Annotated in this window: 206 protein-coding genes, 4 tRNA genes, 4 pseudogenes and 1 riboswitch (1 of these 215 running past the window's edge); of the genes and pseudogenes, 131 read left to right on the top strand and 83 right to left on the bottom strand. The window is 71.2% G+C overall.

The annotated features are described in order from the left end of the window. The 4 genes from ACZ7JA_RS01070 to ACZ7JA_RS01055 form a co-directional block, all read left to right on the top strand. A protein-coding gene (locus ACZ7JA_RS01070) for an SDR family oxidoreductase (RefSeq protein WP_403675050.1) crosses the window boundary here: on the top strand, nt 1-453 show its final stretch. It extends 708 nt beyond the left edge of the window; only the last 453 of its 1,161 coding nucleotides appear in the window; its start codon lies off the left edge, out of view; it ends in the stop codon at nt 451-453. A gap of 136 nt (nt 454-589) precedes the next feature. Next, a complete protein-coding gene (locus ACZ7JA_RS01065) occupies nt 590-1,051 on the top strand; it encodes a molybdenum cofactor biosynthesis protein MoaE (RefSeq protein WP_351662571.1) in 462 nt (153 codons plus the stop codon). A gap of 129 nt (nt 1,052-1,180) precedes the next feature. Further along, entirely contained in the window at nt 1,181-1,357 is a 177-nt protein-coding gene (locus ACZ7JA_RS01060) for a hypothetical protein (RefSeq protein WP_351662574.1), read from the top strand. A gap of 51 nt (nt 1,358-1,408) precedes the next feature. Then, nucleotides 1,409-2,506: a YlbL family protein gene (locus ACZ7JA_RS01055; protein ID WP_401132162.1), complete on the top strand. Its 1,098-nt coding sequence runs from the start codon at nt 1,409-1,411 to the stop codon at nt 2,504-2,506. Between the two features lie 72 nt (nt 2,507-2,578). On the opposite strand, the gene ACZ7JA_RS01050 is transcribed toward ACZ7JA_RS01055, so the two are convergent. After that, nucleotides 2,579-3,121 (bottom strand): PPA1309 family protein, encoded by a 543-nt coding sequence (locus ACZ7JA_RS01050; protein WP_351662580.1) that lies wholly within the window; start codon nt 3,119-3,121, stop codon nt 2,579-2,581. Between the two features lie 163 nt (nt 3,122-3,284). Here ACZ7JA_RS01050 and ACZ7JA_RS01045 point away from each other — a divergent pair, with 163 nt between their 5' ends. From ACZ7JA_RS01045 to ACZ7JA_RS01030, 4 genes are all read left to right on the top strand, one after another. Then, entirely contained in the window at nt 3,285-6,185 is a 2,901-nt protein-coding gene (locus ACZ7JA_RS01045) for a UPF0182 family membrane protein (RefSeq protein WP_389304140.1), read from the top strand. A 41-nt stretch (nt 6,186-6,226) separates the two neighbouring features. Next, nucleotides 6,227-6,300 (top strand) — tRNA-Met (locus ACZ7JA_RS01040). A gap of 208 nt (nt 6,301-6,508) precedes the next feature. Further along, a complete protein-coding gene (locus ACZ7JA_RS01035; protein WP_470806729.1) occupies nt 6,509-8,329 on the top strand; it encodes a tetratricopeptide repeat protein in 1,821 nt (606 codons plus the stop codon). A 67-nt stretch (nt 8,330-8,396) separates the two neighbouring features. After that, nucleotides 8,397-8,470: transfer RNA gene (locus ACZ7JA_RS01030), tRNA-Met, on the top strand. A gap of 133 nt (nt 8,471-8,603) precedes the next feature. Here the strand turns inward: ACZ7JA_RS01030 and ACZ7JA_RS01025 are convergent. Continuing rightward, a complete protein-coding gene (locus ACZ7JA_RS01025; protein WP_351662585.1) occupies nt 8,604-9,020 on the bottom strand; it encodes a Fur family transcriptional regulator in 417 nt (138 codons plus the stop codon). Between the two features lie 143 nt (nt 9,021-9,163). On the opposite strand from ACZ7JA_RS01025, the gene ACZ7JA_RS01020 reads away from it, so the two are divergent. Next, entirely contained in the window at nt 9,164-10,618 is a 1,455-nt protein-coding gene (locus tag ACZ7JA_RS01020) for a catalase (protein WP_470806726.1), read from the top strand. 71 nt (nt 10,619-10,689) lie between these two features. Here the strand turns inward: ACZ7JA_RS01020 and ACZ7JA_RS01015 are convergent, their stop codons facing one another. Together ACZ7JA_RS01015 and hisN are read right to left on the bottom strand one after the other, a co-directional pair. Continuing rightward, the gene (locus ACZ7JA_RS01015; protein WP_351662590.1) at nt 10,690-11,085 is read right to left on the bottom strand and encodes a CBS domain-containing protein; all 396 of its coding nucleotides are present in this window, start codon (nt 11,083-11,085) and stop codon (nt 10,690-10,692) included. A gap of 150 nt (nt 11,086-11,235) precedes the next feature. Next, nucleotides 11,236-12,036, bottom strand: a complete 801-nt coding sequence (gene hisN, locus ACZ7JA_RS01010) for a histidinol-phosphatase (RefSeq protein WP_389304104.1) — start codon at nt 12,034-12,036, stop codon at nt 11,236-11,238. A 140-nt stretch (nt 12,037-12,176) separates the two neighbouring features. Here hisN and ACZ7JA_RS01005 point away from each other — a divergent pair, with 140 nt between their 5' ends. Further along, nucleotides 12,177-12,785 (top strand): TetR/AcrR family transcriptional regulator, encoded by a 609-nt coding sequence (locus ACZ7JA_RS01005; RefSeq protein ID WP_351662593.1) that lies wholly within the window; start codon nt 12,177-12,179, stop codon nt 12,783-12,785. 233 nt (nt 12,786-13,018) lie between these two features. Here the strand turns inward: ACZ7JA_RS01005 and ACZ7JA_RS01000 are convergent, their stop codons facing one another. The 4 genes from ACZ7JA_RS01000 to ACZ7JA_RS00985 all read right to left on the bottom strand — a co-directional run bounded on the left by ACZ7JA_RS01000 (nt 13,019) and on the right by ACZ7JA_RS00985 (nt 16,533). Next, nucleotides 13,019-13,342 carry a DMT family transporter gene (locus tag ACZ7JA_RS01000; RefSeq protein WP_073889359.1) on the bottom strand — a complete coding sequence of 108 codons (324 nt, stop codon included), beginning with the start codon at nt 13,340-13,342 and terminating at the stop codon, nt 13,019-13,021. A gap of 84 nt (nt 13,343-13,426) precedes the next feature. After that, a complete protein-coding gene (gene rsgA, locus ACZ7JA_RS00995; RefSeq protein WP_351662596.1) occupies nt 13,427-14,437 on the bottom strand; it encodes a ribosome small subunit-dependent GTPase A in 1,011 nt (336 codons plus the stop codon). Nucleotides 14,438-14,453: 16 nt separating this feature from the next. Continuing rightward, nucleotides 14,454-15,794, bottom strand: a complete 1,341-nt coding sequence (gene aroA, locus ACZ7JA_RS00990; RefSeq protein ID WP_351662598.1) for a 3-phosphoshikimate 1-carboxyvinyltransferase — start codon at nt 15,792-15,794, stop codon at nt 14,454-14,456. Nucleotides 15,795-15,822: 28 nt separating this feature from the next. Further along, nucleotides 15,823-16,533, bottom strand: coding sequence for a M50 family metallopeptidase (locus ACZ7JA_RS00985; protein ID WP_351662600.1), 711 nt, complete (start codon nt 16,531-16,533; stop codon nt 15,823-15,825). 49 nt (nt 16,534-16,582) lie between these two features. Between ACZ7JA_RS00985 and ACZ7JA_RS00980 the strand changes: the two genes are divergently transcribed. The 10 genes from ACZ7JA_RS00980 (at nt 16,583) to ACZ7JA_RS00935 (ending at nt 26,579) form a co-directional block, all read left to right on the top strand. Beyond that, nucleotides 16,583-17,398, top strand: coding sequence for an SOS response-associated peptidase (locus ACZ7JA_RS00980; RefSeq protein ID WP_351662602.1), 816 nt, complete (start codon nt 16,583-16,585; stop codon nt 17,396-17,398). Nucleotides 17,399-17,408: 10 nt separating this feature from the next. Then, nucleotides 17,409-18,038 (top strand): alpha/beta hydrolase family protein, encoded by a 630-nt coding sequence (locus ACZ7JA_RS00975; RefSeq protein ID WP_470806721.1) that lies wholly within the window; start codon nt 17,409-17,411, stop codon nt 18,036-18,038. Between the two features lie 255 nt (nt 18,039-18,293). Continuing rightward, nucleotides 18,294-18,995 (top strand): RNA polymerase sigma factor SigR, encoded by a 702-nt coding sequence (gene sigR, locus ACZ7JA_RS00970; RefSeq protein WP_351662604.1) that lies wholly within the window; start codon nt 18,294-18,296, stop codon nt 18,993-18,995. Continuing rightward, the gene (rsrA, locus tag ACZ7JA_RS00965; RefSeq protein WP_351662607.1) at nt 18,992-19,312 is read left to right on the top strand and encodes a mycothiol system anti-sigma-R factor; all 321 of its coding nucleotides are present in this window, start codon (nt 18,992-18,994) and stop codon (nt 19,310-19,312) included. Before sigR ends, rsrA begins: the two co-directional genes overlap by 4 nt. 122 nt (nt 19,313-19,434) lie before the next feature. Continuing rightward, the gene (locus tag ACZ7JA_RS00960) at nt 19,435-20,781 is read left to right on the top strand and encodes an HD-GYP domain-containing protein (protein ID WP_389306040.1); all 1,347 of its coding nucleotides are present in this window, start codon (nt 19,435-19,437) and stop codon (nt 20,779-20,781) included. Beyond that, nucleotides 20,778-22,019, top strand: coding sequence for an HD-GYP domain-containing protein (locus tag ACZ7JA_RS00955; protein WP_470806719.1), 1,242 nt, complete (start codon nt 20,778-20,780; stop codon nt 22,017-22,019). The genes ACZ7JA_RS00960 and ACZ7JA_RS00955 overlap by 4 nt, the downstream gene beginning before the upstream one ends. A 100-nt stretch (nt 22,020-22,119) precedes the next feature. Then, complete coding sequence (locus tag ACZ7JA_RS00950) at nt 22,120-23,100, top strand: hypothetical protein (protein WP_351662616.1); 981 nt, start codon at nt 22,120-22,122, stop codon at nt 23,098-23,100. Nucleotides 23,101-23,207: 107 nt separating this feature from the next. Further along, nucleotides 23,208-23,858, top strand: a complete 651-nt coding sequence (gene def / locus ACZ7JA_RS00945; protein WP_351662619.1) for a peptide deformylase — start codon at nt 23,208-23,210, stop codon at nt 23,856-23,858. Nucleotides 23,859-24,117: 259 nt separating this feature from the next. Beyond that, nucleotides 24,118-25,203: an epi-isozizaene synthase gene (gene cyc1 / locus ACZ7JA_RS00940; protein ID WP_351662621.1), complete on the top strand. Its 1,086-nt coding sequence runs from the start codon at nt 24,118-24,120 to the stop codon at nt 25,201-25,203. Further along, a complete protein-coding gene (locus tag ACZ7JA_RS00935) occupies nt 25,200-26,579 on the top strand; it encodes a bifunctional albaflavenone monooxygenase/terpene synthase (RefSeq protein WP_351662624.1) in 1,380 nt (459 codons plus the stop codon). Before cyc1 ends, ACZ7JA_RS00935 begins: the two co-directional genes overlap by 4 nt. Before the next feature lie 28 nt (nt 26,580-26,607). On the opposite strand, the gene ACZ7JA_RS00930 is transcribed toward ACZ7JA_RS00935, so the two are convergent. After that, the gene (locus tag ACZ7JA_RS00930; RefSeq protein WP_389306036.1) at nt 26,608-27,573 is read right to left on the bottom strand and encodes a helix-turn-helix domain-containing protein; all 966 of its coding nucleotides are present in this window, start codon (nt 27,571-27,573) and stop codon (nt 26,608-26,610) included. Between the two features lie 92 nt (nt 27,574-27,665). On the opposite strand from ACZ7JA_RS00930, the gene ACZ7JA_RS00925 reads away from it, so the two are divergent. Beyond that, on the top strand, nt 27,666-27,920 hold the full coding sequence (locus tag ACZ7JA_RS00925) for a hypothetical protein (RefSeq protein WP_470806716.1): 255 nt from the start codon (nt 27,666-27,668) through the stop codon (nt 27,918-27,920). Here ACZ7JA_RS00925 and ACZ7JA_RS00920 read toward each other — a convergent pair. The 6 genes from ACZ7JA_RS00920 to nagB all read right to left on the bottom strand — a co-directional run bounded on the left by ACZ7JA_RS00920 (nt 27,833) and on the right by nagB (nt 35,401). Then, nucleotides 27,833-28,846 (bottom strand): ribonucleotide-diphosphate reductase subunit beta, encoded by a 1,014-nt coding sequence (locus ACZ7JA_RS00920; protein WP_351662632.1) that lies wholly within the window; start codon nt 28,844-28,846, stop codon nt 27,833-27,835. The two genes, ACZ7JA_RS00925 and ACZ7JA_RS00920, sit on opposite strands and share 88 nt — an antisense overlap. Then, nucleotides 28,846-31,230 (bottom strand): ribonucleoside-diphosphate reductase subunit alpha, encoded by a 2,385-nt coding sequence (locus ACZ7JA_RS00915; RefSeq protein ID WP_351662635.1) that lies wholly within the window; start codon nt 31,228-31,230, stop codon nt 28,846-28,848. The genes ACZ7JA_RS00920 and ACZ7JA_RS00915 overlap by 1 nt, the downstream gene beginning before the upstream one ends. 124 nt (nt 31,231-31,354) lie before the next feature. Continuing rightward, a riboswitch (cobalamin riboswitch) is annotated at nt 31,355-31,513 on the bottom strand. Nucleotides 31,514-31,624: 111 nt separating this feature from the next. Beyond that, nucleotides 31,625-33,253, bottom strand: coding sequence for a monocarboxylate uptake permease MctP (mctP, locus tag ACZ7JA_RS00910; protein ID WP_351662638.1), 1,629 nt, complete (start codon nt 33,251-33,253; stop codon nt 31,625-31,627). Continuing rightward, nucleotides 33,250-33,513, bottom strand: a complete 264-nt coding sequence (locus ACZ7JA_RS00905; RefSeq protein WP_351662640.1) for a DUF3311 domain-containing protein — start codon at nt 33,511-33,513, stop codon at nt 33,250-33,252. The genes mctP and ACZ7JA_RS00905 overlap by 4 nt, the downstream gene beginning before the upstream one ends. 136 nt (nt 33,514-33,649) lie before the next feature. After that, a complete protein-coding gene (locus ACZ7JA_RS00900) occupies nt 33,650-34,414 on the bottom strand; it encodes a GntR family transcriptional regulator (protein ID WP_351662643.1) in 765 nt (254 codons plus the stop codon). A 201-nt stretch (nt 34,415-34,615) separates the two neighbouring features. Beyond that, on the bottom strand, nt 34,616-35,401 hold the full coding sequence (nagB, locus tag ACZ7JA_RS00895) for a glucosamine-6-phosphate deaminase (protein ID WP_351662646.1): 786 nt from the start codon (nt 35,399-35,401) through the stop codon (nt 34,616-34,618). A gap of 190 nt (nt 35,402-35,591) precedes the next feature. Between nagB and ACZ7JA_RS00890 the strand changes: the two genes are divergently transcribed. Continuing rightward, complete coding sequence (locus ACZ7JA_RS00890; RefSeq protein ID WP_470806714.1) at nt 35,592-36,221, top strand: TetR/AcrR family transcriptional regulator; 630 nt, start codon at nt 35,592-35,594, stop codon at nt 36,219-36,221. A 343-nt stretch (nt 36,222-36,564) separates the two neighbouring features. Continuing rightward, complete coding sequence (locus ACZ7JA_RS00885) at nt 36,565-38,031, top strand: sensor histidine kinase (protein WP_351663005.1); 1,467 nt, start codon at nt 36,565-36,567, stop codon at nt 38,029-38,031. A gap of 163 nt (nt 38,032-38,194) precedes the next feature. Here ACZ7JA_RS00885 and ACZ7JA_RS00880 read toward each other — a convergent pair whose 3' ends face one another. Continuing rightward, on the bottom strand, nt 38,195-38,452 hold the full coding sequence (locus tag ACZ7JA_RS00880) for a WhiB family transcriptional regulator (protein WP_006142322.1): 258 nt from the start codon (nt 38,450-38,452) through the stop codon (nt 38,195-38,197). 320 nt (nt 38,453-38,772) lie between these two features. Then, a complete protein-coding gene (locus tag ACZ7JA_RS00875; RefSeq protein WP_389306029.1) occupies nt 38,773-39,741 on the bottom strand; it encodes a diacylglycerol/lipid kinase family protein in 969 nt (322 codons plus the stop codon). 158 nt (nt 39,742-39,899) lie between these two features. On the opposite strand from ACZ7JA_RS00875, the gene ACZ7JA_RS00870 reads away from it, so the two are divergent. Continuing rightward, complete coding sequence (locus ACZ7JA_RS00870; protein WP_351662654.1) at nt 39,900-40,352, top strand: hypothetical protein; 453 nt, start codon at nt 39,900-39,902, stop codon at nt 40,350-40,352. Between the two features lie 50 nt (nt 40,353-40,402). On the opposite strand, the gene ACZ7JA_RS00865 is transcribed toward ACZ7JA_RS00870, so the two are convergent. From ACZ7JA_RS00865 to ACZ7JA_RS00855, 3 genes are all read right to left on the bottom strand, one after another. After that, the gene (locus ACZ7JA_RS00865) at nt 40,403-41,497 is read right to left on the bottom strand and encodes an RNA polymerase sigma factor SigF (RefSeq protein ID WP_351662657.1); all 1,095 of its coding nucleotides are present in this window, start codon (nt 41,495-41,497) and stop codon (nt 40,403-40,405) included. After that, nucleotides 41,494-41,907: an ATP-binding protein gene (locus ACZ7JA_RS00860; RefSeq protein ID WP_004925829.1), complete on the bottom strand. Its 414-nt coding sequence runs from the start codon at nt 41,905-41,907 to the stop codon at nt 41,494-41,496. The genes ACZ7JA_RS00865 and ACZ7JA_RS00860 overlap by 4 nt, the downstream gene beginning before the upstream one ends. Before the next feature lie 263 nt (nt 41,908-42,170). Then, the gene (locus ACZ7JA_RS00855) at nt 42,171-42,431 is read right to left on the bottom strand and encodes a UBP-type zinc finger domain-containing protein (RefSeq protein ID WP_250403376.1); all 261 of its coding nucleotides are present in this window, start codon (nt 42,429-42,431) and stop codon (nt 42,171-42,173) included. Nucleotides 42,432-42,493: 62 nt separating this feature from the next. Here ACZ7JA_RS00855 and ACZ7JA_RS00850 point away from each other — a divergent pair, with 62 nt between their 5' ends. After that, a complete protein-coding gene (locus tag ACZ7JA_RS00850) occupies nt 42,494-44,089 on the top strand; it encodes a Na+/H+ antiporter (RefSeq protein WP_389306025.1) in 1,596 nt (531 codons plus the stop codon). A gap of 24 nt (nt 44,090-44,113) precedes the next feature. Here the strand turns inward: ACZ7JA_RS00850 and ACZ7JA_RS00845 are convergent, their stop codons facing one another. Together ACZ7JA_RS00845 and ACZ7JA_RS00840 are read right to left on the bottom strand one after the other, a co-directional pair. Continuing rightward, on the bottom strand, nt 44,114-45,019 hold the full coding sequence (locus ACZ7JA_RS00845) for a 1-aminocyclopropane-1-carboxylate deaminase/D-cysteine desulfhydrase (RefSeq protein WP_470806711.1): 906 nt from the start codon (nt 45,017-45,019) through the stop codon (nt 44,114-44,116). A 43-nt stretch (nt 45,020-45,062) separates the two neighbouring features. Continuing rightward, a complete protein-coding gene (locus ACZ7JA_RS00840; RefSeq protein ID WP_470806710.1) occupies nt 45,063-45,653 on the bottom strand; it encodes an N-acetylmuramoyl-L-alanine amidase in 591 nt (196 codons plus the stop codon). Between the two features lie 290 nt (nt 45,654-45,943). Here ACZ7JA_RS00840 and ACZ7JA_RS00835 point away from each other — a divergent pair, with 290 nt between their 5' ends. Both ACZ7JA_RS00835 and ACZ7JA_RS00830 read left to right on the top strand, forming a co-directional pair. Continuing rightward, nucleotides 45,944-47,350, top strand: a complete 1,407-nt coding sequence (locus tag ACZ7JA_RS00835; RefSeq protein ID WP_470806708.1) for a family 2B encapsulin nanocompartment shell protein — start codon at nt 45,944-45,946, stop codon at nt 47,348-47,350. Nucleotides 47,351-47,462: 112 nt separating this feature from the next. After that, nucleotides 47,463-48,593 carry a family 2 encapsulin nanocompartment cargo protein polyprenyl transferase gene (locus ACZ7JA_RS00830; RefSeq protein ID WP_470806706.1) on the top strand — a complete coding sequence of 377 codons (1,131 nt, stop codon included), beginning with the start codon at nt 47,463-47,465 and terminating at the stop codon, nt 48,591-48,593. A gap of 202 nt (nt 48,594-48,795) precedes the next feature. Here ACZ7JA_RS00830 and ACZ7JA_RS00825 read toward each other — a convergent pair whose 3' ends face one another. Next, nucleotides 48,796-49,386, bottom strand: a complete 591-nt coding sequence (locus tag ACZ7JA_RS00825) for a TetR/AcrR family transcriptional regulator (RefSeq protein ID WP_389306018.1) — start codon at nt 49,384-49,386, stop codon at nt 48,796-48,798. A 144-nt stretch (nt 49,387-49,530) separates the two neighbouring features. Between ACZ7JA_RS00825 and ACZ7JA_RS00820 the strand changes: the two genes are divergently transcribed. The 3 genes from ACZ7JA_RS00820 to ACZ7JA_RS00810 all read left to right on the top strand — a co-directional run bounded on the left by ACZ7JA_RS00820 (nt 49,531) and on the right by ACZ7JA_RS00810 (nt 50,779). Further along, the gene (locus tag ACZ7JA_RS00820; protein ID WP_404023968.1) at nt 49,531-50,115 is read left to right on the top strand and encodes a dihydrofolate reductase family protein; all 585 of its coding nucleotides are present in this window, start codon (nt 49,531-49,533) and stop codon (nt 50,113-50,115) included. A gap of 26 nt (nt 50,116-50,141) precedes the next feature. After that, on the top strand, nt 50,142-50,369 hold the full coding sequence (locus ACZ7JA_RS00815; RefSeq protein ID WP_351662681.1) for a hypothetical protein: 228 nt from the start codon (nt 50,142-50,144) through the stop codon (nt 50,367-50,369). Nucleotides 50,370-50,431: 62 nt separating this feature from the next. Beyond that, nucleotides 50,432-50,779: a DUF952 domain-containing protein gene (locus tag ACZ7JA_RS00810; RefSeq protein ID WP_351662684.1), complete on the top strand. Its 348-nt coding sequence runs from the start codon at nt 50,432-50,434 to the stop codon at nt 50,777-50,779. Nucleotides 50,780-50,839: 60 nt separating this feature from the next. On the opposite strand, the gene ACZ7JA_RS00805 is transcribed toward ACZ7JA_RS00810, so the two are convergent. After that, nucleotides 50,840-51,295, bottom strand: coding sequence for a VOC family protein (locus ACZ7JA_RS00805; RefSeq protein WP_389306014.1), 456 nt, complete (start codon nt 51,293-51,295; stop codon nt 50,840-50,842). Nucleotides 51,296-51,375: 80 nt separating this feature from the next. Then, entirely contained in the window at nt 51,376-51,774 is a 399-nt protein-coding gene (locus ACZ7JA_RS00800) for a helix-turn-helix transcriptional regulator (protein ID WP_351662690.1), read from the bottom strand. A 39-nt stretch (nt 51,775-51,813) separates the two neighbouring features. On the opposite strand from ACZ7JA_RS00800, the gene ACZ7JA_RS00795 reads away from it, so the two are divergent. Next, nucleotides 51,814-52,332: a GNAT family N-acetyltransferase gene (locus ACZ7JA_RS00795; protein WP_351662693.1), complete on the top strand. Its 519-nt coding sequence runs from the start codon at nt 51,814-51,816 to the stop codon at nt 52,330-52,332. A 47-nt stretch (nt 52,333-52,379) separates the two neighbouring features. Beyond that, nucleotides 52,380-52,817, top strand: a complete 438-nt coding sequence (locus ACZ7JA_RS00790) for a VOC family protein (protein WP_351662696.1) — start codon at nt 52,380-52,382, stop codon at nt 52,815-52,817. 129 nt (nt 52,818-52,946) lie between these two features. On the opposite strand, the gene sodN is transcribed toward ACZ7JA_RS00790, so the two are convergent. Beyond that, nucleotides 52,947-53,342: a superoxide dismutase, Ni gene (sodN, locus tag ACZ7JA_RS00785; protein ID WP_004983535.1), complete on the bottom strand. Its 396-nt coding sequence runs from the start codon at nt 53,340-53,342 to the stop codon at nt 52,947-52,949. Nucleotides 53,343-53,486: 144 nt separating this feature from the next. On the opposite strand from sodN, the gene sodX reads away from it, so the two are divergent. Then, nucleotides 53,487-53,921 carry a nickel-type superoxide dismutase maturation protease gene (gene sodX / locus ACZ7JA_RS00780; RefSeq protein WP_351662699.1) on the top strand — a complete coding sequence of 145 codons (435 nt, stop codon included), beginning with the start codon at nt 53,487-53,489 and terminating at the stop codon, nt 53,919-53,921. On the opposite strand, the gene ACZ7JA_RS00775 is transcribed toward sodX, so the two are convergent. Continuing rightward, nucleotides 53,825-54,454, bottom strand: a complete 630-nt coding sequence (locus ACZ7JA_RS00775; RefSeq protein WP_351662702.1) for a CGNR zinc finger domain-containing protein — start codon at nt 54,452-54,454, stop codon at nt 53,825-53,827. The genes sodX and ACZ7JA_RS00775 overlap by 97 nt on opposite strands. A gap of 100 nt (nt 54,455-54,554) precedes the next feature. On the opposite strand from ACZ7JA_RS00775, the gene ACZ7JA_RS00770 reads away from it, so the two are divergent. After that, a complete protein-coding gene (locus ACZ7JA_RS00770) occupies nt 54,555-55,319 on the top strand; it encodes a class I SAM-dependent methyltransferase (RefSeq protein WP_470806704.1) in 765 nt (254 codons plus the stop codon). Between the two features lie 313 nt (nt 55,320-55,632). Here ACZ7JA_RS00770 and ACZ7JA_RS00765 read toward each other — a convergent pair whose 3' ends face one another. Genes ACZ7JA_RS00765 through ACZ7JA_RS00755 form a run of 3 tightly spaced genes read right to left on the bottom strand, consistent with a single transcriptional unit; the run spans nt 55,633 to nt 58,368 of the window. Next, nucleotides 55,633-56,436: an amino acid ABC transporter ATP-binding protein gene (locus ACZ7JA_RS00765; RefSeq protein WP_389306010.1), complete on the bottom strand. Its 804-nt coding sequence runs from the start codon at nt 56,434-56,436 to the stop codon at nt 55,633-55,635. Further along, on the bottom strand, nt 56,433-57,374 hold the full coding sequence (locus tag ACZ7JA_RS00760) for an amino acid ABC transporter permease (RefSeq protein WP_389306008.1): 942 nt from the start codon (nt 57,372-57,374) through the stop codon (nt 56,433-56,435). The genes ACZ7JA_RS00765 and ACZ7JA_RS00760 overlap by 4 nt, the downstream gene beginning before the upstream one ends. 37 nt (nt 57,375-57,411) lie before the next feature. Then, entirely contained in the window at nt 57,412-58,368 is a 957-nt protein-coding gene (locus ACZ7JA_RS00755) for an ABC transporter substrate-binding protein (protein WP_351662715.1), read from the bottom strand. 567 nt (nt 58,369-58,935) lie between these two features. Here ACZ7JA_RS00755 and ACZ7JA_RS00750 point away from each other — a divergent pair. Both ACZ7JA_RS00750 and ACZ7JA_RS00745 read left to right on the top strand, forming a co-directional pair. Continuing rightward, the gene (locus ACZ7JA_RS00750; protein WP_351662718.1) at nt 58,936-60,156 is read left to right on the top strand and encodes an NAD(P)-dependent malic enzyme; all 1,221 of its coding nucleotides are present in this window, start codon (nt 58,936-58,938) and stop codon (nt 60,154-60,156) included. A gap of 223 nt (nt 60,157-60,379) precedes the next feature. After that, nucleotides 60,380-61,345, top strand: a complete 966-nt coding sequence (locus tag ACZ7JA_RS00745) for a zinc-binding dehydrogenase (RefSeq protein WP_351662721.1) — start codon at nt 60,380-60,382, stop codon at nt 61,343-61,345. A 73-nt stretch (nt 61,346-61,418) separates the two neighbouring features. Here the strand turns inward: ACZ7JA_RS00745 and ACZ7JA_RS00740 are convergent, their stop codons facing one another. Further along, on the bottom strand, nt 61,419-62,489 hold the full coding sequence (locus tag ACZ7JA_RS00740) for a PadR family transcriptional regulator (protein ID WP_470806699.1): 1,071 nt from the start codon (nt 62,487-62,489) through the stop codon (nt 61,419-61,421). Between the two features lies 1 nt (nt 62,490). Continuing rightward, a complete protein-coding gene (locus tag ACZ7JA_RS00735; RefSeq protein WP_351662726.1) occupies nt 62,491-63,384 on the bottom strand; it encodes a DUF4097 family beta strand repeat-containing protein in 894 nt (297 codons plus the stop codon). 143 nt (nt 63,385-63,527) lie between these two features. Here ACZ7JA_RS00735 and ACZ7JA_RS00730 point away from each other — a divergent pair, with 143 nt between their 5' ends. The 8 genes from ACZ7JA_RS00730 to fxsT all read left to right on the top strand — a co-directional run bounded on the left by ACZ7JA_RS00730 (nt 63,528) and on the right by fxsT (nt 76,537). After that, nucleotides 63,528-63,707 carry a DUF6104 family protein gene (locus ACZ7JA_RS00730; RefSeq protein ID WP_003992906.1) on the top strand — a complete coding sequence of 60 codons (180 nt, stop codon included), beginning with the start codon at nt 63,528-63,530 and terminating at the stop codon, nt 63,705-63,707. Nucleotides 63,708-63,841: 134 nt separating this feature from the next. Next, entirely contained in the window at nt 63,842-64,252 is a 411-nt protein-coding gene (locus ACZ7JA_RS00725; RefSeq protein WP_351662729.1) for a CU044_2847 family protein, read from the top strand. After that, on the top strand, nt 64,249-66,678 hold the full coding sequence (locus tag ACZ7JA_RS00720; RefSeq protein WP_470806697.1) for a VMAP-C domain-containing protein: 2,430 nt from the start codon (nt 64,249-64,251) through the stop codon (nt 66,676-66,678). The genes ACZ7JA_RS00725 and ACZ7JA_RS00720 overlap by 4 nt, the downstream gene beginning before the upstream one ends. Before the next feature lie 415 nt (nt 66,679-67,093). After that, the gene (locus tag ACZ7JA_RS00715) at nt 67,094-68,110 is read left to right on the top strand and encodes an AAA family ATPase (RefSeq protein WP_351662732.1); all 1,017 of its coding nucleotides are present in this window, start codon (nt 67,094-67,096) and stop codon (nt 68,108-68,110) included. Between the two features lie 7 nt (nt 68,111-68,117). Then, the gene (locus ACZ7JA_RS00710) at nt 68,118-71,813 is read left to right on the top strand and encodes an SAV_2336 N-terminal domain-related protein (RefSeq protein WP_470806696.1); all 3,696 of its coding nucleotides are present in this window, start codon (nt 68,118-68,120) and stop codon (nt 71,811-71,813) included. 91 nt (nt 71,814-71,904) lie between these two features. Continuing rightward, a complete protein-coding gene (locus ACZ7JA_RS00705) occupies nt 71,905-72,174 on the top strand; it encodes a hypothetical protein (protein WP_351662737.1) in 270 nt (89 codons plus the stop codon). Further along, nucleotides 72,171-73,460, top strand: coding sequence for an aKG-HExxH-type peptide beta-hydroxylase (locus ACZ7JA_RS00700; protein WP_470806694.1), 1,290 nt, complete (start codon nt 72,171-72,173; stop codon nt 73,458-73,460). The genes ACZ7JA_RS00705 and ACZ7JA_RS00700 overlap by 4 nt, the downstream gene beginning before the upstream one ends. A gap of 74 nt (nt 73,461-73,534) precedes the next feature. Further along, entirely contained in the window at nt 73,535-76,537 is a 3,003-nt protein-coding gene (gene fxsT, locus ACZ7JA_RS00695) for an FxSxx-COOH system tetratricopeptide repeat protein (protein ID WP_351662743.1), read from the top strand. Between the two features lie 154 nt (nt 76,538-76,691). On the opposite strand, the gene ACZ7JA_RS00690 is transcribed toward fxsT, so the two are convergent. The 4 genes from ACZ7JA_RS00690 to ACZ7JA_RS00675 all read right to left on the bottom strand — a co-directional run bounded on the left by ACZ7JA_RS00690 (nt 76,692) and on the right by ACZ7JA_RS00675 (nt 83,467). After that, a complete protein-coding gene (locus ACZ7JA_RS00690; protein ID WP_351662746.1) occupies nt 76,692-80,519 on the bottom strand; it encodes a multifunctional oxoglutarate decarboxylase/oxoglutarate dehydrogenase thiamine pyrophosphate-binding subunit/dihydrolipoyllysine-residue succinyltransferase subunit in 3,828 nt (1,275 codons plus the stop codon). A gap of 302 nt (nt 80,520-80,821) precedes the next feature. After that, the gene (locus tag ACZ7JA_RS00685; RefSeq protein WP_351662749.1) at nt 80,822-81,943 is read right to left on the bottom strand and encodes a HAMP domain-containing sensor histidine kinase; all 1,122 of its coding nucleotides are present in this window, start codon (nt 81,941-81,943) and stop codon (nt 80,822-80,824) included. Continuing rightward, nucleotides 81,940-82,680 carry a response regulator transcription factor gene (locus ACZ7JA_RS00680; RefSeq protein ID WP_351662751.1) on the bottom strand — a complete coding sequence of 247 codons (741 nt, stop codon included), beginning with the start codon at nt 82,678-82,680 and terminating at the stop codon, nt 81,940-81,942. Before ACZ7JA_RS00680 ends, ACZ7JA_RS00685 begins: the two co-directional genes overlap by 4 nt. Nucleotides 82,681-82,789: 109 nt before the next feature. Further along, nucleotides 82,790-83,467 carry a spermine/spermidine synthase domain-containing protein gene (locus ACZ7JA_RS00675; RefSeq protein ID WP_470806692.1) on the bottom strand — a complete coding sequence of 226 codons (678 nt, stop codon included), beginning with the start codon at nt 83,465-83,467 and terminating at the stop codon, nt 82,790-82,792. 138 nt (nt 83,468-83,605) lie between these two features. Here ACZ7JA_RS00675 and lon point away from each other — a divergent pair, with 138 nt between their 5' ends. Beyond that, the gene (lon, locus tag ACZ7JA_RS00670) at nt 83,606-86,026 is read left to right on the top strand and encodes an endopeptidase La (RefSeq protein WP_351662756.1); all 2,421 of its coding nucleotides are present in this window, start codon (nt 83,606-83,608) and stop codon (nt 86,024-86,026) included. A gap of 97 nt (nt 86,027-86,123) precedes the next feature. Here lon and ACZ7JA_RS00665 read toward each other — a convergent pair whose 3' ends face one another. Together ACZ7JA_RS00665 and ACZ7JA_RS00660 are read right to left on the bottom strand one after the other, a co-directional pair. After that, nucleotides 86,124-88,496, bottom strand: coding sequence for a SpoIIE family protein phosphatase (locus tag ACZ7JA_RS00665; protein ID WP_470806691.1), 2,373 nt, complete (start codon nt 88,494-88,496; stop codon nt 86,124-86,126). Nucleotides 88,497-88,626: 130 nt separating this feature from the next. Beyond that, nucleotides 88,627-89,451, bottom strand: coding sequence for a lysozyme (locus ACZ7JA_RS00660; RefSeq protein ID WP_351662762.1), 825 nt, complete (start codon nt 89,449-89,451; stop codon nt 88,627-88,629). Nucleotides 89,452-89,679: 228 nt separating this feature from the next. On the opposite strand from ACZ7JA_RS00660, the gene ACZ7JA_RS00655 reads away from it, so the two are divergent. Then, nucleotides 89,680-90,171, top strand: coding sequence for a MarR family winged helix-turn-helix transcriptional regulator (locus ACZ7JA_RS00655; RefSeq protein WP_351662765.1), 492 nt, complete (start codon nt 89,680-89,682; stop codon nt 90,169-90,171). A gap of 9 nt (nt 90,172-90,180) precedes the next feature. On the opposite strand, the gene ACZ7JA_RS00650 is transcribed toward ACZ7JA_RS00655, so the two are convergent. After that, a complete protein-coding gene (locus ACZ7JA_RS00650) occupies nt 90,181-90,969 on the bottom strand; it encodes a protein phosphatase 2C domain-containing protein (protein ID WP_401132236.1) in 789 nt (262 codons plus the stop codon). A 384-nt stretch (nt 90,970-91,353) separates the two neighbouring features. Between ACZ7JA_RS00650 and ACZ7JA_RS00645 the strand changes: the two genes are divergently transcribed. From ACZ7JA_RS00645 to ACZ7JA_RS00625, 5 genes are read left to right on the top strand one after another with little or no spacing between them, the layout of a single operon-like run. Beyond that, nucleotides 91,354-94,077, top strand: a complete 2,724-nt coding sequence (locus ACZ7JA_RS00645; protein ID WP_470806690.1) for a sensor histidine kinase — start codon at nt 91,354-91,356, stop codon at nt 94,075-94,077. Next, nucleotides 94,074-94,571 (top strand): roadblock/LC7 domain-containing protein, encoded by a 498-nt coding sequence (locus ACZ7JA_RS00640; protein WP_351662774.1) that lies wholly within the window; start codon nt 94,074-94,076, stop codon nt 94,569-94,571. The genes ACZ7JA_RS00645 and ACZ7JA_RS00640 overlap by 4 nt, the downstream gene beginning before the upstream one ends. Further along, entirely contained in the window at nt 94,568-94,978 is a 411-nt protein-coding gene (locus ACZ7JA_RS00635) for a DUF742 domain-containing protein (protein WP_351662777.1), read from the top strand. The genes ACZ7JA_RS00640 and ACZ7JA_RS00635 overlap by 4 nt, the downstream gene beginning before the upstream one ends. Then, nucleotides 94,959-95,606 carry a GTP-binding protein gene (locus ACZ7JA_RS00630; RefSeq protein ID WP_351662780.1) on the top strand — a complete coding sequence of 216 codons (648 nt, stop codon included), beginning with the start codon at nt 94,959-94,961 and terminating at the stop codon, nt 95,604-95,606. The genes ACZ7JA_RS00635 and ACZ7JA_RS00630 overlap by 20 nt, the downstream gene beginning before the upstream one ends. A gap of 24 nt (nt 95,607-95,630) precedes the next feature. Next, nucleotides 95,631-96,884, top strand: coding sequence for a styrene monooxygenase/indole monooxygenase family protein (locus tag ACZ7JA_RS00625; RefSeq protein WP_351662783.1), 1,254 nt, complete (start codon nt 95,631-95,633; stop codon nt 96,882-96,884). Between the two features lie 47 nt (nt 96,885-96,931). Here the strand turns inward: ACZ7JA_RS00625 and ACZ7JA_RS00620 are convergent, their stop codons facing one another. The 4 genes from ACZ7JA_RS00620 to ACZ7JA_RS00605 all read right to left on the bottom strand — a co-directional run bounded on the left by ACZ7JA_RS00620 (nt 96,932) and on the right by ACZ7JA_RS00605 (nt 100,181). Then, nucleotides 96,932-98,011, bottom strand: coding sequence for a C40 family peptidase (locus ACZ7JA_RS00620; RefSeq protein WP_351662786.1), 1,080 nt, complete (start codon nt 98,009-98,011; stop codon nt 96,932-96,934). Nucleotides 98,012-98,122: 111 nt separating this feature from the next. Next, nucleotides 98,123-98,425, bottom strand: a complete 303-nt coding sequence (locus ACZ7JA_RS00615) for a hypothetical protein (protein WP_351662789.1) — start codon at nt 98,423-98,425, stop codon at nt 98,123-98,125. Nucleotides 98,426-98,436: 11 nt separating this feature from the next. Beyond that, a complete protein-coding gene (locus tag ACZ7JA_RS00610; protein WP_351662791.1) occupies nt 98,437-99,090 on the bottom strand; it encodes a TetR/AcrR family transcriptional regulator in 654 nt (217 codons plus the stop codon). A gap of 152 nt (nt 99,091-99,242) precedes the next feature. Beyond that, the gene (locus tag ACZ7JA_RS00605; RefSeq protein WP_351662794.1) at nt 99,243-100,181 is read right to left on the bottom strand and encodes an AurF N-oxygenase family protein; all 939 of its coding nucleotides are present in this window, start codon (nt 100,179-100,181) and stop codon (nt 99,243-99,245) included. A gap of 121 nt (nt 100,182-100,302) precedes the next feature. Here ACZ7JA_RS00605 and ACZ7JA_RS00600 point away from each other — a divergent pair, with 121 nt between their 5' ends. Beyond that, entirely contained in the window at nt 100,303-101,412 is a 1,110-nt protein-coding gene (locus ACZ7JA_RS00600; protein ID WP_470806689.1) for a ferritin-like domain-containing protein, read from the top strand. A gap of 36 nt (nt 101,413-101,448) precedes the next feature. Next, the gene (locus tag ACZ7JA_RS00595; RefSeq protein ID WP_470806688.1) at nt 101,449-102,288 is read left to right on the top strand and encodes a hypothetical protein; all 840 of its coding nucleotides are present in this window, start codon (nt 101,449-101,451) and stop codon (nt 102,286-102,288) included. On the opposite strand, the gene ACZ7JA_RS00590 is transcribed toward ACZ7JA_RS00595, so the two are convergent. The 5 genes from ACZ7JA_RS00590 to ACZ7JA_RS00570 all read right to left on the bottom strand — a co-directional run bounded on the left by ACZ7JA_RS00590 (nt 102,272) and on the right by ACZ7JA_RS00570 (nt 108,051). Then, nucleotides 102,272-102,757, bottom strand: coding sequence for a DUF3291 domain-containing protein (locus ACZ7JA_RS00590; protein ID WP_450744437.1), 486 nt, complete (start codon nt 102,755-102,757; stop codon nt 102,272-102,274). The genes ACZ7JA_RS00595 and ACZ7JA_RS00590 overlap by 17 nt on opposite strands. A gap of 44 nt (nt 102,758-102,801) precedes the next feature. After that, complete coding sequence (locus ACZ7JA_RS00585; RefSeq protein ID WP_389446309.1) at nt 102,802-104,259, bottom strand: penicillin-binding transpeptidase domain-containing protein; 1,458 nt, start codon at nt 104,257-104,259, stop codon at nt 102,802-102,804. Between the two features lie 52 nt (nt 104,260-104,311). Further along, nucleotides 104,312-105,673, bottom strand: a complete 1,362-nt coding sequence (locus ACZ7JA_RS00580) for an FtsW/RodA/SpoVE family cell cycle protein (protein ID WP_351662808.1) — start codon at nt 105,671-105,673, stop codon at nt 104,312-104,314. 375 nt (nt 105,674-106,048) lie between these two features. Beyond that, on the bottom strand, nt 106,049-107,290 hold the full coding sequence (locus ACZ7JA_RS00575) for a HAMP domain-containing sensor histidine kinase (RefSeq protein WP_351662811.1): 1,242 nt from the start codon (nt 107,288-107,290) through the stop codon (nt 106,049-106,051). Continuing rightward, complete coding sequence (locus ACZ7JA_RS00570) at nt 107,287-108,051, bottom strand: hypothetical protein (protein WP_470806686.1); 765 nt, start codon at nt 108,049-108,051, stop codon at nt 107,287-107,289. The genes ACZ7JA_RS00575 and ACZ7JA_RS00570 overlap by 4 nt, the downstream gene beginning before the upstream one ends. 487 nt (nt 108,052-108,538) lie before the next feature. Between ACZ7JA_RS00570 and ACZ7JA_RS00565 the strand changes: the two genes are divergently transcribed. Next, complete coding sequence (locus ACZ7JA_RS00565) at nt 108,539-109,342, top strand: nuclease-related domain-containing protein (RefSeq protein ID WP_470807122.1); 804 nt, start codon at nt 108,539-108,541, stop codon at nt 109,340-109,342. A 29-nt stretch (nt 109,343-109,371) separates the two neighbouring features. On the opposite strand, the gene ligD is transcribed toward ACZ7JA_RS00565, so the two are convergent. Beyond that, nucleotides 109,372-110,253, bottom strand: a complete 882-nt coding sequence (gene ligD / locus ACZ7JA_RS00560) for a non-homologous end-joining DNA ligase (protein ID WP_470806685.1) — start codon at nt 110,251-110,253, stop codon at nt 109,372-109,374. 79 nt (nt 110,254-110,332) lie between these two features. On the opposite strand from ligD, the gene ku reads away from it, so the two are divergent. From ku to ACZ7JA_RS00540, 4 genes are all read left to right on the top strand, one after another. Next, on the top strand, nt 110,333-111,487 hold the full coding sequence (gene ku, locus ACZ7JA_RS00555) for a non-homologous end joining protein Ku (protein WP_470806683.1): 1,155 nt from the start codon (nt 110,333-110,335) through the stop codon (nt 111,485-111,487). Between the two features lie 95 nt (nt 111,488-111,582). Next, entirely contained in the window at nt 111,583-112,650 is a 1,068-nt protein-coding gene (locus ACZ7JA_RS00550; RefSeq protein ID WP_470806682.1) for a hypothetical protein, read from the top strand. Between the two features lie 137 nt (nt 112,651-112,787). Then, nucleotides 112,788-113,039 carry a hypothetical protein gene (locus ACZ7JA_RS00545; protein ID WP_351662826.1) on the top strand — a complete coding sequence of 84 codons (252 nt, stop codon included), beginning with the start codon at nt 112,788-112,790 and terminating at the stop codon, nt 113,037-113,039. A 202-nt stretch (nt 113,040-113,241) separates the two neighbouring features. Then, the gene (locus ACZ7JA_RS00540) at nt 113,242-113,595 is read left to right on the top strand and encodes a VOC family protein (RefSeq protein ID WP_470806680.1); all 354 of its coding nucleotides are present in this window, start codon (nt 113,242-113,244) and stop codon (nt 113,593-113,595) included. A 112-nt stretch (nt 113,596-113,707) separates the two neighbouring features. Here ACZ7JA_RS00540 and ACZ7JA_RS00535 read toward each other — a convergent pair whose 3' ends face one another. Then, on the bottom strand, nt 113,708-114,433 hold the full coding sequence (locus ACZ7JA_RS00535; RefSeq protein ID WP_470806678.1) for a hypothetical protein: 726 nt from the start codon (nt 114,431-114,433) through the stop codon (nt 113,708-113,710). Between the two features lie 161 nt (nt 114,434-114,594). Here ACZ7JA_RS00535 and ACZ7JA_RS00530 point away from each other — a divergent pair, with 161 nt between their 5' ends. Beyond that, nucleotides 114,595-115,824 (top strand): HNH endonuclease, encoded by a 1,230-nt coding sequence (locus ACZ7JA_RS00530; RefSeq protein ID WP_470806677.1) that lies wholly within the window; start codon nt 114,595-114,597, stop codon nt 115,822-115,824. Nucleotides 115,825-116,494: 670 nt separating this feature from the next. Next, nucleotides 116,495-117,013 carry a DUF3761 domain-containing protein gene (locus ACZ7JA_RS00525; protein ID WP_470806675.1) on the top strand — a complete coding sequence of 173 codons (519 nt, stop codon included), beginning with the start codon at nt 116,495-116,497 and terminating at the stop codon, nt 117,011-117,013. Nucleotides 117,014-117,350: 337 nt separating this feature from the next. Here the strand turns inward: ACZ7JA_RS00525 and ACZ7JA_RS00520 are convergent. From ACZ7JA_RS00520 to ACZ7JA_RS00510, 3 genes are all read right to left on the bottom strand, one after another. Next, nucleotides 117,351-117,447: transfer RNA gene (locus ACZ7JA_RS00520), tRNA-OTHER, on the bottom strand. 104 nt (nt 117,448-117,551) lie between these two features. After that, nucleotides 117,552-118,418: a hypothetical protein gene (locus ACZ7JA_RS00515; protein ID WP_470806673.1), complete on the bottom strand. Its 867-nt coding sequence runs from the start codon at nt 118,416-118,418 to the stop codon at nt 117,552-117,554. 172 nt (nt 118,419-118,590) lie between these two features. Then, nucleotides 118,591-119,937, bottom strand: a complete 1,347-nt coding sequence (locus tag ACZ7JA_RS00510; RefSeq protein WP_470806671.1) for a hypothetical protein — start codon at nt 119,935-119,937, stop codon at nt 118,591-118,593. Nucleotides 119,938-120,265: 328 nt separating this feature from the next. Here ACZ7JA_RS00510 and ACZ7JA_RS00505 point away from each other — a divergent pair, with 328 nt between their 5' ends. The 3 genes from ACZ7JA_RS00505 to ACZ7JA_RS00495 all read left to right on the top strand — a co-directional run bounded on the left by ACZ7JA_RS00505 (nt 120,266) and on the right by ACZ7JA_RS00495 (nt 125,060). Next, nucleotides 120,266-121,198 (top strand): exonuclease domain-containing protein, encoded by a 933-nt coding sequence (locus ACZ7JA_RS00505; protein ID WP_470806669.1) that lies wholly within the window; start codon nt 120,266-120,268, stop codon nt 121,196-121,198. 626 nt (nt 121,199-121,824) lie between these two features. Continuing rightward, nucleotides 121,825-123,681, top strand: a complete 1,857-nt coding sequence (locus ACZ7JA_RS00500; RefSeq protein ID WP_470806668.1) for an AAA family ATPase — start codon at nt 121,825-121,827, stop codon at nt 123,679-123,681. Between the two features lie 23 nt (nt 123,682-123,704). Further along, nucleotides 123,705-125,060, top strand: a complete 1,356-nt coding sequence (locus ACZ7JA_RS00495; RefSeq protein WP_470806667.1) for a hypothetical protein — start codon at nt 123,705-123,707, stop codon at nt 125,058-125,060. Here the strand turns inward: ACZ7JA_RS00495 and ACZ7JA_RS00490 are convergent. Then, entirely contained in the window at nt 125,032-126,042 is a 1,011-nt protein-coding gene (locus ACZ7JA_RS00490; RefSeq protein ID WP_470806665.1) for a DNA-methyltransferase, read from the bottom strand. The genes ACZ7JA_RS00495 and ACZ7JA_RS00490 overlap by 29 nt on opposite strands. Nucleotides 126,043-126,865: 823 nt before the next feature. Between ACZ7JA_RS00490 and ACZ7JA_RS00485 the strand changes: the two genes are divergently transcribed. The 17 genes and pseudogenes from ACZ7JA_RS00485 to ACZ7JA_RS00405 all read left to right on the top strand — a co-directional run bounded on the left by ACZ7JA_RS00485 (nt 126,866) and on the right by ACZ7JA_RS00405 (nt 139,551). After that, nucleotides 126,866-127,717 (top strand): helix-turn-helix domain-containing protein, encoded by an 852-nt coding sequence (locus ACZ7JA_RS00485; protein WP_470807120.1) that lies wholly within the window; start codon nt 126,866-126,868, stop codon nt 127,715-127,717. 98 nt (nt 127,718-127,815) lie between these two features. Continuing rightward, complete coding sequence (locus tag ACZ7JA_RS00480; protein ID WP_061927197.1) at nt 127,816-128,208, top strand: ATP-binding protein; 393 nt, start codon at nt 127,816-127,818, stop codon at nt 128,206-128,208. Between the two features lie 175 nt (nt 128,209-128,383). Beyond that, nucleotides 128,384-129,235, top strand: coding sequence for a sigma factor-like helix-turn-helix DNA-binding protein (locus ACZ7JA_RS00475; protein WP_470806663.1), 852 nt, complete (start codon nt 128,384-128,386; stop codon nt 129,233-129,235). Continuing rightward, nucleotides 129,232-130,053, top strand: a complete 822-nt coding sequence (locus ACZ7JA_RS00470) for an integrase (protein WP_470806661.1) — start codon at nt 129,232-129,234, stop codon at nt 130,051-130,053. Before ACZ7JA_RS00475 ends, ACZ7JA_RS00470 begins: the two co-directional genes overlap by 4 nt. 178 nt (nt 130,054-130,231) lie before the next feature. Beyond that, nucleotides 130,232-130,579 carry an SCO3933 family regulatory protein gene (locus ACZ7JA_RS00465; protein WP_470806659.1) on the top strand — a complete coding sequence of 116 codons (348 nt, stop codon included), beginning with the start codon at nt 130,232-130,234 and terminating at the stop codon, nt 130,577-130,579. Nucleotides 130,580-130,584: 5 nt separating this feature from the next. After that, nucleotides 130,585-131,952: an FtsK/SpoIIIE domain-containing protein gene (locus ACZ7JA_RS00460; RefSeq protein WP_470806657.1), complete on the top strand. Its 1,368-nt coding sequence runs from the start codon at nt 130,585-130,587 to the stop codon at nt 131,950-131,952. A gap of 87 nt (nt 131,953-132,039) precedes the next feature. Continuing rightward, entirely contained in the window at nt 132,040-132,753 is a 714-nt protein-coding gene (locus ACZ7JA_RS00455; protein ID WP_470806656.1) for a DUF2637 domain-containing protein, read from the top strand. A 13-nt stretch (nt 132,754-132,766) separates the two neighbouring features. Next, nucleotides 132,767-132,946 (top strand): mobile element transfer protein, encoded by a 180-nt coding sequence (locus ACZ7JA_RS00450; RefSeq protein WP_061927187.1) that lies wholly within the window; start codon nt 132,767-132,769, stop codon nt 132,944-132,946. Between the two features lie 15 nt (nt 132,947-132,961). Continuing rightward, nucleotides 132,962-133,117 carry a hypothetical protein gene (locus tag ACZ7JA_RS00445; protein ID WP_107119057.1) on the top strand — a complete coding sequence of 52 codons (156 nt, stop codon included), beginning with the start codon at nt 132,962-132,964 and terminating at the stop codon, nt 133,115-133,117. Nucleotides 133,118-133,137: 20 nt separating this feature from the next. Beyond that, the gene (locus ACZ7JA_RS00440) at nt 133,138-133,443 is read left to right on the top strand and encodes a SpdD-like protein (RefSeq protein ID WP_470806654.1); all 306 of its coding nucleotides are present in this window, start codon (nt 133,138-133,140) and stop codon (nt 133,441-133,443) included. Between the two features lie 99 nt (nt 133,444-133,542). Next, nucleotides 133,543-134,918: pseudogene (locus tag ACZ7JA_RS00435) on the top strand (replication initiator). Then, nucleotides 134,894-135,088, top strand: coding sequence for a helix-turn-helix transcriptional regulator (locus tag ACZ7JA_RS00430; protein WP_061927181.1), 195 nt, complete (start codon nt 134,894-134,896; stop codon nt 135,086-135,088). The pseudogene ACZ7JA_RS00435 and the gene ACZ7JA_RS00430 overlap by 25 nt, the downstream one beginning before the upstream one ends. After that, a complete protein-coding gene (locus tag ACZ7JA_RS00425) occupies nt 135,085-136,458 on the top strand; it encodes a tyrosine-type recombinase/integrase (RefSeq protein ID WP_470806652.1) in 1,374 nt (457 codons plus the stop codon). Before ACZ7JA_RS00430 ends, ACZ7JA_RS00425 begins: the two co-directional genes overlap by 4 nt. A gap of 686 nt (nt 136,459-137,144) precedes the next feature. Then, on the top strand, nt 137,145-137,372 hold the full coding sequence (locus ACZ7JA_RS00420; RefSeq protein ID WP_470807118.1) for a transposase: 228 nt from the start codon (nt 137,145-137,147) through the stop codon (nt 137,370-137,372). 228 nt (nt 137,373-137,600) lie between these two features. Then, nucleotides 137,601-138,272 (top strand): response regulator, encoded by a 672-nt coding sequence (locus ACZ7JA_RS00415; protein ID WP_470806650.1) that lies wholly within the window; start codon nt 137,601-137,603, stop codon nt 138,270-138,272. A 49-nt stretch (nt 138,273-138,321) separates the two neighbouring features. Further along, nucleotides 138,322-138,982 (top strand): annotated as a pseudogene (locus ACZ7JA_RS00410) (tyrosine-type recombinase/integrase); the annotation flags it as partial. A 194-nt stretch (nt 138,983-139,176) separates the two neighbouring features. After that, entirely contained in the window at nt 139,177-139,551 is a 375-nt protein-coding gene (locus ACZ7JA_RS00405; protein ID WP_470806648.1) for a DUF6083 domain-containing protein, read from the top strand. 175 nt (nt 139,552-139,726) lie between these two features. Here the strand turns inward: ACZ7JA_RS00405 and ACZ7JA_RS00400 are convergent. Next, nucleotides 139,727-139,798, bottom strand: a tRNA-Arg gene (locus ACZ7JA_RS00400). Nucleotides 139,799-140,145: 347 nt separating this feature from the next. On the opposite strand from ACZ7JA_RS00400, the gene ACZ7JA_RS00395 reads away from it, so the two are divergent. The 26 genes from ACZ7JA_RS00395 to ACZ7JA_RS00270 all read left to right on the top strand — a co-directional run bounded on the left by ACZ7JA_RS00395 (nt 140,146) and on the right by ACZ7JA_RS00270 (nt 168,209). Beyond that, nucleotides 140,146-140,676 carry a response regulator gene (locus ACZ7JA_RS00395; protein ID WP_351662896.1) on the top strand — a complete coding sequence of 177 codons (531 nt, stop codon included), beginning with the start codon at nt 140,146-140,148 and terminating at the stop codon, nt 140,674-140,676. Between the two features lie 234 nt (nt 140,677-140,910). Further along, a complete protein-coding gene (gene nrtL, locus ACZ7JA_RS00390; protein WP_470806647.1) occupies nt 140,911-141,891 on the top strand; it encodes an ArgS-related anticodon-binding protein NrtL in 981 nt (326 codons plus the stop codon). Between the two features lie 49 nt (nt 141,892-141,940). Beyond that, complete coding sequence (gene lysA / locus ACZ7JA_RS00385; RefSeq protein WP_351662901.1) at nt 141,941-143,332, top strand: diaminopimelate decarboxylase; 1,392 nt, start codon at nt 141,941-141,943, stop codon at nt 143,330-143,332. A 203-nt stretch (nt 143,333-143,535) separates the two neighbouring features. Next, entirely contained in the window at nt 143,536-144,828 is a 1,293-nt protein-coding gene (locus ACZ7JA_RS00380) for a homoserine dehydrogenase (RefSeq protein ID WP_351662904.1), read from the top strand. Nucleotides 144,829-144,834: 6 nt separating this feature from the next. Next, entirely contained in the window at nt 144,835-145,893 is a 1,059-nt protein-coding gene (thrC, locus tag ACZ7JA_RS00375; protein WP_351662907.1) for a threonine synthase, read from the top strand. Nucleotides 145,894-146,224: 331 nt separating this feature from the next. Then, nucleotides 146,225-147,142, top strand: a complete 918-nt coding sequence (gene thrB / locus ACZ7JA_RS00370) for a homoserine kinase (protein WP_351662910.1) — start codon at nt 146,225-146,227, stop codon at nt 147,140-147,142. Between the two features lie 404 nt (nt 147,143-147,546). Further along, nucleotides 147,547-149,556 (top strand): transcription termination factor Rho, encoded by a 2,010-nt coding sequence (rho, locus tag ACZ7JA_RS00365; RefSeq protein ID WP_351662913.1) that lies wholly within the window; start codon nt 147,547-147,549, stop codon nt 149,554-149,556. A gap of 228 nt (nt 149,557-149,784) precedes the next feature. Continuing rightward, nucleotides 149,785-151,506 carry a trypsin-like serine protease gene (locus tag ACZ7JA_RS00360; RefSeq protein WP_470807116.1) on the top strand — a complete coding sequence of 574 codons (1,722 nt, stop codon included), beginning with the start codon at nt 149,785-149,787 and terminating at the stop codon, nt 151,504-151,506. A gap of 197 nt (nt 151,507-151,703) precedes the next feature. Next, nucleotides 151,704-152,843 carry an LCP family protein gene (locus tag ACZ7JA_RS00355; protein ID WP_470806645.1) on the top strand — a complete coding sequence of 380 codons (1,140 nt, stop codon included), beginning with the start codon at nt 151,704-151,706 and terminating at the stop codon, nt 152,841-152,843. Between the two features lie 152 nt (nt 152,844-152,995). Next, a complete protein-coding gene (gene rpmE / locus ACZ7JA_RS00350; RefSeq protein WP_059301453.1) occupies nt 152,996-153,217 on the top strand; it encodes a 50S ribosomal protein L31 in 222 nt (73 codons plus the stop codon). Between the two features lie 108 nt (nt 153,218-153,325). Further along, entirely contained in the window at nt 153,326-154,393 is a 1,068-nt protein-coding gene (prfA, locus tag ACZ7JA_RS00345) for a peptide chain release factor 1 (protein ID WP_351662920.1), read from the top strand. 73 nt (nt 154,394-154,466) lie between these two features. Next, on the top strand, nt 154,467-155,306 hold the full coding sequence (prmC, locus tag ACZ7JA_RS00340; RefSeq protein ID WP_351663017.1) for a peptide chain release factor N(5)-glutamine methyltransferase: 840 nt from the start codon (nt 154,467-154,469) through the stop codon (nt 155,304-155,306). 52 nt (nt 155,307-155,358) lie between these two features. After that, nucleotides 155,359-156,006: an L-threonylcarbamoyladenylate synthase gene (locus ACZ7JA_RS00335; protein WP_351662923.1), complete on the top strand. Its 648-nt coding sequence runs from the start codon at nt 155,359-155,361 to the stop codon at nt 156,004-156,006. Further along, nucleotides 156,003-156,680: an arsenate reductase/protein-tyrosine-phosphatase family protein gene (locus tag ACZ7JA_RS00330; RefSeq protein WP_351662926.1), complete on the top strand. Its 678-nt coding sequence runs from the start codon at nt 156,003-156,005 to the stop codon at nt 156,678-156,680. Before ACZ7JA_RS00335 ends, ACZ7JA_RS00330 begins: the two co-directional genes overlap by 4 nt. A gap of 120 nt (nt 156,681-156,800) precedes the next feature. Further along, nucleotides 156,801-158,039: a serine hydroxymethyltransferase gene (locus tag ACZ7JA_RS00325; RefSeq protein ID WP_389305894.1), complete on the top strand. Its 1,239-nt coding sequence runs from the start codon at nt 156,801-156,803 to the stop codon at nt 158,037-158,039. Between the two features lie 151 nt (nt 158,040-158,190). After that, nucleotides 158,191-159,531: an MraY family glycosyltransferase gene (locus ACZ7JA_RS00320; protein WP_470806644.1), complete on the top strand. Its 1,341-nt coding sequence runs from the start codon at nt 158,191-158,193 to the stop codon at nt 159,529-159,531. 288 nt (nt 159,532-159,819) lie between these two features. Continuing rightward, the gene (locus tag ACZ7JA_RS00315) at nt 159,820-160,257 is read left to right on the top strand and encodes a hypothetical protein (protein WP_351662935.1); all 438 of its coding nucleotides are present in this window, start codon (nt 159,820-159,822) and stop codon (nt 160,255-160,257) included. 273 nt (nt 160,258-160,530) lie between these two features. Next, on the top strand, nt 160,531-161,301 hold the full coding sequence (gene atpB, locus ACZ7JA_RS00310; RefSeq protein WP_351663020.1) for a F0F1 ATP synthase subunit A: 771 nt from the start codon (nt 160,531-160,533) through the stop codon (nt 161,299-161,301). Between the two features lie 68 nt (nt 161,302-161,369). Further along, complete coding sequence (locus ACZ7JA_RS00305) at nt 161,370-161,609, top strand: ATP synthase subunit c family protein (RefSeq protein ID WP_053670587.1); 240 nt, start codon at nt 161,370-161,372, stop codon at nt 161,607-161,609. A gap of 38 nt (nt 161,610-161,647) precedes the next feature. Then, nucleotides 161,648-162,199 (top strand): F0F1 ATP synthase subunit B, encoded by a 552-nt coding sequence (locus ACZ7JA_RS00300; RefSeq protein ID WP_351662938.1) that lies wholly within the window; start codon nt 161,648-161,650, stop codon nt 162,197-162,199. After that, a complete protein-coding gene (locus tag ACZ7JA_RS00295) occupies nt 162,196-163,011 on the top strand; it encodes a F0F1 ATP synthase subunit delta (protein WP_351662941.1) in 816 nt (271 codons plus the stop codon). Before ACZ7JA_RS00300 ends, ACZ7JA_RS00295 begins: the two co-directional genes overlap by 4 nt. A 140-nt stretch (nt 163,012-163,151) precedes the next feature. Next, a complete protein-coding gene (gene atpA / locus ACZ7JA_RS00290) occupies nt 163,152-164,744 on the top strand; it encodes a F0F1 ATP synthase subunit alpha (protein ID WP_351662944.1) in 1,593 nt (530 codons plus the stop codon). A 21-nt stretch (nt 164,745-164,765) separates the two neighbouring features. Further along, entirely contained in the window at nt 164,766-165,683 is a 918-nt protein-coding gene (locus tag ACZ7JA_RS00285; RefSeq protein ID WP_199212022.1) for a F0F1 ATP synthase subunit gamma, read from the top strand. After that, nucleotides 165,684-167,120, top strand: coding sequence for a F0F1 ATP synthase subunit beta (gene atpD / locus ACZ7JA_RS00280; RefSeq protein WP_389305889.1), 1,437 nt, complete (start codon nt 165,684-165,686; stop codon nt 167,118-167,120). A gap of 111 nt (nt 167,121-167,231) precedes the next feature. After that, nucleotides 167,232-167,609, top strand: coding sequence for a F0F1 ATP synthase subunit epsilon (locus ACZ7JA_RS00275; protein ID WP_351662947.1), 378 nt, complete (start codon nt 167,232-167,234; stop codon nt 167,607-167,609). A 153-nt stretch (nt 167,610-167,762) separates the two neighbouring features. Continuing rightward, nucleotides 167,763-168,209 carry a DUF2550 domain-containing protein gene (locus tag ACZ7JA_RS00270; protein ID WP_351662950.1) on the top strand — a complete coding sequence of 149 codons (447 nt, stop codon included), beginning with the start codon at nt 167,763-167,765 and terminating at the stop codon, nt 168,207-168,209. 69 nt (nt 168,210-168,278) lie between these two features. Here ACZ7JA_RS00270 and ACZ7JA_RS00265 read toward each other — a convergent pair. Next, nucleotides 168,279-169,586, bottom strand: a pseudogene (locus tag ACZ7JA_RS00265) (glycoside hydrolase family 18 protein); the annotation flags it as partial. A gap of 32 nt (nt 169,587-169,618) precedes the next feature. Beyond that, nucleotides 169,619-170,191: a cob(I)yrinic acid a,c-diamide adenosyltransferase gene (locus tag ACZ7JA_RS00260; protein ID WP_351662956.1), complete on the bottom strand. Its 573-nt coding sequence runs from the start codon at nt 170,189-170,191 to the stop codon at nt 169,619-169,621. A gap of 203 nt (nt 170,192-170,394) precedes the next feature. Between ACZ7JA_RS00260 and ACZ7JA_RS00255 the strand changes: the two genes are divergently transcribed. Then, complete coding sequence (locus tag ACZ7JA_RS00255) at nt 170,395-170,928, top strand: SMI1/KNR4 family protein (protein ID WP_470806641.1); 534 nt, start codon at nt 170,395-170,397, stop codon at nt 170,926-170,928. Between the two features lie 146 nt (nt 170,929-171,074). Here the strand turns inward: ACZ7JA_RS00255 and ACZ7JA_RS00250 are convergent, their stop codons facing one another. After that, nucleotides 171,075-171,497 (bottom strand): hypothetical protein, encoded by a 423-nt coding sequence (locus ACZ7JA_RS00250; protein ID WP_351672368.1) that lies wholly within the window; start codon nt 171,495-171,497, stop codon nt 171,075-171,077. Nucleotides 171,498-171,825: 328 nt separating this feature from the next. Here ACZ7JA_RS00250 and ACZ7JA_RS00245 point away from each other — a divergent pair, with 328 nt between their 5' ends. The 4 genes from ACZ7JA_RS00245 to ACZ7JA_RS00230 all read left to right on the top strand — a co-directional run bounded on the left by ACZ7JA_RS00245 (nt 171,826) and on the right by ACZ7JA_RS00230 (nt 176,926). After that, nucleotides 171,826-172,674 carry a 3-hydroxyacyl-CoA dehydrogenase family protein gene (locus tag ACZ7JA_RS00245; protein ID WP_351672366.1) on the top strand — a complete coding sequence of 283 codons (849 nt, stop codon included), beginning with the start codon at nt 171,826-171,828 and terminating at the stop codon, nt 172,672-172,674. A gap of 174 nt (nt 172,675-172,848) precedes the next feature. Then, entirely contained in the window at nt 172,849-173,172 is a 324-nt protein-coding gene (locus ACZ7JA_RS00240; protein WP_351672364.1) for an STAS domain-containing protein, read from the top strand. A 139-nt stretch (nt 173,173-173,311) separates the two neighbouring features. Then, nucleotides 173,312-174,211: a GNAT family N-acetyltransferase gene (locus tag ACZ7JA_RS00235; RefSeq protein WP_470806638.1), complete on the top strand. Its 900-nt coding sequence runs from the start codon at nt 173,312-173,314 to the stop codon at nt 174,209-174,211. Between the two features lie 249 nt (nt 174,212-174,460). Continuing rightward, on the top strand, nt 174,461-176,926 hold the full coding sequence (locus ACZ7JA_RS00230) for a P-loop NTPase family protein (protein ID WP_470806637.1): 2,466 nt from the start codon (nt 174,461-174,463) through the stop codon (nt 176,924-176,926). 94 nt (nt 176,927-177,020) lie between these two features. Here the strand turns inward: ACZ7JA_RS00230 and nucS are convergent, their stop codons facing one another. Further along, nucleotides 177,021-177,692, bottom strand: a complete 672-nt coding sequence (gene nucS / locus ACZ7JA_RS00225) for an endonuclease NucS (RefSeq protein WP_351672358.1) — start codon at nt 177,690-177,692, stop codon at nt 177,021-177,023. Nucleotides 177,693-177,990: 298 nt separating this feature from the next. On the opposite strand from nucS, the gene ACZ7JA_RS00220 reads away from it, so the two are divergent. Next, nucleotides 177,991-178,383, top strand: a complete 393-nt coding sequence (locus ACZ7JA_RS00220; RefSeq protein WP_351672356.1) for an SCO5389 family protein — start codon at nt 177,991-177,993, stop codon at nt 178,381-178,383. 115 nt (nt 178,384-178,498) lie between these two features. Here ACZ7JA_RS00220 and ACZ7JA_RS00215 read toward each other — a convergent pair whose 3' ends face one another. After that, nucleotides 178,499-179,527 carry an LLM class flavin-dependent oxidoreductase gene (locus ACZ7JA_RS00215; protein WP_389446382.1) on the bottom strand — a complete coding sequence of 343 codons (1,029 nt, stop codon included), beginning with the start codon at nt 179,525-179,527 and terminating at the stop codon, nt 178,499-178,501. A 221-nt stretch (nt 179,528-179,748) separates the two neighbouring features. On the opposite strand from ACZ7JA_RS00215, the gene ACZ7JA_RS00210 reads away from it, so the two are divergent. Further along, complete coding sequence (locus ACZ7JA_RS00210) at nt 179,749-180,081, top strand: ATP/GTP-binding protein (RefSeq protein WP_389305135.1); 333 nt, start codon at nt 179,749-179,751, stop codon at nt 180,079-180,081. A gap of 9 nt (nt 180,082-180,090) precedes the next feature. On the opposite strand, the gene ACZ7JA_RS00205 is transcribed toward ACZ7JA_RS00210, so the two are convergent. From ACZ7JA_RS00205 to mce, 8 genes are all read right to left on the bottom strand, one after another. Continuing rightward, nucleotides 180,091-180,963: an ABC transporter permease gene (locus ACZ7JA_RS00205; protein WP_389305133.1), complete on the bottom strand. Its 873-nt coding sequence runs from the start codon at nt 180,961-180,963 to the stop codon at nt 180,091-180,093. Further along, nucleotides 180,960-182,243 carry an ABC transporter ATP-binding protein gene (locus tag ACZ7JA_RS00200; RefSeq protein ID WP_351672348.1) on the bottom strand — a complete coding sequence of 428 codons (1,284 nt, stop codon included), beginning with the start codon at nt 182,241-182,243 and terminating at the stop codon, nt 180,960-180,962. The genes ACZ7JA_RS00205 and ACZ7JA_RS00200 overlap by 4 nt, the downstream gene beginning before the upstream one ends. A gap of 132 nt (nt 182,244-182,375) precedes the next feature. Further along, on the bottom strand, nt 182,376-183,149 hold the full coding sequence (locus ACZ7JA_RS00195) for an ABC transporter permease (RefSeq protein WP_351672347.1): 774 nt from the start codon (nt 183,147-183,149) through the stop codon (nt 182,376-182,378). 2 nt (nt 183,150-183,151) lie between these two features. Beyond that, nucleotides 183,152-184,108 carry an ABC transporter ATP-binding protein gene (locus tag ACZ7JA_RS00190; protein WP_470806634.1) on the bottom strand — a complete coding sequence of 319 codons (957 nt, stop codon included), beginning with the start codon at nt 184,106-184,108 and terminating at the stop codon, nt 183,152-183,154. 71 nt (nt 184,109-184,179) lie between these two features. Continuing rightward, nucleotides 184,180-184,443 (bottom strand): DUF3253 domain-containing protein, encoded by a 264-nt coding sequence (locus tag ACZ7JA_RS00185; RefSeq protein WP_351672343.1) that lies wholly within the window; start codon nt 184,441-184,443, stop codon nt 184,180-184,182. Between the two features lie 141 nt (nt 184,444-184,584). Further along, nucleotides 184,585-185,520, bottom strand: coding sequence for a coiled-coil domain-containing protein (locus ACZ7JA_RS00180; RefSeq protein ID WP_351672341.1), 936 nt, complete (start codon nt 185,518-185,520; stop codon nt 184,585-184,587). 183 nt (nt 185,521-185,703) lie between these two features. Further along, on the bottom strand, nt 185,704-189,585 hold the full coding sequence (gene scy / locus ACZ7JA_RS00175; RefSeq protein ID WP_389446387.1) for a polarized growth protein Scy: 3,882 nt from the start codon (nt 189,583-189,585) through the stop codon (nt 185,704-185,706). Between the two features lie 206 nt (nt 189,586-189,791). Further along, nucleotides 189,792-190,232 (bottom strand): methylmalonyl-CoA epimerase, encoded by a 441-nt coding sequence (gene mce / locus ACZ7JA_RS00170; protein ID WP_199212042.1) that lies wholly within the window; start codon nt 190,230-190,232, stop codon nt 189,792-189,794. Nucleotides 190,233-190,381: 149 nt separating this feature from the next. Between mce and ACZ7JA_RS00165 the strand changes: the two genes are divergently transcribed. Both ACZ7JA_RS00165 and meaB read left to right on the top strand, forming a co-directional pair. Then, nucleotides 190,382-191,590: an acetyl-CoA C-acetyltransferase gene (locus ACZ7JA_RS00165; protein ID WP_351672336.1), complete on the top strand. Its 1,209-nt coding sequence runs from the start codon at nt 190,382-190,384 to the stop codon at nt 191,588-191,590. A 38-nt stretch (nt 191,591-191,628) separates the two neighbouring features. Then, the gene (meaB, locus tag ACZ7JA_RS00160) at nt 191,629-192,585 is read left to right on the top strand and encodes a methylmalonyl Co-A mutase-associated GTPase MeaB (protein ID WP_351672334.1); all 957 of its coding nucleotides are present in this window, start codon (nt 191,629-191,631) and stop codon (nt 192,583-192,585) included. A gap of 67 nt (nt 192,586-192,652) precedes the next feature. On the opposite strand, the gene ACZ7JA_RS00155 is transcribed toward meaB, so the two are convergent. The 4 genes from ACZ7JA_RS00155 to ACZ7JA_RS00140 form a co-directional block, all read right to left on the bottom strand. Next, nucleotides 192,653-193,129 carry a MarR family winged helix-turn-helix transcriptional regulator gene (locus ACZ7JA_RS00155; RefSeq protein ID WP_199212044.1) on the bottom strand — a complete coding sequence of 159 codons (477 nt, stop codon included), beginning with the start codon at nt 193,127-193,129 and terminating at the stop codon, nt 192,653-192,655. Between the two features lie 94 nt (nt 193,130-193,223). After that, nucleotides 193,224-194,030: an AIM24 family protein gene (locus ACZ7JA_RS00150; protein WP_401132326.1), complete on the bottom strand. Its 807-nt coding sequence runs from the start codon at nt 194,028-194,030 to the stop codon at nt 193,224-193,226. Beyond that, nucleotides 194,027-194,677 carry an AIM24 family protein gene (locus ACZ7JA_RS00145; protein WP_389446390.1) on the bottom strand — a complete coding sequence of 217 codons (651 nt, stop codon included), beginning with the start codon at nt 194,675-194,677 and terminating at the stop codon, nt 194,027-194,029. The genes ACZ7JA_RS00150 and ACZ7JA_RS00145 overlap by 4 nt, the downstream gene beginning before the upstream one ends. Nucleotide 194,678: 1 nt before the next feature. Further along, nucleotides 194,679-195,311, bottom strand: coding sequence for an AIM24 family protein (locus tag ACZ7JA_RS00140; RefSeq protein WP_351672374.1), 633 nt, complete (start codon nt 195,309-195,311; stop codon nt 194,679-194,681). 168 nt (nt 195,312-195,479) lie between these two features. Between ACZ7JA_RS00140 and ACZ7JA_RS00135 the strand changes: the two genes are divergently transcribed. The 5 genes from ACZ7JA_RS00135 to ACZ7JA_RS00115 all read left to right on the top strand — a co-directional run bounded on the left by ACZ7JA_RS00135 (nt 195,480) and on the right by ACZ7JA_RS00115 (nt 198,897). Then, nucleotides 195,480-195,824: a DUF3817 domain-containing protein gene (locus ACZ7JA_RS00135; protein WP_351672328.1), complete on the top strand. Its 345-nt coding sequence runs from the start codon at nt 195,480-195,482 to the stop codon at nt 195,822-195,824. Beyond that, on the top strand, nt 195,821-196,114 hold the full coding sequence (locus ACZ7JA_RS00130; protein ID WP_470806629.1) for an MTH1187 family thiamine-binding protein: 294 nt from the start codon (nt 195,821-195,823) through the stop codon (nt 196,112-196,114). The genes ACZ7JA_RS00135 and ACZ7JA_RS00130 overlap by 4 nt, the downstream gene beginning before the upstream one ends. A gap of 83 nt (nt 196,115-196,197) precedes the next feature. Beyond that, nucleotides 196,198-196,707: a MarR family winged helix-turn-helix transcriptional regulator gene (locus ACZ7JA_RS00125; protein WP_351672326.1), complete on the top strand. Its 510-nt coding sequence runs from the start codon at nt 196,198-196,200 to the stop codon at nt 196,705-196,707. Nucleotides 196,708-196,750: 43 nt separating this feature from the next. Beyond that, complete coding sequence (locus ACZ7JA_RS00120) at nt 196,751-197,089, top strand: DUF3817 domain-containing protein (protein ID WP_351672324.1); 339 nt, start codon at nt 196,751-196,753, stop codon at nt 197,087-197,089. Nucleotides 197,090-197,196: 107 nt separating this feature from the next. Then, nucleotides 197,197-198,897 carry an acyl-CoA mutase large subunit family protein gene (locus ACZ7JA_RS00115; protein WP_351672322.1) on the top strand — a complete coding sequence of 567 codons (1,701 nt, stop codon included), beginning with the start codon at nt 197,197-197,199 and terminating at the stop codon, nt 198,895-198,897. Between the two features lie 50 nt (nt 198,898-198,947). On the opposite strand, the gene ACZ7JA_RS00110 is transcribed toward ACZ7JA_RS00115, so the two are convergent. Further along, nucleotides 198,948-199,589, bottom strand: coding sequence for a TetR/AcrR family transcriptional regulator (locus ACZ7JA_RS00110; RefSeq protein WP_351672320.1), 642 nt, complete (start codon nt 199,587-199,589; stop codon nt 198,948-198,950). A gap of 209 nt (nt 199,590-199,798) precedes the next feature. Between ACZ7JA_RS00110 and ACZ7JA_RS00105 the strand changes: the two genes are divergently transcribed. The 4 genes from ACZ7JA_RS00105 to ACZ7JA_RS00090 all read left to right on the top strand — a co-directional run bounded on the left by ACZ7JA_RS00105 (nt 199,799) and on the right by ACZ7JA_RS00090 (nt 203,995). Then, nucleotides 199,799-200,770 (top strand): tetratricopeptide repeat protein, encoded by a 972-nt coding sequence (locus tag ACZ7JA_RS00105; protein ID WP_351672318.1) that lies wholly within the window; start codon nt 199,799-199,801, stop codon nt 200,768-200,770. Between the two features lie 619 nt (nt 200,771-201,389). Further along, nucleotides 201,390-202,025 (top strand): DUF6230 family protein, encoded by a 636-nt coding sequence (locus ACZ7JA_RS00100; protein WP_351672316.1) that lies wholly within the window; start codon nt 201,390-201,392, stop codon nt 202,023-202,025. Nucleotides 202,026-202,140: 115 nt separating this feature from the next. Next, the gene (locus ACZ7JA_RS00095) at nt 202,141-202,689 is read left to right on the top strand and encodes a DUF6114 domain-containing protein (protein WP_351672314.1); all 549 of its coding nucleotides are present in this window, start codon (nt 202,141-202,143) and stop codon (nt 202,687-202,689) included. Further along, the gene (locus ACZ7JA_RS00090) at nt 202,679-203,995 is read left to right on the top strand and encodes a hypothetical protein (RefSeq protein WP_470806627.1); all 1,317 of its coding nucleotides are present in this window, start codon (nt 202,679-202,681) and stop codon (nt 203,993-203,995) included. The genes ACZ7JA_RS00095 and ACZ7JA_RS00090 overlap by 11 nt, the downstream gene beginning before the upstream one ends. A gap of 95 nt (nt 203,996-204,090) precedes the next feature. Here the strand turns inward: ACZ7JA_RS00090 and pyk are convergent, their stop codons facing one another. From pyk to pta, 3 genes are all read right to left on the bottom strand, one after another. Then, nucleotides 204,091-205,518 carry a pyruvate kinase gene (pyk, locus tag ACZ7JA_RS00085; RefSeq protein WP_351672310.1) on the bottom strand — a complete coding sequence of 476 codons (1,428 nt, stop codon included), beginning with the start codon at nt 205,516-205,518 and terminating at the stop codon, nt 204,091-204,093. A 99-nt stretch (nt 205,519-205,617) separates the two neighbouring features. Then, nucleotides 205,618-206,829, bottom strand: a complete 1,212-nt coding sequence (locus ACZ7JA_RS00080; RefSeq protein ID WP_470806626.1) for an acetate kinase — start codon at nt 206,827-206,829, stop codon at nt 205,618-205,620. Continuing rightward, complete coding sequence (pta, locus tag ACZ7JA_RS00075) at nt 206,826-208,916, bottom strand: phosphate acetyltransferase (RefSeq protein WP_470806624.1); 2,091 nt, start codon at nt 208,914-208,916, stop codon at nt 206,826-206,828. Before pta ends, ACZ7JA_RS00080 begins: the two co-directional genes overlap by 4 nt. A 213-nt stretch (nt 208,917-209,129) precedes the next feature. On the opposite strand from pta, the gene ACZ7JA_RS00070 reads away from it, so the two are divergent. Continuing rightward, the gene (locus ACZ7JA_RS00070; RefSeq protein WP_351672304.1) at nt 209,130-210,155 is read left to right on the top strand and encodes an ATP-dependent 6-phosphofructokinase; all 1,026 of its coding nucleotides are present in this window, start codon (nt 209,130-209,132) and stop codon (nt 210,153-210,155) included. Here the strand turns inward: ACZ7JA_RS00070 and ACZ7JA_RS00065 are convergent. Beyond that, nucleotides 210,152-210,886, bottom strand: coding sequence for a helix-turn-helix domain-containing protein (locus tag ACZ7JA_RS00065; protein WP_389446398.1), 735 nt, complete (start codon nt 210,884-210,886; stop codon nt 210,152-210,154). The two genes, ACZ7JA_RS00070 and ACZ7JA_RS00065, sit on opposite strands and share 4 nt — an antisense overlap. Nucleotides 210,887-211,034: 148 nt before the next feature. Here ACZ7JA_RS00065 and ACZ7JA_RS00060 point away from each other — a divergent pair. Then, nucleotides 211,035-211,580: pseudogene (locus ACZ7JA_RS00060) on the top strand (hypothetical protein); the annotation flags it as partial. 373 nt (nt 211,581-211,953) lie between these two features. On the opposite strand, the gene ACZ7JA_RS00055 reads toward ACZ7JA_RS00060, so the two are convergent. Together ACZ7JA_RS00055 and ACZ7JA_RS00050 are read right to left on the bottom strand one after the other, a co-directional pair. Then, nucleotides 211,954-212,658, bottom strand: a complete 705-nt coding sequence (locus tag ACZ7JA_RS00055; RefSeq protein ID WP_351672300.1) for a response regulator — start codon at nt 212,656-212,658, stop codon at nt 211,954-211,956. After that, entirely contained in the window at nt 212,655-214,277 is a 1,623-nt protein-coding gene (locus tag ACZ7JA_RS00050; RefSeq protein WP_351672298.1) for a sensor histidine kinase, read from the bottom strand. The genes ACZ7JA_RS00055 and ACZ7JA_RS00050 overlap by 4 nt, the downstream gene beginning before the upstream one ends. 117 nt (nt 214,278-214,394) lie before the next feature. On the opposite strand from ACZ7JA_RS00050, the gene ACZ7JA_RS00045 reads away from it, so the two are divergent. From ACZ7JA_RS00045 to ACZ7JA_RS00025, 5 genes are all read left to right on the top strand, one after another. After that, nucleotides 214,395-215,810 carry a cation:dicarboxylate symporter family transporter gene (locus ACZ7JA_RS00045; protein ID WP_351672372.1) on the top strand — a complete coding sequence of 472 codons (1,416 nt, stop codon included), beginning with the start codon at nt 214,395-214,397 and terminating at the stop codon, nt 215,808-215,810. A 186-nt stretch (nt 215,811-215,996) separates the two neighbouring features. Beyond that, nucleotides 215,997-216,779 carry a DUF2127 domain-containing protein gene (locus ACZ7JA_RS00040; RefSeq protein WP_389446402.1) on the top strand — a complete coding sequence of 261 codons (783 nt, stop codon included), beginning with the start codon at nt 215,997-215,999 and terminating at the stop codon, nt 216,777-216,779. A gap of 29 nt (nt 216,780-216,808) precedes the next feature. Next, complete coding sequence (locus ACZ7JA_RS00035) at nt 216,809-217,237, top strand: MerR family transcriptional regulator (protein ID WP_351672294.1); 429 nt, start codon at nt 216,809-216,811, stop codon at nt 217,235-217,237. Next, on the top strand, nt 217,234-217,566 hold the full coding sequence (locus ACZ7JA_RS00030) for a thioredoxin family protein (protein ID WP_351672292.1): 333 nt from the start codon (nt 217,234-217,236) through the stop codon (nt 217,564-217,566). Before ACZ7JA_RS00035 ends, ACZ7JA_RS00030 begins: the two co-directional genes overlap by 4 nt. 173 nt (nt 217,567-217,739) lie before the next feature. Then, nucleotides 217,740-219,965, top strand: a complete 2,226-nt coding sequence (locus tag ACZ7JA_RS00025; RefSeq protein WP_470807113.1) for a HelD family protein — start codon at nt 217,740-217,742, stop codon at nt 219,963-219,965. A gap of 21 nt (nt 219,966-219,986) precedes the next feature. Here the strand turns inward: ACZ7JA_RS00025 and glgB are convergent, their stop codons facing one another. The 4 genes from glgB to ACZ7JA_RS00005 all read right to left on the bottom strand — a co-directional run. After that, entirely contained in the window at nt 219,987-222,230 is a 2,244-nt protein-coding gene (gene glgB, locus ACZ7JA_RS00020) for a 1,4-alpha-glucan branching enzyme (RefSeq protein ID WP_470807112.1), read from the bottom strand. Between the two features lie 152 nt (nt 222,231-222,382). Continuing rightward, entirely contained in the window at nt 222,383-223,798 is a 1,416-nt protein-coding gene (locus ACZ7JA_RS00015) for a maltokinase N-terminal cap-like domain-containing protein (protein WP_351672286.1), read from the bottom strand. A gap of 95 nt (nt 223,799-223,893) precedes the next feature. Then, nucleotides 223,894-225,594 carry a maltose alpha-D-glucosyltransferase gene (treS, locus tag ACZ7JA_RS00010; RefSeq protein WP_470806620.1) on the bottom strand — a complete coding sequence of 567 codons (1,701 nt, stop codon included), beginning with the start codon at nt 225,592-225,594 and terminating at the stop codon, nt 223,894-223,896. Further along, nucleotides 225,591-226,439, bottom strand: an 849-nt coding sequence (locus tag ACZ7JA_RS00005; RefSeq protein ID WP_470806618.1) for an alpha-amylase family glycosyl hydrolase, incomplete at its 5' end; no start/stop codon positions are given. The genes treS and ACZ7JA_RS00005, both read right to left, overlap by 4 nt.

The raw sequence follows: 226,439 nt of genomic DNA, 5'->3' as shown, positions 1-226,439 counted from the left end.
CACGTCGAGGACCTGTGCGCCGCCCTGGAGTACGCCGTGCTGGAGAAGGTCGACGGGGAACTGGCCGTCGGCTGCGACGGGTGGCTGGAGCAGGAGGAGGTCGAGGAGCTGACCGGGATCCGGCGGATGGAGCTGCCGTCGGCGGTCGCCCTGGGCGCCGCCGCCCGTCTGCACCGGATCGGCCTCACCCCGTCCCCGGCGGGGGACCTGGCGTACACGATGTACCCGTGGGTGGTCAGCGGGAGCCGGCTGCACGACGCCGGGTGGCGGCCCCGCTGGACCAACGAGGAGGTGCTCGCGGAGCTGCTGGGGGAGGTCTCCGGGCGGCACACGGTCGCCGGACGCCGGCTGGGACGCAAGGACGCCACGGCCGCGGGCGCGGCGGGCGCGACGGTGGCGCTGCTGGGCGCCGCCGCGGTGGTGCGGCGGGCGCGCAAGGCCCGCCGGCGCTGAGGCCCCCGGCCCCGGCGAGGACCTCCGCGGGCGGCCGCCCGGCGCGGACCCTGTAGGAGGCTCCAAGGCGGCACGCGCGCGTGCCTGGTGAAAGTCGTATTCCGGGATGCCGGAGGCGTACGGCACGATGGGGGGCATGGCACCCACGAACGAGCACCCCGGCGAGCAGGCCGCGCAGGACCCCGTCAAGCTGATCGGCGTCCGGGAGACCCCGCTCTCCGTGGACGAGGTGTTCGCGGCCGTCGGGGACGACGCGGCCGGCGGCGTCGCGCTGTTCGTGGGGACGGTGCGCAACCACGACGGGGGCGCCGACGTCGACGCGCTCGGGTACTCCTGCCACCCCAGCGCCGAGGCCGAGATGCGGCGGATCGCCGAGAAGGTCGCCGCCGAGTTCCCGGTGCGGGCGCTGGCCGCCGTCCACCGGGTGGGGGACCTCCGGGTGGGGGACCTCGCCGTCGTCGTCGGCGTGTCGTGCCCCCATCGGAGTGAGGCCTTCGAGGCCTGCCGCCGGCTCATCGACGACCTGAAGCACGAGGCGCCCATCTGGAAGCACCAGCGGTTCTCCGACGGGACCGAGGAGTGGGTCGGCGCCTGCTGACCGGCGTCACCGCCGGCGCACCGGCCCGCCCGGTTGCGTAACCACCCCCCTCGCGTGAGCGTTGGCAGTGCGGATGGTTAATCTGCTGATCAGTCAGTCGCGGACGCTTCATGGGGTTGGGAGGTCGGCATGGCGGCGCTCGCCTGGTTGCTGATTCCGCTGGTTGCCGCGGTCGCGGCCGGACTGTGGGGCAGTTGGGCCAATCGGACCCGGAGAATCCGCAGCGACGGCCCCGAGCTGGACGGTTACGCCCGGTTCCGCGAGGCCATGGAGAAGAAGACCCACTCGGGCGCCCCCGGCGCCTGAGGAGAGGTGCCCTGACGGTGCGCTGACAGGGGCGTCCCGTACTGTCGTGACATGCCACGCCGCACCGCGACGATGCTCGCCTCCACCCTGATGCTGATCGCGCTCCTGTGCGCGGGTGTGCTCATCCCCGTGCCGTACGCGGAGATGTCCCCCGGGCCGACCGTGAACACGCTCGGGGAGCACGACGGCGAGCCGGTGCTGCAGATCTCGGGCCACAGGACGTACGCCACGGACGGCCACCTGAACATGACCACCGTCCGGGTCACCAGCGCCGACTTCCGGATGAACCTGGTCGAGGCCGTCTACGGCTGGCTGGCGCACGACAGCAAGGTCGTGCCGCACGACACCCTCTACCCGGACGGCAAGACCGAGCAGCAGTCCACCCAGGAGAACGCCGAGGAGTTCAGCCAGTCCCAGGAGAGCGCCAAGGTCGCCGCCCTGAAGGAGCTGGGCGTCCCGGTGAAGTCCTGGGTGATCGTCTCCACCGTCGTCAAGGGCTCGCCGGCCGAGGGCAGGCTGCACGCCGGGGACGTGATCAAGGCCGTGGACGGGACGGCCGTCAAGCAGCCGTCCGATGTCGCCGAGTACGTCACCCGGCACAAGCCCGGCCAGAAGGTCGTCTTCACCGTCGTCCCGGCCAAGGAGCAGGCCGCCGCCGAGAAGCAGCACGGCACGGCGACGAAGACCCGGGACGTCGCCATCACGACGGCGACCTCGCACGACAGCGGCGCCCGCCGCGCCATCGTGGGGATCTCCGCCGGGACCGACCACACCTTCCCGTTCAGCATCGACATCAAGCTCGCCGACGTCGGCGGCCCCAGCGCCGGACTGATGTTCGCGCTCGGCATCTACGACAAGCTCACCCCCGGCAGCCTCACCGGCGGCAACTTCGTCGCCGGCACCGGCACCATCGACGACAAGGGGACCGTCGGGCCGATCGGCGGCATCGAGATGAAGACCGTCGGCGCGCGCAGCAAGGGCGCCCGGTACTTCCTCACCCCCGCCGACAACTGCGCGGCGGCCGCCAAGGACACCCCGAGCGGGCTCACGCTCGTCAAGGTGAAGACCATCGGCGACGCGCTCGACGCGCTCAAGGACATCCGCGGCGGCGACACCGCCGCCCTGCCGAAGTGCACCACCAAGGGCTGACGGCGGCCCCGTGAACGCGGCTGGGGGCGCTCCCGATCACCGGGAGCGCCCCCATCGCCGTACCGGAGGAGATCAGTCCGCGAAGGTCGCGGCCAGCGCCTCGGCCAGGCCCGGCACCAGCTCCGGCCCCGTCAGGACCTCCGTCGCCGAGTCCTTCTCGCGCAGGCGCAGCGCCGACTCGCGGCCGCCGTCGCGCAGCACCGCGACCGTCATGCGCACCTCCTGGCGCTCGGGGTGCTCCGCCACCCACTTCGCCAGCTTGGCCTCGCTCAGGCCCTGCGGGACCTGCGCCTCTGCGGACGGCGGCAGCATCAGGCGCTCCACGGTGAGCGCGCAGCCCACCACCGCGTCCGGCCAGGCGATGGTGCCGAGGAACTCGTCGAGCGGCTTGTCCGTCGGCACCTCGTCCTGCTCGATCGGGGTGAGGCCGACCGTCTCGGACTCGTCGTCGAGGCCGAGCTGGGTGGCGAGCGAGGGTTCCTGGGCCCGCAGTCGTGCGGTGTCTACGAGGGCGAAGAGGCGGGCGGGCTGGTCCCAGCCGAGGCCGGAGGCGTACTCGTCGATCTCGAGTACGGCCCGGGTGAGCGGGTTCGCTGCCATGGGAGTGTTGGACATGGTCACAATCCTGCCTCGTTCCCGGGCGGAATCGGGAACCGAGTGAACCGTGAGTAAGTTGCATAGGTGTGGCCCGCGATCACGGGGGGCCTCGGCCGGCCCGTGAAATCGGGGGCCTGACGTATCGACAGCGAACTTCGAGGTGCGCACCTTGGCTTTCCAGATGCCGGACCGCGGCGGAGGCCCGACGGGGCCACGGATCAGAGCGGGACGCCCGTCCCGGCGGGCCCGGGCCCTGCTCGTGACACTGGGCGTCCTCGCCGTCCTCGGCATGGTGTTCACCATGTTCGCGGGGTTCTGGACCGACTGGCTCTGGTACCGGTCGGTGCACTACTCGTCCGTGTTCACCACCACGCTGTGGACCAAGATCGGGCTGTTCTTCGTCTTCGGGCTGCTGATGGCCCTCGCCGTCGGTCTCAACATCTGGCTGGCCCACCGGCTGCGGCCGCCGCTGAGCGCCATGTCGATGGAGCAGCAGAGCCTCGACCGCTACCGGATGGGCATCGCGCCGTACAAGACCTGGCTGCTGGTCGCGGTCGCCTGCCTCGTCGGTCTGATCGCCGGCGCCTCCGCGGCGGGCCAGTGGCGCACCTGGCTGATGTGGGTCAACGGCGTGCCCTTCCACCAGAAGGACCCGCAGTTCCACCTCGACGTGTCCTTCTACGCCTTCGACCTGCCCTGGTACCGGTTCCTGCTGGGCTTCGGCTTCGCCACCGCGATCCTGTGCCTGATCGCCGCCGCGCTCACCCACTACCTGTACGGCGGGCTGCGCGTCACCAGCCCGGGCGCCCGCGCCACCGCCGCGGCGACCGGGCACCTGTCCGTGCTCCTCGGCGTCTTCGTGGCGCTGAAGGCGGTCGCCTACTGGCTCGACCGGTACGGGCTGGCCGTCAAGTCCAGCGACTTCAAGGCGACCGGCAACTGGACCGGCCTGCGCTACGTCGACGCCAACGCCTACCTGCCGGCCAAGACGATCCTGTTCTGCATCGCCGTCATCTGCGCGCTGCTGTTCTTCGCCACGCTGTGGCGGCGCACCTGGCAGCTGCCCGTCATCGGCTTCGGGCTCATGGTCCTCTCCGCGATCCTGATCGGCGGCCTGTACCCGGCCATCGTGCAGAAGTTCCAGGTCCAGCCCAACGAACAGGCCAAGGAAGCCCCGTACGTCCAGAAGAACCTCAAGGCGACGCGCGAGGCGTACGGCATCGACGACACCAAGGTCACCGAGTACGCCGGCAAGTCCACCACCGAGGACAAGACCAAGCTGCGCGATCAGGTGGGCGACACGGCCAGCATCCGCATCATGGACCCGAACATCGTGTCGCCGACGTTCCAGCAGCTCCAGCAGATCCGGAACTACTACGGGTTCCCGACCAACCTCGACGTCGACCGGTACGCCAAGGACGGCAAGGAGCAGGACACCGTCATCGGCCTGCGCGAGCTGAACCTGGGCGGCATCCCGAAGAACAACTGGATCAACGACCACTTCCGCTACACGCACGGCTACGGCGCGGTCGCCGCCAAGGGCACCGAGGCCGACGCCGAGGGCCGGCCGGTCTTCACCGAGAAGAACCTGCCGTCCGAGGGCTCCCTCGGCACCTACAAGCAGCAGATCTACTACGGCGAGAAGACCACCACCTACTCGATCGTCGGCGGCCCCCAGAAGGAGGTCGACTACTCCGACGACGAGGGCGAGAAGACCACCAGCTACCAGGGCAAGAGCGGGGTCAACCTCGACAACCCGGTCAACCGGGCCGCCTACGCGGTGGCGTTCAACGAGCCGCAGATCCTCTACTCGGGCGCGATCGGCAAGGGTTCGCGGATCCTTTACAACCGCACCCCCAAGGAGCGTGTCGAGGCGGTGGCCCCCTGGCTGACCATCGACGGCGACGCATACCCGGCCGTGGTGAACCACCGCATCCAGTGGATCGTCGACGCGTACACGACCACCAACGGCTATCCGTACGCCTCCCGCACGACGCTCGGCGACACGACCGCCGACTCGCTGACCGCGACGAACAACTCCCGCGCGGTGGTGGCCCAGCAGAACCAGGTCAACTACATCCGCAACTCGGTGAAGGCGACCGTCGACGCGTACACCGGCGAGGTCAAGCTCTACCAGTGGGACGCCGCGGACCCCGTGCTGAAGACCTGGATGAAGGCCTTCCCCGGCACGGTCCAGCCGCGCGCGGACATCTCCGCCGACCTGATGGAGCATCTGCGCTACCCGCAGGACCTGTTCAAGGTCCAGCGCGAGCTGCTCACCCGGTACCACGTGACCGACGCGCAGACCTTCCTCAGCGGCAGCGAGGTGTGGGAGGTGCCCGACGACCCGACCAACGACTCGCGCAGCGCCGTGCCGCCGTACTACCTGAGCATGAGGATGCCGGACCAGAGCGCGCAGGCGTTCTCGCTGACGACGACGTTCACGCCGAACGGGCGCGACAACCTCAGCGCCTTCATGGCCGTCGACTCCGACCCGCGGACCGCCGACTACGGCAAGATCAGACTCCTGAAACTGCCGACCAGCACGACCGTCGACGGGCCGAAACAGGTCCAGAGCCAGTTCAACTCCGAGCAGGACATCGCCGAGACCATCAGCCTGCTGAGCAGAGGCCACTCCAAGGTCGAGTACGGCAATCTGCTGACCGTGCCGCTGGACGGCGGACTGCTGTACGCGGAGCCGGTCTACGTCCGCGGCGGTGAGCTGAAGTACCCGCTGCTGCGCAAGGTGCTGGTCACCTACGAGGGCAGGACCGCCTTCGAGGACACCCTGGACGAGGCGCTCAACAAGGTGTTCGGTGTGGAGGGTTCGACCACACCACCGCCGAAGACCGGGAACAACCCGCCCGACACCGGCAACCCGACGGTCAGGCAGGCGCTCGACGACGCGCAGAAGGCCTTCGAGGCCGGGCAGGAGGCCCTGCAGAAGCCGAAGCCCGACTGGTCCGCGTACGCCAAGGCGCAGGACGATCTCGAGGCCGCGCTGAAGCGGGCCGAGGAAGCCCAGGCCAAGGCGGACAAGGCGGCCGGCGGCGACAAGTCCGGGAGCGGCGGCAAGAGCTGATCAAGGCCACCCCGCGCCGTGGTACGGTTGCTGAGCAACGGCGCGGGGTGGAGCAGCTCGGTAGCTCGCTGGGCTCATAACCCAGAGGTCGCAGGTTCAAATCCTGTCCCCGCTACTGGAAACGAAGGCCCGGATTCCTTACAGGGATCCGGGCCTTCGTGGTGTGCGAACTCATGTACAGATCGAACGGGACGGCCGCGCCGCCGTGGGGAGTTGGGCTGTCTGTGTTTGACTTATCTCTCTGTGGGCATGTCGACAAAACGCTGAAGTGACCTCACGGGCTGCGGTATACCGGGTGTACCAAGGTTGCAGGTGGTGCGACGATGGACGTTATGGGGGACAAGGCAACTCTGTTCAGGACAGGGCGATTTGTGCAGTCTCCGGGTGAGGGGCCGACCCGGGACGAAATGGGCGACACGGGGGACGTCGCCGAGGACGCACGCCTCCGGCTCGCCGCGCGGACCGGCGACACCGAGGCGATGAGCGTCCTCGGCGCCATGCTGCTGCGCAGTGGAGACTTCGACGGGGCCGAGCCCCACCTGCGCGCGGCCACCGCGGCCGGCGACCGCGCCGCCGCCAACAACCTGGGTGTCCTGCTGCACCAGCGCGGCTACGCCGAGGAGGCCGCCGGCTGGTGGCGGATCGCCGCCGTGGCCGGCTCCGCCGCCGCCGCGCACGCGCTGGGCCGCCACCACCGGGAGCGCGGGGACGAGCCCGCCGCCGAGTACTGGCTGCGCCAGTCCGCCGAGCAGGGCCACGCACTGGGCGCCTACGCCCTCGCCGACCTGCTGGAGCACCGCGGGGACGCCGAGGCCGGGGACTGGATGCGGGCCGCCGCCGAGCGCGGGCACCGGGAGGCCGCCTACCGGCTGGCGCGCGCGCTCGACAAGAAGGCCGGCGCGGCGGACGAGGCCGGGTCCGACAACGCTGTCAAGGAGACCGAGCAGTGGTACCGGCAGGCCGCCGCGCGCGGCCACCGGCGGGCCGCGCTGCACCTCGGCGCGATCCTGGAGAAGCGGGGGGACCTGAAGGAGGCCGGGCGCTGGTACCTGACCTCCGCCAAGGACGGGGAGGCCCGGGCCGCCTGCGCGCTGGGGTTCCTGCTGCGCGACGCCGGGGACACCGAGAGCGCCGCCGTGTGGTGGCTCAGGGCCGCCCAGGACGGCGACGGCAACGCGGCCAACGCGCTGGGCGCCCTGCACGCCGAGCGCGGCGAGACCCAGACCGCCGAGCGCTGGTACCGGGCCGCGCTGGACGCCGGGGACGACAACGGCGCCTACAACCTCGGGCTGCTCTGCGCCGAGCAGGGCCGCATCGCGCAGGCCGAGCAGTGGTACCGGCGCGCGGCGTACGCCGGGCACCGGGAGGCGGCGAACGCGCTGGCCATCCTGCTGCTCCAGGGCGACGACCCGTCCGGCGCCGAGCCCTGGTTCTCCAAGGCGGCCGAGGCGGGCAGCGTGGACGCCGCGTTCAACCTGGGCATCCTGCACGCCGGACGGGGCACCGAGGAGGACGCCGCGATCGCGCTGCGCTGGTACGAGCGCGCGGCCGCCGCCGGGCACACCGAGGCCGCCCTGCAGGTCGGGATCGCCCGGCTGCGCGAGGGCGACGAGCAGGGGGCCGAGCGGCACCTGCGCTGCGCGGCGGGCGGCGGCAATCCGGAGGCGGCGTACCGGCTCGCGACCCTGCTGGACGCGCGCCGGCCCCCGGAGCCGGCGCACGAGCTGGGCGAGATCGTGCACGAGAAGACCGAGTGCGAGGAGTGGTACGAGCGGGCGGCCTCCCAGGGGCACCGCCGGGCCCAGGTGCGGGTGGGCATGCTCGCCGCGGCCCGGGGCGACGTGGTCGAGGCCGCGCGCTGGTACCGGGCGGCGGCCGAGGCCGGATCGCGCAACGGGGCGTTCAACCTCGGCCTGCTGCTGGCCCGCGAGGGCAGCGAGCCCGAGGCGGCGGTGTGGTGGACCCGGGCGGCCGACGCCGGGCACGGTCGGGCGGCGCTCCGCCTGGCCCTGGTCTACGCGCGTCGCGGCGAGCTGGCGGAGGGGCAGAAGTGGGCCGACCGGGCGGTGGCGCTGGGTCCGGCGGAGGTGTCCGAGCGGGCGGGCCGGCTGCGGGACGCCCTGCGGGAAGAGCTCTCGGCGTGACCCGGCCCACTAGCCGGTAATGGATTTGCCTCCGTGGGCTTCCCTCCCGTAGTGTCGTGTTCACCGACGCGGGGTGGAGCAGCTCGGTAGCTCGCTGGGCTCATAACCCAGAGGTCGCAGGTTCAAATCCTGTCCCCGCTACTGAAGGCCGAGGGCCGGAATCCGGAAACGGATTCCGGCCCTCGGTCATTTCCGCTTCCCCGGGAGTGAGCGCGCGAAAAAGGAGAGGGGCCGCGGCCCCTCTCCTCGTACGTCCGGCGTCACACGCCCTGTCTCACGCGCCCGCGCAGCTCGGGCACAGTCCGCGGTACGTCACCTCGACGTCCGACACCGTGAAGCCGAAGCGCTCGGTGTCGGGGAGATCCGCCAGCGGGTTGCCCGTGGGGTGCACGTCGCGGATCGCGCCGCAGCGGGCGCAGACCAGGTGGTGGTGCGGCCGGTGTGCGTTCGGGTCGTAGCGCTTGGCGCGCTTGTCCGTCGTGACCTCGATCACCTCACCGAGGGTCACCAGCTCGCCCAGCGTGTTGTAGACGGTCGCCCGGGAGATCTCCGGCAGCTTCGTGACGGCCCGCGCATGGACCTCGTCGGCCGTCATGTGGACGTGCTCGCCGTCGAGAACCTCGGCCACCACGCGTCGCTGTGCGGTCATCCGCCATCCGCGTCCGCGCAGCCGTTCCAGTAGGTCGCTCATGGAAGCAGCGTAACAGCAAGAGGACCAGATCCCGAACAGGTGTGACTTTGGAACGGCGTTTGACTTGGACAATGTCCAATGTAGGATCAAAGCTGACTTTGACCAATGGACAGGACTGGTCGGTAATGACGCAGGAGGCGCACGTGTCGCAGGGACCGCTCACCACGGAGGCCGGTGCACCGGTGGCCGACAACCAGAACAGCGAGACGGCGGGCGTCGGCGGCCCGGTGCTCGTGCAGGACCAGCTGCTCCTGGAGAAGCTGGCCCACTTCAACCGCGAGCGCATCCCGGAGCGCGTCGTGCACGCCCGGGGCGCGGGGGCGTACGGCACCTTCACGGTGACCGCCGACGTCACCCCGTACACGCGCGCCGCCTTCCTCTCCGGGGTCGGCAAGGAGACCGAGACCTTCCTGCGCTTCTCCACCGTGGCCGGCAACCTGGGCGCGGCCGACGCGGTCCGGGACCCCCGCGGCTTCTCGCTGAAGTTCTACACCGAGGAGGGCAACTACGACCTCGTCGGCAACAACACCCCGGTGTTCTTCATCCGCGACGCGATCAAGTTCCCGGACTTCATCCACACCCAGAAGCGCGACCCGTACACGGGCTCGCAGGAGGCGGACAACGTCTGGGACTTCTGGAGCCTGAGCCCGGAGAGCACCCACCAGGTCACCTGGCTGTTCGGCGACCGCGGCATCCCGGCGTCGTACCGGCACATGGACGGCTTCGGCTCGCACACCTACCAGTGGAACAACGAGGCCGGAGAGGTCTTCTGGGTCAAGTACCACTTCAAGACCGACCAGGGGATCAAGAACCTCACCGCCGCCGAGGCGGAGATCCTCGCGGGCAGGGACCCCGACTCCCACCAGCGCGACCTGCGCGAGTCGATCGAGCGCGGCGACTTCCCGAGCTGGACCGTGGGCGTGCAGATCATGCCGGCGGCGGACGCCGCCACGTACCGCTTCAACCCGTTCGACCTGACCAAGGTGTGGCCGCACGCCGACTACCCGGTCATGGAGATCGGCAGGCTGGAGCTGAACCGCAACCCGCGCAACGTCTTCGCCGAGGTCGAGCAGTCGGTCTTCTCGCCCGCGCACTTCGTGCCGGGCATCGGCCCCTCGCCCGACAAGATGCTCCAGGGCCGCCTGTTCGCGTACGGCGACGCGCACCGCTACCGCGTCGGCATCAACGCCGACCACCTGCCGGTCAACCGCCCGCACGCCGCCGGGGCGCGCACCAACTCCCGGGACGGCTACCTCTACGACGGCCGGCACGGTGGTGCGAAGAACTACGAGCCGAACAGCTTCGGGGGTCCGCGGCAGACCGGCCGGCCGCTGTGGCAGCCGTTCGACGGCTTCACGGCCGGCACCGGCGACCACCCGACGCCGCTGCACGCCGAGGACGACGACTTCGTGCAGGCGGGCAACCTCTACCGGCTGATGTCGGAGGAGGAGAAGGAGCGCCTGGTCGGCAACCTGGCCGGGGCGATCTCCCAGGTCTCGCGCGAGGACATCGCCGAGCGCGCGATCGGCAACTTCCGCACCGCCGACGCCGACTTCGGCAAGCGGCTGGAGTCGGCCGTGCGGGCACTGCGCGGCTGATCCGCCCGGGTCGGCCCGAGAGCGGCCGGGCGGGCCGGATCCCCTCGGGGGTCCGGCCCGCCCGTGTGTGCTCAGAGCGCCGGTGCGGGCTCCCGGGCCGGGGCCCAGCAGCGGATGATGTCGCGGACCGACACGATGCCGACGGGCTCGCCGCGGTCGAGGACCACCAGGTGCCGGAAACCGCCGCGGGTCATGGCCCGGGCCGCCTCCTGGAGGGTCCAGGTCGGGGTGGCGAAGACGACGTCGGTGGTGGTGTGGGCGTGGGTGCGTTCCGTGTCGGGGTTCTGGCCGAGGCCGACGGAGTTGAGGATGTCGCGTTCGGTGAGGATGCCGACGCCACCGGCGTCGGGGTCGTGGACCACGGCGGCGCCGACGTGGCGGGCGGACATCAGGGCGGCTGCCTGACGGAGGGTGTGGGCGGGTCCGACGGTGAGGACCACCGTGCTCATGGCGTCTCGGACGAGCATGGGATGAGGCCACCTCCTAGGAATCCATGACGTTGTGCACGGATTCACAAGTTCACAAGTGGGGGTCGACCTCAGAGTGCCCGGTAAAGAGCGGGTCAACAAGAGGGCGCGCGCGGCCAGTTGAGGGCGCGCGCGGAACTCGCCGGGTGCTCAGCGGCGCCGGTCGAGGTGCTCCAGCAGGACGTCGTGCAGCAGTCCGTTGGAGGCCGCCGCGTTGCCGCTGTGCGGGCCCGGACGGCCGTCGAGCCCGGTGAAGGCGCCGCCGGCCTCGGTGACGATGATCGCGTTGGCCGCCATGTCCCACAGGGACAGCTCCGGCTCGGCGCAGATGTCGACGGAGCCCTCCGCGACCATCATGTATGGCCAGAAGTCGCCGTACGCGCGCGTGCGCCACACCTCGCGGGTCAGGTCGAGGAAGCCGTCCAGGCGGCCCTGCTCCTCCCAGCCGGAGAGCGAGGAGTACGCGAACGACGCGTCCGCCAGCTCGCCGACCTGGGAGACGTGGATGCGGGACGCGGAGGTCAGACTGCGGCCGGTGAAGGCGCCGTGGTCCTTCGCGGCCCACCAGCGGCGGCCGAGGGCGGGAGCGGAGACGAGGCCGACGACCGGGTGGTAGCCGCCCTCGCCCGCCTCCATGAGCGAGATGAGGGTGGCCCAGACCGGCACGCCCCGGACGTAGTTCTTCGTGCCGTCGATCGGGTCGATCACCCAGCGGCGGGGCCCCGTGCCCTCGACGCCGTACTCCTCCCCGAGCACCGCGTCCCGTGGCCGGGCCCGCTTGAGGTGACCGCGGATCAGTTCCTCCGCCGCCTTGTCCGCCTCGCTCACCGGAGTCATGTCCGGCTTGGTCTCCACCTTCAGGTCGAGCGCCTTGAAACGGTCCATGGTGGTGGCGTCGGCCGCGTCCGCGAGTACGTGGGCGAGGCGGAGGTCGTCGAGGTAGTCCGGCATGCCTCGACCGTATCTGCCCCGGACACCGCGGGGCCACAAGGGGCTGGGGCCGGGCGGGGCGCGACGGTGGCCCGCGCACCCTTGACAGCGCCTGGGAGCGCGTCAAATCTGGGCGCAGAGTTGTCCGCCCCAGGGAGGCGATGATGCCTGCGGCCCGGGAATCCCTACTGGACGCCGCCGCCACGGCGCTCGCGCGCCGGCCGTGGTCCGCGGTGCGGATGGTCGACGTGGCCGCGGCGGCCGGGGTGTCCCGGCAGACGCTGTACAACGAGTTCGGCAGCAAGGAGGGGCTGGCCAGGGCGCTGGTGCGGCGGGCGGCCGACGGCTATCTCGCCGGGGTGGAACGGGCCCTCGCCGCGCACACCGACCCGCGTGACCGGCTCGCCGCCACCGCGGAGTGGACGGCGGCGGCGGCCCGGGACAGCGCGCTGGTGCGGGCCATGCTCACCGGGTGCTGGAGCGAGCGCCTGCCGGCGCCGGCCCCGGCCGCGGTGCGGTCCTCCTCCGCCGTGCCGGCGCAGCGCCGGGCGGACGGCCCGCTGCCCTCGCCCGGCGACCTCGTACGGCTGGTGCGGGACCGGGCGGTGACCGCGCTGGCCGGCCCCGCCGCGGCCACGGAGGACACCGCCGATCTGACCCGCTCCTGCGAACTGGCCGTGCGCCTCGCCCTGTCCTGCGTCGCGGCGCCACCGGGGGAGGACGGCGTGGCGGAACTGGTGCGCGGCGTCCTGGTCCGGCACCTGGTGTGAGCGCTGAGCCGACGCCGGGCGCGGGCGGCGGCTAGGCCGTGTCCGCAAAGTCGCGTCTGCGTCACGACGCCCGGCACGCACTCTCGCCGCACCGGCCGAAAGCCCGAGTACACCCAGTACGAGGGCATCCGGCCGGCACTCCCCCAGCCTTCGGCCGGGGGGACCCCCAGAGCACGCACCGGACGCCGCGACGCCCGCCCTGCGGGCGAACGACGCGACTTTGCGGACACGACCTAGTGCGCCGAGCCCGAGAGCTGCAGGCCGATCACGCCGACGATGACGAAGGAGATCGAGACGATCTTCAGCGTCGACACCAGGTCGCCGAGGAAGACCATGCCGTAGATCGCGGTGCCCGCCGCGCCGATCCCGGTCCACACGGCGTACGCGGGGCCGACGTCGAGCTTCTTCAGGGACAGGGTCAGCAGGCCGAAGCTGCCCAGGGCGAAGGACGCGAAGGCGATCGTCGGCCACAGCCGGGTGAACCCGTGCGAGAGCTTGAGGCACACGGCGAAACCGGTCTCCAGAATCCCGGCCACTATGACCAGCAGCCACGCCATGTGCGGTCCTCCCGTAGGTCCGGATCTCCGGCTCGGTGCGATTATGCACTTACCGAACGCGACCCCCGGCAAACCCCGCGGAGTTCAGTCGCCCTCCCTGCGGTCCCGCGTGGCCAGCAGCCGGCGCAGCGAGTACAGCCGCGCCGGGTCGGCGTGGCCCTCCTCGACGTACGCGTCCAGCGCGCAGTCCGGCTCGTCGTGGCTGCACGCGCGCGGGCAGCCCTCGGTGCCCGGCTCCAGGTCCGGGAAGGCGTGGATCACCCGGGAGGGATCGATGTGCGCCAGGCCGAAGGAGCGCACGCCCGGGGTGTCGATGACCCAGTCGGCCGCCCCGGTGAGGGGCAGCGCGAGCGCGGAGGTGGTGGTGTGGCGGCCGCGGCCCGTCACCGCGTTGACATGGCCGGTCGTACGCCGGAGGTCCGCCGGGACGAGCGCGTTGACCAGGGTCGTCTTGCCCACGCCGGAGTGGCCCACGAACGCGGTGATCCGCCCGTCCAGGAACGCGCGCACCCGGTCGGCGGCGGCGTCGTTCTCCAGTTCCTCCCGGCTGGTGACGACGTACGGGATGTCCAGCGCGCCGTACAGCTCCAGCAGCTTGTCCGGCGGGGCGAGGTCGGACTTCGTCATCACCAGCAGCGGCTCGAGGCCGCCGTCGTACGCCGCCACCAGGCAGCGGTCGATCAGACGCGGGCGCGGCTCGGGGTCGGCGAGGGCCGTGACGATCGCCAGCTGGTCGGCGTTGGCGACGACCACCCGCTCGTAGGGGTCGTCGTCGTCCGCGGTGCGGCGCAGCACCGACGTGCGCTCCTCGATGCGCACGATCCGCGCGAGGGTGTCCTTCTTGCCGGACAGATCCCCGACCAGGGCCACCCGGTCGCCCACGACGGCCGCCTTGCGGCCCAGCTCCCTGGCCTTCATCGCCGTCACGGTCCGGTCCCCGACCAGGCAGGTCAGCCGGCCCCGGTCGACCGTGAGGACCATGCCCTCGGCCGCGTCCTCGTGCTTGGGCCGGATGTTGGTACGCGGCCGGTTGCCCTTGCGGTTGGGACGGCTGCGGATGTCGTCCTCGTCGGTGTGCTTGCCGTAGCGGCGCATGATCCCAGTCCGCCCGTCAGTTCCCCAGCATCCCGGTCCACAGCTCGGGGAAGTCCGGCAGGGTCTTCGCCGTCGTCGCCACGTTCTCGATCCGCACGCCCTCGACCGCCAGGCCGATGACCGCGCCGGCGGTGGCCATGCGGTGGTCCTCGTAGGTGTGGAACACCCCGCCGTGCAGCGGGCGCGGACGGATGTGCAGGCCGTCGGCGGTCTCGGTCACGTCGCCGCCCAGTTCGTTGATCTCCTTGGTGAGCGCGGCCAGCCGGTCCGTCTCGTGCAGCCGCAGATGGGCCACGCCCCGCAGGGTGGAGGGGGAGTCGGCGAGCGCGGCGACCGCGGCGATGCCCGGGGTCAGCTCGCCGACGTCGCTCAGGTCGACGTCGATGCCGTGCACGGCGCCCGAGCCGGTGAGGACCAGACCGAACTCGGTCAGCTCGCAGGAGCCGCCCATCTCGGTGAAGATCTCCCGCAGCCGGTCACCAGGCTGGGTGGTCCGCTCCGGCCAGTCCGGGATCAGCACCTTGCCGCCGGTGACCAGGGCGGCCGCGAGGAACGGTTGCGCGTTGGACAGGTCCGGCTCGATCGTCAGGTCCCGGCCGAGCAGCGCGCCAGGCGTCACCCGCCACACGTTCGGCTCGCCGCCCGACTCCGGGGTGTCCACCTGGGCGCCGACCGCGCGCAGCATGTCCACGGTCATCCGGATGTGCGGCAGGGAGGGCAGGGAGGCCCCGGTGTGCCGGACCTCGACGCCCTGGTTGAAGCGCGGGGCGGACAGCAGCAGCGCCGAGACGAACTGGGAGGACGAGGAGGCGTCGATCGACACCTGACCGCCGTCCAGCGCACCCGCGCCGTGCACGGTCAGCGGCAGCGCGCCCCGGCCGTCGTCGTCGATCCGGGCGCCGAGCACCCGCAGCGCGTCGATCACGCCGTGGAGGGGGCGCTCGTACGACCGCGGGTCCCCGTCGAACCGGATCGGGCCGTCGGCCAGCGCGGCCACCGGCGGCAGGAAGCGCATCACCGTGCCGGCGTTGCCGACGTCGACCGTGGCCGGACCCTGCAGGCCGGTCGGCAGCACGCGCCAGGCCTCGCCGGAGCCGTCCGGGCCGCCGGCGACCGAGGAGCTGGACGACACGGTCTCCTCGATCTCCACGCCCATGGCCCGCAGGGCGCCGGCCATCAGCAGGGTGTCGCGGGAGCGCAGCGGGCGGCGCAGCCAGCCGGGCTCGGAGGCGAGGGCGGCCAGCACGAGGGCTCGGTTGGTCACCGACTTGGACCCGGGCACGTGGACCGTCGCGTCGACGGCTCCGCTCGCGTGCGGGGCGGGCCAGAGGGCGGGGTGCGCGGTGTTCGGGGCCATGGGGCCACTTTATAAGGAGGGCCCGGCATCAACCTTCCAGCAGCCAGCGGCCCCCGCCGATCAGGGAGCACAGGGACACCGCGTGGAACAGGAACAGCCACAGCCCCGCCGGCACGTGCGTCAGCCGGGAAAGCTGGTCGGCGTCGGAGTCGCCCGCGCCTCCCCGCATGCGCTTGGCCTGCAGCTCGAACGGCGGCCGTACCCCGCCGAGCAGCAGGAACCACACCACCGCGTACGCGAACGCCGCCTGCACCTGCGGCCCCGTGAGCCACGACACCAGCAGGAAGGCGCCGCCGGCCAGCACCACGGTCAGTACCCCGTAAGCGTTGCGGATCATCACCAGCATGACGAGCAGCAGGGCGGTGGCCGCCCACAGCAGCAGGGTGATCCGGCCGGTGGCCAGCAGCGCGGCGCCGCCCAGGCCCAGCAGCGAGGGCGCCGTGTACCCCGCCGCCGCGGTGAGGATCATGCCCAGCCCGTACGGCTTGCCCCGGCTGACCGTGAGGCCGCTGGTGTCGGAGTGCAGGCGGATGCCGGTGAGCTGCCGCCCGGTGAGCAGCGCGACCAGACCGTGCCCGCCCTCGTGCGCGATCGTGATGGCGTTGCGGGCTATGCGCCACAGGGTGTGCGGTACGACGACGGCCAGCGCGGCGACCCCGGTGGCCAGCACCACCCACAGGTCGGGGTCGGGCTGGGTGCCGGTGAGCCGGTCCCAGAGGCCGGCGGTGAGGCTTTCCATGTGACCGAGCAGCTCCTGTCCTCGTACGGAGTCTGGCAGTGTGGCACGTATGTGCGGACGGTATGCATCCAGTCGTGGGCCCGAGGATCTCGCCGGAATCTTCGAGGTCGAGAAGTGGGAGCCGGAGGAGACCCTCGAGCCGGACTACAACGTGGCTCCGACCAAGGAGGTCTACGCCGTCCTGGACCGCCCGTTGAAAGACGCCGAGGACCCGCGTCCGGTTCGGCAGCTGCGCAGGCTGAAGTGGGGCCTGGTGCCCTCCTGGTCCAAGACGCCCGAGGGCGGCGCCCGGATGATCAACGCGCGCGCCGAGACCGTGCACGAGAAGCCCTCCTACCGCCGCGCCTTCGCCGCCCGGCGCTGCATCCTGCCCGCCGACGGCTACTACGAGTGGGTCACCGGCGCCCAGGAGCGCGAGCTGGAGACCGAGGGCAGGAAGAAGCGGCCGCGCAAGCAGCCGTACTTCGTGCTGCCCGCCGACGGCTCGGTCTTCGCGATGGCCGGCCTGTACGAGTTCTGGCGCGACCGGACCCTGCCCGACGACCACCCGTCCGCCTGGTGGGTCACCTGCTCGGTGATCACCACGGAGGCGGAGCGGACCCCGCTGGCCGTGGCCCCCGCCGAGGGACCGCACTCCCTCGCCGACATCCACCCCCGGATGCCGCTCATGCTCACCCCGGACCGCTGGGACGCCTGGCTGGACCCCGCGCGCACCGACCCGGACGGCCTGCGCGAGCTGCTCGCCCCGCCCCCGCACGGCCTGATGCGCGCCTACCCGGTCTCCACCGCCGTCAGCAACGTCCGCAACGGCGGCCCGGAGCTGCTGAAGGAGCTGGAAGGCCCGGAAGTCGGCACACTCTTCTGACGTGACCACCATGACCACACAGACCGTCCCGACGGACGCCGGCGAGGCCCGGATCACCTGGCACCGGGCCGGCGGGGCCTGGCTCGTGCTCGCGCTGAGCCACGGCGCCGGAGGCGGCGTCGAGGCCCGCGACCTCCAGGCGCTCGCCCGGGTGCTCCCCGGGCACGGGGTGACCGTGGCCCTCGTCGAGCAGCCCTGGCGGGTGGCGGGCAAGAAGCTCGCGCCCGCGCCGAAGACCCTGGACACCGGCTGGCGCGGTCTGTGGCCCGCGCTGGCGGAGCCAGGACTGCCCGTCGTCGCCGGCGGCCGCAGCGCCGGCGCCCGGGTCGCCTGCCGCACCGCCGCCGAGCTGGGCGCGCACGCCGTGCTCGCGCTGAGCTTCCCGCTGCACCCGCCGGGCCGACCGGAGAAGTCCCGCGCCGCGGAACTGCTCGGCGCCGGGGCGCCCACCCTGGTCGTGCAGGGCGGCAACGACCCCTTCGGCAGGCCGGGCGAGTTCCCCGAGGGGGATTTCCGGCTGATCGAGGTGCCCGGCGGCGATCACGGGTTCGCCGTCCCCAAGCGCGCCGGGATCACCCAGGAGCGGGCCCTGGAGATCATCACCGACGGCGTCGCGGGGTGGGCCGGCTCACTCGGATGACCCGGGAATGCCCGGCGGCGGGGCGCTGTTGAGGCGAACAGAAAGTGCTGGGGAACCGGCACCGACGTCGTAGGAGAGGAAGTCCGCCGCATGGGTTCGACCATCTGCCCGAGCCGTGAGCGTCGCGCTGACCTGGACTGGACGGTGCTGCACGCGGCCAGGACCGCTCCTATTCGAGCGGCGGCGGGTACGGGTCGTGTTCTATCCTCCGAAACAGGTGGGACCGGTCTCGGTCCCGTCCGGGAACTTGAGGAGGTGGGTCCGGTCACCGGTACCGACGCAGGGACCGACAACGGCCAGGCGGAGCAGCCCGAGGGCCGGGGCACGAGCGCGGACCCGGAGACCGGCTCCGAGTCGACCGCGCAGCGCAGCGCGCGCTTCGAGCGGGACGCGCTCGAGTTCCTCGACCAGATGTACTCGGCCGCCCTGCGCATGACGCGCAACCCGGCCGACGCCGAGGACCTGGTGCAGGAGACCTACGCCAAGGCGTACGGGTCCTTCCACCAGTTCCGCGAGGGCACCAACCTCAAGGCGTGGCTGTACCGGATCCTGACCAACACCTTCATCAACTCGTACCGCAAGAAGCAGCGCGAACCCCAGCGCAGCGCGGCCGAGGAGATCGAGGACTGGCAGCTCGCCCGCGCCGAGTCGCACATGTCGACGGGTCTGCGCTCCGCCGAGTCGCAGGCGCTCGACCACCTGCCCGACTCGGACGTGAAGGAAGCGCTGCAGGCGATCCCCGAGGAGTTCCGCATCGCCGTCTACCTCGCGGACGTAGAGGGCTTTGCGTACAAGGAGATCGCGGACATCATGGGGACACCCATCGGTACGGTGATGTCCCGGCTGCACCGGGGCCGCCGTCAACTGCGCGGCATGCTGGAGGACTACGCCCGCGAGCGCGGACTGGTCCCGGCGGGCGCCGGAGAGTCGAACGAAGCGAAAGGCTCGGGCTCATGAGCTGCGGAGAGCCGCACGAGACGGACTGCAGTGAGGTCCTCGACCACCTCTACGAGTTCCTCGACAGCGAGATGCCGGACGTCGACCGCGACAAGTTCCAGCACCACTTCGAGGAATGCTCGCCGTGCCTCGAGAAGTACGGCCTGGAGCAGGCCGTGAAGAAGCTCGTCAAGCGGTGCTGCGGCCATGACGACGTGCCCGCCGACCTGCGCGCCAAGGTCATGGGGCGGATCGACCTGATCCGCTCCGGGCAGACCGTCCCCGAGCACGACGTCACCAAGGCGCCCGCCGCGCCGGTGACACCGCAGGAGTCCTGACCCCGCGCCCTCCGGCCGGCCCTGTCACCCGAACGTGCTAATCCTCGGGCCATGGGCCCCCGGACCCCCCGAATCCCGCCCTAGGCTCCGAGCCTGCACCGGCACGGTCGGGGGAGGGCGCGATGGAGGCGGCGGTTCCGGCGAGAGCGCGAGGCTACGTGGCCTGTGTCGCCCTGCTCGCCGCGCTCTGTGCCCTGCCCGTGCACGCCACCCGCACGCCCTGGTGGGCGCTGGCCCTGCTCGCCGCGCTGTACGCGGCCTGTGACCACGTCGTACGGCGCCGCTTCGGCGGAACGTTCTACCCCGTGCTGCTCGCCGGCGCCTTCCTGCTGCCGCCGCCCGCCGCCGCGCTGGTCCCGCTGCCGGCCGCCCTGCTCGCCCACGTCGAGCACGGGCCGGTGCTGCTCCGGCGCGTCTGGCGGGCCGCGCAGCCGGCGCTCGCCGTGTGGGCCGCGGCCCGGGTCCACGGGGCGCTCGGCGGCCGGGACGCCGTCGTGGCCCACGCCTTCCCCTACGCCCTCGTGTCCGCGGGGGCGGCCGTGCTCGCCTTCTGCGTGGTCCTCACCGCGCTCGACGGAGGCCTCCTCGCCGCGGGCGTCGGAGTACCGCCCACGCCCTCGAGGCAGTGGCGGAGGGCGCCGGTGGGCCGGGCCTGGGGCGGGCTGCTGTCCCGCTCGCTGGCGCCGGTCGCGGTGCACGGGCTCGCCGGGCTGATGATGGCCGTGCTGTGGCGCAGCCGGTACGGTCCGGTCTCCGCGCTGCTCGTGCTGCTGCCGATGTGCGTCTCCTGCTGGGTCTTCGCCCAGTACCACCGGGAGCGCGCCGCCCACCAGGCCACCATCCGCGCCCTGGTGCAGGCCGTCGACATCAAGGACGGCTACACCCGCGGCCACAGCGAGCGGGTCGGCCGGGCCTCGGTGCTGATCGCCCGCGAACTCGGCCTGGACGACGAACGCGTGGAGGTGCTGCGCTTCGCCGGCATCCTGCACGACGTCGGCAAACTCGGCGTCCCCACCCGCCTGCTGCGCAAGGACGGCCCGCTGACCCCCGAGGAGCGGCGGATCATCGAGCTGCACCCGGAGTACGGCCACGAGATGGTCCGCGGGATCTCCTTCCTCGGCGAGGCCCGCGCGGCGATCCTGCACCACCACGAACGGCTCGACGGCAGCGGCTACCCGTACGGGCTGGCGGGCGGTCAGATCCCCGAGTGCGCCCGCGTGGTCGCCGTCGCCGACGCCTTCGACGCGATGACCTCCACCCGGTCCTACAGCAGGGCCCGCCCGGTGGCCGCGGCGGTCGAGGAGCTGGAGCGCTGCGCGGGCAGCCACTTCGACCCGCGCATGGTCACGGCGCTCGTCCGGGCCCTGAGCCGGCACGGCTGGCACCCGGCGGTCACCGCCGACGACGCCCCGCGCACGGTCCCGGCCCAGCAGCCGGCCGCCGGCCGCCGCAGCGGGGCGCACCGGTGACCGCACTGCGGCTCATCCACGCCTGCGCCGCCGTCGCCGCCGCCGTCTGCCTCGCCCGCACCCTGTGGACCGGCATCGCCGACCCGGGCGTCGCGCTCGCCTTCGGCCTGCTCATAGCCGTCGGCGAGCTGACCCGGTGGTCCGGCGCCGGAGCGCGCCGCACCGCGCCGCTGGGCACCGCCGGGTCGCTGTCGTACGCCCTGCTCGGGCCCGACGCCGGGCACCCCACCGGGCACAGCGCCGCACAGGTCGTCACCGTCGTCCTCGCCGCCTCCCTGCTCGGCGGCGTCCCGCACATCTGGTGCGGCCGCACCCCCACCCTCGACCACCTCGCCCGCCGCGTCCTCACCACCGGATTCGCCGCCGTCTGCTTCCAACCCCTCTTCCACAGCGGCGCCTTCCGGAGCTGGGACGGTCCCGCCTACGCCCTGCTGCTCGTGGCGCTGCTCGTCCTCACCGCCCTGTGCGACGCCGTCCTCGCCGCCGCCCTCGCCCACTCCCGCACCCGCTGGCGCTTCGGGCCGCTGCTCCGCGACGAACTGCGCGGACTGCTCGGCATCGGCTCCGCCGTGTGCGCGACCGGCGCGGTGATGGCGCTCGCGGTCGCCGTCGCCGGACTGTGGGCGCTGCCCGTTTTCTGCCTGCCGCTGCTGCTCACCCAGCTCTCGGTCCGCCGGTACGCCGCCGTCCGGGCCACCTACCGGCAGACCATCGCCTCCCTCGCGCGGGCCACCGAGGTGGCCGGCTGCACCCCCGCCGGGCACGCCCGCCGCGTCGCCGCGCTCAGCCGGGCCGTCGGCCGCGACCTGGGCCTGTCCCGCCCCGAGCTGACCGTGCTCGAGTACGCGGCGCTGATGCACGACATCGGCCAGCTCAGCCTGGTCGACCCGGTCCCGGCCGGGGCCACCGCCACGCTGCCCGGCGAGGAGCAGCGGCGCATCGCCCTGCTCGGCGGCGCCGTCGTACGGCAGACCGGGGTGGACGCGGCGGTCGCCACGGTCGTGGAGCGGCAGGCCGACCCGTACCCGGAGCAGCCGCTGGCAGCGCGGATCGTCCGGGCCGTGAACGCCTACGAGGAGAAGGCCCGCGACGCCGGACCCGAGGGCCCGCTGCTGGCCCTGGAGGAGCTGCGCCTGGCCACCGCCGGGGACTACGCTCCCGAGGTTGTCGAATCCCTCGGCCGGGTACTCTCCCAGGCGCTGTCTGACCCTGCGCGTGACGGGGTAACCCATGGGTAATGAGCGCCTTTGAGGCCGTACGTGGTTGGATGCGAGGGAGAGGGTGTCCGGGGGCACAAGCCAGCCCACTGTGCGGAAATGGAACTGGCAGGCGGGAATCGTGAGGATCTTCGGAAAGGGACGACACCGGCCCTCCGCCTCCTGGCGGCAGGCCACCGACCGGGCGTTCACGCTCATCGGCGACGGCCGGTACGAGGACGCGGGCGAGCTGCTGACACGCGCCGCCGACCTGGAACCCTGGCTCGCGGAGTCCTGGTTCAACCTCGCCCTGCTGCACAAGTTCCGGCACGACTGGGAGCAGGCCCGCGCCGCCGGTCTGCGGGCCGTCGCGCTGCTGGACCGGGAGAACGGCGCCCCGGACTGGTGGAACGTCGGCATCGCCGCGACCGCCCTGCAGGACTGGCCGCTGGCCCGGCGCGCCTGGCAGGCCTACGGGCTGCGGGTGCCCGGCGGCGTCGCCGCCGCGGGCGAGCCGCTCGGCATGGAGCTGGGCAGCGCGGCCGTACGGCTCTCCCCGGAGGGCGAGGCCGAGGTGGTGTGGGGCCGCAGGCTGGACCCGGCGCGGATCGAGGTGCTGTCCATTCCGCTGCCCTCGTCCGGGCGGCGCTGGGGCGAGGTCGTGCTGCACGACGGGGTCCCGCACGGCGAGCGCACCACGTCCGCCGGGCACTCCTTCCCGGTGTTCGACGAGATCGAGCTGTGGGCGCCCTCGCCCGTGCCCACCTGGGTGGTGCTGCTGGAGGCGGCCACGGAGGCCGACCGGGACGCCCTGGAACAGCTCGCGGCGGACGCCGGGTTCGCCGCGGAGGACTGGTCGTCCTCGGTGCGGCTGCTGTGCCGGATGTGCTCGGAGTCGCAGATGCCCTCCGACGAGGGCGACGGCGAGCACCTCGACCCCCACGACCACAGTGAACCCGGTCACCCCGGACCGCTCGGACACCGTACCGACGGGCAGCTCTGGGTGCCGGAGCGGGAGTGCGGCGTCGCCGCGCCGGCCTCGCTCGTCCGGGGCCTGCTCGACGGATGGGTCGCGGACAGCCCGGACTCCAGGGACTGGCGCGATCTCGAAGAGGTCTGCTGACCGCCGGCGACCGGCCGCACCGGCCCCGCGAGCCCGGCCCGGCCCGGACGGGAGGGCCTAGGCTGTACCCCGAGAATTCAAGGCTTGCAGGAAGGCATACGTCGGTCATGGCGCAGCAGGACACCGATCAGCAGCACGCGGGCGTGCTCCCCGTCGACGACGAGGGCTACGTCGTCGACACGGGGGACTGCGAGGAGCGCGAGGGGACCTGGCGCGAGCGCGGCACCTCGCGGCCGATCACGGTCGTCGGCAACCCGGTGCTGCACAAGGAGTGCAAGGACGTCACCGAGTTCGGCGCGGAGCTGGACCAGCTGGTCGCCGACATGTTCGCCAGCCAGCGCACCGCCGAGGGTGTGGGCCTGGCCGCCAACCAGATCGGCGTCGACCTGAAGGTCTTCGTGTACGACTGCCCGGACGACGAGGGCGTCCGGCACGTCGGCGTGGTCTGCAACCCGAAGCTGGTCGACCTGCCCGCCGACCGGCGCAGGCTGGACGACAGCAACGAGGGCTGCCTGTCCGTCCCGACGGCCTACGCGCCGCTCCCGCGCCCCGACTACGCCGAGGTGACCGGCCAGGACGAGAAGGGCAACCCGATCAAGGTCCGCGGCACCGGCTACTTCGCGCGCTGTTTGCAGCACGAGACCGACCACCTCTACGGCTACCTCTACATCGACCGCCTGTCCAAGCGTGACCGCAAGGACGCGCTGCGGCAGATGGCCGAGAACGAGCCACGCTACCCCGTGGTCGCCAACGACTGAGCCGCCCGGCCGGAACCCCGGCCACCACGCAGAGCAGCGACGACGTCCGTCACGACGCCCGTCCGGGACCGGCCCCCGGACGGGCGTCGTTCATTTGTTCGCCAGACGAATCCCGGCAACCAGGGGTGGTGATTGGAGCAAATCCGTTCCCACGGCGGTCAGTTGTGGTGCTGAATGGTAAGTGCGGGGATACGCAACGGCGCACGCCCGGCACGACAAGGAGGGCTGTGCGCGCCTGGCGGCTGAGAGGGGACAGTTCGTGCACGCTTTCTCACACGGCACCACATCGGCGACCTCGGTGGCGGTACCGCCGTCTCTCGCACTTCCGGTGATCGAGGACTCCTTTCCACGACAACTCCACCCGTATTGGCCGAAGCTCCAGGAGAAGACCCGGCAGTGGCTGCTCGAAAAGCGGCTCATGCCGGCGGACAAGGTGCGGGAATATGCCGACGGCCTGTGCTACACCGACCTCATGGCGGGGTACTACACCGACGCCCCCGACGAGGTCCTGCAGGCCATCGCCGACTACAGCGCCTGGTTCTTCGTCTGGGACGACCGCCACGACCGCGACATCATCCACGGCCGGGCCGCCGACTGGCGCCGCCTGCGCCGCCGGCTGCACGCGGCCCTGGACGCGCCCCGGCAGTACCTGGACCATCCCGATCCGGTGGTCGCGGGGCTCGCGGACAGCGTGCTGCGGCTGTTCTCGTTCCTGCCGCACACCTGGAACCAGCGGTTCGCCCGGCACTTCCACACGGTGATCGACGCCTACGACCGCGAGTTCCACAACCGCACCCGGGGTCACGTCCCGCAGGTCGAGGAGTACCTCGCCCTGCGGCGGCTCACCTTCGCCCACTGGATATGGACGGACCTGCTGGAACCCAGCGCCGGACGTGAACTCCCGGACGCCGTGCGGAAAAACCCGGTCTATCGCCGTCCGGCGTTGCTGAGCCAGGAATTCGCCGCCTGGTACAACGACCTCTGCTCGCTGCCCAAGGAAATCGCGGGCGACGAGGTGCACAATCTCGGAATCAGTCTCGTCGCACACCAGGGGCTGACCATCGAGGAAGCGGTCGAGGAAATCAGGCGGCGTGTCGAGGAATGCATCGGTGAATTCGTCGTCGCCGAACGTGAGGCGCTGCGGTTCGCCGACGAACTCGCCGACGACGGCACGGTGTCGGGAAAGGAACTCGGCACCGCCGTCCGCGCCTGTGTCGGCAATATGCGGAACTGGTTCAGCTCCGTCTACTGGTTCCACCACGAGTCGGGCCGGTACATGGTCGACAGCTGGGAGGACCGGTCCACACCCCCGTACGTCAACAACGAAGCGGCAGGTGACCAATGACCGTCGAGTCCGTGAAGCCCCAGACGGCCCGGACGGGCCCCGCGGCCGAACCGCGCGAGGCGCCCCTGGCCGGCGGCGCCGTCCCGTTCCTCGGCCACGGCCTGAAACTGGTCCGCGACCCCCTCGCCTTCATGTCCGGGCTGCGCGCGCACGGTGACGTGGTGCGCCTGAAACTCGGCCCCAAGACGGTCTACGCCGTCACCACTCCCGAACTCACCGGCGCGCTCGCGCTCAGCACCGACTACCGGATCGACGGACCCCTGTGGGAGTCCCTGGAGGGCCTGCTCGGCAAGGAGGGCGTGGCCACCGCCAACGGCCCGCGGCACCGCCGCCAGCGGCGCACCATCCAGCCCGCGTTCCGGCTCGACGCGGTCCCCGCGTACGGGCCGGTCATGGAGGAGGAGGCGCACGCGCTGACCGAGCGCTGGCGGCCCGGCGAGACGGTCGACTGCACCTCGGAGTCCTTCCGGGTCGCGGTGCGCATCGCGGCCCGCTGCCTGCTGCGCGGCGAGTACATGGACGAGCGCGCCGAGCGGCTGAGCGCCGACCTCGCCACCGTCTTCCGCGGTATGTACCGCAGGATGGTCGTGCCGCTCGGACCGCTGTACCGGCTGCCGTTCCCGGCCAACCGTGAATTCAACCGGGCGCTGGCCGATTTGCATCTCCTGGTCGACGAGATCGTCGCCGAGCGGAGGGCATCTGGTCAAAAGCCGGACGATTTGCTGACGGCATTGCTGGAGGCGAAGGACGACAATGGCGAGCCCATCGGGGAACAGGAGATCCACGACCAGGTGGTGGCGATAGTCACCCCGGGCAGCGAAACAGTCGCCTCCACGATCATGTGGCTGCTCCAGGTGCTCGCGGAACACCCGGAACACGCGCGGAAGGTGCGCGCGGAGGTCGAATCCGTGACCGGCGGCCGGCCCGTCGGATTCGAGCACGTCCGCCGCCTCACGCACACCAACAATGTCGTCGTGGAGGCCATGCGGCTGCGCCCCGCCGTATGGATTCTGACGCGGCGCGCGACCACCGACACCACGCTCGGCGGTTATCGCATTCCGGAGGGCGCGGACATCGTCTACAGCCCCTACGCCATCCAGCGCGACGCCCGCTCCTACGGTGACCACCTCGGTTTCGACCCCGACCGCTGGCTGCCGGAGCGGGCCAAGGAGGTGCCGAAGTACGCGATGAGCCCCTTCAGCGTCGGCAACCGCAAGTGCCCCAGCGACCACTTCTCCATGGCCCAGCTCACCCTGATCACCGCGGCGCTCTCGGCGAAGTACCGCTTCGAGCAGGCCGGCGGGTCGGACGACACCACCCGGGTGGGCATCACGCTCCGGCCGCAGAAGCTGCTGCTGAAGCCGGTGCCCTGGTAGGCCGCCCAGGCCGCCGCTGCCGGCGCGCTCAGGCGGCCTCCGGGCCGCGGAACGCGCGCCGGTAGGCGTTGGGGGTCGTGCCGAGGGCGCGGACGAACTGGTGGCGCAGCGCCGCCGCCGTACCGAAGCCGGTGCGGGAGGCGATGGCGTCCATGGTCTCGTCCGTGCCCTCCAGCAACTCCTGTGCCAGCAGCACCCGCTGGCGCAGCAGCCAGCGGTAGGGGGTGGTCCCCGTCTCCTGCTGGAAGCGGCGGGCGAAGGTGCGCGGCGCCATGTGGGCGCGGGCGGCGAGCTGTTCGACGGTCACCTCCTCGCCGAGGTGCCCCTCCATCCACACCAGCACCTCGCCGACCGTGTCGCACGGGGTCTCGGGCAGCGGCCGCTCGATGTACTGCGCCTGACCGCCGTCCCGGTGCGGCGGCACGACCATGCGCCGGGCGATCTTCGTGGCCACCTCCGGGCCCTGCTCCTTGCGCACGAGGTGCAGACAGGCGTCGATGCCGGCCGCGGTGCCGGCGGAGGTGATCACCGGGTCCTCGTCGACGTAGAGGACGTCCGGCTCGATGATCGCCCGGGGATTGCGCAGCGCCAGCTCCCGCGCCTGCCGCCAGTGCACACTGCACCGCCGCCCGTCGAGCAGTCCGGCGGCGCCGAGCACGAACACGCCCGAGCACACGCTGAGCACCCGGGTGCCCCGCGCCACGGCCCGCACGAGGGCGTCGAGCAGCGCGGGGGGATAGTCCCGGGTCACGTAGTCGCTCCCGGCCGGCACCGCGATCAGATCGGCCTCCTCCAGCCGCTCCAGACCGTACGGCGTCGACACGGTGAGCCCGCCGACATGGGTGCTCAGGGCGGGGCCCTCCGCCGAGACGACCGCGAAGTCGTACACCGGCAGTCCCTCGTCACTGCGGTCGATGCCGAACACCTCGCACACCACGCCCAGCTCGAAGGGGTGCACGCCGTCCAGCAGCACTGCCGCCACGTTCCTCAGCATGCTGCCAGTGTGCCCCGAAGCTGGCAGTAAATCGAGGGTGTACGGCAGTACTGCCACTGTCGGTAAGGAGTATCCGGCGCGACAGTGGTGTCATGACCGGAAACCAGATCGAAGGCCTGATCGGAATGCTCGCCACCCTCGGCATCCTGGTCCTCCTGATCCTCCCGTCCGTGCTCGGCATCGCCCGCGACAGGCGGGTCGACCGGCAGCTCAGGGAGGCTCAGGAGGCCCGGGACGTGGTGAGCCGGGAGAAGGAGGCTCAGAAGTCCTCGTCCAGGTCGACCGTGCCCTCCACGGCCACCTGGTACGCCGACGGGCGGCGCTCGAAGAAGTTCGTCAGTTCCTGAACGCCCTGCAGCTCCATGAAGGAGAAGGGGTTCTCCGAGCCGTACACCGGGGCGAAGCCCAGGCGCGTCAGGCGCTGGTCGGCGACGCACTCCAGGTACTGCCGCATCGACTCGGTGTTCATGCCCGGGAGGCCGTCACCGCACAGGTCGCGCGCGAACTGCAGCTCGGCCTCGACGGCCTCCCGCAGCATGTCCGTGACCTGCCCGCGCAGCTCGTCGTCGAACAGGTCCGGCTCCTCCTTGCGGACGGTGTCGACCACGTCGAAGGCGAACGACATGTGCATCGTCTCGTCCCGGAACACCCAGTTGGTGCCGGTGGCCAGACCGTGCAGCAGACCCCGGCTGCGGAACCAGTAGACGTACGCGAAGGCGCCGTAGAAGAACAGACCCTCGATGCACGCGGCGAAGCAGATGAGGTTCAGCAGGAAGCGGCGGCGGTCGGCCCTGGACTCCAGCCGGTCCAGCTTCTCGACCTCGTTGATCCACTTGAAGCAGAACCCGGCCTTCTCCCGGATGGAGGGGATGTTCTCCACCGCCGCGAACGCCGCCGCCCGGTCGTCTGGATCGGGCAGGTAGGTGTCCAGCAGCGTCAGGTAGAACTGGACGTGCACGGCCTCCTCGAAGAGCTGGCGGCTCAGGTAGAGCCGGGCCTCGGGGGAGTTGATGTGCTTGTAGAGGGTCAGCACCAGGTTGTTCGCGACGATCGAGTCGCCCGTCGCGAAGAAGGCGACCAGACGGCCGATCAGATGCTGCTCGGCCGGCGTCAGCTTCGCGAGGTCGGCGACGTCCGAGTGGAGGTCGACCTCCTCGACGGTCCAGGTGTTCTTGATGGCGTCCCGGTAGCGCTCGTAGAAGTCGGGGTAGCGCATCGGGCGGAGAGTCAGCTCGAAGCCCGGGTCGAGCAGGTTCTTGGCTTCGCTGGTCATCACTGGCAGGCCTCGCAGGACTCGGGGTTCTCAAGGGAGCAGGCGACCGCGTCGGGGTCGGCGATCTGCTGCACGGGGACGGTGGCTCGGGTCTGCGCCCGGGCGGCGCGGGCGATCCTCGTCGCCGGGCGCGAGCGCAGGTAGTACGTCGTCTTCAGCCCGGACTTCCAGGCGTACGCGTACATCGAGGAGAGCTTGCCGATGGTCGGCGTCTCCAGGAAGAGGTTCAGCGACTGCGCCTGGTCAAGGAACGGGGTGCGGGCGGCCGCCATGTCGATGAGGCCGCGCTGCGGGATCTCCCACGCCGTGCGGTACAGGTCGCGGACGTCCTGCGGCACCCAGGTGAAGCCCTGCACCGAGCCGTTGGACTCGCGCAGCGCCTCACGGGTCTGGGCGTCCCACACGCCGAGCCGCTTGAGCTCGTCCACCAGGTAGGAGTTCACCTGGAGGAACTCGCCCGAGAGCGTCTCGCGCTTGAACAGGTTGGACACCTGCGGCTCGATGCACTCGTACACGCCCGCAATGGACGCGATGGTGGCCGTGGGCGCGATGGCCAGGAGCAGCGAGTTGCGCATCCCCACCTCGGCAATCCGCGCCCGCAGCGCCGCCCAGCGCTCCGGCCAGGTGAACTCGACGCCGTAGTGGTCGGGGTGCAGCACGCCCTGGGCGGTGCGGGTCTTCCGCCAGGCCGGCAGCGGGCCGTTGCGCTCGGCGAGGTCCGCGGACGCCTCGTACGCGGCGAGCATGATCCGCTCGGCGATCCGCGTGGACAGCGCCCTGGCCTCGGCGGAGTCGAAGGGCAGCCGCAGCTTGAAGAAGACGTCCTGCAGGCCCATCGCGCCCAGGCCCACCGGACGCCAGTTGGCGTTCGACCGGCCCGCCTGCTCGGTCGGGTAGAAGTTGATGTCGACCACGCGGTCGAGGAAGGTGACGGCCGTGCGGACGGTCTCGTCGAGCCGCTCCCAGTCGAGGTCGCCGGCCGCCGTGTCCACGAAGGCGCCGAGGTTGACCGACCCCAGGTTGCACACCGCGGTCTCGCCGTCGTCGGTGACCTCGAGGATCTCGGTGCACAGGTTGGAGGAGTGCACGACGTGGCCCGCGGTCGCCGTCTGGTTGGCGGTGCGGTTGGCGGCGTCCTTGAAGGTCATCCAGCCGTTGCCGGTCTGCGCGAGGGTGCGCATCATGCGGCCGTACAGGTCCCGGGCGGGCATCGTCTTCCGCGCGAGCCCGGCGGCCTCCGCCCTGCGGTACGCGGCGTCGAACTCCTCGCCCCACAGGTCGACCAGCTCCGGCACGTCCGCCGGGGAGAACAGCGACCACCGCTCGTCGGCGTCGACCCGGCGCATGAACTCGTCCGGGATCCAGTGCGCGAGGTTCAGGTTGTGCGTACGGCGGGCGTCCTCACCGGTGTTGTCCCGCAGCTCCAGGAACTCCTCGATGTCGGAGTGCCAGGTCTCCAGGTACACCGCGGCGGCCCCCTTGCGCCGGCCGCCCTGGTTCACCGCGGCCACCGAGGCGTCCAGCGTCTTCAGGAACGGCACGATCCCGTTGGAGTGCCCGTTGGTGCCCCGGATCAGCGAACCGCGGCCGCGGATGCGGGAGTAGGACAGGCCGATGCCGCCGGCGTGCTTGGAGAGGCGGGCGACCTGGTGGTACCGGTCGTAGATGGAGTCCAGCTCGTCCAGCGGGGAGTCGAGGAGGTAGCAGGACGACATCTGCGGATGCCGGGTGCCGGAGTTGAAGAGGGTGGGGGAGGAGGGCAGGTAGTCGAGCCGGCTCATCAGGCCGTACAGCGCGGCGACCTCGTCCACGGAGCGGGCGGTGTCGTCCTCGGCCAGGCCGGCGGCGACGCGCAGCATGAAGTGCTGCGGCGTCTCGATCACCCGGCGGGTGATGGGGTGGCGGAGCAGGTAGCGGCTGTGCAGCGTGCGCAGGCCGAAGTACCCGAAGCGGTCGTCGGCCGCCGGGTCGACCAGCGCGTCGAGCCGTTCGGCGTGCAGCCGCACGAACTCCGCGGTGCGGTCGGCGACGAGACCCTCACGATGGCCGACGGCGACCGACCCGGTGAAGGACGTGACGCCCTGCGAGGCGGCCTCGGCGCGGATGGAGACGGTCAGCAGCCGGGCGGCCAGCCGGGAGTAGGCGGGGTCCTCGGAGATCAGCCCGGCGGCCGCCTCCGTGGCCAGCTCGCGCAACTCCGCCTCGTCGGCCCGGGCGGACCGGCCGCGCAGCGCGGCGGCGGCGACCCGGCCGGGGTCGGCGTCGGGGAGGTCGGCGGTCAGCTCGGTCAGGGTCCGCAGCAGTGCGGCACCGGGACCGTCGGTCTCCACCGGGGCTCCGCTCGCCGGGGTGGCTGAAGCCGGGTCGGCTGGCGCGATGGTCACGTGGGGCTCTCCCTCGCTCGGCACGGGGCCTTGCGGAGGGCAGGGGGCAGCGCGAGCGCGCACGGCGTCGCGTCCCCGGCCCATTCCACGAGGCCCGGACGTCGATGAGCACCCGGACCGGACGGCCGGGCGCGTGCTGCCGGCAGGTCCTCGGACTGAACAGGCGTGCGGAGACACGCGAGTACACCGTTGCGGGACAGTTCCGGATTCGCACCGGATTCCCCTGCGGCGACAGCGAGCATGAGCATACATCTAGTGCCGGGCCGTCGTGTCACCCCCACATGTTGTGCCTGCTGCGTGTTGCGACGGCTCCGCAGGGTCAACTCGCACGACAGCGGGCCGCCGGGGGAGGTGCCCTCGGCGGCCCGCTGCGGGTGGTCCGTGACCGGTCGCGCTAGTGGGCGCTTCCCGCGGTGGCGGGCGGGAGCTCCACCTCGACGCCGGGGTCGCCCGCGTCCGCCGTGTAGTCCTCCGGCCGGGTCTCGTCGAGGCCCTCCGGGGCCTTCACGGCCTTCAGGACGAAGGTGAGCACCACGGTGACCACGACATTCAGCACGAACGCGGTGAGGCCGATGTAGCCGATCTCCCCGATGCCCGGGATCTCCTTCGCGGAGCCGCCGAAGTGCTTCTGGGTCGGCGAGGCCACCCCGTACGCGGCGAGCGTGCCGTACACCATGCCGACCGCCCAGCCGGCGAGCAGCGCCCAGCGGTGGAACCAGCGGGTGAACAGGCCGCCGACCAGGGCCGGGAAGGTCTGCAGGATCCAGATGCCGCCCAGCAGCTGGAAGTTGATGGCGACCGTCTTGTCCATCGTCAGGACGAAGACCAGCGCGCCCACCTTCACCAGCAGCGACACGATCTTGGAGACCCGGGTCTCCTCCTTCGGCGTGGCGTCCGGCTTGATGAAGTCCTTGTAGATGTTGCGGGTGAACAGGTTCGCCGCCGCGATGGACATGATGGCCGCGGGCACCAGCGCGCCGATGCCGATCGCCGCGAAGGCCACGCCCGCGAACCAGTCCGGGAACATGTTCTCGAAGAGCTGCGGGATCGCCAGCTGGCCGTTGGTGACCTTCACCCCGGCCGCGATCGCCATGAAGCCGAGCAGGGCCAGCAGGCCGAGCATCAGCGAGTACAGCGGCAGGATCGTGGTGTTGCGGCGGATCACCTCACGGCTCTTGGAGGACAGGGTCGCGGTGATCGAGTGCGGGTACATGAACAGGGCGAGCGCGGAGCCGAGCGCCAGGGTGGCGTACGTCCACTGGCCCGCCTCCGGCGGTGCGAGCGCGCCGCGCGGCTTGCCGGTGGCCGGGTTCACCTGGCTGAAGGCGTCACCCGCCTTGGCGAAGACGTCGTCGAACCCGCCCAGCTTGATCGGGATGTAGATGATCGCCACCGCGATGACGATGTAGATCAGCGCGTCCTTCACGAACGCGATCAGCGCGGGGGCGCGCAGACCGGACGAGTAGGTGTACGCGGCCAGCACGCCGAAGGCGATGAGCAGCGGCAGGTCCTTCACGAACCAGTTGGTGTTCTCGCCGCCGCCGACGCCCATCACGTCCAGCACCGCCTGGATGCCCACGAGCTGGAGCGCGATGTACGGCATCGTCGCGAGGATGCCGGTGACCGCCACGGCCAGCGACAGGCCCTTGGAGCCGAACCGGCCGCGCACGAAGTCCGAGGTGGTCACGTAGCCGTGGCGGTGCGAGACCGACCACAGGCGGGGCAGGAACGTGAAGATGAGCGGGTAGACGAGGATCGTGTACGGGACGGCGAAGAAGCCGGCCGCGCCCGCCGCGTAGATCGCCGCCGGCACGGCGACGAAGGTGTACGCCGTGTACAGGTCGCCGCCGAGCAGGAACCAGGTGATCCAGGTGCCGAACGACCGTCCGCCCAGGCCCCATTCGTCCAGGGAGTGCTCGTTGTCGGCCCTGCGCCAGCGTGCGGCCATGAAGCCCACGACCGTGACGGCCAGGAAGAAGAAGATGAAGACGCCGAGTGCGACGCCGTTGACGCCGTCCTTCACTTCGCCGCACCCCCGCTCCGGGCGCCGCGGGCGCGCTGGTCACGCTGCCACAGCTGGTACGCCAGCATCGTGAGCGCGGTGGAGAGCAGCACCCACAGCATCTGGTACCAGTAGAAGAACGGGATCCCGATGAAGGCGGGGTCCGTCTTGGAGTACGAGCCGACCCACAGCATCGCCACGAAGGGCGCGACGAGACACAGCCCGATGATCACCCGGACCGGCGTCACCACCGGTGGTCTCACTTCTTGCGTTTCGGACATGCCACGGCTCCGTCCCCTCGCTGATCACCTGTGTAATGCGCAGGCAATCTAGGTGACGCCGTCACGGCAGCGGAAGACCTCGTCCGCATATCGGCATATCGATTTCGCGTGCGGAGCGTGAAGGTTCTTCGCCGGTTCAGTCCTGAGGGCGCTTCAGACGGGCGACGAACTTGTACCGGTCGCCCCGGTAGACGGACCGCACCCACTCCACCGGCTGGCCGCCGCGGTCCAGCGAGTGGCGGGAGAGCATCAGCATCGGCAGGCCCACGTCGGTGCCGAGCAGACCCGCCTCGCGCGGCGTGGCCAGGGAGGTCTCGATGGTCTCCTCGGCCTCGGCGAGGTGGACGTCGTAGACCTCGGCGAGCGCGGTGTACAGGGACGTGTACTTCACCAGCGACCGCCGCAGCGCGGGGAAGCGCTTGGCCGACAGATGGGTGGTCTCGATGGCCATGGGCTCGGCGTTGGCCATGCGCAGCCGCTCGATGCGCAGCACCCGGCCGCCCGCCGTTATGTCGAGGAGCTCGGCGAGCCGGTCGTCGGCGGTGACGTACCCGATGTCCAGCAGCTGGGAGGTGGGCTCCAGGCCCTGGGCGCGCATGTCCTCGGTGTAGGAGGTCAGTTGCAGCGCCTGGGACACCTTCGGCTTGGCGACGAAGGTGCCCTTGCCCTGGATGCGCTCCAGCCGGCCCTCGACGACGAGCTCCTGCAGGGCCTGCCGGACGGTCGTGCGGGAGGTGTCGAACTCGGCCGCCAGCGTGCGCTCCGGCGGGACGGGCGTGCCCGGCGCCTGCGTCTCCGTCATGTCGAGCAGGTGCTTCTTCAAGCGGTAGTACTTGGGCACGCGCGCGGTACGGACGGTCGTGCCGGCCTCGTGCTCCGCACTGCTGACGTCGGTGCTCATGCTCTGCCTTCCCGGCTCCGGGTGCCGAAAGCGACCGACCGACCGTCGGCCACGGCTCACATCGTGGCACGGCTTCGTGTGTCGGGCTCCACCCGCACGCTCCGTGATCTCCTCTGTATACCGGCGCACCCCCTGCTGGTCTAGTCCAGCGGCCCCGGCGGCAGGCCTGGGGCACGCCGGGGCGGGTGGGCCGGACGCCCCCTATATGCCCTGCCAGTCCGGCTTGTGGGCGTAGGTGTGGCGGAAGTAGTCGGCCAGCTTGAGCTTGGACGCGGCGGCCTCGTCGACGACCACCGTGGCGTGCGGGTGGAGCTGGAGCGCCGAGGCCGGGCAGACGGCCGCGACCGGTCCCTCGACGGTGGCGGCGACCGCGTCCGCCTTGCCCTCGCCGGTGGCCAGCAGCACCAGGTGGCGGGCCTCCAGGATGGTGCCGATGCCCTGGGTGATCACGTGGTGCGGCACCTGCGCGATGTCGCCGTCGAAGAAGCGCGCGTTGTCGATCCGGGTCTGCTCGGTCAGCGTCTTGATCCGGGTGCGCGAGGCGAGCGAGGAGCACGGCTCGTTGAACCCGATGTGCCCGTCCGTCCCGATGCCGAGGAGCTGCAGGTCCACGCCGCCCGCCTCGGCGAGCGCGCGGTCGTAGGCCTCGCAGGCCGCCTGGACGTCCTCGGCGGTGCCGTCCGGCCCGATGAAGGCCTCCATCCCGATGCCGAGCGGTTCCAGCACCTCCCGGCGCAGCACCGAGCGGTAGGACTCGGGGTGGTCGGCGGGCAGCCCCACGTACTCGTCGAGCTGGGCTATGCGCGCCCCGGAGGTGTCCACCGCACCGGAGCGCCACTTGAGCGCCAGTGCCTGGTAGACGGGCAGCGGAGTGGAACCGGTGGCCACACCGAGCAGCGCGTCGGGCTTGCGTCGCAGCAGCTCGGCCATGGACTCGGCGATCAGCTCGCCGCCCGCCGCGGCGTCCGGGACGATGACAACTTCCACGCTGGGCCTGCCGTTCTCAAGAGGGCTTGAAGTCTGGGAAACGTGCCATGTGGTTTAGACCAATCTAACAGAATGCGCGGTCGCGGGAAGAGGGGTGCGAGCCGCACGCCTTGTTTTCTAGCGATCGCTACATTAAAACTGTACTACGCGGCACGGACCTTTCTCTAGGGATCGCTATAGAATGCACTCCATGGTGACGGGTCAGGAGACGAACGCGCAGGCCAGGCCGTCGAGATCACGGGGGCGCCCGCGCTCCTTCGACCGGACGACCGCCCTGGAGAAGGCGCTGACGGCCTTCTGGCGGAACGGCTACGAGGCGACGTCGGTCTCCGATCTCACCCGGGTCATGGGCATCGGCGCCCCGAGCCTCTACGCGGCCTTCGGCGACAAGCGGACCCTGTTCGAGGAGGTCGTCGAGGTCTACGCCGGCACCCACGGCGCCTTCGCCGACCGGGCCCTCGCCGAGGAGCCCACCGCCCGGGCCGCCGTCGAGCGCATCCTGCGCGAGGCCGCCGCCCGCTACGCCGACCCCGAGCACCCTTACGGCTGTCTGGTCGCGCACGCGGCCACCAACTGCACGAGCCCCGAGGTCGAGGGGCTGCTGCGGGACCGGCGCGACGCGTCCCTTGCGGCCCTGGAGTCCCGCGTCCTGGGCGACGTGGCGGCCGGCCTGCTGCCCGCCGGCACCGACGCCGCGGCCCTCGCCCGGCATACGACCGCGATGCTCCACGGCATGTCCCAGCAGGCCCGGGACGGCGCGAGCCAGGCGCAGCTCCGGGCGCTCGCCGAAATTGCCATGGTTATCTGGCCCCGCGGCTGAGCCGGTCGGGCTAGGCTGCGTGGCATCGCGTGCCGTCTGGACGCATGCTCTCGCGCTCATGGACACGCGCTCGTGGTCTAGTCCACAATGCCTGGGGGGATTCCCCCGGAAAACTGAACAGCTTCCGCCTTCCCCGCACAGGAGGGCGGACCGAGGACCCGGTGCTCTCTGCCCTGACTGCCCCGGCTCCTCGGCCTTCGGCCGAACGGGACCGCACACCCCGCGGCCGATGATGCTCCGGGCTGCGGTGCCGGAAGGGTTGAGGGTCCCTTCCAGGCGCCGCGGCCCGCGGGTGTTTTTCGGTCACCCGTGCGGCCCCGGGTACGCTCGCATCGTGCCCTCCATGAACGAACTCGTACGCCAGCACACGGCCCTCGACGACTCCGACCTCGAGTGGCTCCACCTGCTGGTCTCGGAGTGGCAGCTGCTCTCCGACCTCTCCTTCGCCGACCTGGTGCTGTGGGTCCCGACCAGTGACGGCACCCGGTACGTCTCGGTCGCCCAGATGCGCCCCAACACCGGCCCGACCTCGTACCAGGACGACATGGTCGGCCACCTCGTCCCGCGCGGCCGGCGGCCCATGCTGGACGCGGCGCTGGACGAGGGCCGGATCGTGCGCGAGGGCGACCCGGAGTGGCGCGAGGAGGTCCCCGTCCGGGTCGAGTCCATTCCGGTGCGGCGGGCCGGCCGCGTCCTCGGCGTCATCGCCCGCAACACCAACCTGCTCACCGTCCGCACCCCGAGCCGGCTGGAGCTGACCTATCTCCAGAGCGCCTCGGACCTCGCGCAGATGATCGCGGCCGGCTCCTTCCCCTTCCCGGACCAGCAGGTCGACATGGACGCCTCGCCGCGGGTCGGGGACGGACTGATCCGGCTGGACGCGGACGGCACCGTCCAGTACGCCTCGCCCAACGCCCTGTCCGCCTACCACCGGCTCGGCCTCGCCGCCGACCTGGTCGGTCACCACCTGGGCCGGACCACCGCCGAACTCGCGCCCACCCGGGGGCCGGTGGACGAGGCGCTCGCCAAGGTGGCGAGCGGCTGGGCGCCGCGTGAGTTCGAGATCGAGGCCCACGACGGGGTCATCCAGTTCCGGGCCATCCCGCTCAAGCCCAAGGGCACCCGCATCGGTTCGCTGGTGCTGTGCCGGGACGTCACCGAACTGCGCCGCCGCGAGCGCGAGTTGATTACCAAGGACGCGACCATCCGGGAGATCCACCACCGGGTGAAGAACAACCTGCAGACCGTCGCGGCCCTGCTCAGGCTGCAGGCCCGGCGCATCGAGTCCGAGCGCGGCCGGGAGGCGCTGGAGGAGGCCGTCCGCCGGGTCGGCTCGATCGCGATCGTGCACGAGACGCTCTCCCAGAACCTGGACGAGCGCGTGGAGTTCGACGACATCGCCGACCGGGTGCTCGCGATGGTCGCCGAGATCTCACCGGGCAAGGTGACCGGCCGGCGCAGCGGGCGCTTCGGCATACTCGACGCCGAGGTCGCCACCCCGCTGTCGATGGTGCTCACCGAGGTGCTGCAGAACGCCCTGGAGCACGGCTTCCGCGAGGGCGACACCGGCACCGTCGAGGTCTCCGCGGTCCGCGGCGGCACCTCCAAGGAGGCCCGCCTGCTGGTCACCGTCCAGGACGACGGCGTCGGCCTGCCCGAGGGCTTCGACCCGCACCGCTCGGGCAACCTCGGCCTGCAGATCGTACGGACGCTGGTGGAGGGCGAGTTGGGCGGAACCTTCGACATGGTCCCGGCGCCGGAGCGGGGGACCCGGGTGATCCTCGACATCCCGGTGCGCGCGCAGAAGTGAGCCCGCTCGTCCCCGACAGCATTGAGCCCCGGACCACTTGGTGATCCGGGGCTGAAGCTCGAAGCTATGCGCATCGGGGGTACTGCGCGCTGCGGCTCGGGGGCGGGAGATGCGTACGCGGTGTACGCGCCGCCAAGCTCAGGCTGTCATCGGGGTGGGGATGTCAGGCGGAGGCCTGACGAGCCCGGTTGCGGGCGGCGCGGCGCTTCATGGCGCGGCGCTCGTCCTCGCTGAGACCACCCCAGACGCCGGAGTCCTGACCGGACTCGAGCGCCCACTGCAGACACTGATCCATAACGGGGCAGCGACGGCAGACGGCCTTGGCTTCCTCGATCTGCAGCAGCGCAGGACCGGTGTTGCCGATGGGGAAGAAGAGCTCGGGGTCTTCCTCGCGGCAAACGGCGTTGTGACGCCAGTCCATGGCTGCTACCTCTCCTTGGTATTACATGCACGTTGCTTGTGAATGTGAACGCTTTCACGAATCCCTCAACAAGTGAAGGGCCGACCGCCGAGTCTTCCCCGGCGTGGTCCTTGGTTTGTAGAGGGGTTCCGGTGATCAGTGGAGGCCGTTCCTGCGGGCCGTCCCGATCGCCACGTAGAGACTCGCAAACCTCAGCGGCGGATACAACCCCTTCCGGAAAGTTTTTTTTGATTCCTCGGTGTCGACTGGGTCACAGCCGTACTTCCATGGGGTGGATCCTGGCCTAAACGTTCGAGTGAAAGGACTTTCGCCTCTTCCGCTCACACAATCACACGCAGTGCGCGGCGTACGCCTGTGAACGTCACGCTCGTACGCAGCCCCAGGTGGTCACCGTCCATCTGAAGGGGCAGCGGCACCTTCGAATGCAAGGTGAACCGGTCCAGGTCGTGCAGTGAGACGGCATGCTTCCCATGGGGTCCCCGCTCGGGGGACGAAGTGAGCAACTGGGTGCCATACCGGGCAACCGCGGCCGTGGACAGACGGCTGAGACCCAGTACGTCGAGGCCCGTGTCGAACGAGGCCTTAGGTGACGTGTACATCGGGCGATTGCCGAGATACGTCCACGGGGACGTGTTCGAGGCTATGGCGACCACGAGATCGGTGACCGGATCCGCACCGGCCCGTTCGAGCGTGATCGTGCCGTGCCGGCGGTGCTGCTCGCCGAGGAACTGGCGCATCACCTGGCGGACGTACAGCGCGTGCGTCGACTTCTTCCCGCGCTCGCGCTGCTGCTCCACCCGGCCCACCACACCCGCGTCGAACCCGAGACCGGAGTTGAAGGTGAACCAGCGGGCCGGCACCGACTCGTCCTCGGTGCCGGGCGTGCCCGAGGTCAGGCCCAGGCCGACGACCCGCTGGCTGTTCTCGCGCAGGGCGTCCAGCAGAGCGCCGGTGGCCTCGACCGGGTCGTTGGGCAGACCCAGCGCACGGGCGAAGACATTGGTGGAGCCGCCCGGCACCACGGCGAGACCGGGCAGCCGGTCCGGGTCGGGGCCCGCGTGCAGCAGGCCGTTGACCACCTCGTTGACGGTGCCGTCGCCGCCGAGGGCCACGACCATGTCGATGTCCGAGCTCTGCGCGGCCTGCCGGCCCAGGTCGCGGGCGTGGCCGCGGTACTCGGTGGTGACCGCCTCGAGCTTCATCTCGCTCGCCAGCGCGTGGATCAGCACATCACGCCTGCGTGCGCTTGTGGTGGTTGCCGCCGGATTGACCACGAGAAGTGCACGCATGGACTGCAGCGTACCTACTGGGGGGTACCCGGCCCAGACCGAGGTAGGGATCCGGTAAGAGGAGGGGACGTGAGCCTGCCCACGCGGGCCCTCGGACCGGCGGCCCGCGCCCGGCACCTCCCCGGCTGCCGTGGGTGGCCGGCGGATACCCTTCAGGGGTGAGCAGTGAGCAGAACCCCGCCCCGGACACCGCCGAAGCCCCCGCGGGCGCCGGGCCGCGCCCGCGCCGCCTGACCTGCGCGGCGGCGCTGACCGCGCTGGAGGGGGCCGCCCTCGTGATCGGCGGCGTGTGGATCCTGGTCCTCGCGCTCACCGGCGCCCCGGACGACCGTCAGCAGGCGGTGACCGGCGGGATCACCCTGCTCGTACTGGCGCTGCTGCCGCTGCTCGCCGCGCGCGGCCTGCTGCTGCGGCGCGGCTGGAGCCGCGGACCGGCGGTGATCACCCAGCTCATGGCCCTGCCGGTGGCCTACAACCTGCTCCAGGCCGACAGCATGGCCATCCCGGGCGGCATCGCGCTCGCCGTCGTGGCGGTCGCCGCCCTGGTGCTCCTCGTGAGCCCCGCGACGACCCGGGCGCTCGGGATCAGGGGCCCGGGCCGGGCCGAGTAGGCGGCCCGCTCGGTCCGGTCACTCGCGGCGCCCGGATCAGGCGGACCCGGTCACTCCTCGACCAGCAGCTTCTCCCGCAGCTGGGCCAGGGTGCGGGCCAGCAGCCGGGAGACGTGCATCTGGGAGATGCCGACCTCCTGCGCGATCTGCGACTGGGTCATGTTCCCGAAGAAACGCAGCAGCAGGATCCGCTTCTCGCGGGGCGGCAGGTCCTCCAGCAGGGGCTTGAGGGACTCCCGGTACTCGACGCCCTCCAGCGCCTCGTCCTCGGCGCCGAGCGTGTCGGCCACCGCGGGGGACTCGTCGTCGGTGTCGGGGACGTCCAGGGACAGCGTGGAGTACGCGTTGGCGGACTCCAGGCCCTCCAGGACCTCCTCCTCGGAGATGGCCAGCTTCTCGGCCAGCTCGTGGACGGTGGGCGAGCGGCCGTGCAGCTGGGACAGCTCTGCGGTGGCCGTCGTCAGCGCCAGGCGCAGCTCCTGCAGCCGGCGCGGCACCCGGACCGCCCAGCCCTTGTCGCGGAAGTGCCGCTTGATCTCGCCCACGACGGTCGGGGTGGCGTACGTGGAGAACTCCACGCCGCGCTCCGGGTCGAAGCGGTCGACGGACTTGATCAGGCCGATCGTGGCGACCTGGGTGAGGTCGTCCAGCGGCTCGCCCCGGTTGCGGAAGCGGCGGGCGAGGTGCTCGACGAGCGGCAGGTGCATACGGACGAGCTGGTTGCGTAGTTCCGCGTACTCCGCGCTGCCCGCGTTCAGCCCGCGCAGCTCGAGGAACATGGCACGCGCCCCGCTGCGGTCCTGGGGATCGCGACGGGTGGCGTGCACGGCCTCGGCGCCCACCGCGTCGTCCTCCGCGTTTCGCTCGTGCTCGCTCATCGTCCCGCCCGTAGCCCTTCCCCGAGCCCCCGCCCCCGCGCGGGCGGCGGACCCGGATCCGCCGCGCGCCCCGGGAGGCGCGCTCTGCACGGCACCGTCGCCGGCGGCCTCCGCGGAGTCGTCCTCCGGGTGCGGCCTGGCCTGCTCGGGGATGCCGTCGACGCCGTCCGCCATGCGCCGGGCGCCGTCCGTGGGGCCTCGGCCCTCCGCCGGCAGCTCCCGTGTGCCGCGCTCTTCGTCCCGCACCGGCCCGTCCCCGTTCCTCACGCCGGCCCGGGGCCCGCGCCGCGCTGTTTGTAGAGGCTGATCGACACGGTCTTGTCCTCGTCGACGGCGGACGAGACCTTCCCCGCCAGCGCCGAGAGCACCGTCCAGGCGAAGGTGTCCCGCGAGGGGGCGTGACCGTCGGTGGTCGGCGCCGACACCGTGACCTCCAGCGAGTCGTCGACGAGCCGGAAGACACAGCTGAGCACGGAGCCGGGCACGGCCTGCTGCAGCAGGATCGCGCAGGCCTCGTCCACGGCGATGCGCAGATCCTCGATCTCGTCCAGGGTGAAGTCCAAGCGGGCCGCCAGACCGGCCGTGGCCGTCCGCAGCACCGACAGGTAGGCACCCGCAGCCGGCAGCCGGACTTCCACGAAGTCCTGGGTCGCGGGCTCGCCTGCGATCTGGGACACCCTCACCTCCATGGTGGTACAAGCTTCACGGGGCCGAGGGTCGCCCCCCGGGGTAACGCGTACGTGGTTCCGCGGTGACGCTATCGCGCTCCGAACGTTTCTGTCCCCGGGGCCCCAACCCCCTGGCGTCACTCACAGTAAAGCTGCGAATACGCTCCGTGTCTAGAGGGTCTGCGAGCCCAAATGGGAAGAGCGCGCGCCGGGTTGACGTACCCCGGCGTCACACGCCCGAACCGCGTCGGCGGCGGCCGCTCACTGAAGTGTCACACGAGTACGTGGTCGACGAAGCACCAGCGCCAGTCCTCGCCCGGCTCGAAGGTCCGCATCACCGGGTGACCGGTCTCCGTGTGGTGCCCCGTGGCGTGCCGTCCCGGCGAGGAGTCGCAGCAGCCGATGTGGCCACAGGTCAGACAGAGCCGCAGCTGCACCGGATGCGTGCCCTGCGCGAGACACTCCGGGCACGTCTCGCTCAGCGGCTCGGGCTGGGGGTGCGGCAGCGCGTCGGAGTGCGTGCACTGTTTCATGATTGCCAGGTTACGACGGGCGCGCGGTCGGCCGCGCGGAAAAACGAGGGTGGGCGAGGACCATGGACGTGATGCCGCTGCTCCTGCTGGTGGCGGGGAGTGCCGCGGTCGCGGGGGCGGCCCGGCGTACGCCGCTGCCGGCGCCCCTGCTGCTGGTGGCGGTCGGCCTGGCGGTCTCCTACATCCCCGGCGTGCCGGACTACCGGCTCGACCCCGAGGTGGTCCTGCCGCTCGTGCTGCCCCCGCTGCTGTACACCTCGGCGAGCGACAGCTCCTACCTCGACCTGCGCGCCCAGCTCAGGCCGGTGGCGCTGCTGTCGGTGGGGTACGTGCTGTTCGCGACCGTCGTCGTCGGCTGGGCCGCCTACCTGGTCATCCCAGGGATGCCGCTGCCCGCCGCCCTGGTGCTGGGCGCGGTGGTGGCGCCGCCCGACGCGGTCGCCGCCACGGCGGTCGCCCGCCGGGTCGGGCTGCCGTCCCGGATCACCACGATCCTGCAGGGGGAGTCGCTGCTGAACGACGCCACCGCGATCACCGCCTACAAGGTGGCGCTGGCCGCCGCCATCGGCGAGGGCGCCACCTGGGCGGGCGGCATCGAGGAGTTCCTGATCGCGTCCGTCGGCGGTGTCGGCGTCGGCCTGCTGCTCATGGCGCCGCTGCACTGGCTGCGCACGCACCTGAAGGAGCCGCTGCTGCAGAACACGCTGTCCCTGCTCATCCCGTTCGTCGCCTACAGCGTCGCCGAGCAGGTGCACGCCTCCGGCGTCCTCGCGGTCGTGGTCGTCGCCCTCTACCTCGGGCACCGCGCGTGGGAGGTCGACTTCGCCACCCGGCTCCAGGAGGACGCGGTGTGGAAGATGGTCGCCTTCATCCTGGAGTCCGCCGTGTTCGCCCTGATCGGCCTCCAGCTCCCGGTCGTCCTCAGGGGCCTCGGCGAGTACGAGGGCGTCACGGCCGCCTGGTACGCGGTCGTGGTCTTCGTGGTCGTCGTGCTGGCCCGGTTCATCTGGGTCTACCCGGCGGCCTTCGTGCCCCGGATGCTGTCGGAGCGGATCAGGACCCGGGAGGAGAACCCGACCTGGCGGGGGGCGATGGTCACCTCGTGGGCCGGGATGCGCGGAGTGGTCTCCCTCGCCATCGCCTTCTCCATCCCGCTGACCGTGCACGGCGGCCATCCCTTCCCGCAGCGCAACCTGATCCTCTTCCTGACCTTCACCACCGTCATCGGCACTCTGGTCCTGCAGGGGGTGACCCTGCCGCCGCTGATCCGCCTGCTGAAGTTCCCCAGCCGCGACCGGCGGGCCGAGACGCTGGCCGAGGCCAACGCCCAGGCGCAGGCCTCCCGGGCCGCGGAGAGCCGCCTCGAAGAACTCCTCGCGGACGAGCGCAACGCCCTGCCGCCGCCGCTCGCCGACCGCCTGCGCTCGGTGCTGGAGCGGCGCCGCAACGCCGTCTGGGAGCGGCTCGGCCAGGTCAACCCGGTCACCGGCGAGTCCGTCGACGACACCTACCGCCGGCTGTCCCGCGACATGATCAGCGCCGAGCGCGAGGTGTTCGTCCGGCTCCGCGACCACCGCTACATCGACGACGAGATGCTGCGCGCGCTGCTGCGCCGGCTCGACCTGGAGGAGGCGGCCGCCTACCGGGAGGCCGCCTAACGAGGCCGCCCGGATCGCGCCGGGCTACGGGAACGGCCGGCCGGTGACGACCGCCGTGACCGTCGTCCCGCGCGCGAAGGCGCCCTCCTCGGCCAGGGAGACGAGCCCGTACAGCATCTTGGCGACATACAGCCGCTCCACGGGCAGCGAATGCCGCTGCTCGAAGTCCTGTGCGAAGGCGTCGAGCGCGGGCGTCGTGCGGGCGTAGCCGCCGAAGTGGAAGCGGTCGTCCAGGGACCAGCTCCCGCTGCGGGCGCCGAAGGCGGCTTCCTGGAGCGCCTGGACGTCGGCGGCGAGGAAGCCGCCCTTCAGCACCGGTATGCCGAGCGCCCGGCTGCCGGCGGGCAGCCCGGCGGCGAGTCCGGCGAGCGTCCCGCCGGTGCCGCAGGCCACCGCGACGACCTCCGCGTGCCCGGCCAGTTCCTCGCCCAGGGCCCGGCAGCCGCGCACGGCCGCGGCGTTGCTGCCCCCCTCGGGGACGACGTGCGCGTGTTCGGCGCCGGCTGCGCGCAGGATCGCGGCCCGGGTCTCCGGCTCGTGCTTGTGACGGTATGTCGATCTGTCGACGAAGTGCAGCCGCATCCCGTCGGCCGCGCACCGGGCCAGCGACGGGTTGAGCGGCCGGCCGGCCAGCTCCTGGCCCCGGACCACGCCGGTGGTCGCCAGCCCCAGCAGCCGGCCCGCCGCCGCCGTCGCGCGCAGATGGCTGGAGTAGGCCCCGCCGAAGGTGACCAGCGCCCGGCCCCCGGCCGCCTCGATGTTGGGAGCCAGCTTGCGCCACTTGTTGCCGATGAGCTCCGGGTGGACCAGGTCGTCCCGCTTGAGCAGCAGGCGCAGGCCGCGCCGGCCGAACCGGTCGTCCCGCGCCTCCTCCAGGGGTGAGGGCAGGCGCGGGGCGAGCGGGTCGGTGTGCGGGTCGGCGCTGGTCACGCCCTCATTGTCGCCCGGCGGCGAGCGCGGTCGCGGACGGCTGTCACTTCAGGCGATCGCGTACCCGTTCCCGCAGCCACGCCATCGAGAAGCCGCGCGGGTCCACCTTGCCCGGCTGCCATTCCAGGTGGCCGATCACCGAGCGTTCCGTCCACCCGTGGTGGCGGCACACGGCCGCGGCGGCCCGTGCGATCGCGTCCAGCTGCGCCTCGGGCCAAGGGTCGTCGCCGTCGCCCATGTTCTCGCACTCGAAGCCGTAGAAGTGCCGGTTGCCGTCCGTGTTCGCCTCGTTGTCCGGCGGCAGCCGTTTCTCCGCGATCACGGCCCGCAGCACCTCGTCGTCACCGAGCCCGGCGTGGTTGGCGCGGCCGTAGCCGACCAGGTGGATCCTGCCGTCCTTGGTGATGACGCCGTGGCACAACGGGCCGGGCAGGGCCGCGTGCCCGTCGCGGCAGAGTTCGACGGTGCGGGCGCTGCCCCGGGTCACCGTGTGGTGGATCATCACGCCGTGGACCGGGCCCCAGGGGCCCTTGTGGTTGCGGTTGTGGTGCTCCCAGTCGCCGACCTCGACGACGGTCGCGCCCTCCGCTCGCAACGCGGCCAGAAACCCGCTCGCGGACATGGGTGGGGCCATGGCCGCCTCCTTCGTGCTGTGCGCGGTCGGCCGCCGGTCGCGGCCCACTCGTCAAGCTGCTTCTACCGAAACCGGACGTCCCGGACTACCTCGTTCGCACACTGTGCGAGCCGATCCGGACAGGCGGCGCATCCGGGGCGGCTCCGGACAAGATCCCACTTTCTGCCCAGTAGTGCGATGATCCATTCCCGCTCTTTCGGGTAATGGCACGGCCACGTTACGTAGTGGAACCTTGCTCGTGAGACCGGTGTGCGACTCGGCGCCGGGCATACATGAGAGGGCATTCCCATATGTCGGTAGGCGAAGAGGTCCGCACGGAGCAGGGCAAGCCGCAGCAGTCTCTCGGCACGGCGGCAGCGCGGAACCTGGCCACCACCACCAAGTCCGTTCCGCAGATGCAGGAGATCAGCTCCCGCTGGCTGCTGCGCACACTGCCCTGGGTGGACGTCCAGGGCGGCACGTACCGGGTGAACCGGCGGCTGACGTACGCGGTGGGCGACGGCCGCATCACCTTCGTCAAGACCGGGGACCAGGTGGAGGTCGTCCCGGCCGAACTCGGCGAGCTGCCGGCGCTGCGGTCGTACGAGGACGACGAGGTCCTCACCGAGCTGGCGCGGCGCTGCCGCCAGCGCAACTTCGCGCCCGGAGAGGTCATCGCCTCCTTCGGCGCGCGGACCGAGAAGGTCTACCTGCTGGCCCACGGCAGGGTCGAGAAGATCGGCTCGGGCCCCTACGGCGACGACGCGGTCCTCGGCGTCCTCGCCGACGGCGCCTACTTCGGCGAGGCGGCGCTGCTGGACCCGGACTCCATCTGGGAGTACACCGCCCGCGCGGACACCGCGTGCACGGTGCTGGTCCTCGGCCGGGAGGACTTCGAGCAGGTCGCCGAGCGCTCCGACTCGCTGCGCGAGCACCTGCGGCGGCTGCGCTCCATCCCGGCGCAGCGGACCAACAAGTTCGGCGAGAAGGAGGTCGAGCTGGCGGCCGGCCACAGCGGCGAGCCGGACATCCCGCACACCTTCGTCGACTACGAGGCCCGGCCGCGCGAGTACGAACTCAGCCTCGCCCAGACCGTGCTGCGCATCCACTCGCGCGTGGCCGACCTGTACAACCAGCCGATGAACCAGACCGAGCAGCAGCTGCGGCTGACCGTCGAGGCGCTCAAGGAGCGCCAGGAGCACGAGCTGGTCAACAACCGGGAGTTCGGGCTCCTGCACAACTGCGAGTACGACCAGCGGATCCAGCCGCACGACGGCGTACCCGGCCCGGACGACATGGACGAGCTGCTCAGCCGCCGGCGGGGCACCAAGCTGTTCCTCGCCCACCCGCGCGCGATCGCCGCGTTCGGGCGTGAGCTGAACAAGCGCGGCCTGGTCCCGGAGACCATCGACATCGGCGGCAACCGCATCCCCACCTGGCGCGGGGTGCCGATCTACCCGTGCAGCAAGATCCCCGTCACCGCGGAGCGCACGACCTCGATCATCGCCATGCGTACCGGCGAGGCCGACCAGGGTGTCGTCGGGCTGAGGCAGTCCGGCATCCCGGACGAGATCGAGCCGAGCCTGTCCGTCCGGTTCATGGGCATCAACGAACAGGCGGTCATCAAGTACCTGGTGACGGCGTACTACTCGGCCGCCGTCCTGGTGCCCGACGCGCTCGGCGTGCTGGAGAACGTCGAGATCGGCCGGTGGAGGTGACCTCCGCGCACCGCCCCGCCGTGTCCCCGCCCTCCGGGGCGGGTACATCTCCGGGGTACGCGTTCAGCGGGGGCGCGAGCGCCGCCGTCCGCGGGCATCGCGAGGGGGAGCCATGGCCGATTTCATGACGGAGACCAGACAGCGCGCACCCGGACCGCGTGAGCCGCGCGAGTCCACCGGCGGCGCCGCGGCCGGCCCGCCGGACGGGCAGGAGGCGACGGAGCTGCTGGAGCGCACCCGGGCCCTCGTGGACCCGGAACTGCGCGCGGCGGTCGACTCGTTGCCGGGTTCGATGCGCCGGATCGCCCGCTACCACTTCGGGTGGGAGCACGCGGACGGCACCGCGGCGGCCGGCAACGCGGGCAAGGCCATCAGGCCGGCGCTCGTCCTCGCCGCCGCCGCGGCGCTCGGCGGCCCGGCAGCGATGACGGCGGCCGTCCGGGCGGCCGTGGCGGTCGAACTGGTCCACAACTTCACGCTGTTGCACGACGACGTGATGGACCGGGACGCCACCCGAAGACACCGGCCCACGGCCTGGACCGTGTTCGGCGACGCCGACGCGATCCTCGCCGGTGACGCGCTGCAGGCACTGGCCCTGCGGCTGCTCGCCGCGGACCCGCACCCGGCCTCCGGGCCGGCCGTCGCCCGGCTCGCCGACTGCGTCGTCGAGCTGTGCGCCGGGCAGCACACCGACACGGCACTGGAGCGGCGCGCTCCGGGGGAGGTGACCCTGGACGAGGTGCTCGCCATGGCCGAGGCGAAGACCGGCGCGCTGCTGGGCTGCGCCTGTGCGCTCGGCGCGCTGTACGCGGGCGCCGGGAAGGAGGAGGCGGCGGCGCTGGACGGCTTCGGGCGCCAGGCCGGGCTCGCCTTCCAGCTCATCGACGACGTGATCGGCATATGGGGCGACCCGCTGCGCACCGGCAAGCCGGCCGGTGCGGATCTCGCCGCCCGCAAGAAGTCCCTGCCGGTGGTGGCGGCGCTGACCTCCGGCACCCCGGCGGGCGCCGAACTCGCCGCGCTGTACGGCAGACCGTACGCCGAGGGAGAGGACGGGGACGGCGGGGAGATCGCGCGTACGGCCCTGGCGGTCGAACGGGCCGGCGGCCGGGACTGGGCGCAGGCGGAGGCGGCCGACCGGATGGCCCGGGCGGTGCAGGAGCTGGCCCGTGCCGTCCCCGCGCCGGAGAGGGCGGGCGGACTGCTGGCCCTGGCCGAGTTCGTGACCCGGCGCAGCAGCTGAACCGGCCGCCGTCCGGCGGCCGGCCGAGGACCCCGGGGCCACCGGGACCGTGCGGCTCCTGACCCCGCACGGTCACCGGGGCTCCGGCTCGGGCGGGACCCGCGCACCCCCACCGCGCGCGGGTCCCGTCGCTCGTCCGTCAGGTCGCGCTGCCAGCCTGCCCGCCGGCGGGTGAACAGCCGGAGGGGGTCGCGCCCCCGGTTCACGCCTCCGGTACGACCGTCCTCACGATGCGGTCGACCAGGCCCTCCGGCACCGTCACGCCCTCCAGGGCTCCGTCCAGGACGCCGGGGAGGGTGAGGTGTTCGAGGAGGAGGCCGAGCATCGCGAGGTAGAGCACGGCGACGGTCTCGTCACCGCCGGGGAGCCCGGCCGCGCGGTGGAACTCCATGCCCTGCTCAAGGTCGCCGCGCACCGACGCGGTGAAGGAGGCCCGCAGTTCCGGGCGGCGGGTGGCCTCCAGACGCATCTCGAACAGGGCCAGGTAGCCGGTGCGGTCACGGACCGCGCGGTCCATGAGGTCCCGCATGAAGGCGGTCACCAGGGCGCGGTCGCGGCGCTGCGACAGCAGCGCCTCCAGCACCTTCGGGTCGGGCGCGAGCCGCACGTGCAGCCGGGCGTCGATCTGGCGGAGCAGGTCGTCACGGCTGGCGAAGTAGTTGGAGGCGGTGCCCGTGGGCACGCCGGCCTCAGCGTCCACCGCGCGGAACGTCAGCCCGCGCGCGCCCTCCCTGGCCAGTACGGCGATGCCGGCGTCCACCAGCGCCGCGCGCCGCTCCGGATTGCCCGCCATTGCGGAGCCCCTTCTCTCAGTTGACCCCGGACGGGATTCCGTCCCGGAAGTCTCTTGCAACCACTACGACTGGAGTACTACAAATGGAGCACTACAAGCGCAGTGGTCATCCCGCCGCTGCGCAGCCTACGAAAAGAGACCCGCTTGCGAAAGCTCACGTACTTCGTCGCCTGCTCGCTCGACGGCTTCATCGGCGACGAACAGGGCGACGCCTCGGCGATGTTCCGCTTCCTCGACGAGGAGTACCTCGATTTCCTCCGGACGGAGTTCCCGGAGACCCTGGCCAGTCATGCCCGGGCCCAGCTCGGCCTCGACCACCTGGAGAACCGGCGGTTCGACACCGTCATCCAGGGCCGCCACAGCTATGACCTGGCGCTGAAGGAGGGCATCACCAGCCCCTATGCGCACATGCGGGAGTTCGTCGCCTCACGCACCCTCGGCGCCTCGCCCGATCCGAACGTCGAGATCGTCGCCGACGACGTGGTCGGCCGCGTGCGCGAACTCAAGGCGGAGCAGGGCGGCCTGGACATCTACCTGTGCGGGGGCTCGCGGCTCGCCGGCGCCCTGGTCGACGAGATCGACGAACTCGTCGTCAAGAGCTATCCGATCATCTACGGCACCGGTATGCCGATGTTCGGCACCGGGGCGCGGATCACGCAGTTCGCCCTCGATTCGGTCCGGACCTTCGGCAACGGCGTGATCGTGCGGACGTACCGCAGGGAGCGCTGAGCCCACGGCCGCCCTACCCTGAGGACATGGGCAGCGAGAGCAGTGTCTGTCCCGTCTGCGGGCAGGCCGTCGAAACGGTCGTCAGCCGGTACAAGACGCTGGGCGCGTGGGTGCCGAAGTGGGGCCCCGGCCCCTGCCGCAACCCGGGCTGCGCGTCCCGCGCGGAGCACACCGGGACCGCCGACGTACCGGCCGCCCCGGACACCGGGGCGGAGGGCCCGCCGTCCGGTGGGGACGCCGCGCGCCGGACGTGAACCCGCGCAGCGGCCGCCTTTCCCCGGTGCGCGCGGCCCGGCGGGGGCCGTAGCGTGGCCGCATGCCGAAGCTCCCGCACATCGTCCACATCACCGAACGCGCACTGTGGGACGAGGCCCGCGCCCGCGGCGCCTATGAGATGTCCACCCGCGGCCGCACCCTCGAGGAGGAGGGGTTCGTCCACTTCTCCACCCGCGAGCAGCTCCCGCGCATCGCGGCCTTCCTGTACGGCGAGTACGAGGGCCCCGACGAGCTGGTCGTGCTGGTCGTGGACCCGGCCCTGCTCGGCGTGCCGGTGAGGTACGAGGCCATGCCGCCGAACGGCGAGGAGTTCCCGCACGTGTACGGGCCCGTCCCGGTCGGCGCCGTGGTGGACGTCGAGCCCTGGGGCCGGCCGGACTCCCGCTGACCGGGCTCACCCCGGCGGACACCGGGCGCGGTCCGGCGACCGTGGCGGACGCGGGGCGCCTCAGCCCGCCTCCGGGTCCACGGGCCAGCGCCCGGGGGGCGGGCCGGCGGGCCGCTGGAGGAACCGCAGCATGTTCCCGGCCGGGTCCCGGAACGCGCAGTCCCGCACCCCGTACGGCTGGTCCGTCGGTTCCTGCAGCACGTCGCCGCCGGCCTCCCGGACCCGCTCGTACAGCGCGTCGCAGTCGGCGGTGGTGAAGATGACCCCGCGCAGCAGCCCCTTGGCGAGCAGTTCGGCGATCGCCTGCTTGTCGGCCGCCGAGATGTCCGGGCTGGCGCCCGGCGGCTCCAGCACGATCTCCACGTCCGGCTGCAGCGGCGAGCCCACGGTGACCCACCGCATCCCCTCGAAGCCCACGTCGTTGCGGACCTCCATGCCGAGCACGTCGCAGTAGAAGTGGAGCGCCTTGTCATGGTCGTCCACGGCGATGAAGCACTGCTTGAGTTTCAGGTCCATGGCCTCACGCTAGGCCCAGCCGGGCCGCCGCGCGCGGAAGTCCCGGCCGAACCGATCGCCGGAGTGCGGGCGGGCGCCGTTCAGTACGGCCGGCGGCGCGGGCGCGTGAACGAGCGCGCCACGCAGGACGGGATCACCGCGCTCTCCTCGTGCGAGCCGGCCCGGTAGGCGCTCGGCGTCTGGCCGACCAGCTCGGTGAACCGGGAACTGAAGGAGCCGAGGGAGGTGCAGCCGACGGCGAAGCACACCTCGGTCACCGTCAGATCGCCGCGCCGCAGCAGGGCCTTGGCCCGCTCCACCCGGCGGGTCATCAGATAGCTGTACGGCGTCTCCCCGTACGCCTTGCGGAAGCTGCGCTGGAAGTGACCGGGCGACATGTGGGCGCCGCGGGCCAGCTCCGTCATGTCGAGCGGCTCGGCGTACTCGCGGTCCATGCGGTCGCGCACCCGCCGCAGCCGTACCAGGTCCTCCAGATCCACCCCGACAGCTTGGCACGGCGCGGCTGCGATACTCCAGCCATGGACACGGGGACGGCGACGGGCGGGCGGCGCACGGACACGGCCGGGCGGGCCCGCCCCGCGGACTGGTCGACGCGGCCCGCGACGGCCGAGGACGTCGAGACGATCGCCGAGCTGCGGGCCGAGGTGATGCGCCCGGACCTGGAACGCCTCGGACGCTACGACGAGCACCGGGTCCGCCAGCGGCTGCGGGACGCCTTCTCCACCCGGTACACCTCGGTGGTCCTGAGCGGCGGCGAGTTCGCCGGATGCCTCACGGTCCGGCCGGACGCCGGGGACAGGCAGTGGCTGGAGCACTTCTACCTCGCCCCGCGCCACCAGGGCCGGGGGCTGGGCTCCGCCGTCCTGCGCGCCGTGCTGGAGCGCGCCGACGCACAGGGGACGGCCGTCGCCCTGAACGTGCTGCGGGGCAGCGCCGCCCGCAGGCTCTACGAGCGCCACGGCTTCGTCATGGAGGCCGAGGACCCGGTCGACGTGTTCATGGTGCGCCCGCCCGGCGGCATCGGTCTCCCACTGTAGGTCCGCGGCCCGATCCGGTTTCCGCCGGTGCGTGCCAGCCTCGTCCCATGACGCATTCCTGGCCCGGTCACCTCGACGTCGGAGCGGTCCGGTTCGCCCGGCCGACCGCGCACTTCGAGGACGTCGTGGTCTTCTACCGCGACGTCCTCGGCCTGCCCGTGCTCGCGCAGTGGCGCGGTCACGCGGGCTACGACGGCATCGTCCTCGGCCTGCCCGGCGCCCCGGTGCACATGGAACTCCTCCAGCACGGCGATCCGCCCCGCATCCCCGAGCCGCACCCCGAGAACCAGCTGGTGCTCTACCTGCGCGGCCCCGAGGCCGTCTCCGTCGCCGTCCGCCGGCTGGCCGGCCACGGGTACGGCCCGGTCCCCGCCGCGAACCCCTACTGGACCGAACGCGGCGGCGTCCTCTTCCAGGACCCGGACGGCTGGCAGGTCGTGCTGGCCCCCTGGGTGTTCGGCGAGGATCCGCCACCGGCGCCCTGAAGCGCGACAAGGGCGCGAAAAGACCGCACCCGGACCGTCAGGACGCCCAGGAGGGCGTGCCGACGATCCGGGTGCGGGGAGGCGGACCTGGCGACCTGGAAAAACGGGTCACAGGGCGTGATCGTGAGATCAGGCCTTCTTGGTCTCCCAGAAGATCTTGTCGATCTGCGCGATGTAGTCCAGCGCCTTCTGGCCCGTCGCCGGGTCGGTGGACGCCTTGGCGGCCGAGAGGGCCTTCAGGGTGTCGTTGACCAGCTGGTGCAGCTCCGGGTACTTCTCGAAGTGCGGGGGCTTGAAGTAGTCGCTCCACAGCACGGAGACGTGGTGCTTCGCCAGCTCGGCGCGCTGCTCCTTGATGACGGTGGCACGCGCCTGGAAGTGCGGGTCGTCATTGCCGGCCATCTTCTCCTGGACGGCCTTCACCGACTCCGCCTCGATGCGGGCCTGGGCCGGGTCGTACACGCCGCAGGGCAGGTCGCAGTGCGCGCTGACCTTGACCTTGGGGGCAAACAGGCGGGAAAGCATGGAGCATTCCTTCCTCGTGATCGTCTTCTCAGGTGCGACATTACTCCCTGTGGGACCTGTTTTCGTGAGTGCCCCCTAGGGCTTAGGACAAAAGTCCGGGGTCACACTGGGACTGGTGGAGGAACGGACCGGGGAGGTGCCGGGATGCCGGAGCTGTCGCAGGAGAGCGAGCGGGGGAGATCCGGGGCGCCCTTCGGGCTCGCCGAGGTGACGGGTCCCTCCATGGTGCCCACGCTGCACCATGGCGACCGGCTCCTGCTGCAGTACGGTGCGGCGGTCCGGCCGGGGGACGTCGTGGTGCTGCGGCACCCCTTCCAGCAGGACCTGCTCGTCGTCAAGCGCGCGGTGGAGCGGCGCGAGGGCGGCTGGTGGGTGCTCGGGGACAACCCCTACGCGGGCGGCGACAGCACCGACTACGGGGTGGTGCCCGACGAGCTGGTCCTGGGCAGGGCGCGGCTGCGCTACCGGCCGCTGCGGCCCGGTCAGCGTTCGCCGCTGGCGCTCGTGCGCTGGGCGTTCTCCGCGGCGAGGCCGCTGCTCACCGACCGGTCGGCCTCCAGGCGCTTGCGGGCCCGGTAGGCGGCCACGTTGGCGCGGGTCGCGCAGCGGTCGGAGCAGTAGCGCCGGGAGCGGTTGGTGGACGTGTCGAGGTAGGCGTTGCGGCAGGGGGCCGCCTGGCACAGGCCCAGCCGGTCGACGCCGTACTCGGTCAGGTGGAAGGCCAGGCCCATCGCGGCGATGGCCGCGTAGCCGGCGGTGGCGTTGGAGGGGTGGTCGGCCAGGTGCATGTGCCACAGCGGGCGGCCGTCCTCGTCGCGGTGGTCGTGACCGGAGATCTGCGGACTGACCGGGAACTCCAGCAGCAGTGAGTTGAGGAGGTCGACCGCGAGGGTCTCGTCGCCCTCGTCGGCCGCCTCGAAGACCGAGCGCAGCCGGGACCGCACCGAGCGGAAGCGGGTGACGTCGGCGTCCGTGGTGCGGCGGGCCGCCGAGGCATTGGCGCCGAAGAGGTCGCGGACGGCCTCGACCGACGTCAGGGAGTCCTTGCCCCGGACCGGTTCCTCGCTGTTGACGAGGCGTACGGCGTAATCCGAGTAATAGGCCAGTTCCACTTGTAGTCCTTACGGAGGCGCTCTATGGTCATGTCTGCGGTCGGGTAACAGCCGGTCGTGCTTCCAGGGTATTACGCGTGCGTGAGGAGACGGGGCTTCCATGACCACCAGTACCGGCACCGGAACCGACTGGACCGCCTGGCAGAAGAGCTGGGACCGGCAGCAGGAGTGGTACATGCCGGACCGCGAGGAGCGGTTCCGGATCATGCTCGACATGGTCGAGGCGCTCGTCGGCACCGCGCCGCGCGTGCTCGACCTCGCCTGCGGCACCGGCACCATCACCGCCCGGCTGCTGGCCCGCTTCCCCGACGCGACCAGCACCGGGGTCGACCTCGACCCGGCCCTGCTGGCCATCGCCCGCGGCACCTTCGAGGGCGACGACCGCGTCTCCTTCGTCACCGCCGACCTCAAGGACCCCGACTGGCCGGCACGGCTGCCGTTCGGCTCCTACGACGCGGTGCTGACCGCCACCGCCCTGCACTGGCTGCACAGCGAACCCCTCGCGGCACTCTACGGACGGCTCGCCGAGCAGGTGCGCGCCGGCGGTGTGTTCATGAACGCGGACCACATGATCGACGAGAGCACCCCGAGGATCAACGCGGCCGAACGCGCCCAGCGGCACGCCCGTATGGATCAGGCCAAGCGGGACGGCGCGCTGGACTGGGCCGAGTGGTGGCGGGTGGCCGCGGAGGACCCGGTCCTGGCCGAACCGACGGCCCGCCGCTTCGAGATCTACGGCGAGCACGCCGACGGCGACATGCCGTCCCCGGCGTGGCACGCGCGCGCCCTGCGCGAGAAGGGCTTCGAGGAGGCCCGGCCGGTGTGGTGCTCGCCCTCGGACACGCTGCTGCTCGCGGTGAAGTAGGTGGGGACGACGCTCGCAGGTGATGGGGTGAATGCCCTGCGATTGGTCCTGGCGTCCTCGTGTGAAAACAGTGCTACGGCGGCCACCGTATCGATGTTCCGCCGTAGCACTGCGTTTGTGAGGAGGCCGACCCTGACGGCCTCGCCCTCGGTCAGCGCCGCCCTCGTTGCGGTAGGAGCACCATCAAAACTGTCTTGCTCTGAGGAAGATCTGAGCTCTGTGTGCGCGGTTTCTGCCAGCCTCACAGAAGTGCAGTGCAACGGCGGGGTGCGCTCACCTGTCCCGGTGAACGCACCCCGCCGTAGGAACTCTCTTAGAGCACCTTGGACAGGAACGACTGGGTCCGCTCGTGCTGGGGATCGGTCAGGACGTCGCGGGGATGGCCGGATTCGACCACCACGCCTCCGTCCATGAACACCAGACTGTCGCCCACCTCGCGGGCGAAGCCCATTTCGTGCGTGACGACGACCATCGTCATGCCGGACTCAGCGAGGTCGCGCATGACGTCCAGGACGTCACCGACCAGCTCCGGGTCCAGCGCCGAGGTCGGCTCGTCGAACAGCATCAGCTTCGGGTCCATCGCCAGCGCCCGGGCGATCGCTACCCGCTGCTGCTGGCCACCGGAGAGCTGCGAGGGGTAGTTCCCGGCCTTGTCGGCGAGGCCCACCCGCTCCAGGAGCTGCATCGCGCGCTCCTTGGCCCGGGCTTTGCCGACGCCCTTGACCTGGACCGGCGCCTCGATGACGTTCTCTGCCGCTGTCATGTGCGGGAACAGGTTGAAGCGCTGGAAGACCATGCCGATGTCCCGGCGCTTCAGCGCGACCTCGCTGTCCTTCAGCTCGTACAGCTTCTCGCCCTTCTGGCGGTAGCCGACCAGATCGCCGTCCACGTAGAGACGGCCGGCGTTGATCTTCTCGAGGTGGTTGATGCACCTCAGAAAGGTCGACTTGCCGGAGCCGGAGGGGCCGATGAGGCAGAACACCTCACCCTGTTTGACCTCCAGATCGATGCCCTTGAGCACCTGGACGTGGCCAAAGGACTTGTGGACGCCCTCCGCCTTGACCATCGCGGCCGTGCCCGTGGGGACGGCGTCACTCTTGCTCAGCTTGTCGGTCATGCGCCCACCGCTCCCCTCGGGCTGCCCAGCGACAGCACGTTCGCCCGCACCTTCTGCCACGGGGTCGGCGGCAGCTGGCGGCTTGAGCCGCGTGCGTAGTAGCGCTCGATGTAGTACTGGCCCACGCTCAGCACCGAGGTCATGATCAGGTACCAGGCCGCGGCCAGGAAGTACATCTCCACCGGGGCGCCGGAGTTCTGGCCGATGTCCTGGGCGAAGCGGAACAACTCCGGATACTGGACGGCCGCCACGAGCGAGGTCGTCTTCAGCATGTTGATCACTTCGTTGCCCGTCGGCGGCACGATCACGCGCATCGCCTGCGGGATGATGATCCGCCGCAGCGTCTTGCTGTGGCTCATACCGAGGGCGTGCGCCGCCTCGGTCTGGCCCTCGTCCACCGCGAGCAGGCCGGCCCGGCAGATCTCCGCCATGTACGCCGCCTCGTTCAGACCCAGGCCGAGCAGCGCCGTCAGCAGCGGCGTCATGAAGTTCGACCAGTAGTCCTTGTAGAACGGCATCAGGTTGATGTACTCGAAGACCAGGCCCAGGTTGAACCAGAGGAACAGCTGGACCAGGACCGGGGTGCCGCGGAAGAACCAGATGTAGAACCAGGCGATCGACGAGGTCACCGGGTTCTTCGACAGCCGCATCACCGCGAGGACGATGCCGCCCACGATGCCGATCAGCATCGACAGGACCGTCAGCAGAAGGGTCTTGCCGACACCCCTCATGATCCGGTCGTCGAAGAAGTAGTCCGGAACTGCGTGCCAGTTGATCTGGCCCTGGCTGAACGCGTAGATGATCGCGACGAGGATCGCGATGGCGATGACGGCGGTGACGTACCGTCCGTAGTGCCGGACCGGGATCGCCTTGATGGCCTCCGGGCCGGCCGGGGGAGTGCGCTGTTCCCCGGCCGCCGACTTGTCGATGTCAGTCACGGGTGTTGCCTCTCAGTGGCCGCTTCGGGTCCGCGGGTCACTTGCCGCCGTTGATCACGGACTGCTTGACGGCGCCGTCCTGCGCGCCCCACTTCTCCAGGATCTTGCCGTACTCGCCGCTCTTGATGACGGCGTCCATCGCGGCCTGCAGGGCGTCCCGGAGCTGGGTGTCCTTCTTGGCCACGGCGATGCCGTAGGGCGCGGCCTCGACCTGCTCGCCGACGACCTCGAAGTCCTTGCCGCCGCCGGAGGTCTTCACCGCGTACGCGGCGACCGGGAAGTCGGCGGACACGGCGTCCGCGCCGCCCGAGCGCAGCCGGGTCTGGGCCTGCTGGTTGTCGTCGAAGGCCTCGATCGCGAGCTTCTTGCCGCTCGGACATTTCTTGGCCTGCTCCTTGGCCAGGTCCTCCGAAGTGGTGCCGCGCTGCACGGCGAGCTTCTTGCCGCAGAGGTCGTCCCAGGTGGTGATGCCCTTGGTGTCGCCCTTGCGGGTGTAGATGGAGACACCGGCGGTCAGGTAGTCCACGAAGTCGACGCCCTCGCCAACCTTCTTGCCGGTGTCGGGGTCGACACCCTCCTGACGGTTCTTGTTGTCCGTCATCGCCGACATCGCGATGTCGTAGCGGTCCGAGCGCAGACCGGTCAGCAGGCCGTCGAAGGTGCCGTTCTCGAACTGGAACTTCACCCCGAGCTGCTTGCCCAGGGCCGCCGCCAGGTCGGGGTCGAGGCCGACGACTGCGCCGGAATTGTCCTTGTACTCGACCGGGGCGTACGCGATGTCCGACCCGACTCTGACAACGCCGCTGCTGCGGATGTCCTTGGGCAGCTTGCCGGCCAGCGGCGCGCTGCCGGCGGCCGAGCTGCCGGAGTCGTTGCCACTGTCCTTGGTCTGGTCACCGCAGCCGGTGAGGATCAGGGCGCCGGCGACCGCGATCGCACCGACCGCTGCAGTCCGGGCGCGGGCGGGAGTACGACGGGTGGAGCTTGCGGTCATGGTGGTTCCTCCGGCGGGTGGAGAGAGGTGCCGATGGGTCGACGGAAACACACACCTTCGGGTGTCGCGACCTCGTGGGTTTACGGCATCTTGCCATTCGGGTTAGCCCATTCAGTGGAGTCGCAATGTCAAAATCGGATAACGGGTGATCCCTCCATCACGTCAGGACGGGCCCTCCCCGGCCCCGCACCCCGGATCATCTGCGGAGATCCCGCCCTCTGGCCGCAAAAACTTCTACCCGTCTCACGATGTGGTCGGCCAAGACGGTGGTTTTTCCCATCCTGCAGGGCCCTTGCCAGGGGCGTGAGCGTCCTGTCAGCCCCGTGTCACCCCTGTGTGGCTTTCTGGTTCCCAGATGTGACCTTGCACCTAATGGACTCGTCGTCAGCGCCGTCCGTCCGGTAAGAAGGTTCTTTACACCCCTCATCCGGGGCTCAGGGCGCGTGTGCGGCGCGCCCGTCGCGCAGCCGCCCGTACGTATCGGCAACCGGGCCTGCGCGGTGCCCGCCCACCCCTCACCAGGAGTGGTCGACCCTCAAACCATGCATACCTAAGGGGTAAGACAAAGTGGCAGCGGAGATCGTCAATCCTCGCAGCGACAACACAACGGATCAGGACGGGGCCGAGCCCCTCGATTCCTTCGATCCCGCGTTCGCGCTCCATCGCGGCGGCAAGATGGCCGTGCAGGCCACCGTTCCGGTCCGCGACAAGGACGACCTGTCCCTCGCGTACACGCCCGGCGTCGCGCGCGTGTGCACCGCGATCGCGGAGCAGCCGGACCTGGTCAACGACTACACATGGAAGTCCTCGGTGGTCGCCGTCGTGACCGACGGCACGGCCGTGCTGGGACTCGGGGACATCGGACCCGAGGCCTCCCTCCCCGTGATGGAGGGCAAGGCCATCCTGTTCAAGCAGTTCGGCGGGGTCGACGCGGTGCCCATCGCGCTCGACTGCACGGACGTCGACGACATCGTCGAGACCGTGGTCCGGCTCGCTCCCTCCTTCGGCGGAGTGAACCTGGAGGACATCTCGGCGCCCCGGTGCTTCGAGATCGAGCGCCGGCTGCAGGAGCGCCTGGACATCCCGGTCTTCCACGACGACCAGCACGGCACGGCCGTCGTGACGCTCGCGGCGCTGCGGAACGCGGCCCGGTTGAGCGGGCGCGAGATCGGACAGCTCCGGGCGGTCATCTCGGGCGCCGGCGCGGCCGGTGTCGCCATCGCCAAGATGCTGATCGAGGCCGGCATCGGGGACGTGGCCGTGGCGGACCGCAAGGGCGTCGTGTCGGCCGGCCGGGAGGACCTGACGCCGGTCAAGCGCGAGGTGGCCTCCTTCACCAACAAGGCCGGCATCACCGGGTCGCTGGAGGACGCCCTCGCGGGCGCGGACGTCTTCATCGGCGTCTCCGGCGGCACGGTCGCGGAGGCGGCCGTCGCCTCCATGGCCGAGGGCGCCTTCGTGTTCGCGATGGCCAACCCGAACCCGGAGGTGCACCCGGAGGTGGCGCACAAGTACGCGGCGGTCGTCGCGACGGGGCGCTCCGACTTCCCGAACCAGATCAACAACGTGCTGGCCTTCCCCGGGATCTTCGCGGGCGCGCTGCAGGTGCGGGCCTCGCGGATCACCGAGGGTATGAAGATCGCCGCCGCCGAGGCGCTGGCCGCCGTCGTGGGCGACGACCTCGCCGCCGACTACGTCATCCCCTCGCCGTTCGACGAGCGGGTCGCCCCCGCGGTGACGGCGGCGGTGGCGGCCGCCGCCCGGGCCGAGGGCGTGGCCCGACGCTGACGTCGCGCCGGAATGGCCCCGCCCGTTTCGGGCGGGGCCATTCCCTTTTGCACGCCCGCCCGACTGCCCGATCGACTGCCTGCCCGACCGGCCCGCGGGACGGAGCCGTGCCCCGGAGGCATGCCGGGCCGGGCTGCGCCGGTCGGGTGCCCTTGCGCAAGAGGGCATGTGTCACAGCCCCCCGCGGTTCCGCCGGCTGCACGGCGCACCTATCGTCGAGCCCATGTTCGCTGCCTACGCCGCCCGAATCGACCGCGACCAGCCGCTCACCGGACTCGAGTTGGGGGAGCGTCCGGCCCCCGAGGCCCGGCCCGGCTGGAGCACCGTGAACGTCCGCGCCGCCTCCCTCAACCACCACGACCTCTGGTCCCTGCGCGGTGTGGGCCTGGCCGAGGACAAGCTGCCGATGATCCTCGGCTGTGACGCCGCCGGGATCGACGAGGACGGCAACGAGGTCGTCCTGCACTCCGTCATCGGCCAGAGCGGCCACGGGGTCGGTCCCAAGGAGCCCCGCTCCATCCTCACCGAGCGCTACCAGGGCACGTTCGCCGAGCAGGTGGCGGTGCCGACCTGGAACGTCCTGCCCAAGCCGAAGGAACTGTCCTTCGCCGAGGCCGCGTGTCTGCCGACGGCCTGGCTGACGGCCTACCGGATGCTGTTCACCAACGCCGGGGTCCGCCCCGGTGACTCGGTCCTCGTGCAGGGCGCGGGCGGCGGTGTCGCCACCGCCGCGATCGTGCTGGGCAAGGCGGCTGGCCTGCGGGTCTTCGCGACCAGCCGGGACGAGGCCAAGCGCAAGCGCGCACTGGAACTCGGCGCGGTCGAGGCGGTGGAGTCGGGAGCCCGGCTGCCGCAGCGCGTGGACGCCGTCATCGAGACCGTGGGCGCCGCCACCTGGTCCCACTCGGTGAAGTCCCTGCGGCCCGGGGGCACGCTCGTGATCTCCGGCGCCACCAGCGGTGACCGTCCCTCGCACGCCGAGCTGACCCGGATCTTCTTCCTCGAGCTGAAGGTCGTCGGCTCCACCATGGGCACCAAGGACGAGCTGGAGGACCTGCTCTCCTTCTGCGCCGCCACCGGCGTACGCCCCGTCATCGACGAGATCCTGCCGCTGGACCGGGCCCGTGAGGGTTTCGAACGGCTGGCGTCCGGCGAGCAGTTCGGCAAGATCGTCCTGACCAACGAGTGATCGAGCCCGCCGGCGGCGTGGCCCGGGGGAGGGCCGGGGCCACGCCGCCGTGCGGGCCCCGGCCGCCCGCGGGTCAGACCCTCGGGCGGCGCAGTATCGCGCCGATGTGGGCCGCCGCCGCGGACAGGTGCCCGCGGGCGTCCTGGAGCTGGTCGGCGGTGACGCCGTGGTCCCGGGCCGCGTCGCGGATGTCGTCGCGGAAGCGGTCCAGCAGGCGGTCCAGGTCGCGGGCCGGTTCGCCGGTGGGGGCCTCGTGCGCCCAGGACGGTTCGTACTCCGCCGGGAAGTCCTCCGGGGGCGTGGAGTACTCCGGCGCGGGGGCCGACTTGCGCGGGGCGGCGCCCGCCCCTTCCGCGGTCCGGCCGAAGCCCCGGTCCTTGCCGAACTCCTTGCCGTACTCCTTCCCGAACTCACCGAACTCCTTGGCGAGTTCGGTCAGCCCCTCGCGTACCCCGGTCGGCCAGTCGCCACGGGTGAAGTGGTCCTGCACGCGCTCCTGGACCCGGTGGGCGATGCGCTGCATCTCCTCCTGCGCCTGGGCCCGCGCCCGCGCCTGGGCCTCCTGGGCCTGGTGGCGGGCCCGCTGGGCCTCCTCGCGGGCCCGGCGGCTCTCGTCCTTGGCGCGGCGGGCCTGCTCCTTCCACTCCTGCTTGACCCGGCGCATCTCCTCCTTGGCGGCCCGCCAGGCCTCCTTATCGCCGAGGTCGCCGCTGTCCCCGAGGGGGCCCGTCTCGCCGCCGGTCCTCCCGGAGCCCCGGCGGGCCTCGGAGGCGGCGGCGCGCATCTCGCGCCGCAGATCGCCTGCCGCGCCGCGCACGTCGGCCTTGATCTCGGCGGCGAGCTCCGCCACGGACTCGCGGATCTCCAGCTCCAGGTCGGCCAGCTCGCCGCTGCGGTCGGCGAGTTCGGCGCGGCCGGCGTCGGTGATGGCGTATACCTTGCGGCCGCCCTCCGTGGTGTGCGTGACCAGGCCCTCGGCCTCCAGCTTGGCCAGACGGGGGTAGACCGTGCCCGCCGAGGGGGCGTACAGGCCCTGGAAGCGCTCCTCGAGGAGTCTGATCACCTCGTAGCCGTGGCGCGGGGCCTCGTCGAGCAGCTTGAGCAGGTACAGGCGCAGACGGCCGTGGGCGAAGACGGGGGGCATGTCAGAGCACCTTCTTGTCGGTCGTGCCGTCGGTCGTGCCGCCGGCCGGGGAGCCGGCGCCGGCCTCGCGGGGGGTGTCGGGCTCGTCCTCGCCCGGCGGGCGGCGCAGCAGCGCGATGGAGCCCGATACCGTCGTCGCCCTGAGCTTGCCGTTGCCCGCGCCGAGCCGGCCGGTGATCTTGTGGGCGCCCCACTGGCCGTGCACGCGCAGTCCGTCGAAGGCGTTGGAGATCGTGCCGCTCGCGGTGTTGGCCTCCACCTCCGCGTCCGCCGGGTGCGGCAGCCGGATCGCGATCTCGCCGGAGACGCTGGTCAGGCGGACGTCGGTGGGCCCGTCCGGGTCCAGGTCGATGATCATGGAGCCGCTGACCGAGTCGGCCCGGACGGAGGGGCCCGAGCCCTCGACCACGGTCAGGTCGCCCGAGACGGAGTTGAACCGCAGATCGCCCGTGACGGCCTGGGCCTCCAGGTTGCCGGACACGGTGTCGGCGCGGACCTGGCCGGAGAGGCCGACGAGGGTGGTGTCACCGGTGACGCCCTTGATCACCGAGGGGCCGCTTGTCCCGGAGACGACCGCGCCCGCGCCGACCACGCCCACCTCCACGCGGGTGTCGGCCGGCACCGCGAGGGAGACGACCGCGCTGCGGCGCCAGCCCTTGCGGTCGAGCCACTTGAGGAAGCCCTTCCACGGCAGGTCGTCGTAGGCGACGGTGAGCGTGCCGCCCTGGTGGGTGACGATCAGGGGTGGACCCTCGATGTCCGTGACCTCCAGGCGCGCGGAACCTTCGTCCGTGCCGACGACGTTCACCGTTCCGTTGACGATGCGGACGTGCAGGTCGCGTACCGGGGTGTCGAAGGTCAGTTTCTGGGGGTCGGCGATGGACCACTCGGACATGAGGCCTCCTTGGCCGGACACGGACACGCCATATCGCGTCTTCTGAGAAACACGATATATCGTGGATGGGGAAAGTCAAGGCGTCTCTGCATAGGCTGTAGGTGCGCCCACAGGGCTGGGCGGACAGGCAGGAGAGGCAGTTCATGTACTTCACCGACCGCGGGATCGAGGAGCTCGAGAAACGGCGCGGCGAGGAAGAGGTCACCTTCGAGTGGCTCGCCGAGCAGTTGCGCACGTTCGTCGACCTCAACCCGGACTTCGAGGTGCCCGTCGAGCGGCTCGCGACCTGGCTCGCCCGGCTCGACGACGAGGACGACGAGTAACCCGGCGACGACGGCGGCCGGCGACCCGGCGCCGAGAGCGGCGACGGCGATGAACGGCCCTTGTCGTCCGTTGCCCCTCCCCCTCACCTGTCACCGGAGTTAGCCTTCTTCTCCATTCGGTGAACGGGGGCGTCATGGGTGGAGGAGTCGAACGCGTACGGCTCGACGACGGAACGGTCGTCTGGGCCAGGATCGGCGGGCGCGGCGAGGACGCGCCCGACGAGGGCGGTTACTGGGACACGAGCCTCGGCGACCGGGTCGTCGACATGGCGGGCGGGCTGGCCGGCACGGTGGGCGGCGTCGTGCGCTCCTTGCGCGCCGGTCTGGACACGCCCGCGGCGGTCGAGGTGTCCGTCAGCTTCGGCATAGAACTGACGGCGCAGGCCGGCCGGATCGTGAGCGCCATCGCGCAGGGCGGCGGCACGTCCTCCCTGACGGTGTCCCTGACCTGGACCGAACCCGCGACAGCGGCGGGCGGCGCGGATCCCGCGGCGCCCGGCGGCGGGGACACCGCCCCGCGCCCGCCGGCCCCCGGCTCGGCATGAGCGCCTTCGACGAGATGGTGCGCCCCTCCCTCGCGCGCATCGGCGCAGCGGGTGACGGGTATGCAACGGACCGTGACCCGTACTGGGGATCGGGGTTCTTCATCGCCCCGGGCTGGCTGTTGACCTGTGCCCACGTCGTGGGGAAGGGGGGAGCCGCGGTGTGCCGAGGGGCGAGCGCCTTACGCGTGACCTGGCAGGAACGCTCCACCGAACCCGCCGCCGCCGACGCCTGGCAGGAACGCTCGGGCACCGGGACCGCGGTGCTCCTGGCGCCCCGGCCCGAGGAACCGGAGTCGCTCCGCGACCCCTGGCCGTTCCCCGACCTGGCGCTCGTCCGGGTCGACGGCGCGGACGACGTGCGGTGCCTCTGGCTGGGCGACCGGGAACCCGGCGCCCGCGCCCCGCTCGGGCTGTACGGCTGGTCCCTGCAGACCGGCGAGCTGGGCGTCCGGCACGGCACCGGCGAACTCGCGGGTTCCGACGCCCGCGCGCTGCTGCTCGGCGGCAGCCTGCCGATCGGCGGACTGTCCGGCGGACCCGTGCTCGACCTGCGGCACGGCTCCGTCGTCGGCGTCATCAAGGGCCGCCGCCGGGAGGAGGGCGTCGCCGTCCCGGTCACCGCGCTGCACGAGCTGCTGGACCGGCGCGACACGGCCGGCGTCCTGCGCGACGTGCTGCGCGCGCACGATCGGCACCATCTCCGGCTCCTGGACGACCCGTCGCCGTACCCGAACTGGACCACGCTCCAGGCCACGCTGCCCGCGCTCGCGCCGCCCGTCTCCGGGATCACCGCCGAACTCCGGGCGCGGCTCTACGGCCACCTCGCCGAGCTGCCGCCGCCCGCCGGGGCGGGCGAGATCGTCCACCTCGTGGAGCAGGTCAAGGAGCGGGTGCGGGGCGAACGGCTGCGCTCGCTGGTGCCGCGGAACGTGCGGACCTGGCGCGAGGGCGCGGCCCTGCTGTACGGACTGCGCACCCTGGACGAGGAGGGCGGCGGGACGCTGGTCGACCTCGACGCCGTCCTGCTGTACGCGGCGGAGGTGGTGCGCAGGACCGTGCGGGAGCGCCCCGGTGAGACCGACCCGGCCCTGCTGCGCGCGTTCACCGAATGGCTCGGCGCGCAGGCCGGGAGGCATCGGCACTGGGCGGTGAGCGGGGCCATCCGGGGACTGCTGGACGGTGTCGACGGCCGGTGGCCGGACGGAGGAGCGAACGCGGCGGCGGGTGGAGCGGCCGGAGGGGTGACGGGTACGGGGCCGGGCGCCGGCCGCACCCCCACGAGCACCCCCGTGCCCGCCGCAGCCGCCACCACGGCCGCCACTACGGCCGCCGCCACGGCCGCGCCCCCCGCCCCCGTGACCGTGCCTCCCCTCGTTTCCGGACTCCAGGCCCCGCCCGCGCCCGTGCTCCCGTCCATACCCGAGCCTCCGGCCCCGCCGGACCTTCCGTTCGTCCCCGACCCCCGGGTCGCCCCCGAGGCCCACGGGGTGGGGGCCACGCCGGCCGAGGCGGTGGCCACCGGCCGTACCGACGTCCTCGTCAGGGTCGGCGCGTCCATGTACGGCGGGCTGCATCCCTGGAGCGTGGAACTGGTCCACGACGGCCTCGACGTCACCCCGGTCGCGTCCGACGACCGGGGGGTGCCCGTCGGCGAACTCGCGGCGGTGCTGCGCGCGCCGCTGGGCCGCGCGCTGGACCTCGGGGACCACGGCGAGCACCTCGCCGGGATCGAGGTCTTCCTCCCCCGCAAGCTGTTCGACCTGCCGGTGGACGAATGGCAGTTGCTGCCCGACCACCCCGGCGCACCGGGGGACGAGGGCCGGGACGACGAGGACGACGACGACTTCGTGGACGAGCGGTCCATGCCCCTCGGCATGCGCCGGACCGTCGTCATCCGGGACCTGCGGCGCAACGAGCGCCCGCCCTCCCCGGAGTGGCGCAGGCGCTGGCGGGCGGTGGCCCGCGGACCGCTCACGCACGAGCCGCTGCACGGCCGCGCCCCGGCCGACGGCCACGCCGCCATGCCCCGCTCCGGGAGCCGCTACCCGTACTACGGCACCCTGACGGCGCTGGACGACACCTGCGTCCCGGTCTACTGCGGTCCCGTGGCGAGCGGGGAGGGACAGGCGGCGATGAGGGACGCGCTGACGGCGGGCCACCCGGTGGTGCTGTGGCGCCGGGACCGGCACGACCACGACGAATGCAAGGACTTCCACGAGCAGGCCGCCCATGTGGTGGGCGCCGCCCGGCACGCCGACGGCCTGCACGAACCGGTGCGCGAGCTGCGCATCCGGCTGTACGACCCCGACGCTGCCGGGGCGCAGGGCCTGCGCGGGAAACTGGCCCTCCTCTACGATCCGCCGGACCGCCCGCCACGATCCGCCGGGACGATGCGCCCGCCCCCGCTGGCCGCTCCGGACGGCTGACGCATGGCGTGTGCCAGGCGGACGGATCCGCCGGAGCGCCAGGCGAAGGGTTCCGCCGGAGAGCCAGGCGGACCGCCCCGCCGGACAGCGCGGCGGAGGGTCCCGCCGGACAGGCCCGGCGGACGCCCGCGGATGGCCGGCCGGTCCCACGGCCGGCCCGGCCCCGGCCCTGCCGCCGTCCCCGCCCGCCCCCGCCGCCCGCCGGTCCGGTCGCCCGTCCGGTCGCCACCCCACGGCGGATCCGCCCGGCGCGCCCGGACATCCCGTCAAACCCCGTACGCAACACGGCTGTTCGAAGGTCCGGAAGTGAACGCCGGGCCGCTCGAACCTCGGCAGACACGGCCGCCTGACGGTAGCCTCGTAGCGCGCATGGCCGGGCCCGCTGCATGATCACCGGATTTGGGAGGAGCCCAAGGTGAACGACTGGCGGATCTACTGCGGAGTGGGTCAGCCGCACGACGGCATGCGGCGGTTGCCGCCCCCGCCGCCCTGGCGCGACTTCACGTCCGCCCGGGGCGACGACGCGGAGGCCGGCCCCGAGGACCCCAGCAGCGCCCGCCGGCTCGGCGTCCGCCGCCGCCTGGTGGAGAGCTACGCGCCCCGGCCGGCCGAGGTGGACGCGGTCAACGCGGCCCTGTACCTGCGCCGGCCGCTCCTGGTCACCGGCAACCCGGGCACGGGCAAGTCGACCCTGGCGTACGCCATCGCCCATGAACTCGGTCTCGGCAAGGTGCTGCGCTGGCCCATCGTCAGCCGCACCGGTCTCCAGGACGGGCTGTACCGGTACGACGCCATAGGCCGCCTCCAGGACGTGCAGCTCGAGCGGGCCCGCGGCGGCGAGGGCGGCACGGCCGCGCCCGGCATCGGCTCCTACATCCGGCTCGGCCCGCTCGGCACCGCCCTGCTGCCCGCCGAGCAGCCCCGCGTACTGCTCATCGACGAACTCGACAAGAGCGACCTCGACCTGCCCAACGACCTGCTCAACACCCTGGAGGAGGGCGAGTTCTCCATCCCCGAGCTGGAGCGGCTGGCCGACCGCGAACCCGTCGTCGAGGTGCTCACCCACGACGGCGGCCGGGTCGCCGTGCACGGCGGCCGTATCGCCTGCACCGCCTTCCCGGTGATCGTCCTGACCTCCAACGGCGAACGCGACTTCCCCGCCCCGCTGCTGCGGCGCTGCGTCCAGCTCGAGCTGGACCCGCCCGGCGAGGAGCAGCTCACCGCGATGGTCGAGGCGCACCTCGGCACGGAGGGTGTGGCCGGCGGGGCCGATCTCATCCGCAGGTTCCTGGAGCGCGAACCCGGCGAGGTGCTCGCCGCCGACCAGCTCCTCAACGCCCTCTTCCTCACCCGCCACGACCCGCGCGCGCAGAGCCTCACCCGGGAGCGGATCGCCGAGATGCTCATGCAGCCGCTCGACCGTACGAGGTGAGGGACGGATGCCCGGGATGCGCCTGGACGAGCTGATCGGCAAGCTGCGCCAGGGCGGGCTCGACCTCACCGCGGAGGACGTCGCCGACGCGGTCTGGCTGGCCCGGCGGCTCGGCGCGGCGCCGCCCCGCGACGCGCCCGCGCGGCAGCCCGGCACCGGCCCGGTGGACCCGCCCGCCGCCGGTCCGGACGCAGCTCCCGTCGACGCCGACGTCGACGCCGGCACGCAGACGCCGGCCGCCGAACCGCCCCGGCCCCGGGCGGACGCCCCCGCAGCCCCGGTACCGCTGCTCACCCCCGGCCTCCCGGCGCGCCCGCACGGGAACGCCGGCGCGCCCACCGCCTTCCCGGTCCGGGCGCCCGCCGCGGGCGCCCTGCCCGGGCTGCTCGGCCTGGAGAAGGCGCTGCGCGCCCTCGGCCGCTACCAGGTCGCCGCCGCCCCGCCCCGCGACGAGCGGATCGACGAGGAGGCCACCGCCGAGCGGGCCGCCGCCAGCGGCATCCTGCTCCCGGTCACCCGGCCCGGCCGCCGCCGGCGCTGCGACGTCCAGCTGCTCATGGACACCGGACCCAACATGGCCGTCTGGGGGCAACTGGTCGAGGAACTAAGGCAGGCCTGCCAGCAGTCCGGCGCCTTCGCCTCGGTCCGCGTCCACCAGCTGTACGCAGACGACTCCGGCGCCCTCCTCGTCGGTACGACCACCGGTCCCGGACGGCACACCCGGCTGCGCCCGGCCGACGAACTGCACGATCCCACCGGCCGCCGGCTGACCTTCGTCATCAGCGACTGCGTGGGCCCGCTGTGGCAGAACGGCAGCGCGCAGCGGCTGCTGCACCAGTGGCCGCGCACCGCCCCGCTGGCCGTCGTCCAGCCGCTGCCGCCCCGCCTGTGGGGCCGTACCGAGCTGCCCGCCGAGCCGGGACTGCTGGTCCGCCCCTACGGGGTGGCCGGGAAGCTGTCCTTCGAACCCGACGACGAGCCGTGGGAGGAACCCGCGCCGGGCGCCCGGCCGGTGCCGGTGCTGCAGCCCACCCCGGAGGCCTTCGAGGCCTTCGCCCGGCTGCTCGGCGGCAGCGGTCCGGTGAGCGAGCGGGCCTGGGCGGCGTTCACCGACCCGGGCAGGGCCCCGGCGCTCGCCGGTGCGGCCGCGCGGGACGACGGCCCGTCGTACGACGACGGTGATCCGTACGGCGACGACCGGTCGCGCGTCCACGACGAGCCGCGCAGCGACGACGAGTTGCTGCGGGCCTTCCGCGCCGGAGCCTCGCCCGGCGCCGTACGGCTCGCCGTCTATCTCGCCGCGGCCCCGCTCACCCTGCCCGTGATGCAACTGGTGCAGCGGGCGATGCTGCCCGACACCGGGCCCATGGAACTGGCCGAGGTGCTGCTCGGCGGGCTGCTCAGGCAGCTCCCCGGCACCGGGGACCAGCCCTGCTTCGCCTACTCGGGCCGGGTGCAGAACCTGCTGCTGTCCTCCCTCGACCAGGACACCGCCGGGCTTGTGCTCAAGCACTGCTCGGCCTACGTGGAGCGGCACTTCGGGCGCGGCACCCGCAACTTCGCCGCGCTCGCCGCGGCCCGGCTCGCCGACCACGACCCGTCCGCCGGCGCCGGTCACGTCCCGCCGGACGGCGTCCGCCCCGAGGACGGCGGCAGCGTCGAGGCCGAGCTGTTCGCCCGGATCCCGGCCCGCGTCCTGCGCTTCTACCTGCCCGACCTCGTCACGCCCGACCCGCTCACCGAGGCCGAGCGCCTGCTCGACCAGTGGCGCCACCTGGCCGACCCGGAGGTGCTGCGCCGCGCCCGCGAACAGGCCCGCGCGGCTACCGCCCCCGCCCCCGCCGTCCTCCCGGGCGCCGGCGCCGCCGTCCGGTCCCACCTGGTCCTCGGTCGCGTCCTGCGCGCCGAGGCGGGCACGGCGGCCGCACGTGCGGCGGGGCGCCGCGCCGAGCTGCTGCGCGAGGCGGCGGCCGAACTCGCCGCGGCGCACGCGGCGGCCGGCGCCGACAGCCGTGAACGCGCCGAGGCCGCCCTGGAACTGGCCTCCTGCCGCCGTGAGCTGTGGCGTCTGACGGCGGAGGGCGACCAGCTCGCCGCCGCCCTGGACGTCCTGGACGCCGCGGCCGCGCCCTGGCCGTCCCTGACCGAACGGGCACGGGCCTGGCCGGGCGCCGGGCACGAGGCCCCCTCCGCGCGCCCGGACGACACCGGCGGGAGCGCCCGGCCCGGCACCGGGACGGGGGAGGGGACGGCCGACGGTACGGTCCCGGCCGCCCGGGCGGACGCGGACGATACGGCTCGCGGCGCGACCGCCGCACAGCACCGGGCGCCGACGGCTGCGGGCGAGGGTGCCCGGCCCGGCACGGACACGGGCGACGGGCCGGGCGACGGCGTGGCCCCGGCCGCCCGGGCGGAGGCGGACGATACGGCTCGCGGCGCGACCGTCGCACAGCACTGGGCGTCGACGGGCGGCGAAGGCACCAGGCCCGGCACCGGTGACGGGACGGGGGAGAGGACGGCCGACGGCGTGGCCCCGGCTGCCCGGGCGGCCGCGGACGCCACGGCTCGCGGCGCGAGCACGGCACAGCACCGGGCCCCGGCCGCTGCCGGCGAGGCGCCCTGGTACGTCACCGCCCACCGCTCCCGGCTGCTGCTGCGTGGCCGGATCCTGCTCGACCTGCGGCACCCCGCCGCCGCCATCGGCGAACTCCGTGAGGCCTGCGCCACGCTGGACCTGGAGCGGGCTCCCGACGCCGTACGCGGGCCGGCCCTGCTCGACCTGGCGCGGGCGCTGCGGGAGGCCGGGGCCGAGGACGGCGAGACCCGGCAGGCGCTGCTGCGGGCCCGGCGGGCCGCCGGGGACGACCCGGGTCTGCTGCTGCCCAGCCTGGCCGCGCTGGCCGCCTTCCACGACGCGGCGGGCGAGGCCCCGGAGGCCGACGAGGCCTACGAGCGGGCCGCGCTGCTCGCCCCCGCCGACGGCGCCCTGCGCTGGCAGCTCCTCACCTCCTGGGGCGAGTCACTGCTGCGGCGGGCCTCCGCGCGGGACGGCGCGAGGATCGTGGACCGGGCCGAGTACGTGCTGCGCGAAGCGCTGCAGGCGCTCCCCGCCCGGTCCGCGCACCGCGGGCGGCTGCAGGGACTGGTCGGCAGCGCGCTCGCCCAGCGCTTCCGCCACCTCGGCTTCCTGCCCGACCTGTTCGAGAGCCGGCACCTGCTCGGCCAGGCGGTGCGCGCGGCCGCCGACGCGGCCGTACGGGCCGAGGTCTGGCTGCAGTTGGGCCGGGTGCGGCTGGAGGGCTGGCGCCGGGCCGGGGCGCCCGTACTGGTGGACGCCCTGCAGGCCTACGAGAACGCGGACCGGGAGGCGCGGGCCGCGCACGGCGAGGACCCGGGCTCGGTGACCTCCGCCCGGGCGCGGCACGGCAGCGGGGCGGTGCTGGCCCTGATGGGCCGGCCCGCAGCGGCGGCCGGGGCCTACCGGGCGGCGCGGGAGCAGTGGCAGCGGCTGGCGGGGGCGCTGCGCCCGGTCGACTGGGCGGACGTCGAGCTGACCCGGCGCGCGGAGGCGGAGCCGGTGACCGGTGAGGGACCGGCTCGTGCGGTGCGGGAACTGCCCGACGAGGAATGGGAGCGGATCGCTCCGCCCTGGTGGCCGTGGACCGAAGAGTGGGCGAACTGGTCAGAACTTGACCGGAGTTGATCTGGTCAGGGTTTCCACTTCCGGGCTGTCGGGAAGAACTGGGCAGCCATGACGACGGAGCGGGCCGTTCGCGGGCAGGGAGGAGCCGAGTGTGGCGGAGCAGTGGAGCGGGGCGGCCGCCCCCGGCCGGGACGCCGGGCATGCCGCGCGTCTGCCCGACCTCATCGGCGTCGACCTGCGTACCTTGCGGTTTCTCGATGATCCGGAACTGACCGCGGCCGTCGACATCGTCCTGCGGGACGCCACCGAGTGCCGGCAGGTCTGGTTCAGCGACGGCGAGGGCGAGGTGCAGCCGTCCCGGGCGGGTACGTTTTCAGCCGGACTCGGCGAGCCCGGCCGGCGGCCGGACGAGCGGGGATGACCTCGGCGCCGATACCCGCCGAGGTCTTCGGGGCGCTCGCCGGAACCCGCCCCACACCCAGCGGTACGCAGGCACTGCGTGCCGCGGTCCACGCGCGTCGCATGCTGCTCCTCAAGTCCCTCCTCGTGCGCGTCGACCGGCAGCGCCGGCTCCTGGAGCCCGCCGCCCACCGGGAGTTCGAGCGGGCCTGGGCGCTGCTGGCGGCCGCCGAGCGGACCGACCCCGCCGCCGTTCGCGAGGTGCTCGACTACCCGATGACCGGCGCCTGGCTGGCCGCCGCGCTCGCCGCGCCCCAGGGAGCCGCGTTCGAACGGCATCTGGCCCACCTCGGCGGCGTCGCCGTCGCCGCGGCCGTCCGCGCGGGCCACCCGCCGGCCGGAACCCTGGCCGTGCCCACCGGCCTGCTGGTGCTGCCCGGCCTCGGCGTGCTGCGCTGCCCCTCGGGCCGGGTCCGGCTGAGCGGCGGGCCGGGCGGGGCGCGGATCGCGGACGCGGGCGGCCGCACCGAGGCGGTCCTGCCGCGTCCGGCACGGCGGTCCGCTGCCGGCGCGGCCCCCCAAAACGGCGAAGGGACAGGCTGGAGCGCGCTGCGGACGCTGCCCGGCGGCACCGTCCGCCTCGACGACCTCGACCCGTACCGGGCGCTCCCGCCCGGCAGCGTCCCCGGAGCACCGCCCGCCGCCGACCGCGCCGACTCCCCCTGGGAGGCCTGGGCCGGCCGCTGGCGCCGCGCCCGCGAACTGCTGACCGCGGTCGACGGGCGGCGCGCCGCCGAGACCGGCGCCCTGCTGCGCGCCGTGGTCCCGCTGGCCGCCGCCGGGCCGGGCGCCACCCCGATGAGCGCCACCCGCAGGTCCGCGCCCGGCGCCGCGCTGATCCAGCTGCCGGGCACGGCGCGAGAACTCGCGGAGTCCCTGGTGCACGAGACCCACCACAGCAAGCTGGCGGCGCTGGACGAACTGGTCCCGCTGTGCGCGCCCGGCGGGAGCGCGGTGCACCGGGTCGGCTGGCGCCCCGACCCCCGTCCGGTCCCGGCCGTGCTGCAGGGCGCATACGCCCATCTGGCGCTGACCGACCTGTGGTGGAGGGTGCGCACCGGCGCCGGGGCCGCACCGGCGTGGCGGCGCCGGGCCGGCGAGCGGTTCGAGCTGTTCCGCGAGGAGGTGGGGCAGGCCTTGTCCCTCCTCCTGGAATCCGATGAACTGACCGTAGCGGGACGGGAGTTCGTCCAGGGCATGGAGCGTCATCACGCCGGTCTCGGCGTGGCGGCCCAAAATGTTCTGTGACGCTCCGCAGGGGCGTAATTTCTGTGCGTTAGCGTGTGCCGTGAGAGTGCGGTGGCGGGAACAGGGAGCGTGCGATGGCGGAACAGCGGCGGTCGGGCGGGGACGGGGCTCCGGCCTCCGAACGCATCCTGGTGGTCTTCCCCGGCTACCACCGGGCCTGGGCGGCCTGGATCGCCCAGTGCCTGGAGAGCCACGGACACCAGGCCACGCTGCAGCGCTGGGACCCGCCGCGCGAGACCCCGCTGGAGGACTCCCTCGCCGACCTGCTGCTGGCCTCCGGCCCGGTGCTGCTCGTCCTGGACGACTGGTTCTTCGAGCTCGGACCGCGCCCGGCGGGGGAGTGGAACGACGCCCTGCGCGGCTTCGTCGCGGCGAACGCCGACCGGTTCGCGGCCGTCAACCTCACCAACCGGTCGCTGCTGCCGGCCACCGCGGTCCTCGAACCGGCCAGTCTGTGGGGCCTGAGCGAGGAGGCCGCCGAGGAGCGGCTGCTGCGCCGGCTGGGCCTGGAGCGCCGCCGGGTCCCGCGGCCGACCGCCCACCGGGCCCGCTACCCCGAGAACCGCTGCGAGATCTGGGGCGAGGTCCCCCGCCGCAACCCGCGCTTCACCGGCCGGGACGACCTGCTCACCAGCCTGCACCAGCAACTCGCCGACGCCGACCGGGGAGCCGCCGTCTGCACCCTGCTCGGCATGTCCGGCATCGGCAAGACCCAGCTCGCCGCCGAGTACGCGCACCGGTTCAGCACCGACTACGACGTCGTCTGGTGGGTCAACTCCGACGACCGCAACATCCAGCGCGACCGGCTCGGGGAGCTCGCCGTGGAGCTCGGACTGCGGGTCGGCAACGAACCCGGCGAGCGCATCCGGGCCGTCCGGGAGGCCCTGCGCCGCGGCGAGCCCTACGGCCGCTGGCTGCTGATCTTCGACGGCTGGGACGACACCGAGGGCGTCGACACCCTGCTCCCGCAGGGCGCGGGCCACGTCCTCGTCACCTCCCGCAACCGCGGCTGGGGCGAGCACACCGACATCCTCGAGATCCCCGCCTTCCTGCGCGCCGAGTCCACCGCCTACCTGCTGCGCCGCGCACCGCACATCAGCGCCGCCGAGGCCGACGAGGTCGCCGCCGAGTTCGGCGACGTGGCGCTGCCGCTCGTCCAGGCCGCCTCCTGGCTCGGCGAGTCACGCATGGAGGTGCCCGAGTACCTGCGCATGGTGCGCGAGCGCCGGCTGTCCACCGTGGACGAGCCCGCCACCGGCGAGGGCTTCCCGCGCTCGTCCATGACGTCCTGGTCGATACTGCTCAACCGGCTGCGCGGCGCCCAGCCGCAGACCATCGACATCCTCGGCCTGTGCACCTCGTTCGCGCCCGGACGCATCCCGCTCGGCCTCATCCGCGCCTACCCGCACGCCGACCTGCCCGAGCAGCTGCGCTGGATGTCCGGCGACCTGACCGCCTGGACCCGCGCCCTGGACACGCTGGTCAACTACTCGGTGCTGACCCGGGAGACCCGCGGCCCGGTGGGCGTCGAGATGGGCCCGCACCAGGAGTCGGTGCACATGCACCGGCTGGTCCACGACATCGTCTCCAAGCTGACCAGCGAGGAGAGCCGGGCCGTGCACCGCCAGGCGGTCCGCACCCTGCTGGCCCAGGCCGACCCAGGCAACCCGCTGGACAGCCGCAACTGGCCCCGGTACGCCGAACTGCTGCCCCACCTGGAGCCCTCCGGCGCCCTCGGCAGCGCCCAGCCGCGGGTCCAGGAGACCGTGCTGAACTGCCTGCGCTACTGCTATCGCAGCGGCGAGTACAAGGGCGGCCTCGACCTGGCCCGGCGGATCCGCGACCGCTGGTCCCGGATCATGGACCCGCTGGCGCAGCCCATGCTCGACCTCACCACGCAGGAGAGCAACATCCTGCGGGCCAGCGGCCGGTTCCGCGACGCCTACGACCTCGACCGCGCCGTCCACCAGCGCCTCGGCGCCGCCGCGTCGCCCCCGGAGCTGGCCGAGCTGTCCACCAAGGGCGCCATGGCCGCCAGCCTGCGCCACCTGGGCCGCTACGACGAGGCGTACGAGCTGCAGCGCGAAGTCCTCGACGGCTACGGCAGACTGCTCGGCCCGGACGAGGGCCCCGCGCTGATCGCCCGGCACAACCACGGCGTCGGACTGCGGCTGCTCGGCCGCTACCAGGAGGCGTACGAACTCGACCTGGACACGCTCGCCAGACGGGACAACGTCCTGCGCGCCCGGCACATCAGCACCCTCAACTCGGGCGGCGCCGTCGCCCACGACCTGCGGCTGCTGGGCCGGTACCGGGACGCGCTGGCCCGTCAGGAGACCGTGGTCCGGCTGAGCCTGCAGGTGCTCGGCGCACGGCATCCGCAGACCCTGTCGGCCCGCGGCCAGCTCGTCATGTGCCGCCGCCGGGAAGGCGGTCACATCCAGGACCTGGGACCCGAGATGGCGAACCTGCTGGAGCAGCTCGCCCAGGTGCACGGGGGTGACCACTACCGGACCCTGGCCTTCACCACCAACTACGGCAACTACCTGCGTGAGCACGGCGACCTCGACCAGGCCCGGGAGCTGATCGACCGGGCCGAGGTCGGCTACCGTGCGCTGCTCGGCCCGGCCCACCCGGTCGCCACCGGCATGCTCTCCAACACCGGTCTCGTCATGCAGGCCGCCGGTGAACGCGCCGAGGCCCTGGCCATGTTCGAGGCGTCCTTCGCGGGCCTCACCGCCACCCTCGGCCCCGACCATCCGTGGGTCCTCGGCTGCGCCCTCAACGCGGCCAGCGCCCGCAACCTGGGCGACCGGATCACCGACGCCGTGGAGCTGAGCCGGGAGACCCTGCGCCGGGCCCGGCACACGCTGGGGCACGAGCATCCGCTCACGCTCTCCTGCCAGGTGGCGCTGGCCGCCGATCTGCGGGCCGCGCGGGAGCACGAGGAGGCCGGAAAGCTGGAGGACGACGGCCTCCTGGGCCTCACCCGCACCCTCGGCGCCCAGCATCCCCACACCATCTCGGCCCGCCAGCGAACCCGCCCCTACTGGGACTTCGAGCCCTACCTGGGCTGACCGCGCCGCGAAGGGGCGCGGGGAACGGCGCGAACCACCCCCACACACCCGCAGCCGCGCGGATTCCCGACCACCCCACCCGGTAGGCGAAGGGCCCGGCTCCGAGTTCACAGGAACTCGGAGCCGGGCCCGATTCGGCTGAACCGCCGGAGGCCTACGCCTCGAACACCTCACGCACCAGCTGCTCCTGCTCGGCCTGGTGCCGCTTCGCGGAGCCCACCGCCGGGGACGAGCCGTGCGGACGCGAGATGCGCCGCAGCCGCTCGCCGGCCGGGATGTCGGCGCCGACCGCCAGGTCCAGGTGGTCGATCAGGTTGAGCGCGATGAACGGCCAGGCACCCTGGTTCGCCGGCTCCTCCTGCGCCCACAGGTACTTCTCGGCGTTCGGGTACTTGTTGACCTCGGCCTGGATCTCGGTACCCGGCAGCGGGTACAGGCGCTCGATGCGGATGATCGCCGTGTCGGTGACACCGCGCTTGACCCGCTCGGCCTCCAGGTCGTAGTACAGCTTGCCCGCCACGAAGACGACCTTGCGGACCGCGGCCGGGTCCACCGAGGCGTCGCCGATGACCGGGCGGAACTGACCCGAGGTGAACTCCTCCGTCTTCGACGCGGCGGCCTTGAGGCGCAGCATCGACTTCGGGGTGAAGACCACCAGCGGCTTGTGGTGCGGGTTGTGCACCTGCCACCGCAGGAGGTGGAAGTAGTTCGACGGGAGGGTCGGCATGGCGACCGTCATGTTGTTCTGGGCGCAGAGCTGCAGGAAGCGCTCGACACGGGCCGAGGAGTGGTCCGGGCCCTGGCCCTCGTAGCCGTGCGGGAGGAGGAGGGTGACGCCGGACGTTTGGCCCCACTTCTGCTCCGCCGCCGAGATGTACTCGTCGACCACCGTCTGCGCGCCGTTGACGAAGTCGCCGAACTGCGCCTCCCACATGACGAGCGCGTCGGGGCGGGCCAGCGAGTAGCCGTACTCGAAGCCCATGACCGCGTACTCGGACAGCAGGGAGTTGTAGACGTTGTACCGCGCCTGCTCCTCGGCGAGGTACATCAGCGGCGTGAACTCCTCGCCCGTCTCGCGGTCGATGAGGACCGCGTGGCGCTGGCCGAAGGTGCCCCGCTGGGAGTCCTGGCCGGACAGACGGACCGGGGTGCCCTCCAGCAGGAGGGAGCCGACGGCGAGGGTCTCGCCCATGCCCCAGTCGATCGTGCCGTCCTCGACCATCGTCGCCCGGCGCTGCAGCTGCGGCAGCAGACGCGGGTGGACGTGGAAGGAGTCGGGGATGTTGACCTGGGACTCGGCGATCCGCTTCACGACCTCCGTGGAGATCGCGGTGTTCACGGCGACCGGGAAGTCGGCCTGCGGGTCCGACACCGGGCCGGAGGCCGGCTGGGAAGTGGCCTCGCGGACCTCCGTGAAGACCTTCTCCAGCTGGCCCTGGTAGTCCTGCAGGGCCTGCTCGGCCTCTTCCAGGGTGATGTCGCCGCGACCGATCAGGGACTCGGTGTAGAGCTTGCGCACCGAGCGCTTCTTGTCGATCAGGTCGTACATCAGCGGCTGGGTGAAGGCCGGGTTGTCCGACTCGTTGTGACCGCGGCGGCGGTAGCAGATGAGGTCGATCACCACGTCCTTGTTGAACGCCTGGCGGAACTCGAAGGCGAGCCGCGCGACGCGCACGACGGCCTCCGGGTCGTCGCCGTTCACGTGGAAGATCGGGGCCTCGATCATGCGGGCCACGTCCGTCGCGTACATGGAGGAACGCGAGGACTCGGGGGCCGCGGTGAAGCCGACCTGGTTGTTGATGACGATGTGGACCGTGCCGCCGGTGCGGTAGCCGCGCAGCTGCGACATGTTCAGGGTCTCGGCCACGACGCCCTGGCCCGCGAAGGCCGCGTCGCCGTGGATCGCCACCGGCAGGACCGTGAAGTCCGTGCCGCCCTTGTTGATGATGTCCTGCTTGGCGCGGGCGATGCCCTCGATGACCGGGTCGACGGTCTCCAGGTGCGAGGGGTTGGCGGCCAGCGAGACGGTGATCTGCTCGCCGTCCAGACCGGTGAAGGTGCCCTGGGCGCCCAGGTGGTACTTCACGTCGCCGGAGCCGTGCATCGACTTCGGGTCGAGGTTGCCCTCGAACTCGCGGAAGATCTGCGCGTACGACTTGCCGACGATGTTGGCGAGGACGTTCAGGCGGCCGCGGTGGGCCATGCCGATGACGACCTCGTCCAGGCGGGACTCGGCCGCCGAGTCGATGACCGCGTCCAGCAGCGGGATGACGGACTCGCCGCCCTCCAGCGAGAAGCGCTTCTGGCCGACGTACTTCGTCTGCAGGAAGGTCTCGAAGGCCTCCGCCGCGTTCAGGCGGCGCAGGATGCGCAGCTGCTCCTCGCGCTCCGGCTTGGAGTGCGGGCGCTCGACGCGGTCCTGGATCCACTTGCGCTGCTTGGGGTCCTGGATGTGCATGAACTCGATGCCGGTGGTGCGGCAGTACGAGTCGCGCAGCACGCCGAGGATGTCGCGCAGCTTCATCATCGACTTGCCGGCGAAGCCGCCGACGGCGAACTCGCGCTCCAGGTCCCACAGGGTGAGGCCGTGCTCGGTGATGTCCAGGTCGGGGTGCTTGCGCTGCTGGTACTCCAGCGGGTCGGTGTCGGCCATGACGTGGCCGCGGACCCGGTAGGAGTGGATCAGCTCGAAGACCCGCGCGGCCTTGGTGACGTCGTCGTCGTGGCTGGCGTCGATGTCCTTGAGCCAGCGGACCGGCTCGTAGGGGATGCGCAGGGCCTCGAAGATGTCGTCGTAGAAGCCGTTCTCGCCGAGCAGCAGGTTCGCGACCTGGCGGAGGAACTCGCCGGAGGCGGCGCCCTGGATCACCCGGTGGTCGTAGGTCGACGTGAGCGTCATGACCTTCGAGATGCCGAGCTTGTTCAGCGTGTCCTGGCTGGTGCCCTGGAACTCGGCCGGGTAGTCCATGGAGCCGACGCCCATGATCACGGACTGGCCGGGCATCAGGCGCGGCACGGAGTGGACGGTGCCGAGACCGCCGGGGTTGGTCAGCGAGACCGTCACGCCGGTGAAGTCGTCCATCGTCAGCTTGCCGTCGCGGGCGCGGCGGACGATGTCCTCGTAGGCCTGCCAGAACTCGAAGAAGTTCAGCGTCTCGGCCTTCTTGATGGCGGCCACGACGAGTTGGCGGTCGCCGTTGGGCTTCACCAGGTCGATGGCCAGGCCGAGGTTGACGTGCGGCGGCTTGACGAGGGTCGGCTTGCCGTCCTTCTCGCCGAACGAGTAGTTCATCGACGGCATGGCCTTGATGGCCTGCACCATCGCGAAGCCGATCAGGTGCGTGAAGGAGATCTTCCCGCCCCGGGCGCGCTTCAGGTGGTTGTTGATGACGATCCGGTTGTCGAACAGCAGCTTCACCGGGACCGCGCGGACCGAGGTGGCCGTCGGCAGCTCCAGCGAGGCGTTCATGTTCTTCGCGACGGCGGCGGACGGACCGCGCAGCGTCACGTACTCCGGACCCTCGGGGGCCTCGGCGGCGGGGGCGGCCTTGGCCTTCGGCTGAGCGGGCGCCTGTGCGGGCGTCGCCGGCTTGGCCGGGGCGGGGGCCGCCGCCTTCGCCGCGGGGGCGGGAGCGGCGGGAGCCGGAGCGGCGGGCGGGGCCGCGGCGGGCTGGGGAGCGGCCGCGGGCGCCGGAGCGGGAGCGGCCTGGGCCGGAGCGGCCGGCTGGGCCTGAGGAGCCGGGGTGGTGGTCCCTGCGGCCCCCGCGGCCGCAGTACCCGCCGGAGCCGACGCGGCAGGCGCACCCGGCTTGTAGTCGGCGAAGAAGTCCCACCAGGCACGGTCTACCGAATTCGGGTCCTGGAGGTACTGCTGATAGATCTCGTCGACGAGCCACTCGTTGGGGCCGAACGCCGCGGCGGGGTTCTTCCCGGCTTGGTCGTCGGTCGAGATGCTCGAGTTACTGGGGGACTGTGGCGACACGGCGGCAACCGCCCTCTTCCGCTTCACAAGGTTATGGACAGCGGGAATAAAGGCTACGCCTCCAAGACCGTGAAGGTCAGGTCGGGCCCGTCCATCGTCGCGTAAGTCACACCGGAAATCTTGTTTCAGGGCTTGATATGGCGGGAAACAAGTGTGGTTCCGGATGCGTGAGAGGGTGCGCGGGATCGCCGAGCGGGGCCCGGCGCGGCCTTGCGGCACGCGTCTTCGGGGCCCGCCCCTGATCACACGTGTCCGGCTGCGCGGACGCTCGTGGATCTTGAGGTTCCGGTTCGGACCCTACGTCAACTTCGGATGGAAGTCTCTCCCGGAAGAGTGACAATGATCCGGCAGCCGCGCTCGGATTCGGCCACACCGATCCGGCCGCCGTGGAGATCGACGGCCCAGCGGGCGATCGCCAGGCCGAGGCCGGTGCCGCCGTCGCTGCCCGGACCGTGCGGCCGGGTCACCGCGCCGCGGTTGAACCGCTCGAACACGCGGTGCCAGTCCGACCGCGGGATGCCCGGGCCCTCGTCGAGCACCTCGAGCTCCAGCGAGTCCGGCTGCGGCCCGCGCCGCGCCTTCACGGTCACCCGGCCGTGCGGCGGGCTGTGCTTGACCGCGTTGTCGATCAGGTTGGCGACCACCTGGTGGATGCGCTCGGGGTCCGCGTGCGCGGTCAGCTCCGGCGGGGAGACGTCGAGGTGCAGGTGCACGTCCGTCCGGGTGTGGCTGCCGGAGCCCGAGGCGATGCCCGCGCGCGCGGAGGCGACCATGTTGGCCTCCTTCAGCACGCCGGACAGGTAGGGCCACACCTCGAAGCGCCGCATCTTCAGCGGTACGACGCCGTTGTCGAGCCGGGACAGGTCCAGCAGCGTCTCCACGAGCCGGCCGAGCCGCTCGGTCTGCTTCAGGGCCGTCCGCATGGTCTCCGGATCGGCCTCGGTGACCCCGTCGACGATGTTCTCCAGCACCGCGCGCAGGCCCGCGATCGGGGTGCGCAGCTCGTGCGAGACGTTCGCCACCAGTTCCTTGCGCTGGCGGTCCTGAGCCTCCAGCTCGTCCGCCATGACGTTGATCGTCACGGCGAGGTCGCCCAGCTCGTCCCGGCGGCCCTCGCTCACCCGGCGGGTGTAGTCGCCCTGCGAGATCGAGCGGGCGACCGTGTTCATCTCGTCCAGCGGGGCGGTGAGCGAATGGGCAACGAACTGCGTTATCAGCAGTGTGGCGATCATCGAGAAGACCGTGATGAAGCGCAGCTCCGTCTTGGTGTGCACCGCGATCATGGACAGACCCGTGGTGATCAGCACCGAGATGACGACCAGCGCGCCCAGCTTGGTCTTGATCGAGAACGGGCGTACGCCGCCCCAGGGCTCCTCCGCGGAGTTCCCGGGGCTCCTCCGTGCGGCCTCCCGCCCTGCGCTCATGGCGTCGGCGTCTCCAGCGCGTACCCGACGCCGTGCACCGTGCGGATCCGCTCGGCGCCGATCTTCCGGCGCAGCGCCTTGATGTGGCTGTCCACGGTCCGGGTGCCGGAGGCGTCCGCCCAGTCCCACACCTCGGCCAGCAGCTGCTCGCGGGAGAGCACCGCGCGCGGGGTGTTCGCCAGGCACACCAGCAGGTCGAACTCGGTGGGCGTGAGGTGGACGTCCTCGGAGCGCACCCGCACCCGGCGCTGCGCGTGGTCGATCTCCAGCTCGCCGAGCCGCAGGATGCCCGAGCGGGGCGTGGAGGCGGCGACGGCCGCCCGCTCCACCCGCCGCAGCAGGACGTGCACCCGCGCGGCCAGCTCCCGCATCGAGAACGGCTTGGTCATGTAGTCGTCGGCGCCGACCCCGAGGCCCACCAGCATGTCGGTCTCGTCGTCGCGCGCGGTGAGCATCAGCACCGGCACCGGGCGCTGGGCCTGCACGCGGCGGCAGACCTCGAGGCCGTCGAAGCCGGGCAGCATGATGTCGAGGATCAGCAGGTCGGGCTGCCAGGCCTCGGCCGTGTCCACCGCGGCCGGTCCGTCGGCCGCGGTCTGCACGAGGAATCCCTCGGCGCGAAGCCGGGCCGCGATGGCGTCGACGATCGTGGGATCGTCCTCGACCACCAGCACCCGGCGCTGTGCGCCGGGGGTGGTCGTGGCCGCGCCGGTCTGGGAGGTGTGTGTCTGCTCCATCGCCCGCCCCTGTTGCTTTCCGGAATCAGTGGGGTGATCCCATGACTGCGATTGACGCTTGAATGATCCGCGCCAGGGCAGCACATTACGGGGACAGGCCGTGCCGTCGCTATCCAGGGCGGACGGCGAGGTGTACGGCGTCCGGAACGCCCCGGGCAACGGGGACCTCTTCGGTACGCACCTGACGGAATCCGGCATTCCGCAAGGTTCCTTCAAATTCCGGAGAGGGTTCGGCCGACCATACTGCAAACACCCCGTCCGGCCTCAACACCCTTGCGCACGCGGCGAGTCCGGCCGGGGAGTAGAGGCCGCCGTTGTCCTCGGTGACGGTCCAGCCCGGACCGTTGTCGATGTCGAGGCACAAAGCGTCGAACGTGTCCGATGTCTCCTTCAGATAAGTGAGCAGATCCGCCTCGACGATCCGGGTGCGCGGATCGCCGAGCGCCGCGGCGGACACCTCCGCCAGCGGGCCCCGGCGGTGCCAGTCGATGACGGCCGGCTCCCGCTCGGCGACGGTGATCCGCCCCCAGCGTCCGCCGGCCGCGGCGTGCGCGAGCGAGAACCCCACGCCCAGTCCGCCGATCAGCACCTCGGGCGCCGGGCGCCCGTTCAGCGCGTCGTACGCGGCGTCCACCAGCAGCCGCTCCGAGCGGCCGTCGGAGGTGTCCATCAGGAAGCAGCCGTTGGCGATGATCTGCAGCAGCGCGCCGTGCCTGCGCAGCACCACCTCGCCGTACGGGCCTTCGCGACGGTCCAGGACCACGGGGGAGTCGTACGCGGCAGTCATGCGCCCATCCTGCTCTGATCCGGCGTCAGGGGCACCGGGATTTCGGTGATCGCTCACAGCGAACGGCGGGCCGGGAACAACCGCGAGCCGTCGGACATTGAGTCGGCATAGCTCAAGTTGACTGCCTAAGGGGAGATCATGGCTGCTGAGTCCACGGCGTTCACGCTCGTACTGCCGGTGCTGCCGCTCGACGACGAGGTCGTGCTGCCCGGCATGGTGGTCCCGCTGGATCTGAGCGACGCCGAGGTGCGGGCCGCGGTGGAGGCGGCGCAGGCCGCCGCCCGCTCGGAGCCCGGCAAGCCCAGGGTCCTGCTGGTGCCGCGCGTCGACGGCACCTACGCGAAGACCGGTGTGCTCGGCACCGTCGAGCAGGTCGGCCGGCTGGCCGACGGCGACCCGGGCGCGCTGATCCGGGGCCGCGGCCGGGTGCGCATCGGCGCTGGCACGACGGGTCCGGGCGCGGCCCTGTGGGTGGAGGGCGCGCGGATCGACGAGACCGTGCCTGAACCGCTGCCCGGCCAGGTCGCCGACCTGGTCAAGGAGTACAAGGCCCTGGCCACCGCGTGGCTGCGCAAGCGCGGCGCCTGGCAGGTCGTGGACCGGGTCCAGGCCATCGACGACGTCTCGGCGCTCGCCGACAACTCCGGGTACTCGCCCTTCCTGACCACCGAGCAGAAGGTCGAGCTGCTGGAGACCGCCGACCCGGTGGCCCGGTTGAAGCTCGCCACCCAGCAACTGCGCGACCACCTCGCCGAGCAGGACGTCGCCGAGACCATCGCCAAGGACGTCCAGGAGGGCGTCGACAAGCAGCAGCGCGAGTTCCTGCTGCGCCGCCAGCTCGAGGCCGTCCGCAAGGAGCTGCGCGAGCTGAACGGCGAGAGCGACGGCGAGGAGTCGGACGACTACCGCGCCCGCGTCGAGGCCGCCGACCTGCCGGAGAAGGTCCGCGAGGCCGCCCTGAAGGAGGTCGACAAGCTGGAGCGGTCCAGCGACCAGTCGCCCGAGGGCTCGTGGATCAGGACCTGGCTGGACACGGTGCTGGAGATGCCGTGGAACGAGCGCACCGAGGACGCCTACGACATCCAGGGCGCCAAGGCCGTGCTCGACGCCGAGCACGCGGGGCTCGAGGACGTCAAGGAGCGCATCACCGAGTACCTGGCCGTGCGCAAGCGGCGCGGCGAGCGCGGCCTCGGCGTGATCGGCGGGCGGCGCGGGGGCGCCGTGCTGGCGCTCGTGGGCCCGCCCGGCGTCGGCAAGACCAGCCTCGGCGAGTCCGTCGCGCACGCCATGGGGCGCAAGTTCGTCCGGGTCGCCCTCGGCGGCGTACGGGACGAGGCCGAGGTCCGCGGCCACCGGCGCACGTACGTCGGCGCGCTGCCCGGCCGGATCGTCCGCGCCGTCAAGGAGGCCGGGTCCATGAACCCGGTGGTGCTGCTCGACGAGATCGACAAGGTGGGCTCCGACTTCCGGGGCGACCCGGCGGCGGCCCTGCTCGAGGTCCTCGACCCCGCGCAGAACCACACCTTCCGGGACCACTACCTGGAGGTCGAACTCGACCTCTCCGACGTGGTCTTCCTCGCCACCGCGAACGTCCTGGAGGCCATCCCGGAGGCGCTCGCGGACCGGATGGAGATCGTCCGGCTGGACGGCTACACCGAGGACGAGAAGGTCGTCATCGCCCGTGACCACCTGCTCCCGCGCCAGCTCGAGCGGGCCGGCCTTGACCGGGACGAGGTCACGATCGACGAGAGCGCGCTGCGCAGGCTCGCCGGCGAGTACACCCGCGAGGCGGGCGTGCGCACCCTGGAGCGGTCCCTGGCCCGGCTGCTGCGCAAGGTCGCGGCCCAGCACGAACTCGGTGAGCGGGAGCTGCCGTTCACCGTCCGGGACGAGGACCTGCGCGCGCTGATCGGACGCCCGCACCACGTGCCCGAGTCCGCCCAGGACCCGGCCGAGCGCCGGACCTCCGTCCCGGGCGTGGCCACCGGCCTCGCGGTCACCGGCGCCGGCGGCGACGTGCTCTTCGTGGAGGCGTCCCTCGCCGACCCGGAGACCGGCGCGGCCGGACTGACCCTGACCGGTCAGCTCGGCGACGTGATGAAGGAGTCGGCGCAGATCGCGCTGAGCTTCCTGCGCAGCCACGGCGCCGAACTCGAGCTGCCGGTGGGCGACCTGAAGGACCGGGGCGTGCACATCCACTTCCCGGCGGGCGCGGTCCCGAAGGACGGGCCGAGCGCGGGCATCACCATGACCACCGCCCTCGCCTCCCTGCTCTCCGGCCGGCTGGTCCGCACCGACGTGGCGATGACCGGCGAGGTCTCGCTGACCGGCCGGGTGCTGCCGATCGGCGGGGTGAAGCAGAAGCTGCTCGCCGCCCACCGCGCCGGGGTGACCACCGTGATCATCCCCAAGCGCAACGAGCCCGACCTGGACGATGTCCCGGCCGAGGTGCTGGACAGGCTCGACGTCCACGCCGTGACCGACGTCCGCCAGGTCCTGGAGCTGGCCCTCGCGCCCGCCGCGAACGGCGCGGAGCCGGAGGTTCCGGTGGCGGCGTGACGGACGCCCCCGGATGAGGGAGGGCCCGGGTCCCGCACGGGACCCGGGCCCTCACCGCGTCCGCGGGCGCCCCTCACCGCGTCCGCGGGCGCCGGGCTCAGTCCGCGGAGAGCGACTGCTCCGCCCACACGGTCTTGCCCACCCGGTCGTGCCGGGTGCCCCAGCGTTCGGAGAGCTGGGCGACCAGCAGCAGGCCCCGGCCCCCCTCGTCGTAGATCCGGGCGCGCCGCATGTGCGGGGTGGAGCCGCTGGCGTCGTAGACCTCGCAGATCAGGGTGGGGTCCTGGTGGATCAGCCGCAGCCGGATGGGCGGCCGGCCGTGGCGGATGGCGTTGGTGACCAGCTCGCTGACCACCAGCTCGGTGGTGAAGGCGGCCTCCTCCAGCCCCCACGCGGAGAGCTGGTCGCTCGCGTGCTTGCGGGCCCGGGCCACCACCGTGGGATCGCTGGTCAGCTCCCAGGAGGCCACCCGGTCGGCGCTCAGCGCCCGGGTGCGGGCGACGAGCAGGGCGGCGTCGTCGTCGGGACGACGGGTCGTCAGCTCGGTCAGCACCCGGTCGCAGAGCGCGTCCAGGGTCGGCGCGGGCCGGCCGAGGGCGCCGAACAGTAGGTCCAGTGCCTCGTCGACGTCGGGACCGTGGGGCTCGAGCAGTCCGTCGGTGTAGAGGACGAGCAGGCTGCCCTCGGGCAGCTCGGTCTCCAGGGCGTCGAAGGGGAGCCGCCCGCCGAGGCCGAGCGCCGGGCCCGCGGGCACGTCGAGAAGGCGGACGGCGCCGTCCGGGGTGACCACGGCGGGCGGGGGGTGGCCGGCCCGGGCCAGGGCGCAGTGGCGCGAGACCGGGTCGTAGACCGCGTACAGGCACGTGGTCCCGATGCCGCCCGCCGCCTCGCCGGCCGGGTCCGCGCCCTCGTCCGCGGCCAGCCGCAGCACGAGGTCGTCGAGGTGGGTGAGCAGTTCGTCCGCGGGGAGGTCGACGTCGGCCAGGGTGCGTACCGCTGTGCGCAGCCGGCCCGTGGCGGCGGAGGCCCGCGTCCCGTGGCCGACGACGTGGCCGGCGACCAGGGCGACGCGCGCCCCGGACAGCGGGATCACGTCGAACCAGTCACCGCCGGCCCCGGCCCGGGCGCCGGCGGGCAGACGGCGGCCGGCGATGTCCAGGGCGTCCTGGCCGGGCGGTGCGTGCGGCAGCAGGCCGCGCTGCGCGGCCGTGGCGGCGGGGTGCGGCCGGGCGTACCGTCGCTCGTTGTGCAGGCCGGTGGCCGCCCGGGCGGCCAGCTCCTCGGCGAGCAGCAGGTCCTGCGGGCCGAACGGCTCCCTGCGCCGGTCGCGGCCGAAGAGGGCGACGCCGAGCGTGCTGCCCTCGGCGAGCAGCGGGACCGCGATCAGCGAGTGCGTGCCGGACGGGCCCGGCCGCGCGGCGCCCGGGTCCGCGGCCGCCCACCCCGGGCCCACCGGGTCCGAGGAGTCGCGCAGCACGGACCGGCCGGTGGCCAGGGACTCGGCGGGAGCCGTCCCCGGCTCGTAGGCGACCGTCCCGCCCACCCCGGGCCCGGCCGGGGGGCCGCCGTCGTCGGACTCGGCCCGCACCGCGGCGCGGCGCAGGACAGCCCGCCGGGCGCCGGCGCCGAACGCGTCCTGAGGGCCGCCGGGTGTGGGCGGGGAGTCGAAGAGGTCCACCGCCGTGAAGTCCGCGAGCCGGGGGACCGCGGCGTCGGCCAGTTCCCGCGCGGTGCGCTCCAGGCCGGGGGCGATGGGATCGTGCGCGGCGGTCTCGTCCGGGGCGTGCTGCCGGAGCGCGGGGCCGGGGGCGTGCCGCTGGGTCGCGAGACAGACCGCGCGCACCGCGCCGGTGCCGTCCTTGAGCGGGGTGAGCACGGTGGGCCGGTCGAGGTCGGGTCCGAGGACGGCCCGCACCTCGCGCGGCTCCCCGGTCTCCAGCACCTGGCGCATGGTCCGCTCGGCCTCGTCCCGCGCCGGCCCGGGCGCGATGTGCGTCAGCCGCAGCCCGCGCATCGCCGCCTCGGGCAGGGACAGCGCCCGTTCCAGCCGGCGGTTGGCGCGCATCAGCCGCAGTTCGGTGTCGAAGATCGCCAGCGGGAAGGGGGACTGGATGAAGGTCCACTCCTCCAGCGGTTCGCCGCGCGGCGGCTGCGGCCGGTCCGCGACGGCGGTGACCACGAGCCAGCCGGACTCGCCGGCGCGCCGCGTCCGGCGGTGGGCGAGCAGCCCCTGCTCCAGCCGCCGGCCGTCCCGGTGCCGCAGCGCGACCGTGCCGTGCCAGCGGTCGTGGCCGGCCAGGGCGTGCCGGACCGCCGGTCCGTCCGCGGCGGCGAGCAGCGCGGCGGCGGGCCGTCCGACGACGGCCGCGTCCTCGTAGCCGAGCAGCCTGCGGGCACCCTCGCTCCAGCTGGTGAGGATGCCCTGCTCATCGATGGTGGCCGTGGCCGTGTACGTGGACTGTCGCTCCATCGCCGCTCATCTCGCCCCTGTCCGGCAGGCTCTCCCTGACCAGAATGATCCCGGGCGGCGCGGAGCACCAACGCAGCGGAACGGCGGCCGTCCGCGGGGACGGCCGCCGTGGTGGGACGCGGGGCGGGGATCAGCCGTTGGCCAGGGCCTGCACCCGGTCCAGTGCGCCGTTGAACTTGTCGTGGTCACCGACCGTCGGGCCGGAGGAGGTGTACTGCCACATCGTGTAGTACGACCAGCCCGCCGGCAGCGTCCCCACGGTCGAGGCGTAGCGGGCGATCCACAGCGGGTTGTTGGCGGCGAAGCCGCCGTAGTTGCCGGTGCAGTCGGTCCACCAGCTCGTCGCCGTGTAGATCACGGCGTCCCGGCCGGTGCGCGCCTTGTAGGTGTTGAGGAAGTCGGCGATCCAGCTGACCATCCCGCTCGCGGTCTTGCCGTAGCAGGCGGCGCCGTACGGGTTCCACTCGATGTCGAGCACGCCGGGCAGGGTCTTGCCGTCCCGGGACCAGCCGCCGCCGTGGTCCACGAAGTAGTTGGCCTGGGTGGCGCCGCTCGTGGTGTCCGGGGTGGCGAAGTGGTAGGCGCCGCGGATCATGCCGACGTTGTACGAGCCGTTGTACTGCTGGGCGAAGTACGGGTTCGTGTAGTACGTGCCCTCCGTGGCCTTGGTGTAGGCCCAGCGGACGCCGCTGTTCCAGAGGGTGGACCAGGCGACGTTGCCCTGGTAGCCGGAGACGTCGACGCCCTCGGTCTGGGTCGCGTCACCGGTGCTGGGGGTGCCGTGCTGCCCGTCGTGGGCGGCCACCCCCATGCCCATGGACGCCGAGCCGCGGCTGGGGGTGGTCGCCGCCTGGGCGGTGGTGAGCGGGAGGGCGAGGCCGAGCGCCATGAGCAGGGCCGTGACGAGGACGGCGAGCGGGCGCGGGCGGAGGGAACCAGGTCTGTGCACGGGCATGACGTGCCTCCGGGGAGAGGGGTGGGGGGATCGTGGGGTGTCCGCTTGACCACTGGCGTGGGCATGTCATTGCTTGCCTGACACAGAAGCTACGCACGTAGATGACACCCTGGGAAGAGGCTCCGGATTCTGCCGTTGGTCTAAGCCTGCGAAATACTTGAAGAGCTGCGGCTATGAAGCCGGTTGGCGAAAACTTTCAGGACGGCGAAACCGATCAGGGGTGCTGACGTGCACGAGGACGCAAACGGCGACGGACGCCGTGTCACCGGACAGGTGACGCCCAGTGGTGCAGACCAGGAATTCCTGGCACTGGAACGCGAGTTGACCTTGCTGCTCCGGCGGGCCCGGGCCAACCAGGGCGAGATGGCCCGCGAGGTCCACCCCGACCTGGAGTCCTCCGCCTACGGTCTGCTCATCCGCCTCGACGAACTCGGCGGCCAGCGCGCCACCGAGCTCGCGGCCTACATCGGCGTCGGCAAGGCCACCATGTCCCGCCAGCTCCGCGCCCTGGAGGAACTGGGGCTGATCGTCCGCGAGCCCGACCCGGCCGACGGCCGCGCCTGGCTGGTCACCCTGACCGACGAGGGCCGCCGCCGCGTCGGCACCGTCCGCCAGGCCCGCCGCGCCCGCTACGTCAGCCAGCTGGCCCACTGGGACCGCCGCGAGGTCGCGGAACTGGCCAGACTGCTGCACGAGTTGAACGGCGTCACCGAGCGCTGAGCCGCGTGCTCACAGCTCGGCGAACACCACCGTCGCGTCGTCGTGCGTCTTGCCGGGGCCGAGGAACGCCCGCTCCTCCCGGTCCGCCGACTCCAGCCCGCGCACCCGGTCGACCAGCGAGCGGGCGCCCTCCTTGGCGACGAGCGCGAACAGGTCCGCCCAGTCGCCCTCCCGGAACCGGTCCGTCCAGCGGGTCGCGCCGTCCGACAGCGCCGCCAGCGCGCGGACCCGGCCGCGCGGGAGGGTGCCGGCGACGGCGCGGGCGGCGACCGAGGGGTCGGCGGCGGCCGTGAAGAAGCCGCCCTCCCGGTTGCGGAGGTTGGCGTCGACCAGCGCGTCGGTCGCCAGGGCGGAGCGGGGCAGCCGGGCCAGCCGGTCGTCCAGCACCGCGGTGACCGCGCCCTCGGGGGCCTGCAGGAGCAGGGCCGCGTCCGACAGCACCAGGTACTCCACCAGGTCGGCGGACCAGCGGGCCAGGGCCACGGTTGCCTGCGGGGTGCGCGGGTGAGAAAGGTCACAGGTGTCCGCGTGGGCCTCCGCCGTCCGGGCGATCGCCCGCGACAGGACCTCCGGCAGCGTCAGATCTCGGCCGGAAACGGCCAGTTCGGTCAGCGCGCCGCCGAGCCGCGACGTGAACCAGTGGACGGAGTGTGTGCAACCCGTCGCGCCGCGCGGCGGCGTCACTCCGTCCAGCAAGATCACACAACCACCCTGACCGGAAGCGGGTAGTCCGACGCCCGCGAAGTCCTCGTTGGGGCGGTTCGCGTCGCCGGGTTCCGAAACGAGATCTGTTCGCATCCGGCCAGTCTGCACCAGCCCTTCACAGCTTCCGCCAAAGGCGGCCATCGGTCGCCGAATTGGCACGGCCTCGCAGGTCAGGTGCCTGCTTTGGGGGCAAATGACGTACTCAGGCAACGCGTGGTGGCGAATACTGCCAAAGCCTGCCGCGCGCGTCCAACCGGCCCGCCGCGCCCGCGCGCCGCACGCGCCGCCGGAACTTGCCCGCCAACTCCCCTCCGATGTTCACTCCTTCGAGTGGCGGGTCAGGTGATGCGCGACCACTGCCCACCGGCGCTGGGAGGGTCGGAAACCGTATGAACCGGGTGTACGCACCACTTGGCCCCGAGACGACGGGCCGCCACCCGGGCCCTTGAGCAGACGAGTTCAGGATTGCGAGCACCGGTGCAGAAGAAGTGGCCTCGGCGCACAGGCAGGCAGACGGCTCCCGAAGGGGGCGTCGGACAGACCCCCGTGGGCACGGGTCGCCCCCGTCACGTGCGAACCCGGCTGATCGTGGCCGTGACCGTGGTGGCCGCCGCCATCGCCGGAGCGGGAGCACCCTCGCTGCTCGCCGCCTCCCAGGACGTCAGCGACTCCCAGGAACTGGTCACCCTGTCCGTCCGCACCCAGGACGCCCTCGCGCTGGCCCACTCGCTGGCCGACGAACGCGACGAGGTCACCTCCTACATAGCCGCGGGCCGGCCCAAGTCCAAGGCGCCCACCGAGCAGCGCAGCGCCCGCGTCGACCGCCAGGCCGAGGACCTGCGCGCCGACCCCGACACACCGGCCGACCTGCGCACCGCCCTCGACCGCGTCGCCGCCGTCCGGCATGCCGCGCTCACCGGCAAGTCGGACGCGCTCAAGACCCATCAGGCGTACTCCGCGACCATCACGGAGCTGCACCGGCTCGCCGGCGAACTGGCCGACACGATGCCGCCGCGGGCCGGCTCCGGCGGCCACGCGCTCGCCGAACTGGACTCCGCCGTCCAGCAGTCCGCCGCCGCCCGGGGCCTGCTGCTGGCCGCGCTCGGCGTCCCGTCCAGCACCCGGACGGTGATCGACCCCGCCACCGGCCTGCCCAGCACGACCAGCGAGCCCACCGAGGAGGGCCGCAAGCAGCGCGACGCGCTCACCGCCGCCGCCCAGCAGGCCCGGCTGCGCGCCGACGCGGCCCTCGCCGACTTCCGAGAGACCGCCCCCAAGGCGTCCGTCGCCTCCTACGACTCCACGGTCACCGGCCCCGAGGTCAACTCGGCCGAGAAGTACCTCGCCGCCCTCACCGACCAGCCCACCCTCACCGGCAGCGACCCCGCCACCAGCGCCAGGAAGCTGGACGCGGCCCTGTCCGCCCGGGTGGACCTGATGCGGGGCGCCGAGTCGGCCCTCTACGACCACCGCACCAAGGACCTCGAGAAGCTCCGGGGCGACGACGTCACCGCGCTGGAGATCCGCATCGCCGTCCTCGGCGCCCTGATGCTCCTCGCCGTCGGCATCGCCACCGCCATGGCCCGCACCCTCACCCGCCCGCTGTCGGTGCTGCGCCGCGGCTCGGCCCGGCTGGCCGAGGCGGAGGACCCGCTGGGCCAGGAGCCGGTCGCCTTCACCGGCCGCAACGATGAGTTCGCCCAGGTCGTCCGCTCGGTCAACGCCCTGCACGCGCGCGCCGCCGCCCTGCAGGAGCGGGTGACCACCCTGGAGGCCGACCGCAAGCACCTGGTCGGCCAGCGGCAGAAGATGGCCGACGCCCGCGAGGAACTGCGCGCCGAACTCGACGCGTCCGCCGCCCACCTGGAGCGGCTGCGCACCAGCATCGGCGGCACCTTCGTCAGCCTCGCCCTGCGCACCCTCGGCCTGGTCGAGCGGCAACTGGCGGTGATCGAGGGCCTGGAGGAGCGCGAGCAGGACCCGGAGCGGCTCGCCACCCTCTTCAAGCTCGACCACTTCGCCACCGTCATGCGCCGGCACAGCGAGAACCTGCTGGTCCTGGCCGGCACCGAGCACGTCCAGCAGTCCCACGGACCGGTCCCGCTGGTCGACGTGGTGCGCGCGGCGGTCAGCGAGATCGAGCGCTACGAGCGCGTCCGCATCGCCGCCCTGCCCCCGCACGCCCACGTGGTCGGGTTCGTCGCCGACGACCTCTCCCACCTGCTCGCCGAACTCATGGAGAACGCCGCCTCCTTCTCCCCGCCGGACCTGCCCGTCGAGGTCTCCGGCTGGCTGCTGGAGTCCGGCGAGGTCATGCTGTCCGTCCAGGACGAGGGCATCGGCATGACCGGCGACCGCCTGGACCGCCTCAACGCCCGCCTCGCCCAGTTCGACCCCGAGTCGCCGTACGACCAGGAGGGCGACGACGGCCTCGGCCTCGGCCTGTACGTCGTGGCCCGGCTCGCCCACCGCCACGGCATCCGCACGCAACTGCGCGAGCAGAAGCAGGGCGGGGTGGCGGCGGTCGTGGTCCTGCCCCGGACCCTGCTCGCCGAGGCGCCTGCGACGGCGGCCCCGCGCCCGGCCACCCTCTCGGACACCCAGAGCTTCTCCCTCCCGGGTGCCGACGCCGAGGTCAACTCCAACGTCCTGCACGCCCGCACCAAGGACGCCGACCCCCTGGTCGCCCTCGCCGAGAAGGCCGCCCGCGAGGCGGAGGCCGAGGCCGGTCCGGCGGAGGGCACCGAGGTCCACGCGCGGGCGGAGGCCGCCGAGCCGGCCGCCGAGGAGACCGCGACCCGGCCGAAGGAACCCGCGGAGACCTTCGCCGAGACGACGATGGAACTCCTGCTCCCGGAGGTCGCCACGCAGCCCGCGGCCGCCGGCGCCGAGGACACCCCACCGGTGCCGCCCGCGCCCGCCGCCGAGAGCCGCACGGCCGAGGCGAGTGGCACCGAGTCCGCGGACGCCGAAGGCGAGGCGCTCACCAGCAAGGGCCTCCCCAAGCGCACACCCAGGATCACCGCTCCCGCCGCCGCCCAGCCCCGCCGGCGCGGCTCGTCCGTCGACGCCGACGCCCTCCGCCGCAGGCTCGGCGGCTTCCGCCAGGGAGCGCAGGCCGGCTACCGGGACGTAGAGGCGGAGATCACAGAACGCACCGAAGAGACCACGGGGGGCACCGTCGAGGAGGCAAGCAGTTGACCGCGCCCAGTACCTTCGGCCTGAGCAGGGAGGCCCGCAACCTGCACTGGCTGCTGACCAACCTGGTGGAGGAAGTCCCCGGCATCCAGTCCGTCGCCGTGGTCTCGTCGGACGGCCTGCTGCTCCTGTCGTCCGACCCCGGCCACGCCGAGCAGTCCCGCCAGTCCCGCCCGACGAAGGGCCCCCGGGGCTCCGCCGCGGACCTCGCGACCATCGTCTCCGGCATCGGCAGCCTCACCGTCGGCGCCGCCAAGCTGATGAAGTTCGGCGGGGTCAAGCACACGATGGTCGCGATGGACGAGGGCAGCCTGTTCGTGATGTCCATCAGCGACGGCTCGCTGCTCGGCGTGCACGGGTCTGCGGAGTGCGACATGAGCGTCGTGGCGTACCACATGGCGCTCTTCGTCGGCCGGGCCGGACACGTCCTGACCCCCGAACTCCGCAGCGAGCTGCGGAAATCCATGGAAGCCGAGTCCACGGGGAGCGCCCGATGAGCGGCACACCGAACAAACTTCCCGTGCGCGGCGGCGAGCGCAAACCCGCCCGGGTCCGCCCCTACTCGCTCACCGGCGGCCGCACCCGCTTCGGCCACGTGCTCCTCGTGGAGACCTTCGTGGCCGCGCTGGAGGCCCCCGAGGAGCGCCGGGAACTGACGAACGGCTCCCTCACCACCCGGGTCATGCCCGAGCTGCGGGCCATCGTCGAACTGTGCCGCCGTATGCGCACGGTGGCCGAGATCGCCGCGCTGCTGAAGATGCCGCTCGGCGTGGTCCGCGTGCTGCTGAGCGACCTCGCGGACCAGGGAAAGATCCGTGTGTACGGCACCGGAACCGGTCACGGCACCGGCCGCCCGGACCGCGCGCTGCTGGAAAGGGTGCTGAGTGGACTCCGCCGTCTCTGACGCCACGGGCGTCGCCCCCCTCGTCGCGGGGTTCAGCGAACCCGACGAGGACCTGAAGGCCTGGCAGCAGGACCGGACGCAGGCTCCCACCGCCACGAAGATAGTGGTGGCGGGCGGCTTCGGCGTCGGCAAGACCACGCTGGTCACGGCCGTCTCGGAGATCACGCCGCTGCAGACCGAGGCGCTGATGACCGAGGCGAGCGAGGGCACCGACGACCTCACCGCCACGCCGGGCAAGTCGACCACCACCGTGGCCATGGACTTCGGCCGCCTCACGCTCGACGACGACCTGGTGCTCTACCTCTTCGGCACGCCGGGCCAGCAGCGCTTCTGGTTCATGTGGGACGACCTGGTGCGCGGCGCGATAGGCGCCGTCGTGCTGGCCGACACCCGCCGCCTGAAGGACTGTTTCCCCGCACTGGACTACTTCGAGAGCTGCGGACTGCCGTACGTCGTCGCGGTCAACCACTTCGACGACAGCGAGCTTTTCGAACCGGAGGACGTACGCGAGGCGCTGACCATACCCGCGCACATCCCTGTCATGATCATGGACGCGCGGCGCCGGATCTCGGCGATCGAGACCCTACTGGCCCTCGTCGGCCACGCGCTGGACGAAACCCCCGAGTAGTCCCGACCTAGGAGCACCACCCGCATGCGGAAGATACTCGTCGTCGGAGCCGGCCAGTCCGGACTCCAGCTCGCCCTCGGCCTGCAGTCGCACGGCTACGAGGTCACCCTGATGTCGAACCGGACCGCGGACGAGATCCGCTCCGGCCGGGTCATGTCGACGCAGTGCATGTTCGACACGGCCCTGGGGCACGAGCGCGACCTCCAGCTCAACTTCTGGGAGTCCCAGGCCCCGAAGATCGAGGGTCTCGGCGTCTCGGTCGCGGCCCCCGGCTCCTTCGACCCGGGCCCCTCCCAGCGCGCGATCGACTGGGTGGGCAGGCTGAACGGCTTCGCCCAGTCCGTCGACCAGCGGGTGAAGATGGCCGGCTGGATGGAGACGTTCGCCCAGCGCGGCGGCCAGCTCGTCATCCACGGCGCGGCCGTCGGCGACCTCGACTACTTCTCCCGCGCCTACGACCTCGTGCTCGTCTCCGCCGGCAAGGGCGAGCTGGTGTCGATGTTCAGCCGCGACCCCGAGCGCTCCCCGTACAGCGAGCCGCAGCGCGCCCTCGCGGTGGCCTACGTGCACGGGCTCGGCCCGCGCCCGGAGCACCCGGACTTCGACGCGGTCCGCTGCAACCTCGTCCCCGGGGTCGGCGAGCTGTTCATCATGCCGACCTACACCACCTCGGGCCGCGCCGACATCCTGTTCTGGGAAGGCGTCCCCGGCGGCCCGCTGGACGTCTTCAACGGCGTCAAGGACCCCGCCGAGCACCTCTCCCTGACCCTCGAGCTCATGGAGAAGTTCACGCCCTGGGAGTACGCGCGGGCGACGAAGGTCGAGCTGACGGACGCGGGCGGCACCCTGGCCGGCCGCTACGCCCCGACCGTGCGCAACCCCATCGGACGGCTGCCCTCGGGCGGGCTGGTCCTGGGCGTCGCCGACGTGGTCGTGGCCAACGACCCGATCACCGGGCAGGGGTCCAACTCCGCGTCCAAGTGCGCCGCCGCGTACCTCGCGTCGATCCTCGAGCAGGGCGACAAGCCGTTCGACGAGGACTGGATGCGGGCCACCTTCGACCGGTACTGGGCCACGGCCCAGCACGTCACCAAGTGGACCAACGCCATGCTGGCGCCGCCGCCGGAGCACGTCCTGAACCTCATCGGCGCGGCCGGCCAGCTCCAGCCCGTCGCCGACCGGTTCGCGAACGCCTTCAACGACCCGGCCGACTTCGAGAACTTCTTCTACGACCCGGAGAAGACGAACGCCTACCTGGCCTCGGTCGCCGGAGCCTGACGGGCCGGGCCCGGGCGGCCCCGGCCGCACCGGCGCCGAGACGCTCCTCACCTCGGCGCCGCAGGCCGGCTGCCCGCCTCCGGCGGGACGCCGCGCGGGGGGTCGTCCGGGCGTACGGCGCCGAGGACCGGGGCGGACGCCAGCGGGGTGACCTCGACCCGCTCGCCGGGTCTCGGCGCCTGGACCACCCGGCCGCCCCCGACGTACAGCGCCACGTGCGTCGCCCCGGGGAAGTACACCACCAGGTCGCCCGGGCGCAGCCGGTTCAGCGGGACCTTCGGCAGCCGGGCCCACTGCTCCTGGCTGGTGCGCGGGATGGGGGTGCCGGCGTGCCCCCACGCCTGCGAGGTGAGCCCCGAGCAGTCGTACGACGCCGGGCCCTGCGCTCCCCACTGGTACGGCTTGCCGACCTGGGACAGCGCGTAGCGGACGGCCCGGTCTCCTTCGCCGGACGGCGGCTTGTCGTCGCCGAGGGCGCCGGAGGCCGTGAGGCGCTGCTGGGCCTCGCCGACCCCGGTCCGCTCCAGCGCCGCCACCGCGGCGAGCTGCTCCGGGGTCAGCGAGGCGAGGAGCCGCTCGACGTCGCCGAGCCTGGCCGTGACGGCGTCGCGCTGCCTGCGCTGCTTCCCGGTGAGGGTGAGCTGCTCGTCCAGTGCCTTGCGGGCCGCCCTGGCCAGCGCGTCCCGCTTCCGCTCGGCGCCGGTGAGGCGGTCCACCGTCTCGGCGCGCTCGCGGGAGAGCCGGCCGATGACATGGCCCTCGTCCAGCGCGTGCTGCGGGTCGCGGGCGAGCAGCAGACGGAGGTAGGGGGAGAGGTCGCTGCTGTTCTGGTACTGCTGCCGGGCCAGGCGCCCGGCGTCCCTCCTGCCGCCCTGCAGCGCGAGCCGGGCGCGGGTGAGTTCGCCGTCGAGCCGGGTCACCTCGGCGCGCTGCCGCTTCAGCCGCTCCGCGGTGGCGTTGTACGACTCGGTGGCCTCCTCGGTCTGCCGGTACAGCGCCTGAAGGTCCGTCAGGAGCTGGGAGACGGACCGCGGCGGCGCTGGTTCGGCCACCGCGGGCACGGGCGCGAGGACGGCCTGGGCCGCCACCGCCGCCGTACAGGCCAGGCGCAGGAGTACTGCTGACACGTCTTCACCTCCGGTACGGGGCGGACGGTCCCTCCGTCCGCATCCGCACGGTGATATTCAGACGTGTTCATGGGCTTGTGTGCCGATTGTGGGCCGGACGGCCCCACGCTCTCACCCGGTCGTGTCACCCGGCTTGCGGGACGGAGCACCGCCCGGCTTGGACCAAGGCCACCTGAGCCCCTCGCCGGGCCCGCCCTCCGGGTCGTAGCGGTACTTCCAGCCCCGGACCAGACCGAGCCGTTTGCTGTGCCCCCTCGGCACGCGCCGATAGACGTGCACGAGGGGCGGGCCGCCGGCCGCGTCCGGCACCGGAACGCGGTACGTCTTCGGGGGATGGCCGGTCAGGCCCAGCAGCACCGGCAGCACGCGCCCGTCCAGGGGGCCGCCCTCGAACGGGGTGTCCTCACTCTTCACCGGTCCGGCCCTCAGCCTTCCTCGGCGAACGCGCCGACCACGTCCGCCGTCTGCGGATCACGCCCCGCGGTCACGGTCAGGACCGCCACGAACTGCTCGACCAGCCAGTCCCGCAGCTCCTCGACCGGCGGCTGCTTCCCCTCGTCCAGCCAGATCAGCGAGGCGGCCTCCACAGCCGTGATCCACGTCCGGACCGTCATGCGCAGGCGCGGCCCCGGCGCGCGGACGCCGAGGTGGCTGTAGATGTGGTCGGCCGCGGCCCGCCGTACGCCGTCCACGATGGCCGTCGTCCGGGAGGTCTCCACCACGCTGCCGCCCTGCAGCAGCGCGCTGAAGCCGGTGTCGTGCTGGTCCACGAAGGCCAGGTAGCGGTCGAGCGCGCGGGACAGGCGGGGCAGCAGGGGGCCGAGCCGGGGCTCGTCGAAGCACTGCTGGAGCTCCTCGCCGGCCGACCTGAGCGCGGCCTCGTAGAGCTGCTGCTTGCCGCCGGGGAAGTACCGGTACACCAGCGGACGGGAGACCCCGGCCGCCTCGGCCACGTCGTCCAGCGACACGTCCTCCGGCGCGCGGTGCGCGAAGAGCGAGAGAGCGGCGTCGAGGAGCTGGCTGCGCCGCTCCTCGACACTGAGACGACGGTAGGCGGGGGTGGCGGCCTGCGGGGTCATGCCAAGAAGCGTAATCGGACCGTGAAGAAGCCGCGCAGGCACGGCCACACCCGACCGTGCCCGCACCCCGCGTCAGTGGTGCGAACCGCCCGGGCAGGGCCTGGGCCAAGCGCCCCGACGACTTCCACAGCCGCTTCGTGGTCGGCCTCGGGCTAGGCCAGGAGCCCCGACGACTTCCACAGCCGCCGGCCCACACCCCGCAGGACGCCGATGTCGTCGAGGAAGTCCGTGAGCCGCTTGGCGCCGGTCTGCATGACCTCCCGGCGGTGCCCGCTCGCCTTCACCTGCGCCATCGCCTCCCGCTTGTCCAGTCCCACGTTCGTGTAGACGTCGGGGTTGATGAACGCCACCGAGAACACCCGCGCGAACTCGCCGGACGTGACCCGGGTGAACTCCTGCGACCACTTCGGCGCCGTCAGCATCTGGCGCCGCAGCTCCTCACGCGCGTACCGCACATGACGGGCCTCCTCCACCACGTGAATGCGCGTGACGCCGCGGATCAGCGGCTGCACCCGCTCGTCCGGGAAGGTCAGCCGCTGCATCCAGTCCAGCACCTCCTCGCCGAGCAGCGTGGCCGTGAAGGAGCCGGGCGTGGTGGATATGGTCTTGAACAGCCTGCCCAGGTTCTGGTGGACCCGGCTCACCGGGTACCAGGGGGTGCCGCCGTGCGAGATCAGCCGCGCGAACATCTTCGAGTGCCGGCACTCGTCCTCGATCTCGGTGAGGGCGTACCGCACGTGCGCGCTCGTCGCCGCCTTGTCGTAGATGTGCCGGACGAGGAGCTGCATCAGGATCAGCTCGAACCAGATGCCGAGCGAGGCCAGCGCCGCGGCCTCATGCTGGGAGAGCAGGATCCGCTGCTCCTCGCTCATCCGCTCCCACATCGGCGTGCCGTACAGCGAGACGAGCTCCGGCGGCCAGAACCACTTGCCCTCCTCGAAGGGCGCGTCCCAGTCCAGCTCCTTGTCCGGGTCGAAGGAGTGCTTGGCGGAAGAGACGAGCAGCCGTTCGGCCACCTGTTCGCGGTCCTTGAGCAGGCCGAGCGCGTCGCGCAGTCCGTCCAGCGCGTCCGCTTCCGTCAGGGTCGTCATGGCTCCCTCACCTCGTTACCCGGGGGTACGTTCCGCTTCTTATGAGACTGCCTGTCAGCAAGCCCGTCAATCCCCCGCGCATGACTTGTTGACTCGGCGTCTACGTGTGAGCCTGCGAAGTATGCCGACGCATGACCTGTACACCGACGAGCCGGGAGACTCCCCCTGGCAGGTGCCCGCGCGCGGGGCGGCCAGGTTCAGCTGGGAGTACGACCAGGGCCGCGACCGCCTGCTCGCCCTGTACCAGAAGGGCAAGGACAAGCAGTGGGACGGGCAGCGGCGCATCGACTGGGAGCTGGAGGTCGACCCGTACGACCCGCTCGGCACCCCCGACGAGGCGATGTCCCTCTACGGCACCCGGCACTGGGCCGGTCTCACCGAGCGGGACAAGGGCGAACTGCGCAGGCACTACGCCTCCTGGCAGTTCAGCCAGTTCCTGCACGGCGAGCAGGGCGCGATGATCTGCGCCGCCCGGATCGTGGAGTCCGTGCCCGACCTGGACGCCAAGTTCTACTCGGCGACCCAGACCATGGACGAGGCCCGGCACGCCGAGATCTACGGCCGCTTCCTGCACGAGAAGATCGGGATGCTCTACCCGATCGACGACAACCTGCAGTCCCTGCTCGGCGACACCCTCCGCGACAGCCGCTGGGACATGCCCTACCTCGGTATGCAGGTGCTGATCGAGGGGCTGGCGCTCGCCGCCTTCGGCATGATCCGGGACACCACGAACAAGCCGCTGCCCCGGCAGATCCTCGCCTACGTCATGCAGGACGAGGCCCGGCACGTGGCCTTCGGCCGCATGGCCCTGCGGGACTATTACCAGCAGCTCACCGACGCCGAACTGCGCGAACGCGAGGAGTTCGTCATCGAGGGCTGCCACCTCATGCGGGACCGGCTGCGCGGCGTCGAGGTGCTGGAGAACTTCGGCATCCCGCGCGCCGAGGCCGAGCGGTTCAGCGAGGAGTCCGAGTTCCTCCGGCTCTTCCGCAAGCTGCTGTTCAGCCGCATCGTGCCCTGTGTGAAGGACATCGGCCTGTGGGGCAGGCGGCTCCAGCAGGCCTATGTGGACATGGGCGTCCTGGAGTTGGGCGATTCGAGCCTGGACCTGCTGATGGCGCAGGACGAGGAGATCGCCGAGCGGCTGGACGCCGAGCGCTTCGCGGCCGAGGAGCGGGAGCGGGTCGCCGAGGTGGAGGAGGCGATCGAGTCGGGGGCGGCCGAGGACTGAGCCCCACCCCCTGTGCAGTACGGTTCTGGCGTGTCCATGCCTCCACCCCCTCAGCAGCCGCAGCACCCGTACGGCCAGCAGCCTCCGGGCCCCTACGGGCAACAGCCCCCGGGCCCCTACGGCCAGCAGGCTCCGCCGGCCCCCGGTCCGTACGGCTCCCCGTACCCGCAAGGGCAGCCCTACCCTCCGCAGCCCCACCCCCAGCAGCCCTACCCCGGCTGGGGCGTGCCGCCGATGGGCCCGCCCCCGAAGAAGCGCGGGCCCGGTCTGGCGCTGGGCATCGTGGGCGGCGTCATAGGCCTGGTCGTGCTCGGCTCCGTCGGCGTCGGCGCGGTGCTCGAGACCGGCTTCCCCGCCGCCGAGAACGAGCTGTCCCTGCCCCACAAGCTGCTCGACGAGAAGTACGAACTCGCCGAGGACCTCTCCAGCACCGAGGGGCAGAAGGTCGAGGACGAGGCCGACGGCGCCTGGGACGCCAAGGACATCAGCGCCGTGGTCGGCCGCTACAGCCCGGGCGGCGACGACACCAAGGGCATGCTGCTGGTCTCCGGCATGTACGGCCGGTTCAAGAACGAGGCGGACGTCCGCAGCGGCATGCTCAAGGGCGCCGCCGAGACCGACGGCGTGACGGTCGCCGAGCCCGCGCGGGACGTCACCCCGGCGGGCTCCGACGTCACCGTCTCCTGCGAGGTGCTCACCCAGAAGCAGGCCCTCGTCACGATCACCTACCCGGTCTGCACCTGGGCGGACGGCAACACGGCGGCCGTGGTGGGCGAGGTCGACCTGCGGCGGAAGGACTCCGCCCGCATCGACCTCGACACCGCCGCACGCAACACCCTGAAGGTCCGCTCCGAGATGATCAGGCCGATCGGCTGACCTCGCTCCCTTCCTGTGCGGGGAACGAGTTCCGCAGCGTGAAGGCGTACGGCGTCGGGCCGTGCGCCCTCAGGTGCAGCAGCCGCTCCTCCGCCTCGGCGACGTCGGGCCGGTGCCCCGCCGGCACCCACCACAGCGCGGTCACCGCGTCCCCGGGACGCTCGAACCACTCACGGCGCCGCGCCAGCAGCTCCCGGTGCCGGCCCCGGTACATGAACGCGGTGAGCGCGTCGGCGTCCCGCCAGACCGACATGTTGACGATCAGCCAGGCGTCGCCGAGGAAGGCGATGTCGGTGGCGTTGCCGGAGTCGCTCTGCAGCCGCCAGACGAAACCGTCCGACGCGTCCGCCACGGCGTTCACCGGGTCGAGACCGTCGACGAAGTCCTTCAACTGCGGTGAATCCAAGGGATACTTGAGGCGGGCGATGTTCACCTGGGCGAGATGGTGCACGGGCTCCGGATCCGTCATGACCGGACGTTAGGTCGGCCGGCGGCGCTTTCGGTACCCCCGTCTCACAGGCCGAGAACCGCGCGCATCACGTCCTTCGCGATCGGCGCCGCGTCCCCGCCGCCGCTGATCTCGCCCCGGTCCGCCGAGGCGTTCTCCACCACCACCGCCACCGCGACCTTCGGTTCCAGGTCGTCGTCGGCCTGCGCCCAGGAGACGAACCAGGCGTACGGCACACCGGCGTTGCCGAGGCCGTGCTGGGCGGTGCCCGTCTTGCCGCCGACCGTGGCGCCGGGGATGGCCGCGTTGGTGCCGGTGCCGTCCCGGACCACATCCGTCATCAGCTCCTTCAGCCGCGCGGCCGTCGACGGGCGCATCACCTGACGGTCCGGCCGCATCCCGCCGCCCGAGAGGGACTCACCGCCCCGGCGGGTGGTCGACTCCACCAGATACGGCGTCCGCAGCCGCCCGCCGTCGGCCACGGCCGCCGCCACCATCGCCATCTGCAGTGGAGTCGCCCGGGTGTTGTACTGCCCGATCGAGGACAGCGCGAGCTGCGCCTTGTCCACACGGGTGTCGAAGGTGCTGGGGGAGACGGCGAAGGGCACCCGCAGCCGGGTGTCGTTGAAGCCGAACGCCTGCGCCGTGGCCGACATGCCCGCCACCCCGACGTCCACGCCCAGCTTGGCGAACACCGTGTTGCACGACCACTTGAACGCCTCCCGCAGCGAGGCGTCCTTGCAGCCGTCGCCCTCGTTGGTCAGCCGGGTCCTGGTGCCGGGCAGCCGGTAGGGGTCGGGGGAGCGGGTGAGCGCGTCCAGGTCCCTGACCACCCCCGCGTCCAGCGCCGCCGCCGCGGTGACCACCTTGAACGTCGACCCCGGCGGATACGTCTGCCGCACCGCCCGGTTGAGCATCGGCTTCTCCGGGTCGTGGTTGAGCCGGGCCCACGCCGAGGCCGCCGCCTCGCTGTTGCCGGACAGCTCGGCGGGGTCGTACGAGGGCGTCGACACCAGCGCCAGGACCCGCCCCGTGGCCGGCTCGATCGCGGCCACCGCTCCCTTGCGCCCGTGCAGCCCGTCGTACGCGGCCCGCTGCGCGGCGCGGTTGATCGTGGTGACGACGTCGCCGCCCGGAGTGGCGCCCCGTGTCACGTCGTTCCACAGCGGCAGCGGCGCCAGCATCGGGTCGGAGCCGGAGAGCACCCCGTCCTCCGCGTCCTCCAGGAACGTGGTGCCGTAGAGCTGCGAGGCGTGCCCGGTGACCGGGGCGTACAGTGGGCCGTCGCGGTACGTGCGTTCGTAACGCAGTTGCTCGCCGGTGTCGTTGGAACCGGTGACCGGCTCGCCGCCGACCAGGATGTCGCCGCGCGGCTGCTGGTAACGGGCGATCGTGGCACGGCGGTTGGCCGGATTCGTCTCGTAAGCGCCGGCCTGGAACACCTGCACCCGGGCGGCGTTGACGAGCAGCGCCACCAGCAGCAGGACGCCGAACGCGGAGGCGTGCCGGATGTACCTGGTCATGGCCGGCGCACCGCCGTACTCGGTCACCGCGCCCTCCGCCCCTCGTGTGCGGTCACGACGCCTCCCGGCCGTCGTACTGGCTGCGGGCCGAGTCGCTGACCCGGATCAGCAGCGCCACGATCGCCCAGTTGGTGACGACGGAGGAGCCGCCCTGGGCGAGGAACGGCATCGCCATGCCGGTCAGCGGGATCAGCCCGGTGACCCCGCCCGCGATCACGAACACCTGCAGCGCCAGGATCGAGGCCAGCCCGACCGCGAGGAGCCGCCCGAACGGCTCGCGCAGGGCGAGACCGGCCCGGTAGCCGCGCTCCACGAGCAACGCGTACAGCAGGAAGATCGCCGCGAGGCCGGCCAGGCCCAGCTCCTCCCCGGCGGTCGCCAGGATGAAGTCCGACTTGGTGGCGAAGCCGATCAGCACGGAGTGGCCGAGCCCCAGACCGGTGCCCAGGACCCCGCCCGCCGCGAAGGCGAACAGGGACTGCGAGAGCTGGTTGGGCCCCTGCCCGGCCTCGATGGTGGCGAACGGGTGCAGCCAGTCCTCGATCCGGCCGCCCACGTGCGGTTCCAGCCGGCCGACGGCGACCGCGCCGAGCACCGCCAGCAGCAGGCCCACCGCGATCCAGCCGGTGCGGCCGGTGGCGACGTACAGCAGGACGACGAACAGACCGAAGAAGAGCAGCGACGTACCGAGGTCCCGCTCCAGGATCAGCACGCCGACGCTCAGCAGCCAGATCGCCACGATCGGGCCGAGCACCCGCCCGGTCGGGAACTGCAGCCGCCACAGCCGCCGGCCCGTGTAGGCGAGCGCGTTGCGGTTGGCGGCCAGATAGGCGGCGAAGAACACCGCGAGCAGCACCTTCGCGAACTCGCCCGGCTGGATGGAGAACCCGCCGATCCTGATCCAGATGCGCGCGCCGTTCACCGCGGGGAAGAGGATCGGCAGCAGCAGCGCGACGAGGGCGGCGACCACGCACACATAGGAGTAGCGCTGCAGCACCCGGTGGTCGCGCAGCATCAGCACGACCAGGATGAACAGCCCCACCCCGAGCGTCGACCACACCAGCTGGGCCGGCGCCGCCCGGTCGCCCGGCGTCTCCAGGTCCAGCCGGTAGATCAGCACCAGCCCGAGACCGTTCAGCAGCACACCGATGGGCAGCGGGAGCGGATCGGCGTACGGCGCCCGCTTGCGGACCACGAAGTGCGCGAACAGGGCGAGCACGCCGAGCCCGGCGCCGTAGCCGGCGGCCCCCGGCGGAACGGTGCCGCTCCGGGCCAGCCCGACCGCGCAGTAGCCGTACACGGACAGCAGGACGGCCAGCAGGATCAGCGCCAGCTCGACGCCACGGCGCCGGGGCAGGCGTGCGCCGGGCGCGGGTGCCCGCGGCTCGGCGACGGCGGTTCCGGCCTTGGTCATGTCCGGAACTTACCCAAACAGGACACCCCGACCGGGCAGACTCCCCGCGCGGCGGAACGCCCGGGGGAGTGGGCCCGGGGGCGCGGTGGAGCACCCAGGGGTGTGGGGCTTGGGGCGCGGTGGAGCGCCCAGGGGCCTGGGCCGGGCATCAGCGGCTCTGTGGCGCGGACGCCATGGCTACGTGGGTTTCGCCGGCTGCGGAGATCCGCCCTTGGCCGTCTGTCGGCCTCTCAGCTCCGGCGGGTTGAGCCCGGCGGATGCCTCTCAGGCCTCTGGCGCCCACCGGCCTCACACCTCCGGCGGGTGCAGCCTGACTATGCCCCGCGCCCCCGCGGCGCCCGTCGGCCTCACACCTTTTGCGGGCCCCCGCCGACCTCACGTCTCCGGCAGCGTCAGCCTCGCCACCGCGCCCCCGTCGTCGGCGTTGCCGAACGTCAGGCGGGCGCCCAGCACCTCCGCCTGCCCGGCCGCGATCGTGAGCCCCAGTCCGTGGCCCGTGGCGCCGCCCTCGGTGCGGAACCGCTGCGGGCCGTGCGCGACCAGGTACTCCGGATAGCCGTCCCCGTGGTCCCGCACCGTCACCACCGGGCCGTCCACCGTCAGCACCACCGGCGCCCGTCCGTGCTTGTGCGCGTTGGCCACCAGGTTGCCCAGCACCCGCTCCAGGCGCCGCCGGTCCGTCTCCACCCGGGCGTCCCGGACGATCCGCACCTCGGTGTCCGTCCCCGAGGCCCGCACCACCCGCCCGGCCAGCGCGCCCAGCTCCTGGAACTCCAGCTCGCGACGCTCCCGCCGGGTGTCCAGGCGGGAGATCTCCAGCAGGTCCTCGGTGAGCGTCCGCAGCGCCGCCACCCGGTCCCGGACCAGCTCCGTCGGACGCCCCGGTGGCAGCAGCTCGGCCGCCGCGTGCAGCCCGGTCAGCGGGGTGCGCAGCTCGTGCGCCACGTCCGCGGTGAACCGCTGCTCGCTCAGCAGCTTGCTCTGCAGCGACGACGCCATGGAGTCCAGCGCGGCGGCCACCACGGCCACCTCGTCCTGCGGCCGGGTCGGATCCTTGGTCCGCGGGTCGTTCACCCGGGCGTCCAGATCGCCCGCGCTGATCCGCCGTGCCACCCGCGCGGTGCCGTTCAGCCGCCGCGTCACCCGGGTCACGGCGAACGCGCCGACCAGCACCGTCGCCCCGATCGCCAGCGCCGACGACCACAGGATGGACTGGTCGAGCCCGGCGATCGTACGGGCCTGCTGCGAGTAGTCGACCTCCACCGCGAGCGCCCGGTGACCGTCGGCCGGGCCCGCCGCCCACATCGTCGGCCGCCCCAGGTGCGAGGAGACCATCGTGCCGCGCTTCCCGGCCACCGCCAGCGCCCGCAGCCGTCCCGGCAGCCCCCGCGGATCCAGCCCCGCACCCGGCAGCAGCGCGTCCCCGGCCTCGTACGCCGCCGTGGCGTCGTCCAGCCGGGACAGCGCCAGGTCACGGGCGCGGCCGACCGTCTGGTTGGTGACCGACACATGCACCAGCACCCCGAGCAGCGCGGCCAGCGCACAGCTCATCACCGTGATGAACACGGCCGCCTTCACCGCCAGCGCCCCGGCCCACCGGGGCAGCGCGATCCTCATGACCCGCTCGCGGAAGCGCCGGGGGACGCCGGCCCGGGCGCCGCCGACGCGGAAGCCGACGGGCTCGGCCGGCGGCCGTCCGGAGCCCTGCCGGTGCGCAGGAACTCGTCCCGGGAGAACACCATGGCGCGCCGGTCCGGATCCCACGTCCAGGTGGTCCGGTACTCGTACCCCGCGATCCCGGCCGGCGAGCGCTCGATCAGGGCCCGGCCGGCCAGTTCCACGCCGATGATCGCGTCGTTGTCGGCCAGCACCTGCACCAGCCGGTGCTTCTCGACCGTGTAGACCCGCACCGCCGTCTGGTTGGTCGGGTACAGCCGGAAGCCGAGCGTCATCTCGTCCCGGCCGTCCCCGGTCAGGTCCCGGTGGTACGCCCTGAGCAGCGGACACCGCGCCCGCACCCCGCCCGGCTCGCACTCGCGCACCCGGTCCACGGTGGCGTGGTACGCCCCCTTCGACCCGTAGTCGTCCGGGTGCGCGGCGATCTCCGCCCGTACGACGTCCACCGGGTCGACCTTCCGGATGTCGTCACCGGGCACCGTGATGCCCTTGACGGTCTCCCGGGTGGCCACGGCGTACGGGTACGCCGGGCTGGACGCCGGCCGCAGATCCGGCCAGAGCCGCGCCGGGCTGATCGCGGTCGGCGTCGTCCCGGCGTTCTCGAGTCCGCCCCGGTCCCCGCAGCCCGCGACCGCCACCGACAGGAGGGCGGCGACGGCCGCGGCGCGGGCGGCGCGAGAGGCTGGCCTGCGGACGGACACGGGGCTCCTGGTGCTTCGGGGGACGGTGAGGTCGGCGGCGACGGCCGAGGCCGCTACACCCTATGCGCAACTCGTAGGAAAGTCCTTTTTGCGTACCTGAACCCTCCAGTCGGCCGCCGTCGCTCCTCGGCTCCGCCTGTCGGCCGCCGTCGCTCCCCGACCTCGCCTGTCGGCCGCCGTCGCTCCTCGGCCCCGCCTGTTGGCCGCCGTCGCTCCTCGGCCCCGACCGGCGCTGCGGCCCTCCCCGGCCCCGCCTGTCGGCAGGCCGCCGTCGCTCCTCGACCCCGCCCGGCGACCGCCGGCCGCTCCCCGGCCCCGCCCAACACCGCGACCCTCCCGACCCGCCCCGCCGCGATCCCGCCCGCGCCTCGCCCTCCGAGGCCGGCCTTGTTCTTGCCGTCGCCGCGCCCGCCTGTTCCCATGGTCAGGGGGTGATGCACGCATGAGCGGCACGAGCGGCATGGGCATCGAGGGCGGCATGGGCGGCTTGAACGGAGTGCGCGTGGTGCCGGCCCGGCAGCAGGGTCACGAACGCCTGTACGTGTGCGGACCGGACGGATCGAGCGTCGCCTGGTACGACCGTGACACCGGCCGCGTGAACCTGGTCGCGGCGGGCCGCGAGGCCGAGGTGCTGGACGCCCTCAAACCGTTCCTGACCGGCCCGGTGACCGTGGGCCCGCCCCCGGTGCCCACCCCCGCCGAACTGGCCCGGCTCACCCTCCACCCCGACGACGACCTCGCCCCCAACCGCCCCGGCGAGGCCCTGCTGGTCGCCCTGGACCGCGATCCCGGCCCCGCCCACCGCCTCCGCCCCGACCCGCGCCGCCGCGCCCTCGCCGCCGAGCAGACCACCGGCGAGGCCCTGGACGGCCTGGAAGGGGCAGGCTGGCACGTCCTGCACTCGCTCCCGCTCCCCGGCGGCGACCGCATCCACCACCTGCTCATCGGCCCCGGCGGCCTCTTCGCCGTACACGCCCTGTACGCGCGCAAGCAGCGGGTCCTGGTCACCGACCCGATGATCACCCTGGGCCGCCACGACCCCGAGCCCGTCCTGCGCCGCCTCCGCGCCGGCGCCGACCGCGCCTCCTACGCCCTGACCGCCGAGGTCCACCCCCTCCTGGTCCTCCTGGACCCCGCCGAGATACGCACCCCCACCCCACCCCGAGGCGTCCGCGTCCTGCGCACCGCCGACCTGCCGACCCTGGCCCGCCTCGGCGCCCTACTGAAGCCGGCGGACGCCGAGGCCCTGCACGCGATGGCCCGCGACAGGAGGACATGGGCGAGGCTGTAGCCGGGCACCTCGATCCCCCCGGGGCTCGGTCAGGGCAACTGCCCGGCCCCCCGCCCCGCCACCAGTCCGTCCATCAGATCCCCGGACTCCCGCACCCGCCCCACCACGTCCCCCGCCAGGAACTCCAGCTCCTCCGCCCGCCGGCACCCCTCCACCTCCGCCCACGTCACCGGCGCCGAGACCAGCGGAACGGACCGCGCCCGCACGGTGTACGGCGCCGCCGTCGTCTTGCGCCCCGCGTTCTGGCTCCAGTCCACGAACACCTTCCCCGGCCGCAGGCTCTTCGTCATCCGGTGCACCACCAGGCGCGGCATCGCCCGCTCCGCCTCCACCGCCAGCGCCTTCGCGTACTCACTGGTCCGCTCCGGCGACCCCCCGCGCACCGCGGCCAGCAGATGCAGCCCCTTCGACCCGGCCGTCTTCGCGTACGCCTCGATCCCGTCCGCCGCCAGCCGCTCCCGCAGCCACAGCGCGACCTCGCAGCACTGGACGATCGTCGCCGGCGCCCCGGGATCCAGGTCGAGGACCAGCCGGTCGGCCTCCTCGGGCGACTGCACCAGCCACTGGTGCGTATGGAACTCGGCGACCAGGTTCGCCGCCCACACCAGGCTCGGCAGATCCCGCACCACCACCATCCGCGCCGGTCCCTCCGACCGGGGCACCTCGGCGGTCATGACCCAGTCGGGGGTACCCGGCGGAACGTTCTTGGTGAAGAACACCTGCCCCTCCGGCCCGTCCGGATAGCGCAGCAGGGACACCGCCCGGTCCCGCAGATGCGGCAGCATCACGTCGGCGACGGTCGCGTAGTAGTGCAGCAGCTCACCCTTGGTGAAGCCGGTCGCCGGATACAGCACCTTGTCCAGGTTGCTGAGCGCGACCCGGCGGCCCTCCACCTCTGTGATTGGCGTCATAGGATGACAATCCCAGACAAGCGCCCCCATATCGCCGTACAGCACACACGACGCCCGATCGGAACGGAGGCCGCGGCCCGTGCGATCCATCTGGAACGGAGCCATCTCGTTCGGACTTGTCAGCATCCCGATCAAGCTGGTGAACGCCACCGAGAGCCACTCGATCTCCTTCCGCCAGATCCACACCGAGGACAGCGGCCGCATCCGCTACCGCAAGGTGTGCGAGCTGGAGGACCGCGAGGTCGACCAGGCGGAGATCGGCAAGGCGTACGAGGACGCCGACGGCACGATCATCCCGATCTCCGACGAGGACCTGTCCCACCTGCCGATCCCGACCGCCAAGACCATCGAGATCGTCGCCTTCGTGCCGGCCGACCGGATCGACCCGCTCCAGATGGACACGCCGTACTACCTGGCCGCGAGCGGAGCCCCCGCCGCCAAGCCGTACACCCTGCTGCGCGAGGCTCTCAAGCGCAGCGACAAGGTGGCCGTCGCCAAGTACGCCCTGCGCGGCCGGGAACGCCTGGGGATGCTGCGCGTGGTGGGTGACGCCATCGTCATGCACGGACTGCTCTGGCCGGACGAGGTGCGCGCCCCCGAAGGCGTGGCGCCGGACGGCGACGTCACCGTCCGGGACAAGGAACTCGACCTCGCGGACGCCCTGATGGACACCCTCGGCGAGGTCGACCTGGAGGAGCTGCACGACGAGTACCGGGAGGCGCTGGAGGAGGTCATCGCGGCAAAGGCGGCGGGCGAGGCCCCGCCCGAGGCCCCCGAGCCCGCTGAGGGCGGCAAGGTGCTGGACCTGATGGCGGCCCTGGAGAACAGCGTCCGCGCGGCCCGCGAGTCCCGGGGCGGGCGCACGCCCGCCGAGGGGACGGAGGAGGCCGAGGTCAGCTCCCTCGCCCGGCGCCGCTCCGCCCCCAAGGAGACGGGCGGCAAGAAGTCCACCGCCACGACGGCGAAGAAGGCCCCCGCCAAGAAGACGGCGGCCTCGAAGAAGTCGACGGCGAGAACCACCCGGAGCGAGAAGAAGACCACACCGGCGAGAACGACGTCCGGCTCCGAGGCCGACGCCACCACCGGATCCACGTCCAGGTCCACCTCGCGGTCCACGTCCAAGTCCACCTCCAAGTCCACCTCCAACTCGACGTCCAAATCGGCCACTTCCGCCAAACAGACGGCGAAGAAGACCCCGGCGAAGAAGGCGGCCTCCCGCCGGCGCTCGGCCTGACGGCGGGGCCGCCCCGCAGGGCCGGAGCGGGCCCGGGCAGGGAATGGACCGGTATTCCCTCCCCTGATGTGGGACGACTCGGGCACGATGTGGGCGTGACTTACGTGGTGACCGTGACCATGGCCCCTGCCAAGGGCGCTCCGGAACTCGACACGCTGCAGCGGGAGGGCGTGATCTTCCTGCTGCGGAAGGGGTTCGACTCGCTCGAAGCGGTCGAGGGACCGGACGGCATGGAGATCGAGCTGATGGACGACGTCATAGCCGCCCATCCCGGAGGCGCCCTGCTCAAACTCTTCGTGGACGCTCCGGCACTGGAGTTCGCGGAGGACGCCGCGCGCGAGGTCGTGGCAGAACTCCTGGAGCGCACCGAACCGCTCGCCGACTGGCAGATCACCCGCTGCGCGGTGGAACTGAACTCCGCGCTCCTGCAGGAGAGCCTCGACGCCGCCGACGGCCCCGACGCCCCGCCGGCCGACCCGGCGGAACGCGCCCGCCGCCACGCCGCGGCCGAACCGGCACCCGCTCAGGGCCGCCTCGACCAGGCCGAGGTCGACGCCATGCGCACCAGGCTCCGCACCCTGGCCCCCGCCCTGGAGGCCTTCCCCCTCGACCGCTTCGGCTTCTGCGACGACGAGGACGAGCGCACGGTGTCCCGCGAGGCGGCCGAGATCGCCGCCGGCGCGCTCGTCTTCGCCATCGACCTCCTGGTGGACGAACTCTTCACCGACCTGGCCGGCCTGGAGGAGGACGGCCCCACGGTGGCCGAGAGCGACGCGACCTTCATGCTCCTGGACGACCTGCCCTCGCAGCACGCCGACGAGTACACCGTCCTCTTCGCCCGCCGCCTCACCGTCACGGCGGTCACCCTGACGGCACGCCTCACCCAGCCCCACTTCACCGGCCCCCACTGCGTGGCCGAGGACATCCTGCTGAGGGTCCTGCTCACCCAGGCGGAGGTCACGGCCGACCTCTACGACCTCCTCACCGACGAGGTCACCACGGCCTTCGAGAACCTCGCCGACACCCTCGACGAGGACCCGGCCCACGACCCCCTGGACCACGCCCCGCCCGGAGTGGAGAACTGGTTCGTCCCCTTCGACGCCGAGAGCCCCGTCCACCCGTACGCCACCAACGACGACGAGGAGTCCCTGCAGGGCCGGTGACCGCGGCCGAGCGAGGGACCGCACCCCCCGGATGGCTTTCCCGATGAGCGCCGCGCGGAAAGTCGATCTAGCTTCGAAACGAGCACCGAGTGGATCATCCGACGGTGCGCTCTTCCGATTTCGAAGGAGGACGACACATGCGCAAGCTCCGAACGGCCGTTGCCGCGGCCGCCCTCATCGGTGGCGTCGGCTTCATGGGAGCCGCCCCCGCCACCGCCCTGCCCATGGGAGGAGGCGGTCACGGCGGCGGTTGCAAGTCCCACGACCTGAACATCGACATCCTCGGCGAGGTGGGCGTCGGCAACGGCGTGCTCGGCAACTTCATCAACGGCGAGGGCAGCCCGGGCGCCCAGTTCACCGACATCGGCTCCGACTGCGGAGGCTGGTAAGACCACCTCCAAGCACACCCGAATAGGTCCGGGCACCTGGCCGACGAAGCCGACGCCCACTCCACCAAATCTGTGGCAGAGACTCTCATCTCAAGGTGGACACCAAAGGCCCCGCACCATCACCGGTCCGGGGCCTTTGAGTTGGCGTCCCGCCGCCCCGATGTCCCCGTCCGCAACGGGCGATCCCTGACAAGATGACGCCATGGAACGTGTGCTTGGAATCGGCGGCTACTTTCTGCGGGCCACCGACCCGACGGCATTGTCCGCGTGGTACCGCGACTGCCTGGGCCTGGACGCGGACGAGAACGGCCTGTGGCGACAGGAAGCGGGCCCAACGGTGTTCGCGACGTTCGAGCACGGGACCGACTACTTCGGCTCTCCCGCCCAGCGGACGATGCTCAACTTCCGGGTCCGCGACCTGGACGCCATGCTCGCTCAACTGCGGACCAGGGGAGCGGATGTGTCCGAGGAGACGCAGGACATGGAAGGCGTCGGCCGCTTCGGCTGGGTCACCGACCCCGAGGGCAACCGCATCGAACTGTGGCAGCCCGCCTGACCCCGCCGTCACGCCGCTGGCGACGTACTGCCGGCCCGCCCCACCGCCCGCAGAGGGAACTGCGGTAGACGAGAGCCGGCCCTGCTGGCCCGAGTCCTGCCCTCATTCCGCCTCATTCCGTCCGCTCCCTAGCTAGGAGCACCTCCCTGGTGGCCCCCACCAGACAACCCGCAGCGAGCACGCCGAACACGATCGCCGCTTGCCGCGCTCCGTCGGCATCGCGTCCGTCGAGGTACGCAACGCTGCGAACCTCGGCGGGGTGCGCCGGGTCGTAGACGACAGCGATCTGCCCTCCGGGCGTCACGGCGTCCGCCGAGCCGGCCTCCACATCGACGTCCGCGCGCACCGAACCCGAAGGCGTGGCGAAGCGCACGATCGCGGAAGTCGCCCAGCCCTCCTCCGACCGCCCCGAGACCTCGACCACGGTGGCGTCGGTCCGCTGGCCCTGGTTCCGGAGATCCGCCACCACCTGATACTCCTGAGCGGCATCCCACCCCGCGACGCCGGCAACAGCGACGCACACCAGAAAACCCCCGGCGGCCAGCCGCACCCTGGCCCAGCGGGGCGCCACGAGCCAGGCCTCCGGCCCGAGCCGCAGCACCCCAGCCACCAGAGAGGCCGGCGAAGGAACGGCCCAGCCCCGGCGGAGCAACAGCTTCAAGACACCGTCCACCGCGGCCAGCGCCACCGCCCAGCCGAGACCATAGACCCACAAGGACCCGAACGGCCCGAAGGCCATCCACACCACGATGGCCACGACACCCGCGAGCGCACTCCACCCACCGGCAGAGCCACCCGCGCCCAGACCGTCACTCAACCCGACTTCGCGCTGAGCCATCTGCGCCTCCAGACCCCGTCAGGAGAAGAGACTCACCGGACGCCGTTCGGGTTGTAGAAGCACCTCGCCGCCTCGGCGAGCGCTTGTGGCAGTCCACGGCGCGTCAGGACGTCGCTCACCGCGCATGTGTCTTGTCGTACTGTCCGACTAGTCTGCGCGCCATGGGGCTTGGCGACATCAACTACGAAGACGTGGTCGCGGCGACCGAGGAGGCCCGCCGTCTCGGCCGGGACAACTTCCTCCAGCTCTACGGCTTCAGGCGGGCCAAGTCGTACGAGCTGGTCCTGGACGGACTTCGTTACGACTCGAAGGCGATAGCCGGCGTCGCCCACGGGCATGCCACCGGCGACTTCCTGCGCGCGAAGGACTTCAGCGGCGGCGCGGCCACGGTGGCGCGACGCCTGCGCGAGCTCGGCTTCGTGGTGGAGACCGGAGAGACATCCCGGAACCGGGCAGCTCTGTTGGAGCGCCTCCGGACACTCCGGGTTTCCCGCGGCCCAGGAAACCCAGCCCCCAGCCGACACCAGCCGTTGAGCCTCCTGTGGGCAGTTGCCCGCGCGGCCGACGAGTGGCCTCGGATGACCCCGTGGCCCGAGTTCCGAGACGGAGTGGGTCCCCTTCTGGTCGAGTTCGGCCTTCCCAACGCGAAAGCCACCCCGGAGTACCCCTTCTGGCATCTCCGAGGCAGCGGGCTGTGGGAGGTCCAAGGCGTGCCGGCCGAGTCTGGCAAGGAAATGCCCAAGAAGAGCATCCTCGATGCACACCACCCGCAGGCTGGTCTGACGGAAGAGGCCACTGATCTACTCCGGGACCCGGTAATCCGCCTCGATGCCATCGCCACTATCTGCGACACCTATCTCGAGGACGTAGACCGCCGGGCCCTGTTCGAGCGCATTGGCCTGGGCGGATACACCACAGCCAGCGGTCTGTTGACCTCGTGGGTGGACGCGAGCAGCAGGGCCGGCACGGACGAGTACGAGCGGTCGATCGGCCCCGCCTCGCGCCGTGACACGGTCCGCTCCGTCATCGTCCGCGACGAAGCACTGGCCAGGAAGGTCAAGGAACTCGAGCGCGACCGGTGTCAGATCTGCGACACGGCGCTCCGCTACCTCAACCGCCCGTACAGCGAGGCTGCGCACATAAGAGGCCTGGGCGGCCCCCACCACGGCCCCGACGAACTGCAGAACCTCCTGTGCCTGTGCGCCAACTGCCACGTCCTCTTCGACGGCTTGGAGATCTATGTCGACCCCGATGGCCTGGTCAGGGAGACAAGAGGCAACAGAGAACCCCGCCCGCTCCGTCGCGACTCCAGGCATCCGATAGACGAGGCGCACATCGGCTATCACCGCAATCTGTGCACCGTCAACGTCTTCGGAAATGCCACCGCCTGACGCATCTTCCCCAGGCCTGGCACCGGGGAAGCGGGTATGAGCGCTCCGTTTACAGCACCATCATCAACAAGACACCGCTGACAGCGCGCACCAACCGCCTGATCGGCGGCCAGGCGCTCTCCGGGCACCTGCAGTGGCTCGCCAAGGCTGCCGAGACAAGCCCGGAGGGCGTCGAACAGCGCATCAGGACATACCTATCGGACCCATGACTGATGGGGGCCGACGACTTCGACGCCTTTGTCGAGGGGGGCGCAAGGTGGTCCAGGGGCACATCGCAGCGGCTCTGGGCAAGCCGGTCGTGGACGACCACGTTCCCGGTCAGCGACCAGAGGTGGCGGTCCAGGCGACGGAGAACGACCTGACGTCGAACGTTCCAGCGCACGTGGAGTCATGCGCCCCGGCTCACGCACCACCGGAGGGCTGACGCCGGGGCGGACGAGCGCTCGCGTGCGAGCTCCACGCCTCCCGGCCGCCTGCCCAGCCATCCCAATCGGAGTAGACCAAGTGGCGAGGCGACGGCTTGCGGATGCGGGGTGGTGGCCAGCGGGACATCCGCGAACAACCGGAGGCAGCGATGTCACAACTAGGTCACCTTCTTCACTGATCCCTCACATCTGAGGTTGCAGCGAAGTTAGTTTCACCCCTCACGTACTTAACCCTGGGGGGTCCCGTGAGCTACTACCAGCCTCAACCGCCGCCGTTTCAGCCTCCGCCCGTACCTCCGACCGCTCGTCCCGCACCCAAGTGGGCCAGGAAGCGCTTCGTACTGCCCGCCCTGGGTCTGGCGTTCATCCTCGGCGTGGGCAGCGCCGGTGCCGACGACGAGAACCCGAACGCGACGAAGACCGTGGCCGACCACAAGGCGCGCCCGACGGCCACGGCCACGGTCACCGCGACAGCCACGGCGACGGAGACCGCGAAGCCGAAGCCTGCGCCGACAGTGACGAAGACGAAGACGGTCAAGGTGAAGGTGACCGTCACCGCACACGCCGCTGCGGCAGGGGCGGGAACGGGCAGCAGCTCGTCGTCTGGTGGCTCGTCGTACAGCGGCGGGTCCAGCTCCTCGGGCGGCACCAGTTCCGCCGGCGGCGGCGCGACGGCTCTGTGCAACGACGGCACGTATTCGTACGCCGCCCACCATCAGGGAGCCTGCTCACATCACGGCGGCGTGGCTGTCTTCTACCGGTAGCCGACGCCTCGGGACGATGCTCCGACTGCTGGTGTGAGCGCGGGACCGGTAATCCCTACTCCGGGGCCGGTCTGACCGCCTCGGGACATCCGGCGCACACCTCGTGCTGAAGCGCCCACAGGGACGGGGTGACGGGTGTGGTGATGCGCCCAAGGCTTGCCGTTCAAGGCATCGGCCGTCGCAGTCGGAGTGCCTTGAGCGACAAAGCCTCGAGGCGCGGTCCCTCCTTCACCCGGAGACCCCACACACGGAGGGTGGCGTACTTGCGGTGCATACGCGAAGACCCCGGCCTCAGCGTTTTCGCTGGTGACGGGGTCTTTGGGCACCTCATGCTGGGTGCCCCCGGCAGGATTCGAACCTGCGCACACGGCTCCGGAGGCCGCTTCAGGCCCGGACGTACGTGCAGGTCACGCGCGCTTATGCGACCAGGGGGCATGTCCTTGTCCACAGATGGTCCACGAACTACTGCGGTTAGCAGGCCCAAACGGTCGGCGCTGGCAACGATGCGAGGCGGCCAGGCCTAACACACCTGGTTGAGTCAGGAAGTGCGGGTAACGGCCCCGGAGGTGAACCACTGGACGAGGGTGGCTGCCAGGTGTACGCCCGCCCGAGCGGCCTCCAGTGTTTCGGGCGTGGTGGTGGTTTGTCCTCCGTGGCGGGAGGTCTGTCCACCCCATAGGGCGCTCATCATGGCCTCGGTCGCGAAGATCGGATCCGTGCTTGGAGGCGCCGGAATGGCGGTGGTGAATTTGTGACGAGCATTCCTTATCTCGCCGAGCATCGTGCCCAGGGTCGCCTTCGTGTGGTTGGGCTGGATCACGACATGTGCGGCGGACTCCACGGCTTTGATCGCCTCACTGTAAGCCCGCACCGGGTCAGGGTGGAGTCCGTAAGCGGCCTGCCAGGCTGTCGCGAGGTGATCGCTGGCGGAGCCGGCAAGAGGCGTGGCGGCGGCGTCCTTGATGCTGCTGCGCACGGCGTGGCGTACGGAAGGGTGGATACGGACTTCCAGTCCGTCGCATCCGTGGTTGACGCGGTACGCCGAGCCAGCGTCATTAAGGATCTTGTCGAGAGTGGAAGGGGAACTCGCCCAGTTGTCCATCTTGTATTCGACTCGGCAGGCGAGCAGAGCGTCCACTACGTCCAGCAAGTCGATGTCGGTTGCTGACACCAGTCGGTCAACAGCTTTCGGATGTCCAGAAGTCTCCAGGCGTAGCCGTAGACACAGCGTTTCGGCAGCATCATCGCGGGCCCCGACAAATAGCTCTATGGCATCGAGTTCATCCCCTACCCATCGCTGCAGCGGCCGAAGGAGATAGGAAGGCACCCCCTCGGACGGTGTCTCGTCGACGACGGCAGTGAGGCCTGCACGTACGGAGAAGGGAGGCCGTGGACTGGCGGTCATGGAGCGAGAGCCTACTGCGGAGCCCAGTTGAGAGCGACGGGGTAATGACATGCAGAAGCGATGCCGCATCGATCAGGCAGGGGCCGGTTGCTCCTTCAGCGTCGCCCCTAGCGACGGCCCGGGGTGCCTCAAACCCGGGGCCGCCCCCTTGCAGTGCTCCACGGCCAGGCACCTAGCCCTCCGCGTTCGGCGAGCAGTCGGCAGAGATGCCGCCTGGCCCGTTCTTCCGTGCAACAGTTCCGGCATCGTGATGCTGGTGATCAACGGTGTCCAGGTCGTCATCGAAGCTCTCGGCTTCACGTGCCGAGGCATTGGGCATCGTTGGTCCAACGAAGAGTTTGTTCGTATGTCCCTCCACCACAGCCACGAGAAGGTCAGATTCGGCTCCCAGTGGTCGCCCCCTTCGTGCTGACCGATCCTCGGCCGGCCACCACTCCGCGATCACGTGAAGGGCATGGACGTCGGAGGTCCTGGCTAGTTTGCATCGCGCTACTCGACGGCCGTGACCCGCGGAGATGTTGCCGGACAGGGTGTAGAAGCCGCCGTCGCAGGCTTCAAAATAGGCGAACTCTTCGCTGTGGTGAGGGTCTTCGAGTTCAGCAGTCCGCGCCTTCCACCCCTTCAAAGACTCAACGAACGAACGAGCGCCGCTGCCGTGCCAGTTGCGTCCGTGCTGTTGAATGCTCCATTGGCCTCGGTTGCTGATCCACCCGAGTGCGTCCAGTTCATCGAGGAGGCACAGCAATTCGCGCTGATCCCAAGCAGCAACGGGTATGTCCAAGCACACACCGCTACCCGCTGACGGTACCCAGTCCACATCAGGCAGTTCGAGGCAGAAGACCGTGGAGCCGAAGCCGCCCACCCCGGAAAACCATGGCACTTCGTCCCCGTCCGTGTTCAGCAGCCTGTAATGCGATTCCGGGAGTCGCCGAGACTTTCGGGTTTGGCCCCCCAGGAACCGTTGGACCTCGCGATGCTGTGCGCCGAGGTGCACCCGCCCGTGGACGACCAGCTCGTCATGCTTGACGCGGAGGAGCCGATCAATCTCGTGCGGATCCTCCAGAGAGGTGAGGACATCAGCCTCGTCGAAGACCAGGACCAGACCGTACTCACGATGCCCAACGATCTCACGGATCGCCGCATCATTGATGCCCAGCATGGTGAACAGGACACCGATCACGGTGCCGTCACCGCGTCGCAGCCTGCTTCGGACCGCGTCAACGACGTCAGTGCCAGCCGCGTCGTTCTCCCACTTCACCTCGACGAGATAGCGATGGCTGCGGGAAACGACGGCGAAATCCGTCTGTCGAGGGCCGGCCATCCTCGGGTTGTGCTCTGCCTCGAAATGCGCCTGCCGAAACGCTCGCTCCAGTAGGGCTTCCAACTTGTACCCGCGCCGCTGGGCATTCGAGATCGCGCGCAAGGCGTGCAGCTCACGTAGCAGGTCGGAGGCATGCCAGGGCTCGGACATGAAGTTGTCGCTGGCTACGGCCGGGCGCTGGCCCTCATTGAGGTTCATACCGAGCCATCCTTGCGCACGCCTACGACATCGCCGTGCCTCCCGGACGGGCACCCTCTCCGGAGGCCCCTTGGCTGTCCACGCGGAACCGGCCATTGTGCCTCAGCGCCAGCGCCGGACGGCCCCCCGGCGTCGCACAGTCAACGCGTTGGTCAGGAGCTTAATCGTGACGAGTCGGGTGGGACCTGTCCACGGATGGTCCGCTGGGTAGCGCTCCTCCGGTGGACACCCGGGAAGGTGCGGCGCACGTCTTTACGGCCCCGTTGCTCAAAGCAACCGTCTGCGCGGTACCCTCACGGGATCTACACATGTCAGGGGAGGGCATGCCGTGAGCGACGCCTGGGTTGCCATCGACTTCGAAACTGCCAATGGGTATCGCGGAAGCCCGTGCGCAGTGGGCCTTACAGCCGTCGAGGATGGCCGCATCACCGAGCGGATGTATACCCTCATCCAACCTCCCGCACCGTATAGGCACTTCGATCCGTACAACACACGCATCCATGGCATCGGGGCTTCCGACGTAGAGACCGCTCCTAGCTGGGCGAAAGCCCTCCAGCGGATCCTGGAGTTCACTGCCGACAGGACCCTTGTCGCTCACAATGCGGCCTTTGACTTGGGTGTGCTTCGTGACGCCTGTACTGCGGAGGGGTACTCCTGGCCGACGTTGCGCTACGCCTGCTCCCTCGTTGTTTCCCGGAGGACCTGGCGGCTGATCTCATACGCGCTTCCCGAGGTCGCCCGACACGTTGAGGTGCCGCTAGAGGAGCATCACCAGGCTGGCGCCGATGCAGACGCCGCCGCGCACATCATGCTCGCAGCCATACGGCACCACAAAGCCGCGAGTCTTGATCAACTCCTCAAAGAACTGGACATAGTTCACGGCACCGTAGCGCCCAACGCATGGTCTGGTTCCCAAAGCAAGAGCAATTACAAGGGGAAGCCCTCAGCTCCGCTGCCTGGGGCGAACCTGGATGCTGACCCTGATGGTGCCTTCTACGGCAAGACCGTCTGTATCACAGGAACCCTGAGCAGGATGAAGCGGTCTGAGGCTCAGGCGGCCCTCGCCGACGCCGGCGCCACCCCAGTGAAGAATGTCAGTGGTACGACGGACGTCCTTGTGGTGGCCACGCCCGACCCGCGGCGGTTCGCTATTGGTTCGGAAAAGAGCAGCAAGCAAAAGACTGCTGAGAAACTGTTGGAGACTGGAAAAGACATCGAGATCATCGGTGAGGCGGACTTCTTCGAGCGTCTGAACAGCTGAGCTTGAGGCGCGCCAGGGCGTCCGCGACTCGTGCAGCCAGATGCCGGCCTGCAGTCTGTTGCCTGTTCGGAAGTCCTACGCGGTGACAGGCAACTCTCTGCTCGTTGTCGTGCTTGGGCCGCAGCTCACTACAGCAAGAGCCGTGCCGTCGTACCTGCCAACCTCGTAGGTACTTCCCTCGATCTGTCGGATCGTAGCCTCTGACGATGGAATGAACCTGTCTGGGCTCCTTCTAAGGACGGTCTACAGGCGGCCCTGGTGGACCTCCAGCAGGCCTGACACCGCCGTAGGACGACCCGTTGATCAACGCAACTGCCCCCGGTAATCTCACCGAACGTACAAGGCGGCCTAGGCTGCGAGGCCGACGTATCTCGCTGGCAGGGGGGAGACTCCAAAGCAAGCCAACCTGTAGGCAGGTGCCAGTGTCGTCATCGTGGACCTTCGGTGTCGAGCACGCTGATCACCCAGCCAGGCCCGTGGTGCCCCCTGGGGTTTTCCAAGCCACCTGGAACTTAGGTTCGATGACGTCGCATCAGCAAGTTGTGCTTCGATAACCGTGCACTGTGCGCGCACTCGCTGCAGCGCTCGACATAGCGTCTGATCTCCGTGAAGGAGCCAAAACAGCCGTGACAGCCATCTCCCCGGACCGAGTCGCGCAGGCTGCGACTGCCATCACTGATGCTGGCAGCTCTAGGGCTGACGCTGACGTTGCCAAGCTCATGGTGCTGAAGTATCTCGGACTGCAGCCGGGAGCGAGTCTGGTGGTAACTAACCAGGACGTGATAGGAGCTTGCGATTACCTATACGGTGCGCCCGGTCATGAGCCCTGGTCTTGGTACGAACCCTTCAGTGGAGATTGGAGAAAGGACGCAGGCAACGGAGGATGGCCTGTCGGCAGTGTAAAAACGCAGTTTGAGCGCCCTAACCGCAGCCTAAAGGCATTGCTGAACTCGGAGAAAGTGGGGGCAGCGGTTCGCGTTTCACTCAAAGGCGATGAACTGGAATATATAGAAGCGCTACCAAAGCACATTAAAGCAAGAAAATTTCCTCTGTCGGAAGTGGTCATCTGGTTCTCTCGGAATAGGGTCGACCTACCGACCGCAGCAGAAGTCGACCTTTCCGCATTGATCGACGACTTCGCCGAGTGGTTTCATTTCAGTGATGAAGAGTTGGGAGCTCTGTTTGGTGACATCGCCGACGAGAAAGTTCCCTTGGTGGCTGACGAGGAAGTTGAGCCGATCGGTTTGCGCCTCCCTCCTCCCTCGCTGCCGACAGACCGAAGCCCTGTAAACCCAAGCGAGCCAACAGTAGTTGCGGACGAGGGATATTCCTGGACGCAGGGCTACGCTAATAAGTCATTTAGGTCAATTGATGTCAGGGGCATGGTTGAAACCGTAAAGACTCTGGCGGATAAAAGGGATCTCGTACTTCCGGATGAAGACACCCTGATTGAGAGGTGTGTCGTTGCCCTGCTCTCCGGCAACCTAATACTTCAAGGTCCTCCCGGAACTGGCAAGACGACGTTGGCGCGACTCTTGGCCGAGGCTTTTTCCGCAGACGTTGTAATCACTACCGCGACCGCCGACTGGACCACATATGACGTTATCGGTGGATTGCGTCCTGCAGCGGACGGATCGCTGGAACCTATTCTGGGAGCCGTACCCAGGACAGCACTTTCCTGTGCGGAAGCCATGCGCGAGGCAGAAACCCAGTACAGCAAGGCTGATGCAAGCAGCGGAGTGAATACCGAAGCGCGATGGCTGATTATTGACGAGTTGAATCGTGCTGACATTGACAGGGCAATAGGAGGACTCTACACCGTCCTCTCGACCACGGATGTCTCTCACTTGCGTACGACGCCCATCGACCTCTGGTTTGAGCACAAGCCTGAGCGCCGACTGCTGTGGGTCCCGGGCAGGTTCCGAATTATTGGGACCATGAACGACGTAGACACATCCTTCGTGAATTCAATCTCTCAAGGGCTTACGAGGCGTTTTCAGTTCGTTTACGTGGGTGTGCCAAGTCAAGACCAGACCATCAGCGAGATGGAGTTGTGTCGACGGCAGGCGCAAGATTGGCTTGTTACTCAGTATCCAGATCTCGACTTGATGCAGCAGGGGGACGCGGTAAGCGCTGCTCTGACCCCCATCCAGGAGCGAATGACCGACATCTTTGGATGGCTGCGTCACGGACGCCATGCTGAGGCCACAGGGGCTATCTATTCATGGCCGATTGGCAGTGCTCAGTCCGTTGATCTGTGGAAGGCCGTGCTGCTGACCCTCGCCTCCGGCCCCGATATTACGGACGAAGCCTTGATTCGCGCTTTCGACGCATGTTTTGCCGATCGGATCGTTCCGCAAATGGGAACTCTCCGTTCATCTCACATTGCCGAGATACAGGAATATTTCGAGGCAGAGCATGCGCCGCTAGTTGAGACCTGCCGTGCCGTCCGACACCTTTGTAACACACAGTCAGTTCGATAGGCGCGAGCGAATTGGAGACTGCTGTGAGCGCTGCGTCCGGTGGATATTTCGAAAGTGGTGGCCGGCGCGCAGCAACGTACGCAACCCTGCCGCTGCTTGGTACGCATTTCTCTCGTGGATTGCGCGAGAAGTTGAAGGAAGCAGAGTCGTCAGTTTCACGTTCGGTATCGAACGGAGCCGACGTACCAGCGGATCTGGCGCAGGCTGTCGCTGGATTGCGTCTACGTGTTGCACTCGCGGCAGGCGAGAGACTGATGGGCACTCTCGAATCCGTCATGGATCGCCCAAATTTTCGATACGGCGTCGTGCGTCACGAATCCGTTGGAGTGCTTGCAGGCAAGCTCGACGTCGCACGATGGGTGATGCGCAGGTGGGAGGTGCGGGTACCGACTACTTACCCAATCATCCGAGTTCAAAGGACATCAAGGACACCAGAGAACTTGCTCGCTTGCTATTCACTTCTGTGGATCACATCCGAGGTTGAGCAGGCATTTATAGCATCGCGGGCCCCGCTGAACAGCAGGGAAGGGAAGGCGGCTCACGGATTGCTGGAACGCCTCAATTCGATGCTGAGAATGCCCGACATCATGGAGAACAAGTTTGAGGTTGCTCATCGTGGAAGTGAGGAGTGGGCATCCGCACTCCTTGATGACGTCGAAAGGCGCTTGGCAGCCGGGCACGTAGGCAACCGCGAACCCTATCAGAAACTTGCCGACTGGGTTCGGCGTACCCTGTCGGGAAAACCTACTCTGCAACAGGGTGACGAGCGGTGGCTTTTCTATGACGAGACATTTGACACGACGCTGTTCGAGCTTTGGTGTCTTATGAGCATCGCGGATGAAGTATCCAAACACGTGGGCCAGTCACGTCAAGTGCCAAATATGCGTCACACTGGTCGACTTCCTACGTATCAGTGGTCACACAACTCCGTGGATGTTTCTATTCACTTCCAGTATGACTTGATTAACACTGCTGTCGGTGAAGTTGCGGCGTGGCAGCGTAATGGTAAGGCGCTAGGCGGTCGACCGGACTTGACCGCTATCTTGAAGACCAAAGGCGCCGGGGAGGAGGTCAAGTCGGTCGTGTATATAGACCCGAAGTTGAGGAAACGCAACGGTATCCCAACTGAGGAGATCTATAAGATGCTTGGCTACTTCTCCAATGCGGGGCTAGGTAACTCGGGAGTGGGAGCCATTCTCTTTTACACGCCCCATAAATCCCCCAAGCCTATCTACGACTTTGGCTCTGACCAGGGCGGTCGTGTCGTGGCAGTCGGCGTCGACCCAGCGAGCCCAGGCGAGAACACTGCCGGCCTTGAACTATTGGCAGGGATGATCCTTGGATGTCCTGTTAATGATCAAACGTCAGTTGACCAGTGAGCTCGGCGAACTTCTCGTCCGTAATGGGATTGAGGTCCACACCGACGGCATTACGGCCCATCGCAAAGGCGGTCCGCAGAGTTGTTCCTGTTCCCATGAACGGGTCCAGCACCACACCTCGTTCCAGAGGCGCCTCTTTTCCGCAATCGCAGCTTGACCATCCAACGGTTTCCTTCTGGGCAAAGGTAAACTCCCTGAAGTAGCCTCCGAGGACCTTCTTGGCCTCGGCTGCAAGTAGCTGAACGGCCGCGGCATTCCTGCCTGTACCGTTTTGAACCTGCAGAGCCTTACCTGCGTCGGATACTCCGGTGGCTTGGACGGCTGCAATGTGGTCAGGGGTCAGCCCTGCCTCCTTGGCAATTTCCATGGCACGTCGTGCTTGCGGCCGACTCGGATCGAGCTTCGCCGTTCGCTCGACGATCCTTCCCCGCGGCGTTCCGCACTTCCCGCAGACCGCCAAAGGGCAGGCGAGTAGTACTGCTCGCCTCACGATTTCAGTGGGAAAGGGAGCGAGGTGCCTTCCCATATTCCGTTCAGGGTTGATCCGCCAGACGTCCCCGGGGTTAGCGCCATTGCCAACGTCTTTCGAGTACCCAAACAGGTCGTAGTAGTAGTTGGACTGAGGGGCCAGATGAATGATGTACTCATGGCGGCCCGCGAGTTTGTTTTTTGCTGGCTCGGGCATCCCTCCATCCTTTGCCCAGATGATTCGATTGCGCACGAGCCAGCCATCGTCAATGGCAGCGGCCTCGATACGGCTCGGAATCCCTGCGAGTGAACGCTTCACATACGTGTCACCTACGTTGAGGAAGACAGAGCCCGTCGGCCGGAGGACGCGCCTCCACTCTTTCAGGCAGTCCATCATTGCATCGACGTATGCTTTGGGAGTGGCCTCTTGACCGATCTGGCCAGCGACCCCGTAGTCGCGCTTTTTGTAGTATGGGGGTGACGTAACGACGAGATCTACCGAGTCGTCGGCCATCGAAATGCTTCTCGCATCCCCCACCTTCACTTCTACGGTGGGTTGCTCGGAGTCCTCGAATTCCGTTGCGTACTCGTTAGGCGCTACAGGCCTCGGGGGAACCGCTGAGACGCGATCAGCATTACCCTGGTTTGCTGCAGCGTCGTCAGCATGGACTTCGTTCTCGCGGTCTCGACTCCGACCCCGCTGGGGAGGCATGGTTGCCATCGCTCCGAGACCGCCTTTCTTCTTACTGCTTCAACTCAGGCTTCGGTGTGTGTTTCATGGTCCTGCAATTCAGCAGGCCCAAGTGCGAGCCTTGAGTATAGGGCCTAGGCTTTGGCTCGTCGAGTCCTGTAGTCGAGTGGTCACGCTTTGCCTACCTGGCGGATCTGACGGAGAGGCAAGCGACTTGGCCACGCGAGGTCGGCGTAGCGACTTTGGCCGGGAGCTGCTTTGGCGCGAGTGATCATGGCCCCGTAAGCTTCCGGCGCGTCGGGCAGTCTGTGGACCTGCCCGGTAAAGCACGACGTTGGGGCCATGATCTTCGAGGCTCGCGCCAAAGTGGCTGGCTAAAGTCGCGGAGCCGACCGCCCCAGCCGCGACGTGTTCTGACCTCATGCACTGTGTGCCTGCCTCTTGGGCGGGAGCGGGCGGCCGGCGGTGCCGAGCGGGGCGGAGACATGAGCGCGGGCGCCGTCGGCCGCCCGCTCCCGCCCGGAGGAGCGAAGCGACGACGGGTGCTTGAACCTGTAGGGAGACTTTGAATCACGTCCCGTGCTGATGATCGTTGATGCTGCTCTTGTGCCTGATGGATGCTGGCTCGTGGTGTAGAACCCTGGGCATGGGGAGTGAACGGCGAGAGCGGATGAGGGTGCTTGGGACGCGTCTTCGTGCGCTTCGTAGAGCGGCCGGCCTGACGGGTGCTGTGCTGGCGCAGCGGGCCCATGTGGGGCAGCCGACGGTGTCCAAGGTCGAGACCGGGCGCATGGTTCCGAGCCTTGATGTGCTGGATCGGCTCTCGCGCGCCCTCGACCTCGATGGGTCGACCGTCCGTGAGGTGCGTGACCTCTTGGCCGCGGTGGAGGCGGCTACGGACTCCGATCAAGTGGAAGACAGCGCGATCCCGGCTGGTGCCGCCATTGATGATGAGATCCGCTCCGCTGGGCTCGTGCGCTCGTTCCAGTGCGTCGTTCTCCCCGCCATGCTCCAGAGTGCGGAGTACGCCCGGCACGTCTTCGAGAGTGCGCCGAACGCGACGCCTGAGTCGGTCGGCCGGGCTGTTGCTGCCCGTGTGGAACGTCAGAGCGTGTTGTACGAACCGGGGCGGGAGTCGGTGTTCGTACTGACCGAAGCTGTGTTGCGGACGTGGCCGGGGACCCCGGCGCTCATGCTCGCTCAGCTGGACCGTTTGCTGGCCATCGAGAGTCTTAGCACCGTGCGGCTCGGGGTCATCCCTTGGCGTCGGCCGGTGCCGGTCCTGCCTCGCCATGGGTTCATGTTGTGCGACCGGCGAGCGGTCGTGGTCGAGACGTTCGGCGCTGAGCGGGTATCCGCCGACTCCGCCGAGGTGGCCTCGTACGACGAGACGTTCGGCCGCTTCGAGGGGGCTGCGGTCTTCGGCGGCGAGGTGCGGGAGCTGCTGTTGCAGGTGATGAAGGAGTTCCGCGACTTGGGAGACACCCTCACCCCTTAGAGGAATAATTCCTCTAGATGCCTGGCATGCGAGCCGTTCGTGGGAATACTCTGCCGCTGCGCTGTTTAGTCCCCTAGACGATGGTGGAGGAGTCTCCTATGCGGTCCAAGTGGTGCCGTGCGTTTCCTGGTGTGGCTGAAGAGGTGGCACATGCCCGTCACTTCGTCGCTGCCCTGCTCGACGGGCGCGGCCCCGTCGAGGATGCCGTCCTGGTCGTGAGCGAGTTGGCGACCAATGCCGTACGGCACTCGCTGAGTGGTTCGGCCGGCGGCTGGTTCCTCGTAGTCGTCTGCTTCGGCGGCGACGATCTCGTCCGCATCGAGGTGGTCGACCAGGGCGGTGAACGCGTGCCGCACCTGTGTGACGTGACCAGTCAGGAAGAGGGCGGCCGCGGGCTGCTGCTGATCGCCTCCTGCGCCAAGGACTGGGGCGTGAAGAACTGGCCCGACGGGCGTTCCGTCTGGGCCGAGCTGGCGCGGGAGGGTGCGTGAGAGCGCTCTGTTCGTCAACGGTCGGCGGTCACCCTGTGGGCGGTGGTGGGTGAGTCCTCGGGGTGTGCCTCGGCGACGGTCCCGGTTCTTCGTGATCGGCGTTAGTACAGGACGGCACCTCCCGCCCATTCCGTCTAGGGCCCTAGACTCCTGGTTACTTCTAGGAGGTGCGGTCATGTCGGACGAGCTGCAACGGATCACCGCGATCGATGATCCGTACCTGCTCCTGCGCGAGGTCACGAAGAGGCTGGCCGACGCACAGCAGGAGGTGACCGAGCTTGCCCGGCTCCGCCGCCGTGTGGTCCAGGACCTCCACGCACAAGGGCTGTCCTATGCGCAGATCGCCGAGAAGGCAGGCCTAAGCCGTGGGCGGATCCACCAGATCCGGCACACCGGCCCGGCACCGGAGGGGGCCTTCCTGGGGGTGGGCGCCGTCACTGTCGTGACTCCGCTCCGGTGGGACGGCGAGAAGAAACGTCCGGTCGTCGCCATGGCCGACATGAACTCCGGCAAGCGACTGGAGGAGCTGGCCAAGTCCTATGGGCTTGCTGTCAGTTCCGGTCACGTGCTGGTGAGCGGTGAGATCGACCTGAACCGTGACGGCCTGATCATCGTCTGCGGGCCGGCCATGTCCCAGGCCATGAGTGACCTGTACGCCCAGGACCCGGTACTCGGCTGGGAGCGTACGGAGGGCGAACCGTGGGCTCTGGTGGACCGGCGCACCGGCGCCAAGTACCACGCGGGAGCGGACATCGAGCCGCACCGCCCGCACGACGTCGGATACCTCGGCAGGCTGCCCCGACCGGACGGCAACGGCTCGGTGCTCGCCATTGCCGGAATCCATACGGCAGGCTCCCTCGGCGTGGTCCACCTGCTCACCTCGGACCTCAACACGCTCTGGGGACAGGTGGGCGAGCGCCACTTCTCCACGCTGGTGAGCGTCGAGTACGACCCCGAGACCGACGAGCCACGATCCGTGGAACTGCTCTGCCCCCTCTACCTGCACGACGAGGAGGCGACGGCGTGAACGTCGTCCTCGGCTCGCAGTCGGCCGACTCGGGACGGGAAAACGAGGACTTCGCCGCCGCCTCTTTCGGCGCGGCCGTTCTCCTCGACGGTGCCGGCGTGGCCGGGGCGGAGACCGGATGCGTGCACGGCATCGCCTGGTTCTCCTCCACGCTGGGCGGGCTGCTGCTGGCTGACATCGCGGCGCACCCCGCCCGGCCGCTCGCCGACTGTCTCGCCGACTCGATCCGAGCGGTCCGCTCCCTGCACGAGGACACATGCGACCTGGCTTATCGGGCCAGTCCGACCAGTACGGTCGTCGCTGTCCGGGCCGAGGCGGGAGCTCTGGAGTACCTCGTCCTCGGTGACTCGACCCTCCTCCTCACCGAGACGGACGGGAGTACGGCCGCCATCACCGACCAGCGCTTGGACGACGTGGGCAAGCGGTTGCGCGGAGCGGTCGACGCACTGCCCACCGGCTCACCCGAACACTCCGCTGCCCTCGCGGAATACCGGGACGCACTTACCAGCCTGCGTAACCGGCCAGGCGGTTTCTGGATCGCCGGCCCCGACCCGCGAGCGGCCGAGCATGCCCTGACGGGGACGGTGCCGCTCGATTCACTGGCCTCCGTAACGCTGCTGAGCGATGGCGCGACACGACTCGTCGACAGCTTCGAACTTGCCGACTGGAAAGAGGCGTTGGGCATCCTCAACTCATCAGGGCCGGATGGGTTGATCCGCCGCGTTCGCGCAGCCGAGGCCGACGATCCCAACGGTCGGCGCTGGCCGCGAGGGAAGGCCCGCGATGACGCGACCGCGCTGCACTGGGTCATGTCCTAGCGCGCCCGGCGGTCTCAAGACACGTTCGTATACCCCCCTAGACAGTTGACGGGGTGTCGTTACGGTAGTCGTCAACCCCCCTAGACAGTTCCGGGGGCGGACACCCTACGCTGTCTAGGGGGGTATCCAGTCCGGCTCGGCGTCCGTAAGGGCGCCCGACCCAAGTGAGGTTCACTCCATGCGCGTCATCCCCGTCGACACTTCGGCCGCCACTCTGCTCGTCACGAAGCTGCCCGAGGTCAAGGTGAAGGACCGGCAGACCGGTGAGGTGGCCGTGGACCCGGTGACCAACGACCGGCTCATGGTCCTGGAGTTGGTGTTCATCGCTGAGGGCGGCTCCGACATGATCAAGGTCACCGTTCCCGAAAAGGGCATCGGTGAGGGCCTGGTCATGGGTTCGCCGGTCTTCCTGTCCGGTCTGGTGGCACGGCCGTGGGAGAGCGAGTTCGGCGGCCGCGCCCGGCACGGCATCGCCTATCGGGCTGACGCCGCCATGGTCGGTACCCCGGCGGCGGCGCGGGGCTGAGTGCCATGACCGATGCCTTGTGGATTCTGATCCTGTTACTGCTGGCGGTGGCCGTGCTGGTCGCGGTGCGCCGTCGGCTGCCGGTCCTGTTCTGGTGGCTGATCGGGTATCCGGTCGTCACGTTGCGGGTGCTCACCTCGTACCGGGCCACCATGGATGCCTGCGGCCTGACGGTGCCGGCCTCAGCAGTTCGCCGGGCCACCGCTCGGATGATGGGGCGGCAGGCGGCCCCTGTACCGCCGCGCCGGTCGCTGCCCCGGCCGACTGGTTCCGGGCTCGTGATGCGGCTGCGCATGGCGGCCGGGCAGGCGCCCGAGGATTTCACCGCCTCGGCCGACCGGCTGCGGCATGCCTGGGGCGCGCATGCCGTGCACGTGCGCCCCACCAAGCCAGGGCGGCTGGAGCTGCGGCTCGTCGGCTGGGACGTCCTGGCTGACGTTCGGCCCGCTCGTCGGTGGCTGCAGACCGGACCGCTGTCCCTGCCGCTGGCGCTGCGTGAGGACGGACACTGGCACGTCCGGGACTTCCGCACCGTGCCGCACGAACTCATCCTCGGCGCCACGCAGTCGGGCAAGTCCGTGTACCTGCGCAACCTGCTGTGTGGGCTGGCCCGGCAGCCCGTCGCGCTCGTCGGCATCGACTGCAAATGGGGCGTCGAACTGGCCCCGTTCGCGCCCCGTCTCTCGGCACTCGCCGATACACCGGACCGCGCGAACGACCTCCTGGACGTCCTGGTGGAAGAGATGGAAGCGCGGTTCCGCCTGATCGGCATGACGGGCGGGGCCGGTGCGGACACCGTTCTCACCTCGGACGTGTGGGGCCTGCCGGAGAAAGTGCGGCCGGTGCCGCTCGTGGTCGTCGTCGACGAGGTCGCCGAACTCTTCCTCGCGGCCAGCAAGGACGACGAGAAGCGGCGGGACGCCATGGTCACCAAGCTCATCCGCCTCGCCCAACTCGGCCGCGCGGCCGGCATCTATCTGGAGGTGTGCGGGCAGCGCTTCGGTGCCGAACTCGGCAAGGGCGCCACCATGCTCCGCGCCCAGCTCACCGGCCGGGTGTGCCACCGCGTCAACGACGAGACCTCCGCCAACATGGCGCTCGGCGACATCGCACCCGAAGCGGCGCTTGCCGCTACCTCCATCCCGGCCGAACGGCCCGGCGTCGCGGTCGTCGGCGACTCGTCCGGCGGCTGGTCCCGTGTCCGCTCGCCCCACCTCACCCTCAACGACGCGGCGGCCGTCTGCCGCGACACTTCGGGCCTGGTGCCGGAACTGCCCCGGCTCGACTCCTTCCGGCCCGTCGTCGCCAAAGAGCTCGCCGGTCCTTCCCCGGCCGCACCCATCGCGCCCACCGCTCGCCCGGTGACCGAGTAACCGCGCTCCCTCTGCCACGGTCGGCGTGACCGCCTCGCGCCACGTCCCTACCCCTCCCATGCCCGAAACCGGAAGGAAGCCGAGCCGATGCGAGCCCACCTGGCCCGAATGGACGCCGTGGTCGTCCAGGCCGTCATCGCGGGCGCCCTGTCCTTCTCCCACCTGCACGACCTCGCCGCCGCGGCCGGACAGGGCGGCTGGAAGGCGTGGGCCTACCCGGTGAGTGTCGACCTGCTGCTGGTCGCAGCTTGGCGGCGCATGCGCCAGCAGCAGCAAGCGGGGCAGACGGCAGGGAGCCCGCGGCTGTGGTTCCTGGTGGCCCTGGCCGCATCCCTAGGCGCCAACGTCGCCACCGCCGGCCTCCTCGACCTGGACCACGTACCGGCCTCGCTCCGCGTGGTCGTCTCGGGCTGGCCCGCCGTCGCCTTCTTCGGCGGAACGCTGCTGGCCCACGCTCCGCACGGCAAGGAAGCGCCGGCGGCCCCGGCCCCCTCCTCGACGACGCACACGGATGCGGAACCGCACCCCGCCCCGGCGGCCGTCGACGGGCCCGACCGCGACGCCCTTCCGGCGCCTCACTCCGGTCCCGAACCGGCTGCGGAACCCATCACCGAGCCGGTCGCCACTCCGCCCCCGGCTCCCTCCATCGCCGTCTCCCTGCCGCCCGCCCTCGTGGACCGCGTCCGGGCCCTGGCCGAGGAACACCGCTCGGCCACGGGTCACCCGGCCGACCCCGACGCCGTACGCGCTCGGCTCGGCCTGCCTCCGTCCATGACCCCGTCCGTCGCCGCGCACCTCTGAGAGGAGCACCACCGTGAACCGGCGCTTCCGCAACGTCCGCCGCATAGGCCCCGTCAACGTCGCCTCCTACGTCGACCGAGGACGCAACCGCCACCTGGCCGCCTGCACCGCACCCCGCTGCGACTTCTCCGCCGAGTACGACAGCCGCGCCGCCGCCGAACTCGCCGCCCGTACCCACCGCTGCCCGGCCTGACAGGAGACCACCGCAATGAACGTTCCGCTCTGGCTCGCCCTGCTCGTCGTCGGCGTCCTCGGCGTCAAGCTCATCCGCCCGCCCTGGTGGCTCATCGCCGTCCTGCTCCTCGGCGGCTACCTCCTCGCCGACAGCCTGCTCGCCCCCGTCATCAACAGCTTCCTCAAGTGACCCGCGAAGGAGATCCGTTCATGTTCCGTCCGAAGGTCCCGACCATGCCCCAGCCCACCGGCCTCATCGTCCCGCCCGCCGTGGTCGAACCGACCACCATCGCGCCGAGCGTTCTGGCTCCGCCGCCGGCCACCGCAGCACCGGCCCCGTTCCGCTCGGCCAACCAGCTCACGCCTGGCACCGCGCTCGCCCTCGTCGGCGGCGGCACCGCCGTGGTCCTGGTCGTCGGCGCCGTCCTGGTCAGCATGCTCCTCGCCGTCGCCATCACCGCCACGTCCGTGGCCCTCTGCGCCGTCGTTATCCGCTCCATCCTCACCCGCCGCTGACCTCATCGCTCCGCCCCCTCGGCCTGCCCTCGCTGTCTAGCCCCCTTGACAGGTCGGGCGCTCGCACCCAAGTCCGCCCCTGCAAGGAGGAACCCGCACATGCGCCCTGCGGCTCCGACCGCAGCTATTCGCCAGCTGGCAGCACTCGCGCAGCACGGCGACCTCAGCTCCTACGCACGCCAGATCCAGCGCCTCGGCGGCTGCGAGCGGCCCGTCCGGATGGAGGGCCACCGGCTCGACGTCCACGCCACCACCGGTGAGATCGTCCGCGAGATCGCCGGCCGCGACCTCCCCGCCGGACAGCTCCTCATCCGCTGCAACAACCGCCGCGCCACCCGATGCGCCTCCTGCGCCGAGGTCTACCGCAAAGACACCTTCCACCTGGTCACCGCCGGACTGAGCGGCGGCAAGGGCATCGGCCCCGCCGTCGCCCAACACCCCCGCGTCTTCGCCACCTTCACCGCCCCCTCCTTCGGCCCCGTCCACAACCGGCCCGGCGGCGGCCGGTGCCGCTGCGGACGCCTCCACCCCGACGACGACCCCGCCCTCGGCACTCCACTCGACCCGGACCCGTACGACTACCGCGCAGCCGTCCTGTGGAACGCGCACGCCGGGGCACTGTGGGCCCGCTTCACCACCTACCTGCGCCAGCACCTCGCCTCCCGTGCAGGCATCAAGCGCACGGAACTGCGCCACTGCCTCAAGGTCTCCTACGCCAAGGTCGCCGAGTACCAGCGGCGCGGCGCAGTCCATTTCCACGCCGTCATCCGCCTCGACGGCCCGGACGGCGCCGACGATGCCCCGCCAGCCTGGGCCACCACGGATCTGCTCACCGACGCGATCCGCTCCGCCGTCGGCCTCGCCGAGGCACCCGGCCCGTCCTCGACGGCCGGACCTACGCCTTCCGCTTCGGCGAACAGCTCGACATCCGCCCCATCCGCTCGGCCGATTTTGCTGGCACCTCGGAACTGTCCAGCCGCGCCGTGGCCGCCTACATCGCCAAGTACGCCACCAAGGGTGCTGAGACCGCCGGCACCCTGGACCGCCCTATCCGCAACCCGATCACCGACCTGATCGGCTCGGGCGTCACCGACCACGCCCGGCGGATGATCCTCACCTGCTGGCACCTCGGCGCCCTGCCCGAACTCGAGCCTCTGCGCCTGCGCAAGTGGGCGCACATGCTCGGCTTCCGCGGCCACTTCTCCACCAAGTCGCGCGCGTACTCCGTCACCCTCGGCACCCTCCGCCAGGAACGCGCCGACCACAACGAAGCCTTGGCCCGCGAACGCGCGGCCGAAGCCGGCCACCCGCTGCCCGACCCGGACACCGTCCTCGTCCTCTCCCACTGGGTGTTCGCCGGCACGGGCCTAACTGCAGCAGAACACCTCATCACTCACGGCACTGGCGCCCCAGCAGGCCAGGCAGACGACGACACGGAAGGAGCGCTGACATGGACCACCGGCGCGACGAACTGATGACCGTCCCGCAGATCCTCGCGGAGCTGGGTGGGGTGTCTCGCCGCACCTTTTACCGATGGCGTGAACTGGGCCAGGGTCCGGCTGCGTTCAAGCTGCCCAACGGCGAACTCCGGGTGTGGCGTGCTGACTTCGCCGCTTGGCTTCGGCAGCTGGAGGCAGCGGCGTGAAGTCTCTCGATGTGAAGGTGTGGGGCGTCCGAAAGCGGAACACCAAGAATCCGTCCTATGACGTCCGGTGGATGGTCGCCGGAAAGGTCTTCTCCGAGCAGTTCCGCACTAAAGGGCTGGCGGACCACTACCGCTCCAAGCTGCTCCGCGCCACCCATGCCGGCGAAGAGTTCGACACGGTGACGGGGCTGCCGGAATCGATGGTCGAGAAGGCGGCCTCGATGACCTGGTACGCCTTCGCTCTGAAGTACCTCGCCATGAAGTGGCCGCACGCGGCGCCCAACACGCGGAACGGGATCAATGAAGCGCTGACTGCCGTGACGATGGCCCTTCTCGACGAGCGTCCGGGGCAACCGTCCGAGGAACTGCTCAGGAAGGCGCTTCGCAACTGGGCGTTTATCCTTCCCGGCCCGGACGAGCGTGCATTGCCGACCGAGGTCGCGAACGTATTGCACTGGGTGGCTAAGGCGTCGCGCCCGCTCTCGGACCTCGGGGACGCCGCGATTGGGAGGGCTGTCCTGGACTCGCTCAGGCTGAAGCTCGACGGGACGGCGGCGGCCGCAGAGACCGTCCGGCGCAAGCGTCGGACGCTCGTCAATGCGCTGCACTACGCGGTGGACCTCGGTGAGTTCAAGGAGAACCCGATTACGCGCATCCGCTGGAAGAAGCCGAAGGTCGCCGGGGAGGTCGATCCCCGGGTGGTAGCCAATCCCGAGCAGGCTCGTTCCCTGCTGACCGCAGTTTCGTACGTCGGTGGGTACAGCCGTGCGCGTGGCCGTCGGCTCGTCGGCCTGTTCGCACTGATGTACTACGGCGCCCTGCGTCCGGCTGAGGCGGTCGGCCTCACGAGGGCGGACGTGAAGCTAGCCGAGACCGGCTGGGGGACTGTCCTGCTGAACCGGACACGTCCCAGTGTCGGCAAGCAGTGGACGGACTCCGGCGAGACCCATGACGACCGCGGTCTGAAGAACCGGCCGGCAGAGGAGGTCCGCATCGTGCCGATCCCGCCCCAGCTCGTCGCCATCCTCCGGCAGCACCTCGACACCTTCGGCACCGCCAAGGACGGGCGGCTGTTCACCAACGAGCGCGGGGGAGTGGTGGGCTCGTCCACGTACTACCGCGTCTGGCAAGAGGCCCGTGCGCTAGCCCTTCCGCCGGCCGCGGTTGCCTCCCCGCTCGCTGCACGTCCGTACGGCCTCCGGCACTCGGCCCTGTCGACCTGGCTCAACTCTGGGGTAGACCCGACCGAGGTCGCCGAGCGCGCGGGCAACAGCGTCGAGGTCCTGCTGAGCCGTTACGCCAAGTGCATCGACGGACGGCAGGAAATCGCCAACCGCAAGATTGAGGAGCTGTTGCGCGAGTACGAGTGATTCCCATCGAGCCGTGCATGGTTCGGAGATTGCGACCAGCTCGGGCTTCACCAACCTGAGTACCGAGGATGTGACGGGGCAGGGACGAGCGTAGCTCTGGGATCGCAATTGGCGCGTCTGCCTCGCAAGATCCACAGCCTGGCGAGGCAGACCCAGAGACCCTGGTGGTCTTCTCGGTGGTGAAAGAAGGCGAGTCGTGCCCTGCATCTACTGATGACTACCTAGCCATGCCGGGCGACGAGATGCCTGGTACATCGGACGCAATCTTATGGATGCGATGGACCAGATGGCAGCCCTGACTGGCGAAATAACCGCGGTGGACGCCACTGGGGCGGGGCGGAGTACGGACAATGAGAACGACTGGCGAGTTTGCACCACCACTCCAGTAGCGGGAGAGGTGATCGAAGACAGCGTGGTCTTCGAGGTCGTTCCCAACCATGAGAAGTGCCCCGGCTAGGGTCCTGTCTGCCGAACGACAGACCAGCGATGACTGCAAACCTTTAGGCCCCTGGAGGTGTCCAGGGGCCTTGGCGTTACTGAGCTTCCCCCGAGATGCAGGGGAAGGTGACAACGGATCAGATGGCTTTCATGAGAGAAGCCCTGACGATGCCTGCCCCGAGGAGGTCTCCGCTGGAGTTGCATGAGCGTGCGGTGCGGATGTACCGGAGTGCCGAGCCGAGGCCGCGATCCGTCGCATGGCTGAGGAACTCGGTGTGCATCACGAGGCCCTGCGGGGCTGGATCCGCCAGGCCGAGGCGGACGCCGGCGAGCGGGGCGGCCTGCTCACCACTGAGGAGAAGGAAGAACTCGCCCAGCTGCGGCGCGAGGTGCGGGAACTGCGTCGTGCCAATGAGGTACTGCGGACGGCCTCGGCTTTTTTCGCCGCGCAGCTCGACCCGACCCGGCCCAGGTGACCGCGCTCCTCGACGAGCACCCGCACCTGGGGGTCAAGCCCACTCCGGGAACTGCACATCCCCTCCTCCACCTACTACCGCTGGCGCGGGTCCGAGAAGGAACCCTGTGAACGGCGCCGCCATGACACCGAGCTGACCGGACAGATCCGGCAGATTTCCCAGGACTCTGGCGGGATTCACGGTCGCCCAGGGTCCCTGCCCTCCTGTCACGCGACAACGTTCCGCGAAGTGGCTGCGCTCTTGGCAATCCAACTCGATGATGTTCAGATGCCTGACGTTCTTTGGATCAAGCTCATCGGAACGGTGCCCGCCATACTCTGGGTGGCCTTCGCCGCCATGGTGTACTTCACCCTCCGGCGCACGATCATCCAACGCATGGTTCCCCGCTTGACTGCCGTACGAGCACTGGGCGTGGAGGTCGAACTCGCTGCTGAGCTGCTGGATCGAGCCCAGGATGTCAGCCAGACGACCGTCACCCCGATTGCTAGGCGCACGGCACTTGGTCGGCTGGAGCATGCCGCCGAGCTACTGCAGGGAGGCAAGATTCTCTGGGTTGATGATCGCCCTGAGGGTATCGCCTCGCTTGTGGAGCTCTTTCGTGCCGCTGCAATGCATGTCGACGTAGTCGTCTCGACCGATGAAGCAACACCCCTATTTCGCCGCAGGCCGTACGACATCGTGATAAGCGACATCGACCGAGACGGTGACCCGCAAGCAGGGATCAGCATGCTGCGCGTGCTGGAGCAGTACAACATTGATGCGCCGGTGTTGATCTATGCGGGGTACTTCGATCCCGAGAGAGGTGTTGACCGGAGAATATTCGCAGCAACCACGATACCGGTCGATTTAGTGCATTACGTCATTGATCTCATGGAGAGGGCCCGCCTGGGCTCGCTGTGATCTTAGGTTGGTGGTGTCTTAGTGACCCAGTCAGCGCCACCGCGACCTCAATCCCGAGCAGGCTCGGTCCCTGCTGACTGCGGTCTCGTACGTCGGTGGGTACAGCCGGGCGCGTGGCCGTCGGCTCGTCGGCCTGCTCGCCAGCATCTACTACGGCGCCTTGCGTCCAGTTGAAGCCGTGGGCCTCACGAGTGCGGACCTGAAGCTGCCTCAGGCTGGCTGGGGACGGCACTGTTGAACCGGACGCGTCCCAGCGTCGGCAAGCAGTGGACCGACTCTGGCGAGACCCACGATGACCGAGGACTCAAGAATCGGCCGGCGGAGGAAGTCCCGGTCTTGCCTATCCCGCCCCAGCTCGTCACCGTCCTCCGGCAGGACCTCGACACGGTCGGCACTGCCGATGACGGGCGGTTGTTCACCAATGAGCGCGGGGGAGTGGCTCGTCCACGTACTACCGCGTCTGGCAGGAGGCCCGTGCGTCGCTGGCGCTTCCGCCGGCTGCGCTTGCCTCTCCGCTCGCTGCGCGTCCGTACGATCTCCGGCACTCGGCGCTGTCCACCTGGCTCAACTCCGGGGTGGACCCGACCGAGGTCGCCGAGCGCGCGGGCAACAGAGTCGAGGTCCTGCTGAGCCGCTACGCCATGTGCATCGACGGGCGGCAGGAAATCGCCAACCGCAAGGTCGAGGGCCTGCTGCGCGAATACGAGTGATCAAGCAGGTAAGTCGGAGCCCTCCGCTTGTATGAGCGGGAGGGCTCTGTCGTGTATCAGCCGCGTCCATGGCGGCCGGTAGATGTTCGATGCACCTGGCGCGTCGCGTTCTGCATCATCAGTGAGCGGACACCTCAGAGGTCCCGTCCAATTCCCTTCTACGAATATGGCACCGGGCTGTCGACGCTCACTGTATGGGGCATTTAGAAGAGGGGCCGCGCCGACTGCACAGCGGGCAGTTCCGCTGTCCGTACTGCGGCCTACTGCAGGACCGGGTCCCGACACTTGAGCATGATTGGGTGCTACTGGAGCCGGACACGTCTCCGCTGGCCCATACGGTGCCGGCGGAGTATCGGTGGATTGAGTTATCCGATGGGCGAGTGGCCATCTATGGGGTGGGGCCGCCCGACCCATATCAGCGATGCCGTATCGAGCATCGGTTGGCTTGCTCGGCGCAGCCGCTGCCGGATCTCTGGCCGTGGTTGACGACGCTCCGCGGTGAGAACGCGCGACGAGTAGAGCGCCAGGAGGCACCGGAGCTCCCTGAGCAGTGGTCGGATGCCGGGTGACAGCCCCCTCGCCAACGCGGGGGCTGACCTGGGCAGACGCCCCAAGATCCTGTCCACGAATAGTCCACAGACCCCGGCATACGCCCGCTCCGGGCGGCACACGCCTGCACATACGCGAAGACCCCGGCCTCAGCGTTTCCGCTGGTGACGGGGTCTTTGGGCACCTCATGCTGGGTGCCCCCGGCAGGATTCGAACCTGCGCACACGGCTCCGGAGGCCGTTGCTCTATCCCCTGAGCTACGGGGGCGTGTCGGGCGCTGAGCTGTTCGCTTGCGGCGACGGGTAGAACACTAGCAGGTCCGCAGGGGTGATCAGGAACGGGTTTCCCGGGGTGAGTCGGGGTCCTGTTCTCCGGCTCCTGGCTCCGTCGGGGTTGAGATGAACGGAGCCGGTCCGCGACAGGCGGTGGCGTCCCCTCACGGGGTGGAAACGGGGCGGCCCCCCCTCGCGCGGAGTGGAAGACAGGGCGTGGTGCCCCCGCGCGAGATGGAAGACAGGGCAATGGCGTCCCCCGCACGGGGTGGAAGGCCCGGGCGGTGATTGCCCCGCACGGGATGGAAGACAGCCCGATGGCGTCCCCCGCGCAGGTTGGAAGTGGGGAAAAGCCGGACGCGGTGGCCGGTGCCGACCTACTCTCGAGTTGTGCCAGGCGCGTCGGGTCGGGTGCTTGTTGTGGACGACAACAAGGTCATCCGGCAGCTGATCAGGGTCAACCTCGAGCTGGAGGGGCTTGAGGTCGTGACCGCGGCTGATGGTGCCGAGTGTCTGGATGTCGTGCATCGGGTAAGGCCCGATGTCGTCACCCTCGATGTCGTCATGCCCCGGCTGGACGGGCTCCGGACCGCCGCGCGGCTGCGTGCCGATCCTCGTACGCACGATCTTCCGCTCGCCATCATCAGCGCCTGTACCCAGTACGAGGTGGAGAGCGGGCTCGACGTCGGTGTCGACGCCTTCCTCGCCAAGCCCTTCGAACCCGCGGAGCTCGTCCGGCTCGTCAAGCAGCTCATCGAGCGGAAGCCCGGCCGCGGCCGCCGCGCGGAGGGCGTGGGGGAGAGGGAGGAAGACGGGGAGGGCGACGAGGGCCAGGGTGGAGGCAACGGTGGGGCGGGAGTGGCTGTTGGGTGAGGGGGCTCGTAGGCGGAGGCGCGGAGCGTCTCGCACGCCCTTCCCTCTCGCACGCCCTCGCACCCTCCTCCACCTCGCACCGTAGAACCGCCTCGCACCCTTCTCCGTCTCGCACCGTAGAACCCCCTCGCACCCTTCTCCGTCTCGCACCGTAGAACCCCCTCGCACCCTTCTCCGTCTCGCACCGTAAAACCGCCTCGCATACCCACCCCCCACCTCCCCTACGCTTGTCCCGTGACCCCCGTCGAGCTCTCCCGCACCGTGTTGCACTCGGTGCGTGCTGCCGTGGCCGACGGGGAGCTGTGTGTGGAGCCGGGTGCGCTGCCCGAGCGGGTCGTCGTGACCGAGCCGGGGCCCGGCGGGTGCGGGGACTACGCCACCAACGTCGCCCTCCAGCTCGCCCGCGCCGCCGGGCGGACGCCCATGGACGTCGCCGGCGTTCTCCGCGAGCGGCTTCTCGACGCCGACGGCATCGACGACGTCGTCGTCACCGGGCCGGGATTCCTCAACGTCACCCTCGCCGACAGCGGTGGAACGGCCGCCGGTCTCGTCACCGAGATCCGGCGGCTGGGCGCCGCCTACGGGCACGGTGACGCGCTCGCCGGGCAGGTCGTGCTGCTGCGCGTGCCGTACGAGGTGCGGGCCGAGGTCGTGGCCGACGCGGTCGTGCGGATCGTCGCGACGCAGGGCGGGCGGGCCGAGGTCGGGCACGGGGAGCCGGTGAACCTGCGGCCCGTGCCCGCGCCGGAGGATCCCGCGCCGCTCGGGGCCGACGCCGCCCAGTGGGCGCTGCTCCATCCCGCGTCGCACGACCGGCCCCGCATCACCGCGGACCACCTGGTGCAGCGGGAGGCCAATCCGCTGTTCCGGGTGCGGTACGCGCACGCCCGTACCCGGGCCCTGACCCGCGGCGCCGCCCGCCTCGGGTTCGGGGCCGAGCCCGGGCCCGTGGCGGCCCGCGAGGTCGTCGCCGCCCTCGCCGACCACCCCCGCGTCCTCACCGCGGCCGCCACCCACCGCGCCCCGGACCGTCTCGCCCGGCATCTCGTCACCCTCGCCGATGCCGTGCTGCCCCATCTGCCCGGCGTGCTGCCGCGCGGCGAGGAGAAACCCTCGGCCGCCCACCGTGCCCGGCTCGCCCTCGCCGAAGCCGCCGGGACGGTGCTGGCCGGTGGCCTGTCCCTGCTCGGCATCGACGCACCCGAACACCTCTGAGGCGACCCAGGACGCCGCGGAGAGAGACAGAGAGTCTGAGAGCCACGTCATGAGCCGTTCCGCCCACCCCGCCGGGCCCCGTCACGCCGACGTCCTTCCCGAGGGGCACTACTCCGCCCCGCCCGCCGACCTCAACGCCCTCGACCCCAAGGTGTGGGCGCAGACCGTCGGCCGGGACGAGGACGGTGTCCTCACCGTCGGCGGGATCCCCGCGACCCGGCTCGCCGAGGAGTTCGGCACCCCCGCCTACATCCTCGACGAGGCCGACTTCCGCGCCCGGGCGCGCGCCTGGCGCACCGCGTTCGGCGCCGACGCCGACGTGTTCTACGCCGGGAAGGCGTTCCTGTCCCGGGCCGTCGTGCGCTGGCTGAACGAGGAGGGGCTCAACCTCGACGTGTGCTCCGGCGGGGAACTGGCCACCGCGCTGTCCGCCGGGATGCCCGCCGAGCGGATCGCCTTCCACGGCAACAACAAGTCCGTCGCGGAGATCGAGCGGGCGGTCGAGGCCGGGGTCGGCCGGATCGTGATCGACTCCTTCCAGGAGATCGTGCGGGTCGCGCACGTCGCGCGGTCGCTGGGCAGGCGGCAGCGGGTGCAGATCCGGATCACCGTCGGCGTCGAGGCGCACACCCACGAGTTCATCGCCACCGCGCACGAGGACCAGAAGTTCGGCATCCCGCTCGCCGGCGGCCAGGCCGCCGAGGCGGTGCGGCGGGCGCTGCAGCTCGACAGCCTCGAGGTCATCGGGATCCACAGCCACATCGGTTCGCAGATCTTCGACATGTCCGGCTTCGAGGTCGCCGCCCACCGGGTGGTCGGGCTGCTGAAGGACATCCGGGACGAGCACGGCGTCGAGCTGCCCGAGATCGACCTCGGCGGCGGCCTCGGCATCGCGTACACCAGTGCCGACGACCCGCGCGAGCCGCACGAGATCGCCAAGGCGCTGACCGAGATCGTCGGCCGGGAGTGCGAGGCCGCACGGCTGCGCACGCCCCGCATCTCGGTCGAGCCCGGCCGCGCCATCGTCGGGCCGACGGCGTTCACGCTGTACGAGGTCGGCACCGTCAAGCCGCTCGAGGGGCTGCGGACGTACGTCTCCGTGGACGGCGGGATGTCCGACAACATCCGCACCGCGCTGTACGACGCGGAGTACAGCGTCGCCCTGGTCTCGCGCGCGAGCGACGCCGAGCCCGTGCTCAGCCGTGTCGTCGGCAAGCACTGCGAGAGCGGGGACATCGTGGTCAAGGACGCGTTCCTGCCCGCCGACCTGGCGCCGGGCGACCTGCTCGCCGTGCCCGCCACCGGCGCCTACTGCCGGTCCATGGCCAGCAACTACAACCACGTGCTGCGCCCGCCCGTCGTCGCGGTGCGGGACGGCGAGGCGCGGGTGATCGTGCGGCGCGAGACGGAGGAGGACCTGCTGCGTCTCGACGTCGGCTGACGCGGCCGGAGAGAGGAGCCGGCGGAGCCGGAGACACCGGTTCCGCGGGCCTCGGTGAACTCCGGGACAAGGGCCGGAAGATCTTCGGTCTTCCCATCCCGGCAAAATGAAATACATGTCTCACGATCCGGACGAAGGGTAGAAACTCCCGTCCGGTGAGTGAGACTGGTCCAACCGTAGACGGTAAGAGGAAACGAGGTCGGATGATGCGTACGCGTCCGCTGAAGGTGGCGCTGCTGGGCTGTGGAGTGGTCGGCTCAGAGGTGGCGCGCATCATGACGACGCACGCCGACGACCTCGCCGCCCGTATCGGGGCCCCGGTGGAGCTGGCCGGCGTCGCCGTGCGCCGGCCCGGCAAGGTGCGCGAGGGCATCGACCCCGACCTGGTCACCACCGACGCCACCGCCCTCGTCAAACGCGGCGACATCGACGTCGTCGTCGAGGTCATCGGCGGCATCGAGCCCGCGCGGAGCCTCATCACCACCGCCTTCGAGCACGGCGCGTCCGTCGTCAGCGCCAACAAGGCGCTGCTCGCCCAGGACGGGGCCGCGCTGCACGCGGCCGCCGAGGAGCACGGCCGGGACCTGTACTACGAGGCCGCCGTCGCCGGCGCCATCCCGCTGATCCGGCCGCTGCGCGAGTCCCTCGCCGGCGACAAGGTCAACCGGGTGCTCGGCATCGTCAACGGCACGACCAACTTCATCCTCGACAAGATGGACTCCACCGGCGCCGGCTACCAGGAGGCCCTGGACGAGGCCACCGCGCTCGGTTACGCGGAGGCCGACCCGACCGCCGACGTCGAGGGGTTCGACGCCGCCGCCAAGGCCGCCATCCTGGCCGGCATCGCCTTCCACACGCGGGTGCGGCTCGACGACGTCTACCGCGAGGGCATGAGCGAGGTCACCGCCGCCGACTTCCGCTCGGCCGCGGAGATGGGCTGCACGATCAAGCTGCTCGCCATCTGCGAGCGGGCCGCCGACGGCGCCTCGGTGACCGCGCGGGTGCACCCCGCGATGATCCCGCTGAGCCACCCGCTCGCCTCCGTGCGCGGCGCGTACAACGCCGTCTTCGTCGAGTCCGACGCCTCCGGGCAGCTCATGTTCTACGGCCCCGGCGCCGGCGGTTCCCCGACCGCCTCCGCCGTGCTCGGCGACCTGGTCGCCGTCTGCCGCAACCGGCTCAACGGCGCAACGGGGCCCGGTGAGTCGGCGTACGCGGCCCTGCCGGTCTCGCCCATGGGCGAGGTCGTCACGCGGTACCACATCAGCCTCGACGTCGCGGACAAGCCGGGTGTACTGGCGCAGGTCGCGACCGTGTTCGCCGAGCACGGGGTGTCGATCGATACGGTTCGCCAGCAGGGCAAGGACGGCGAGGCCTCCCTCGTCGTCGTCACCCACCGCGCGTCCGACGCCTCCCTGACCGGGACCGTCGAGGCGCTGCGCAAGCTCGACACCGTGCGGGGTGTCGCCAGCATCATGCGGGTTGAAGGAGAGTAACCAGCAATGACCCACCAGTGGCGCGGAATCATCGAGGAGTACCGGGACAGGCTGCCGGTATCCGACACCACGCCGGTCGTGACGCTCCGCGAGGGCGGCACGCCCCTCGTGCCTGCGCAGGTGCTCTCCGAGCGCACGGGCTGTGAGGTCCACCTGAAGGTGGAGGGGGCCAACCCCACCGGCTCCTTCAAGGACCGCGGCATGACCATGGCGATCTCCAAGGCCAAGGAGGAGGGGGCGAAGGCGGTCATCTGCGCCTCCACCGGCAACACCTCCGCCTCGGCCGCCGCCTACGGGGTGCGGGCCGGGATGGTCTCGGCCGTGCTCGTGCCGCAGGGCAAGATCGCGCTCGGCAAGATGGGCCAGGCCCTCGTCCACGGCGCCAAGATCCTCCAGGTCGACGGCAACTTCGACGACTGCCTCACGCTCGCTCGCAGCCTGAGCGAGAACTACCCGGTGGCGCTGGTCAATTCGGTCAACCCGGTGCGCATCGAGGGCCAGAAGACGGCCGCGTTCGAGATCGTGGACATGCTCGGCGACGCCCCCGACATCCACGTCCTGCCGGTCGGCAACGCGGGCAACATCACCGCCTACTGGAAGGGCTACAAGGAGTACGCCGCCGACGGCGTCTCCGCCCGGACCCCGCGCATGTGGGGCTTCCAGGCCTCCGGCAGCGCGCCGATCGTGCGCGGCGAGGTGGTCAAGGACCCGTCGACCATCGCCACCGCGATCCGGATCGGCAACCCCGCCTCCTGGCAGTACGCCCTCGCCGCCCGCGACGAGTCCGGCGGCGCCATCGACGAGGTGACGGACCGTGAGATCCTGCGCGCCTACCGGCTGTTGGCCGCGCAGGAGGGCGTCTTCGTGGAGCCCGCCTCGGCCGCCTCGGTGGCCGGTCTGCTGAAGGCCGCCGAGCAGGGCAAGGTGGACCCGGGGCAGCGCATCGTGTGCACCGTCACGGGCAACGGGCTGAAGGACCCGGACTGGGCCGTCGCCGGCGCGCCGCAGCCGGTCACCGTCCCGGTCGACGCGGCCACCGCTGCGGAGCGCCTCGGCCTGGCCTGAGCACCCGCGGGCCCGGGGGACCGGGCTCGCCCACCCCGCCCGGCGGGGACGATCCGCGGCGGGGTGCACGGGAGGTCCACGACACGCATCGTGCGCCTCCCGTGCGCCCTATGTCGCCGCGGAACCATCCTTCGATAGGCTGTACTGAACCCGCCTACCGCATATGCCACCGCGTGTGGGCGCGGGCCGCGCCGTCTCCGCGACCCGACGGGTCCTCGTACGTCATCGAATGTCCATCGAAACGATCGAGTGTCCGTCGGGACGATCGAGCGGCGTTCGGCCCCTTCGGATGTCTTCGACACTCACGCAGCTCAAGGAGAGTCTTCGAGCGATGGCCGGTCCAGCCTTCCGCGCGGCCGCCGTACGGGTGCGCGTCCCTGCCACCAGCGCCAATCTCGGTCCGGGCTTCGACGCCCTGGGCCTCGCGCTGGGGCTGTACGACGACGTCGTCGTCCGGGTGGCCGACTCCGGTCTGCACATCGACATCGCGGGCGAGGGCGGCGAGACCCTGCCCCGCGACGAGAGCCACCTGCTCGTCCGCTCCCTGCGCACCGCCTTCGACCTGCTGGGCGGGCAGCCCCGCGGCCTGGAGATCGTCTGCGCCAACCGCATCCCGCACGGCCGCGGCCTCGGCTCCTCCTCGGCCGCCATCTGCGCCGGAATCGTCGCCGCCCGCGCGGTGACCATAGGCGGTGAGGCCCGGCTCGACGACGCGGCGCTGCTCGCGCTGGCGACCGAGATCGAGGGCCACCCCGACAACGTGGCCGCCTGTCTGCTCGGCGGTTTCACCCTGTCCTGGATGGAGGCCGGCGCGGCCCGTGCCATCAGGATGGAGCCCGACGATTCCATCGTTCCGGTGGTTTTCGTGCCCGGGAAGCCGGTGCTCACCGAGACCGCCCGCGGCCTGCTGCCGCGCACCGTGCCGCACGTCGACGCCGCCGTCAACGCGGGCCGTGCCGCCCTGCTCGTCGAGGCCCTCACCAGGCGCCCCGAGCTGCTGCTGCCCGCCACCGAGGACCGGCTGCACCAGGAGTACCGCGCCCCGGCCATGCCGGAGAGCGCCGCGCTGGTGGAGCGGCTGCGGGCGGACGGGATCCCGGCCGTCATCTCCGGCGCCGGACCCACCGTCATGGCGCTTGCCGACGCCGACAGCGCCGAGAAGGTGTCCCACCTCGCGGGTGAGGGCTGGGCCGCCAACCGGCTTGACCTCGATGTCCAGGGAGCGAGCGTGCTGCCGCTTGCGACCTGAGACACGGTTGCCGGATTTGGAGAGGGGGAATGTTTGTTGGATCCGGTAGTGTTAACCTCAAGTCTGCACCCGACCCCACCATGGCGAGGTGCTTCGTGTCCCCGTCCGGGACAGACATCCTTCCGGGAGCCTCCCACACCACTCCGTGTTCCGTGCGCCGTACCTGGGCAGTACGACGTATGCGGACATTGAGCGGGGCCTAGGGCACGCTCCGGAATCGGTGCGACCACGCCACGTGACACCGGGTGTCACGGCTCGCGGAAGCGCCATCACCAGAAATTCTCTTCCGCCGCTTTGGCGGACCACCGCCCCGGCACGGTCCATCGAAGACAGGACCGTAGCCGGACAGCACAACCGGTCGCCGAGCCAGACAGGCCGACGTCCGCTCCAGGGAAGGACCCTTCGTGAGCGACACCACCGATCTGATGGGCGCACGTGTCGAGGAGACCGCTGCCGCGCCCGCCACGGACGCCTCCGCGCCTGCCAGCGGTGCCGGCTCCCGGCGGCGCCGGGGTACCGGCCTTGAGGGCATGGTGCTGGCCGAGCTGCAGCAGGTCGCATCCGGCCTCGGCATCAGGGGCACCGCGCGTATGCGCAAGAGCCAGCTGATCGAGGTCATCAAGGAGGCCCAGGCCGGGGGCGCCGCTCCCAAGGCGGAGGCGGCCCCTGAGACCAAGCCCAAGCGCCGGGCCACCTCCAAGGCCCGCACCGGCGAGGACGCCGCCGAGAAGAAGGCGGACAAGGCGGCCGGGGCCCCCGCTGAGAAGGCCGTGGCCCAGCAGCAGATCGAGATTCCCGGCCAGCCGGCCGGCGGCGCCGCCCGTTCGGGCGAGGCCGAGCGCGGCGGAGAGGACGCCCCGGCCGAGCGGCGTCGCCGTCGTGCCACCGCCGAGGCGGGCAGCCCGGCCGGCGCCGAGAGCGTCGCCGCCGAGGCGAAGGGCGAGTCCAAGAGCGACGCGCAGCAGCAGGGCGGCCAGCAGGGCGAGGCCCGTGGCGACGCCGGTGACGGCGAGGGCCGTGGCCGCCGCGACCGCCGCGAGCGTGGCCGCGACCGCGACCGCGACCGCCGGGGCAAGGGCGACGACCAGCAGGGCGGCGGCCGCCAGGACCGTCAGCAGCAGGGCCAGCAGCAGGGCGGCCGGCAGGACCGCAACAGCGGCCCGCAGGACGACGACGACTTCGAGGGCGGCCGCCGTGGCCGTCGCGGCCGCTACCGCGACCGCCGTGGCCGCCGCGGCCGCGACGACATCGCCGAGCCGCAGGTCGCCGAGGACGACGTCCTGATCCCCGTCGCGGGCATCCTGGACATCCTCGACAACTACGCCTTCATCCGGACCTCCGGCTACCTGCCCGGCCCGAACGACGTGTACGTCTCCCTCGCCCAGGTCCGCAAGAACGGCCTGCGCAAGGGCGACCACATCACCGGCGCGGTCCGCCAGCCGAAGGAGGGCGAGCGCCGCGAGAAGTTCAACGCGCTGGTCCGCCTCGACTCCGTCAACGGCATGGCGCCCGAACACGGCCGCGGCCGCCCGGAGTTCAACAAGCTGACCCCGCTCTACCCGCAGGACCGCCTCCGCCTGGAGACGGACCCGGGCGTGCTGACGACCCGGATCATCGACCTCGTGTCGCCGATCGGCAAGGGCCAGCGCGGTCTGATCGTGGCCCCGCCGAAGACCGGCAAGACCATGATCATGCAGGCGATCGCCAACGCGATCACCCACAACAACCCCGAGTGCCACCTGATGGTCGTCCTCGTCGACGAGCGTCCGGAAGAGGTCACCGACATGCAGCGGTCGGTGAAGGGCGAGGTCATCTCCTCGACCTTCGACCGCCCGGCCGAGGACCACACCACGGTCGCCGAGCTGGCCATCGAGCGCGCCAAGCGCCTGGTGGAGCTGGGCCACGACGTGGTCGTGCTGCTCGACTCGATCACGCGTCTGGGCCGTGCGTACAACCTCGCCGCCCCGGCCTCCGGCCGCATCCTGTCCGGTGGTGTCGACTCGACCGCCCTGTACCCGCCGAAGCGGTTCTTCGGTGCGGCCCGCAACATCGAGGACGGCGGCTCGCTCACCATCCTCGCCACCGCCCTGGTGGACACCGGGTCCCGCATGGACGAGGTGATCTTCGAGGAGTTCAAGGGCACCGGCAACATGGAGCTCAAGCTCGACCGGAAGCTCGCCGACAAGCGCATCTTCCCGGCGGTGGACGTCGACGCGTCCGGTACCCGCAAGGAAGAGATCCTGCTCGGCAACGAGGAGCTCGCCGTCGTCTGGAAGCTGCGCCGGGTGCTGCACGCGCTCGACCAGCAGCAGGCGATCGAGCTGCTGCTGGACAAGATGAAGCAGACCAAGTCGAACGTCGAGTTCCTGATGCAGATCCAGAAGACGACGCCGACGCCCGGCAACGGCGACTAGCCGGTAGGTATCGGGTAAGAAACGAGGGCCGCCCCCCGTCACCAGGTGACGGGGGGCGGCCTTTTCGCGCTGAGAGGGAGGGGAGCGCATCACGCGCCCCGTTCACCACACCTCTCCCTGGGGGGAACCGCCTTGCCCACGCCCGAACCCGGGCGGCACAGACGCCGGATACGTCTTGCCGTCCCCCTGGCCGCGGCCGGTGTCGCCGCCGCCGTGGCCGCCGCGCTGATGACGGCCTCCGCCGGCGCGGCCACCGCGCTGCCGAAGCCCGGTACCGCACCCGCCGTCGCCCAGCCGTCCCAGTCCACGCTGGAGAAGCGCATCGCCGGAGCCTCCGGCACCGAGCAGCCGGCGAAGACCAGCAGCCCCTCGGCCGTGTCGCCGAAGATCATCGGCGGCAGCGAGACCACCATCTCCTCGGCGCCCTGGATGGCCCAGCTCTGGTACTACGACGACAGGAACACCACCGACACCGCCGACGACGTCGGCTTCTTCTGCGGCGGCTCGGTCGTCTCGCCGACGAAGATCCTCACCGCCGCGCACTGCCTGCGCAACGAGAACAAGAACTACGACTGGGCGGCCCACGGCGCCGTCGTCACGGGCACCGACCAGCTGCCCACCACCGACGCGGCCGGCGCCACCGACCTGCACGGCGGTCAGGCCACGGGCGTACTGCGCCAGTGGTGGCAGCCCGGATACGACCCGGTGGACCGGGAGACGGGGAGGTACGCGGACGACCTCGGCGTGCTCACCCTGGGCGTCCCGGTCAAGGCCACGCCGATCCGCATGGTCGCCTCCGGCGACACCGCGTCCTACGCCACCGGCACCAGCGCCAAGGTGTACGGCTGGGGCCGCACCAGCTCCACCACCCAGGACCTCTCGCAGACCCTGCGGACGACGTCGCTCACCCTGCACTCCGACAGCGCCTGCGCCGGGTCCTACGACACGGCCTACGTCGCAGGGAAGATGGTCTGCGCGGGCACCCAGAGCGGCAGCGACACCGGTACCAGCGCGACGTGCAACGGCGACTCAGGAGGCCCGCTCGTGGTGGGCGGCCGGATCGCCGGAGTGGTCTCCTGGGGCGTCACGGACTGCGTGGAGAAGGGCTACTACAGCGTCTTCACGAAGGTCGGCGCCTACGTCGGTTCCGCCTACCACCAGGTCGACGACGGCAACCTGAGCTACAAGGACAACAAGGCCGACATCTTCGTGCGCGCCTCGTCCACGAAGACCGGGTACGAGAAGGACTCCAAGGGCACGTCCTTCGGCTCGCGCATCTCCTGGGGCGACTGGGGCGGCGTCAACCTCGCCCTCCAGACCGACCTGAACCGGGACGGCTACCAGGACGTGGTCTACCGGGTCAGCTCCACCGGCGACGTGTACTGGGAGCACTTCGTCCTCAACAGCGCCCGCACCAGCGGGAGCTGGACCGACACGAAGATCTTCACCGGCTGGAAGACCCGCAAGCGGATCATCACCGCGGGCGACGTCACCGGCGACTACCTGACCGACGTGCTCTCCGTAGACTCGAACGGCACGCTGTGGCTGTACGCGGGCAAGGGCAACGGCACCTTCGCCTCCAAGGTGAAGGTGAGCACCGGCTGGGACCAGTACAACTCGGTGCGCGGCCACGGTGACTTCAACGGCGACGGCAAGGCCGACCTGCTCGCCCGCAAGTCGAGCACCGGCGACCTGTACCTGTACAAGGGCACCGGCAAGTCCGGCACGGGCGCCTTCTCCGCCCGGGTCAAGGTGCGCAGCGGCTGGACCGGCTACAACGCCTTCGACGCGGTCGGCGACGTGAGCGGCGACGGCAAGGCCGACTTCCTGGCCCGCACTCCCGGCGGGACCCTGTACCTGTACAAGGGCACCGGAAAGGGCACAAGCGAGATCTTTGACACAAGGGTTTCGGTCGGCACCGGTTTCCAGGCGTACGACATCTGGGGCTGAAACCGCAGGTGAGCCCGGCTCACCGTGGGCCGTACGGTCACGCACGGTGCCCGCCGCCGCACGCGGCGGGCACCGTGCGCTGTGCAACCCTGTGCCGAGTTTCTCCGTCTGACCGGGCGGAGCGACGATGGAGCGGTGACGACCGCGCCTGACCCTGAAAGCAGGGGGTAGACGACAGGACGAGACCTAGGAGTGACGTGTCCGCCGAGAGCACGCCGGAGCCCGGCATAACGGAGCCGGTCCCCACCGGCCCGGAGAACAGACGCGGGGGCCGCCGCCGCAAGGCCGCCACCCCCGGCAAGCGCCGCAAGGCCCTGCTCGTCACCGCCTGGGCGGCCGCCGGAGTGGTCGTGCTGGGCGGCACCGGTCTCGGGTACGTCTACTTCAAGCTCAACGGCAACCTCAAAAGCGTCGACATCAACCAGGCCCTCGGCGACGAGCGGCCCACGAAGGTCGACAACGGCTCCGAGAACATCCTGGTCCTCGGCTCGGACACCCGCTCGGGCAAGAACCGGAAGCTGGGCGGCGGCACGGACGACGGCAGCGCCCGCTCCGACACCGCGATGATCGTCCACGTGTACAAGGGGCACAAGAAGGCCAGCGTGGTCTCCGTCCCGCGCGACACCCTCATCGACCGCCCCGCCTGCACCGACACCGGCGGCGGCAGCCATCCCGCGGCCTCCGGCGTGATGTTCAACTCCGCCTACTCCACCGGCGGAGCCGCCTGCGCCGTGAAGACGGTCGAGTCCCTCAGCGGCATCCGCATGGACCACTACCTCGAGGTCGACTTCGCCGGCTTCCAGCGGCTCATCGACGACCTCGGCGGAGTCCCGGTCACCACGACGAAATCCATCGCCGACCCGCAGAGCCATCTGCACCTCAAGGCCGGCACCCACACCCTCGACGGTGAGCGGGCGCTCGCCCTGGTCCGCACCCGGCACGGCGTCGGCGACGGCTCGGACCTCGGCCGCATCCAGCTCCAGCAGGCCTTCGTCAAGGCGCTCCTCGACCAGGTCGAGCACGTCGGCGTGCTCAGCAACCCCAAGAAGCTGTACGACCTCGCCGACACCGCCACCAAGGCCGTCACCGCCGACTCCGACCTCGGCTCGGTCAACGCCCTCGCGGACTTCGCGAACGGCCTGAAGGGCATCGGCTCCTCGCACATGCGGATGGTCACGATGCCGGTGCGCTACGACCCGGCCGACCCCAACCGGGTCCTGCTGCAGAAGGCCAAGGCGGAGCTGATCTGGAAGGCCCTGAGGAACGACAGGCCCATCCCCGCGTCGGCCACCAAGGGCACCGCCGCGGGCGAGGCCAAGGGCGTCGTCAGCGGCTGACCCCCGCCCCGGGACCGCCTCCGGGAATACACGGCCCCGCCCCCCGGTTTTGGGGGATGGCGCCAGTCCTGGCAGACTGGTACGTCGGCTCCGGTTCACGCTCTCGCATCCTGCGGCTGCGACCCGGCGCCCTCCCGAACCTAGGAGACACCTTGAAGCGCGACATCCACCCCGAGTACGTCGAGACGCAGGTCAGCTGCACCTGTGGCGCGTCGTTCACCACCCGCAGCACCATCCAGTCCGGCACCATCCGGGCCGAGGTCTGCTCCGAGTGCCACCCGTTCTACACGGGCAAGCAGAAGATCCTCGACACCGGTGGCCGTGTGGCCCGCTTCGAGGCCCGCTTCGGCAAGGCCGCCGGCTCCAAGAAGTAGCGAGCCCCATACCGCCGGTCCACGGTCGCGCCCTCTCGCGGGGGTGTGCCCGGGACCGGCGTTTTTGGTCGCCCGCCCTTACCTCACCGCAGTATCAGGAGCCGAAAGATGTTCGAGGCCGTCGATGAACTCGTCGCCGAGCACGCCGACCTGGAGAAGCAGCTCGCCGACCCGTCGGTCCACGCCGACCAGGCCAACGCGCGCAAGCTGAACAAGCGCTACGCCGAGCTCACCCCGATCGTCGCCACGTACCGCTCCTGGAAGCAGACCGGCGACGACATCGAGACCGCGCGCGAATTCGCCGCCGACGACCCCGACTTCGCGGCCGAGGTCAAGGAGCTGGAGAAGCAGCGCGAGGAACTGACCGAGAAGCTGCGCCTGCTGCTCGTGCCGCGCGACCCCAGTGACGACAAGGACGTCATCCTGGAGATCAAGGCCGGCGCCGGCGGTGACGAGTCCGCGCTGTTCGCCGGCGATCTGCTGCGCATGTACCTGCGGTACGCCGAGCGGATCGGCTGGAAGACCGAGATCATCGACGCCACCGAGTCCGAGCTGGGCGGCTACAAGGACGTCCAGGTCGCGGTGAAGGCCCGCGGGCAGATCGAGCCCGGCCAGGGCGTGTGGGCCCGGCTCAAGTACGAGGGCGGCGTGCACCGGGTGCAGCGCGTGCCGGCCACCGAGTCCCAGGGCCGGATCCACACCTCCGCCGCCGGTGTCCTCGTGACCCCCGAGGCGGAGGAGGTCGACGTCGAGATCAACCCGAACGACCTGCGGATCGACGTCTACCGGTCCTCCGGGCCCGGCGGCCAGTCGGTCAACACCACCGACTCCGCGGTGCGCATCACGCACCTGCCGACCGGAGTCGTCGCCTCCTGCCAGAACGAGAAGAGCCAGCTGCAGAACAAGGAGCAGGCGCTGCGTATCCTGCGCTCCAGGCTGCTCGCCGCGGCGCAGGAGGAGGCGGAGCGGGAGGCGGCCGACGCCCGTCGCAGCCAGGTCCGCACCGTCGACCGCTCCGAGAAGATCCGCACCTACAACTTCCCGGAGAACCGCATCTCGGACCACCGCGTCGGCTTCAAGGCGTACAACCTGGACCAGGTCCTGGACGGCGACCTCGCCGCCGTGATCCAGGCCTGCGTCGACGCCGACTCGGCGGCGAAGCTGGCGGCCGCGTAAGAGGCGCGTACGAGTTACACGGAGGACTTGCGTGCAGTCACCCACCGGGGCGCGACCCCCGAGCCCCCGCAGTCTGCTGCTCGCCGAGGTGGCCCAGGCGACCCAGCGGCTGGCCGACGCCGGCGTGCCCTCGCCGCGCACCGACGCGGAGGAGCTCGCCGCGTTCGTGCACGGCGTGAAGCGGGGCCAGCTGCACTCCGTGAAGGACTCCGACTTCGACGCCCGCTACTGGGAGGTCATCGCCCGGCGTGAGCAGCGCGAGCCGCTGCAGCACATCACCGGGCGGGCCTACTTCCGGTACCTGGAGCTGCAGGTCGGGCCTGGTGTGTTCGTGCCCAGGCCGGAGACCGAGTCCGTGGTCGGCTGGGCCATAGACGCCGTGCGCGCCATGGACGTGGTCGAGCCGTGCATCGTCGACCTGTGCACCGGCTCCGGCGCCATCGCGCTCGCGCTCGCCCAGGAGGTGCCGCGCTCGCGCGTGCACGCCGTGGAGCTGAGCGAGGAGGCGCTCCAGTGGACCCGCAAGAACGTCGAGGGGTCCAGGGTCGACCTGCGCCAGGGCGACGCCCTGACCGCCTTCCCGGACCTCGACGGCCAGGTCGACCTGGTCGTCTCCAACCCGCCGTACATCCCGCTCACGGAATGGGAGTACGTCGCGCCGGAGGCCCGTGACTACGACCCGGAGATGGCGTTGTTCTCCGGCGAGGACGGACTCGACCTGATCCGCGGCATCGAGCGCACCGCGCACCGGCTGCTGCGGCCCGGCGGGGTCGTCGTCATCGAGCACGCCGACACCCAGGGCGGCCAGGTGCCCTGGATCTTCACCGAGGAGCGGGGCTGGGCCGACGCGGCCGACCACCCGGACCTCAACAACCGCCCCCGGTTCGCGACGGCGCGCAAGGCGCTGCCGTGAGCACCCCGACGACTTCCAGCCCGCAGTACCCGCACGAGGAGGCTCGCTAGACATGGCACGGCGATACGACACCAACGACGCGACCGACCGTGTGACGGGTCTGCGCGAGGCCGCGTCCGCCGTCCGCCGGGGCGAGCTGGTGGTACTGCCGACCGACACGGTCTACGGCATCGGCGCCGACGCGTTCTCCGCGGAGGCGGTCGCCGACGTGCTGGCCGCCAAGGGCCGGGGCCGCAACATGCCCACCCCTGTGCTGATCGGCTCCCCGAACACCCTGCACGGGCTCGTCACGGACTTCTCCGAGCTGGCCTGGGAACTGGTCGACGCCTTCTGGCCGGGCGCCCTCACGCTCGTCGCCCGGCACCAGCCGTCCCTGCAGTGGGACCTGGGCGACACCCGCGGCACGGTCGCCGTGCGCATGCCGCTGCACCCGGTCGCCATCGAGCTGCTCACCGAGGTCGGTCCGATGGCCGTGACCTCGGCCAACCTCACCGGCCACCCGGCGCCCGAGGACTGCGACGCCGCCCAGCGGATGCTCGGCGACTCCGTCTCCGTCTACCTCGACGGCGGCCCGACGCCCGGCAACGTGCCGTCGTCCATCGTGGACGTCACCGGCGAGGTGCCGGTGCTGCTGCGGCAGGGCGCGCTCTCCCCGGAGGAGCTGCGCAAGGTCGTACCCGACCTCGAGGTGGCGAATTGACGGCCCCTGACGCGGGGCGTGGCATAGGCAGGGAGAGCGCCGCGGAGATCACGACGACGTTCGTCGGGCTGCCCCGCGACTGCTTCCGCATCCTCCACGTCAGCACCGGCAACGTGTGCCGCTCCCCGATCACCGAGCGGCTGACCCGGCATTTCGTGACGGAGCGCCTCGGTGTGCTCGGCGGCGGGCTGATCGTGGAGAGCGCCGGCACCTGGGGTCACGAGGGGGCGCCCATGGAGGCCAACGCGGAGACCGTGCTGGCCGAGTTCGGCGCCGACGCCTCCGGGTTCACCGGCCGGGAACTGCTGGACGAGCACGTCATCATGGCCGACCTCGTCCTCACGGCCACCCGCGACCACCGCGCCCAGGTCATCTCCATGGGCCACTCGGCGGGCCTGCGCACCTTCACTCTGAAGGAGTTCACCCGCCTGGTGCGCGCCATAGACCCCACCACGCTGCCCCCGCTGGAGGACGGCGTGGTGGCGCGTGCGCGCGCCCTGGTGCGCGCGGCGGCCGCGCTGCGCGGCTGGCTGCTGGCGCCCACCGCGGAGGCGGACGAGGTGTACGACCCGTACGGGGCGCCGCTGCCCTTCTTCCGCTCGGTCGGCGACGAGATACACGAGGCGCTCGATCCCGTGGTGACCGCGCTGACCGGGGTCCCCGCCCGCGCCTGACGCGGGCGGGCGCCGCCCGCCCGTGGGAACGCCGGCGCCGACGGGTGGGGCAACCCGCGCGTACCGGACATCCCGGGCCTACATTGGTCTCACGTCACCGTCGACCGCCCGGAGCCCGCCATGTCGGTCACCCGCACCCTCGAGACCGATGTCCTGCGGGACCAGGATCCCGAGCTCGCCGACATCCTGTACGGGGAGCTGGACCGGCAGTCGACGACGCTGCAGCTCATCGCCGCCGAGAACTTCACCTCGCCGGCCGTGCTGGCCGCCCTCGGCTCGCCGCTCGCCAACAAGTACGCCGAGGGCTATCCCGGCGCCCGGCACCACGGCGGCTGCGAGATCGTCGACGTGGCCGAACGCCTGGCCGTGGAGCGGGCCACGGCGCTGTTCGGCGCCGAGCACGCCAACGTGCAGTCCCATTCCGGCTCCTCGGCCGTCCTGGCCGCCTACGCCGCCCTGCTGCGCCCCGGCGACACCGTCCTCGCCCTGGGGCTGCCCTACGGCGGCCACCTCACGCACGGCTCGCCCGCGAACTTCTCCGGCCGCTGGTTCGACTTCGTCGGCTACGGCGTCGACGCCGAGACCGGCCTCATCGACCGCGACCAGGTCCGCCACCTGGCGCTCAGCCACCGGCCCAAGGCCGTCGTCTGCGGCTCCATCGCCTACCCCCGCCACCTCGACTACGCCTTCTTCCGGGACGTCGCAGACGAGGTGGGGGCGTATCTGATCGCCGACGCCGCGCACCCGATCGGCCTGGTCGCCGGGGGAGCGGCGCCCAGCCCGGTGCCGTACGCGGACATCGTCTGCGCCACCACGCACAAGGTGCTGCGCGGCCCGCGCGGCGGAATGATCCTGTGCGGGGCCGAACTGGCCGAGCGGGTGGACCGGGCCGTGTTCCCCTTCACCCAGGGCGGCGCGCAGATGCACACCATCGCCGCCAAGGCCGTCGCGTTCGGCGAGGCGGCGGCCCCGGCCTTCGGCGCCTACGCCCACCAGGTGGTCGCCAACGCACGGGTGCTCGCAGGCCACCTGACCGCCGAAGGGCTCCACGTGGTCACCGGCGGCACCGACACCCACATGGTCACCGCCGATCCGGCGCCGCTCGGCGTCGACGGACGCACCGCGCGCGGGCGGCTCGCGGCGGCCGGGATCGTGCTGGACTGCTGTGTCCTTCCCCACGGTGACGGCCGCGGACTGCGCCTCGGCACGGCCGCCGTGACGTCGCAGGGCATGGGGGAGCCGGAGATGGTCCGGATCGCGGCGCTCATGGCCGCCGCGCTGCGGGGCGAGGCGGAACCGGGCGTGACACGGGCCGAGGTGCGTGAGCTGACCGGCGCATTCCCCCCGTATCCAGGGTGAACCGGGGTACGCGCACCTGTGTGCACCCCGACGCGCGCGGTGGCTCACAGCCGCCCGTGCAACCATCGTCGCTACCCGGAAGTCCTCATCCATATGCGTCCGTCGCTAGGGTGTGGGGCTGTGATGGCCAGCGAGACCTGTGGGGAAGCCCGTGCGTGAATACCTGCTGACGCTCTGCATCACGGCCGCGGTGACGTACCTGCTGACAGGACCGGTACGGAAGTTCGCGATCGTGGCGGGGGCGATGCCGGAGATCCGGGCACGTGACGTGCACCGGGAACCCACTCCGCGGCTCGGCGGGATCGCGATGTTCTTCGGACTGTGCGCGGGCCTGCTGGTGGCGGACCACATGACCAACCTCAACGAGGTCTTCGCCAAGTCGAACGAGCCGCGGGCGCTGCTGTCCGGCGCCGCGCTGATCTGGCTGATCGGCGTCCTGGACGACAAGTTCGAGATCGACGCGCTGATCAAGCTCGGCGGACAGATGATCGCCGCGGGCGTCATGGTCATGCAGGGTCTGACGATCCTGTGGCTGCCCGTCCCGGGCGTGGGAAACGTGGCGCTGACCCAGTGGCAGGGCACCCTGCTGACCGTGGCGCTGGTCGTCATCACGATCAACGCGGTGAACTTCGTGGACGGCCTCGACGGCCTGGCCTCCGGCATGGTCTGCATCGCGGCGGCCGCGTTCTTCCTGTACGCCTACCGGATCTGGTACTCGTACGGCATCGAGGCCGCCGCCCCGGCGACGCTGTTCTCGGCCATCCTGATGGGCATGTGCCTGGGCTTCCTGCCGCACAACATGCATCCCGCGCGGATCTTCATGGGCGACTCCGGCTCGATGCTGATCGGGCTGGTGCTGGCCGCCGGCGCGATCTCCGTCACCGGCCAGGTGGACCCGGACGCGCTGGCCCTGTTCACCGGTTCGGAGAAGGCGGCCGTGCACCAGACGGTGCCCGTCTACATCCCGCTGCTGCTGCCCCTGACCATCATCGCCGTGCCCGCCGCCGACCTGGTGCTGGCCATCGTCCGGCGCACCTGGCGCGGTCAGTCGCCGTTCGCCGCGGACCGCGGCCATCTGCACCACCGCCTGCTGGAGATCGGCCACTCGCACAGCAGGGCGGTGCTGATCATGTACTTCTGGTCGGCGCTGATCGGCTTCGGCGCGCTCGCCTACTCGGTGAACTCGGCGTCGATGTGGATCGTGCTCGGCGTCGTCTTCCTGAGCGCGATCGGCCTGATCCTGCTCCTGCTGCCCCGCTTCACGCCCCGGGTGCCCGCGTGGGCCCAGCACTTCGTGCCGCCCCGCTACCGCAGGCGCCGCCGCGCGGCCGAGGACGTGGAGCTGTCCGCGGAGTCCGGGGAGACCGCGGAGGCCGCCGCGCAGGAGCCGTCGGAGTCCGAGAGGCGGACCCCCGTGGCGGCCGGTACGACAGGGGTCAACGGGGCGACCGCCATCGGCCCTCGTTCGCGTATCGGCAAGGCCACAAGGTAAGAATCTGACTAGAGCATTGCCATCTCGTGGGGGAGCAAAGCTCCCTAATACCAGACAAAAGGGCTGGGTTTTTGCACAGACGCGCGCCATCACACTCATGTGTGACAGCAAGCACACCCAGCAGGTAAAGACCTCATCAAATAGTTTGTGATACGGTTCACGAGAACCCCGGATAGAACCGAAGGACCGTAGTGCGACGGTCCGCCGGTGTGAGGTCTCGACTACTCAGCCCGGGACTACGCTCGTCCATGACGACACCTGCCCCCCTGTGAAAGCGGAGTTGCCGCCATGCCGTCCAATGACGCCCGGAACCTACTGCAGATCGCTGTGCCCGCAGCGGCCGCCGGCGTGATCGCCGTCGCCGTGAGCGCCGCGGTCGCGGGAGGCAAGGGCGCCCTCGGCGCGGCTGTCGGCACGGCGCTGGCCGTCCTGTTCATGGGAATCGGCCTCTACGTTCTGCAGTGGACGGCAAAAACGCTCCCGCAGCTGTTCCAGGCCATGGGGCTGATGCTCTACATGGCGCAGCTGCTGCTCCTCCTGATCTTCGTCGCCGTCTTCAAGGGCACCTCACTCTTCAACGCCAAGGCGTTCGCCGTGTCGCTGGTCGTCACGACCGTCGTGTGGATGGCCGCGCAGGCGCGCGCACACATGAAGGCCAAGATCTTCTACGTCGATCCCGACTCGGCGAAGAGTGAGAAGCACGAGAAGACGGGGCCGCCGTCGTGAGGGGTAGGGGCGGGATAAAGGCCTGTGAGATCTCCTGCTATCGTCCGGTGCCAACTGCGGCATCGCGGGCGCGGGCATCCGAGCTGACGCCTGCTCAATCGCGAGGCTTGATGCCCCCCAGCCGCCCCCACATCCGTAACACCAGTCCGGTGCCGATCAGCGGCCCTGCGCCGCGCCGACACAACGAGGTTGCCGTACCCATGCGTCACGCCGAAGGAGCCCGCGGTGAGTGCTGACCAGACCCAGCTCGCCTTTGACTGGAGTTGTCGGATCATGTCCGACAACGGGTGTGGCTTCCCGGCTCCGGGCCTGCACTCGTTCCTGTTCAAGCCGATGGCCACGGTCGGCGGCTTCGAATTCAACAAGGTGATGCTGCTCGCGCTCGTCACCACGGTCGTCGTCATCGCCTTCTTCTGGGCCGCCTTCGGCAACGCCAAGGTCGTCCCCGGCAAGCTGCAGATGATCGGCGAGGCCGGCTACGACTTCGTGCGCCGCGGCATCGTCTACGAGACGCTCGGCAAGCGCGAGGGCGAGAAGTGGGTGCCGCTCATGGTCTCCCTCTTCTTCTTCATCTGGCTGATGAACATCTGGTCCGTGATCCCGCTGGCCCAGTTCCCGGTCGCCTCGGTCTTCGCGTTCCCGGTCGTCCTCGCGGTGCTCGTGTGGGTGCTCTGGGTCGGTCTGACGTTCAAGCGCCACGGCTTCGTCGGCTTCTTCAAGAACATCACGGGCTACGACAAGTCGCTCGGCGCGGTGCTCCCGCTCGTCATGGTCATCGAGTTCTTCTCGAACCTGCTCGTCCGCCCGTTCACGCACGCGGTGCGACTCTTCGCCAACATGTTCGCCGGTCACCTGATGCTGGTGATGTTCACCGTCGCCTCCTGGTACCTGCTGAACAGCTGGATGATCCCGGCCGCAGGCATCTCCTTCGTGATGACCATGGCCATGATCTGCTTCGAACTTTTCGTGCAGGCCGTCCAGGCGTACGTCTTCGTACTGCTGGCCTGCTCCTACATTCAGGGCGCTCTCGCCGAGCACCACTGAGCCTCAACACACCCCCGGTCGTCCGGTGGCCAACCCCCACCGGTCCGTAAAGAGAAGGAAGATTCACCATGGCTGCCACTGAGACCCTCGCCGCTGTCTCCGGTTCCATCGGTTCTGTCGGTTACGGCCTCTCCGCCATCGGCCCCGGCATCGGCGTCGGCATCATCTTCGGCAACGGCACCCAGGCCCTCGCCCGTCAGCCCGAGGCTGCCGGCCTGATCCGCGCCAACCAGATCCTGGGCTTCGCCTTCTGTGAGGCGCTCGCCCTCATCGGCATCGTCATGCCGTTCGTGTTCGGTACCAAGTAAGACATCCGTACCGACACGTATCGACGAAAGGCACTGATGTGATCGCCAACCTGGCACAGCTGGCGGCCGAGGAGACCGAGCAGAACCCGCTCATCCCGGCCGGCCCCGAGCTGCTCGTCGGCACCATCGCCTTCGCCATCGTGTTCTTCTTCTTCTGGAAGAAGCTGCTTCCGAACATCAACAAGGTTCTGGAGGAGCGTCGCGCGGCGATCGAAGGCGGCATCGAAGAGGCCGACGCCATGAAGGTCGAGGCCCAGAGCGTCCTTGAGCAGTACAAGGCTCAGCTCGCCGAGGCCCGGCACGAGGCCGCGCGTCTGCGCCAGGAGGCGCAGGAGCAGGGTGCCGCGCTCATCGCCGAGATGCGGGCCGAGGGCCAGCGGCAGCGCGAGGAGATCGTCGCCGCCGGTCACACCCAGATCGAGGCCGACCGCAAGGCCGCCGCGGGCGCGCTCCGCCAGGACGTCGGCAAGCTCGCCACCGACCTGGCCGGCAAGCTCGTCGGCGAATCCCTCGAGGACCACGCCCGGCAGAGCCGTGTGATCGACCGCTTCCTCGACGAGCTCGAGGAGAAGGCCGAGGCCACGCGATGAACGGAGCGAGCCGCGAGGCCCTCGCAGCCGCACGTGAGCGTCTCGACGCGCTGACGGACTCCACGTCCGTGGACGCGACGAAGCTCGCGGACGAGCTGGCGGCCGTCACCGCGCTGCTCGACCGCGAGCCCAGCCTGCGTCGGGTCCTCACCGACCCGGCGCAGCCCGGTGAGGCCAAGGCCGAGCTGGTCCAGCGGCTGATCGGCGGTCAGGTCGGCACGACCACCGCCGACCTCGTGGCCGGCATGGTCCGTTCCCGCTGGTCGCAGCCGCGCGACCTGGTGGACGCCCTGGAGGAGCTGGCGAACGTCGCCGACCTCACCTCGGCGCAGAAGACGGGCACGCTCGACGACGTCGAGGACGAGCTGTTCCGGTTCGGCCGGATCGTCTCCTCGAACACCGAGCTGCGTGCCGCGCTCACCAACCGCTCGGCGGGCGCCTCGGCCAAGGCCGAGCTGCTGCGCCGGCTCCTCGGCGGCCGGGCCAAGCCCGCCACCGAGCGTCTGGTCGCGCGCCTGGTGTCCGCGCCGCGTGGACGTAGCCTGGAGTCGGGACTGGAGTCCCTGTCCAGGCTCGCCGCCGAGCGCCGGGACCGCATGGTCGCCGTCGTCACGTCGGCGGTGCCCCTGAGCGACGGGCAGAAGCAGCGCCTCGGCGCCGCCCTGACCAAGCTCTACGGCCGCCGGATGCACCTCAACCTGGACGTCGACCCCGAGGTCGTCGGCGGGATCCGGGTGCAGGTCGGTGACGAGGTCATCAACGGCTCCATCGCGGACCGGCTGGAGGACGCGGCCCGCCGCATGGCGAGCTAGCGACACCTCGGCAATCGAGAAAACGCAAGACGTGCTTACGGCCCTGGTTGGGCCGTGCAGAGGATTCACCTCGTTCAGGGGGGAGTCCCCATCCCCCCAAAGTGAAACTTCGGGCCCAACAAGGAGAGCAGGGAACCCAGATGGCGGAGCTCACGATCCGGCCGGAGGAGATCCGGGACGCACTGGAGAACTTCGTCCAGTCGTACAAGCCGGACGCGGCCTCGCGCGAGGAGGTCGGTACGGTCACCGTCGCCGGCGACGGTATCGCCAAGATCGAGGGCCTGCCCTCGGCCATGGCGAACGAGCTGCTGAAGTTCGAGGACGGCTCCCTCGGTCTCGCGCTGAACCTGGAAGAGCGCGAGATTGGCGCCGTCGTACTCGGTGAGTTCAGCGGTATCGAGGAGGGGCAGCCGGTGCACCGCACCGGTGAGGTCCTCTCCGTCGCGGTCGGCGAGGGCTACCTCGGCCGCGTCGTCGACCCGCTCGGCAACCCGATCGACGGCCTCGGCGAGATCGAGACGTCCGGCCGCCGCGCCCTCGAGCTGCAGGCGCCCACGGTCATGCAGCGCAAGTCGGTGCACGAGCCGATGGAGACCGGCTACAAGGCCGTCGACGCCATGACCCCGATCGGCCGTGGTCAGCGTCAGCTGATCATCGGCGACCGCCAGACCGGCAAGACCGCCCTGGCCGTCGACACGATCATCAACCAGCGCGACAACTGGCGCACCGGCGACCCGAAGAAGCAGGTCCGCTGCATCTACGTCGCCATCGGCCAGAAGGGCTCCACCATCGCCGGCGTGCGCCGCGCGCTGGAGGAGAACGGCGCCCTGGAGTACACGACCATCGTCGCCGCCCCGGCGTCCGACCCGGCTGGCTTCAAGTACCTCGCGCCGTACACCGGTTCGGCCATCGGTCAGCAGTGGATGTACGAGGGCAAGCACGTCCTGATCATCTTCGACGACCTGTCCAAGCAGGCCGACGCCTACCGCGCCGTGTCGCTGCTGCTGCGCCGCCCGCCGGGCCGTGAGGCCTACCCGGGTGACGTCTTCTACCTGCACTCCCGTCTGCTGGAGCGCTGCGCCAAGCTCTCCGACGAGATGGGCGCCGGCTCGATGACCGGTCTGCCGATCGTCGAGACCAAGGCCAACGACGTGTCGGCGTTCATCCCGACCAACGTCATCTCCATCACCGACGGCCAGTGCTTCCTGGAGTCGGACCTGTTCAACGCCGGTCAGCGCCCCGCGCTGAACGTCGGTATCTCCGTCTCCCGAGTCGGTGGTTCCGCGCAGCACAAGGCGATGCGCCAGGTCTCCGGCCGCCTCCGGGTGGACCTCGCCCAGTTCCGTGAGCTCGAGGCGTTCGCCGCCTTCGGTTCCGACCTGGACGCGGCCTCCAAGGCCCAGCTGGAGCGCGGTCAGCGCATGGTCGAGCTGCTGAAGCAGGACCAGTACCAGCCGATGTCGACCGAGGACCAGGTCGTCTCCGTCTGGGCCGGCACCAACGGCCGTATGGACGACGTCCCCGTCGTCGACATCCGCCGCTTCGAGCGCGAGCTGCTGGACTACCTGCACCGCAAGGAGTCGGGCCTGCTCACCTCCATCCGCGAGGGCGCGAAGATGTCGAACGACACGATCCAGGCGATCGACGACGCCGTCGCGGAGTTCAAGAAGCAGTTCGAGACCTCGGACGGCAAGCTGCTCGGCGAGGACACTCCTGCCGCTGCCGCCAAGTGACGTAAGGAAGGGACCTGACTCATGGGAGCCCAGCTCCGGGTCTACAAGCGTCGCATCCGATCCGTCAGCGCGACCAAGAAGATCACCAAGGCGATGGAGATGATCGCCGCCTCGCGCGTCGTCAAGGCGCAGCGCAAGGTGGCGGCCTCCACGCCGTACGCGACCGAGCTGACGCGCGCGGTCACGGCGGTCGGTACGGGTTCGAACACCAAGCACCCGCTCACCACGGAGGCGGAGAACCCGGCCCGCGCCGCGGTTCTGCTCCTCACGAGCGACCGCGGTCTGGCCGGCGCCTTCAACTCCAACGCCATCAAGGCGGCGGAGCAGCTCACCGAGCGCCTGGAGCGCGAGGGCAAGCAGGTCGACACGTACATCGTCGGCCGCCGTGGTGTCGCCCACTACAACTTCCGTGAGCGCAAGGTCGCGGAGTCGTTCACGGGCTTCACCGACGAGCCCTCGTACGCGGACGCCAAGAAGGTCGCGGCGCCGCTGATCGAGGCCATCGAGAAGGAGACGGCGGACGGCGGCGTGGACGAGCTCCACATCGTCTACACCGAGTTCGTCTCGATGATGACGCAGACCGCGCTCGACGCCAGGCTGCTGCCGCTGCGGCTCGAAGAGGTCGCGGAAGAGGCCGTCCCCAAGGGCGAGATCCTTCCGCTGTACGACTTCGAGCCGTCGGCGGAGGACGTCCTCGACGCCCTGCTGCCGCGCTACGTGGAGAGCCGGATCTACAACGCGCTGCTCCAGTCGGCCGCTTCGAAGCACGCCGCCACGCGGCGCGCGATGAAGTCGGCCACCGACAACGCGGGCGAGCTGATCAACACGCTCTCCCGTCTTGCCAACGCGGCCCGCCAGGCCGAAATCACCCAGGAAATCAGCGAGATCGTCGGTGGAGCCAGCGCCCTGGCCGACGCGACCGCGGGGAGTGACCGATAAATGACCACCACTGTTGAGACCGCGACGGCTACGGGCCGCGTCGCCCGGGTCATCGGCCCGGTCGTCGACGTGGAGTTCCCCGTCGACGCGATGCCGGACATCTACAACGCCCTTCACGTCGAGGTGGCCGACCCGGCCAACGCCGGCGAGAAGAAGACGCTGACCCTGGAGGTCGCCCAGCACCTGGGTGACGGCCTGGTCCGCACCATCTCCATGCAGCCCACCGACGGTCTGGTCCGCCAGGCCCCGGTCGTCGACACCGGCAACTCCATCACGGTGCCCGTCGGCGACTTCACCAAGGGCAAGGTGTTCAACACCCTCGGTGAGGTGCTGAACGTCGACGAGAGCTACGAGGGCGAGCGCTGGGGCATCCACCGCAAGGCCCCGAACTTCGACGAGCTCGAGTCGAAGACCGAGATGTTCGAGACCGGCGTCAAGGTCATCGACCTGCTGACCCCGTACGTCAAGGGCGGCAAGATCGGTCTGTTCGGCGGCGCCGGCGTCGGCAAGACGGTGCTCATCCAGGAGATGATCTACCGTGTCGCCAACAACCACGACGGTGTCTCCGTGTTCGCCGGTGTCGGCGAGCGCACCCGTGAGGGCAACGACCTGATCGAGGAGATGGCCGACTCGGGCGTCATCGACAAGACCGCCCTGGTCTTCGGTCAGATGGACGAGCCCCCGGGCACCCGTCTGCGCGTCGCGCTGGCCGGCCTCACCATGGCCGAGTACTTCCGTGACGTCCAGAAGCAGGACGTGCTGTTCTTCATCGACAACATCTTCCGCTTCACGCAGGCCGGTTCCGAGGTCTCCACCCTGCTCGGCCGTATGCCGTCCGCGGTGGGCTACCAGCCGAACCTGGCCGACGAGATGGGTCTCCTCCAGGAGCGCATCACGTCGACCCGCGGTCACTCGATCACCTCGATGCAGGCGATCTACGTCCCCGCCGACGACCTGACCGACCCGGCCCCGGCCACCACCTTCGCCCACCTCGACGCGACGACGGTTCTGTCCCGTCCGATCTCGGAGAAGGGCATCTACCCGGCCGTGGACCCGCTGGACTCCACGTCCCGGATCCTGGACCCGCGCTACATCGCCGCGGATCACTACAACGCCGCCATGCGCGTGAAGACGATCCTGCAGAAGTACAAGGACCTCCAGGACATCATCGCGATCCTCGGTATCGACGAGCTCGGCGAGGAGGACAAGCTCGTCGTCCACCGTGCCCGTCGTGTGGAGCGCTTCCTGTCCCAGAACACCCACGTCGCCAAGCAGTTCACCGGCGTGGACGGCTCGGACGTGCCGCTCGACGAGTCGATCGCCGCGTTCAACGCGATCTGCGACGGCGAGTACGACCACTTCCCCGAGCAGGCGTTCTTCATGTGCGGTGGCATCGAGGACCTTAAGGCCAACGCCAAGGAGCTGGGCGTCTCCTGAGCCCCGTGCTCTCGATGAGGGGGCGGGTGCGTCCCGCCCCCTCGTCCACGCCCTCTAGAATTGACCCCAACACCCGGCATCCCCGCCGGGTGGTGACCCGAGGAGCCACCCTTGGCTGCTGAGCTGCACGTCGAGCTGGTCGCCGCCGACCGCCAGGTCTGGTCCGGCGAGGCCACCCTGGTCGTCGCGCGCACCACGTCCGGCGACATCGGCGTCATGCCCGGTCACCAGCCGCTGCTCGGTGTGCTGGAGTCGGGCCCGGTGACCATCCGTACGAGTGATGGTGGAACGGTCGTCGCCGCGGTGCACGGCGGTTTCATCTCGTTCGCGGACAACAAGCTGTCGTTGCTGGCCGAGATCGCCGAGCTGTCGGACGAGATCGATGTCCAGCGCACGGAGCGCGAGCTCGAGCGCGCGAAGGCGGATGACGACGCGGAGGCACAGCGCCGCGCCGACGTCCGTCTGCGGGCGGCGACGGCGGCGCGTTGATCCAGCGCGCGGTGTGATGACGTCACTCAGCCGCGGTCGGTCCGGAGCAATCCGGTACCGACCGCGGCTGAGGCAGATGTGGGTGTTTTTTCGGTTTCATTACTCAGTTGTTAGCGCAGTGACACTGCCAGGGAGACGAGGAGGTCGGTGCCGATGGTCCTCGCTCTGACTGTGTGCGGGATCGTGGTCGCGCTCGTGGTGGTGGGACTGTTCCTGTTCGGGCTGCGGCGCAGACTGATCCAGCGCTCCGGCGGGACCTTCGACTGTTCGCTGCGCTGGGACGTGCCCGAGAAACCGGACGCGGGCGGCAAGGGCTGGAGCTACGGCGTCGCCCGCTACAACGGCGACCGGATCGAGTGGTACCGGGTCTTCTCCTACGCCCTGCGCCCGCGCCGTGTCCTGGAGCGCGCCGCCATCGAGGTGGCCGGCCGCCGGCTCCCCGAGGGCGAGGAGGAGCTGGCGCTGCTCTCCGACGCGGTGATCCTCGCCTGTGTCCACCGCGGCACGCGCCTGGAACTGGCGATGAGCGAAGACGCGCTGACCGGGTTTCTCGCGTGGCTGGAAGCAGCCCCGCCTGGTCAGAGGGTGAACGTGGCGTAGCCACGTTCACCCTCTCAGTGGGGGTCCCCCGGACGAAGTCTGGGGGAGCGTCAATGTCGCCTGGGTGCTCTACAGGTTGCTGTTGATGGCGCTCACCAGCTCGCCGTTGCTGGTGTCGCCGCTGAACTCCCAGAAGAACGCGCCGCCCAGGCCCTGGTTCTTGGCCCACGCCATCTTCGTGGCGATGGTGGCGGGGGTGTCGTAGGACCACCAGTTGCTGCCGCAGTGCGCGTACGCGGTGCCGGCGACGGTGCCGGTGGCCGGGCAGGACGTCTTGAGCACCTTGTAGTCCTCGATGCCCTGCTCGTAGGTGCCCGCGGCCGGGCCCGTGGCGGTGCCGCCCGGGGCGTCCTGGGTGACGCCGGTCCAGCCGCGGCCGTAGAAGCCGATGCCGATGAGCAGCTTCTTCGCCGGAACGCCGATCGCCTTGAACTTCGCCATCGCGTCGGCGGTGGTGAAGCCGGCCTTCGGGATGCCGGAGTACGAGGTGAGCGGGGAGTGCGGGGCGGTCGGGCCCTGGGCGTCCCACGCTCCGAAGAAGTCGTACGTCATCACGTTGTACCAGTCGACGGAGTTCGCGGCGCCGGCGTAGTCGGCGGCCTCGATCTTGCCGCCGTTCGAGCCGTCCGCGGTGGTGGCCGCGGTGACCAGGTTGCTGGTGCCGAACTTGGCGCGCAGCGCGGCCATGACGTTCTTGAAGGCCGCCGCCCCGCTGGTGTCACAGCTCAGCCCGCAGGCGTTCGGGTACTCCCAGTCGATGTCGATGCCGTCGAAGACGTCGGCCCAGCGCGGGTCCTCGACCAGGTCGTAGCAGGACTGCGCGAAGGCGGCCGGGTTCTTCGCGGCCTCGCCGAAGCCGCCGGACCAGGTCCAGCCGCCGAAGGACCACAGCACCTTGATGTTGGGGTACTTGGCCTTGAGCTGACGGAGCTGGTTGAAGTTGCCGCGCAGCGGCTGGTCCCAGGTGTCGGCGGCGCCGCTGACGGACTGGTCGGCGGTGAACGCCTTGTCGTAGTCGGCGTAGGAGTCGCCGATCGCGCACTTGCCGCCGGTCACGTTGCCGAAGGCGTAGTTGATGTGCGTGATCTTCGAGGCGGAGCCGGACGTCACCAGGTTCTTGACGTTGTAGTTGCGGCCGTAGATGCCCCACTCGGTGAAGTAGCCGAGCTTGACCTTGTCGCCGGTGGGCGGGGGAGTGGTGCCGCCGCCGGTGGTGTGCACGGCGACCGCGCCGCTGACCGGTCCGGTCTGGTCGGCGGTGTCGCGGGCCCGTACGGTGTAGGAGTAGTCGGTGCCGGCGGTCAGCCCGGTGTCGGTGTACGAGGTGGCGGTCACCGTGGAGACGACCTTGCCGTCGCGCAGGACGTCGTAGTTCTTGGGGAGAGCGCGGGCCGCCGCCGGATTCCCGCCTAGCGCTCCCCGCCCGGCACCCACAGCACGTCGCCGGTCTCCTTGTTCGCCGTCCGGGCCAGGATGAACAGCAGGTCGGACAGGCGGTTGAGGTAGGTCGCGGTCAGCGGGTTCATCACCTCGCCGTGCACCTCGAGCGCCGCCCAGGTGGAGCGCTCGGCCCTGCGCACCACCGTGCACGCCTGGTGCAGCAGGGCGGCGCCGGCGGTGCCGCCCGGAAGGATGAAGGAGCGCAGCTTCTCCAGCCGCTCGTTGAAGCGGTCGCAGTCCGCCTCCAGCCGGTCGATGTAGAACTGCTCGACCCGCAGCGGGGGGTACTCCGGGTTCTCCTTCACCGGCGTCGACAGGTCGGCGCCCACGTCGAACAGGTCGTTCTGGACGCGGGTGAGGACCTCGACGATCTCCGTGTCCAGGCCGCCCAGCGCGATCGCCGTGCCGAGCACCGCGTTCGCCTCGTTGGCGTCGGCGTACGCCGAGATCCTGAGGTCCGTCTTGGCGACCCTGCTCATGTCGCCGAGGGCGGTGGTGCCCCGGTCGCCGGTCCTGGTGTAGATGCGCGTCAGATTGACCATGTGACCAGCGTAGTTACGCTCCGGGTGTCCGGAGCCCGCGTGTGCTCACTGTCACGGCCCGTACGCGCCCTTCTCGACGGCACCGGTGCCCGGCGGGTGAGCGGTCCTCGTGCCCGCGGTGCGCCCGGGCGCTCGGCGGCGGCGGGTGCGGAGGCCGCCGCGTACGGTGATCACGGACGGCCAAGTCGGGGACGGCGGGAGACATGACGGGGCTCGAAGAGCTGGAGGCCACGCTTCCGGCGATGACGCGGTGGCGCGTGCCGGAGGGCCGCGGCGTGGACTGGGCGGTCCTGGAGGCGGCCCTCGGGACGGCGCTGCCCTCGGACTTCCGCCGCCTGGCGGAGGCGTATCCGGTGCTGGTCGTCGACGACTTCCTCATGGTGTCGTCGCCGGCACCCGGCGCCGAGGCGCTGTGGGCGTCGGCGTGCCGGGAGGACGAGGTGCTCCAGGACCTGTACGAGATGGACGACACCGAGGGCTACGTGCCCTTCCCGCGGCCGGGAGGCCTGATCTCCTGGGCGGAGTCCTGTTCGGGTGACGCCTTCTACTGGAAGGCGGACTCCGCCGACCCGGACGCGTGGCCGGTGGTCGTCCGCGGGGACAACGGCGACTGGTCGGAGTTCCCGCTCGGCGCCGTCGCGTTCCTCGCCGGCGTGTACGGCCGCACCGTCGACGTGCCGGGCATGCCCAGGAGCTTCCCCGGCGAGAACCCGCAGGTGCTGGGTCTGAGCGCCTGACCGGCGCCTGGATCCGGTGGGGCGCCCCCGCGGCGCCGGGCGCTAGGCCGTGTCCGCAAAGTCGCGTCTGCGTCACGACGCCCGGCACGCACCGGACGCCGCGACGCCCGCCCTGCGGGCGAACGACGCGACTTTGCGGACACGACCTAGTCCGCCGTGACGCCCCAGTACGCGATCCGGGCCGGCTCGCCGTCCTCGTACAGCACCGTGCATCTGCCCTGCCCCCGGCCCGGGAAGTCCAGCCGGTCGGAGTCCAGGGCCGCCCTCCAGTCGGCGCGGGTGGGACGGCCGCCCGGCGCCCAGGCGCGGACCTCCTCGTCCGTCAGCGGGCGCATGAACGGGCCGTCGTCGGGGTCCGTGGCGTCGATCAGCTCGGGCTGGTCCAGGACCGTGCCCGTGCCGCCGGTGAAGACGTACTCGTGCCAGGCCGGGTCCCGCCAGAGCTGCTCCACGGTCCGGCCCGGGAATCCGTGGTCGTCCCGCGCCAGCTCCGTCTCCTGCGCCCGGCGGAACGCCGCCGCCAGGTCCTGCTGGTAAGGGCCCGTCTGCGTCCAGGAGTTGCCGCCCATGTCGATGCCTCTTCCCTCGGCTCACCGGTCAGTGGTGGCCAGCGTAGGAGGCGGGACTGACATCGATATCGGGGGACGGCCCGGGCGGCGGACCGCGGACGTGACCGGCATCTCACCCCGTGAGACGTGAAACGCGTTACTAACTCCGCCGCTGCGCCCCTCACGGGCGCTAGTGTCCGGCCGAGAGATAGGCCCCGGCGTGACCTTTTCGCCTGCCCGGCGGCGTCCGGTGAAGCAACTGTCCCAGGACGCCGGGATCAAACCCGCGAGCGGACGAGGGAAAGGCGCGCCAGGGCCTGACGACAGCGCGTATCAGGGGAGTCGCACAGTGGCACGGAAGCTCGCCGTCATCGGGGCCGGCCTCATGGGGTCCGGTATCGCTCAGGTCGCCGCGCAGGCGGGCTGGGACGTCGTCCTGCGGGACGTCACCGACGAGGCCCTCAAGCGTGGCACCGACGGCATCAAGGCCTCGTACGACAAGTTCGTGAGCAAGGGCAGGCTGGAGGCGCACGACGCCGACACCGCCCTCGGCCGCATCACCGCGACCACCGACCTGGACGCCGCCGCCGACGCCGACATCGTCGTCGAGGCCGTCTTCGAGAAGCTCGAGGTGAAGCACGAGATCTTCCGCGCGCTCGACAAGATCGTGCGGCCGGACGCCGTGCTCGCCTCCAACACCTCCGCCATCCCGATCACCAAGATCGCGGCGGCCACCGAGCACCCCGAGCGGGTGGTCGGCGTGCACTTCTTCTCCCCGGTGCCGATGATGCAGCTCGTCGAGCTGGTCCGCGGCTACAAGACCAGCGACGAAACCCTCGCCACCGCACGGGAGTTCGCGGAATCGGTCGGCAAGACCTGCATCGTCGTCAACCGGGACGTGGCCGGCTTCGTCACCACCCGCCTCATCTCGGCCCTGGTGGTCGAGGCGACGAAGCTGTACGAGTCCGGCGTGGCCACGGCCGAGGACATCGACCTCGCCTGCAAGCTGGGCTTCGGGCACGCCATGGGCCCGCTGGCCACCGCGGACCTCACCGGCGTCGACATCCTGCTGCACGCCACCGGCAACATCTACACCGAGTCGCAGGACGAGAAGTTCGCCCCGCCGGAGCTGATGCGCCGGATGGTGGACGCCGGTGACATCGGCCGCAAGAGCGGGCAGGGCTTCTACAAGTACTGACCCGTACAGATCGGTACGGATCCGGACTCACGCCTCAGGGGCATCACCCCTGGGGGTGAATTCGGTATCGGTTCGCTTACAAGCAGCAACCGCGCTGCCACTCAGGCAGTCAGACGTTGCACAGCACAAGCACCGTCACGGAGTACGCCAGACCGCACTCAACGGGGAGCGCATATGTTCATCAGGGGCGACCACGCCGAGCTGGTCGTCGGGGGCCGCCTCGACGTCCGCAGCGCGGCGGACGCCCGTACGGCCCTGCACTCGGCCGTCGACGGCGGCGTCGGCGACCTGGTGCTCGACCTGTCCGAGCTGGACTCCTGGGACGCCACCGGACTCGGGGTGATCATGGGTGCCCACCGGCGGGCCGGCCGCTGCGGTCGCCGCCTGGTGCTGCGCGAGGTGCCGCCGCAGATGCAGCGGCTGCTGGTCGCCACCCGGCTGCACCGCATCCTCGCCATCGAGGGCGGCATCGGGGTCGACTCCCTGCCCCGGGTCTAGCACCCGCCTGGCGGGCCGTGCCGGAAGCCGCGGGGGAGTGGCGCGCCCGTCCGGCCCCGCGAGCCGTCGGCAGCGGCCCTGCCGTACTCTCGCCGGGGGCCGGCCGGTGCCGGGCAGGGGGCGTCCGGGACCATGAAGCATGCTCCCGGATGACTGGCACCTCACCCAAGACGCCGACGACTTCCTCGCCCGAGCCGGGGACTTCCTGCGCTCGCGTCCCGTCCTGCACAACACGCCGCTGACGGACATCGAGAGACTGCGGAACCGCACGGCGGCCGAACGCGCCGCCGCACCCGCCGTCTTCGGCCTGCTGGAGTCCGGGGGCGAGGTCCGCGCGATCCTCTACCTCACCCCGCGCGGACGCCTGGGCCTCACGCCCCTCGGCGCCGAGCGGGCCGACACCCTCGCCGCGCGCCTGGCCGGCCTCGGCCACTTCCCCGCCGACGTCATCGCGGACCACGACACCGCCGGCGCCTTCGCCGAGGCATGGCGACGGCACACGGGCTCGGCGCCGGTGCCGTTCTGGCGGACCCATCTCTACCGTCTCGGCACGCTCACCCCGCCGCGGCCGCGTCCGGAGGGCCGGGGACGCCGCACGGGCGTCAAGGACCGCGAGCAAGTGGTGCGCTGGTGCCGTGAGTTCTGCGTCGACGTGGGGGAGCGGTCCTCCATCGAGCTGATCGACGCCGGCTCCTGGGACGCATCGCGCTTCGGCGACAGGCACTTCACCTTCTGGGAGACCCCGGACGGCGCCCCCGTCTCCATGGCGGCCGCGACCTCGGTCGTCGGCGGCATGGTCCGGGTGGACCCCGTCTACACCCCGGCCCGCCTCCGCGGCCGCGGCTACGCGGGAGCCGTGACGGCCGAGGCGAGCAGCGCCGCGCTGGCCGCGGGCGCGACGGAGGTCGTCCTGTTCACCGACCCGGACAACCCCACCAGCAACGCCCTCTACCAGCGCCTCGGGTACGTCCACGTCGCCGACTTCGCCGGATACCGTCTCGCTCGCCCGGACGGGCCCAACGCGGCCGATCGGGGGTGAATGGGGCGACGGGGGAGAGCCGGGCGCAGCCCCCTTACCGCACCACGAGGGCAATCCTCACCGGACCGTGACGTCTCGGGCCGCGCGGCACCCCGCCCTGTCGTGGATACTGTGCGAAGGTTTAGGGTTCGGTCGCCCGCTGCCTGAAACCCTCGAGCGGGCCCGGACCAGAAGCGACAGCGCGGTGTGCAGCAGGCCGGGAGGGGCCGGTACTCGCGGGCACACGACGCTTTTGGGGGGCTTGAACCCATGGACCCGATCACTCCGGGACCCGACGAGCACGGGCAGGCTCTCAGCCGCCGCCCGCCCCGGGAATCCCTGACCGCCGACTTCGGCCCGGGCACGCCCGCGATCGCCCGTACGGCACAGCTCGTCTCCGGCGGCTTCCTGCTCACCGTCAACCCGGTGGACGGCAGCGAGATAGAGACCTGCCCGCCGCACCAGAGAGCCGAACGGCCCCGTAAGCGCACGCCCGCCGAACGCGCCGAGGCCGAACGCGCCGCCCGGCCGCCGGTGCCGCCCGGCCCGGCGCTGCCCGCGCTCTCCCTGCTGGAGCGCCAGGACGAACGCGAGCGCCTGGTCCGGCTGCTCGCCCGGGGCCGCTCGGTGCGGCTCACCGGACCCGGCGGCTCCGGCCGCACCGCCCTGCTCGACCTCGTCGCCGAGGACTGCGCGGACCTCGCGCCCGACGGCGTGGTCCGGCTCACCGGCTTCCGCCGCACCGCCGCCGACCTCCTCCACGACCTGTTCCACGCCGTCCACGACGCCCCGGCGCACCGCCCCGAGCAGGACGAACTGGTCGCCCTCGTCGCGGAGATCGGCGCGGTCGTCGTCGTGGACGACCTGGAGTTCGGCGGCGCCGCCCTGGACGAACTGCTCGGGGCCACCCCCGAGTGCGCCTTCCTGTTCGCCGCCACCCCGGACGTGCCCGGACCCGCCGCCGGCTCCGAGGTCGAGGAGGTCTTCCTCGGCGGTCTGGACCGCGCGGCCGGCGTGGAGATCCTGGAGCGGGCCGTCGGCCGTGTCCTCACCGAGGAGGAGGCCAACTGGGCCGGCGACCTCTGGTTCGAGTCCGAGGGCCTGCCCCTGCGCTTCGTGCAGGCCGGCGCCCTGCTCCGGCAGCGCGACCAGCTCCGCGCCAGCACCGGGGCGGTGGACGCGTACGGCGTCTTCGAGGACGTACGGTCCCCGCTCCAGGAGGAGTTCGACGCCGACGACGGCGACCAGGTGGCCCTGCCGTCCCTGGGCGAGGCCGCCGCGCCCGCCCCGCTGCTCGCCTCCCGGCTCAGCACGTCCGCCCGCGCCACCCTCCGCCTCGCGGTGGCGCTCGGCGGCGAGGTGCCGCACCAGGCGCATCTGCCCGCCCTCGTCGGCGACACCCACGCCGACGCCGCCCTCGGTGAACTCGCCGGCTGCGGACTGGTCTCGGCGGTCGGCTCCCGCTACCGGCTGGCGGCCGGCGTGCAGGCCCAGCTCGAGGCGGCCGGATACGACGCCGGCATACCCGGCGAGGCCCGCACCGCCGCCGAGCACTACGCCTGGTGGGCCGGGCACCCCTCGGTCACCCCCGAGCGGGTGTGCGCCGAGGCCGACGCGGTCCTCGCCGCGCTCGCCGTGGTGGTGCCGGCCACGGAGGCCGCCGCCGAGGGCGAGGAGAGCGTCGCGGTACGGCTCGCCCGCACGGCCGCGCCCGCCTTCGCCGCCGGGCTGCACTGGAGCGCCTGGGAACGCTCGCTGCGCTCCGGCGCCGAGGCCTCCCGGCTCTGCGGTGACGTTTCCGAACAGGTCTACTTCCACCACGAGTTGGGTGTTCTCTCGCTCTGCGGCGGACAGCTCGACCGGGCCCGCGCCGAGCTGGAGGCCGCGGGCGCCCTGCGCGGGGCGCTGGCCGACAAGCGGGGCGCCGTCGCCGGGCGCCGCGCGCTGGCGCTGGTCGCCGACCTCGCCGGCGACGCGCCCGGCGTGGCGGCGATGGCCGGCGAGGAGGCGGCCGACGCCCGCCAGGAGGACCCCGCGTCGCCGCCCGGCGGTGTGCCGGCCGTCCGCACGGCGCCGTTCGGACCGGCCGGCGAAACCCTCGTCAGCAGGCAGCCCCCGGCCGCCGCGACCGGCGGCGGCATCCGCCGGCTGGCCCGCCGCAACCTGGTCGCGGCCGGATCCGGGGCGCTCCTCGTCGCCGTGCTCGGCACGGTCGTCACGCTCGGCATGACCTCCGAGCAGAACGCCGACCGCAACCCGGCCGGCACCGTCGACGTCAACCCGTCGGTGAGCCAGGACACCGGCGACGGCAGCCCGGCGGCCCACCCGAAGAAGAACGACGACGGCGACGCCGGACCCGGCACAGTCTCCAGCAGCCCGACCAACCCCGGTCCCGACGGCACCTACGGCACCTCGGACGACCCGGCCCCGCCGGCGAGCTCCGGCCCGTCGTCCCGTCCCAGCGCCACGAAGGGGTCCGGCGGCGGGGGCACGACGCCGACGCCGACCAGGAGCACGCACCGGCCGGGCTCGCCGACGCCCACGCCGACCAGGTCCACCCCGCCGAGCAGCCCCCCGCCCAGTTCCACCGCGCCGGAGTCCCCGGACCCTTCGGACAGCCCGTCCTCGTCACCGGGCACGTCCACCTCGGCGTCCGGCCCGGCGTCCGGCGCCCCGACGGCGTCGAGCGGCGCGGCCGGCGCACCGGAGTCGGACGGCCGGGGCTCCGTGATCTGATCCCGTCCGCACGACGCGCGAGGGCCGGCTCCCCGGGGGAACCGGCCCTCGGCCGTACCGGCGTGGCCACGGCTCGCGACGGCCGCGGCCCGGCTCAGAACAGCCGCAGCTTGTCGTCCTCGATGCCGCGCATGGCCTCGTAGTCCAGGATCTGGCAGTGGATGCCGCGGTCGGTGGCGAGCACCCGGGCCTGCGGCTTGATCTCCTGCGCGGCGAACACACCGCGCACCGGGGCCAGATGCGGGTCGCGGTTCAGCAGTTCGAGGTAGCGGGTGAGCTGTTCGACGCCGTCGATCTCGCCGCGCCGCTTGATCTCGACGGCGACCGTCCCGCCGTCCGCGTCCCGGCAGAGGATGTCCACCGGGCCGATCGCGGTCATGTACTCGCGGCGGATCAGCGTGTAGCCCTCGCCGAGTGTCTCGATGCGGTCGGCGAGCAGCTCCTGCAGGTGCGCCTCCACGCCGTCCTTGATCAGGCCGGGGTCGACGCCGAGTTCGTGCGAGGAGTCGTGGAGGATCTCCTCCATCGTGATGATCAGTTTCTCGCCCGCTTTGTTGATCACCGTCCACACGCCCGCGTCGTCACCCGCGCCCTCCTTGAGCGTGCAGGGCGGAGACATCCAGTTGAGGGGCTTGTAGGCCCGGTCGTCCGCGTGGATGGAGACGCTGCCGTCCGCCTTGACCAGGATCAGGCGGGGCGCCGAGGGCAGGTGGGCGGTGAGCCGGCCGGCGTAGTCGACCGAGCATCGGGCAATGACGAGACGCATGGTCGGCAACGCTACTCGACACCCGGTGGTGCGCGCGATCCGCCCTCCTCGCACCGGCCCCACCGGCACCTCCGGTCCGTGCGGACATCCCTTTTATCCCTGGAAACTCCTGTTCAGGTCTGGCCGATTGTGTACGCAAAGGGACCGTTCCATATACGCAATCTGCTGGTGTGGTCACCGACCGTTGCCTACCGTAGAGAACGGGAGGTCGCGGTCCGTGTACCCAGCGTGTTCGGTATCGCGAACTCCCTTGTCTGTCCGGCAACCCCTGCTCGGCGGGGGTGCGAGAGGAGAACCCATGTCGCTCGACGTCTCACCGGCCCTACTCGAACAGGCCGAGCGAGGCGAGGTCGACGAAGCAGCATTCGTCGACTGCGTCCGGACCTCCCTGCCCTATGCGTGGGAGATGATCAGCTCCCTGGTGGCCCAGCTGAAGGTGGACGGCGGACCCTTCGCCGACAACCAGACGCCCCCGCCGGACGAGCAGGCACGCGGTCAGCTGCTGCGTGCGCTCGCGAGTGACGCCATACGCGGTGCGCTGCAGCGGCACTTCGGTGTACGGCTGGCCTTCCAGAACTGCCACCGGGTGGCGGTGTTCCCGCTGGACGACTCGGTCAACGAGACGCTGGCCCGGTTCACCTCGGTGCGCAACCAGCTGCTGAACCAGTCGCCGGAGCTCCGGGACTGCTGACGCGCGGACACCCGGCTGCTGACACAGAGGGCCGCTCGCTTGCCGCTCCACCCGGGGGAGGTGCATACGTACTGGGGCGGCAAGCACCCCTGGGCACCGGGGATCCGGCGGCGCGTCAGCGGAGCTGGGGCAGCACCTCGGCGCCCAGCCGCCGTACGTTCTCCTCCGTCGCCGCGAGATCCCCCGAGCCCTCGACGAGCAGGGCGAACCGGGAGATCCCGGTGCGCTCCGAGGTGGCCGCGAGCCGGTCGGCGGCCAGCCGCGGGGTGCCCACCGGGTGCAGCCCGCAGAGCAGTTCGGTGTAGGCGTAAGGGTCCCGCATCGCGCGCGCCCGGCCGTCCACCGTCACATGGGCGTCGAGGCCCTGTTTCAGCCAGCCCGGCATCGCCTTCAGCAGGGTCTCCACGGCGTCGGTGCGCCGGTCCGCGAGCTGGCAGACGCCCGCCGAGACATGGGCCGCGCCCGCGATCTCCTCGGCCGGCCGGTCCGCGGCCCGCGCGGAGCGCCGCCACAGGGCGACCATCTCGGCCTTCTCCTCGTCGCCGATGTGCATCCCGAGCAGCATCGGCAGTCCGCGCTCGGCCGCCAGCCGCACCGTGGCCGGTGAGGTGCAGGCGACGACGACCTCCGGTCCGGGCGTCTCCGTCAGCGCCTCCGAGGGGCGGGGCACGACGGGCACCTCGCGGAAGGAGAAGCGTTCGCCCGACGCCGCGACGGACGGTTCGCGCAGCCAGCGCACCAGCAGATCGAGTGATTCCGGGAACCCCCGCTCGTACGCCTCCAGGCCCGCGCCGAACACCTCCAGGTCCACCCACGGGCCGCCGCGCCCCACGCCCAGCGTGAACCGCCCGCCGCTCGTCAGGTGCAGCAGCGCGGCCTGCTCGCCGAGCGCGACCGGGTGCGCGGTGGGCAGCACGCTGACCGCGGTGCCGACCCGGACCCGCTCGGTGCGGCCGAGCAGCACGGCGGCCAGGGTGACCGCGGACGGACATGTGCCGTACGGCACGAAGTGGTGCTCGGCCAGCCACACTGTGTCCAGCCCGGCCTGCTCGGCGACCTCCGCCGAGCGGACCGCACGGTGCAGTGCCTCCCCGGGGCCCTGACCCGGGAACTGGGCCGCCAGCACAAAGCTTCCTACGCGCATCGCTCTTCCTGCTTCCTTGGCTCCGACCGGAGCTCCCCCACTGGGCATAACCGTCTGACACGTGCCGAGGACACGGCCTGGCGGGGAGATTTGCGGATTGTCTGCAGAATGCGCCCCCTGGCAGGGGCACTTGTGCGGTCCGGAGCGCTACGCGTACCCGTACCGGCGCCGCGTACGCTGGACGCGGCCCGTGCTTCCTGTATAGCTCCGAGAGGTGTCCCGTGTCCCCGCGTCGCAACCGACCGAAGGCAGCCGCATCGTCCGGCCCGAGCGCCGAGGACGACCAGGCGGGCCGGTACGGCGGCTGGCAGTCCTCGGAGAGCTGGCGGGGCGAGGAGTGGAGCGTGCGCCATGTCGCGGGGGCGAGCGCCGAGGGCAAGACCTACCGCTGCCCGGGCTGCGACCAGCTCATCCCCTCCGCCGTCCCGCACGTGGTGGCCTGGCCGGAGCACGCGGGCGTGGACGACCGCCGCCACTGGCACAAGGCGTGCTGGAACGCGAAGGACCGCCGCACCACGAGGGTGCAGCGGTCCCGTAACGCGCCGAGGTTCTGACCCCGGGACTCAGACGTCCCGGCTCTGGAGCAGCGCGTAGGCGCCCGCGTAGGCGGCGGCGGTCACGCCCAGCATGATCCACAGCGGGTCCCAGCCCGACGGGCCGGAGTGGCTCAGGGTGTTGTCGTAGAACACGCCCATCTGGCTCGGGATCGAGTACTCCAGCAGTGCCGTCTGCACCTTCTCCAGCGAGGACGCGTTCATGAACAGCGCGATCACGAGCGGGGCGAGCACCGCGCCGATCATGATGGTGATGGCGCCCGCCGAGTGCCGGATCATCGAGCCGACGAGCAGCGACAGCAGGCCGAGCAGCGCGATGTAGAGGCTGATGCCGAGCGTGGCCTTCAGCCATTCCCCGGTGGACGGGTCCTTGGCGCCCTGGCCGTCCAGCATGGACGCCTGGAGCATCGCCACGAAGGACACCACCGCCAGCGTCACCACGAAGGCGAGGGCGAAGAACACGATCGACTTGGCGGCCAGCACCCGGCCACGGCTCGGGCACGCGGTCGTCGTCGTGCGGATCATGCCGGTGCCGTACTCGGACGCCGTGGTCAGCACGCCGAGCGTGATGATGCACATCATGCCGATCAGCAGACCGAAGAAGCCGAGGGTCAGCGGGCTCTGGCCGCCCAGGTCGCCGGAGCCGCGGACCGCCACACCGGCCAGCAGGCCGATGCCGACCACGAGCAGGACGAAGACGCCGAGCGTCCACATGGTCGAGCGCACCGACTTGATCTTGGTCCACTCGGAGGCCAGCGCGTGCCCGAGGTGGGTGCGCACGACCGGGATCGGCGAGCTGTAGCCGGGGTGGTTCGCGCCGGGCGCCGCCTGCCATTCGGGCGCGGCGGGGGCCTGCGGCATCGGGGGCTGGTGGGTGCTCATCGGGCGTCCTCGGGCTGGGTCGGGTCGGCGGCCGGGGCCGCGGGTGCGGACTGGGACGGTTCGGCGGCCGGGGCCGGGGGAGCGGCCACCGGAGGCTGGGCCGCGGGCGCCTGCGGGACCGGCGGCGCCTGCGGCGGCTGCGCGGCGGGAGCGGCGTACGGGTTGGGGGCGGCCGCGCCGGGAGCCCCGTACGCGCCCGCCGGCGCACCGCCGTACGGACCCGAGGGCGCCTGCATCGCGAACGGGTGGCCGCCCGCCTGCGGCGGCGGCGGGGCGTACCAGCCGGGCTGGCCCTGACCGGGAACCGGCAGCGGCGGCTGGGCGCCCGGCGGCAGCGGCTGCTGCAGGCCCGCCTTCTGGTCGGTGGTGGAGCGGTAGTCGACGGCACCCTGCGTCATCCGCATGTACGCCTCCTCCAGCGAGGCCTGGTGCGGCGACAGCTCCCACAGCCGTACGTCCGCCTCGTGCGCGAGGTCGCTGATGCGGGGCAGCGGCAGCCCCGTCACACGCAGCGCCCCGTCCTGCTCAGGCAGCACGTGGCCGCCCGCCTCGGTGAGGGCGGACGACAGCTTCTCGCGCAGCTGCGGCTCGGTGTCGGGGGTGCGGACCCGCGCGAAGTCGGCGGAGTTGGCGGAGATGAACTGCGTGACGCTCATGTCCGCGAGGAGCTGGCCGCGTCCGATGACGATGAGGTGGTCGGCGGTCAGCGCCATCTCGCTCATCAGGTGCGAGGAGACGAAGACGGTACGGCCCTCGGCGGCCAGCGCCTTCATCAGGTTGCGCACCCACAGGATGCCCTCGGGGTCGAGGCCGTTGACCGGCTCGTCGAAGAGCAGCACCTGGGGGTCGCCGAGCAGCGCCGCGGCGATGCCGAGCCGCTGGCCCATGCCCAGCGAGAAGCCCTTGGACCGCTTCTTCGCCACTTCCTGCAGGCCGACGACCCCGAGCACCTCGTCCACCCGGCGGGCCGGGATGCCGGAGAGCTGGGCGAGGCTGAGCAGGTGGTTGCGGGCGGACCGGCCGCCGTGCACGGCCTTGGCGTCGAGCAGGGCGCCGACCTGCCGGGGGGCGTTGGGCAGCCTGCGGTACGGGTAGCCGCCGATGGTCACCGTGCCGGACGTCGGGTTGTCGAGCCCGAGGATCATCCGCATGGTGGTCGACTTGCCCGAGCCGTTGGGCCCGAGGAAGCCGGTCACCGCTCCCGGGCGCACCTGGAAGGAAAGGTTGTACACGGCGGTCTTGTCGCCGTAGCGCTTGGTCAGGCCGACAGCCTCGATCATGCTCCGCACCCATCGAAAGGTTCAGGACAGCGGGGCACACGCCCCCGTAAGGGTTAGGAGGATATCCGGGCGCTGACGGTTCCGGCCAAGGACGAGTAAAGCCGGAGCGTCAGCGACAGTGGCCGGATCCGGTCACTGGGCGTCCCGCCGCTTCAGCAGGGCGTACCCGCCCGCGAGCGCCGCGGCCACCCACAGCGCCATGATCCCGAGGCCGCCCCAGGGGCCGTAGGGCGTGTCGTCGCCGATCCTCGGCACCACCTGCATGATCCGGCTGCCGGCCTGGTCGGGCAGGAAGCGTCCGACCTTCCTGGTGGCGTCGACGTTGCCGAGGATGTTGGAGACCAGGAAGAAGAACGGCATCAGGATGCCGAGCGAGAGCAGCGGCGAGCGCAGCATCGTGGCCACGCCCATCGAGAACATCGCGATCAGGGTCATGTAGAGGCCGCCGCCGATCACCGCGCGCAGCACACCGGGGTCGCCGAGATGGGTGCGCAGCGAGCCCAGCATGGCCTGCCCGAGGAAGAACGCGGCGAAGCTGGTGGCCATGCCGACCACCAGCGCGAGCGCGGTGGCCACGGCGATCTTGCCGAACAGGAAGGCGCCCCGCTGCGGCACGGCGGCCAGCGAGACCCGGATCATGCCGGTGCTGTACTCGTTGGAGACGACGAGCACGCCGAACACGATCATGGCGAGCTGACCCAGGGTCATGCCCGCGAAGCTGACCACGGTGGCGTCGAAGGAGAGCCGCTCGCGCACCGGCATGTTGTCGAACTGGTTCCGGGTCAGCGCGGAGATGAGCATCCCGAGGGCGAGCGTGACCACCACGGCCAGCGAGAGCGTCCACACCGTGGACGAGACGGACCGGATCTTGGTCCACTCGGACCGGATCACCTGTGCGGCGGCCATGCTCAGGCTCCCTTCCAGCCGGCGCCCCAGTCCTGGCTGGACCGGGCGCCCGGTTCGGCGTGCGCGTGGTACTCCACCGACCCGGCCGTCAGCCGCATGAACGCCTCCTCCAGCGAGGCCTGCTGAGGGCTCAGCTCGTGCAGCACGATCCCGTTCCGGGCGGCCAGCTCCCCGATCCGCTCGGCCTTGCCGCTCTCCACCTCCAGCGCGCCGCCGCCCGCCTCGACGACGGTGACACCGCCCTCGTGCAGCACGTCGAGGAGCCGCTCGCGCTGTGGCGTGCGGATGCGCACGTAGGCTCGGGAGTGCTGCCGGATGAAGTCGGCCATGGAGGTGTCGGCGAGCAGCCGCCCCTGCCCGATGACCACCAGGTGCTCGGCGGTCAGCGCCATCTCGCTCATCAGATGGCTGGAGACGAACACCGTCCGCCCCTGGGCGGCCAGCGACTTCATCAGGTTCCGGATCCAGTGGATGCCCTCCGGGTCGAGGCCGTTGACCGGCTCGTCGAACATCAGGATCCGCGGATCGCCGAGCAGCGCGCCCGCGATGCCCAGCCGCTGGCCCATGCCGTACGAGAACCCCTTGGCCTTCTTCCGGGCCACGGCGGTGAGTCCGACGGCGTCGAGCACCTCGGCCACCCGGCGCGCGGGAATGCCGTTGCTCTGCGCCAGACACAGCAGGTGGTTGTAGGCGCTGCGGCCGCCGTGCACCGCCTTCGCGTCGAGCAGCGCCCCGATCGAGGTGAGCGGGTCCCTGAGCTGTTCGTAGTGCCGGCCGTCGATGCGCACGTCCCCGGCGGTGGGATGGTCCAGCCCGAGGATCATCCGCATGGTCGTGGACTTCCCGGCGCCGTTGGGCCCCAGAAAACCCGTCACGATGCCCGGGCGCACGGTGAAGGTGAGCTGGTCCACCGCGACCTTCTCGCCGTACCGCTTGGTCAGCCCCTCGAGCTCGATCATGCGGCCACGCTAGGACGGCGGCCGGGGCCCTGCCACTCGGGCGCCGGCCAGGAACGCGCCCGTGCGCGGGGTCAGCGGGAGGGCCGGCGGATCCGCACGGGGCCGCGGGCCCGCGCGGGATCGACCGGGGCGCCGTGCTGGGTGATCTCCACCTCGCCCCGGGCCGCGAGCCGGGCCGCGGCCCGGCGGACGGGCTCCATCAGCTCCCGCCAGCCGTCGTCGTCGGACCGGTGGACCGCACGGGCCACGTCCGACGGGCACACCGAGGCGCCCGGCCTTCTGCGGTCCAGCAGATCGAGGACGGCGTCCTCGAGGGACCGGTCGGTGTCGGACATTCGGCGGACCCCTTTCCTCACCCGTCAGGCGGGTCCCCCCGTCTCGCCCGTCGGGCCGGTCCCTCGTCTCTCCCGCCAGGCTACGCGCAGACGGAAGGGGCGGCGGGACCACGTCCCACCGCCCCTCACCGGGTCGCTCGACTAGCGGGTCTGCTGCGCGGGGACGCCCCGGGAGATCGGCTCGTCCTCGGCCGGCGAGCCGGCGGCGGCCACCGCGGCACCGGTCAGCGTGGCGAGCATCTCGCGGACGTTCGTGAGCTGAGCGTTGATGGAGTCGCGGCGGTTGGTGAGAGCCGCGAGCTCGCGCTCGGATTCCGAACGGATACGGTCGGCCTTGGCGTTGGCGTCGGCCACGATGTCCTCGGCCTGACGCTGGGCCGTCTCCACCGTCTGGCGGGCGCGGCGCTCGGCGTCGGTGCGCAGCTTCTCCGCCTCCAGGCGGAGCTGCTCGGCGCGGTGCTCGATCTCCGCCAGGCGCTTCTCGGCCTTCTGCTGACGCGAGGCCAGGTCGCGCTCGGACTGCTCGCGGCGCTTGGCCAGGTTCGTCTCGAAGTCGGCGGCGGCCTGCGCGGCCTTGGCGCGGGTCTCCTCGAAGAGGGCGTCCGCCTCCTCACGCTTGGACTGCGCGTCCTTCTGCGCGTCCGTACGCAGCTGGGCGGCCTCGCCCTTGGCCTTCTCGACGATCCGGACGCCCTCGTCCTCGGCCTTGGACTTGCGCTCGGCGGCGAAGGACTCGGCGTCGTTGCGGACCTGCTGGGCCGCCGACTCGGCCAGCTCGCGGTGCTGCTCGGCCGCGCGCCGGGCCTCGTCACGCAGGTCCTTGGCCTCTTCCTCGGCCAGGCGCAGGATCTTCTCGACCCGCGCTCCGAGGCCCGCGTACGACGGCTCGGCATCGGTGACCTGGGCCTGCGCGTTCTGCGTCTCGAGGTGCAGCTCCTCGATGCGCTTCTCCAGCGCGGTGATGCGAGAGAGGGCGCTGTCACGGTCGGAGACGAGCTTGGAGATGCGTTCGTCCACCTGAGCGCGGTCGTACCCACGCCGCACAAGCTCGAAGCCGTAGGGGGAAGTGTCGCTCATGGGGTTCCTGTCGAATGAGACCGGTGAGGTGATAGGTGGAATCCTAGGTGCCGAAGCGGTGTGTCATCGAGCGGATACGTGTTTGATCTGGAGAATGACACCTCTTTCGGGTGGCTGATCACGGGGCGGCTTGCCAAAGACCTGGGCAAAGCACCCAGAAGACACCTTCAGCCTTCCCGTTCGCTAGCCGTCCGACGACTTGCCACCCGATCGGGGGGAACCGACCGTCGCGCCCGCCTTGACCCCGTTGTCCTTGCCGGCCGCCGGGGTCTCGAAGGACTCCAGCGCCTCCAGGACGTCCTGGACCCGCGAGATCTCGGTGTTGATGTCCTCGCGGCGGCGCACCAGCAGCTCCAGCTCCCGCTTGCCCTCCTCGACCGTGCGCCGGGCCTCGCGGACCGCCTCGGCCTTGAGCTCCTCGGCCTCCCGGACCAGCGTGGCCTTCTTCTGCTCGGCCTCCTTGAGCAGCCCCTCCGCCTTCTTGACGGCGGCGATGCGGACCTTGCCCGCCTCGGAGTTGGCCTCCGACACCAGCTCCTTGGCCTTCGCCTGCGCCTCGGCGAGCTGCTCCTCGGCCGCCTTGATCAGCGCGTCGCAGCGGTCGCCGGTCGACTTCATCGTCTCGGCGGCCTCCCGGCGGGCCCGCTCGTGCAGCTCCTCGATCTCGGTGGTGATGCGTTCGCGCAGCTCCTCCGCGCGCTCGCGGATCGCGGTCGCGTCCCGGCGGGCGCCGACCAGCAGCTCGTCGGCGTCCGTGCGGGCCTTCTCCACGCGGGAGTTGCCCTCGACGGTCGCCTCGGACACGATCCGGTCGGCCTCGCTGCGGGCCGCGCCCACCATCGTGTCGGCCTGCGACTCCGCGTCCGCGGTGGTCTTCAGCGCCTGCTGCTGGGCCTCGGTGAGCAGCTTGTCGGCCTCGGCCGTGGTCTCCGTGATGAGCGTGTCGACCTGCTCGGCCGCCTCCGAACGCCGCTTGTTGGCGTCCTTGCGGGCCTCGTCCAGGGTGCGCTCCGCCTCCTCGCGCGCGGACCCGGTCAGCCGCTCGGCCTCGGCCTCCGCGTCCGCCCGCAGCCGCTCGGCCTCGGCCCGCAGCCGCTCCGCGTGGGCCTGCGCCGAGCCGACCGTCTCGGCGGCCTCGGCGCGCAGCCGTTCGGCCTCGCCGGTGGCGTCCCCGACGAGCTGCTCGGCGTTCGCGACGGCCTCGGCCCGGACCCGGTCCGCCTCCGCGACCGCCTCGGCGCGCACCCGCTCGGCCTCGGCGGCCGTCTCGGACTGCAGCCGCTCGGCCTCGGCGGTGGCCTCGGTGATCAGCGTGTCCACCTGGGCCGCCGCGTCCGAACGGATGCGGTTGGCGTCCTCCCGGGCGTCCGCCCGGGTGCGGGCGGCGGCCTGGTCGGCCTCGGCGAGCGCGTCCGACGCCTCGGTGCGTACCCGCTGCGCGTGCGCGGACGACTCCGCGCGCAGCCGGTCGGACTCCGCGATCGCCTCCGCGACCGTGCGCTCGGCGAGCGCCTTGGCGGCCTCCGCCTCCTCGTTCGCCTCGCGCCGCAGCCGTGAGGCGTCCTCGCCGGCCCGCTCCCGCTCGGCGTAGGCGTCGGTGCGGACGCGGTCCGCCTCCTCCTCGGCCTCCCGCCTCGTCCGGTCGGCCGCGTGCTCGGCGGCCGAGCGCAGCCCGGTGATCTCCGCCTGCGCCTGCTCGTGCAACCCGGCGACGGAGTCCCGTACCTGTTGGGCGTGCTGCTCGGCGGCGGACACCATCTCGGTGGCGCGCCGGTCGGCCTCCTCGACCAGCCGGGTCGCCTCGGTCTGCGCGTCCTCCACCCGCTTGCGGGCCGAGGCCAGCAGTTCCTCGCTCTGCTCGCGGGCCCGCTCGCGCTCCTGGTCCGCCTCGGACCGCGCGGCGCCGAGCAGTTCCTCGGCCTCCCGGCGGCGCCGGGCCGCCTCCTCCTGGGCGGCGGCGAGCGTCTCGGACGCCTCGGTGCCGAGCCGTTCGGCGGCGGCCTGCGCCTCCGCGCGGACCCGGTCGGCGGTGTCCTGGGCCTCCACCTTCAGCCGCTCGGCCTCGGTCGCGGCCTCGGTGCGCAGCCGTACGGCCACGGCCTCGCCCTCGGCGCGCGAGGCGGACGCGTCGGACGCGGCCTCGGTGCGCAGCCGCTCGGCCTCGTCCTCGGCCTGCTGCTGGAGCGTACGGATCCGCTCGGCGGCCTCGGCGCGCAGCCGCTCGCTCTCCTCGGCGGCCTCCCGGCGGATCCGGGCGGCCTCCTCCCGGGCCTCGCCGAGGGCCTGTTCGGCGGACGCCAGCCGCTCCTGGGCCTCCGTCTGCAGCCGGGTCAGCTCCTCGGCCGCCTCGGCGCGCCGTGCCTCGACGGCCCGCTCGGTCTCCTCGCGCAGTTCGCGCGCGGCCCGCTCGGCGTCCGCCTTCAGCGCCTCGGACTGCTCGACGACCTCCGCGCGGTGCCGCTCGGCCTCCTTGCGGGTGCGCTCCAGGGTCTCCTCGGCCTGCCGGCGCAGCGTGGTGGCCCGCTCGATGGCCTCGGTGCGCACCTTCTCGCTGTCCGAGGTCGCCTTCTGGCGCAGCTCGTCGGCGTCGGCCTTGGCCTTGGCGAGCAGCTCCTCGGCGGACCTGGCCGCCTCCTCGATCTGGGCCACGGCCTCGCGGCGGGCCTCGGCGCGGATGGACTCGCCCTCCGCGACCGCGTCGGCGCGCAGCTGCTCGGCCTCACCGCGCAGCCGGCGGGCCTCCTCCTGCAGCTCGACCGTCTTGGCGCGGTACTCCTTGGTGTCGTCCTTCGCCGCGCCCTTGAGCTGCTCGGCGATGTCGTGCGCCTCGGAGCGCAGCCGGTCGGCCTCGGCCTCCGCCTCCCGGCGGACCCGCTCGGCCTCCTCGGCGGCGGCCTTGATGGTCTTCTTGGCGTCCTCCGACGCCTTGTCGAGGACGTCCTCGGCGGTCCGGGCCGCCTTCGAGAGCTGGGTCGCCGTCTCCTCGGCGGTGACGCTGCGGGCCTTCTCGCCGGCCTCGGCGACGATCCGCTCGGCCTCGGCGCGCGCGTCCGCGACCAGCTGCTCGGCCTCGGACTTGGTGTTCTCGGCCTCCTTGGTGGCCTCCTCGACCAGCCGGGCGACCTGCTCCTTGGCGGTACGGGTACGGGTCTCGTTCGCGGCCTCGGCGCCGGACAGCGTCTTGGCGGCCGCCTCCTTGGCCTCGGTGACGAGCTTCTCCGCCTCGGCCTGCGCCTTGCGCAGCGCCTCCTCGGCCTCCGCCATGCGCTGCTCGGCGGCCCGGCTCAGCTCGGCGGCCTGCCGGCGGGCGGCGTCCGACTCGCTGGCGGTGGAGGTGCGCAGCTGCTCGGCGTGGTCGGTGGCCTCCTGCGCCTGCGTGGAGGCGGCGTTCAGCAGCCGCTCGGCGTCGGTGCGGGCACGGCGCAGGAGCTGCTCGGCCTCGGCGCGCGCGGCCTCCGCGTCGCTCTGCAGCCGCTCGCGGGCCTCCCGGGTCAGCCGCTCGGCCTCCGCGCGGGCGGCGGCCATGGCCTGCTCGGCCTCGGCGCGGGACTCGTCCAGCAGCCGGCGGGCCTGCGCCTCGGTGCGGGCGCGCAGCTGCTCCGCCCACGCCACGTTCTCGTTGACGTGCGACTCGACGGTCTGCCGGCGCTCGGCCAGCTCCTGGTCGAGCTGCTGGCGGCGGGTGACCGCCTCCTGGTGCAGCTCGGTCTGGAGCCGGGCGGCCTGCTCGGCGTGCTCCTGCAGGATGCGCTGGGTCTGCGCGCGGGCCTGGCTCAGCTCCCGCTCGGCGTCCTGGCGCAGCTGGTCGGCCTGCATCTGGGCGTTGCGGAGCAACTGCTCGGCCTGATAGCCGATGTCACCGCCGTCATAGGCGGGCCGGGTCATCAGGGTGCGGCGCGCCTCGTGCAGCTTGGCGCGCAGCACCTCGACCTGGTAGCCGAGGTCCTCGGCGTGCTGGATCGCCTTTTCCCGCTCGGTCCTCAGCCGCTTCATCTCGGCCTCGAACCGAGAGAGGTGGTCGACGTCAGCCGCCGGCTCTCGCTCCTGGCTCTCGTAGCCCCGCACTGCGCGGTCCCATCCGTCCCCTGGTGAGCTTCTCCAACGAGCACCGTCCATCCGCCGGACGGGGCCCCCGGGGAATGGTGTCAGATCAACGGCGGAGCACGGGCTGCTGCCCCGACGCTCGTCCCCCGAAACCCGGACCCCGGCATGCGGTCGCCCCGGTTTTGAGGACGACCGCCCCCAACCCTACCGGCCCATATGTACGAGGGTCAGTGCTCAGGTGACTCAACTGGGGCCGAAGTGACCAGTTCTGTCAGGACACCGTGGCAATCCTTCGGGTGCAGGAAGGTGATCCGCGACCCCATGGAGCCGCGTCGTGGCTCGTCGTACAGAACGCGTACGCCCTTGCCCCGGATGGAGTCGGCGTCCGCGTCGACGTCGGCCGTGCCGAAGGCGATGTGGTGGACGCCCTCGCCGTTCTTGGCCAGCCACTTGCCGACCGCGGAGTCCTCGCGGGTCGGTTCGAGGAGCTGGAGGTAGGAGGCGCCGCCGTCGGACGTCTCGTTGATCTTGAGCATGGCCTCGCGCACGCCCTGTTCCTCGTTGACCTCGGTGTGGAACACCTCGAAGCCGTACGTGGCCCGGTAGAACTCGACAGTGGCGTCGAGGTCGTGGCAGGCGATCCCGATGTGGTCGATTCGCGTCAGCATGGATTCAGTGCAGCGCCACCGGCGTGGTTACGCAACGTGCGCGCGATCACACCGACGGGCCGATGACGGCACGGAGTGCCGCTCAGTACATTCGAAGTAAACCCTCGTTCACTCCTCGGCTGTGCAGGCCGGTAAGGGGATCGCAGCTCATGTCTTCTGGAACACCCGGTACGACCAGCTCGGTGATCGTCGCGGGCGCGCGTACGCCCATGGGGCGACTGCTGGGCTCGCTGAAGTCCTTCTCGGGAGCCGACCTCGGCGGCTTCGCGATCAAGGCCGCCCTCGACCGTGCGGGGATCGGCGGCGACCAGGTGCAGTACGTGATCATGGGGCAGGTGCTGCAGGCCGGCGCCGGGCAGATCCCGGCCCGCCAGGCCGCCGTCAAGGCCGGCATCCCCATGAACGTCCCGGCGCTCACCATCAACAAGGTGTGCTTGTCGGGCCTGGACGCGATCGCGCTGGCCGACCAGCTGATCCGTGCGGGTGAGTTCGACATCGTGGTGGCCGGCGGCCAGGAGTCCATGACGAACGCCCCGCACCTGCTGCCGAAGTCCCGCGAGGGCTACAAGTACGGCGCCGTCGAGGTGCTCGACGCCATGGCCCACGACGGTCTGACCGACTCCTTCGAGAACATCGCCATGGGCGAGTCGACGGAGAAGCACAACACGCGGCTCGGCATCAAGCGCCCCGAGCAGGACGAGATCGCCGCCCTGTCCCACCAGCGGGCCGCCGCCGCGCAGAAGAACGGCATCTTCGAGGCCGAGATCACCCCGGTCGAGATCCCGCAGCGCAAGGGCGAGCCGGTCCTCTTCAGCAAGGACGAGGGCATCCGCGGCGACACCACCGCGGAGTCGCTGGGCAAGCTGCGGCCCGCCTTCGCCAAGGACGGCACGATCACCGCCGGGTCCTCCTCGCAGATCTCGGACGGCGCCGCCGCCGTGGTCGTGATGAGCAAGGCCAAGGCGCAGGAGCTGGGCCTGGAGTGGCTCGCCGAGATCGGCGCGCACGGCAACGTGGCCGGCCCGGACAACTCGCTGCAGTCCCAGCCGTCCAACGCCATCCAGCACGCCCTGAAGAAGGAGGGCCTGGAGGTCTCCGACCTCGACCTCGTCGAGATCAACGAGGCCTTCGCGGCGGTCGCGGTCCAGTCAATGAAGGACCTCGGCGTTTCCACGGAAAAGGTGAACGTCAACGGCGGCGCCATCGCGCTGGGCCACCCGATCGGCATGTCCGGCGCCCGGCTCGTGCTGCACTTGGCGCTGGAGCTCAAGCGCCGGGGCGGCGGCGTCGGCGCGGCCGCGCTGTGCGGTGGCGGCGGTCAGGGTGACGCCCTGATCGTGCGGGTACCGAAGGCCTGAGTCCCCCGTCGTGTCGGTGAAGTGAACGGAGCTGTTTGATGCAGGACGTCTCCTCTCTGGTGGCCCAGGCCAGGGAAGGCCGGCCGCGGGCCGTGGCCCGGCTGATCTCCTTGGTGGAGGGGGCGTCCCCGCAACTCAGGGAGGTCATGGCGGCGCTCGCCCCGCTGACCGGCAACGCCTACGTGGTGGGCCTGACCGGCTCGCCCGGCGTCGGCAAGTCGACCTCCACCTCCGCCCTCGTCACGGCGTACCGCAAGCAGGGCAGGCGGGTCGGCGTCCTGGCCGTCGACCCGTCGTCGCCGTTCTCCGGGGGCGCCCTGCTGGGTGACCGCGTCCGCATGTCGGACCACGCCTCCGACCCCGGTGTCTACATCCGCTCGATGGCCACCCGGGGCCATCTGGGCGGTCTCGCCTGGGCGGCGCCCCAGGCGATCCGCGTGCTGGACGCGGCGGGCTGCGACGTGATCCTGGTGGAGACGGTCGGCGTCGGCCAGTCCGAGGTGGAGATCGCCTCCCAGGCGGACACGTCCGTGGTGCTGCTGGCCCCGGGCATGGGCGACGGCATCCAGGCGGCGAAGGCCGGAATCCTGGAGATCGGCGACGTCTACGTCGTCAACAAGGCCGACCGCGACGGCGCCGACGCCACGGCCCGCGAACTGAACCACATGCTGGGCCTGGGCGAGGCCCGCGGTCCCGGTGACTGGCGCCCGCCCATCGTCAAGACGGTCGCGGCCCGGTCCGAGGGCGTCGACGAGGTGGTGGAGGCCCTGGAGAAGCACCGGGCCTGGATGGAGGAGCACGGCGTCCTCGCCGAGCGGCGCAGGGCCCGCGCGGCCCGCGAGGTGGAGACCATCGCGGTCACCGCCCTGCGCGAGCGGATCGGGGACCTGCACGGCGACCGCCGGCTCAGCGCCCTCGCCGAGCGCATCGTGGCGGGCGGTCTCGACCCCTACCGCGCGGCGGACGAACTGGTGGCGGGCCTGACGGAGGGCTGACCGCCGGGCGGCCGGGTGCGGCCTCCGGGACGCGGGCCGTACCCGCGCCCCGGAGGGACGGCGGCTGTCAGGGACGCCCCCGGTGCCCCCTCAGGTGCTCGGCGATCGGCTTGAGCGCCTTGTCCAGCTCGGTCAGCGCGTCGGGCGACAGCAGGTCTATGAAATGCCGGCGCACCGACGCCACATGGTGCGGCGCGACCTTCCGCATCGTCTCCATGCCGTGCTCGGTCAGCACGGCGTACAGCCCCCGGCGGTCGGACTCGCAGTTCTCGCGCCGGACCAGGTTCGCGTTCTCCATCCGCGTGATCTGGTGCGAGAGCCGGCTCTTCGACTGCAGCGTGGCGGACGCCAGGTCGCTCATGCGCATCCGTACGTCGTCCGACTCGGACAGGTTCACGAGAATCTCGTAGTCGTTCATCGTCAGGCCGAACGGCTGCAGATCTTTTTCGAGCTGGTACGTCAACAGCCTGTTGACCTCCAGGTGGGTGCGCCAGGCGCACTGCTCCGCATCGGTCAGCCAGCGCGTGGCCGTCTCGGTCTCCATGAATGAAGTCTACCTAAGAAGTTGAATGACGAACTACTTCGGATGGTGTGACGGTGCGCACGCGTTCGAGCCGTCACACTCCGCAGACTACCGCTCACAGCCCGAAGCGACGCTGGAGGTCCCCGAGCTGTCCGGGAAGGCGCGGTGCGCCCGTCGATTGCGGACCGTGTCCACCCGGCCCCGCTCCGCCACCGCCGGGGACCCCCGGTTCGGGCGGAACCGCCCCCGTCGACTGCTCCGCCATCAGCGTCTCACTCGACTGGAGCAGGACCGTCCCGGCGCCGACGAACTCGAACTGGTGCTCCTCTCCGGAAGCCCCGCCCAGGCCCGTCATCGCACGTAGACCGCCCATGACACCCGTCAGGTACCCGTGGTCGTAGTGATGACACGGTGACGGGCAGTCGGCCCATCCGACCAGCGCCTGGGGGTCCACCCGGATCGGCGGTTCCAGGAACACCACCGGACCGTTAGATGCGGCCACGAACTTTCCGGTTCCGATGAGTGTCAGAAAACCTGGCACGATCGACTGCTTGAGCGCGAGACTTGGCTGAAAAGCGAGCAGATTGCCCGCGCGAATGGTCAAGTTCCCGTCGTCCAGGTCGTACGAGTTGACGTCGAAGGCCCGGTCGGCCAGCAGCATCTTCCCCGAGCCGGCCGCCACGACCCAGTCGCTCGCGTGCAGTGGCGAATGGAACGACGTACGGACAAGTCGGTCGAGTCGCCCGTGTCCGATGCCGTTGAACTCGATCGCCCCGTAGTAGGCGATCATCTTCCCCTTCTGCAGAAACCACTCCCCGCCCTTGAGCTCGACGCAGAACGTGTACTTGTTCACGTTGTCGTCGGCGGGCAGGGTCATCGGGTCGTGCACCACGGGGCCGCCGGGGGTTCCGTACGCGCTCACAGCTTCTCCTCCGAGGCCTGGACGTACACCGTGCCGCTGCCGCTCAGCTCCAGCTGGAACGCCTCCCCGGAGCCGCGGCCCACCATGTCCCGCCAGCCGAGCGCGGTGGACAGCCTGTTGCGCACGTCGCCGTGGTGGGCGACGTAGGCCTGCGGGTCCACGTGCACCGGGCGCTGCGGGGTGATCGGGATCTCGAAGACGCCGCCGTGCGCCATCACGGCCACCGCGCCCTGGCCCTGGAGGGTGGTGGTGAACAGGCCCTGACCGGTGACCTGGCCGCGCACCAGGCCCATCACCCCGCCCTGGGAGCCCATGAACATCGTGCCCTGCCGGAGCGTGCCCTCGAAGGCGAGCAGCCGGTCGGCCTCCACGTAGAGGGTGTCGCCGGTGAGGGCGATGACGTGGACGTGGTGGCCGCCGTGCCCGAAGAAGACCGTGCCGCTGCCCTCGACGGACATCAGCGGGGCCGCCTCGCCGGCCACCCGGCGCCCGATCATGGACATCAGGCCGCCCTGGCCGCCCTGGACGTTGGGGGTGAAGGACACCTCGCCCCGGTAGGCGAGCATCGCCCCGCGCTGGCTGAACAGCCGCTGCCCGGGCACCACGGTCGCCTCGACCATCTTGCTGTTGATCTCCCGGAAGGTCATCTCACAGGTCCCCCGCGATCGTGTTGCGCTCACTCGGCTGCACGTACACCAGGCCGTCGCCCTCGAAGCGGATCTGGAAGGCCTCGCCGCCGCCCTCCCCGAAGAGGGTGCGGAACGTCACACCGGACTGGAACGTCTGCCGTACGTCGCCCTGGTGGGCGATGTAGGCGCCCGGGTCGACGATCAGCGGGTACTGCGGGCTGACCCGGAGCACCACCGCCGGGCCGTCCGACATGATGGCCGCCTGTCCGTGCCCCTCGACGGTCGTCGTGAACAGCCCGTTGCCCTGCGAGGCGCCTCGCAGCCCGGTGAACGTCGTGCCCGTGCGCAGCCCCGCGTCGGCCGCGAGCAGGTTGCTCGACTCGACGTAGAGCTTGTCCCCGCGCAGGCCGACCAGGTTGATCTCCGCGGCCCGGTCCGCGAACCAGCAGGTCCCCTGCCCCCTCACCTCCATCACCGTCATCTGCTCGCCGGTGAGCCGCCGGGTCACCATCCCGCGCAGGCCCTCGCCGCCGCCGCTCAGCTTCTTGAAGGTCATCTGCCCGTCGTACGCGACCATCGAGCCGTTCTTCGCCTTGACGGCGTCCCCGGTCATGTCGACGGCGAGCACCTTGCTTCCCTGAAGTCGGAACATCGCCACGCAGGGAAAGTAGCGGCGAGCCGGGTGGAGGGAACAGGGCCCGTGGGTGGAGAACGACCCTGAGCGCACCCTCAGGGGCGCTGTTTGCCAGAATGGGGTCGGCTTGTGCGTGTGTTCACAAAGCAGCCGGCCCGTCGTCGCAACTCCCACCGAAGGTGATCCGTGGACATCAAGACCGCCTCCGCCCTCCGCCGTCTCCGCCTGGTCTCCGCGCCGGAGGCCGTGTCCTTCCTGGTCCTGCTCCTGTGCTCGGTGCTGAAGCGGACCACGGACTTCAACGCGGTGCCCGTGATGGGCGCCGTCCACGGCGTGCTGTTCGTCCTGTACGTCCTCTTCTGGGCGGACGCCTGGAACCGCGCCAGGTGGAGCTTCGGCACGGCGGCCCTCTACTTCGTCCTCTCCGTCCTGCCCACCGGCGGCTTCTTCGCGGAGCGCAGGCTGCGCCGCGAGGCCGAGAGCGCCGTCATCGCCGCCCGCGCCCGCAAGGAAGGGGTCGTGAACGCATGATCATCGCCTTCTCCGTGACGCCCCTGGGCGTCGGCGAGGACGTGGGGGAGTACGTCGCCGACGCCGTCCGCGTGGTCCGCGAGTCGGGGCTGCCCAACCGCACCGACGCCATGTTCACGTCCGTCGAGGGCGAGTGGGACGAGGTCATGGACGTCGTCCGGCGGGCCGTCGCGGCGGTGGAGGCCCGGGCGCCGCGCGTCTCGCTCGTCCTCAAGGCGGACATCCGGCCCGGCGTGACCGACGGCCTCACCTCCAAGGTCGAGACCGTGGAACGGCACCTCGCCGACTGACCCGTCCCGCGCCGGCGGTCCCGGGTGACCGAAAGCCGAGACGGGGCTGACCGGCATATGACCGGCCGGTAGGGTCTGCTGACGTGCCGAAGCCTCTCAGCCTCCCCTTCGACCCCATCGCGCGCGCCGACGAGCTCTGGAAGCAGCGCTGGGGAAACGTGCCCGCGATGGCCGCGATCACCTCGATCATGCGGGCGCAGCAGATCCTGCTGGCCGAGGTCGACGCGGTGGTCAAGCCGTACGGGCTGACCTTCGCGCGCTACGAGGCGCTGGTGCTGCTCACCTTCTCCAAGGCCGGCGAGCTGCCGATGTCCAAGATCGGCGAGCGGCTCATGGTGCACCCCACGTCGGTGACGAACACCGTGGACCGGCTGGTCAGGTCCGGTCTGGTGGCCAAGCGGCCCAACCCCAACGACGGCCGCGGCACGCTCGCGGTCATCACCGGCAAGGGCCGCGAGGTGGTCGACGCGGCCACCCGCGACCTGATGGCCATGGACTTCGGCCTCGGCGCCTACGACGCCGAGGAGTGCGCGGAGATCTTCGCCATGCTGCGCCCGCTGCGGATCGCGGCACACGACTTCGACGAGGGGTGACCCGGGACAAGATCTCCCGGAACGGACGGTTACGCTCGACGGCATGAAGAAGAGCGTGCTGACCCGCTACCGCGTCCTGGCCTACGTCACCGGTGTGCTGCTGGTGCTGCTGTGCCTGAGCATGATCGCGAAGTACGGGCTGGACATGGACGGTGCCGCCGACGTCACCCGGGTCGTCGCCATCGCGCACGGCTGGCTGTACGTCGTCTACCTGGTCTTCGCCTTCGACCTGGGCTCCAAGGCGAAGTGGCCGGTCGGCAAGCAGCTCTGGGTGCTGCTCGCGGGCACGATCCCGACGGCCGCCTTCTTCGTCGAGCGCCGGATCAGCCGCGAGCTCGACGGCAGGGTCGCCGACCCGGGGCCGGCCGTCGCCAAGGCCTGACCGCAAGCCGCGCCACACCGCCGTACGGCACCCGTACGGCGGTGTTCTCGTGGTCGTGACCCGGTTGCCATCGACATTTACTAGGACGTCCAAGTAAATTCGCTGGTATGGACGCTCACGCCATCGAGGAAGGCCGCCGGCGCTGGCAGGCCCGTTACGACGCCGCGCGCAAGCGCGACGCAGACTTCACCACGCTCTCCGGCGATCCCGTGGAGCCGGTGTACGGACCCCGCCCCGGGGACGCGTACGAGGGATTCGAGCGGATCGGGTGGCCCGGGGAGTACCCCTTCACGCGCGGGCTCCACCCCACCGGCTACCGGGGCCGCACCTGGACGATCCGCCAGTTCGCCGGCTTCGGCAACGCCGAGCAGACCAACGAGCGGTACAAGATGATCCTCGCCGCGGGCGGCGGAGGACTGTCCGTCGCCTTCGACATGCCGACGCTCATGGGGCGCGACTCCGACGACCCGCGCTCGCTCGGCGAGGTCGGCCACTGCGGTGTCGCCATCGACTCGGCCGCCGACATGGAGGTCCTGTTCAAGGACATCCCGCTCGGCGACGTGACCACCTCCATGACGATCAGCGGGCCCGCGGTGCCCGTCTTCTGCATGTACCTGGTGGCCGCCGAGCGGCAGGGCGTGGCCCCGTCGGTCCTCAACGGCACGCTGCAGACCGACATCTTCAAGGAGTACATCGCCCAGAAGGAGTGGCTCTTCCAGCCGGAGCCCCATCTGCGGCTGATCGGCGACCTGATGGAGTACTGCGCGGCCGGCATCCCCGCGTACAAGCCGCTGTCGGTCTCCGGCTACCACATCCGCGAGGCGGGGGCGACGGCCGCGCAGGAGCTGGCGTACACGCTCGCCGACGGCTTCGGCTACGTCGAGCTGGGCCTGAGCCGCGGGCTCGACGTGGACGTCTTCGCGCCCGGCCTGTCCTTCTTCTTCGACGCGCACGTCGACTTCTTCGAGGAGATCGCCAAGTTCCGCGCCGCCCGGCGGATCTGGGCCCGGTGGATGCGCGACGTCTACGGCGCGAAGAGCGAGAAGGCGCAGTGGCTGCGCTTCCACACGCAGACCGCGGGCGTCTCGCTGACCGCCCAGCAGCCGTACAACAACGTGGTGCGCACGGCCGTGGAGGCGCTGGCCGCCGTGCTCGGCGGAACCAACTCGCTGCACACCAACGCGCTCGACGAGACGCTGGCGCTGCCCAGCGAGCAGGCCGCCGAGATCGCGCTGCGCACCCAGCAGGTGCTGATGGAGGAGACCGGCGTCGCCAACGTGGCCGACCCGCTGGGCGGTTCCTGGTACATCGAGCAGCTCACGGACCGCATCGAGGCGGACGCGGAGAAGATCTTCGAGCAGATCAAGGAGCGCGGGCTCAGGGCGCACCCGGACGGGCAGCACCCCATCGGGCCGATCACCTCCGGCATCCTGCGCGGGATCGAGGACGGCTGGTTCACCGGCGAGATCGCGGAGTCCGCCTTCCGCTACCAGCGGGCCCTGGAGAAGGGCGAGAAGCGGGTCGTGGGCGTCAACGTCGCCACCGGCTCGGTCACCGGGGACCTGGAGATCCTGCGGGTCAGCCACGAGGTGGAGCGGGAGCAGGTCCGCGTCCTGGGCGAGCGGAAGACGGCGCGGGACGAGGACGCGGTGCGCGCCGCCCTCGCGGACATGCTGGGCGCCGCCCGGTCCGGGGCCAACATGATCGAGCCGATGCTCGACGCGGTGCGGGCCGAGGCGACCCTGGGCGAGATCTGCGGGGTGCTGCGGGACGAGTGGGGGGTCTACACGGAACCGGCGGGCTTCTAGCTCCGCCGCGGGCGGCGGACGGCTCCAGGGGGCGGCTGCGCCCCCTGGGGCTACCCGGCCCGGGCCGTCCCGCCGTCCGGCTGGGCGGTCAGGCCGAGGAGCAGCACCCGGGTGAAGCCGTGCACCCAGGCCTCGTCCGCCGGCTTGCCGCTCACCAGGGTGCGGTGGACCACCGCGCCCGCCACCATGTCGAAGATCAGGTCCACCGTGCGGGAGGACTCCGCCGGGTCCGGTTCCGGCGGGAGTTCGCCGCGCCGCTGGGCCCGGGCGCGGCCCTCCAGGACCAGGCGCATCTGCCGGTCCACGATCGAGGCGCGGATCCGCTCGCGCAGCGCGTCGTCGCGGGTCGCCTCCGCGACCACCGCCATCAAGCCACTTCTGGCCTCCGGCCGGGCCAGGATCGCCGCGAACTGGAGCACCACGCCCTCGATGTCGGCGGCCAGGCTGCCCCGGTCGGGCAGTTCGAGCTCGTCGAACAGCTCCGCGACCGCGTCCACCACCAGTTCGTGCTTGCCCGCCCAGCGGCGGTAGAGCGTCGTCTTCGCGACCCCGGCCCGCGTGGCCACGTCGCTCAGGGTCAGCCCCGACCAGCCCAGTTCCACCAGCGCGTCCCGGGTGGCGGCCAGGATCGCGGCGTCCGCGGCGGCGCTGCGCGGGCGTCCGGTACGGCTGGCGGGGTGGCGGCTCTGCATGCGTCGACCATAACCGGCGGAATCTGTGCGGTCGTGAGGGAGATCACCGGAGAGTGGTGCCGCGGCGCCCCCGCTTGGCATTACGCTACGGGTCGTAGCGAAAGCTCGTGCGGGACGTACACGGGCGACGACCACGGGCGTGGGGTGGGGACCCGGCGCCGATCACACCGCTTTTTTCTTCACGCGCCGAGACGGGGGAGGATAGACGCATGCAGCCACGGAACATGTCCATGAGCGGCGTCGTCGACCTCGCCGCCGTGAAGGCGGCCCAGGAGGCCAAGGCCAAGGCCGAGCAGACGCGCGCCGAAGCCGCCCGGCAGGGCGGCGCGGGGGCCGTATCCCCGGCCGACCTCGTCATCGACGTCGATGAAGCGGGATTCGAGCGGGATGTCCTGCAACGGTCCGCCGAAGTACCGGTCGTCATCGACTTCTGGGCCGAGTGGTGTCAGCCCTGCAAGCAGCTGAGCCCGGTCCTGGAGCGGCTGGCCGTCGAGTACAACGGGCGCATCGTGCTCGCCAAGATCGACGTCGACGCCAACCAGATGCTGATGCAGCAGTTCGGGGTCCAGGGGATCCCGGCCGTCTTCGCCGTCGTCGCGGGGCAGGCGCTGCCCCTCTTCCAGGGGGCCGCCGGCGAGCAGCAGATCCGCGAGACCCTTGACCAGCTCGTGCAGGTCGCCGAGCAGCGCTTCGGGCTGACCGGTCTGACCGTCGACCCGGACGCCGAGCCGGGCGGCGCCGCACCGCAGGAGGCGCCGGCGGGTCCGTACGACGCCCTGCTCGAGGCCGCCGTACGGGCGCTGGACGCGGGTGACCTGGGCGGGGCCGTCCAGGCGTACAAGAACGTGCTGAGCGACGACCCGGGCAACATGGAGGCCAAACTCGGCCTCGCCCAGGCGGAGTTGCTGCAGCGGGTGCAGGGGATGGACCCGCAGCGGGTGCGCGAGGAGGCCGCCGGCAAGCCGGGCGACGTGGACGCGCAGATCGCGGCCGCCGACCTGGACCTGGTGGGCGGTCACGTCGACGACGCCTTCGGGCGGCTGATCGACACCGTGCGGCGCACGGCGGGCGACGACCGGGACGCGGTGCGGCGCCGGCTGCTGGAGCTGTTCGAGGTCGTGGGGCCGGAGGACCCGAGGGTGGTCACCGCCCGACGGGCCCTGGCCCGGGCTCTGTTCTGACCAGTCGCTAAACACCACGGCATGTGATGCCGGAGTGAAAAATTCGCCTACGAGGCGTCAGGGCGGCCGCACTTTGCCAAAACTTGGCAATTGCGGCCGCTGTTACTCGGAGTAAATCGAGGCCGTTGGTCTGTCTGGATTCGTCCAAGGATCAACGGCTTTGCTCTGCCCCTGACTGACACCCAGCGTCGCCCTTCGAGACCGCTGGGTCGTTGTTCGGTTATCCGGCCGTTACTAGCGAGTAACGAACCCCCTTGTGTCCCGGCCGAGAATGCACCACGATCGGCGACGCTCGGTCCATTCCCGTACCCCCGGCAGCCGGTCGGGTCGAGGGAGACTCTGGGTCCCCACCGAGCAGAGCCGGCGGCAGTGGCGCCGGCTCTAGGGCAGGGGGGTCTTCGCCGCACGGCGAAGCCTGTCCAGGTTGTGCGTGATGCGTGTCAGGCGCGACCAGTGGTTGTCGCTCGGGGGTGATCGCCGGTGGTTCGGGCGCGGTTCGCGCCTGATGAGTACGGGCGCTCTCCTTTCCGAGGACGTAGCACTTCTCCCATCCCTGCCTGGCTGAGCCGCCGATTGGGGCGAGTCGGGCCAGGAGATGTACGTCCGAGAAGGAGGAAATATGGAGTCCCAGGTGCGTGGCGGGACCAGATGGAAGCGGTTCGCTGTGGTCATGGTGCCCAGCGTCGCCGCCACGGCAGCGATAGGTGTCGCCCTGGCGCAGGGTGCTCTCGCTGCTTCGTTCAGCGTTTCGGGGCAGTCGTTCAAGGTGACTGCCGACAAGCTGGTCGGCAACGGCTTCGCGCAGTACGGCGCGATCGACTCGGGGTACACCCTCGACGGTGAGAAGACGGCGCACCCGGTCGCGGTCTCGGCGTTCAAGAGCGCCACGATCAACAGCCTGTGCCAGTCCGTCGTCACCCCGAAGGTCCCGGTCTTCGGGTCCGTCAGCCTGATCCTGAAGGCCGGCGAGGGCGCCAAGCCGGTGGAGGCCGACAACCTCTACATCGACGTCGCCGACCTCAACGCCGACGCGGTCTTCAAGAACATCGACATCGGTGTTGCGGCCAAGGACGCCACCAAGGGTCCGGGCATGAAGGGCAACGGCGAGCAGGCCAACCCGTTCGGCTTCGCCCAGCAGGCCGACACGGCCACGCTGACCGACGTGAAGCAGACGGCGTGGGCGACCACCGCCGGAACCTTCAAGCTCAGCGGCCTGAAGATGTCGCTGTCGACGGGTACGCACGAGTGCTACTAGGCACTCGCTGACGGGCGGGGGGCCGAAGGCGCCCCGCCCGTCCACACTCCGGCCGCGTGTTCATACGCGGCACCCATCACCACCACAGCAACGCCGCACCAGGGAGCTGTTTTCCATGAGCGCCGAGACTCCTGCCGCCGAATCCGGCGAGTTCACCCGCCGGAGGCTGCAGTTCCGCGCCTGGCGGGGCACCCGGCCGTTCTGGGCCGGCCTCTTCGTCCTGCTCAGCGGCTTTCCGATCATGTACTTCCCGTACGCACATCTCCAGGTCGGTCACCTGACCCTGGCGATGGCGACCACGGCGGGAGCCGGATCCCTGATCATCGGCGTACTGCTCGTCGTCCTCGGCCTCAGCCTCTGGTTCCAGAAGCACGTACGGACCTTCGCCGGCGTCGCCGCGATCCTGCTCGGGCTGGTGTCCCTGCCCGTGTCCAACTTCGGCGGCTTCATCATCGGCTTCCTGCTCGCCCTGGTCGGCGGTGCGATGGCCGTGTCGTGGGCGCCGGGCGGACCGGCCGCGGAGCCCGCCGAGGGAACCGACGCGGGGCAGGAAGCCCCTTCCGGTTCCTGGCTGGACAAGGACGCGAACGCCGCGAGCGAGTCGAACGACCTGTCAGGAACGAGCCCGGCCAACGGGGCGAACGGGAGGCACAGTGCCGGCTGACGAGGCGATCCACGGGACCGATGTGGAGGGGTCCCGTGCGAGAACCGGTCCCCGCCACGCGGCGCCCAGGAAGCCGCTGTTCACCAGGTTCCACATGCCCGCGGGCAAGGCGATCGTCTCCGTGGCGATGCCCACCGCCGTCATCGTGGGCATGGGCTTCACGTCGACGCTCGCCCTCGCCGACAACGGCGGGACGACGTCCAACAGCCAGAAGGCCGCGGAGTACAAGGACTGCGTGGACGCGCTGAAGGACGACGGGAAGGCCTCGGAGTCGCCCTCGCCGTCCGCGAGCGAGTCCACGGACACGGCGACGCCCACCCCCACGGCGTCCGCCGGGACCACGGACAAGCAGGACCCGGGCAAGACCGCCTCGCCGGATTCAGGTTCCGACGAGAAGTCCACGCCCGAGCCCACTGCGACGTCCGGCTCCTCCGGCTCGGGTTCGGGCTCCGGCTCCGGGTCCGGCGGGGACACCGCGACGCCGTCCCCGTCGGCGAGCAAGAGCAGCGGTGGTGTGCTGGGCGGTCTCGGCGACGCGCTCGGTGACATCCTCACCGGCGGCAAGACGGACTCCGGCACGTCCGCGAGCCCGGAGCCGTCCGCGTCCCCCTCGTCCGGTTCCACCGCCGGGGACAGCGCGACCGGCACGGTCAAGGACACGGTCGGGAAGACCACCAAGGCCGTCACGGACACCGTCAAGGACACCACCGACACCGTCAAGGACACCACCGACAAGGTGTCCAAGGCGGCCGAGGACACCACGAAGACGGTCGAGGACGCGGCCGGGTCGGCCACGCCCAGCCCGTCCGCGAGCTCCACCACGTCCCCCGACGACTGCCCGGCGGCCACCGACGCCGAGGGCGGCGTCGACAACAAGGTGCCGGTGGCGGACGACCCCTGGTACCTGGACGCCAGCTCGCTGACGCTGAAGGGCGCCGACTACAAGGGCGTCGTCGAGGTCAGGACGGCCAACGGCACCACCAAGAAGGTGCTGAAGTACGTCATCTCGGGCGGCACGGACATCGGCGACCTGCACCAGACGGTGAAGGACAAGCAGGCCGGCAAGACGTACCACGTGCAGGCGGCCAAGGGATCGAACTCCACGATCACCGGCGGCGACACGGTGATGTACACCGAGAGCATCTCCGGCAACCTGCTGGGGCTGATCCCGGTCACGTTCAGCCCGGACAGCCCGCCGCCGCTGAACATCCCGCTGATCTACTTCACCAAGGTCCACGTGGTCCAGGCGGCCCAGTTCGGCGGCAACCTGCACGTGCCCGGCATGCACCTGTACACCACCGACTGAGCCCGCGCACAAGCCCGTTCGGGAGCCGCGCACAGAGCTGAGGGCGCCCCCTGCCACAGGGGGCGCCCTCAGTGCGTGCCGAGACCCTCGGCCGGTCAGTCGCTCTGGCTGCCCAGGTGGTGCACCCGCACCATGTTGGTGGTGCCGGGGACGCCGGGGGGCGAGCCGGCGGTGATGATCACGGTGTCGCCGGGGCTGAAGCGGGCCAGCTTGGCCAGCTCCTGGTCCACCATGTCGACCATCTCGTCGGTGCTGTTGACGAACGGCACGACGTGGGACTCCACGCCCCAGCTCAGCGTGAGCTGGTTGCGGGTGCCCTCGTCGGTGGTGAAGGCCAGGATCGGCTGGGTCGCGCGGTAGCGGGACAGACGGCGGGCGGTGTCACCGGACTTGGTGAAGGCGATCAGGCCCTTGCCGCCGAGGAAGTCGGCGATCTCGGCGGCGGCACGGGCCACCGAACCGCCCTGCGTGCGCGGCTTCTTGCCGGGGACGAGGGGCTGCAGGCCCTTGGAGAGCAGCTCCTCCTCGGCCGCGCTGACGATCTTCGACATCGTCTTGACGGTCTCGACCGGATAGGCGCCCACCGAGGACTCCGCCGACAGCATGACCGCGTCCGCGCCGTCCAGGATCGCGTTGGCCACGTCGGAGGCCTCGGCGCGGGTCGGGCGGGAGTTGGTGATCATCGACTCCATCATCTGGGTCGCCACGATCACCGGCTTGGCGTTGCGCCGGCACAGCTCGATCAGGCGCTTCTGCACCATCGGGACCTTCTCGAGCGGGTACTCGACGGCCAGGTCGCCGCGGGCCACCATCACGCCGTCGAACGCCATCACGACGTCCGTCATGTTGTCGACCGCCTGCGGCTTCTCCACCTTGGCGATCACCGGGACCCGGCGGCCCTCCTCGTCCATCACCCGGTGCACGTCGTTGACGTCCTTGGCGTCCCGGACGAAGGAGAGCGCGACCATGTCGCAGCCCATGCGGAGGGCGAAGCGCAGGTCCTCGACGTCCTTGTCGGACAGCGCGGGCACGTTCACGGCCGTGCCGGGCAGGTTGATGCCCTTGTGGTCGGAGACCACGCCGCCCTCGATGACGATCGTCCGCACCCGGGGACCCTCGACGTCCAGGACCTTCAGCTCGACGTTGCCGTCGTTGATCAGGATCTGGTCGCCGCGCGAGACGTCGCCCGGCAGGCCCTTGTAGGTCGTCCCGCAGATCTGCTTGTCGCCCGGGACGTCCTCGGTGGTGATGACGAACTCGTCACCCCGCTCGAGTTCGACCGGACCCTCGGCGAAGGTCTCCAGGCGGATCTTCGGGCCCTGCAGGTCGGCGAGGACGCCGATGGCACGGCCGGTCTCCTTGGACGCGGCCCGGACGCGGTCGTACCGCGCCTGGTGCTCGGCCTGGGAGCCGTGGCTGAAGTTGAAGCGGGCCACGTTCATACCCGCCTCGATCATGGCGACGAGCTTCTCGTGGGAGTCGACCGCGGGGCCGAGAGTGCAGACGATTTTCGAACGGCGCATGGGGCGATCCTATCGGTTTGTTTCGCTGCGGAATATTCCGTCTGGCGGAAGATACAAATGGGCGGTCATGCGCTCAGGCGTGTTACTCCGGTGTATTGCTCAGCTCTTCTTTCCGACCAGCTCGTAGGTCTGTGTCGCGATCTCCAGTTCCTCGTCGGTCGGCACCACCGCGACCGCCACCCGGGCGGACGCGGGCGAGATCAGCCGCGGCTCGGCACCGCGCACCGCGTTCAGCTCGCCGTCGACCGCCAGCCCCAGCGGCTCCAGGCCGGCGATCGCCGCCTCGCGCACCGGCGCCGCGTTCTCGCCGACCCCGGCCGTGAACGCGACCGCGTCCACTCGGCCGAGCACCGCGAAATAGGCGCCGATGTACTTCTTGAGCCGGTGAATGTAAATGTCGAAGGCGAGGGCGGCCTCTTCGTCGCCCTCGTCGATCCGGCGGCGGATCTCGCGCATGTCATTGTCCCCGCACAGGCCGAACAGACCGCTCCTCTTGTTGAGAAGACTGTCGATCTCGTCCATGGACATTCCGCCGACACGAGCCAAATGGAAGATGACGGCCGGGTCCAGGTCACCGGATCGCGTACCCATCACCAGCCCCTCCAAAGGCGTCAGCCCCATCGAGGTGTCCACGCACCGGCCCTTCTCGACCGCGGACGCCGAGGCGCCGTTGCCGAGGTGCAGCACGATGACGTTCACCTCCGAGGGGTCCTTGCCCAGCAGCCGAGCGGTCCGGCGGGAGACGTAGGCGTGCGAGGTGCCGTGGAACCCGTACCGGCGGATGCGGTGCCGGTCCGCGATCCTCGGGTTGATCGCGTAGCGCGCCGCGGACTCCGGCATCGTGGTGTGGAAGGCCGTGTCGAAGACGGCCACCTGGGGCAGGTCCGGGCGCAGCGCCGTCGCGGTGCGGATGCCGGTGAGGTTGGCCGGGTTGTGCAGCGGCGCGACCGGGATCAGCCGCTCGATCTCGGTGAGCACCGCCTCGTCGATCACGGTCGGCTCGGTGAAGAACATGCCGCCGTGCACCACCCGGTGCCCGATCGCGGCCAGCTCCGGGGAGTCCAGGCCCGCGCCGTCCCGGGCGAGCTCCTCGGCGACGGCCTTGAGCGCCGCGTCGTGGTCGGCGATCGGCCCGTTGTGCTCCCGCGTCTCGCCGCTCGCCACACAGGTGTGCTCCAGCCGTGAGGTCTGCTCGCCGATCCGCTCGACCAGCCCCACCGCCAGCCGGCTGCTGTCGCGCATGTCCAGCAACTGGTACTTCACCGACGAGGAGCCGGAGTTGAGGACGAGGACTCGGGTCGGGGTGGTCACAGCTCGGCCGCCTTCTCGCTGGGGGTCTGGGCCTGGATCGCCGTGATGGCGACGGTGTTGACGATGTCCTGGACGAGCGCGCCCCGGGACAGGTCGTTGACCGGCTTGCGCAGGCCCTGCAGCACCGGGCCGACGGCGACGGCGCCGGCCGAGCGCTGCACGGCCTTGTAGGTGTTGTTGCCGGTGTTGAGGTCGGGGAAGATCAGCACGGTGGCCTGCCCGGCGACCTCCGAGCCGGGCAGCTTGGTGGCGGCTACGGACGGCTCCACGGCGGCGTCGTACTGGATCGGACCCTCGATCTTCAGGTCCGGCCGCCGCGAGCGCGCCAGCTCGGTGGCCTGGCGCACCTTGTCCACGTCGGCGCCCGAGCCGGACGTGCCCGTGGAGTACGAGAGCATCGCGATCCGCGGCTCCACCCCGAACCGCGCGGCGGTCACCGCCGACTGGACGGCGATGTCCGCGAGTTGCTCGGCGTCCGGGTCCGGGTTGACCGCGCAGTCGCCGTAGACCAGCACCTTGTCGGCCAGGCACATGAAGAAGACGGAGGAGACGATCGAGGACTCCGGCGTGGTCTTGATGATCTCGAACGCGGGCCGGATGGTGGCGGCGGTGGAGTGCACCGAGCCGGACACCATGCCGTCGGCCAGGCCCTCCTGCACCATCAGGGTGCCGAAGTAGTTCACGTCCGACACGACGTCGTAGGCCAGCTCCACGGTCACACCGCGGTGGGCGCGCAACTGGGCGTACCGCTCGGCGAAGACGTCGCGCAGTTCGGAGGTGGCGGGGTCGATCACCTGGCTGTCGCCCAGGTCGATGCCCAGGTCGGCCGCCTTCTTGCGGATCTGGTCGGCGGGGCCGAGCAGGGTCAGGTCGCACACGCCCCGGCGCAGCAGCACCTCGGCGGCGTGCAGCACCCGCTCCTCGGTCCCCTCCGGCAGCACGACCCGGCGCCGGTCCGAGCGGGCCTGCTCCAGCAGCTTGTGCTCGAACATCATCGGGGTCACCCGGTCGCCGCTCGGGGCCGAGACGCGGCGCGCGAGGTCCGCGGAGTCGGCGTACCGCTCGAACAGGCCGAGCGCGGTCTCCGCCTTGCGCGGGGTGGCCGCGGTCATCTTCCCCTCCATGGAGAAGAGCCGTTCGGCGGTGGGGAAGCTGTTGCCCGCCACGGAGATCACCGGGGTGCCCGGGGCGAGGCGGGCGGCCAGGGTGAGGATCTCCTCGCTCGGCACCTCGTTCAGGGTGAGCAGCACACCGGCGATCGGCGGGGTCCCGGCGCTGTGCGCGGCCAGCGAACCGACGACCAGGTCGGCCCGGTCGCCCGGGGTCACCACCAGGCAGCCCGGGGTCAGCGCGGTCAGGAAGTTGGGCAGCATCGCGCCGCCGAACACGAAGTCCAATGCGTCCCGGGCCAGCCCGGAGTCGTCGCCCAGCAGCACCCGCGCGCCGAGGGCCTGGGCGATCTGCGCGACCGTGGGCGCGGACAGCGCGGGCTCGTCGGGCAGCACGTACACGGGCACCGGCAGCCGGTCCGTCAGCCGCCGGGCGATCTCGGCGCGGTCCTCGCGGTCCACCCGGTTGGCGACCATGGCGAGCACGTCGCAGCCCAGCCCGTCGTACGCCCTGAACGCGTTGCGGATCTCCGCGCGCACCGAGTCGGCGGGCTGTGCGCGGCCGCCCACCACCGGGAGCACGGACGCGCCGAACTCGTTCGCCAGCCGGGCGTTCAGGGAGAGTTCGTCGGGGAGCTGGGTGCCGGCGAAGTCGGTGCCGAGGACGAGGACCACGTCGTAGTCCCGGGCCACCAGATGGAAGCGGTCGACCAGGGTGGAGACCAGTTCGTCGGTGCCCTGCTCGGCCTGGAGCGCGGACGCCTCGACGTAGTCCATGCCGTAGACGGTGGCCGGGTCCTGCGAGAGCCGGTACCGCGTCCGCAGCAGCTCGAACATCCGGTCGGGCCCGTCATGGACGAGGGGCCGGAACACGCCGACCCGGTCCACCTGCCGGGTCAGCAGCTCCATGACCCCCAGTTCGACCACCTGGCGGCCGTCGCCGCGGTCGATGCCGGTCACGTACACGCTGCGCGTCACGTGTGCACTCCGTTCCTTCGTCTCGCCGTCTCGCCGGTCTCTTCCGTGGCACGGAGTCCGTGGCACAAAAATCGCCCGCCCAGGTGAGCGGAACCCTCTTGACAATACCCCCGCTGGGGGTTAAGGCGCCCGTCAAGACATCACCCGGTCGGCGGACGTGAAACAATCGACATTGGCTCACAGGCAACGACAGCGAGCAGGAGACACAGCACGATGCGCATCGGAGTTCTCACCGCAGGCGGCGACTGCCCCGGCCTGAACGCCGTGATCCGGTCGGTCGTGCACCGGGCGGTGGCGCAGTACGGCGACGAGGTCATCGGCTTCGAGGACGGCTACCGGGGTCTGCTCGACCGCCACTACCGCAGCCTGGACCTGGACGCCGTCAGCGGCATCCTGGCCCGCGGCGGCACCATCCTCGGCTCCTCCCGGCTCGAGCGCGACCGGCTGCGCGAGGCCTGCGACAAGGCCACCGACATGGTCGAGGAGTTCGGCATCGACGCGCTGATCCCGATCGGCGGCGAGGGCACCCTGACGGCCGCCCGCATGCTCTCCGACGCCGGTCTGCCGGTGGTCGGCGTCCCGAAGACCATCGACAACGACATCTCCTCCACCGACCGCACCTTCGGCTTCGACACCGCCGTCGGCGTGGCCACGGAGGCCATGGACCGCCTGAAGACCACGGCCGAGTCCCACCAGCGCGTGATGGTCGTCGAGGTCATGGGCCGGCACGCCGGCTGGATCGCCCTGGAGTCCGGCATGGCCGCCGGCGCCCACGGTATCTGCCTGCCGGAACGCCCCTTCGACCCGGCCGACCTGGTCAAAATGGTCGAGGAACGCTTCGCCCGCGGCAAGAAGTTCGCCGTCGTCTGCGTCGCCGAGGGCGCCCACCCCGCCGAGGGCAGCATGGACTACGGCAAGGGCGAGATCGACATGTACGGCCACGAGCGCTTCCAGGGCATCGGCACCGCGCTGGCCTACGAGCTGGAGCGGCGCCTCGGCAAGGAGGCCAAGCCGGTCATCCTCGGCCACATCCAGCGCGGCGGCGTGCCCACCGCCTACGACCGCGTCCTCGCCACCCGCTTCGGCTGGCACGCCGTCGAGGCCGCCCACCGCGGCGAGTTCGGCCGGATGACCGCGCTGCGCGGCACCGACATCGTGATGGTGCCGCTCGCGGAGGCCGTCACCGAACTGAAGACGGTCCCGAAGGACCGCATGGACGAGGCGGAGTCGGTCTTCTAGGCCCCGCGGTCCCCGCCCCCCTCCCCGCCGTTCCTGGACTCCACCGCCGCCCAGAAGTTCTCCACGATCCGGTCGAGGAACTCCCGGCCGGAGTCGCCCGCGCCGCTGCCGCCGCCACCCCAGCCGAGGGTGGCGGCCATGCGCCCCTGGTAGTCGAGGTGCAGCTCCCGCAACACCTCCTCCACGACGTCCCGGTCCAGGGGCACCAGCCTCGTCACCGGCCGCACCTGCGCCTGCCACCGGGTCGTCACCGCGCCGCGCAGCAGGCCGGCGAGCGGCGCCTCGCGGCCCGTGACGGCGACGAACTCGGGCGGGGCGAGCTCCAGCACCCGGGCCAGGGCGGCCGACTGACGCTCGTCGCCGCGCCACTGCCCGCTCTCCTCCGTCCGCAGGTAGCCGCGCAGCTCCATGCCGACCGCGTGGGCGACGTCCTCGGGCGCGATCCCACGGGCGACGCGGTGCTCCCGCAGGGTCCGTGGGCGGCTGATCAGTTCCCCCGGTGAGCACCACAACACCCCGGCGAGCGCGGTGAGTTCCGCGCCGCCGGGAGCGGCCGTGCCGCGTTCCCAGGCGACGACGAGGCCGGGCGTCACGTACGGCAGCCCGTACGAGACGCGCATCCCGTGCGCGACGTGCTCAGGCCCCATGCCGAGGCCGGCCCGGAGCCTGCGGGCGGCCGGGGCGTCGAACGGGGGGCCGGCGGACTCGGGCCGGGGCGGAGGTGGGCGCACCCGCCACAAGCTAGGGCCGCGGCCGGCCGGTGGCCACGGTCGGTTCCGCCAGGATCACCGGCTGTGCAAGGGCGCGGGTTTGGAGGTTCTACCTGACGCGCCCGGCCTGGGGCACACTCTCAGGGAACCGCCGGGGGAAGGGGCGCTCATGGCCGAACGGGACGTCGGCATGGGGCAGTTGCTGCTCGCCGAGTACCAGACGATCAAGGACGAGCAGAAGACGCGGATCGGGTTCCGGGACAACCTGCTCTACGTCACGCTGACCGTCGTGGCCGCGGTGATCGCCGCCGCCGCACAGGCCAGGCAGACCGCGATGCTGCTGGCGCTGCCGCCGGTGTGCGTCGTGCTCGGATGGACGTACCTGGTCAACGACCAGAAGATCTCCGCCATCGGGGCGTACGTGCGCGAGGAACTGGGGCCCCGGCTCGCGGAGACGGTGCGCGTGCGGGGGTCCGAGGTCTTCCGCTGGGAGGTCGCCCACCGGGGCGACGCCCGGCGGGTGTCGCGGAAGGCCGCCCAGTGCGTGGTGGACCTGCTGGCCTTCTGCGTCGTGCCGCTCAGCGCGCTGACCGTCTACTGGGCGGGGGACGACGTGTCCGCCGGTCTGGCGGTCCTGTCCGTCCTGGAAGCGGTCTCGGTGGCCGGGCTGGGGGTGTACATCGTCCAGTACGCCGTGCCGTTCGGGCCGCGCGGGGCGGGAGACGGCGGGGCGGCAGGTCCCGGGGCGGGAGGTCCCGGGGCGGGAGGGGGCGGGGTGGCGGGTGCTGGCGTCGGGAGCGGTGGGGCGGCAGGCTCCGGGCCGGGAAATGGCGGAGCGGTGGGTGCCGGCGGCGGAAGCGGTGGGGCGGCGGGCCCTGGGGCGGGAGGCGTCGGAAGCGGTGGGGCGGCAGGTCCCGGGGCGGGAGGCGACGGGGGTGAGTGACCGCGCCGGCTCCCGCGCGACCGGCTCGCCGTCAGGGATGCGCCGCGGCGCATGCCCGGACGCGCGCGCCCCGGCGCACCGCCCGGCGCGGCCCTGAGCTGGGCACGTGTTACAGGCGAGGCGGGCGAGGCCGGCGCCCCGGTGGTCACCGGCCCGGCGCCGGTGACTCCGAGACCCAGCGGTAGACCAGCTCGGGCCGGCCCACCTGGCCGTACACCGGACGCCGCTCGGCCCGGCCCGCGTCGACCAGGTGCTCCAGGTAGCGCCGGGCGGTGATCCGGGATATCCCCACGGCCTCCGCGACACCGGTCGCCGCCAGACCCTCCCGGGCGTCCCGGAGGGCGCCGGTCACCCGCTCCAGCGTCGGGCCGCTCAGGCCCTTAGGCAGCGCGGCGGGAGACGGCGCGCGCAGCACGGCCAGCGCCCGGTCCACCTCGTCCTGCCCGCCGGCCTCGCCCACCGCCGCGTGGAACTCGGCGTACCGCACCAGCCGGTCGCGCAGCGTGGCGAAGGTGAACGGCTTCAGGACGTACTGCACGACGCCCAGCGAGACGCCCTCCCGCACCACGGCCAGGTCCCGCGCCGACGTCACCGCTATGACGTCCGTGTGATGCCCCGCCGCCCGCAGCGACCGGGCGAGCTGCAGCCCGTGCACGTCCGGCAGGTGCAGGTCCAGCAGCAGCAGGTCCACCGCCTCGCGGTCCAGGAACCGGCGCGCCTCAGCCCCGGTGTGCGCCTTCCCCACCGCGACGAACCCCGGCACCCGACCGACGTACATCACGTGCGCGTCGGCGGCGACGGGGTCGTCCTCCACCACGAGGACCCGGATCGCCGGCCGCTCCCCGCTCATCTGCCGCCACCCACCGCCGTGCGCAACGGCAACCGCACCTCGAACACCGCGCCGCCCTCCTCGGCCTCCGTCACCGTCAGCGCGCCCTCGTGACGCGTGACCGCCTGCCGCACGAGAGCCAGGCCCAGGCCCCGTCCGCCGGGACCCGCGGGTTTCGTCGAGTACCCCCGCTGGAATACCAGGTCGGCGTGGGCCGGGTCGACCCCGGCCCCCGTGTCCGAGACCCGCAGCACCAGTTCGGCGCCCTGCGCGTAAGCGGTCACCGTCACCCGTGCCCCGGTGCTGCCCTGTGCCGCGTCCACCGCGTTGTCGATGAGGTTGCCGAGGACCGTCACCAGGTCGCGCGCGGGCAGGCCCTCGAGCAGCCCGTCGTCCAGCCGGCTGTCCGCCGACACCACCAGCTCCACGCCCCGTTCGTTCGCCTGCGCCGTCTTGCCCAGCAGCAGCGCGGCCAGCACCGGCTCGCTCACCGCGGCGACCACCTGGTCGGTCAGCGCCTGTGCCAGCTCCAGTTCGGCCGTGGCGAACTCCACCGCCTCCTCGGCCCGGCCCAGTTCGATCAGCGAGACGACCGTGTGCAGGCGGTTCGCCGCCTCGTGCGCCTGCGAGCGCAGGGCCTGGGTGAAGCCCCGCTCCGAGTCCAGCTCGCCCATCAGGGACTGGAGTTCGGTCACGTCGCGCAGCGTCACCACCGTGCCCCGGCGCTCTCCGCCGGACACCGGCGAGGTGTTCACCACCAGCACCCGGGAGGCCGTCAGATGCACCTCGTCCACGCGCGGCTGCGCGGACAGCAGCGCCCCGGTCAGCGGGACCGGCAGGCCCAGGTCCGCCACCGAGCGGCCGATCAGGTCCGCGTCCCCGGTGCCGCCCACCCCCAGCAGCTCCCGGCCGCCGTCGTTGATCAGCGCCACCCGGTACTGCCCGTCCAGCATCAGCAGCCCCTCGCGCACCGCGTGCAGCGCCGCCTGGTGGTAGTCGTGCATCCGGCTCAGCTCGGTCGCGTTCATGCCGTGGGTGTGGCGGCGCAGCCGCGCGTTGATCACATAGGTGCCCACCGCCCCCAGCAGCAGGGTCCCGCCGGCCACCCCCAGCAGCGCGGTGACCTGCTCCTGGACCCGGGCGCTGATCGCCTCCACCTTGATGCCGGCGCTCACCAGGGCGATGACCCGGCCGTTCTCCTCCACCGGGGTCACCGCGCGGACGGACGCGCCGAGGGTGCCGGTGTAGGTCTCGGTGAAGGTGCGGCCGTGCCGCGCGGGCTCGATGCGGCCCCAGAAGTGCCGGCCGATCTGCCTTTCGTCCGGATGGGTCCAGCGGATGCCGGACGGAGTCATGATCGTCACGAAGTCGACGTTCGTGTCCCGCATCACCCGCATCGCGTACGGCTGCAGCTCCGCGCTCGGATCGGGGGTGTGGATCGCCGAGCGGACCGAGGGGGAGTCCGCTATCGAGCGGGCCACGGCGGTCGCGTGCCGGGCCGCCGCGTCCTCCGCCTGCCGGCCGTCGCTGAGGTAGGTGAACAGCGCGTACCCGGCCACCACCACCGCGATCAGCACCGCCTGCACGGCGAACAGCTGGGTCGCCAGGCTGCGGGGCCGGGGCAGGGACGGGAAACGCATGCCTGCAGTGTGCCTCTCTATTCAGGCGTGAACTAAATGAACGGAAGGGTGACCGCTCTCACAGGGGCGGGAGATAGTCACGGCATCCCCACCCCGGACGTGAGCCGCACGCCGGTGATGCCGACGAAGACGTCAAGGAGGGCAGCCGTGGCCGCCAGCACCCCAGATACGGCACCTGCCGCACCCCGCGCCAAGCGGGACCGGACCCATTACCTGTACATCGCCGTCATCGTGGCGGTCGCGCTCGGTATCGCCGTGGGACTGATCTGGCCCGACGCCGCGGTCGAGCTGAAGCCGCTGGGCACCGGCTTCGTCAACCTGATCAAGATGATGATCTCGCCGATCATCTTCTGCACGATCGTGCTGGGCATCGGCTCGGTGCGCAAGGCCGCGAAGGTCGGCGCCGTCGGCGGTATCGCGCTCGGCTACTTCCTGGTGATGTCGCTGGTCGCGCTCGCCATCGGGCTCGTCGTCGGCAACGTGCTGCACCCCGGGGACGGACTGCACCTGACCGACGCGCTCAAGCAGACCGGGCACGCCCAGGTCTCCGCCGACGCGCTGCCGCCGGTCGACTTCGTGCTGTCGATCATCCCGGTCACGTTCGTGTCCGCCTTCACCGAGGGCCAGGTCCTGCAGACCCTGCTGATCGCCCTGCTCACCGGGTTCGCGCTGCAGGCCATGGGCTCGGCCGGGCAGCCGGTGCTGCGCGGTGTCGAGCACATCCAGCGGCTGGTCTTCCGCATCCTGTCCATGGTCATGTGGGCCGCCCCCATCGGCGCCTTCGGCGCCATCGCGGCCGTCGTCGGCTCGGCCGGCCTGGACGCGCTGAAGAGCCTCGCCGTGCTGATGCTCGGCTTCTACGTGACCTGCTTCCTGTTCGTCTTCGTCGTGCTCGGCGCGGTGCTGCGGATCGTCGCCGGCGTGAACATCCTCTCCCTCTGCAAGTACCTCGCCCGGGAGTTCCTGCTGATCCTGTCCACCTCCTCCTCCGAGTCCGCGCTGCCGCGGCTCATCGCGAAGATGGAGCACCTGGGCGTCAGCAAGCCGGTCGTCGGCATCACCGTGCCGACCGGCTACTCCTTCAACCTCGACGGCACGATGATCTACATGACCATGGCGTCGCTGTACATCGCGGACGCCCTGGGCACCCCGATGTCCGTCGGCGAGCAGATCCCGCTGCTGCTCTTCCTGCTGCTGGCCTCCAAGGGCGCCGCGGGCGTCAGCGGCGCCGGCCTGGCCACGCTGGCCGGCGGCCTGCAGTCGCACAAGCCCGCGCTGGTGGACGGCGTCGGCCTGATCGTCGGCATCGACCGGTTCATGAGCGAGGCCCGCGCCCTGACCAACTTCGCCGGCAACGCCGTGGCCACCGTGCTGATCGGCACCTGGACCAAGGAGATCGACAACGGCCGGGTCCGGCAGGTGCTGGCCGGCGACCTCCCCTTCGACGAGACGACGCTGCTGGACGAGCAGCAGTCCGCCGCCGGGCTGCCCGAGCCCCGCGAGGGCGGCGAGAAGGAGCTGGCCAAGGCCTGATCCGAAGCTCCGGACGCCCGGCCCCGCCTGAACCCGGGCCGGGCGTCCGGTACCGCCAGCCGGGCGGCCGGGTCTCCCCCCGTGACTCGGCCGCCCGGCTCCCATCCACTAACGTGCCGTTCCGGTCGACCGGAACGGCACGTCGGTGTCGTTCCCGAACGCGGTACGAAAGGCAGGGCACGGGGGATGAGCATCGACTGGGACCGGCGGACCTGCGCACGCAGGGGCCATGTCACCTACGCGCCGGACGACCCCCGGCTGCGGTCGCGGCTGCACGCCCGGACGGAGCTCGGCGACGTCTGGCGCTGCCTGCGCTGCGGCGACTTCGTGCTCGGCGAGCCGCACGCGTCCGGGCCGGCCGAGGACGCACCCCTGGTGCCCCGCGGGAAGGTGCTGCGGGACCTGTTCATCCTGCGCTTCCTCGCGGTCGAGCGGGCCGTGCGCGGGGTGTTCATCGTGCTGGTCGCCGTCGCGGTGTGGCGGTTCAGCAACAGCCGGAACGCGGTGCGCCGGCTCTTCGAGGAGTACCTGAACGTCTTCCGCCCGGTGTTCCGGCACTTCCACTACGACCTCGACCACTCCCCGGTGGTCGGCTCCGTGCAGAAGGCCTTCGGCTACCGGCAGTCCACGCTGCTGCTGGTGGCGGCACTGCTGCTGGCCTACGCGCTGGTCGAACTCGTCGAGGCGGTGGGCCTCTGGTACGCCAAGCGCTGGGCGGAGTACCTGACGGTGGTCGCCACGGCCGCCTTCCTGCCGCTGGAGATCTACGAACTCACCGAGCACATCAGCTGGCTGAAGATCGCCACCCTCGTCCTCAACATCCTCGCTGTCCTCTACATCGCGCTGGCCAAGCGCCTGTTCGGCCTGCGCGGCGGGCGCCGGAAGTTCGAGGAGGAGCGGCACAGCGCCTCGCTGCTGGAGGTGGAGGAGTCCGCCGGGATGGCCGCCCACGGCCGGCCCTTGCCTTGACGCCGACGTCAACGCCTACGGTCGTACCCATGCGAATCGGCGAGCTGGCCGCACGGGCCGGGACCACCACCCGCGCCCTGCGCTACTACGAGACGCGGGGGCTGCTGCCCGCCCGGCGCGACGGCAAGGGGCACCGCACCTACGACGAGGGCGACCTCCGGCTGGTCCGCCAGATCCGGACCCTGCAGGACTGCGGGTTCGACCTGGAGGAGACGCGGCCGTTCGTGGAGTGCCTGCGGGCCGGGCACCCGGAGGGCGACTCCTGCCCGGCGTCCCTGGTGGTCTACCGGCGCAAGCTGGACGAGCTGGACGCGCTCGTCGGCCAGCTCACGGCGGTGCGGGAGACGGTCGCCGGGCAGCTGCGGCGGGCCGAGCTGGCCCGGGAGGCGCTGGCCGCCGAGGCGCTGGTTCCGGGCGGTCCGGAACCCCTGTGCGAACTGGGAGGGCGGGACGAATGATCAAGGCTGCGGGTGTGGCCGAGGTGGGGGACGCGGACTTCGGGACGGAGGTGCTGCGGGCGGACCTCCCGGTGCTGGTGGAGTTCACCGCCGACTGGTGCCCGCCGTGCCGCCAGATGGGGCCGGTGCTCAGCGACCTGGCGTCGGAGCAGGAGGGCCGGCTGAAGGTGGTGCAGCTCGACGTGGACACCAACCCCGAGACCACGAACGCGTACAAGGTGCTGTCGATGCCGACGTTCATGGTGTTCCAGGGCGGTGAGCCGGTGAAGGCGATGGTGGGGGCGCGGGCCAAGCGCCGGCTGCTGGAGGAACTGGCCGACGTGCTCTGAAAGCGGCCCCGCACACCAAAAAATCCCCTGAGCAATTGCGCTCGGGGGATTTCTCTGCGTATATTCAGTGATTCGCGACTTCATTTGGGAGAAGACGCGGAGGAGCAGTGCACTGAGCAGAGTATATCCGGGCGGGAGCGGAATTGTCAAACAGCGAATTTCCGGACGATGAATTGCGGCGCGAGCAGGAATTCATCGACGGACTGTACGCGCGCGTCGACGAGCTGCGCGGCGAGGCCGAGACCTCGGTCGCGGACGCCCTCGCGCAGGGCGACAAGCCCATGCAGGCCCGGCTGGAGCGGGACATCCTGGTCGCCGAGCGGTCCGGGCTGCTCGCCGCGCTGAACGCGGTGGACGGTTCGCTCTGCTTCGGCCGGATCGACCTCACCTCCGGAGTCAGCCACCACATCGGCCGGATCGGACTACGCGAGGACGACGCCGAGCGCACCCCGGTCCTCATCGACTGGCGGGCCGACGTCGCCCGCCCCTTCTACCTGGCCACCGGCCACACCCCGATGGGTCTGCGCCGCCGCCGGCACCTCACCACCGACGGCCGCACCGTGACCTCGCTGCACGACGAGATCCTCGACCTCGGCGACGCCACCCGCACCGGTTACGAGGACCCCAGCGGCGACGCCGTCCTGCTGGCCGCGCTGAACTCGGCGCGCACCGGCCGGATGAGCGACATCGTGCAGACCATCCAGGCCGAGCAGGACGAGATCATCCGGGCCCCGCACCGCGGGGTGCTGGTGGTCGAGGGCGGCCCGGGCACCGGAAAGACCGCCGTGGCGCTGCACCGCGCGGCCTACCTGCTCTACGAGCACCGCGAGCTGCTGGCCCGCCGCGCCGTGCTCATCGTCGGACCCAACCCCGCGTTCCTCGGCTACATCAGCGAGGTGCTGCCCTCCTTGGGCGAGACCGGCGTGCTGCTGGCCACGGTCGGCGAGCTGTTCCCCGGGGTACGGGCCACCGCCGCCGACACGCCGGAGGCGGCCGCCGTGAAGGGCCGCGCGGACATGGCCGACGTGCTCGCCGCCGTCGTCCGCGACCGGCAGGCCCTGCCCGATCCGGTCGTCACCGTCGAGCACGACCGCGAGGTGCTGATGCTCGACGACGGACTCGTGAGCGTCGCCCGTGAGCGCACCCGCGCCACCGGGCTGCCGCACAACGCCGCCCGCGAGCACTTCGAGGGCCACATCCTCAACACGCTCACCGAGCTGTACGCCGAGCGCGTGGGCACCGACCCGTACGACGGCGGCAGCCTGCTGGACCCCGCCGACATCACCCAGATCCGCGACGAACTCGCCGAGAACCCCGAGTTCTGGTCCGCCGTCGACCTGCTGTGGCCCCGGGTCACCCCGCGGCGGCTGGTCGCGGACTTCCTCGCCGAACCGGACGGCTACCTGCCCCCGGCCGACGCCGACGCGATCCGCCGCCCGGTGACCCGGGCCTGGACCGTCGCCGACGTACCCCTCCTGGACGAGGCCGCCGAACTCCTCGGCGAGGACGACCGGATCGCCAGGGCCCGTGCCGAACGCGAGCGGGAGACGCAGGTCGCCTACGCCCAGGGTGTGCTCGACGTCTCCTACGCCTCCCGGACCTACGAGTTCGAGGACAAGGAGGACGGCGACCCGGACGCCAGCGAGGTCCTGTCCGCGCACGACATCATCGACGCCGAGCGGTTCGCCGAGCGGCACGAGGAGCAGGACCACCGCAGCGCCGCCGAGCGGGCCGCGGCCGACCGGACCTGGGCCTTCGGGCACATCATCGTGGACGAGGCGCAGGAGCTGTCCCCGATGGCCTGGCGGCTGCTGATGCGACGCAGCCCGACCCGTTCCATGACCCTGGTCGGCGACCCCGCGCAGACCGCCGAGGCGGCCGGTGTCGGCTCCTGGGCGGACATCCTCGCCCCCTATGTCGAGGACCGCTGGGAGCACGCCCGGCTCGGCGTCAACTACCGCACCCCGGCCGAGATCATGGAGCTGGCCGCGGCCGTGGTCCGCGCCGAGAAGCCGGACTTCGAACCGCCGAGCTCGGTGCGCTCGACGGGGGTGCGGCCCTGGGTGCGGGACGCGCGCGGCGACCTGCCCGGCGCGGTCGCCGAGGCGGTCGCCGAACTCACCCCCGCCGAGGGCAGGCTCGCCGTCATCGCCCCGCGCGAGCTGCACCGGGCGCTGGCCGCCCGGCTCGACGGGGTGACGGCGGGCGCGGAACCCGACCTCACCCGCACCGTCGTGCTCCTCGACCCCCGCCAGTCGAAGGGCCTGGAGTTCGACTCGGTCCTGGTCGTGGAACCGGCCCGCTACGGCACCAGCGACCTCTACGTGGCCCTCACCCGCGCCACCCAGCACCTCGGCGTACTCCACACCGGCGACCTGCCGGCGGGGCTGAAGGACTGAGCCCCCGGCGGGGGCGACCGCCTACGCAGGACGCAGCCACACCGTGGCCAGCGGAGGCAGCGTCAGCCGGATGCTCGCGGGACGCCCGTGCGCGCCCTGCGGCTCCGGCTTGACCGCGTCCGGGTTGACCACGTCGCTCCCGCCGTACCGCCCCGCGTCGCTGTTCAGCACCTCCACCCACGCCGGCACGTCCTCCGGCACACCGATCCGGTAGTCGTGCCGCACCACCGGCGCCAGATGCGAGACCGCGAGCAGCGGATTGCCCTCGGCGTCGAGCCGCAGGAACGCGAAGACGTTGTCGTCCACCGCGTCACCGGTGACCCACTGGAAGCCGGCCGGATCGGTGTCCCGCTGCCACAGGGCCGCAGTCGTGCGGTAGGTGGCGTTCAGGTCCCGTACCAGGTCCCGCACGCCCCGGTGGTCGCCCTCGGCGCCGTAGGACGGGTCGAGCAGCCACCAGTCGGGGCCGTGCGCCTCGGACCACTCGGCTCCCTGGGCGAACTCCTGCCCCATGAAGAGCAGCTGCTTGCCCGGGTGCGCCCACATGAAGCCGAGGTAGGCGCGCAGGTTCGCGCGCTGCTGCCACCAGTCGCCCGGCATCTTCGACACCAGCGAACCCTTGCCGTGCACGACCTCGTCGTGGGAGATGGGCAGCACGTAGTTCTCGCTGTACGCGTACACCATCGAGAACGTCAGCTCGTGGTGGTGGTGGCTGCGGTGCACCGGCTCGTGGCTCATGTACTGCAGCGAGTCGTGCATCCAGCCCATGTTCCACTTCAGCCCGAAGCCCAGACCGCCGAAGCCGCTCGGGCCCCGGTGGTGGGTGGGGCGGGTGACGCCGTCCCAGGCCGTGGACTCCTCGGCGATGGTCACCACGCCGGGGCAGCGCCGGTAGACGGTGGCGTTCATCTCCTGGAGGAACGCCACCGCGTCCAGGTTCTCCCGGCCGCCGTGCTCGTTCGGCGTCCACTGGCCGGGCTCGCGCGAGTAGTCGAGGTAGAGCATCGAGGCGACGGCGTCCACGCGCAGTCCGTCGATGTGGAACTCCTCGCACCAGTACACCGCGTTCGCGACCAGGAAGTTGCGCACCTCGCGCCGGCCGAAGTCGAACTCCAGGGTGCCCCAGTCGGGATGGGCGGCACGCAGCGGGTCGTGGTGCTCGTACAGGGGCCGTCCGTCGAACTCCGCCAGGGCCCAGGCGTCACGCGGGAAGTGCGCCGGGACCCAGTCCATCAGGACGCCGATGCCCGCCTGGTGCAGCCGGTCCACGAGGTACTTGAAGTCGTCCGGTGTGCCGAGCCGCGCCGTGGGCGCGTAGAAGCCGGTGACCTGGTAGCCCCAGGAACCGCCGAACGGGTGCTCGGCGACCGGCATCAGCTCCACATGGGTGAAGCCCATCTCCGTCACGTAGGCGGGGAGCTGCTCGGCGAGCTGCCGATAGGTGAGGCCCGGCCGCCAGGACGGCAGGTGGACCTCGTACACGGAGAAGGGCGCCTCGTGGACGGGCGTCTCGGCGCGCCGGGCCAGCCACTCGGCGTCGTCCCACTCGTGGTGCGAGGCGTGCACGACGGAGGAGGTCGCGGGCGGGACCTCGGTGCGGCGGGCCATCGGGTCGGCCTTGAGGGTGCGCGAGCCGTCCGGGCGGGTGATCTCGAACTTGTACAGCTCGCCCTCGCCGACGCCGGGCACGAACAGCTCCCAGACGCCCGTGGAGCCGAGCGAGCGCATCGGGAAGGCTCCGGCGTCCCAGAAGTTGAAGGTGCCGGCGACCCGGACCCCCCGCGCGTTCGGCGCCCACACCGCGAACCGGGTGCCCGTCACCCCCTGGTGCGTCGTGACGTGCGCGCCGAGCGCCCGCCAGAGCTGCTCGTGCCGGCCCTCGCCGATCAGGTGCAGGTCCAGCTCGCCCAGCGTGGGCAGGAACCGGAACGCGTCCTCCGTCTCGTGGACGGCGCCGTCGTAGGTGACGAGCAGCCGGTAGGCGGGGACGTCGGTGAGCGGGAGCAGCCCGGAGAAGAAGCCGTCGCCGTCGTCGTGCAGCTCGGCCCGCAGGTCCCCGGAGACCACGGTGACCGCCTGGGCGTAGGGGCGGAAGGCCCGGAAGGCGACACCGCCGGGGACCGGGTGCGCGCCGAGCACGGAGTGCGGGGCGTGGTGCGTGCCGTGCAGCAGCCGTTCCCGGTCACCGGCGTCGACGGCGGGGGAGACCGCCACCTCCGCGGGGGCAGGCCGGTCCGGCGGCTCGGGCCTGCGGGCGGCGGGGATCGCGGCCCGGTCGCTCCCGGACGGCCCGGTCCCGGACAGCCCGGCCCCGGCCTGGTCGGTCCCGGACGGATCGGTCCCGGCCCGGGCGGTCCTGCTCCGGTCCGGCTTGCTCTTGCCTGTCTTGTTCTTCGAGGGGGCTGACTTCTTGGACGTCACGGACGGTTCTCCCGGGCGAAGGTCGGGTCGGACGTGGCGAGGCGGCGGACCGCGGCGAGCGGCACGGGCAGCCACTCGGGGCGGTGACGGGCCTCGTAGACGACTTCGTAGACGGCCTTGTCGGTCTCATAGGCCCGCAGCAGCACCGGGTCGGTGCGCGGATCGCGGCCCGCCACCTCCGCGTACCCGGAGCAGTAGGCGGACCGGCAGTGCCGCGCCCAGTCCGGGTCGGGCGGGTTCGCCGAGTGGGCGGCGTAGTCGAAGGAGCGCAGCATCCCGGCGATGTCGCGCACCGGCGGCTGCGGCATGCGCCGCTCGGCCAGCGGCCGGGCCGGCTCGCCCTCGAAGTCGATCAGCGACCAGGTGCCGGACGGCGAGCGCAGGCACTGGCCGAGGTGGAGATCGCCGTGGACGCGCTGGGCGGTCCAGGTGTGCCCCTCGGCGGCCAGCTCCGCCAGCGCCTCGAAGGCGGAACGCAGCCCGCGCTCGTACGGCAGCAGCGCCGGCACCGCACGCACGGCCGCCTCCAGCCGCTCGGTCATGCCGTCCACCAGCAGCCGGAGCTGGGCCTGGCCCAGGGTGACCGTCGGCAGGGCGCGGGCCAGCGCGGTGTGCACCTCGGCGGTCGCCCGGCCGAGCGCCCGGGCCTCGGCGAGGAAGTCCTCGCCCTTGGCCAGCTCACGCAGCGCCAGCTCCCAGCCGTCGTCGGCGCCGTTCAGGAACGGCTGGAGCACCGCCAGGACGTAGGGCTCCGGTTCCGGCCCGGCGAGCAGCCACGCCGTCGGCGCGGGCACCCGGTCGCAGCCCTCGCCGGCCAGGGCGAGCGGTATCTCCAGGTCGGGGTTGACCCCCGGCACCACCCGGCGCAGCAGCTTCAGAATGAACGTATCTCCGTAGACGATCGATGAGTTGGACTGCTCGGCGGTCATCAGCCGGGGTACGAGGCCGTCCCGGATCTCCTGGTCCGGGTCCCGTTCGAACCGCAGCCCGCCGATGCGCGCCCGGGTGCGCAGGGCCTCCAGGAGCACCTCGGCGGGCCGGGGGTCGTACAGGGCCTCGTACACCGTGCGTCCGGCGAGCGGGCCCTGCTCCACATGCCCGATCAGCGCGGGCGCCAGCCGTGGCGGCAGCGCCTCGCGCACGCCTATCAGCAGCTGGTAGCAGTCGCCGGGGTGCGCCGGGGCGCCCAGTACGGGTGGCTGGTGGACGCGCAGCAGCAGGTGGTAGAGGCCCAGCCGGCCGTCCGGGGGCAGCAGTTCGGTGACGGCCACCTGGGTGAACCCGGTGACCGGACGTCCCTTGCCCGCGAACCAGCGCTGCCTGGGCAGCCACTCGCGCAGCAGCGGATCGAGCGATGTGAGGAGGTGGCCGGTCGTGCGGTCGGTGCCGAAGGGGGTGACCGTTTCCGCCATGGGCGTCACGTTCCTTTCCCCGGATCGTCGGGGGTGTGAGTGTTGCGTGCCCCGGGTGGGGCGGAGGAAACCGCCGGCCGCCCCACCCGGTGGCACTACGCGGCGTCCCGGCGCAGCCGGAACCAGTAGAAGCCGTGGCCCGCGAGGGTCAGCAGATAGGGCAGTTCACCGATGGCCGGGAACCGCACCCCGCCGAACAGCTCGACCGGATGGCGTCCGGTGAACGGCCTGAGGTCCAGTTCCGTGGGCTGTGCGAACCGGGAGAAGTTGTGCACGCACAGCACCAGGTCGTCCTCGAACTCGCGCAGGAAGGCGATCACGGCCGGGTTGGAGGACTGCAGCTCGGTGTAGGACCCGAGCCCGAAGGCGGGGTTCTGCTTGCGGATCTCGATCATGCGTCGGGTGAAGTGCAGCAGCGACGACGGCGACGACATGGACGCCTCGACGTTGGTGACCTGGTAGCCGTAGACCGGGTCCATGATCGTGGGCAGGAACAGCCGCCCCGGGTCGGACGACGAGAAGCCGGCGTTGCGGTCGGGCGTCCACTGCATCGGGGTGCGCACGGCGTCGCGGTCGCCGAGCCAGATGTTGTCGCCCATGCCGATCTCGTCGCCGTAGTAGAGGATCGGCGAGCCGGGCAGCGACAGCAGCAGGGCGGTGAACAGCTCGATCTGGTTGCGGTCGTTGTCGAGCAGGGGCGCGAGCCGGCGCCGGATGCCGATGTTGGCGCGCATGCGGGGGTCCTTGGCGTACTCGGCCCACATGTAGTCGCGTTCCTCGTCGGTGACCATCTCCAGGGTCAGCTCGTCGTGGTTGCGCAGGAAGACGCCCCACTGGCAGTTCGACGGGATCGCGGGCGTCTTGGCGAGGATCTCGGAGACCGGGTAGCGGGACTCGCGGCGCACGGCCATGAAGATGCGCGGCATGACCGGGAAGTGGAACGCCATGTGGCACTCGTCGCCGCCGGAGGCGTAGTCGCCGAAGTAGTCGACGACGTCCTCGGGCCACTGGTTGGCCTCCGCCAGCAGCACGGTGTCCGGGTACTGCGCGTCGATCTCCTTGCGGACCCGCTTGAGGAACTGGTGCGTCGCCGGCAGGTTCTCGCAGTTGGTGCCCTCCTGCTGGTACAGATACGGCACGGCGTCCAGCCGGAACCCGTCGATGCCGAGGTCGAGCCAGAACTTCAGCGCGGAGATCATCTCCTCCTGCACGGCCGGATTCTCGTAGTTGAGGTCCGGCTGGTGCGAGAAGAAGCGGTGCCAGTAGTACTGCTTGCGTACGGGGTCGTACGTCCAGTTGGAGGCCTCGGTGTCGACGAAGATGATCCGGGCGTCCTGGAACTGCTTGTCGTCGTCGGCCCAGACGTAGTAGTCCCCGTACGGGCCGTCCGGGTCCCTCCTCGACTCCTGGAACCACGGGTGCTGGTCGCTGGTGTGGTTCATGACGAAGTCGATGATGACCCGCATGCCGCGCTGGTGCGCGGAGTCCACGAACTCCACGAAGTCCGCGAGGTCGCCGAACTCGGGGAGTACGGCGGTGTAGTCGGATACGTCGTAACCGCCGTCCCGGAGCGGGGACTTGAAGAAGGGCGGCAGCCAGAGGCAGTCGACGCCGAGCCACTGGAGGTAGTCGAGTTTGGCGGTCAGACCCTTGAGGTCGCCGATGCCGTCGCCGTTGCTGTCCTGGAAGGAGCGGACCAGGACCTCGTAGAAGACGGCGCTCTTGAACCAATCCGGGTGCCGGTCCTTGGCTGGGGTGTCCTCGAAGGTGTCCGGGACGGGCTCGTTGACGATCATATGGCGGGTGACCCTCCGGTCGGCGGGGTGGACGGTCGCAGGACCTCGCTGTGCTCACCCGGTGGACGTTCCCCGGACTCCCGGCCGACGGCCAGCACATGCGCGCCGCCCGGACCGAGGCGCACGTAACTGGCCCTGCCCCAGTGGTAGGTGTCGCCGGTGAGCAGGTCGCGCACCGGCGTCGACTCGTGCCATTCCAGGCCGAGTTGCGGCATGTCCAACGAGACCGTGGCTTCCTGGGTGTGGTGCGGGTCGAGGTTGGCGACGACCAGAACCGTGTTCGATCCGCTCCGCTTCGAGTAGGCGATCACCGCGTCCTTGTCGGTGTGGTGGAAGTGGAGGTCGCGCAGCTGCCGCAGGGCCGGATTGGCGCGCCGGATGGTGTTCAGTCGGGTGATGAGGGGGGCGATGGTGCGGCCCTCGCGTGCGGCGGCTTCCCAGTCGCGGGGTTTGAGCTGGTACTTCTCGGAGTCGAGGTATTCCTCGCTGCCTTCGCGGAACGGGGTGTTCTCGCAGAGCTCGTAGCCGCTGTAGATGCCCCAGGCGGGGGAGAGGGTCGCGGCGAGCACGGCGCGGACCTCGAAGGCGGGGCGGCCGCCGTGCTGGAGGTAGCCGTGCAGGATGTCGGGGGTGTTGGCGAAGAAGTTGGGCCGCATCCAGGCCGCCGCCTCGCCCGACAGCTCGGTCAGGTACTCGGTCAGCTCCTGCTTGGTGTTGCGCCAGGTGAAGTACGTGTACGACTGCTGGAAACCGATCTGGGCCAGGGTGTGCATCATCGCGGGCCGGGTGAACGCCTCGGCCAGGAAGATCACGTCGGGGTCGGCGCGGTTGACCTCGCCGATGAC

This window comes from Streptomyces sp. NPDC038135 (assembly GCF_055601245.1).
This window is presented reverse-complemented; position numbering and strand designations above follow the sequence as displayed.

Bases quoted from the DNA above. Each gene is read 5' to 3' on its own strand.
- ACZ7JA_RS01065 (WP_351662571.1), top strand. From the start codon at position 590: ATGGCACCCACGAACGAGCACCCCGGCGAGCAGGCCGCGCAGGACCCC.
- ACZ7JA_RS01060 (WP_351662574.1), top strand. From the start codon at position 1,181: ATGGCGGCGCTCGCCTGGTTGCTGATTCCGCTGGTTGCCGCGGTCGCG.
- ACZ7JA_RS01055 (WP_401132162.1), top strand. From the start codon at position 1,409: ATGCCACGCCGCACCGCGACGATGCTCGCCTCCACCCTGATGCTGATC.
- ACZ7JA_RS01050 (WP_351662580.1), bottom strand. From the start codon at position 3,121: ATGTCCAACACTCCCATGGCAGCGAACCCGCTCACCCGGGCCGTACTC.
- ACZ7JA_RS01045 (WP_389304140.1), top strand. From the start codon at position 3,285: ATGCCGGACCGCGGCGGAGGCCCGACGGGGCCACGGATCAGAGCGGGA.
- ACZ7JA_RS01035 (WP_470806729.1), top strand. From the start codon at position 6,509: ATGGACGTTATGGGGGACAAGGCAACTCTGTTCAGGACAGGGCGATTT.
- ACZ7JA_RS01025 (WP_351662585.1), bottom strand. From the start codon at position 9,020: ATGAGCGACCTACTGGAACGGCTGCGCGGACGCGGATGGCGGATGACC.
- ACZ7JA_RS01015 (WP_351662590.1), bottom strand. From the start codon at position 11,085: ATGCTCGTCCGAGACGCCATGAGCACGGTGGTCCTCACCGTCGGACCC.
- hisN (WP_389304104.1), bottom strand. From the start codon at position 12,036: ATGCCGGACTACCTCGACGACCTCCGCCTCGCCCACGTACTCGCGGAC.
- ACZ7JA_RS01005 (WP_351662593.1), top strand. From the start codon at position 12,177: ATGATGCCTGCGGCCCGGGAATCCCTACTGGACGCCGCCGCCACGGCG.
- ACZ7JA_RS01000 (WP_073889359.1), bottom strand. From the start codon at position 13,342: ATGGCGTGGCTGCTGGTCATAGTGGCCGGGATTCTGGAGACCGGTTTC.
- rsgA (WP_351662596.1), bottom strand. From the start codon at position 14,437: ATGCGCCGCTACGGCAAGCACACCGACGAGGACGACATCCGCAGCCGT.
- aroA (WP_351662598.1), bottom strand. From the start codon at position 15,794: ATGGCCCCGAACACCGCGCACCCCGCCCTCTGGCCCGCCCCGCACGCG.
- ACZ7JA_RS00985 (WP_351662600.1), bottom strand. From the start codon at position 16,533: ATGGAAAGCCTCACCGCCGGCCTCTGGGACCGGCTCACCGGCACCCAG.
- ACZ7JA_RS00980 (WP_351662602.1), top strand. From the start codon at position 16,583: ATGTGCGGACGGTATGCATCCAGTCGTGGGCCCGAGGATCTCGCCGGA.
- ACZ7JA_RS00975 (WP_470806721.1), top strand. From the start codon at position 17,409: ATGACCACACAGACCGTCCCGACGGACGCCGGCGAGGCCCGGATCACC.
- rsrA (WP_351662607.1), top strand. From the start codon at position 18,992: ATGAGCTGCGGAGAGCCGCACGAGACGGACTGCAGTGAGGTCCTCGAC.
- ACZ7JA_RS00960 (WP_389306040.1), top strand. From the start codon at position 19,435: ATGGAGGCGGCGGTTCCGGCGAGAGCGCGAGGCTACGTGGCCTGTGTC.
- def (WP_351662619.1), top strand. From the start codon at position 23,208: ATGGCGCAGCAGGACACCGATCAGCAGCACGCGGGCGTGCTCCCCGTC.
- ACZ7JA_RS00935 (WP_351662624.1), top strand. From the start codon at position 25,200: ATGACCGTCGAGTCCGTGAAGCCCCAGACGGCCCGGACGGGCCCCGCG.
- ACZ7JA_RS00930 (WP_389306036.1), bottom strand. From the start codon at position 27,573: ATGCTGAGGAACGTGGCGGCAGTGCTGCTGGACGGCGTGCACCCCTTC.
- ACZ7JA_RS00925 (WP_470806716.1), top strand. From the start codon at position 27,666: ATGACCGGAAACCAGATCGAAGGCCTGATCGGAATGCTCGCCACCCTC.
- ACZ7JA_RS00920 (WP_351662632.1), bottom strand. From the start codon at position 28,846: ATGACCAGCGAAGCCAAGAACCTGCTCGACCCGGGCTTCGAGCTGACT.
- ACZ7JA_RS00905 (WP_351662640.1), bottom strand. From the start codon at position 33,513: ATGTCCGAAACGCAAGAAGTGAGACCACCGGTGGTGACGCCGGTCCGG.
- ACZ7JA_RS00900 (WP_351662643.1), bottom strand. From the start codon at position 34,414: ATGAGCACCGACGTCAGCAGTGCGGAGCACGAGGCCGGCACGACCGTC.
- ACZ7JA_RS00890 (WP_470806714.1), top strand. From the start codon at position 35,592: ATGGTGACGGGTCAGGAGACGAACGCGCAGGCCAGGCCGTCGAGATCA.
- ACZ7JA_RS00885 (WP_351663005.1), top strand. From the start codon at position 36,565: ATGAACGAACTCGTACGCCAGCACACGGCCCTCGACGACTCCGACCTC.
- ACZ7JA_RS00880 (WP_006142322.1), bottom strand. From the start codon at position 38,452: ATGGACTGGCGTCACAACGCCGTTTGCCGCGAGGAAGACCCCGAGCTC.
- ACZ7JA_RS00875 (WP_389306029.1), bottom strand. From the start codon at position 39,741: ATGCGTGCACTTCTCGTGGTCAATCCGGCGGCAACCACCACAAGCGCA.
- ACZ7JA_RS00855 (WP_250403376.1), bottom strand. From the start codon at position 42,431: ATGAAACAGTGCACGCACTCCGACGCGCTGCCGCACCCCCAGCCCGAG.
- ACZ7JA_RS00850 (WP_389306025.1), top strand. From the start codon at position 42,494: ATGGACGTGATGCCGCTGCTCCTGCTGGTGGCGGGGAGTGCCGCGGTC.
- ACZ7JA_RS00840 (WP_470806710.1), bottom strand. From the start codon at position 45,653: ATGGCCCCACCCATGTCCGCGAGCGGGTTTCTGGCCGCGTTGCGAGCG.
- ACZ7JA_RS00835 (WP_470806708.1), top strand. From the start codon at position 45,944: ATGTCGGTAGGCGAAGAGGTCCGCACGGAGCAGGGCAAGCCGCAGCAG.
- ACZ7JA_RS00830 (WP_470806706.1), top strand. From the start codon at position 47,463: ATGGCCGATTTCATGACGGAGACCAGACAGCGCGCACCCGGACCGCGT.
- ACZ7JA_RS00825 (WP_389306018.1), bottom strand. From the start codon at position 49,386: ATGGCGGGCAATCCGGAGCGGCGCGCGGCGCTGGTGGACGCCGGCATC.
- ACZ7JA_RS00815 (WP_351662681.1), top strand. From the start codon at position 50,142: ATGGGCAGCGAGAGCAGTGTCTGTCCCGTCTGCGGGCAGGCCGTCGAA.
- ACZ7JA_RS00810 (WP_351662684.1), top strand. From the start codon at position 50,432: ATGCCGAAGCTCCCGCACATCGTCCACATCACCGAACGCGCACTGTGG.
- ACZ7JA_RS00805 (WP_389306014.1), bottom strand. From the start codon at position 51,295: ATGGACCTGAAACTCAAGCAGTGCTTCATCGCCGTGGACGACCATGAC.
- ACZ7JA_RS00795 (WP_351662693.1), top strand. From the start codon at position 51,814: ATGGACACGGGGACGGCGACGGGCGGGCGGCGCACGGACACGGCCGGG.
- ACZ7JA_RS00790 (WP_351662696.1), top strand. From the start codon at position 52,380: ATGACGCATTCCTGGCCCGGTCACCTCGACGTCGGAGCGGTCCGGTTC.
- sodN (WP_004983535.1), bottom strand. From the start codon at position 53,342: ATGCTTTCCCGCCTGTTTGCCCCCAAGGTCAAGGTCAGCGCGCACTGC.
- sodX (WP_351662699.1), top strand. From the start codon at position 53,487: ATGCCGGAGCTGTCGCAGGAGAGCGAGCGGGGGAGATCCGGGGCGCCC.
- ACZ7JA_RS00770 (WP_470806704.1), top strand. From the start codon at position 54,555: ATGACCACCAGTACCGGCACCGGAACCGACTGGACCGCCTGGCAGAAG.
- ACZ7JA_RS00765 (WP_389306010.1), bottom strand. From the start codon at position 56,436: ATGACCGACAAGCTGAGCAAGAGTGACGCCGTCCCCACGGGCACGGCC.
- ACZ7JA_RS00755 (WP_351662715.1), bottom strand. From the start codon at position 58,368: ATGACCGCAAGCTCCACCCGTCGTACTCCCGCCCGCGCCCGGACTGCA.
- ACZ7JA_RS00745 (WP_351662721.1), top strand. From the start codon at position 60,380: ATGTTCGCTGCCTACGCCGCCCGAATCGACCGCGACCAGCCGCTCACC.
- ACZ7JA_RS00740 (WP_470806699.1), bottom strand. From the start codon at position 62,489: ATGCCCCCCGTCTTCGCCCACGGCCGTCTGCGCCTGTACCTGCTCAAG.
- ACZ7JA_RS00735 (WP_351662726.1), bottom strand. From the start codon at position 63,384: ATGTCCGAGTGGTCCATCGCCGACCCCCAGAAACTGACCTTCGACACC.
- ACZ7JA_RS00730 (WP_003992906.1), top strand. From the start codon at position 63,528: ATGTACTTCACCGACCGCGGGATCGAGGAGCTCGAGAAACGGCGCGGC.
- ACZ7JA_RS00725 (WP_351662729.1), top strand. From the start codon at position 63,842: ATGGGTGGAGGAGTCGAACGCGTACGGCTCGACGACGGAACGGTCGTC.
- ACZ7JA_RS00720 (WP_470806697.1), top strand. From the start codon at position 64,249: ATGAGCGCCTTCGACGAGATGGTGCGCCCCTCCCTCGCGCGCATCGGC.
- ACZ7JA_RS00710 (WP_470806696.1), top strand. From the start codon at position 68,118: ATGCCCGGGATGCGCCTGGACGAGCTGATCGGCAAGCTGCGCCAGGGC.
- ACZ7JA_RS00700 (WP_470806694.1), top strand. From the start codon at position 72,171: ATGACCTCGGCGCCGATACCCGCCGAGGTCTTCGGGGCGCTCGCCGGA.
- fxsT (WP_351662743.1), top strand. From the start codon at position 73,535: ATGGCGGAACAGCGGCGGTCGGGCGGGGACGGGGCTCCGGCCTCCGAA.
- ACZ7JA_RS00685 (WP_351662749.1), bottom strand. From the start codon at position 81,943: ATGAGCGCAGGGCGGGAGGCCGCACGGAGGAGCCCCGGGAACTCCGCG.
- ACZ7JA_RS00680 (WP_351662751.1), bottom strand. From the start codon at position 82,680: ATGGAGCAGACACACACCTCCCAGACCGGCGCGGCCACGACCACCCCC.
- ACZ7JA_RS00675 (WP_470806692.1), bottom strand. From the start codon at position 83,467: ATGACTGCCGCGTACGACTCCCCCGTGGTCCTGGACCGTCGCGAAGGC.
- lon (WP_351662756.1), top strand. From the start codon at position 83,606: ATGGCTGCTGAGTCCACGGCGTTCACGCTCGTACTGCCGGTGCTGCCG.
- ACZ7JA_RS00665 (WP_470806691.1), bottom strand. From the start codon at position 88,496: ATGGAGCGACAGTCCACGTACACGGCCACGGCCACCATCGATGAGCAG.
- ACZ7JA_RS00660 (WP_351662762.1), bottom strand. From the start codon at position 89,451: ATGCCCGTGCACAGACCTGGTTCCCTCCGCCCGCGCCCGCTCGCCGTC.
- ACZ7JA_RS00650 (WP_401132236.1), bottom strand. From the start codon at position 90,969: ATGCGAACAGATCTCGTTTCGGAACCCGGCGACGCGAACCGCCCCAAC.
- ACZ7JA_RS00635 (WP_351662777.1), top strand. From the start codon at position 94,568: ATGAGCGGCACACCGAACAAACTTCCCGTGCGCGGCGGCGAGCGCAAA.
- ACZ7JA_RS00625 (WP_351662783.1), top strand. From the start codon at position 95,631: ATGCGGAAGATACTCGTCGTCGGAGCCGGCCAGTCCGGACTCCAGCTC.
- ACZ7JA_RS00610 (WP_351662791.1), bottom strand. From the start codon at position 99,090: ATGACCCCGCAGGCCGCCACCCCCGCCTACCGTCGTCTCAGTGTCGAG.
- ACZ7JA_RS00605 (WP_351662794.1), bottom strand. From the start codon at position 100,181: ATGACGACCCTGACGGAAGCGGACGCGCTGGACGGACTGCGCGACGCG.
- ACZ7JA_RS00600 (WP_470806689.1), top strand. From the start codon at position 100,303: ATGCCGACGCATGACCTGTACACCGACGAGCCGGGAGACTCCCCCTGG.
- ACZ7JA_RS00595 (WP_470806688.1), top strand. From the start codon at position 101,449: ATGCCTCCACCCCCTCAGCAGCCGCAGCACCCGTACGGCCAGCAGCCT.
- ACZ7JA_RS00590 (WP_450744437.1), bottom strand. From the start codon at position 102,757: ATGACGGATCCGGAGCCCGTGCACCATCTCGCCCAGGTGAACATCGCC.
- ACZ7JA_RS00585 (WP_389446309.1), bottom strand. From the start codon at position 104,259: ATGACCAGGTACATCCGGCACGCCTCCGCGTTCGGCGTCCTGCTGCTG.
- ACZ7JA_RS00580 (WP_351662808.1), bottom strand. From the start codon at position 105,673: ATGACCAAGGCCGGAACCGCCGTCGCCGAGCCGCGGGCACCCGCGCCC.
- ACZ7JA_RS00575 (WP_351662811.1), bottom strand. From the start codon at position 107,290: ATGAGGATCGCGCTGCCCCGGTGGGCCGGGGCGCTGGCGGTGAAGGCG.
- ligD (WP_470806685.1), bottom strand. From the start codon at position 110,253: ATGACGCCAATCACAGAGGTGGAGGGCCGCCGGGTCGCGCTCAGCAAC.
- ACZ7JA_RS00545 (WP_351662826.1), top strand. From the start codon at position 112,788: ATGCGCAAGCTCCGAACGGCCGTTGCCGCGGCCGCCCTCATCGGTGGC.
- ACZ7JA_RS00540 (WP_470806680.1), top strand. From the start codon at position 113,242: ATGGAACGTGTGCTTGGAATCGGCGGCTACTTTCTGCGGGCCACCGAC.
- ACZ7JA_RS00535 (WP_470806678.1), bottom strand. From the start codon at position 114,433: ATGGCTCAGCGCGAAGTCGGGTTGAGTGACGGTCTGGGCGCGGGTGGC.
- ACZ7JA_RS00530 (WP_470806677.1), top strand. From the start codon at position 114,595: ATGGGGCTTGGCGACATCAACTACGAAGACGTGGTCGCGGCGACCGAG.
- ACZ7JA_RS00515 (WP_470806673.1), bottom strand. From the start codon at position 118,418: ATGACCGCCAGTCCACGGCCTCCCTTCTCCGTACGTGCAGGCCTCACT.
- ACZ7JA_RS00510 (WP_470806671.1), bottom strand. From the start codon at position 119,937: ATGAACCTCAATGAGGGCCAGCGCCCGGCCGTAGCCAGCGACAACTTC.
- ACZ7JA_RS00490 (WP_470806665.1), bottom strand. From the start codon at position 126,042: ATGGCCGACGACTCGGTAGATCTCGTCGTTACGTCACCCCCATACTAC.
- ACZ7JA_RS00485 (WP_470807120.1), top strand. From the start codon at position 126,866: ATGGGGAGTGAACGGCGAGAGCGGATGAGGGTGCTTGGGACGCGTCTT.
- ACZ7JA_RS00480 (WP_061927197.1), top strand. From the start codon at position 127,816: ATGCGGTCCAAGTGGTGCCGTGCGTTTCCTGGTGTGGCTGAAGAGGTG.
- ACZ7JA_RS00475 (WP_470806663.1), top strand. From the start codon at position 128,384: ATGTCGGACGAGCTGCAACGGATCACCGCGATCGATGATCCGTACCTG.
- ACZ7JA_RS00465 (WP_470806659.1), top strand. From the start codon at position 130,232: ATGCGCGTCATCCCCGTCGACACTTCGGCCGCCACTCTGCTCGTCACG.
- ACZ7JA_RS00460 (WP_470806657.1), top strand. From the start codon at position 130,585: ATGACCGATGCCTTGTGGATTCTGATCCTGTTACTGCTGGCGGTGGCC.
- ACZ7JA_RS00455 (WP_470806656.1), top strand. From the start codon at position 132,040: ATGCGAGCCCACCTGGCCCGAATGGACGCCGTGGTCGTCCAGGCCGTC.
- ACZ7JA_RS00445 (WP_107119057.1), top strand. From the start codon at position 132,962: ATGAACGTTCCGCTCTGGCTCGCCCTGCTCGTCGTCGGCGTCCTCGGC.
- ACZ7JA_RS00440 (WP_470806654.1), top strand. From the start codon at position 133,138: ATGTTCCGTCCGAAGGTCCCGACCATGCCCCAGCCCACCGGCCTCATC.
- ACZ7JA_RS00430 (WP_061927181.1), top strand. From the start codon at position 134,894: ATGGACCACCGGCGCGACGAACTGATGACCGTCCCGCAGATCCTCGCG.
- ACZ7JA_RS00405 (WP_470806648.1), top strand. From the start codon at position 139,177: ATGGGGCATTTAGAAGAGGGGCCGCGCCGACTGCACAGCGGGCAGTTC.
- lysA (WP_351662901.1), top strand. From the start codon at position 141,941: ATGAGCCGTTCCGCCCACCCCGCCGGGCCCCGTCACGCCGACGTCCTT.
- ACZ7JA_RS00380 (WP_351662904.1), top strand. From the start codon at position 143,536: ATGATGCGTACGCGTCCGCTGAAGGTGGCGCTGCTGGGCTGTGGAGTG.
- thrC (WP_351662907.1), top strand. From the start codon at position 144,835: ATGACCCACCAGTGGCGCGGAATCATCGAGGAGTACCGGGACAGGCTG.
- thrB (WP_351662910.1), top strand. From the start codon at position 146,225: ATGGCCGGTCCAGCCTTCCGCGCGGCCGCCGTACGGGTGCGCGTCCCT.
- ACZ7JA_RS00360 (WP_470807116.1), top strand. From the start codon at position 149,785: ATGACGGCCTCCGCCGGCGCGGCCACCGCGCTGCCGAAGCCCGGTACC.
- prfA (WP_351662920.1), top strand. From the start codon at position 153,326: ATGTTCGAGGCCGTCGATGAACTCGTCGCCGAGCACGCCGACCTGGAG.
- ACZ7JA_RS00335 (WP_351662923.1), top strand. From the start codon at position 155,359: ATGGCACGGCGATACGACACCAACGACGCGACCGACCGTGTGACGGGT.
- ACZ7JA_RS00325 (WP_389305894.1), top strand. From the start codon at position 156,801: ATGTCGGTCACCCGCACCCTCGAGACCGATGTCCTGCGGGACCAGGAT.
- ACZ7JA_RS00315 (WP_351662935.1), top strand. From the start codon at position 159,820: ATGCCGTCCAATGACGCCCGGAACCTACTGCAGATCGCTGTGCCCGCA.
- atpB (WP_351663020.1), top strand. From the start codon at position 160,531: ATGTCCGACAACGGGTGTGGCTTCCCGGCTCCGGGCCTGCACTCGTTC.
- ACZ7JA_RS00305 (WP_053670587.1), top strand. From the start codon at position 161,370: ATGGCTGCCACTGAGACCCTCGCCGCTGTCTCCGGTTCCATCGGTTCT.
- ACZ7JA_RS00295 (WP_351662941.1), top strand. From the start codon at position 162,196: ATGAACGGAGCGAGCCGCGAGGCCCTCGCAGCCGCACGTGAGCGTCTC.
- atpA (WP_351662944.1), top strand. From the start codon at position 163,152: ATGGCGGAGCTCACGATCCGGCCGGAGGAGATCCGGGACGCACTGGAG.
- ACZ7JA_RS00285 (WP_199212022.1), top strand. From the start codon at position 164,766: ATGGGAGCCCAGCTCCGGGTCTACAAGCGTCGCATCCGATCCGTCAGC.
- atpD (WP_389305889.1), top strand. From the start codon at position 165,684: ATGACCACCACTGTTGAGACCGCGACGGCTACGGGCCGCGTCGCCCGG.
- ACZ7JA_RS00270 (WP_351662950.1), top strand. From the start codon at position 167,763: ATGGTCCTCGCTCTGACTGTGTGCGGGATCGTGGTCGCGCTCGTGGTG.
- ACZ7JA_RS00260 (WP_351662956.1), bottom strand. From the start codon at position 170,191: ATGGTCAATCTGACGCGCATCTACACCAGGACCGGCGACCGGGGCACC.
- ACZ7JA_RS00255 (WP_470806641.1), top strand. From the start codon at position 170,395: ATGACGGGGCTCGAAGAGCTGGAGGCCACGCTTCCGGCGATGACGCGG.
- ACZ7JA_RS00250 (WP_351672368.1), bottom strand. From the start codon at position 171,497: ATGGGCGGCAACTCCTGGACGCAGACGGGCCCTTACCAGCAGGACCTG.
- ACZ7JA_RS00240 (WP_351672364.1), top strand. From the start codon at position 172,849: ATGTTCATCAGGGGCGACCACGCCGAGCTGGTCGTCGGGGGCCGCCTC.
- ACZ7JA_RS00235 (WP_470806638.1), top strand. From the start codon at position 173,312: ATGCTCCCGGATGACTGGCACCTCACCCAAGACGCCGACGACTTCCTC.
- ACZ7JA_RS00230 (WP_470806637.1), top strand. From the start codon at position 174,461: ATGGACCCGATCACTCCGGGACCCGACGAGCACGGGCAGGCTCTCAGC.
- nucS (WP_351672358.1), bottom strand. From the start codon at position 177,692: ATGCGTCTCGTCATTGCCCGATGCTCGGTCGACTACGCCGGCCGGCTC.
- ACZ7JA_RS00220 (WP_351672356.1), top strand. From the start codon at position 177,991: ATGTCGCTCGACGTCTCACCGGCCCTACTCGAACAGGCCGAGCGAGGC.
- ACZ7JA_RS00215 (WP_389446382.1), bottom strand. From the start codon at position 179,527: ATGCGCGTAGGAAGCTTTGTGCTGGCGGCCCAGTTCCCGGGTCAGGGC.
- ACZ7JA_RS00205 (WP_389305133.1), bottom strand. From the start codon at position 180,963: ATGAGCACCCACCAGCCCCCGATGCCGCAGGCCCCCGCCGCGCCCGAA.
- ACZ7JA_RS00200 (WP_351672348.1), bottom strand. From the start codon at position 182,243: ATGATCGAGGCTGTCGGCCTGACCAAGCGCTACGGCGACAAGACCGCC.
- ACZ7JA_RS00195 (WP_351672347.1), bottom strand. From the start codon at position 183,149: ATGGCCGCCGCACAGGTGATCCGGTCCGAGTGGACCAAGATCCGGTCC.
- ACZ7JA_RS00190 (WP_470806634.1), bottom strand. From the start codon at position 184,108: ATGATCGAGCTCGAGGGGCTGACCAAGCGGTACGGCGAGAAGGTCGCG.
- ACZ7JA_RS00185 (WP_351672343.1), bottom strand. From the start codon at position 184,443: ATGTCCGACACCGACCGGTCCCTCGAGGACGCCGTCCTCGATCTGCTG.
- ACZ7JA_RS00180 (WP_351672341.1), bottom strand. From the start codon at position 185,520: ATGAGCGACACTTCCCCCTACGGCTTCGAGCTTGTGCGGCGTGGGTAC.
- mce (WP_199212042.1), bottom strand. From the start codon at position 190,232: ATGCTGACGCGAATCGACCACATCGGGATCGCCTGCCACGACCTCGAC.
- ACZ7JA_RS00165 (WP_351672336.1), top strand. From the start codon at position 190,382: ATGTCTTCTGGAACACCCGGTACGACCAGCTCGGTGATCGTCGCGGGC.
- meaB (WP_351672334.1), top strand. From the start codon at position 191,629: ATGCAGGACGTCTCCTCTCTGGTGGCCCAGGCCAGGGAAGGCCGGCCG.
- ACZ7JA_RS00155 (WP_199212044.1), bottom strand. From the start codon at position 193,129: ATGGAGACCGAGACGGCCACGCGCTGGCTGACCGATGCGGAGCAGTGC.
- ACZ7JA_RS00145 (WP_389446390.1), bottom strand. From the start codon at position 194,677: ATGACCTTCCGGGAGATCAACAGCAAGATGGTCGAGGCGACCGTGGTG.
- ACZ7JA_RS00140 (WP_351672374.1), bottom strand. From the start codon at position 195,311: ATGTTCCGACTTCAGGGAAGCAAGGTGCTCGCCGTCGACATGACCGGG.
- ACZ7JA_RS00130 (WP_470806629.1), top strand. From the start codon at position 195,821: ATGATCATCGCCTTCTCCGTGACGCCCCTGGGCGTCGGCGAGGACGTG.
- ACZ7JA_RS00120 (WP_351672324.1), top strand. From the start codon at position 196,751: ATGAAGAAGAGCGTGCTGACCCGCTACCGCGTCCTGGCCTACGTCACC.
- ACZ7JA_RS00115 (WP_351672322.1), top strand. From the start codon at position 197,197: ATGGACGCTCACGCCATCGAGGAAGGCCGCCGGCGCTGGCAGGCCCGT.
- ACZ7JA_RS00110 (WP_351672320.1), bottom strand. From the start codon at position 199,589: ATGCAGAGCCGCCACCCCGCCAGCCGTACCGGACGCCCGCGCAGCGCC.
- ACZ7JA_RS00105 (WP_351672318.1), top strand. From the start codon at position 199,799: ATGCAGCCACGGAACATGTCCATGAGCGGCGTCGTCGACCTCGCCGCC.
- ACZ7JA_RS00100 (WP_351672316.1), top strand. From the start codon at position 201,390: ATGGAGTCCCAGGTGCGTGGCGGGACCAGATGGAAGCGGTTCGCTGTG.
- ACZ7JA_RS00095 (WP_351672314.1), top strand. From the start codon at position 202,141: ATGAGCGCCGAGACTCCTGCCGCCGAATCCGGCGAGTTCACCCGCCGG.
- pyk (WP_351672310.1), bottom strand. From the start codon at position 205,518: ATGCGCCGTTCGAAAATCGTCTGCACTCTCGGCCCCGCGGTCGACTCC.
- ACZ7JA_RS00070 (WP_351672304.1), top strand. From the start codon at position 209,130: ATGCGCATCGGAGTTCTCACCGCAGGCGGCGACTGCCCCGGCCTGAAC.
- ACZ7JA_RS00055 (WP_351672300.1), bottom strand. From the start codon at position 212,658: ATGAGCGGGGAGCGGCCGGCGATCCGGGTCCTCGTGGTGGAGGACGAC.
- ACZ7JA_RS00050 (WP_351672298.1), bottom strand. From the start codon at position 214,277: ATGCGTTTCCCGTCCCTGCCCCGGCCCCGCAGCCTGGCGACCCAGCTG.
- ACZ7JA_RS00045 (WP_351672372.1), top strand. From the start codon at position 214,395: ATGCCGACGAAGACGTCAAGGAGGGCAGCCGTGGCCGCCAGCACCCCA.
- ACZ7JA_RS00040 (WP_389446402.1), top strand. From the start codon at position 215,997: ATGAGCATCGACTGGGACCGGCGGACCTGCGCACGCAGGGGCCATGTC.
- ACZ7JA_RS00035 (WP_351672294.1), top strand. From the start codon at position 216,809: ATGCGAATCGGCGAGCTGGCCGCACGGGCCGGGACCACCACCCGCGCC.
- ACZ7JA_RS00030 (WP_351672292.1), top strand. From the start codon at position 217,234: ATGATCAAGGCTGCGGGTGTGGCCGAGGTGGGGGACGCGGACTTCGGG.
- ACZ7JA_RS00015 (WP_351672286.1), bottom strand. From the start codon at position 223,798: ATGGCGGAAACGGTCACCCCCTTCGGCACCGACCGCACGACCGGCCAC.
- treS (WP_470806620.1), bottom strand. From the start codon at position 225,594: ATGATCGTCAACGAGCCCGTCCCGGACACCTTCGAGGACACCCCAGCC.